Here is a 230,686-nt window from a genome sequence, read left to right on the forward strand (position 1 = left end):
CGCTCCGGAGCCGGACCAGGAAAAATACGGTCGTACGGAGGCGGATCCCCGTGCTCCGCCGGGACGGAACGGACGTTCGTAGCGGGACGGATCGGACGTCGTATCAGGACAGAGCGGACGGCGGAGCGGACACCGTGCCGGGGTCCCCGGGCGCGCCATACTCCCTGCAGGGGAGAAGACGGAGCCGCCGATCGTCCTGCAGGAGGAGCGCATCCGGGGCTGAACAGTGCGGTAATGGAGCCAAGGCCCGTACTGTGGGGTCTGTAGGTATGTGCTGGAGCCTAAGCCCGATGTAACTCGGTCAGAAGGGGGCGCGCGAGGCCCATGAGCGGCGATGGTGTCATGAAGCGGATGGGGATGATCTTCCGCGCGAAGGCCAACAAGGCCCTGGACCGGGCCGAGGATCCGCGCGAGACCCTCGATTACTCGTACCAGAAGCAGCTGGAACTGCTGCAGAAGGTGCGCCGGGGCGTCGCTGACGTGGCGACCTCCCGCAAGCGCCTGGAGCTGCAGCTGAACCAGCTCCAAGGCCAGTCCTCCAAGCTGGAGGACCAGGGCCGCAAGGCGCTCGCGCTCGGCCGCGAGGACCTCGCCCGCGAGGCGCTCTCCCGCCGCGCCGCGCTGCAGCAGCAGGTCACCGACCTGGAGACGCAGCATCAGACGCTGCAGGGCGAGGAGGAGAAGCTCACCCTCGCCGCCCAGCGCCTCCAGGCCAAGGTCGACGCGTTCCGCACCAAGAAGGAGACGATCAAGGCCACGTACACCGCGGCCCAGGCCCAGACCCGTATCGGCGAGGCGTTCTCCGGCATCTCCGAGGAGATGGGCGATGTCGGCACGGCCATCCAGCGGGCGGAGGACCGGACCGCGCAGCTGCAGGCCAGGGCGGGTGCCATCGACGAGCTGATGGCGTCCGGCGCGCTGGACGACCCGTCCGGCATGGCCAAGGACGACATCGCCGCCGAGCTGGACCGGCTGTCCGGCGGCACCGATGTCGAGCTGGAGCTGCAGCGGATGAAGGCCGAGCTGGCGGGCGGCCCGTCCGCCGGGCAGCAGGCCATCGAAGGCGGCCAGGCCGACCAGGCCCAGCCGTCCCAGCAGCAGGACCAGCCGCGTTTCGACAAGCAGTGAGGGTCGTGGGCGGCTAGCCTCGCAGTGATCGTCGGACCGGACCAAGGGAGATCGTCGTGATCGTACGGATCATGGGCGAGGGCCAGGTGAAGCTGGACGACAGCCATTTCATAGAGCTCAACAAGCTGGACGACGAGCTGCTCGAAGAGATGGACAGCGGTGACACGGGCGGCTTCCGGCGCACCCTCGGTGCGCTGCTGGAAGCGGTGCGCCGACTGGGTACCCCGCTGCCCGACGAATCCCTGGAACCGTCCGAACTGATCCTCCCGCCTCCGGACGCGACCCTCGAAGAGGTCCGGGAGATGCTCAGCGACGACGGCCTCATCCCGGGCTGACACCTGCTCCGAAGCGGTCCGGGCAGGCGCGCACCGCGCACGGTACGCACCGTCCCGGCATCGCTCCTCCAGCGCACAACGGTCGGCGCCCCGGTCCCCTGTCGGGCCGGGGCGCTACCGTTTGCTCTTGTGACCTCTCTCGATCCCGGAACGGACGCGCCCGGAGCGGCTGTGCCCACACAGGCGGTGCCCCGCGCCGACCGCTTCCGGTGGCACCGGAAGCATCCGCTCGCGTTCGACGCCGCCCTGGCCGCGGCCGTCTTTGTGGCGATCCTGTGCGGCTCCGTGGCCGAACCGCATGGTCCGCACGGCCCGCGCTTCGGCGACCGCCCGCTGCTGGCCACGACCGTGGTGCTGGCCGCCCTCGCCTGCACCGCCCTGATTCTGCGCAGACGGCTGCCCCGTACGGTCCTCGCGGCCACGGGCTCGCTGACCATCGTCGAACTCGTCGTGGAGTCCAGCGACCCCCGCGCCCCCGTCGCCGCGGCCTCCGTGATCGCGCTGTTCACCGTGGCCTCCCGCACCGACCGGCCCACCACCTGGCGGGTCGGCGCGCTCACCGTCGTCGTGCTGACCGCCGCCGCGATGCTCTTCGGGGAACACCCCTGGTACGCCCAGGAGAATTTGGCGATCTTCGCCTGGACGGGCATGGCCGCGGCGGCGGGCGACGCGGTCCGCAGCCGCCGCGCCTATGTGGACGCCATACGGGAGCGCGCCGAACGCGCCGAGCGCACCCGCGAGGAGGAAGCCCGGCGCCGGGTCGCCGAGGAGCGCCTGCGGATCGCCCGCGAGCTGCACGATGTCGTCGCCCACCACATCGCCCTGGTCAACGTCCAGGCCGGGGTCGCCTCACACGTCCTGGACAACCGCCCCGACCAGGCCAAAGAGGCGCTGGCGCACGTCCGCGAGGCATCCCGCTCCGCGCTGGAGGAGCTCCGCGCCACGGTCGGCCTGCTGCGCCAGTCCGACGACCCCAAGGCGCCCACCGAACCAGCGCCCGGCCTCGGCGTCCTGGACCAGCTCGTCGACGGATTCATCCGCGCCGGGCTCCCCGTCGACCTGGAGATCCAGGGCCCGCCCGGCACGGATATCCCCCACCCGCCCGGACCCCTGCCCGCCTCCGTCGACCTCACCGCCTATCGGGTGGTCCAGGAGGCGCTCACCAACGTCCGTAAACACGCCGGGGAAGGCGCCCGCGCGACGGTGCGGATCCTCCGCTCCGAGGAGGCGCTGACGGTGACCGTCCTGGACGACGGCGCCGGCCGGGCCGGAGTGCCCCGCCAGCGCGGCGACCGGCCCGCCCGGGAGGCCCCCGAGCCGAGGGAGAGCGGCGGCGGTCACGGCCTGATCGGGATGCGCGAGCGGGTCTTCGCGCTGCGCGGCACGGTCGTGACGGGCCCACGCGCCGCCGGCGGCTTCCAGGTGCGGGTCACCCTGCCGCTGCAGGCCGCCCGTACGCCCGAGACGATGACGCCCGGGACGACATGACAACCGGGACGACATCGGCTGAGACGAGATGACGGTCGAGACGACATGACGGCGGAGACATCATGACGGGGGAGACGACATGACGACGATCAAGGTGCTGCTCGCCGACGACCAGACGCTGCTGCGCAGCGCCTTCCGGATCCTCGTCGACTCCGAGCCCGATATGCAGGTCGTCGGGGAAGCCTCGGACGGCGCCCAGGCGTACGAGCTGACCCGGTCGACGGGCGCCGATGTCGTCCTCATGGACATCCGGATGCCCGGTGTGGACGGTCTCGCCGCCACCCGCATGATCAGCGAGGACCCCGAGCTCACCGGCGTCCGGGTGGTCATCCTGACCACGTTCGAGGTCGACGACTACGTCGTCCAGTCGCTGCGGGCCGGCGCCAGCGGCTTCCTCGGCAAGGGGGCCGAGCCCGACGAACTCCTCAACGCGATCCGTATCGCGGCGGCCGGCGAGGCGCTGCTCTCACCGGCCGCGACCAAGGGCCTGATCGCCAAGTTCCTCGCACAGGGCGACGGTCCGTCCGACGGCGGGCCCGGCGGCCGGGGTGACGAACGGCTCGCCACGCTCACCGGCCGCGAGCGCGAGGTGCTGGTCCTGGTCGCCGGCGGCTTGTCCAACGACGAGATCGCCGAGCAGCTGGCGGTCAGCCCGCTGACGGTCAAGACGCATGTCAACCGGGCGATGGCCAAGCTCGGCGCCCGCGACCGGGCCCAGCTGGTGGTGATCGCGTACGAGTCGGGGCTCGTACGCCCACGGGTGCAGTAACGGGGGGAGCCCCGTACTCCGGGTGCGGTACGGGCCGTGGCCCGAAACCGACCTGCGAGCGAGGAAATCCGGCCAGGGCATGGCCGAGGGTGTAGGTGGGCCCGCAAAGGCCCCGCCGACGTATTCGGAACAGAAGAAGAGAGACCCCACCCATGTCCTGGCTGTCCCGGCTCAGCCTCGTACAACGGGGCCTGATAGCGCTGATATCGGTCGTCGCGATCGCCTTCGGCGCCATCGCGATCCCCCAGCTCAAGCAGCAGCTCCTGCCGTCCATCGAATACCCCGCGGTGTCCGTGCTGGCCCCGTATCAGGGCGCGTCGCCCGATGCCGTCGAGAAGCAGGTGATCGAGCCGCTGGAGGACGGAATCCAGGCGGTCGACGGCATCAAGAGCGTCACCTCGACGTCCAGCGAGGGCTCGGGCGTCCTCATGGCGCAGTTCGACTACGGCAATGACTCCAAGCGCCTGGTCGCCGACGTCCAGCAGGCCGTGAACCGCGCCCGCGCGAAGCTGCCGAAGGACGTCGATCCGCAGGTGGTGGCCGGCTCGACGGACGACATGCCCACCGTCGTCCTCGCCGTCTCGTCCGCGACCAAGGACCAGCAGACCCTTGCCGACCAGCTGCGCCGCAGCGTCGTCCCGGACCTGAAGAACATCGACGGCGTCGGCCGGGTCACCGTGGACGGCGTCCAGGACCGGATCGTCGCGGTCACCCCCGACGACAAGAAGCTGGCCGCGGCCGGGCTGACCACCCAGGCGCTCGGGCAGGCGCTGGAGGCCGGTGGGACGTCCGTGCCCGCGGGGTCCTTCGCGGAGCGCGGGAAGAGCAGGACCGTGCAGGTCGGCGCGGGGTTCACGTCCGTCAAGCAGATCCAGGACCTGATGGTCACCCCGGCGGCGGGCGCGGGCGGTTCCGGCCCCGGCGGTCCGGCGGCCGGTAACGGCGGCGCGGCCGACGGCCCGTCCGCCGAGCCCGTCCGCCTCGGCGACATCGCCACCGTCAAGGAGGAGCCGGCCACCCCGACCTCCCTGACCCGCACCAACGGCAAGCCGAGCCTCGCCGTCATGATGACGATGGACCAGGACGGCAGCGCCGTCGCCATCTCCGACGCGGTCAAGGACAAGCTCCCCGAGATCCGTCAGGACCTCGGCAAGGGCACCGACGTCACGGTCGCCTCCGACCAGGGCCCGGCCGTCTCCAAGTCCATCGACTCGCTGACCACCGAGGGCCTGCTCGGCCTGATCATGGCCGTCATCGTGATCCTGCTCTTCCTGCTCAGCCTCCGCTCGACCCTGGTGACCGCGGTCTCCATCCCGCTCTCCGTGGTCATCACCCTCATCGTCCTGTGGACCCAGGACCTCTCCCTCAACATGCTCACCCTCGGCGCGCTGACCATCGCGATCGGCCGCGTCGTCGACGACTCCATCGTCGTCCTGGAGAACATCAAACGGCACCTGGGCTACGGCGAGGAGCGCCGCGACGCCATCCTCACCGCCGTCCGCGAGGTCTCCGGAGCGATCACCTCCTCCACCCTCACCACGGTCGCGGTCTTCCTCCCGATAGGCGTGGTCGGCGGTATGGTCGGCGCCCTCTTCGGCTCCTTCTCCCTCACCGTCACCGTCGCCCTGCTCGCGTCCCTGATCGTGTCGCTCACGGTCGTCCCGGTCCTGTCGTACTGGTTCCTCCGCGCCCCGAAGATCCCTGAGGGCACCACCGCGGACGAACTCCGCCGCAAGGCCGAGGAGAAGGAGACCCGGAGCCCCCTCCAGCGCCTCTACGTCCCGGTCCTCCGCTTCGCCACCCGCCGCCGGGTGACGAGTCTGGTCATCGCCGTCGCGATCCTCATCGGCACCTTCGCCATGGGCCCGCTGCTGAAGACCAACTTCTTCGACCCGGGCGACCAGGACACCCTCACCCTCAAGCAGGAGCTCACGCCCGGCACGAGCCTGGGCGCGGCCGACGAGCAGGCCAAGAAGGTCGAGAGACTGCTCGCCGACACCCCCGCCGTCAAGGACTACCAGGTCACCGTCGGCTCCTCCGGCTTCATGGCGGCCTTCGGCGGCGGCACCGGCGCCAACCAGGCCACGTACCAGGTGAAGCTGACGGACTCCGCCGACTCCGGCAAGGTCACCGACGACCTGCGGGCCGGTCTCGACAAGCTCGGCAAGAGCATCGGCGACACCACCGTCACCGCGGGCGGCGGCTTCGGCAACCAGGACCTGAGCGTGGTCGTCAAGGCCGGCGACGCCGACGTCCTCAGGAAGGCCAGTGAGCAGGTCCGCAAGGCCGTGGCGGGCCTCGACGACGTCACCGACGTCCAGAGCGACCTCGCGCAGAGCGTGCCCAGGATCTCCGTCACGCCCAACTCCAAGGCGGCCGCGGCCGGTTACAACCAGGCCACGCTCGGCGCCACGGTCGCCCAGGCGGTACGCGGCACCCCCAGCGGCAAGGCCGTCCTGGACGACACCGAGCGCGACATCGTCATCAAGGCGGCCCGACCGGCCACCACCGAGGCCGAGTTGAAGGATCTGGCCGTGCCGACCCCGGCGGGCCCGGTCAAGCTCGGCGACATCGCCACCGTCAAGACCGTTCCCGGTCCCGTCCAGATGACGCGTATCGACGGCGCGCGCTCGGCGACCATCAGCGCCGAGCCGACCGGCGACAACACCGGCGCGGTCAGCGCCAAGCTGCAGAGCGAGCTCAAGGCCCTGAAGCTGCCGGACGGCGCCACGGCGGAGATCGGCGGCGTCTCGCAGGACCAGGACGAGGCGTTCTCCTCGCTCGGCCTGGCCATGCTGGCCGCCATCGCCATCGTCTTCATGCTCCTGGTGGCCACCTTCAAGTCCCTGATCCAGCCGCTGATCCTGCTCGTCTCGATCCCCTTCGCGGCGACCGGCGCGATCGGCCTGCTGGTCGCCACCGGCACCCCGCTGGGCGTCCCGGCGATGATCGGCATGCTGATGCTGATCGGCATCGTGGTCACCAACGCCATCGTCCTGATCGACCTGATCAACCAGTACCGGTCGCAGGGCCACGGCGTCGTCGACGCGGTCATCGAGGGCGGCCGCCACCGCCTCCGCCCGATCCTGATGACCGCCCTGGCCACGATCATGGCGCTGCTCCCGATGGCCCTGTCCATCACCGGGGACGGCGGCTTCATCTCCCAGCCGCTCGCCGTGGTCGTGATCGGCGGCCTGATCACCTCCACCCTGCTGACCCTCCTCCTCGTCCCGACGCTCTACGCGATGATCGAACTCCGCAAGGAGCGCCGGGCGAAGAAGAAGGCCGCGAAGCGGGCGAAGAAGGCGGGCGCGCGGTCGGACGAGGCCGACCGCACGCCGGATCCGGCCGGGGTGTGACCAAGCCCCGCCGGTAGCACCGGTAGATGCCGAATCAGCCCGTCCCAGCCGACCGCTGGGACGGGCTGATCTGCGGAAACGGGCGACCGGGAAGCTGCGCCGCCGCACGAACGGATGGTTGCGGCGAGCTCTGCCGGGCACGCATGGCGCCATGCCCTCGCCGAGCCGACTGGTGGAAGTCCTGCGCAACAAGGGCGCGCTCACGCCGGATTGGGCACCGGCCGTAGCGGCGGTTGACCGCGCCTGCTTCCTTCCCGACACGTTCGAGGTGGGCGACCGCACCGTCTCTACGGCCGCATCCGCGACTGGTACCACGCGACGTATTGGCTGTTCGACGACGCGCGTACGTCATGGGCCACGGTCGAGTACGTTCCCGGTCACGATACGTACGAGACGGAGCAGTACGGTCCGCGTCGGCTGTGGGACGAGGCGGAGGCCGCGTACGTCGACTGGACGGACGCGGGGAGCCCGTCGCGCGACCGGTACGGGATCACGGTGACGGGGGAGGGGCAGCGGGTGTGGCTGGATGCGGCGTCTGCCGCCCCGTCCCAGCGGGCGGCTGGGACGGGCTGACCTGGTCTTTTATCCCTCGCTCTGGAGGGCGGCCAGGAAGGCCGTCCAGGAGGCGGCCGGTATGGCTAGTACTGGACCGTGGGGGTTCTTGCTGTCGCGTACGGGGACGACGCCGGGGAAACCGTCGGCGACCTCGACGCAGTCCGCATTCTGCGTGTTGCTGTAGCTGCTCTTACGCCAAGTGGCATTGCCCAGTTCGGGGCTTACTCGCATGGCACGTGCCTCTCCATCGCCTTCCGGATCCTCTCCGCAGAATCCCGTGGAGATAGAGCGTATGCGCGAAGCTTGTCGTAGAGCGCCACACGGCGGTTCACAGCTGCTGGGTCCTCGAAGAGGCGGCCGTCGATGTGCCCCTCTTCCCAGGCCACCGTTTGCCCGACCGAGGTCTTCACGAGCGCCAGCGGGCCAGCCATCAGCGCGTGTTCACCGTGCTCGAAAGGGAGCACTTGAATCGTGCGGGTCGGCGTATCGACGTGCGAAAGCAACGCGTTCAGCTGTGCGTGCATGACCTGGGAGCCGCCGACAGGGCGGCAGAGGATCGCCTCGTCCAGGATCGCCCAATGCCGCCTGGACGCAGCGGAATGCAGCTGCTCTTGACGGTCGAGCCGAGCCTGCACACGCTCCTCGATCATTTCCCGGGTGACGTCGGGAGGCGCGCTCAGCAGGGCGCGGGCGTACGCCTCGGTCTGTAGCAGCCCAGGCACGAACTGCGTCTCGAAGACCTCGATGGCCTCTGCCCGCGCGTGGAATTCCATATACCGCCGGAACCGGTCCGGATGCGTCTCCTTCCTGGCCAGCTGATACAGGCCGTAAAAGTGCTTGTCCGTGCCGAAGGCCGCATCCAGGGCGGCCGGCAGATCCGGCGGTGGCATCAAGTCCGCCCTCTCGATGCGCGCGAGCGTGCTCTTGCTGGAGTTCAGGATGTCCGCCAGCTGGGCCAGCGACAGCTTCGCGCTCTCGCGGTGGCGGCGCAGCTCCGATCCGAAGTAGTGGCGGGCGGAGACGTACGGGGTCAGTTCCTGCGGCGTGAACTTCATGCGACTCGGCTCTCTGTCGTCCCACACTCAACTCTGGGACGGAACGCCCCTGTTGAGGCCATATCCCCTCGGGCAACGATGGCGATACACACGGTAATCACCGCTGCGTACGACATGCCAGACCCCCGCGACCTGGCCGGGTCCGGGGGCATGGCCAACCTGAGAGAGCAGGTCGACATGGCCCAAGTTACAGCGAAACTCGTCTTGTTACTGCTGCGCCGCGTCATGCCCGCCACCGGGCGCCACCGCGCCCACGTCCCCCCGAGCCCGCCACGCCACCGGCACGTACCCCCGCCGCCCCGATACCGCCGCCGCCCCGAGGTCCCGCTCTGCGGTGACGCGTCCGAGCTGATCCGGCCGTACGCCCTCACCCCGGAAGAGTTCCGCGAGCGGCGGACGCAGTACGTGAAGGCGGGTGCCCGATGATGCGCGACGACGGCACCCCGCTGCGACTCCTGCCCTGGACCACGCTGGACGGCGCGCCCTGCTACCTGAGCACGGACGACCCCGACAGCCGGCTGTCCCTGCTGGCCGACGATATCGAGGACGAACTGCTGGTCGGCGCCGAGCGCGTGCTGGCCAACGTCAGCCCACAACTCGCCGCCCCGGGCGCCGATCCGCAGGAACTGCGCCGTACGGCCGTCTGCCTCATCATCGCCCTGAGCGACGCACTACGAATCCGCAACAGCCGGGGCGACGGGCTGCCGGAGTCCTGAGATCGGGATCGCATGGTGGACCACGACGAGCCGGCCGCCGGACCTGGGCGGCGGCAGCTCGCCGGAATCGCCGTACCGCAGCATCCGTACGGCCGCCCAGGCCAGATTCACCTCGGTCAGGGCCGTCTGGTAGAGGCCGGCGGAGGCCCTGGCGTTCGCTTCGAGCAGCACCGGGCGCCCGTTCCAGTGGCGGAACTGGACGTTGGAGAGGTAAGCGAGCCCGAAGTGGGCGACGACTCGCCGTGCGAGCGCCGTCAGCTCCGGGGCGTCCAGCATCGTCCGGACCTTGCCCTCCTTGGCCCGGGGGATCGCGGTCACCAGCCTGCCCACCGCATCCGACAGACAGTCGACACTGATCTCCGGCGGATCCAGATACGGCATCACGATGAACGGGCGGGCGGGCTCGCCCCGTTTCTCGGCGCGCCGCAGCGCGTCCGCGGCGTCGGCCACCGACACCCGGGGCTGCGGGGGCAGTTCCAGATCCGAGACCTCCAGCGGCGCGTCGTCCAGGACGCGGAAGCCGTTGGCGGAGTACTCGCCGGCCGGTTTCAGGCACAGGCGGACGCCCGTCCGTGCCATTTCCGCGACCGCGTTCCGCAGCCCGTCGGCGTCGGCTATCACCCGCCAGGGGGCGAGCGGAACGCGTGCGTCCTCGGCGGCCGCGTAGGTGCGGCTCTTGCTGGTCACGAGCCGGGCGGTCGCGGCGGGCGAGCACATGACCTTGGTGCCGATCCTCGCGAACGCCGCCGCGTGGTCCGCGAACGCCGCGAGACGCGCGGACGGCATCACCACATCGATGCCGTGCCGCCGGCAGAAGTCGAGCGCGAAGCCGAAGAACTCGTCGTCGCCGTCGCCGTCGCGGCCGCTGGCCGCTGGCTCGATTCCGGCCACATCGCAGGCCCGCAGCGCCGGTGCCGCCGGGTTCGTATGGGTGCCGAAGATGCGGACATCGGCGTGGTCCGGGTTCTCGCGAAGCATCGGGATCAGGTGCATCCTGTCGGGCCAGATCCCGTTGAACCAGATGCGTACGTCCACCGTCGCACCTCACTTCCGATGCACCGATGCACCGGGACCGCGGTGCACCGGGACCGCCCGAAACGCCTCACCGGTGTCGTGATCAGCGTGACACACAGGGCCGGGGCCTGCACGAATCACCATTCGTGCAGGCCCCGGCCCAGCTTTCCCCGCCGCGCGCCTACGGCAGCGCCAGCATCCGCTCCAGCGCCAGCTTCGCGAAGCTCTCGGTCTCCTTGTCGACCTCGATGCGGTTGACGACCTTGCCGGCCGCCAGCGACTCCAGCGCCCACACCAGGTGGGGCAGGTCGATACGGTTCATCGTCGAGCAGAAGCAGACCGTCCTGTCGAGGAAGACGATCTCCTTGTCCTGGTCGGCGAAACGGTTCGCCAGGCGGCGGACCAGGTTCAGCTCGGTGCCGATCGCCCACTTCGAACCGGCGGGCGCGTCCTCCAGGGTCCTGATGATGTGCTCCGTCGAGCCGACGTGATCCGCCGCCGCCACGACCTCGTGCTTGCACTCGGGGTGGACGAGGACATTGACGCCGGGGATGCGGGCGCGGACGTCGTCGACCGAGTCCAGCGAGAAGCGGCCGTGCACCGAGCAGTGGCCGCGCCAGAGGATCATCTTCGCGTCCCGCAGCTGCTCGGCGGTCAGGCCGCCGTTCGGCTTGTGCGGGTTGTAGACCACGCAGTCGTCCAAGGACATCCCCATGTCGCGGACGGCGGTGTTGCGGCCCAGGTGCTGATCGGGCAGGAACAGCACCTTCGCTCCCTGCTCGAAGGCCCAGTCCAGCGCCCGCTTGGCGTTCGAGGAGGTGCAGATCGTGCCGCCGTGCTTACCCGTGAACGCCTTGATGTCGGCCGAGGAGTTCATGTACGAGACGGGCACCACCTGCTCGGCTATGCCCGCCTCCGTCAGCACGTCCCAGCACTCGGCGACCTGCTCGGCGGTCGCCATGTCGGCCATCGAGCAGCCGGCGGCCAGGTCGGGAAGGATCACCTGCTGGTCGTCGCCGGTGAGGATGTCGGCCGATTCGGCCATGAAGTGCACACCGCAGAAGACGATGTACTCGGCGTCCGGCCGGGCGGCCGCGTCCCGCGCGAGCTTGAAGGAGTCGCCGGTCACATCGGCGAACTCGATCACCTCGTCGCGCTGGTAGTGGTGTCCCAGGACGAAGACCTTGTCCCCGAGCTTCGCCTTGGCGGCGCGGGCCCGCTCGACGAGGTCGGGGTCCGAGGGGGCCGGCAGGTCACCGGGGCACTCCACACCGCGCTCGCTCTTCGGGTCGGCCTCGCGGCCGAGGAGGAGCAGGGCCAGCGGCGTCGGCTGGACGTCCAGGGGCTGGGCGGTGGTCACGACACGCACCCTCTCTTCTCTGCAGACAGCTCTGAGGCATGCGACCCCGCTCGGGCGCATGCCTTTTCGTCTATTTGACATTATCTATCATAACCGGTTCACGTCACTTTGACGATGGCCATAGTGTCGATGTGACGCATCACCGCCGTCCCGCCCCGCCTCGCGTGCCCGGCCCCGGGCACGCCTCCCGCATATATCCGGCGTGTCCGGACGCACATCTGCGCCCGTGCGACGGTGTGCGAGCATGAAGAAGAGAAGTTGCGCCCAGCCGGAATTAATCCGGGACGTCTGCGGTTGCAGTCTGTTGCATCCGATGACAAGCGGTCCGTACAACCCGGGAGAGATGTAGATGAGCGTTCAGGACGAGACCACCGTCAGCGACGGCATCATCCTGTCCGACGCGGCCGCGTCGAAGGTCAAGAGCCTGCTGGAGCAGGAGGGCCGGGACGACCTCGCGCTGCGGGTGGCCGTTCAGCCCGGTGGCTGCTCCGGCCTGCGCTACCAGCTCTTCTTCGACGAGCGTTCGCTCGACGGCGATGTGGTCAAGGATTTCGACGGCGTCAAGGTCGTCACCGACCGGATGAGCGCCCCCTACCTGGGCGGTGCCTCCATCGACTTCGTCGACACCATCGAGAAGCAGGGCTTCACGATCGACAACCCGAACGCCACCGGCTCCTGCGCCTGCGGCGACTCCTTCAGCTAAGGGTCATCGGGTACGACAGAGGCGGCGCCCCCGGCGGGGCGCCGCCTCTGTCGTGTACGGCTTCCTGTCGCGGCCGCCTACCGCGCGTCCTACCGCTTCGGCACGGCCTCGCCGGTCGACGCGTCGATCACCTTCCGCCCGTCCAGCGGCTTCTCCAGCGTCACCGTCTTGGTGAACTCCTTGGCGATCTTCACACAGACCTGGCCCGGGTGCTTCTCCTTGCCGGTCACCTGCGTGCGCACCGCGGTGTCCGACTCCTCCGCGCTCACCGTGTACGTGCTGCACACCCCGCCCCAGAAGTGCAGCGTCAGCTTCCGGCCGTCGTCGCCGACCGCGTACTCCTCCAGCGCCATCGCCCCGGGCTTCCCGGACGGCTTCGGCGGCGACTGCCCCGGGCTCTGTGAGGTGCCGTCGCCGTCCCGGTGTGCCAGATACTTCGGATGCACCGCCGGGTGCGTGACCGTCGACGTGGCATGCGGTCCGTCACCGGCGCCCGGCTGCCGCACCGTGTAGAGCCAGGACGGCACCAGCGCCTGCCCGCCCTTCACATACTGCACCGCGAGCCCGAAGACCGCGCCGGTCACCTCGGCCGGCTTCTGCGCCTTGGTCGGCGCCGGCTCGCACGGCGCGATACCGGCCCCGCCGTCCCGTGCGGTGTGCGGCGCCTCGCAGTCGCCCGGACGGTTCTGGCCCCCGCCCCGCGAGTTCAGCTGCTCCAGCGTCTTGTCCGCGCTCAGCACCGGATAGACCGCACCCTTGGCCGGGACCGCCAACTGTCCGCTGCCGCCGACCACTTGGCCGTCCGAGCCGACCTGCAGATCGCTCTGCCAGCCATACGTCGGCAGCCCGCCCAGCACCGGATCCGCCGTGACGATCCGCACCGCGCCCGACAGTCCGCTCGCGTCGAGCTTCGCGCTCTGCTGGCCCAGCGCCGCCAGCACCGGCTGGACGGCCTGCTTCGCCTTCTCCGGCGACACCGCGCCCTTGCCGCTGCCGTCGTCCCGGGTCGAGGCGTCCCCGCCGCTCCGGTAGGACGGACAGCCGGGCCGGCTCGACGGCGCACCGGAGTCGTCGCCCGTCCCCGGCCCGGGGGAGGCGGGCAGCGCGCAGTTCGTCCCGCCCGGGGTGCCGTACTGCGAGTACGTCCAGGAGCCGGAGCCGGTCTTGGTCACCTGGAGCACGGGATGGCGGGCGTCCTGTGTCACCCCGCCGACCTTCCAGGTATTGCCCTCCGAACGCACCTTTCCGGCCATATCCAGCGCCTTCGCCAGCCGTTCCACCGCCGCGCGGCCGATCTCCCCCTGCGGGCGGTACACGGGCGCGGACTCCGGGCCGCCGGGCAGTTTCTTCACGGCCCGGTACTTCGCGCCCTGCGGGTTGGGCTCGCCCACGGCGATGCCACCGCCGGTGTAGCCGTCCAGCGCGAGCGGCGGCGGATCGCCCTGCGCCGCGGCGTTCGTCCCGGAGTCCCCGCCCCTGGACGCGGACGAGGCCCAGTACGCCGCGCCGCCCCCGGCGAGCAGCACCGCAGCGGCCATCGAGGCGACGACCAGACGGGTGCGTCGCCTGCGCTCCGTGGGGTTCGCACCGGCAGGGGTGTCGGGGGTGTCCGGTGTGTCCTCGGTGTTCACCGCATCGCTCCTTCGGCTCCGGTGGACATCTGACGTGCCATCCTCCGTGGGGGACGTCGGTGTGACGGAGCCGGGGCGCACATGGTTCCCGGTACGAGCCGGCCGGCCCGAGGGCAGCGCCTGCCGGCGTACGGCACCGGTCAATCGGTGTACGGCAGCCGGTCACCTGGCGTTCGGTCGCCCAAGTGGCCGTTCAGTCGCCGTAATTCAGTCCCCGTAGTCCGACATCCCGTCGACCAGCGCGGCCGACTCGTCGGGAACCTTGACGCCGTGCAGATCGGACGCCCGGCCCGGTGGCGGTGTCTCATGCTCCCCGGCCTTCCACCGCGGCGCCATCCGGGCGCAGTCCCCGCGCAGCTGGTCGAGCGACTCCGGATCCGTGGCGCCTTCGCCCCGGGAGTGCCCGGCGGCGGCCGGGTCGGTGGCGGAATCCGTGGACGCCTTCGGAGTGACGGCTTTCACATGCTTGGTCATACGAGGAACCGTACGCACCTCGCGGCCTGCGAAGAAAGACCTACTATTGGGTAGATTCGCCAGGTAGGAGGGTTCAGGACGACCGGGTAGCGTAGCTCCACGTCCGACAGCCCTACGCCTCCCGCAGGAGCAGACCCGTCGTGCGTATCGCAGTCACCGGCTCCATCGCCACCGACCATCTGATGACCTTCCCCGGCCGCTTTGCCGACCAGCTGGTCGCCGACCAGCTGCATACGGTCTCGCTCTCCTTCCTGGTCGACGACCTGGACATCCGGCGGGGCGGCGTCGCCCCCAACATCTGTTTCGGCATGGGCCTGCTCGGCCTGCGCCCGATCCTGGTCGGTGCCGCCGGCGCCGATTTCGCCGAATACCGCGCCTGGCTCGACCGGCACGGCGTCGACACCGCCTCGGTCCGTATCTCCGAGGTTCTGCACACCGCCCGCTTCGTGTGCACCACCGACAGCGACCACAACCAGATCGCCTCCTTCTACACCGGCGCGATGACCGAGGCCCGCCAGATCGAGCTCCAGCCGGTCGCCGACCGCGTCAACGGCCTGGACCTGGTGCTGATCGGCGCCGATGATCCCGAGGCGATGATCCGGCATACCGAGGAGTGCCGCTCGCGCGGCATCCCGTTCGCCGCCGACCCCTCCCAGCAGCTCGCGCGTATGGAGGGCGACGACATCCGCGTCCTCGTCGAGGGCGCCGAGTACCTCTTCACCAACGAATACGAAAAGGCCCTGATCGAGTCCAAGACCGGCTGGACCGGCGACGAGATCCTGGACAAGGTCGGCACCCGCGTCACCACCCTCGGCGCCCAGGGCGTCCGTATCGAGCGGAACGGCGAGGAGCCGGTCGAGGTCGGCGTCCCGCAGGAGGACGGCAAGGTCGACCCCACCGGCGTCGGCGACGCCTTCCGCGCCGGCTTCCTGTCCGGCCGCGCCTGGGGCCTGTCGCTGGAGCGCTCCGCCCAGCTCGGCTGCATGCTCGCCACTTTGGTGATCGAGACCCTCGGTACCCAGGAGTACGAGCTGCGCCGCGGCCACTTCATGGAACGCTTCACCAAGGCGTACGGCGACACGGCAGCCGAGGAGATCCGCGCCCACCTGGCCTGATCGCCTTCTGTCACACGGTGAGGGGCGGGGACGTGCAAGGCGTCCCCGCCCCTCACCGTCTCAGGCCCGGCGTCGCACCACGTACGCCGTTCCGCCCGGCGCGCTTCGCTCGCCGACGAACTCCTGGTCGCGCATGGTGCACCACGCGGGGATGTCCTGACGTGCCGCCTCGTCGTCGGAGAGCACCGTCACCGTGTCGCCGACCGGCACTTCGTCGATGACCTTCGCCAGTTCGATGACCGGAATCGGGCAGCGCTTGCCCAGTGTGTCGAGAACAAGGCCGGATTCCTCCGCCCCGGATTCCTCCGCTCCGGTCTCGTCCCCTCCGGTCTCCTCCACCCCGGCCCCGGCCGGGTCCGGGGCTGCCGCCGTCGGTACGCCCAGCCGGTCCCGTACCGACCGCACCGCCTCCGGCAGCACCTCCAGGAAGCGGTCCACGTCCGTCTCGGGCGTGCCGTACGGGAGCGAGATCCGGACATTCCCCTCGGACAGCACGCCCATCGCGCGCAGCACATGGCTCGGTGTCAGGGTGCTGGACGTGCAGGACGACCCCGACGACACCGAGAAGCCCAGCCGGTCGAGTTCGTGCAGCAGGGCTTCCCCGTCGACATAGAGACACGAGAAGGTGACGAGGTGGGGGAGACGGTGGACGGGCGCGCCGACCACCTCGACGTCCGGGACCAGCTCCGGCACCCGGATCCGGATCAGGTCCACCAGCCGCCGCAACCGGGCCGCTTCGTCCGGCCCGGTCCCCGCCGCCGCGCGCAGCGCCCGCAGGGACGCCGCGGCGGCCACGATCGCCGGGAGGTCCTGGAACCCCGGGCTGCGGCCCGACTCCCGCTCGTCCCGCGGCCCCTGGGGCGAGAACCGGGTCCCCTTGCGGACGGCCAGCAGCCCCACCCCGGGCGGGCCGCCCCATTTGTGAGAGCTCGCCGTCATGACGGACCAGGCGCCGGGTGCCGGGCCCCAGGGAAGGGACTGGGCGGCGTCCACCAGCAACGGCACACCCGCCTCCTGGCAGAGCTCGGCCACTTCCTCGACCGGCTGCTCGGTCCCCACCTCGTGATTGGCGGACTGCAGGCAGACGAGCGCGGTGTCCGGCCGCAGCGCGGCGGCGACGTCCCCGGCCGTCACCCGGCCCGTACGGTCCACCGCGATCTCGGTCACCGTGCCGCCGGCCGCCTCATGGGCCTCGGCGGCGTGCAGCACCGAGGAGTGCTCGACGGCGGAGTGCAGCAGCTGCCGGCCGACACGCCGTCGGGCGGCGAGTGTGCCGAAAATGCCGGAATGTACCGCCTGCGTACCCGAAGGGGTGAAAACCAGCTCGTCGGGGCGGCAGCCCACGGCCTCCGCCGCCGCCTCCCGGGCGGCGTCCAGCAGCAGGCGGGCCCGCCGCCCCTCGCGGTAGAGACGGGCCGGGTCGGCCCAGCCCTCGTCGAGCGAGGCGAGCAGGGCCTCCCGGGCGACGGGATGCAGCGGGGCGGAGGATGCGGCGTCGAAATAGGGCACGTATCAGACGTTAGTCCTCCGTTGGCCCTCCGGGTGGAGCCGGTCGCCATGGCCGGTACCGGGCCTGCCGTCGGCGCCGGTCCCGGGCCGATGTCGGCCCCGGCCGGCCGGGGAGGCCCTCGTCCTGCGGGTGACGCCGGGAGGGGTGGTCAGGGGCGGCCCGGGACCCGGGTGGGGCGAGGCTCCGGAACGGAACGGGGGGCCGGCTGCCGGTCACGCCGTCAGATGCCTGGTGGGAGCGGAAAATCGGAGGTCCGGGCGACGGCTTCCGGAAGCCCCGGGCACCCCATCGGAGGGCGACGCGGCGCGTTGGGCACCCTCCCCGCGCGACCCCAAATAGCGTCCAGTAGGGTTTGGTCCGCATAAACATCCAAACCCCTGCCCGACGCAGGGCGGCGACCGACCAGCGAGGTAAGGCCGCAGCCGACCGCGCGGGCGAGACTCTCGGGAAGGCGCTACGTGAGTCCCAACGGCTCCGACCGCTCGTCGCGGCGCCCGATGCGGCGGAAGCTGCCGCAGGTGCTTGCTGCGGGCCTGGTCCTGGCGACCGCGACTGGTTGCACATATAAGGACTTCCCCCGCCTCGGCATGCCGACGCCCGTCACCGACGAGGCGCCGCGGATCCTCTCTCTTTGGCAGGGCTCCTGGGCCGCCGCCCTCGCAACGGGTGTGCTGGTCTGGGGTCTGATCATTTGGAGCGTGATCTTCCACCGCCGCAGCAGGACCAAGGTGGAGGTCCCCGCACAGACGCGGTACAACATGCCGATCGAGGCGTTGTACACGATTGTGCCGTTCATCATCATCGCGGTGCTCTTCTACTTCACCGCGCGCGATGAGAACGCTCTCCTCAAGACTTCCAAGAAGCCGGACCACGTCATCAACGTGGTGGGCTTCCAGTGGAGCTGGGCGTTCAACTACATGGAGAACGTGGACGGCGACAAGTCGACCACGAACATCAACTCCAAGGCGCTCTCCGCTCTCCCGGACAAGTGGAAGAAGAGCGCTCCGGCCGGTGCCGAAGGCGTCTACGACGAGGGCACCCCGGGCGAGCGCAACCCGCAGAACGGCAACCCGGGGCCGACCCTGTGGCTGCCCAAGGGCGAGACGGTCCAGTTCGTCCTGACGTCGCGTGACGTCATCCACTCCTTCTGGGTGGTGCCGTTCCTGATGAAGCAGGACGTCATTCCGGGCCACACCAACGTCTTCGAGGTGACTCCCAACAAGGAGGGCACCTTCATGGGCAAGTGCGCCGAGCTCTGCGGCGTCGACCACTCCCGGATGCTCTTCAACGTCAAGGTCGTCTCCCCTGAGCGGTACCAGGAGCACCTCAAGGAACTGGCGAAGAAGGGCCGGACCGGTTACCTGCCGGCGGGCATCGCGCAGACGGACCACGCCAGGAACGCGGAGACCAAGAACCGATGAGCATCCTCAACGAACCCCAGGGTGCCGCCGCAGCAGAGGACTCGTACGAGAACGAGCTGCCGGTGCGCCCGAAGCAGCCGGGTAACACGGTGATCAAGTGGCTGACGACCACTGACCACAAGACCATCGGCACGCTGTATCTGGTCACCTCGTTCGTCTTCTTCTGCGTCGGCGGCCTGATGGCGCTCCTCATGCGCGCCGAGCTGGCCCGTCCGGGCACGCAGATCATGTCGAACGAGCAGTTCAACCAGGCGTTCACGATGCATGGCACGATCATGCTGCTGATGTTCGCGACGCCGCTGTTCGCCGGATTCGCGAACTGGATCATGCCGCTGCAGATCGGCGCGCCCGACGTGGCGTTCCCGCGGCTGAACATGTTCGCCTACTGGCTCTACCTCTTCGGCTCGCTGATCGCGGTGGCCGGCTTCCTCACCCCGCAGGGCGCGGCGGACTTCGGCTGGTTCGCGTACTCGCCGCTCTCGGACGCGGTGCGCTCGCCGGGCGTCGGCGCCGACATGTGGATCATGGGTCTGGCCTTCTCCGGCTTCGGCACGATCCTCGGTTCGGTCAACTTCATCACGACGATCATCTGCATGCGCGCGCCCGGCATGACGATGTTCCGGATGCCGATCTTCACCTGGAACGTGCTGCTGACCGGTGTGCTGGTCCTGCTCGCCTTCCCGGTTCTGGCCGCCGCGCTGTTCGCCCTGGAGGCGGACCGCAAATTCGGGTCGCACATCTTCGACGCCGCGAATGGCGGGGCACTGCTCTGGCAGCACCTCTTCTGGTTCTTCGGCCATCCAGAGGTCTACATCATCGCGCTGCCGTTCTTCGGCATCGTTTCCGAGGTCATTCCGGTGTTCTCCCGGAAGCCGATGTTCGGTTACATCGGTCTGATCGCGGCGACGATCTCCATCGCCGGCCTTTCGGTCACGGTCTGGGCGCACCACATGTATGTGACGGGCGGTGTGCTCTTGCCGTTCTTCTCCTTCATGACCTTCCTGATCGCGGTCCCGACCGGTGTGAAGTTCTTCAACTGGATCGGCACGATGTGGAAGGGCTCGCTGTCCTTCGAAACACCGATGCTGTGGGTGGTCGGCTTCCTGATCACCTTCACCTTCGGTGGTCTGACCGGCGTCATCCTGGCGTCGCCGCCGATGGACTTCCACGTCTCGGACTCGTACTTCGTCGTGGCGCACTTCCACTACGTCGTCTTCGGCACCGTCGTCTTCGCGATGTTCGCCGGCTTCCACTTCTGGTGGCCGAAGTTCACCGGCAAGATGCTGGACGAGCGGCTCGGCAAGATCACGTTCTGGACGCTGTTCGTGGGCTTCCACGGGACCTTCCTCGTCCAGCACTGGCTGGGCGCCGAGGGCATGCCGCGGCGTTACGCGGACTACCTCGCGGCCGACGGCTTCACGGCGCTGAACACCATCTCGACGATCAGCTCCTTCGTGCTGGGCCTGTCGATGCTGCCGTTCCTCTACAACGTCTGGAAGACGGCGAAGTACGGCAAGAAGATCGAGGTCGACGACCCGTGGGGCTACGGCCGCTCGCTGGAGTGGGCGACGTCCTGCCCGCCGCCGCGGCACAACTTCCTCACGCTGCCGCGTATTCGCTCCGAATCCCCGGCGTTCGATCTGCACCACCCGGAGATCGCCGCTCTGGACGCGCTCCAGAGCCACGGCCCTTCGGCTGACAACGCCGTCACCGGCGGCAAGGAGGCGGGCAAGTGAAGATCCAGGGCAAGATGTTCATCTGGCTCGGCGTCTTTATCCTCGCCATTGCGATCGTCTATGGCGTGTGGTCGAAGGAGCCGGCCGGCACCACCGCGCTCTTCCTGGCGTTCGGTCTGGCCGTCATGATCGGCTACTACCTGGCCTTCACGGCCCGGCGGGTGGACGCGGGCGCGCAGGACAACGAGAACGCCGAGGTGTCGGACGACGCGGGCGAGCTGGGCTTCTTCAGCCCGCACAGCTGGCAGCCGCTGGCCCTGGGCGTCGGTGGCGCGCTCGCCTTCATGGGCGTCATCTTCGGCTGGTGGTTGCTCTACTTCTCGATGCCGGTGATCCTCGTGGGCCTGTTCGGCTGGGTCTTCGAGTACTACCACGGTGAGAGCCGCACGCAGTAAGGCGGCACACACACCGCACGGGCGGGCCCGGACACCTCAACAGGTGCCCGGGCCCGCTCCGTTTCGCCCGCTCCGTTTCGGCGTAGGGGAGACCCGTTTGCAGTCTTCCAGCGCGCTGAATCAGGTGATTCTTCATAGTTTTGGGGCATGAGCCACAGACCTCGAACCCGGAAAGTGCTGAGCTGCGGCCTTCTGATAGTGCCCCTGGCGGTGAGCGCCGCTGCTTGCGGGAACTCGTCGGAGTCGCTCTCCGCCCAGCCCTACGACGCGGCCGACCAGATCTCCGCCAACATCCCGGACGGCAAGCGCAAAGCGGATCCGAACAAGCCGCTTGAGGTCTCCGTCAAGGATGGCGAGGCGCGGATCACGGACGTGACCGCCACCGACGCCTCCGGCCGCTACATACGCGGCGAACTGAGCGCCGACGGCAGGCGCTGGCACACCACCGTGCCACTGGCCGCCGGCACCCGCTACACGGTGCGGGTCAGCACCGAGGACGAGGACGGCTCCCCGGGCCGCAAGACGTTCGTCGTCGACACCACCGACGCCGACAACCGGCTCCGTGTCGCCTTCGGCCCGGACAGCGGCACCTACGGCGTCGGCCAGCCGGTCACCGCCGAGCTCAGCCGCCCGGTGACCGACCCCAAGGCACGGGCCGTCGTCGAAAGCGCCCTGAAGGTCGACTCCACGCCCCGCGTCGAGGGCTCCTGGCACTGGGTGGACGACAAGTCGCTGCACTTCCGCCCGAAGGATTACTGGCCCGCCCACGCCACCATCGCGGTGCACAGCAACCTGGAAGGCCTGAAGATCTCCGGTGGGCTCTACGGGGGATCCGCCAAGCCCGTACGGCTCACCACGGGCGACCGGGTGGAGGCCATCACCGACGCCTCGTCGCACCAGATGACGGTGCTGCGCAACGGCAAGGCGGTGCACACCATCCCCGTCACCACCGGCAAGCCCGGCTACTCGACCCGCAACGGCGTCAAGGTCATCCTCGGCAAGGAGAGCTTCGTACGGATGACCAGCGCCAGCATCGGCGCCTCGGACTTCTACGATCTGCCGGTCTACTGGGCCACCCGGGTCACCTGGAGCGGCGAGTACGTACACGCCGCCCCCTGGTCCGTCGGCGCGCAGGGCGCGGCCAACGTCAGCCACGGCTGCACCGGGATGTCCACCGCCAACGCCCAGTGGTTCTTCAACAACGTGCAGGTCGGCGACATCATCAAGGTCGTCAACAGCGAGGGCGAGGCGATGGCGCCGTTCGGGAACGGCTTCGGCGACTGGAACATGCCCTGGAAGGAATGGCGCGACGGCAGCGCGCTGCGGAACAAGGGCGCCACCAGGACAGGAGCGGCCGAGCGGGAGCCGCGGACCGACGACTCCGCCCGGCTGCGTCCCGAGCTCTGAGGGCGGCTCGGAGGAGGCTCACAGCGCCGCTCAGACGGCCGCCGACACCTGGGTGAGGAGCCTGCGGCGCAGCAGAGAGGCCAGCGCGTCCGCGAACGCCACCGGGTCCAGGGGATGTGTCACCGCGGCGTCCGCCCGGCTCCAGGTGGCCAGCCAGGCGTCCTGCGGGCGGCCGATCAGCAGCAGCACCGGGGGGCACTGGAAGATCTCGTCCTTGATCTGCCGGCAGACGCCCATACCGCCCGCCGGCGCGGTCTCGCCATCCAGTACACAGACATCGATACCGCCCTGCTCCAGGGCCTCCAGGACGGCGGGCTGGGTGGCGCACTCCACGAGCTCGACCGGCGGGACATCGGCGGCGGGCCGCCGGCCGACCGCCAGCCGGACCTGCTCGCGGGTGTTGGCGTTGTCGCTGTAGACCAGCACCGTGGCAGTCGCCTGCATCGTTCCTCCACGCTTTCGTAGCGGCCAGCATCGGGTCGGACCTTGGGCGGATGCTACTCCCGCAGGGGCCTTCGCAGCAGGGTTCGTCGCTGTCCAAGATCTGACCGACGGGCCGTCAGGACCGGCCGCGGCGGGCGGCGGGGGCCCCGGCCGGAGCGGGACTTCCCCCCTTCGGGCGACTGGCGGAATGGTCCGGACGAGCAGGGCATACGTCCTTGACACACCGAACGGGACCCCCCGGAGTGAGGGCGGGATAAGCGACCGACATAATGTCGGTCGTGGCGACAGCAACGACAGTAGAAACCGGGCACGCGCACCCGTCGGTCAATCGGCCGAACCTCACCAGCGTCGGAACCATCATCTGGCTGAGTTCCGAGCTGATGTTCTTCGCGGCCCTCTTCGCGATGTACTTCACCCTTCGATCGGTGACCGGGACCGAGTATTGGAAGGAATCGGCCGAAGCGCTGAATCTTCCCTTCTCGGCGACGAACACCACGATCCTGGTACTCAGCTCCCTGACCTGCCAACTCGGTGTTTTCGCAGCCGAGCGCGGCGATGTCAAGAAGCTCCGGACCTGGTTCGTGGTCACCTTCATCATGGGTGCCATCTTCATCGGCGGTCAGGTCTTCGAGTACACGGAGCTGGTCACCGGCGAGGGCATTACGCTCGCGTCCGGCCCGTACGGCTCGGTGTTCTACCTGACCACCGGTTTCCACGGACTGCATGTGACGGGCGGTCTGATCGCCTTCCTGCTGGTCCTGGGCAGGACATACGCGGCCAAGAGGTTCACCCACACGCAGGCCACCGCGGCCATCGTCGTGTCCTACTACTGGCACTTCGTCGATGTCGTCTGGATCGGCCTCTTCGCCACGATCTACCTGATCCGGTAACCGGTGCGCGGCCTGGTTGCCGCGCCCGCGGTTCCGACAGACATAGCCAAAGCATCGACGCAGAAGATCCTGACACCGGGGTAATCCGTGAAAAAGCTCTCCGCACGACGGCGCCATCCGCTGGCGGCGCTCGTCGTCCTACTCTTCGCGCTGGCGGTCACGGGGGGGCTGTACGCCGCGTTCGCGCCGGCGGACAAGGCTCAGGCCGAAGACTCCGCCCAGTCCCTCGCCATCGAGGAGGGCAAAAAGCTCTACGCCGTCGGCTGTGCAAGCTGCCACGGCACCGGCGGTCAGGGCACCTCCGACGGCCCGAGCCTGGTCGGCGTCGGCGCCGCAGCCGTTGACTTCCAGGTCGGCACCGGCCGGATGCCGGCGCAGCAGCCCGGCGCCCAGGTGCCGCGGAAGAAGAACATCTACACCAACGCCCAGATCGACCAGCTCGCGGCGTATGTCGCGTCGCTGGGCGCCGGCCCGTCCGTGCCGGACAAGGAGCAGTACAGCCCGGAGGGCGCCGACATCGGCAAGGGCGGCGAGCTGTTCCGTACGAACTGCGCGCAGTGCCACAACTTCACCGGTAAGGGCGGCGCCCTGACCAACGGGAAGTACGCACCGACGCTTGAGGGCGTGTCCCCGAAGCACATCTACGAGGCCATGGAGACCGGCCCGCAGAACATGCCTTCCTTCGGCGACGGCAGCCTCTCCAAGGAAAACAAGAAGGACATCATCGCGTACCTGGAAGCCGTCAACTCCGATAAGACCGAGAGCCCCGGCGGCCTGCCCCTCGGTGGCCTCGGCCCGGTGGTCGAGGGTCTCTTCGGTTACATCTTCGGGCTCGGTGCGCTGATCGTTGTCGCCATCTGGGTCGCTGCCCGGACTACGAAGGCCAAGAAGTCATGAGTGAGACTGGACGACACGCAGACGTGCCAGAAGAAACCCTTCCCAGTGAGCGGGAGACGGCTCACGTCGCGGTGGAGAAGGCGGAGAACCCGTTCGCCGATCCGGGGCTGCCGCCCCACGAGCACCGCATCCAGGACATCGACGAGCGGGCCGCCAAGCGCTCCGAGCGCACCGTCGCGTTGCTCTTCGTGGTGTCCATGCTCGCCACGGTCGGCTTCATCGCCGCGTACGTGGCCATTCCGGTCGACAAGGTCGTCTACATCTGGCCGATCGGTCTCACCAGCGCGCTGAACTTCTCGCTCGGTCTGACCCTCGGTGTGGCGCTCTTCTGCATCGGTGCCGGCGCGGTCCACTGGGCCCGCACGCTGATGTCGGACGAGGAGGTCGCCGACGAGCGGCACCCGATCGAGGCGGAGCCCGAGGTCAAGACCAAGGTCCTGGCGGACTTCGCGGACGGCGCGAAGGAGTCCGGCTTCGGACGGCGCAAGCTGATCCGCAACACGATGTTCGGCGCGCTGGCCCTGGTGCCGCTCTCCGGCGTCGTCCTGCTGCGCGACCTCGGGCCGCTGCCCGAGAACAAGCTGCGCACCACGGGCTGGAAGCGGGGCATCCGCCTGGTCAACCAGTCCACCAACCTCCCGCTGCGTCCCGAGGACATCGCGGTCGGCTCCTTGACCTTCGCCAAGCCCGAGGGCCTGGAGGAGGACGACCACGACTTCAACAACAAGATCGCCAAGGACGCCCTGATGCTCGTGCGGCTCCAGCCGCAGGACATCAAGGACAAGCGGGAACTCGAATGGTCGCACGAGGGCATCGTCGCGTTCTCGAAGATCTGCACGCATGTGGGCTGCCCGGTCAGCCTGTACGAGCAGCAGACGCACCACGTGCTCTGCCCGTGTCACCAGTCGACCTTCGACCTCGCTGACGGCGCCCGCGTGATCTTCGGCCCGGCCGGACACGCGCTGCCGCAGCTGAACATCACGGTGAAGGACGGCTTCCTCGAAGCCGCGAGCGGCTTCGAAGAGCCCGTCGGCCCGAGCTTCTGGGAGCGCGGATGAGTAACGAAACGGCCGCGACCACCACGCGTCGCGGCAAGGCGCCGCGGGGCGAGCGGGTCGCCGACTGGGCGGACGGCCGGCTGGGCATCTACAGCCTCGCCAAGGCCAATATGCGCAAGATCTTCCCGGACCACTGGTCCTTCATGCTGGGTGAGGTCGCGCTCTACAGCTTCATCATCATCATCCTGACCGGTGTCTATCTGACGCTGTTCTTCCACCCGAGCATGGCCGAGGTCGTCTACCACGGCTCGTACGTGCCCCTGCACGGGGTCCGGATGACGCAGGCCTTCGAGTCGACGCTGAACATCAGCTTCGACGTCCGGGGCGGGCTGCTTATAAGGCAGATCCACCACTGGGCGGCCCTGGTCTTCCTGGCCGCGATGATGGTCCACATGATGCGGGTGTTCTTCACCGGCGCGTTCCGCAAGCCGCGTGAGATCAACTGGCTGTTCGGCTTCCTGCTGTTCGTGCTGGGCATGTTCACCGGCTTCACCGGCTACTCGCTCCCCGACGACCTGCTGTCCGGCACCGGTGTGCGGTTCATCGAGGGCGTCATCCTGTCGATGCCGCTGATCGGTTCGTACCTGCAGATGTTCATCTTCGGCGGGGAGTTCCCGGGCCACGACATCATTCCGCGGTTCTTCACGATCCACGTACTGCTGTTGCCGGGCATCATGCTGGGTCTGCTGGTGGCACACCTGATCCTGGTCTTCTACCACAAGCACACGCAGTTCCCGGGTGCCGGAAAGACCAACAACAACGTCGTCGGTATGCCGCTGCTGCCGGTCTACATGGCCAAGGCCGGAGGCTTCTTCTTCCTGGTCTTCGGTGTGATCACGGTGATCGCGGGGATCGCCAGCATCAACCCGGTGTGGGCGATCGGCCCCTACCGAGCCGACCAGGTGTCCACCGGCGCCCAGCCCGACTGGTATATGGGCTTCGCCGAGGGCCTGGTGCGTGTCATGCCGGGCTGGGAGTGGGACTTCTGGGGTCACACCCTCAACTTCGGTGTGCTGATCCCGATCCTGGTCTTCCCGCTGGTCCTGATCGCCATCGCGGTCTACCCGTTCGTCGAGTCCTGGGTGCGGGGCGACAAGCGCGAGCACCACATCCTGGACCGTCCGCGCAACGCCCCGACCCGTACCGCCTTCGGTGTGGCCTGGCTGGTCGCGTACTTCGTGATGCTGGTCGGTGGCGGTAACGACCTGTGGGCGACGCACTTCCACCTGTCGATCAATTCCATCACCTGGTTCGTCCGGATCGCGTTCTTCGCCGGGCCGGTGCTGGCCTTCATCGCCACCAAGCGGATCTGCATGGGTCTGCAGCGGCGCGACCGGGACAAGGTGCTGCACGGACGCGAGTCCGGGGTCATCAAGCGGCTGCCGCACGGTGAGTTCATCGAGGTCCACGAGCCGCTCGACCAGGAGCAGCTGCATGTGCTCACCCAGCACGAGCAGCCCGAGCCGATCGAGCTCGGCCCGGAGGTCGACGAGAACGGCGTCAAGCGGAAGATCACCCGGAGGCAGAAGCTGCGCGCCAAGCTCTCCCAGGGCTACTACGGGAAGGACAATGTCATCCCGAAGGCCGCGGTGGAGGAGTACCAGGAGATCACCAGCGGCCACGGCCACCACTGATCACCGCGGCGCCTCGGCACCGTAGGCAACGCCACCCAGAGGGCCCCGTCCGTCGTTCGGACGGGGCCCTCCGGCGTGTCCGGGGGTCGGTAGGGTGACGGTGAGAGCAGGAGACGAACCAGGAGTGTGGACCATGAACGCGGTGACCCCGGTAGGCGGCGACGGCGTGGCGGCCCACACCTGGCCGGGCCTCCTGAACGCCCTGCTCGACGGCCGGGACCTCACCGCGGACGACACCGCCTGGGCGATGGACAGGATCATGCGGGGCGAGGCCGGCGACGCCCAGATCGCCGGCTTCGCGGTGGCCCTGCGGGCCAAGGGCGAAACCGTCGCCGAGATCTCCGGCCTCGTCCGGGCCATGTACGAACACGCCCGGCTGATCGAGGTGCCGGGGCCGAGCGTGGACATCGTCGGCACCGGCGGCGACGGCGCCAAGACCGTCAACATCTCCACCATGTCGTCGATCGTGGTGGCCGGTACCGGCGCGAAGGTCGTCAAGCACGGCAACCGCGCCGCGTCGTCCGCCAGCGGCGCCTCCGACGTCCTGGAGAAGCTCGGCGTCAACCTCGATCTCACCCCGGAGCGGGTCACCGAGGTCGCCGAGGAAGCCGGCATCACCTTCTGCTTCGCGGTGAGGTTCCATCCCGCGCTGCGGCATGTCGCCCCCGCCCGGGGCCAGCTCGGCATCCGTACGACCTTCAATGTGCTGGGCCCGCTGACCAACCCGGCGAAGGTCCGGGCCCAGGCCACCGGTGTCGCGGACACCCGGATGGCGCCGATCCTGGCCGGGGTGCTCGCCGAGCGCGGCTCGTCGGCCCTGGTGTTCCGCGGGGACGACGGCCTGGACGAGCTGACGACGACGGCGACCTCCCGGGTGTGGATCGTTCGGGACGGCACGGTGCGCGAGGAGTCCTTCGACCCCCGGGACGCCGGGATCCCCCTGGTGCCGGTGGAGGCGCTGCGCGGCGCGGACGCGTCGTACAACGCGGATGTGGCGCGCCGGGTGCTGGACGGCGAGACCGGGCCGGTGCGGGACGCGGTGCTGCTGAACTCCGCGGCGGCGCTGGTGGCCTTGGAGCCCACGGACGCCCCGCTCGCGGAGCAGATCCGGGCGGGTGTCGAGAAGGCCGCCGAGTCGGTCGACTCCGGGGCGGCGAAGCGGGCGCTGGAGCGCTGGGTGGCCGCCAGCAACCGGTGAGCGGAGCGGCGCCGCGCCGCATGTGACGCAGGGCCCAGTCCGCCATACGGACTGGGCCCTTGCGCGTAAACGCTCTTGTGGCATGATTCTGCGCAGGTCACGAGTGACAGTGCGACAGGCCCCGGCCCGCTGTCCGGCAACCCTCCTTCCGTGGCGGGGTGCCCCGGGTGATGACCGGGCCGCAGGCAGCGAGGTCTGCGGCAAGCGCGGATCCCTCGCCAGGGATCCTGGTCTTCGAGGGAGCTCCTTCCGTGATTCAGCGAATGCGATAGGGCCGACGGCCCCTTTTCCGCACCCTTTTTCTCTCCACGCTGCGGCGCCACGCCCTGCCCTTGTCACACCCCTGCACGCGTGCGTCCGCAGCGAATTCGCTTACCTCTTACGGGAGATCGCCATGCCTGTTTCCGCTGTTGCCGCCGACCGTTCCGTTTGTGCCCCGCTGCCGGTTCTGGGAAGGGATGTCCGCGTCCCGCTCGTGACCGGCGGCGAAGTCGACTACGCCGCGCTGGACTACGCCGCCAGCGCGCCGGCGCTGCAACGGGTCTGGGACGACGTCGCCGCCTACGCGCCCTACTACGGCAGCGTGCACCGCGGCGCCGGATACCTCTCGCAGCTCTCCACCGACCTCTTCGAGAACAGCCGCGCCACCATCGCCGCCTTCCTCGGCTGCCGCATCGAAGGGGGCCGGGGCGAAGCCCCGTCGGGCAAGGGTGGTGGGGGGCGACGGGAGGGCGACCAGGTCGTCTTCACCCGCTCCACCACCGACTCCCTCAACCTCCTCGCGTCCGCACTCCCGGACCGCACCCGGGTGTTCGTCTTCGAGACCGAGCACCACGCCTCGCTGCTGCCGTGGGAGCGGCGCCCGGACACCGCCGTGACCTACCTGAACGCACCGCGCACCCCGCAGCAGGCGGTGGACACCCTGGAGCAGGCGCTGGCCGCACGCGACCCCTACGGCCCCGCGCTGGTGTGCGTCACCGGCGCTTCGAACGTCACCGGTGAGCTCTGGCCCGTCAAGGAGCTGGCCGCCGCCGCCCACGCGCACGGCGCCCGCATCGTGCTCGACGCCGCGCAGCTGGCGCCCCACCACCCCGTCGACATCACCGAACTGGACGTCGACTGGGTCGCCTTCTCCGGTCACAAGCTGTACGCGCCGTTCGGGGCCGGTGTGCTGGCCGGCCGGGCGGACTGGCTGCAGGCGGCCGAGCCGTATCTCGCGGGCGGCGGCGCGAGCCGCACGGTGGCCCGCCGTACGGACGGCGGCGTGGACGTCGAGTGGCACACCACCGCGGCCCGGCACGAGGCCGGCTCGCCCAACGTCATCGGCGCGTACGCCATCGCCGCCGCCTGCCAGGCGCTGACCGAGGCCGGGTTCGACGGCCTGGTCGCGCGCGAGCAGCAGCTGATCACCCGGCTCCGGGAGGGCCTGGCCGAGGTGCCCGAGGTGCGCGTCCTCTCGCTCTTCGGCGAGGACGCGGCGCGGGTGGGTGTCCTCTCCTTCGTCGTCGAGGGGTGGAACAGCTCGCACTTTGCGGCTGCGCTGTCCGCGGAGTACGGCATCGGCGTGCGCGACGGCCTGTTCTGCGCGCATCCGCTCGTGCGGACCCTGCTGGGCAGCGCGCCGGAGGAACCGGGGGAGTGCGGCGCCCCGGAGGCCGCCCCCGGCGAGAAGTCGCTGAACGCGATCCGGGTGAGCTTCGGCGCCGGGACGCCGGACGAACATGTGGAGCGGTTCGTCCGGGCGGTCGGGGAGTTGGTCGCCGACGGTGCGCGCTGGAAGTACGGCACGCAGGACGGCCGTTGCGTTCCGCTGCGCTTTGCCTGAGCCGACGTCTTTGGCTGTCCCGCCGTTGCTCCTCCACGCCGTTCGGGCAGTGGGGGAGCAACGGCGAAACACCCCGCGGCGGGGAAGCCGGAAACGTCGGCGAACCCCCGCCGCAGGCGCACCTCTCACGGCGGGGAGGCCGAAGACGGCGCAGGCTCGCCGCCGGCGCAACCAGCACGGCGGGACAGCCGGAACGTCGGCTCGGGCAAAGCGCAGCGGACAGCCGAAAACGTGGGGCTCGGACGCTACGCGTCCAAGCCGATGGCGAACGCCGCCTCCAAGTCATGCTGCGAATACGTCCGAAACGCGATATGCGTCTCGGTCGAGACGACGCCCGGGATCCTGCTGATCCGGCCGGGGATGACATCCGCGAGCTCGTCGTGCTCGGCGACCCTCACCATGGCGATCAAGTCGTGCGCCCCGGTAACCGAATACACCTCGCTGACCCCCTCCAGCGCGGCGATCTTCTCGGCGATCTCCGGGATCTGGTCCACGCTGGTCTTGATGAGCACGATCGACGTGATCACGGCTGGCTCTCTCCCTCGGTGGCCGGGTCGTTTCCCCTGGTGGGCACCACACTATCCCTCCCGTAGCGGACCCATGCGTACAGGAAGCCGAGCGCGAAGCCGACCACATGCGCCAGGTAGGCGACTCCGGGGCCGTTGGGGTCGTCCTGCGCGGCCTGCCACTGCAGGACGAACCAGAAGAGCAGCACGATCCAGGCGGGGAAGCGCAGCGGCAGGAAGAACAGGAACGGGAAGACGCTGGTCACCCGGGCCCTGGGGAAGAGGTAGAGGAAGGCGCCCAGGATGCCGGAGATCGAGCCGGAGGCGCCGACCAGGGTCTGGCCGGAGGTGGCGTGCGCGGCGGCGTAGCCGAGCAGTGCCAGATAGCCGGTGCCGAGGTAGAAGGCGAGGAACGGCAGCCGGCCCATCCGCTGCTCGGTCATGGCTCCGAAGACGTACAGGAACAGCATGTTGCCGAGCAGGTGCAGCCAGCTGCCGTGCACGAACAGCGCGGTCAGCGGGGTGACCAGGGCCCGTACCGAGCCGCTCCACAGGTCGGCCGGGATCACACCCCAGCGCTCGAAATAGGCGGTCTGGGCGTGCAGCAGGGCATCGCCGGTGCCGTATATCCGGGTGAGGCCCGAGGCGGGGCCGATGACGAAGAGTGCGCAGCACAGGGCGGTCAGCAGATGCGTCATCCGGGAGAACACCGAGGTCAGGGATCTGGCCGGACGGGGCGGCCGGGGGAAGCCGGGGGAACGGAAGAAGGGGGACGGCGCCGTCATGAGGTGATCATGACTCAATGCCGGGCAATCGGGACAGAGCGCCTCGCCGCGTCCCGCGTCCTGGGCAGCGCCCGCACCCGCCCGCCGTCAGGCCGTAGGGTTACAGGCAGTACTTTGCGTACTTCCGCAGTCCGACGGCGTACCGCGTGAACCGCGCAGCAGCACGAGATCGACGAGCACGAAAGAGGACGAGACGATGGCTGTTCCCCTGCCGACGGCCGAAACCCGGTGGCGTTGCACGCTGTGCGGCAACCTCACGCGTTTCGATGTGACCCGCCGTTCCAAGGTCGTGGAGTACGTCCACCTGGACCTGGCGGGGGAGCCGAAGGTGGAGGAGCGCGACGTGCTCACCGAGAGCATCGAGTCCGTGCGCTGCCGCTGGTGCAACGCGGTCGACCAGGTCGAGCTGGTGGACCGGCCGGGCGCGAGCGCCTGAGATCGGAGCGATGCAGCCGTGGTGGAACGTCCGGAAAGGGAGCGGGGAGCGGAGCCTGTCGACGCATCCGAGGGTGCGGCCGACGAGGTGCTCGACCGTCCGCTGCCGGAGGGCGTACGGCGCCGGGTCGTGGCGCTCACCGCGGAGTCGTTCGGCGGCCTGACCGTCGCCGAACTGCCGCCCCCCTTGCGGCAGTACGCCCGTTTCACCCCGACCCGCCGGGCCAAGTTCGCGGGGAACGCGATGGCCGCCGCGCTGGAGAGCGACCCGGTCTTCCGGCAGCGGATCGCCGGCAAGCTCCGCGAGGCCCAGCCGGAGCTCGCCGAGGCGCTGGACGGGGGCACCGCGCCCGCGGCCGCCGACCCGTTGGATGTCGCCGCGGCCGCCTATGTGCTGCGTCCCGAAGGCTGGGTCAAGCTGGTCGCGGCGGCCGGTGAGGAGGCCCAGCGGGCCCGCGCCGAGCGGGCCGGCCAGGAGGCCGAGCGGGAGCTGAACCGGCTGCGCGAGGAGCTGGCGCGGGCGCGTACGGAGGCCCGTGCGGATGCCGAGCGGATCCGGGGCGACCTGGACGCCGTCCGCAAGGAGAACGAGTCGCTGCAGCGCAAGCTGCGCAGGGCGCAGAGCGACGTCAAGCGCGGTGAGGCCGCGGTGCGCAAGGCCGAGGCCGCGCTGGAGGCCCAGCGGTCCCAGGCCGCGACGGAGAAGACCGCGACGGACAGCGAGGTGCGCCGGCTCAAGGCCCGGGTCGCCGAGGTCGAGGCGGCGTTGGAGACCAGCCGGCGGGCCGCTCGCGAGGGCCGCAGCGTCGAGGACATGCGGCTGCGGCTGCTGCTGGACACGGTGCTGGACGCGGCCCAGGGGCTGCGCCGCGAGCTGGCGCTGCCGCCCGCGAGCGTGCATCCGGCGGACACCGTCGACGCGGTGGCGCCGGGCAAGATGACGCCGAAGGACATCGCGACACGCGCGCTGTCGGAGACGGACCCGGCGCTGCTCGACCAGCTTCTGGCCCTGCCGCAGGCGCATTTGGTGGTGGACGGCTACAACGTCACCAAAACCGGCTATCCCACCATGCCCTTGGACAAACAGCGGCTGCGGCTGCTGGGCGGGCTCGCGGTGCTGGCGGCGCAGACCGGCGCGGAGATGACCTGTGTTTTCGACGGTGCGGAGCTGGCGGCGCCGGTGCTGCTCGCGCCGCCGCGCGGGGTGCGGGTGCTGTTCAGCAAACCGGGCGTAACGGCCGATGAGTTGATTCGTCAGCTGGTAAGGGCCGAACCGCCCGGCCGTCCGGTCGTCGTGGTCTCCACGGACCGGGAAGTGGCCGACGGTGTGGCGAAGGCCGGCGCGCGGCCGGTCGCATCGGCCCTGCTCCTCAAGCGACTTGCCCGCACCTGACCTGGGCGATATGTCCCCTACGGGCCGTCTCTGAGCGTCAACTTGCACTCACTGCCAGTGTGATGTTGGTAAAGGATGAGCCGCGTGAGGCATTTTTTTCCTGTGAGGATTTGAAGCGATCATAACTCGGTTACTAAGGTCGGGCCTCGATCCTTCATGCAGATGATTATCCAACCGGGATGGTCAGTGAAGGAACCGCCGAGTCCGCGGCGTTCGCGCGGAGCCGGGGCCTTACCCCCACTTCCCGGTAGGCGGCTGGAGGAAGAAGGAGCTCGCCCCCGTGGCGTCCCACCGTCGACCCAAGCAGCCGAGCCGCACTCGCGTCACCGTGCTCACCGCGACCGCAGCCGCGGCCGTCGCCCTCTCGTCCCAGGCCGCCCAGGCCGACCCGGCACAGTCCAAGAAGGACGTCAAGGCCAAGGTCGACAAGCTCTACGAGGAGGCGGAGGCGGCGACCGAGAAGTACAACGGCGTCAAGGAGGAGCAGGACCAGCTCCAGAAGGAGGTCGAGGACCTCCAGGACAAGGTCGCCCGTGGCCAGCAGGAGCTGAACGAGCTCCGCAAGGGCCTCGGCGCCGTCGCCTCCGGCCAGTACCGCAGCGGCAGCATCGACCCCTCTGTCCAGCTGTTCCTCTCCGGCGACCCGGACACCTACCTGGAGAAGGCGTCCACGCTCGACCAGTTGAGCGGCAAGCAGGCCGAGCAGCTGAAGATCATCGCGGACAAGCAGCGCCGGCTGGCCCAGGAGCGCGCCGAGGCCGCCGGCAAGATTCAGGACCTCTCCGAGACGCGCAAGGCGCTCGGTGCCAGGAAGGACGAGATCCAGGGCAAGCTCGCCAAGGCGCAGGAGCTGCTCAACACCCTCACGGCCAAGGAGCGCGCCGCGCTGGCGGCCGCGGAGGAGCGCGCCAACCGCAGCAACGAGCGGGTGAACCTCGGCGACGACGTACCGGCCTCGCAACGCGGAGCGGCCGCCCTGTCCGCCGCGCAGACGAAGATGGGTTCGCCCTACGTCTGGGGCGCCACCGGCCCGTCCTCCTTCGACTGCTCGGGCCTGACCTCCTGGGCCTATCAGCAGGCCGGCCAGTCGCTGCCGCGCACCTCGCAGCAGCAGGCCAACGCCGGTACCCGCATCGGCTCGCAAGGCGCCCTCAAGCCCGGCGACCTGGTGCTCTTCTACGGCGACCTGCACCACATCGGCCTGTACGCGGGCAACGGCCAGGTGCTGCACGCGCCGAAGCCGGGCGCGAATGTGCGCTACGAGTCCATCAACAACATGCCGTTCATGTTCGGCGTGCGCGTCTGAAGCGTCCGGACCGTCTGAAGGCGGTGGGCTGAAAAGCCTCAGAATGCTCTCAACGCTCCGCCCGAACGGGCGATTTGCGGCCCCTGCCACTGACTTCCGCCCCGCCGGTGACCTGCGACGTCACCGGTGGGGCGGCGTTTTGGGCACGGGCAGCGGTCTTTGGCCGGTGCGGTGCCATCCGGTTACTGTCTGGCCTCGCACCAGCTGCCGGTCACCGACCGCCCTCCCGGCGGCAGGGACCGCACAGGGAAAAGGAGTGCGGCTCTCGTGGCGTCCCATCGCCGTACCTCGCAGCCCGGCCAGACCACGTTCACCGGTGTCACCGTCCTGTCGGCCGCGCTGGCGACCGCGACCGCGGCGCTCTCCGCGCCTCCGGCGTCCGCCGAGCCCCCCGGGCAGCCCGCGGCCTCCGACGCGCCGACCGCGCGTCTCGACACGCTCTACGAGCAGGCGGAGCGGGCCACCGAGAAGTTCAACGGCGCCGACGAGCGGGCCAGGGCACTGCGGCATGAGGTGGCACACCTCCGGGACCGCACCGCCCGCGCCCAGGAACGGGTCAACCGGATGCGCGGCCGGCTCGGCGCGCTGGCCGCCGCCCAGTACCGCAGCGGCGGCATCTCCCCCACCGTCCGGCTGCTGCTCTCCGAGCGGCCGGAGAGCTACCTGGAGAAGGCCGCCGCCCTCGACCGGCTCGACCGCACCTACGGCGGGGAGCTGCGGGACCTCCGGGCGGCGCAGTGGGAGCTGGACGAGTGGCGCCGGGAGACCGCCGAGAAGCTGGGGGACCTGGCGGTCAGCCGCAAGGCCGTGGCACGCCACAAGAAGAACGTCCAGCGCAAGCTCGCCACCGCGCAGCGGCTGCTCAACGCGCTCCCCAGGGACGCCAGGACGGCCTACGACCGGGCCTCCAGGGGCCTCGACCGGGACGAGGCCCTCCCGGACCTCTCCGACGTCGTACCCCCCTCCGGGCGGGCCGCCGCGGCCGTCGCCGCGGCCCGTGCCGCCGTCGGCGCCCCGTACGCCTGGGGCAGCAGCGGGCCCGCGGCCTTCGACTGCTCCGGACTCACCCAATGGGCCTACGGCCAGGCCGGCATCTCCCTCCCGCGCAGCTCACAAGCCCAGCGCGCGGCCGGCCGGCCGGTGCCGCTCGACCAGGCGCAACCCGGTGACCTGGTCATCTACCGGTCGGACGGCAGCCACGTCGGGATGTATGTCGGCAACGGGCAGATCGTGCACGCGCCCTACCCGGGGGCGCGGGTGCGCTACGACCCGATCGGCATGATGCCGATCGCGGGCGTGACCCGGCCCTAGAGGCCCAACGGAGTCCTGGCCAGAGGAGTGATACCGAAGCTCCGCCATGGCCGAATCCGTCTCCATGACCGAATCCGTCCGCCTCGCAGCCGCGCGCACCTGACGGCTCCCCGACCGGCCCGCGCCCGTACGACGGGACCCCGGACCCGCTCATCCAGCCGCATCCCAGCGTTTTTGCCCCGCCCGCACCGCACATACGATCGGCCGCATGTCGGATCAGCGGGCGGGACGGCGATCTCCGTCGCGAACCGGGGCGGCCGTCGCCGTCCCGCTCTTCGCGCTGCTCGCCCCGCTCGCCGCCTGTGCGCCCGAGCCGTCGGCCTCCCGCTACCCGGACGTGCAGCGGATGCTCGACGCCCGTGCGCGGGCCGTCCAGGAACGGGACGCCGCCGGCTTCCTCGACTCCGTCGACCCGCGGGCCGCCGGTTACCGCGACCGGCAGCGGCAGGTCTTCGGCCGGCTCGCCGCCCTGCCGCTCACCGACTGGCACTACGACCTCGTCTCGGCCGGCGCCTTCCCGCTCCCGGACGGCGGTCGCGGTGGCCGGCGGCTGGCCGCGGAGGTGCGGCTGAGCTACCGCCTGAAGGGCTATGACACCGCGCCGGTCACCGCCGTCCAGTACCTCACGCTGACGGAGCGGGACGGCCGCTGGCGGATCTCGTCGGACACCGACGGCGCGGCGGCGGGCAAGGCCGGCACCCGCCAACTGTGGGACCAGGGCCCGGTGCGGCTGGTGCGCGGCCGGTACAGCCTGGTCCTCGGCGGCACGGCGGACCCGGCGCGGCTGCGGGAGCTCGCGCGCCGGGTGGACGCCGCGGTGCCCGCGGTCTCCGCCGCCTGGAAGGGGAAGTGGTCGCGGAAGGTGGTCGTGGAGGTGCCGGACTCCGTGGCGCGGATGGCGCAGCTGCTGGGCGGCGACGATCCTTCCGGCTATGCGGGGATCGCGGCGGTGACGGCCGGCGAGGCGGGTGGCTCCCCAGGGGGTCCGGCCGCCGCGCCGGCGGACCGGGTGATCATCAACCCGGACGCGTACGAGGAGCTCAACGAACTCGGCCGCACGGTCGTGCTCACCCATGAGACCACCCATGTCGCCACCCGTACGGTCACCACCCCGGCCACCCCGCTGTGGCTCTCCGAGGGCTTCGCGGACTGGGCGGCCTACCGGGGCACGCACCATGAGCCCGCCACCGCCGCCCCCGAACTCACCCGCGCGGTCGCGACCGGCCGCTCGCCCGCCCGGCTGCCGAGCGACGCGGACTTCGGCTTCACGACCGGCGCGGACCGGCTGGCGCGGGCGTACGAGGGCGGCTGGCTGGCCTGCCGGATGATCGCCGACAAGTGGGGCGAGGCTCGGCTGCGCGCCTTCTACCGGGCCGCGGGGAAGGGCGGGGGCGGGACGTCGGCCGGGATGGTGGTGGCGCCGATGGAGGCGGTGCGGCCGACCGCGACGGGACTGCCCAAGGCGGCGGCCACGACGGGTTCCGGAGCGGGTGACGACCACGGCCGGCCGGTCCGGGCCAACCCGGTCGACCGGGCGATGCGGACCCAACTCGGCGTCGGACTGGCGGAGTTCACGCGTCAGTGGCGGGTTTATGTGCAGGAGCAGCTGAAGGGCGGGAGGGAGGCGCTGAAGTGAGCGCCGCCTCCGCCGGGCCGCGCTGAGCGATGACCGCGTCCCGCTCGGTGCCGCCACCGCGCCCGCTCGTGTTCCCCGGCCTCCCCGCGCCCGTCGCCGCCCACAGCCGCCGGCAGGCGATCAGTGACGCGGCGACCAGCAGGCCGTTGCGGAGCGCGAGCAGCGCGACGCCCCGCAGATCGCTCGCCACGACATGCGTGAACGAGACCGGGAATTCCAGCAGCGTCACCCCCGTCGCGAGCAGCACGAGTACCGTCGGCAGCGCTTGCCGGCTGGCGCGTACGGTCATGCAGACCCCCGCGAGACCCACCAGCCAGAGCATGTACTGCGGGCTGATGACCCGGCTGGTGGTGGTGAACAGCAGGGTGGCGGTGAAGGCGGCATCGCAGAGCGTCGCGGCGCCGAACTCCCGGGCGCGCAGCCGCCACAGCAGCAGCCAGCCCAGGGCCGTGAGGGACAGCGCGAGCGCGAGGGCGCTGACCAATGGGACCCCCGGACCGAGGAATTCCACCGAGCCGTAGTTCAGCAGTACTTCGCCGCTCCACCCGAAGTGCCGGGCGATATGGAAGACCAGCGCGCCGAGCGACTCGATCTCCGTGCCGCGGTCGCGCTGGAAGGTGACGAAGGCGAGCGCGCCGGGCGCGACGGCCACGAAGAACACGGTCAGCCCGGCGGCGGTGCCCGTCGCGCTCAGCCACAGGGCGCGCGCCCGTCGACGGCGTGGCGAGGGACACGCCGCCCCGCACAGCAGCAGCACGGGCCACACCTTCAGCAGCGCACCGAACGCCACCAGCGCGCCCGCCACGCGGGGCCTGCGGGCGGCTGCGAAGAGCGCCGCGACGGCGACGGCGGTGACCATCAGGTCGTAACGGGCATACGCGGTCGGGCCGAGCAGCGCGACGCCCACGATCCACACCCAGGCCCCGAGCGGCCGGTTGCCGGGCCTTCGGCCGGCGCGCAGGAAGAGCGCCAGGCCCGCCGCGTCCACGACGAGGACCAGGGTGAAGAACGCCGGCGTGTAGTCGAGGAACGGCAACAGCCCGGGGCCGAGGACGGGGAGCGCGGCGGCCGGCGGATACTGCCAGGTCACATCGTCCAGCGGGAAGGTGCCGGTCTTCAGGATCTCGTACCAGCCCTGATAGATCACCGAGATATCGCTGGTGACGTCGGGTCCCGGAAGGACCAGCACCTTGGTGACGCACAGCAGCAGGACGGCGCGGGTCGCCGCCCAGACCACCACCGGGAGGTGCACCCGGCGCGGGCCGTCACCGGCGCCGGCGCTGCTGCTGACCGTCTGATGGCTCACTGGACCTGCCTGACTCCGTCGCTGGTGGCTGCTCACGACCGTAGGGGAGGCGCGACCGGGAAAAGGCCCGGCCGCTCCGCCCCCGGGCCCGGAGCCCGTCCTCCCGGCCCGGGGCCGGTACCCTCGGCCGGGACCCTGCGCACACCGCCCGCCGCCCGACCGTCGAGAGACCAGCGTGCACAAAACTCTGATCGTCACCAACGACTTTCCGCCACGGCCCGGCGGCATCCAGGCATTTCTGCACAGCATGGCGCTCCGCCTGGACCCCACCCAGGTCGTCGTCTACGCCTCGACCTGGAAGCGGAGCGCGGAAGGCATCGACGCCACCGCCGCGTTCGACGCCGAGCAGCCGTTCCCCGTGATCCGGGACCGTACGACGATGCTGCTGCCCACCCCCCGGGTGACCCGGCGCGCCACCGCGCTGCTGCGCGAACACGGCTGCTCCTCCGTCTGGTTCGGCGCCGCCGCCCCGCTCGGCCTGATGGCGCCCGCGCTCCGCTCGGCCGGGGCGCGCCGCATCGTGGCGACCACGCACGGCCACGAAGCGGGCTGGGCGCAGCTGCCGGCCGCCCGCCGGCTGCTGCGCCGGATCGGCGAGGGCACCGACACCCTCACCTACCTCGGCGAGTACACCCGCGCACGGATCGCCGGGGTGCTCACCCCGCAGGCCGCCGCGCGGATGGTGCAACTCCCGCCCGGCGTCGACGAGAAGACCTTCCACCCCGGTTCCGGCGGCGACGCCGTACGGGCCGCACTCGGCCTCGCCGACCGCCCGGTGGTGGTGTGCGTCTCCCGCCTCGTGCCGCGCAAGGGCCAGGACACCCTCATCGAGGCGATGCCCGCCGTCGTGTCCGCGGTGCCCGACGCCGTGCTGCTGATCGTCGGCGGCGGCCCGTACGAGAAGGAGCTGCGCGCCCTGGCCGAGGCGAAGGGCGTCGGGGAGTCGGTGCGCTTCACCGGCGCCGTGCCCTGGGACGAGCTGCCCGCCCACTTCGGCGCGGGCGATGTCTTCGCGATGCCCTGCCGCACCCGCCGCGGCGGGCTGGACGTCGAGGGCCTGGGCATCGTCTACCTGGAGGCGTCGGCCACGGGACTCCCGGTGGTCGCGGGGGACTCCGGGGGCGCGCCGGACGCGGTCCTGGACGGCGAGACGGGGTGGGTGGTGCCGGGCGGTTCCCCCACGGCCGCCGCCGAGCGCGTCATCACTCTGCTCAAGGACCCGGCCCTGCGCCGCCGGATGGGCGAGCGCGGCCGGATATGGGTGGAGGAGAAGTGGCGCTGGGACCTGCTGGCGGAGCGGCTCAAGGAGCTGCTGTAGGGGTTCCCTGAGGGAAGGCGCCGGGGAAGGACGCCGAGGGGAAGGCGTCGCCGCGGCAAAAAAAGCTCCGCCATCGCGGTGCGCGGCCACGACGGCGGACCCCGGGTGAGCCGGACCGGCCGGCTCACCCGCGGCTAGGCGCGATAGATGGCCTCGATCTCCTCCGCGAAGTCCTTCGCCACCACATTGCGCTTGAGCTTCAGCGACGGCGTGACATGCCCGGACTCCTCGGTGAACTGGGTCGGCAGGATACGGAACTTGCGCACCGACTCGGCCTTCGAGACCGCGGCGTTGCCGTCGTCGATCGCGCGCTGGACGGCGGCCAGCAGCTCCGGGTCGTCGGCGAGTTCGGCGGGGGTCACCGTCGCCGGGTGGTCGTGCTCCTCGGCCCAGCGCGGCAGGAACTCCTCGTCCAGGGTGACCAGCGCGCCGATGAACGGCCGGGCATCGCCGACGACCATGCACTCGGCGATCAGCGCATGCGCCCGGATGCGGTCCTCGATCACCGCCGGGGCGACGTTCTTGCCGCCCGCCGTGACCAGGATTTCCTTCTTGCGGCCGGTGATGGCGAGGTAGCCGTCCTCGTCCAGGGTGCCGAGGTCTCCGGTGTGGAACCAGCCGTCGGAGAGCGCTTCCTTGGTCGCCTGCTCGTTGTTCCAGTACTCCGTGAACAGATGCTCGCCGTGCAGCAGCACCTCGCCGTCGTCGGCGATCCGGACGACCGAGCCGGGCAGCGGCTGGCCCACGGTGCCGATCTTCTGCCGGTCCCAGGGGTTGAAGGCGGTGGCCGCGCAGGACTCCGTCAGGCCGTAGCCCTCCAGGACGGTGAAGCCGATGCCGCGGTAGAAGTGGCCCAGCCGCTCACCGAGCGGGGCGCCGCCGGAGATGGCGTGCGCGGCACGGCCGCCGAGGACCGACCGCAGCTTGCCGTAGACCAGCCGGTCGAAGACCTTGTACTTCAACTTCAGGCCGAGGGACGGACCTTCGGGGGTGTCCAGCGCGCGGCTGTACGCGATGGCGGTGTCCGCCGCCTTGTCGAAGATCTTGCCCTTGCCCTCGGCCTGCGCCTTGGCGCGCGCCGAGTTGTAGACCTTCTCGAAGACCCGGGGCACGCCCAGGATCATCGTCGGCCGGAAGGAGGCGAGGTCGTCGGTGAGGTGCTTGATGTCCGGTGCGTGGCCCAGCTTGATGGGCGCCAGCACCGAAGCGACCTGCACCAGCCGGCCGAAGACATGCGCGACGGGGAGGAAGAGCAGCACAGAGGCCTCACCGGTACGGAACAGCGGCCGCAGGCGCTCGACGGTGTTGCCGCACTCGGCGAAGAAGCTGCGGTGGCTGAGCACACAACCCTTGGGACGGCCGGTGGTGCCGGAGGTGTAGACGATGGTGGCGGGCGCGTCCGCGTCGGCGAGGGCGCTGCGCTCGTCCACCTCGTCGTCGGTGATGCCGTCGCCCGCGGCCCGCAGCCGGGCGAGGGCGTCCCGCTCGATCTGCCAGACGTTCACCAGCGTGGGCAGCCGGTCGCGGACCGACTCGACGGCCGCCTCGTGCGCGGGGGTCTCCACCAGGCACGCCACCGCGCCGGAGTCGCCGAGGATCCACTGGATCTGCTCGGCGGAGCTGGTCTCGTAGACCGGGACGGTGATCCCGCCGGCGCTCCAGATGGCGAAGTCCAGCAGCGTCCACTCGTAGCGGGTGCGCGACATCAGGCCGACCCGGTCACCGGGCTGGACGCCCGCGGCCATCAGCCCCTTGGCCGCGGCGCGGACCTCGGCGAGGAACTCGGTGGCGGTGACGTCCTGCCACACGCCGTCCACCTTGCGGCCCATGACCGCGACATCAGGGTGCTGCGCGGCATTTCGGCGGATCAGATCCGTCAGGTTGCCGTCCGCGGGGACCTCGTACAGGGCCGGAAGGCTGAACTCGCGCAAGACTGCTGCTCCTCATAGGCGCCGGCGCCACGACGCTGTGTGCACACCGGTTGCGGTCCATGATCATGCGGGGGGATCGGACTGCCCGGACGTTACCCACCGGTATTGCTGTGGGGATAGGGGGTCACGCCCAGATGTTTGATGCGTCACACACTTGGAGACACGCCAGGCGACTGCTCCGCGCACACTAGTCCAGACCGCCGGTGACCGGGAAGTAACCGCAGGTCCAGGGCCCTCCCGACCGCGGCCCGCGGGATCTAGGGTGGTGCCATGCGTGTGCATGTGGTCAGTGACGTCCATGGGAACAGCCGGGACCTGGCGCGCGCCGGAACCGGCGCCGACGCCCTGGTCTGCCTCGGTGACCTGGTGCTCTTCCTCGATTACCACGATCACTCGCGCGGTATCTTCCCCGACCTCTTCGGCGTCGCGCACACCGACACCCTGGTCGAACTGCGCACCGCCGGCCGCTACGAGGAGGCCCGCGCACTGGGCAGCCGGCTGTGGGGCGAGCTGACCTGGGACGGCGTCAGCCGGGAGTCACTCATCGAAGGCGCGGTCCGCAGGCAGTACGCGGAACTGTTCGCCGCCTTCCCCACGCCCACGTACGCCACCTACGGCAATGTCGACATACCGCACCTGTGGCCGGAGTACGCCGGACCCGGCACCACGGTCCTGGACGGGCAGCGGTTGGAGATCGGCGGCCGGGTCTTCGGGTTCGTCGGCGGCGGACTGGCCACGCCGATGAGGACCCCCTACGAGATCGGCGACGAGGAGTACGCCGCCAAGATCGAGGCGGTCGGCGAGGTCGACGTGCTGTGCACCCACATCCCGCCGGACGTCCCCGAACTCTGCTACGACACCGTCGCCCGCCGCTTCGAGCGCGGCAGCGCGGCGCTGCTGCACGCCATCCGCCGCACCCGGCCCCGCTACGCGCTCTTCGGACACGTCCACCAGCCGCTCGCCCGCCGGATCCGGATGGGGAGCACGGAATGCGTCAATGTCGGGCACTTCAGCGCGACCGGGACGCCGTACGTCCTGCAGTGGTAGGGCCTGTCCGGCGGGTCAGGGCCGGAAAGGCCGCGGCGTCCGGCACGGCGCGTCGCAAGGCGCCGGAGGGTCCTGACAGCGGAGCTATCAGGACGTTTCGGCAACGCCGCGAGGTGCCGTGCCGGACGCCCCGGGCCCGGCCCTGACCCACCGGACAGGCCCTACGGCCGGCGCGGCACGGGACGGCGGCCTTCGCCGTCGGCGACGGGCCGGTGGCCGAGAGCCGACGGGCCCGTCGGCCAGGGCCTGCTGGTGTCCGTCGGCCGTTGCCCGCGCGGTAGCCTTCAGCAGCAGAGACAGCAGAATGACGCGAGTCGGCGGACCGGCATGAATCGGCATGGAGGAGTCACGGCGATGGCCGAACACACCAGCTCTAGCATCACGATCGAGGCGGCGCCCGCCGCGGTGATGGGAGTGATCGCCGACTTCGACCGCTACCCGGAGTGGACCGGCGAGGTCAAAGAGGCCGAGGTGCTCGCCAAGGACGACCGCGGCCGCGCGGAACAGGTCCGGCTGCTGCTGGACGCCGGCGCGATCAAGGACGACCACACGCTCGCCTACACCTGGACCGGCGAGAACGAGGTCAGCTGGTCGCTGGTCAGGTCGCAGATGCTGCGCGCCCTCGACGGCTCCTACCGCCTCGCCGCGGTCAAGGGCGGGACGAGTACCGAGGTGACCTACCAGCTCACCGTCGACGTCAAGATCCCGATGCTCGGGATGATCAAGCGCAAGGCGGAGAAGGTCATCATCGACCGGGCGCTGGCCGGGCTGAAGAAGCGCGTCGAGGGCGGCGGCACCACGGGCGGGACCGTTCCCGCGCCGGCGGACGGGACCGAGCCAGCGGACACCGCCGACCCCGCCAAGAAGCTCTGAGCGTGCGCACCCTCCTCGTCACGGGCCCCGGCGGCGCGGGCCGCACCACGCTCGCCGCCGCGACCGCTCTGGCCGGTGCCCGGCGGGGAGCGCGGGTACTGCTGCTCACCACCGAGAGCGACGCTCCGGAAACGGTGCTGTGCTCCGGGCGCCTCGCCACCGACGCGCCCACCCCGGTCGTCCCCGGCCTGCACGCCCGCCGGATCGACCCCGCCGACCGCTTCCGCCAGGAATTCCTCGCCTTCCAGGAGCGCGCCGGCGCCGCCTTCGACCTGCTCGGCGCGGCCCCCCTCGAAGGGGACGAACTCACCGAACTCCCCGGCTCCGAAGCCTTCGCGCTGCTGCACGCGCTGCGCACCGAACACGCCTCGGACGCCTGGGACTTGGTCGTCGTCGACACCCCGCCGGCCGCCGAAACGATCCGGTTGCTCGCGCTGCCCGCCCAGGTCCGCCGCTATCTGCGCCGCCTGCTGCCGCCCGAACGCCAGGCCGCCCGCGCGCTGCGCCCGGTCCTCGCCCAGCTCGCCGGCGTCCCCATGCCGGCCCAGAAGCTCTACGAGGCCGCAGAGCGCTGGGAGAGCGAACTCGCCGCCGTCCAGCGGGTGATCGACGACCCCGGCACATCCGTACGCCTCGTCACGGAGGCGGGCCCGGTCGCCGCCGCCAACCTGCGCACCCTCCGCGCCGGACTCGCGCTGCACGGCCGCCGTACCGACGCCGTCCTCGTCAACCGGCTGCTGCCCACCGGCTCGGCCGACCCCTTCCTCGCCGCACTCTCCGGCAGCCAGCAGACCGCCCTCAAAGCGCTCCGCGGGGAATTCCCCGACCTCCCCGTCCACGAAGTACCGCACCTGGGCCGCGACCCCCAGGGCGTCGAGGAGCTCGACGAGCTGATCGACGGGCCCACCAGCGGCATCGGCGACACCGAACCCGCCGACGCCGCGCACCCCGACCCCTGGACCGTCGAGGACCGCCTCGCCACCGACGGCATCCTCGTCTGGCGCGTGCCGCTGCCCGGCGCCGACCGCGACGCCCTCGGCCTGGTACGTCGCGGCGACGAGATCGTCGTCACCGCCGGCCGCTTCCGGCGGATCCGTACGCTCCCGTCCGCGCTGCGCCGCTGCGCCGTCTCCGGAGCAGGGCTGCGGGACGGCGTCCTGGACATCCGTTTCACCCCCGATCCCGCGCTGTGGCCCGGGACTCCGCCGGGGGACCGGTCCGGAGATCCGCCGGGGAACCGCCCCGGGAGTGCGTGAACGCCATACCGCCGTTCGGGTAACGTCAGAAGTGAGTTCCGCCGCGGAGCGCCGGTCCCGCGTACCCTCCCGGCCCACGCCGCCCCGCACCAGCCAGTCACCGCACCGCCCCGCCGTACCCGCGCCGCAGGAGTCCACGGAGATCATCATGAGCGATGCCACCGAGCGTCCCGCCGACCACACGGCCGATGTCGATGCCGACGCCTGGGAGACGGCGTGCGCCGAGGACCTCGCCGCGCTCAAGGCCCGCCGCCGTACCGAGAACGGACCGCAGCCCGGCAGCGCCGCCGAGGAGCTGCGCAAGCTCGCCGAGGCCGTGACCGACAAGCTCGGCGGGATCCAGCTGCCCGGCGCGCTCGGCGGCCCCGCCGCCCAGGGCGCCGTCAACCAGCTGTTCCGGCAGGCCAAGGCCGCCGTCGAGCCGGTCATCGAGCGCAACCCCGATGTCTTCGACCACCTCGCCGCGGCCGGCTCCGAACTCCTCGCCGCCTACCGCTCGGCCGTCGAGAGCAGCGAGCGCCGCTGGACCCGCGAGTCCACCGGCGACCGGCCCGGCGACGCCCCCGGCACGGCTCGCGGCGACGATCCGCGCGACGACGACGGCCCGACCGGCACCGAGCGCATCGATCTCGACTGAACCCGCCTCCGGTACGGTGGGTCCCGGCGGGGTTCGAGCGAAAACTGAGGGACACATGGGACTCACCATCGGCGTCGACATCGGCGGCACGAAGATCGCGGCCGGCGTGGTCGACGAAGAGGGCTCGATCCTTGAGACGTGCAAGGTGCCGACCCCGCAGACCACCGATGCGCTGACCGAGGCCATCGCGGACGCCGTCCGCACGGTAGGGGCCGACCACCAGATCGAGGCGGTGGGCATCGGAGCCGCCGGCTATGTCGACGAGAAGAGGGCCACGGTCCTCTTCGCACCCAACATCGACTGGCGCCACGAACCGCTCAAGGACAAGGTCGAGCAGCGCGTCGGCCTCCCCGTCGTCGTCGAGAACGACGCCAACGCCGCCGCCTGGGGCGAGTACAAGTTCGGCGCCGGCCAGGGCCACAGCGACGTCATCTGCATCACCCTCGGCACGGGCCTGGGCGGCGGCATCGTCATCGGCAACAAGCTGCGCCGCGGCCGGTTCGGCGTCGCCGCCGAGTTCGGCCACATCCGGGTCGTCCCCGACGGCCTGCTCTGCGGCTGCGGCAGCCAGGGCTGCTGGGAGCAGTACGCCTCCGGCCGCGCTCTGCTGCGCTACGCCCGCCAGCGCGCCTCCGCCACACCCGAAGCCGCCACGGTGCTGCTCGCCCTCGGCGACGGCACCCCCGACGGCGTCCAGGGCAAGCACATCAGCGAGGCCGCCCGCCAGGGCGACCCGGTCGCCATCGACTCCTTCCGCGAACTGGCCCGCTGGGCCGGCGCCGGCCTGGCCGACCTGGCCTCGCTCTTCGACCCCTCCGCCTTCATCGTCGGCGGCGGCGTCTCGGACGAGGGCGAACTGGTCCTCGACCCGATCCGCAAGTCCTTCCGCCGCTGGCTCGTCGGCAGCCAGTGGCGCCCGCACGCCCAGGTACTGGCCGCCCAACTGGGCGGCGAGGCGGGGCTGGTGGGGGCGGCCGACCTGGCCCGCCAGGGTTGACGAACGCCCCTTTGCGCCCAAACCGGCGCCGCTCCCGCGGACGTGGTTGAGCGCTGTTGGGATTGCTCAATTGACGGTTGCGGGTAGTCGCTGCATAGATCTTTCAGCGCCCGTCGCGTCCCCCGAGGATGCGACGGGCGCTGTTGCTGTTGTCCTAACCTGGCCCTCCGACCATCCCGGCGAGAGGATCCGTCCTTTGACCTCGCTCCCCAACTCCCGCACCGAAGACGACGGTTCGGCCGTCATCCGGGTGCTCAGCTACAACATCCGCTCGCTGCGGGACGACCGGGCGGCGCTCGTCCGGGTCATCCGGGCCTGCGCCCCCGATCTCGTGCTGATCCAGGAGGCGCCGCGGTTCTTCCGCTGGCGCAAGGCCGCCGAGCGGCTGGCCCGCCGGAGCGGGCTGGTGTATGTCACCGGCGGCGGCACCACCGCCGGCCCGATGATCCTCTCCACCCTGCGGGTCCATGTGGAGCGTACGGAGGACGTGCTGCTGCCCCGCACCCCCGGCCTCCACCAGCGCGGTTTCGCGACCGCCGTGGTCCGGATCGGCCGGGCCCGGCTCGGTGTGCTCAGCTGCCACCTCAGCCTCGCCGACGAGGAGCGCTATACGCAGGCCGGGCTGCTCCTGGACCGGCTGGTGCGGCTGGACGTCCCGTATGCCGTCGCGGCGGGCGACCTCAACGACCCGCCGGACGGCCGCAGCTTCCAGCGGCTGGCGGGCGCGCTGACCGACGGCTGGGTGGCGAAGCCATGGGGCGGCGAGTTCACCTCCACGCCCCACGAGCCACATCAGCGGATCGACGCGGTGTTCACGACGCCGGGTGTGGAGGTGCTCGGCTGCGGTGTGCCCCAGGGGCTGCTCGGCGTGCGCGAGGCGGATCTCAAGGCCGCCACGGACCATCTGCCGGTGCTGGCGGCACTGCGGGTGCCGGCCGGCTGACGTTCACACCACCGCGCCGCTGCCCGGTGTCCCGTCGTCGTCCTCGTCGTCGTTCTTCATCCGGGCCACCAGCGTGGCGAAGCCGCCGAGGAAACCGCCGATGCCCAGCAGCGTGATCCACCACGTCACCGGCTGCTGCAGCAGCGCCATCACCACCAGCAGCAGCGGACCGCCCAGTACCGCGATCCAGGCGAACTTGGCGGTGACGTCGGCCTGCGGCAGCGGAGGCGGCTCGGGCGGGGTGAAGTGGCCCTCGTCCGCCTCGTCGAAGTCGTCGTCGGACGGCTCGGCGGCGCTCCAGTCGCGGGGGCCTACGCCGGGGGCGTAGACGATGAAGCTGCCCGGCCGGGAAGCGTCGCCCGTTCCGCTGTCCGAGGCGGCGTCGGGCTTTGTGTCACCGTCCGCCTTCGGGCCGGCGCCGCCCTCGGCTTGCTCGCTGTCCTTACCGCTCTGGTCGCCCTTGTGGCCTTCGCCGTCCCCGCCGCCGGCCCTCTTCTCGTCCGCCTCCCCGTTCGCCTTCTCGTCCGCGTCGTCGCCCCCCGTAGGGAACTCCGGCTGCTCGCCGTAGCCCGCGACGATCTCGGCCCACGCGGCCTCTTCGTCCAGCGGGTCCCGGGGGTCGCGGGGGCTACGCTCCGCCACTGGCCGCCGCCCCCTCCTCGGCCGTGGCCGCGCGCGCTTCCGGCGCGAGCCGGGTGATGAAGGCGAAGGTGTCCCGGAAGATCTGCTCCGCGTCGTAGTCCAGCGTCGCGACGTGGTAGCTGCGCTCCAGGAGCGTCTGCCGGACGTCCGTCGACGACACCCGGCTCAGGATGCGCTCGGAGTCCACGGGCGGTACGACATGGTCCTGCGGGCTGGTCATCACCAGCAACGGCTGGGTGACGCCCGGGAGTTCGGCGTCCACCTGCTGGAAGAAGCGGCGCAGCGAGTACGCGGCGTGCAGCGGTACCCGGTCGTAGCCGACCTCCTCGGCGCCCGGCTCGGCGATATCGCTGGCGATCCCCTTGGTGGACCGTACGAGGTGGCGCAACACCGGCAGCAGCGGCGCCGCCGCGTCATGCACCTTGTTGCCCGGATTGACCACGGCCACCCCGCTGATCGCGTCGCCGTGCCGGGCCGCCAGCCGCAGCGCCAGGGCGCCGCCCATGGACAGCCCGCAGACGAAGACCTTGGTGCAGCGTTCGCTCAGCGCGCGCAGTTCGCGGTCCACCTCGGCGTACCAGTCCTGCCAGGTGGTGAGCTGCATGTCCTGCCAGCGGGTGCCATGTCCGGGCAGCAGCGGCAGCGAGACGGTCAGCCCGCGGTCGGCGAGATATTCCGCCCAGGGGCGTACCGACTGGGGGGAGCCGGTGAAGCCGTGGCACACGAGAACGCCGACCTCTCCGCCGTCACGGCGGAACGGCTCGGCTCCGGGAAGGAGCGGCACCGGGAGACTCCGATCGATGAAGGGGCTGCGAGTTACCTCAGGGTACGCGGAGCGACCGTGACCGGATAGGTCCGACGGGGGCTGCCGAAGGGGGAACTCCGGGGACGGCCGCGGGCGTCCTGCCGGGCGGCCGGCGGGACGTCGCAGCCCTGTCGCCGCCCCGTCGCGGCGAGCGGGGCGGCGGGGCAGGTTAAGGTCTTTGCGTCACACACAGGAGGCAGTCGGTTGATCTACGGCGCAATGAAGTTTTCCATCGGCGGGTCGCTGAAGCTTGCCTTCAGGCCCTGGGTGGAAGGCATCGAGAACATTCCCGCCGAGGGTCCGGCGATCCTCGCGAGCAACCATCTGTCCTTCTCGGACTCCTTCTTCCTGCCCGCGGTGCTCGACCGCAAGGTCACCTTCATCGCGAAGGCCGAATACTTCACTTCCCCGGGTGTGAAGGGGAAGCTGACGGCGGCGTTCTTCAAGGGCGTGGGCCAGCTCCCGGTGGACCGCTCGGGCGCCCGTGGCGCGGGCGAGGCGGCGATCAAGAGCGGTATCGAGGTGCTGGAGCACGGTGAGCTGTTCGGCATCTACCCGGAGGGCACCCGCTCCCCGGACGGCCGGCTCTACCGCGGCAAGCCGGGCGGTCTGGCGCGGGTCGCGCTGGCCACCGGGGCGCCGGTGATCCCTGTGGCGATGATCGACACCGAGAAGGTGCAGCCTCCGGGCAAGATCATGCCGAAGATGATCCGGCCGGGCATCCGTATCGGCAAGCCGCTGGACTTCAGCCGCTATCAGGGCATGGAGGGCGACCGCTTCATCCTGCGGTCGGTCACCGATGAAGTCATGTACGAGATCATGAAGCTGTCCGGCCAGGAGTATGTCGACATCTACGCGACGGCGGCGAAGCGCCAGATCGCGGATGCCGCAAAGAAGAAGGCGGAAGCGGAGAAGGCGGAGAAGGCGGGGCACGCCGTCGCGGAGAAGAAGAGCAAGCGCAGGGGCAAGGGCAAGGCCGAGGCCGGGGCGTAGCGATGCCCGGCAGGGGGTGGGGGCCGGCATGACGGATGCCGAGATACGGACCGTGAGCAGACGCAAGGGCAAGCGTCCCAAGGTGCTGCGGATGTCCGTCGAGCTTCCTCTGTGGCGCGCGCTCACAGGCTACCGGATCCTCACCCTGGTCTACACGCTCGTCCTCGTCGCGCTCTCCTACGACAAGTACGCCCATCCGCTGGGGGCGGCCGCCTACATGGGCGCGCTCACCGTCTGGATGGCGCTGACCTGGCGGCGTACCACGTCCGCCGAACGCTGCACCCGGCACTTCCTGATCGCCGACCTCTCCTTCGCGGTCGGCGGCATCCTCCTCACACCGCTGGTCGACACCCACGCCCGCATCATGGACGGCGCGCCCACGCTGCCGTCCATCTGGACGGCGGGCGCGGTCCTGGGCTTCGCGATCAAGGGCGGCTGGCGCTGGGCCGCGGCGGCCTCCGCCGCCGTCGCCGTCGCCAATCTCCTCGAACGCCAGGAGCTGGCCCGCGACACCGTCCACAACGTGGTCCTGGTGTGGGTGGCCAGTGTCGCCATCGGCTATGTCGTCGAGGTGGCCCGCGCCAGTGAGCGCACCCTCGCCCGCGCGCTGCAGATCGAGGCCGCCACCCGCGAACGGGAGCGGCTGGCCCGCGATATCCACGACAGCGTGCTCCAGGTGCTGGCCATGGTGCAGCGGCGGGGCGCCGCGATCGGCGGCGAGGCCGCGGAACTGGGCCGGATGGCGGGCGAACAGGAGGTCGCGCTGCGGACGTTGGTCTCCAGCGGGCTGGTGCCGCCGCGACAACGGACGAACGGGGCGGGCCCCGCGGCGCCCTCCGGCGCACCGGCGCCGAGGCCCGCCGCCCCGCTGCCGGACCGGCCCGGTGCGCCGTGCGACATCCGGGCGCTGCTCGGGCCGTACGCGGGCGCCGGTATCACCTTCTCCGAGCCCGGCGCCCCGGTCGAGCTGCCGGCCGTCGCGGCGGCGGAGCTGACGGCCGCTGTCGGTGCCGCGTTGGACAATGTGCGAAGGCACGCGGGGCCCGACGCCGAGGCGTGGATCCTGGTGGAGGACGAACCGGACGAGGTGATCGTGACGGTGCGCGACGACGGCCCCGGCATTCCCGAGGGGCGGCTCGCCGACGCCGAGCGCGAGGGCCGGCTCGGGGTGGCCCTGTCGATCCGCGGACGGTTGCGGGAGCTGGGCGGCAGTGCGGACTGGATCTCGGTCCCCGGCCAGGGCACGGAAGTGGAGTTGAAGGTCCCCAAGGGCGGTGCGCCCGAGGGCGGGAGACGGGGGAAGGGTACGGCGTGAGCGAGCGTAGCGAGCGAGCCATGAAGAGGTGCGTGCCGAGCGAATGCGAGGCCGAGCGGAGCGAGGTCTCGGCATGAGTGAGCAGACGGGCCTGAAGGTCATGGTGGTCGACGACCACCCGATGTGGCGGGACGCGGTCGCGCGGGATCTGGCCGAGGCCGGGTTCGACGTGGTGGCGACGGCCGGGGACGGCCCGCAGGCGGTGCGCCGGGCGCAGGCCGCGTCGCCCGACGTACTGATCCTGGACCTCAATCTGCCGGGGCTGCCCGGCGTCCAGGTGTGCAGGGAACTGATGGGCACCGATCCCGCGCTGCGGGTGCTGGTGCTCTCCGCGAGCGGAGAGCACGCCGATGTGCTGGAGGCGGTCAAGTCCGGGGCGACCGGCTATCTGCTGAAGTCGGCGAGCACCGGGGAACTGCTGGACGCGGTGCGGCGTACGGCCGCCGGCGACCCCGTGTTCACCCCGGGGCTGGCCGGTCTGGTACTGGGCGAGTACCGCAGGCTGGCGACGGAGCCCGCCCCGGCGACGCCGGACGAGCCCGGCGCGCCGCGGCTGACGGACCGGGAGACCGAGGTGCTGCGCCTGGTCGCCAAGGGGCTCTCGTACAAGCAGATCGCCGAGCGGCTGGTCATCTCGCACCGCACGGTGCAGAACCACGTCCAGAACACCCTCGGCAAGCTGCAGTTGCACAACCGCGTGGAGCTGGTGCGGTACGCGATCGAGCGGGGGCTGGACGGCGCGTAGGCGCGTAGGCGCTAGGGGGCCGCGTAGACCCTTCGCGTAGACCCTTAAGGGTTGGTCGAACGGAACCCTTGAGGGTTGGGTGCGCCCCTTGCAGGCCACAACGCGGAGGGGCGGGGCGGTATTCCCGGTACGGGGGCGGTATTCCGGTACGGAAGGCCGAGGGACCGGGGCGGTATTACCGGTACCGCAGACCCATCCGGTCCCGCTCGTACGGGTGAACGCCGTGCGTCAACTCCCCGGCGAATCAACCGAATCGCCCCTCACCTCGTCCCAGGGTGACCCAGATCACCATTAGCGTGACCAGGGTCGGCTCATTCATGGCCGTGTGCGCGGCCCTGACGGGATGTAGGTGAGGCAACGATGCGGATCGGAGTACTGACGGGCGGCGGCGACTGCCCCGGTCTGAACGCGGTGATCCGGGGCGCCGTCCGCAAGGGCACCCAGGAGCACGGATACGAGTTCGTCGGCTTCCGCGACGGCTGGCGCGGGCCGCTGGAGGGCGACACGGTCCCGCTGGACATCCCGGCGGTCCGCGGCATTCTGCCCCGAGGCGGCACGATTCTGGGCTCGTCGCGGACCAACCCCCTCAAGGCGGACGACGGCGTCCACCGGATCAAGGAGACGCTGCGCAAGCAGGAGGTCGACGCGCTGATCACGATCGGCGGCGAGGACACCCTCGGCGTCGCCGCCCGCCTCCACGGTGAATACGGCGTGCCCTGCGTCGGCGTCCCCAAGACCATCGACAACGACCTCTCGGCCACGGACTACACCTTCGGCTTCAACACCGCCGTCGGCGTGGCCACCGAGGCCATCGACCGGCTGCACACCACCGCCGAATCCCATATGCGGGTGCTGGTCGTCGAGGTGATGGGCCGGCACGCCGGCTGGATCGCGCTGCACTCGGGCCTGGCCGGCGGGGCGAATGTCATCCTCATCCCCGAGCAGCGCTTCGACATCGAGCAGGTCTGCCGCTGGATCGACTCCCGCTTCAAGGTCCGCTACGCCCCGATCGTGGTCGTCGCCGAGGGCGCGATGCCCAAGGACGGCCAGATGGTGCTCAAGGACGGCTCCACCGACTCCTTCGGGCATGTCCGTCTGTCGGGCGTGGGGGAGTGGCTGGCCAAGGAGATCGAGGCGCGTACGGGCAAGGAGGCCCGGACCACGGTGCTCGGGCACACCCAGCGCGGTGGCACCCCCAGCGCCTTCGACCGCTGGCTGGCCACTCGCTTCGGGCTGCACGCCATCGACGCGGTGCGGGACGGCGACTTCGGGAAGATGGTCGCCCTGCGCGGTACGGACATCGTCCGGGTGCCGATCGCCGAGGCGACCGCGAAGCTCAAGACCGTCGATCCGTCGCTCTACTCCGAGTGCGGCGTCTTCTTCGGCTGAGCGCTGCCCGTTCCCGACGCCGCCCGCCCGCTCCGGACGGCACCACCGAGCGATGGGCCGTATATTCGGCATATTCGGCCTATCGCTCGTAGCGGGAGAAACGGATGGCGTAGCGGGAGTGTCGGCAACGCCGTCGTCGAGGACGCAGAAGGTGTGGGAGACGTAGAGGGCATCGGCAGCGCGGGAAACGGGACCGGCGGGAGAAGTCGTGGAGATCGTCGCATTCGGCGTGCAGGCGGACGAGCAGCCGCTGCTGGCGAGGGCCTTCGAAGGCCGTCACCAGGTCCGCAGCCTGGATGTCGTCCTCAACCGCGACACCGTCCCCATCGCGCACGGCTACGAGATCGTCAGCAGCAACGTCAATGCCGATCTGAGCGCCGATGTCCTGCAGACCCTCTCGGCCGGCGGCACCAAGATGATCGCTCAGCGCGCCACCGGCTTCAACAACATCGATCTGGAGGCCGCGGCCGACCTCCTCATGACCATCGGCCGGGTCGCCGCCTACTCGCCGTACGCGGTCGCGGAATTCGCCTGGGGCCTCGCGCTGGCCGTGAACCGGCATCTCGTACCCGCCGCCGGCCGCACCCGGCACTTCGATTTCCGGCTGGACGGCCTGATGGGCCGCGATCTGCGCGGCCGTACGGCGGGTGTGATGGGCACCGGCCGGATCGGCGAGGCGTTCACCCGGATCGCCCATGGCTTCGGTATGCGTCTGCTCGGCTGGGACATCGCCGAGAACCCCCGCTGTGCCGCGCTCGGCATGAAGTACGTCGGCAAGGACCAGCTCTTCGCCGAGGCGGACCTGGTCTCCCTGCACGTCCCGCTGCTGGAGACCACCTGGCATCTCGTCGACGCGAGTGCGCTGGCCGCGATGAAGGACGACGCGATCCTGATCAACTCCAGCCGCGGCGGGCTGATCGACACCGCCGCCCTCGTCGAGACGCTCAAGGCGGGCCGGCTGACCGGCGTCGGCCTGGACGTCTACGAGGAGGAGGCCGGGCTGTTCAACTGCGACCGGTCCCTGGACGTGATCAGGGACGACATCCTCGCCCGCCTGATGACGTTCCCGAATGTGCTGGTCACCTCGCACCAGGCGTATTTCACCGAAGAAGCGGTCGGCCAGATCATCGAGACCACCGTGACCAACGTCCAGGACTATCTGGCCGGCCGCACCAACGAGAACATGCTGGTCACACGAGGACAGCTGCCAACAGCCCCGCGATGACCCCGGCGCCGTCCAGCGTCAGCACCGACTCGGGGTGGAACTGCACCCCCGCGAAGCCCGGACCGCGCAGCGCGTGCACCTCGCCGGTCGCCGCGTCCCGACTCAACTCGATGCGGTGCATGGCCAGTTCGGCGGCTGTGGTGTCATCGCAGCGGGCCGTGAAGGTGTTGTAGAAGCCGACCGTCTCCGGGCGCCCGAAGAAGTCGATCCGCTCCTGTGCGCCCTGGAACGGCACGTCCTTGCGTACGATCTCCAGTCCCAGCTCGGCGGCGAGCAGTTCGTGCCCGAGGCAGACCCCCAGAATTGGGCGGTCCGAAGAACCTCGATGAGGGGATGGGGAACTCCCCTGCTCGAACGGAGTCGAGAGCTCGGGGAAGGCCGGGCGACGGGCGGGCCCGTGCTGGTGCTCCGCTATGAGTTCCGCCGTCAGCGAACGCAGAAAACGCATCTTGGGGTCGGTGGTGTCGGACGGGTCGCCCGGCCCCGGGCCCAGCACGACCGGCCCCCGGTGCGCGTGGGCGGCCTCGCGCAGTCCCGGTGCGTCGTAGCGGCGGACGGTGACGGTCAGTCCGGAGGTGCGCAGCAGATGCGCCAGCATCGCGGTGAAGGTGTCCTCGCCGTCGATGACCAGTGCGTGGCCGCTCAGCGCCGCGGTCGGCGCGGTGCTCCGCATCCGCAGCCAGAAGGGCGCGAGGTCGGCGCGGCGGGCGTCCAGCGCGGCCCGCACCCGCGGATCGTCGGCCAGCCGCGGCGGCTCCCCGGCGGCGCCGCCCGCACCGTGGCCGGGCGCGGGCCGCACCCCGAGGGCGGTGAGCACCCCGGCGGCCTTGGCGTGGGTCTCGGCGACCTCGCCGTGCGGGTCGGAGGCGCGGACCAGGGTGGCGCCGACGGGCACCCGCAGCCCGCCTCCCCCGCTCTCGGCTTCTCCCCCACTCTCGACTGCGCTTGAGCGGGGGGACCCCCATGAGCGGGAGGTGCCCCCACCGGCGATATCGGCGGTACGGATCAGGATCGCCGAGTCCAGGGTCTGCGCACCCCCGGCGTCCCGGCCGATGAGTGCCAGGGCGCCCGCGTAGTAGCCCCGCCCGCGCCCGTCAGGGCCCACCGGCTCATACCGCTCGATGACCCGGCAGGCGTTCTGCACCGGCGACCCGGTGACCGTCGCCGCGAACATCGTCTCCCTGAGGACCTCCCGCACATCGAGGGTGGACCGGCCGCGCAACTCGTATTCGGTATGGGCCAGATGGGCCATTTCCTTGAGCCGGGGCCCGATCACCACACCGCCCTGGTCGCCGACGGTGCACATCATCTTCAGCTCCTCGTCCACCACCATGGACAGCTCCTCGACCTCCTTGCGGTCGCCGAGAAACGCCAGCAGGCTCTCGGGGGTGGGACCGCCGGCCGGATACCGGTACGTACCGCTGATCGGGTTCATCACGACCGTTCCCGCCCGTCGCCCGCCACCCACAGCCGAGAGCGCTTCGCGCTCGCCCCTCCCGCCTGTCATCCGGACGTGCGCCTCGGGGCTGGCGCCCACCAGCGTGCGCACCCCGGGCCGGTGGACGACATACGTCCAGTACGCGCCGCGCTCCCCGGCCAGCAGCCGGCGGAACAGCGCCAGAGCGTCGGCGGCCGAGAAGCCGTCGATCACTCCTTCGAACGTCCGGCGGATGACGAAGTTCGCGCCCTCACCGGTGCCGATCTCGTCCCGGACCACCCGCTCGACGATCTCCGCGTACGCCGTGTCGTCCACATCGAACGCCCCGTCCGTCACCCGCACGTCATGCGCCGGAAGGGCCGCCAGCAGTTCGTCCAGGGGGAGTTCGGCGGTCTCCCGGGGGCGCAGCACGGCCAGCGGAGTGCCGTCGTCGTGCGCGCGGAAGCCGCGCTCGCGGATCTGCCGGAACGGGATCAGTGCCAGCGCGTCGGTCACGGGCGCGTCCGGCACACCGTCGCCCAGCGGGATGTCGGCCAGCAGCTCGACCTCGTCCACCTCGCCGATGAGCACTTCGACGGTGGCGGGGGAGCCGGCCGTGTCCCGCCCGGGGGTGCGGCGGCGGAGCAGGGCGAACGGCGGGCAGGCGGGGTCGAGCAGCCGCCGGATGAGCGCGGTGGCGGCCGGGGTGGCGTCGGTCGGTGCGAGGGGCTCGCGGGGCATGGCGGTTCCTTCCGGGGGAGCGAGGAGAGGAACGGCCGGTGAGAACACTGAAGGCCGCCCCTCGGGCGGCCTTCGCGGAGTGTGTGGAGTGCGCGCGAATCAGTGGGCCGCCGGATGAGCGGTCCACCACCAGTTCATGTTCATGGCCGGTTGCGCGTGCATGGGGCGCACCCTACCGGATGGTGGCCAGGAACTTGCCGAGTGCTTCGTCGAACAGATCGGGCCGCTCCAGGTTCGGGAGATGGGCGGCCCCCTCGATGACGGCGAGCGTCGCGTCCCGGATGTGCCGGTGCAGGAACTCCGCGTCGGAGACCGGGGTGTAGCTGTCGTCCGCGCCGACCACGACCAGTGCGGGCACTGCGATCCGCCGCAGCAGTCCGGTGTAGTCGGGACGTTCGGCCCGGCCGCGGAGCGCCGCGGCGGCTCCCTCGGGCGGTGCGCCGAGCATCATCCGGCGGACGTGCGCGGCGACCTCCGGCTGCCGCGCGATGGTGTACGGCGCGATCATCTTGTCCAGCACCTCGTCCGTGTAGCCGCGCATGCCCTCCCTCAGCAGCCGGTCGGCGGTGGCGTTCCTGATCGCCTTGCCCTCGGCGGTCTCGCCCTTCGCGAAGGTGTCGGCGAGTACCAGGCCGCGCAGCCGCTCCGGGAACAGCCGGGCGAACTCCATGACGATCTGGCCGCCCATGGACAGCCCGCCGAGCACGATCCGCTCGGCCGACAGGCCCAGCGCGTCGAGGAGCGCGGCGAGGTCACGGGCGGCCTGACCGTCGGCGAGGTCGGCCGCGGCACCTACGTCCGCGCCGCACAGCACGCCCCGGGGCCCGCGCTCGCCGAACCGGCCGCCCCCGCCGCCGGCACCCGCGTCAACCTCGAACTCAACTACCCCGTCGTCCCCGAACAGGCCGCACTGCTCGCCGACGGCATGACCCCGCTGCTGCGCCCCGACGCCCTCGAAGCGGTGATGGGCCCGGTCGGTCCGGCCGGCACCCTGGCGGCCCGCAGCGCCGCGGCCGGGCTCCTCACCCGCGCGGGACTGGCCGGCGCCGATCCGGAACGGATCCTGTTCGCGGGCAACGGGCGGCAGGCGGTGGCCGGCGCGGTGGCCGCGCTGGTTCCGCCGGGCGGCCGGCTGGGCGTCGAGGAGTTCACCTATCCGCTGGTCAAGGGCATCGCGGCGCGGATCGGCGTGACCCTTGTACCGCTCGCGACGGACGCGTCCGGGCTGTGCCCCGACGCGGTACGTGCCGCCCACCGCTCCGCCCCGCTGCGGGCGGTCTATCTCCAGCCCACCCTGCACAACCCGCTCGGTGTGACCATGCCGCCCCAGCGGCGCGCCGAACTGGCCGAGACTCTGCGGGAGCTGGATCTGTGGGCGGTGGAGGACGCGATCTGGTCGTTTCTGCAGGAGGGCGCGGACGGGGGCGCGGCCGGGGAAGGGGGAGTGGGCGAGAAGCGGCCGGAGGTGTTCCGCGCCGTCTACGGTGCGGAGCCGGCCGGGCCCGCTCCGCCGCTCGCCCCGGAGCCGGCCGGCCTGCCGGGTGCGGCGGCCGCGGGCCTTCCCGGCGCCCCCGGGATGCAGTCGGCCCCCTTGGTGGGGCCCGCCCCCGTATCACCGTTCGCCCCCTTCACCCCCGGGGTGCCGCGCGGCGCGGGGCTGCCGCTGCCGCCCCGCGTACCCTTCCCGCCCGGCCCGCCGCTGCCGCCGCTCGCCGCGCTGGCGCCCGAGCGCACCGTCCTCGTCGACAGCCTCTCCAAGCGGTTGGCCCCCGGCCTCACCGTCGGTCTGCTCCTCACCCCCGCGCCGCTGACCGACAAGGCCGCCGCAGCCCTGCGTTCCGGCGGCTGGACCGCCCCCGGCTTCGCCCTGGAAGCCGTCACCCGCTGGCTGGCCGACGGCACCGTGGACCGCGTCGTCCGCGCCAAACGTCGGGACGCCGCCGCCCGGCAGGCGCTGGTCCGTGAGCACCTCGAAGGGTTCGACGTACGGACCGGCCCCCGCTCCTACTTCGCCTGGTGGCAGTTGCCGGACGGCTGGCGCGCGGAGTGCTTCCTGGCCGCCGCCGCCCGGCGCGGCATCGCCGTCACCCCGGCCACGGCGTTCGCGGTCGCCCCCGAGGGCACGCAGGGCGCCGCGCCCGCCCCGAACGCCGTACGCCTCGGCCTGGCCGGTGCTCCCATGACGCTGCTGCCGTACGCGCTGAGCACGCTCGCGGCCATCGCCCGCGGCGCTCCGGAGGACGCGCTCCCGGAGTGAGCGGGGCTTCCGAGGGGCCGGGCATCGCGTGCCGTGCCCGGCACAGCGCGCGATGTGGAGCGTGTCTCATAGTGCGGTCGTCGTGCTGGACGCCCGCCAGGAACCCGTAATGTTGGGCATGTGACCGTGAACGCTGAAACCCACGCCGGTGGCAACACCTGGCGAGATCTGCCCGCGGCGCAGCAGCCTGACTGGCCGGACCAAGAGGCTCTGCGCGATGTGATCGCGGAGCTTGAGTCCTATCCACCGCTCGTCTTCGCGGGCGAGTGCGACCAGCTGCGTGAGCGCCTGGGAGCCGTCGCCCGTGGTGAGGCGTTCCTGCTGCAGGGCGGCGACTGCGCGGAGGCATTCGACGCCGTCTCCGCCGAGCACATCCGCAACAAGCTCAAGACGCTCCTCCAGATGGGCGCCGTACTGACCTACGCCGGGTCCGTCCCGGTGGTCAAGGTCGGCCGGATCGCCGGCCAGTACAGCAAGCCGCGCTCCAAACCCACCGAGACCCGCGACGGGGTGACGCTGCCGACCTACCGCGGCGACTCCGTCAACGGCTTCGAGTTCACCTCCGAGGCCCGGATCCCGGACCCGCAGCGGCTGAAGCGGATGTACCACGCCTCCGCGGCGACGCTGAACCTCGTCCGCGCCTTCACCACCGGCGGCTACGCCGACCTGCGCCAGGTGCACGCCTGGAACCAGGACTTCGTGAAGTCCTCGCCCTCCGGGCAGCGTTACGAGGCGCTGGCCCGCGAGATCGACCGCGCGCTGAACTTCATGAACGCCTGCGGGGTGGACCCGGAGGAGTTCAAGACGGTGGAGTTCTTCTCCTCGCACGAGGCGCTGATCCTGGACTACGAGTCGGCGCTGACCCGCGTCGACTCGCGTACCGGCAACCTCTACGACGTCTCCGGCCACATGGTCTGGATCGGCGAGCGCACCCGCCAGCTGGACGGCGCGCACATCGAGTTCGCCTCCCGGATCCGCAATCCGATCGGCGTCAAGCTCGGCCCGACCAGCACGCCCGAGGACGCGCTCACCCTGATCGAGCGCCTCGACCCGGATCGTGAGCCGGGCCGGCTGACCTTCATCACCCGCATGGGCGCGGACCAGATCCGCGACAGGCTCCCCGAGCTGGTCGACAAGGTCACCGCCTCCGGCGCCCAGGTCGCGTGGATCTGCGACCCGATGCACGGCAACACCTTCGAGGCGGCCTCGGGGCACAAGACCCGTCGCTTCGACGATGTGCTGGACGAGGTCAAGGGCTTCTTCGAGGTCCACAAGAGCCTCGGCACCCACCCGGGCGGCATCCACGTCGAGCTGACCGGCGACGATGTCACGGAGTGCGTGGGCGGCGGCGACGAGATCTTCGTCGACGATCTGCACCAGCGCTACGAGACCGCCTGCGACCCGCGGCTCAACCGCAGCCAGTCGCTGGACCTGGCGTTCCTGGTGGCGGAGATGTACCGCCACCAGTAAGCGGGACTGCGCGCAAGCCGGACGAACGCAGTGGGGCACGGATCATACGATCCGTGCCCCACTGCGTTGTGCAGCACCCGCCGCGGCAGGTAAGGTAAGGGTAACCTCACTCAAGATCAGCCGGATCGACGAGCCAATCCTCTCGGGGGTGAAACCGCGTGTACGTCTGCTCATGCTTCGGGATCACCGAGCAGCAGGTCCGCGAGCACGCGGATACGGGCGCCTGCACACCCCGCCAGATCGCCTCCGCCTGCAAGGCCGGCACCGACTGCGGCAACTGCGTACGCCGCATCCAGGCGCTGCTCGGCCGTGGCGCCTGCCCCCGGCGTGAGCTCATCGACGAGGGTGCGCCCGAGCCGCTGGTCGCGGAGGCGGCCGAAGGGGTGCTCGCGGGGTTCCCGGGGGCCGCGTAACCCCCAGGGGCCGTTCGGGTGGGCGGTGGACGGCGGGCCGGGTGAGCATGACTGGTTCTCCGGTTCTTCCCGGTCGTCCCGACTCAGCTCGGCTGCTCGATCTGCTGGGCGATGTAGAGCGCCTCGCCGAGCTTCTCGATCAGCTCCAGCTGAGTGTCGAGATAGTCGATGTGATGCTCCTCGTCCGCGAGGATGTCCTCGAAGATATTCGCCGAGGTGATGTCGCCCTTGCTGCGCATCAACTCGATACCGCGCCGCAGCCGGTCGATGGCCTCGACCTCGATCTGCCGGTCCGCCTGGAACATCTCGGTGACGGTCTGGCCGACTCGTACGTGGAAAAGTCGCTGGTAATTCGGCAGCGCTTCGAGGAAGAGAAGACGATCGGTCAGCACCTCGGCGTGCTTCATCTCGTCGAACGACTCGCTGCGGGTGTACTTCGCGAGCTTCGTCCAGCCGAAGTTCTCCTGCATCTTGGCATGCAGGAAGTACTGGTTGATCGCGGTCAGCTCGGCAGTCAGCTGCTCGTTGAGGAATTCGATGACCTCGGGGTCGCCCTGCATGGCAGCGGGCTCCTTCCGCGCGTGAACTGGGCAGATGCCGCGCATCCTCGCACCGCCCGGAGCGAGCCGTCCAGTAAGTTCACGCTTAGTACGAGTTGCCCGAATCCTTCCCTCCCTGGTCCTCGGCACCCCTCCCGGTCTGACAACATGGAGGACATGGGTCAGCCGGAACGCCGCGAACAGGAGCATCCTGAGCTCCCTCCGGGGCAGCGACTTCAGCGGGGCTGGCCGGTGACGCACTACGGGCCGGTGCCGAAGTTCCGCCCCGGGCGCTGGGAGTTCCGGGCCTTCGGCGCCACCGCGGGCGGCGCCAAACACTGCTGGTCGCACGAGGAATTCACGGCACTGCCGTATGCGACGGTCGTCTCCGATATGCATTGCGTGACCAAATTCAGCATGCTGGGCGCCGAATGGGGCGGGGTGCTCACACGGACAATCCTGGAGCTTGCGCCGCCCGCGCCGGATGTCACCCATGTGATGGTGTGGGCCGAGTACGGATTCAGCTCGAATTTGCGGCTGGCGGATTTCGCCGCGGAGAACTGCATCTTCGCCACCCACCGCTCCGGAGAACTGCTCACCGCCGAGCACGGCTTCCCGGTCCGGCTGGTCGTCCCGCATCTGTACGCCTGGAAGGGCCCCAAGTGGGTCCGCGGCATCGAGTACATGACGGCGGACCGCCGCGGCTTCTGGGAGGAGCGCGGCTATCACAACCTCGGCGACCCGTGGCGCGAGCAGCGGTACTCCTACCAGGAGGAGCCGGGCGAGGGCCCCGAACTCTGAGACCCGGCCCTCATGCGCAGAGGGAACGGCCGTCAGCCGCCGCGCAACTCCTTCAGGCGGGCCACGTCCGCGGCATGCCCCTCCTTGCCGCCCGGCGTCTCGATCATCAGGGGCACGCCCTCCGTCGCCGGATGACGGAACAGCTCCCCGAAGGGTTCCGCACCGATGTGCCCGGCGCCGATGTTCGCGTGCCGGTCCTTGTGGGCGCCGACCACGTCCTTGGAGTCATTGGCGTGGATCAGCTTCAGCCGGCCCTCGCCGGTGACCTCCACCAGCTCGTCCAGCAGCGCCTTCATCCCGCCCGGCGCCGCCATGTCGTGACCGGCCGCGAAGGCATGGCACGTATCGAGGCAGACGCCCAGCCTGGGGTGCCGGTCCAGCACGTCGAAGTACGGCCCGAGATCCTCCGCCAGTGCGCACAGCGAGGCGCCCTGGCCCGCCGTCGGCTCCAGCAGCAGCCATGGGGCGTCGTCGTGCGTCAACTCGTCCAGCAGCGGCCGCATCCGCTCCCTGACCTGCGCCAGCGCCTGCGCACGCGGCCGCCCGCCGGTCGCCGAGCCGGTGTGCACGACCACCCCGAGGGCGCCGATCTCCCGGCCGCGGCGCAGCGAGTGCCGCAGGGAGGCCACGGACTTGTCGACGGTCGCCTCGGTGTGCGAACCGAAGTTGATCAGGTAGGGGGCGTGGATGTACGCCGGGATGCCGTCCCGTGCGCAGGCCGCCCGGAACGCCTCGTCCTGCCCGGGGTTCCCGGGCGGCGTCGCCCAGCCGCGCGGATTGGCCACGAAGACCTGCACGGTCTCGCCGCCCAGCTCGCGGGCGTAGGGAAGGCCGACCTTGGCCAGGCCGCCGGCCACCGGCACATGGCCGCCGACCGGATTGCGTGCACGGGCGCGCTGCTCGGCGCGCTCTGGGGACGGGGAAGCGGACGGGGAAGTACTCACGCTCCCAGGGTGCCAGGTGGCCCTTGGGCGGCGTCCGGCGGATGACGGACGGCGGTTATGGAGCCGCCGGAGCGGGCTGGTCGCATCGCTGCGGCGGTTGCGGCGCTGCCGGAGCGACACCCCCTGGAACCGGCTAGAGCGCTCCCTTCAGCCAGATGGTGATCGTGCTGCTCTTCGGCGCCTGCTCGCCGCCCTCGACGGACTGAGAGTCGACCGTGTCCTGCGGGAACAGGAACGGCTTCTTCACCTCGACCTGGAAACCGAGGGCCGACAGCTTCCGCTTGGCCTCGTCGACATGGGCGCCGGTGACATCCGGGACGGTGACCATCTCCGGCCCCTTGGAGAGGGTGAGGGTGACGGTGTCGCCCTTGCCCAGCTCCTTGCCCTCGCCGGGCGACTGCTGGGCGACGGTGCCCCGGTCCTCCTGGGAGAACACCGGCTCGGCCGCGAACTTCACCTTGAAGCCCTCGTCGCGCAGCGTCTCCGCGGCGTCCGCCTTGTCGTCGCCGATCACATCGGGCACCTTGATCGCGGACCCGCGGCTGATCGTGAGCGCCACCGCGGTATCGGGCCGCCGCTGGCTGCCCGCCGCCGGGTCGGTACGGATCACCGAGCCCTTGGCGACCTCGTCGCTGAACTCCCGGCGCTCGGTGCCCGGGATGAGCCCGCGGTCCCGCAGCTTGCGCTTGGCGTCCGCGACCGGGGTGCCGTTCAGCTCCGGAATCGTGACGATCTCCGGGCCGCGGGAGACGGTGATGGTGACCGTGCCCGTACCGCGGATCCGCTGGCCGTTCGCGGGGGCCGTGGCCATCACATGGCCGCGCTTCACATTCGCGCTGAAGCTCCGCTTCACCGTCACGCCCAGTCCCTCGTCGCGGAGCGTCCGCTCCGCCTTGGCCTGCGGCATGTCCAGCACCGCGGGGACGGTCGTGAACTGGCCGGAATTGATGTACCAGACGCCGGTGCCCACCCCGAGGACGAGCAGCACGGCCGCGATGACGGTCAGCAGCCGGTGCCGTTGGAGCAGGCCAGGACGCGGCGCCGCGGCGGGCACCGGACGCAGCCGCGTCGTACGGTCCGTGGGCGACACCGCGTCCGCCGGGGGCACCTCCAGCCGGCTGGTGCGGTTGAGCCCGTTGAGATCAGCCTCCTCGGCGGGCAGCGGCATCTGGACGCCGCCCCGGGGGAGCACATCCGTACGCGCGGCCTCGCCGCCGCCCGCCGCAGGGCCAGCGGCGGGCTCCTCCTTGGCCTGCGGCGGCACGATGTCCAGCTGCTCGTCGGTCAGCTCCGCACGGGCCGCCCGCGAGCGGGACAGCAGCGCCACCGCGTCCTGCGCGCGCTGCTGCGGGTCACGGGCGGTGGCCAGCGCCACCAGCTCGTCCAGCTGCGGCGCCAGCCCCGGGACGAACTCGGACGGTGGCCGCACATCCTCGTGCAGGTGCTGGTAGAGGATCTGCGCCGCGGTGCTGCCGGTATGCGGCTTGCCGCCGGTCAGCATTTCGTAGAGCACCACGCCGCAGGCGTAGACATCCACCCGGGCGTCCGCGGTGCCGTGCTCCATCTGCTCGGGCGCCAGATACGAGACGGTTCCCAGGACCGAGCCCGTGGAGGCGGTGGTGTGGGTGTCGACGGTGCGCACCAGGCCGAAGTCGGCGACCTTGACCCGGCCGTCGTCGCCGATCAGGACGTTCTCCGGCTTCATGTCCCGGTGCACCAGGCCGGCGCGGTGCGCGGCGCCCAGGGCGGCGAGGACCGGCTCCAGGATGTCCAGCGCGGCCCGCGGCTGCAGGGCGCCCCGCTCGCGCAGCACATCGCGCAGTGTGCACCCGGCCACGTACTCCATCGCCAGATAGACGTACGTACCGTCCGTGCCCTGGTCGAAGACACCCACCACATTCGGGTGCGACAGGCGCGCGACCGACTTGGCCTCACGGATGAACCGGTCGACGAACGCGTCGTCCAGGGCCAGGGTCGGGTGCATCACCTTCAGCGCGAGCACACGGTCGAGCCGGGTGTCCATGGCCCGGTACACCGTGGCCATGCCGCCGGCGGCGATGCGCGCCTGAACGCGGTAGCGGCCGTCGAGCAGCCGGCCCACGAGTGGGTCCTGAAGGGTCGTATCCACGGCAGACGAGTCTACGAGCAAGCACTGACACGTCGAGCGCCACGGCGGCGACCCGGGCCGTACTGCAGCCGAATAGTGACAGGAACACGGCAGGCGGGGGCGGGGGGCGGGGGCGCTGACGCGCCATCCGCGCCCGCCCCGAAACTGCACCACTACACCCGCCCACCCCCCGAAGGGGGTGGGCGGCGGGGAAAAACAAGGGGTTGGGGAAAACGAAAGCGGGAAAACGAAAGCGGCGGGAAAACGAAAGCCGCGGTTGCCCCGGAGACCCCACCCCTCAGAACGCCGGCCGCTCCGGATCAAGCTCCGCCACGCCCTCCGTCGGCGAGGACGCCTGGGCGAAGTGGCGGCGCGGGATCCGGCCCGCGCGGTGCGCCAGCCGGCCCGCCTCGACCGCGTGGCGCATCGCCTCCGCCATCAGTTCCGGCTCCTGCGCCCGGGTCACCGCGGACGCCAGCATCACCGCCGCACAGCCCAGCTCCATCGCCAGCGCCGCGTCCGAGGCGGTGCCCGCGCCCGCGTCCAGCACCACGGGGACGCCCGCCCGCTCGGTGATCAGCTGGAAGTTGTGCGGGTTACGGATGCCGAGGCCGGAGCCGATCGGCGAGCCCAGCGGCATGATCGCGGCGCAGCCCACGTCCTCCAGTCTGCGGGCCAGCACCGGGTCGTCGTTCGTATAGGGCAGCACCGTGAAACCGTCGTCCACCAGGGTCTCGGCGGCGTCCAGCAGCTCGATCGGGTCGGGCAGCAGGGTCCGCTCGTCGGCGACGACCTCCAGTTTGACCCAGTCGGTGCCGAGCGCCTCCCGGGCGAGCCGGGCGGTGAGCACCGCCTCGCCCGCGGTGAAGCAGCCCGCGGTGTTCGGCAGCACCCGGATCCCGTGCCGCGTGAGGACGGACAGCACCGAGCCCTGCACGGTCGGGTCCAGTCGCCGCATGGCGACCGTCGTCAGCTCCGTCCCGGAGGCGAGCAGCGCGCGTTCCAGGACGTCGAGGCTGGGCGCACCGCCGGTCCCCATGATCAGACGGGACCGGAAGGTGGTGCCGGCGATGGTGAGCGGGTCGGGGCCCGGGGCGGGGGCCGTTGCCCGGATCGCGGTATCGGTGTGGGTATGGGTGTCGGCCATTCCGCGATCAGCCTCCCTGGACGGCGGTCAGCACTTCGACGCGGTCGCCGTCACCGAGCGTCGTGGCGGGCCACTGGGTGCGCGGCACCACGGTTTCGTTGACCGCGGCGGCCACCCCGGCGGGCGCCGTGGACAACGTGGCCACCAGCCGGTCGAGCGTCAGGCCGCCGGGGATCTCGCGGGGCTCCCCGTTGACGGACACGGACACCGTGGGGACACCGGGGGTGCCGCGGTTGCCGGGGTCGCTCATGCCGACACTCCCTCAGCCTTCGGCCGGGGGGACCCCCACGCTGTGCTCGGCCTCGCATTCGCGAGGCGCGCACCCTGCCATGACTCTCCTCCCGCCTCCGGCCGGGGGACGCCCATGCTGCGCTCGCTCATACGGGCTGCTCCTCCCGGACGCGGGCGCTCTCCGGCCTCGGGCCGCCAGCGGCGGCGAACCGCGCCGGGGAGAAGGCACGGGCCTCTTCCGGGAGGCTCCCGGTGGCCAGCAGCTCGGCCATCGCGTCGCCGGTGACCGGGGTCAGCAGCACCCCGTTGCGGAAGTGGCCGGTGGCCAGGTGGAGGCCGGGCAGCCGGGACGGGCCGAGCAGCGGGGCGTTGTCGGGCGAGGTGGGGCGCAGCCCGGCGATGGTCTCGACGAGCGGCAGCTCGGTGATGCCGGGGACCAGCTCGTGCGCGTCCCGCAGCAGCTCGTAGACGCCGCCCGCGGTGACGGTGGTGTCCCAGCCCAGCTCCTCGCTGGTGGCGCCGACGACCAGTTCGCCGTTCTCCCGGGGCACCAGATAGAGCGGCCCGCCGCGTACGACGGCCCGCACGGTGCGCGACAGGAAGGTGGAGCCGCCGGCCGGCGCGTCCGGCATGCGCAGCCGCAGCACCTGCCCCTTGACCGGCCGCACCGGAGGCAGCACGTCCTCGGGGACACCGGCCAGCCGCCCGCTGTCGCTGCCCGCGGCCAGCACCGTCTGACCGGCCGACAGCCGTGTGCCGTCGGCGAGTTCGACGCCCGAGGCGCGGCCCCCGGAGACCGTCAGCCGCGCCGCCCGGCCGTGGCGGAAGGTCACACCGGCCCGTTCGCAGGCGATCAGCAGGGCGCTCGCCAGCCGGCGCGGGTCGACCTGATGGTCGCCGTCCACCCGCAGGCCGCCGCGGACCCCGGGGGCCAGCATCGGCTCCAGGCGGCGGCACTCGCGCCCCGACAGCCACTGTGAATCCAGCCCGGACCGGGTCTGCAGGGCGTGCAGCTCCCGCAGATGGGCGCGGTCGTCGGCGTCCAGGGCGACGGCGAGGGTGCCGCACCTCCGGTAGCCGATCCGCTGTCCGCTGGCCTCCTCCAGCTCCGCCGTGAACCGCGGATAGCGGCCCGCGGAGGCGAGGTTGAGGCCGAGCAGGGTCTGCTCGCCGTAGTGGAGCTCGGTGACCGCGGCCAGCATGCCGGCCGCGACCCGGGCGGCCCCGCCTCCCGGCGCGGGGTCGGCCACCGTGACGGCCAGCCCGCGGCCGGCCGCCCGCCAGGCCGTGACCAGGCCGATGACGCCGCCCCCGATGACGAGGACGTCGGGGTGCCCCGGTGGAGCGCTCGACGGTGTCGGTGCTGTGGCAGATGGATGCATGGGCGTCCAGCCCCTCCCTTCGCCGGCATGACCCGGATCAGGTTCGTACGGTCGGAGGCCGGACAGCCTCCCTCTCAGCCCGGTGCGTCCGGGCTCCCGCGAGTGCGTGCATCCGTCACCCTAATACGGGCCCACGACGCGTCGTAAGGGAGCGCCCGGAGCCCCGTACGGGCGGCACCCCGGGGTGGCCGATCGTGACGCTGTGTCAGAGATCTCCTCGCGCGGTGCTGCGAGTGGCGCGACACCCCGTCCTACAGTGATCGGGTGAGCGAGCAGAGCACGTCTTCCCAGGCACCGGACCGCACGCCGCGCGTCGTGATCGTCGGCGCGGGAATAGCGGGTGTGCAGACCGCCGTCGCCCTGCGCGAACAGGGCTGGCGCGGCGCCATCATCCTGCTCGGCGACGAGCCCCACCGGCCCTACGACCGCCCTCCGCTGTCCAAGGCGGTGCTGCTCGGCAAGGCCGAAGGCTCCGCGTTCGACGTCGACTTCGACGGGCTCGGCATCGACCTGCACCTCGGCCGCCGGGTCACCGCCCTGCGCCCGGAGGCCCATGTCGTCGAGACGGCCGAGGGCCCCGTCCCGTACGACTACGCGGTCCTCGCGACCGGCGCGGACCCGATCGTGCTGCCCGGCAGCGAAGGGCTGCCCGGCGTCCACCTGTTGCGCACCCTCGATGACGCCGAACGGCTGCGGCCGGTACTCGCCGCCCAGCGCAAGATCGTCGTCGTCGGGGCCGGCTGGATCGGCGCGGAGTTCGCGACCGCGGCGCGCGAGTCCGGCTGCGCGGTCACCGTCGTCGAGGCCGCCGCCCGCCCGCTGGCCGGCGCGCTGCCCGTCGAGGCCGCCGCCCCTATGGCCGACTGGTACACGGAGGCCGGCGTCGATCTGCGCACCGGCGCCTCGGTCGCGTCCGTCGCACCGGGCGCGGTCACCCTCGTGGACGGTACGACGCTGTCCGCGGACGCCGTGGTCGTCGGGATCGGCGCCCGGCCCGCGACCGGCTGGCTGGTCGGCTCGGGCGTCGCCCTGTCGCTGCAGGACGGCTCCGTCCTGGCCGACGAGCATCTGTGCACCTCCGTCCCCGACGTCTACGCGGTCGGCGACTGCGCCTCCTTCCCGTCCACCCGTTACGGCCGCCGGCTGCTGATCCACCACTGGGACAACGCCCTCCAGGGCCCCCGCACGGTCGCCGAGAACATCGCCCGGGAACCGGCGGAGGGCGTGGTCTACGACCCGGTCCCGTACTTCTGGTCCGAGCAGTTCGGCCGGTTCGTGCAGTACGCGGGCCACCATGCGGGCGCCGACGAGCTGATCTGGCGGGGCGACCCGGCCGGCGCGGCCTGGTCGGTGATCTGGCTGCGGGAGGGCCGGCTGGTCGCGCTGCTGGCCGTCGGGCGGCCGCGGGACCTCGCCCAGGGGCGCAAGCTCATCGAGCGGGGCGCCACCCTCGACCGCGGGCGGGCAGCGGACGCGTCCGTCCCGCTGAAATCGGCGGTGAGCTAGGACTTCTCGTCCAGGGGTGCCGGAGGTGTGCCAGGGGCGGCGCGGGCGCGGGCCGGCCCCTGATGGCGACGCCCGGCTACCGACTGTCAGTGCGAGGTGGCAGGCTTGTCCCGTGACCGAGATTGACGCAAAGATCGATGGACTCGTCCCCGCCTGGCTCACCCTCCCCGACATCGCCGAGGAGATCGGCGTCGAGGTGACGCGTGTGCGGCAGCTGGTCAAGGAGGGGCAGCTGATCGCGGTGCGCCGCGGCGAGAACAGGGCACTGCAGGTGCCGGCCGATTTCATCAAGGACGGCAAGGTCGTCAAGGGGCTCGTCGGGACCCTGACACTGCTGCGCGACGACGGCTTCGCCGACGAGGAGATGCTGGAGTGGCTCTTCACCGCCGATGACTCCCTGCCCGGCACCCCGGCGCAGGCGCTGCGCGAGAACCGCGGCACGGAAGTGAAGCGCCGGGCGCAGGCACTCGCCGTCTGACGCGGCGGGCGCGAGCGCGCTGCCATCAGCAACCGCACCATCATCCGTAACCGCACCGGAGGGGCGTACGGACCGGAAGGCCCGGCCCGTACGCCCCTGACCTGGGGGGAAACCGCCCGATGAGCACCGCACGACAGGCCCTGTCCGAGGCCCGGCTGTATCTGTGCACCGGCGCCCGTACGCGACAGGGCGATCTTCCGCAGTTCCTGGACGCGGTGCTCTCCTCGGGCGTGGACATCGTCCAGCTGCGCGACAAGGGCATGGAGGCCCGCGAGGAGATCGGGCATCTGGAGGTCTTCGCGGACGCCTGCCGACGGCACGGCAAGCTGCTGGCGGTCAACGACCGCGCGGATGTCGCCCATGCCGCCGGCGCGGATGTGCTGCATCTGGGGCAGGGCGATCTGCCGGTCCCGGCGGCCCGTGCCATCCTCGGTGCGGACGTCCTGATAGGCCGGTCCACCCACGCCGAGGCCGAGGTGGACGCCGCGGCCGCCGAGGCGGGGGTGGACTACTTCTGCACGGGACCGTGTTGGCCGACGCCCACCAAGCCGGGCCGTCACGCCCCCGGCCTGGACCTGGTCCGTTACACCGCCTCGCGCGCCCCCGAGCGCCCCTGGTTCGCGATCGGCGGGATCGACGCCGGCAATCTGGACGAGGTGCTGGAGGCGGGCGCCCGCCGCGTCGTGGTGGTCCGCGCGATCACCGAGGCGGACGATCCGGGGGCCGCGGCGGCGGACCTGGCGAAGCGGGTACGGGCCTGGGGCGCCTGAAGCGGGGCCGCAGGTCGGCGCGGCTTGAAGGGCGACGCCTGCGTGGTTCGTCGGTCCGTAGCCGGTTTCTGGCCGATCGATGGCCGGAACATGTCCAACCAGTGGACATGAAACCGGCTAACCAGGCATATCGCTGCCATCGGTTGGTGTGCGCCTGCCAGGTGACTAACCTGCCCGTATGGCCCTAGGAACAGCTTCCACCAGGACTGATCGCGCCCGCACGGTGCGCGAGCTGCTGGCTTCCGGCAAGCAGTCATATTCGTTCGAGTTCGCGGCCCCGAAGACCGAGAAGGGCGAGCGGACCCTGTGGAACGCCATTCGCCGGATCGAGGCCGTCTCGCCGACCTTTGTCTCCGTGACGTATGGAGCCGGCGGCACCTCTCGTGAGGGCACGGTGCGCGCCACCGAACGCATCGCCACCGACACCACCCTCACCCCGGTCGCCCATCTCACCGCCGTCAACCACTCCCTGGCCGATCTGCGCAACATCATCGGGCAGTACGCCGACGCCGGCATCCGCAATATGCTCGCGCTGCGCGGCGACCCGCCCGGCGACCCGATGGGCGAGTGGGTGCGGCACCCCGAAGGCGTGTCCTACGCCGCCGACCTGGTCCGGCTGATCAAGGAGTCCGGCGACTTCTGCGTCGGAGTCGCGGCCTTCCCCGAGATGCACCCGCGCTCGACGGACTGGGACTCGGACGTCGCCCACTTCGTCGACAAGTGCCGGGCGGGCGCGGACTTCGCGATCACCCAGATGTTCTTCTACGCCGAGGACTACCTCCGGCTGCGCGACCGGGTCAGCGCCGCCGGCTGCTCCACGCCGATCATCCCGGAGATCATGCCGGTCACGAACGTGCGCCAGATCGAGCGTTTCGCGCAGCTCAGCAACGCCGCCTTCCCGCCCGAGCTGGCCGACCGCATCCTCGCCGTCAAGGACGACCCGGCGGCTGTACGCTCCATTGGCATCGAGTACGCGACGGACCTGTGCGCGCGCTTGATGGCCGAGGACACTCCCGGGTTGCACTTCATTACCCTGAACCACTCCACGGCGACCCTGGAAATCTACGAGAATCTGGGGCTGCACCAGCAGTCCTGATCACGGTGGCCGGAAACCGGCGGAAGAGGGGCGTATATGGGCTGGACGGTCCTCTACATCGCGTTCGGCCTGGTGGCGTTGTGGCTCCTCGGTGAGGTCCTGCTCCAGTACAAGGCCCGGCTGCGCTGGCGGCTGCTCGCCTTCACCGGCTTCATCGGTGTGGTGGTCGGCGTCATCATCCCCTCGGTCATCGTGATCGGGGCCGGCGCCATCGCCTTCGCGGTCGGGCAGACGAATGTGACGCTCTCCTTCAAACGCGGCTTCTCCACCGGCTGGGCGCTGGGCGGCAAGCCGGGGGAGAGCCGGCGCCGCCGGGTCCGCTCCGACGGCGCGCCCGCCCAGCCGACGCTTCAGGTCTCCGGCCTGGAAGCCGTACCGCTCACCGGCGCCACCGGACAGGGCACCGACGACCAGAGGACGCCCGCCGGCCGGGACGCCTACCAGGGCGTCCAGGACGGCTACGGGCAGGGGGCGGCCTACGACGCCGCCGACGGCGCCTTCGGCCAGGACCCGTACCAGGCCCAGCACCAGGCTTACGGGAGCCAGGACGACGGCTACGACGGTGGCTACGCCCCGCAGCCGGCCTACGCGGGCCAGGACGGCTACGGCCAGGCGGACGCCACCGCCGTCTACGCCCCGCAGCCGATGCCCGACGAGACCGGGCAGTACGGCGTCTACAGCCCCGACGCCCGCGCTCAGCACGGCGATTACCCGGCCTACGGCGCGTACGGCGCAGCCTTCGGCAACGGGGACAGCGACGGCAACGGCTATGCGTACGGCGGCGGTTACGATCCGGCCGCCGCGGGCCAGGGCGCCTACGCCGACCCCTACGCGGCGTACGGAGACGGCCAGGGCCAGCAGGCGCCCTACTCCGATCCGTACATCGGCGCCCAGCAGTACGCGGCACAGTACGACCCCTATGAGCAGCAAGACCCTTATGGGCAACCTGTGTACGCCCAGCAGCAGGCGTATGGCGGCATAGCGTCCGACGGCCAAGGCCAGCCGCTGGGGCACGGGTACGGCGAGACACCGCCCGGCGGGGCCTGGGTCCCGCAGCAGCGCGACGGTGCGCTCCCGCCCGAGCAGCCGCCGTACCCGCCCTATCAGCAGCAGAGTTACGACGACCAGCAGTACCGCTACTGAGCCCAGGCCGCGCTACGCCGTGACACCGACGGCACCCTTACCCCCCGCCTCCGTCCTCCCACGGACCGCCTCTCTCACCGACCGCCCGTCACGTCGACCCGCGCCAGTCGTCGCCGTTCACGATCAGTCCCGCGACGATCGCGCCGGACATCCCGGCATGCGCCGGCCCGCCGCCCGGGTGCGACCAGCCGCCGACCGCGTAAAGCCCCGGTATCCGGGTGTGGTTGGCGGGGAGCAGGAAGCGGCCCCCCTGCCCCGCCAGCGCCGGGCCGGGCACCAGCTCGCCCTCCTTGGGCGGCAGGACCTCCCGCCACAGCACCCGCTCGCGCAGCCCGGGGACCGCGGCCTCGGCGATCTCGGTCAGTCGGTCGGCGGCCGCCTCAAGGGCCGCGCCGCCCGGCAGGGCGCCCGGGGCCACCGGCGCGCTCAGCGTCACGGCCTCGTGGTCGTCGTCGGGCCGGGAGGCGGGATCGTCCGGCCGCAGCACCGTCACCGTGGGGCTGGCACATATGGTCCGCGGAACCGCGCCGGTCCCGAACACGGCCGCCAGCTCGGCCGCGCGGTCCGTGGTGTGCACGACCGTCCGGTGCGCGGTGTCCCCCGGCCGGGCGCCTCGCAGCGCGAGCGCGACGGTGAGCCGCCCCGGTGCCTCCTCGGGACGGGCGCTCGGCCGGACGTCGTCCGCGCCCCACGGCAGCCCTCCCGGAAGTATCGACGCCAGCCGGGCCGGAGCGATGCCGGCGACCACGAACTCCGCGTCGGACACCCGGCCGTCGGCCAGTTCCACGCCCGCCGCCCGGCCGTCCTTCTCGACGATCCCGGTCACCTCGGCGCCGAAGCCGAACTCCACCTTGCGGGCCAGACAGCGCTCGTACAGCGCCTCGGCCAGAGCCCGCATGCCACCGCGCGCATACCAACTCCCGAAGGTCTGCTCCATGTACGGCAGCACGGCGGCGCTCGCCGGGGCGCTGCGCGGGTCGAAGCCGTACGCCGGCGCATGGCTCTCCAGCAGGGCGATCAGCCGCGGGTCGGCCAGCTCGCGGTGGGCCACCTCGGCGAGGGTGGCGGTTGTCGGGCCCTTGCCGCGGCCGAACAGCCCGCGCCTGCGCACCGCCGGATACGGATCACGGCCCAGCACCTGCCAGTCCGGCCGCAGGGGCTCCTCCAGCAGCGGCCGCCGGGTGGCGTCCCAGGCGTCCCGGGCCCGGTTGATCAGGGCGCTCCAGCGCTCGCCCGAACCGGCGCCCAGCGCGCCGTCCAGCGCCTCCACCACCCCGGCCCGCGAGGCGTTCGGCAGCGAGACGGCGGTGCCGTCGGCGAAGAGATGGCGGCTCGCGGGGGCGACCTGCGACAGTTCGACGCACTGTTCCAGCGGCTCACGGCCGGTCTTGAGGAACAGGTCGCGGTAGACGGCCGGCAGATGCAGCAGACCGGGACCCGTGTCGAAGGCGAAGCCGTCCCGGGCGAACCGTTGTACCGCTCCGCCGTACGTCGCGCCGCGCTCGAACACCGCCACCCGGTGGCCCGCGACGGCCAGCCGGGCAGCGGCAGCCATCGCGCCCATCCCGGCGCCGATCATCGCAATCCGTGCCATGCCTGCGACTTTAGCCGGGGCCACTGACAACGCCCGCACGGCGGTGGCTCAGCCCGGCGGCGCCACCACGCCCTCCGCCGCGGCCCGCCGCTTCTCCTCGCGCCGCAGCCGCCTGCGCTGCAGGAACCGGCGGATCCGGGACCACAGGAAGATCACCAGCGCGATGCCCGCGATCAGCAGCGTCCCGGCGATGACCGCCGCGGCCACCGGATGGAACACGGCGAACGCGATCAGCGCGGCGACCCCCAGATCCTCGGCGATGCTCAGCACGATGTTGCTGGCCGGCTCCGGCGAGGTGTTGACCGCGATCCGCGTGCCCGCCTTGACCAGATGGCTCAGCAGTGCCGTCGAGCCGCCCACGGCGCCCGCCGCCAGCTCGGGCAGCGAGCCGTTGTGACCGGCCAGCAGAGCGGCCACCACGCCGCCCGCGACGGGGCGGATCACCGTGTGCACGGAGTCCCACACCGAGTCCACGTACGGGACCTTGTCGGCGACGGCCTCCACGAGGAACAGCACCCCCGCGACGATCAGCACATCGGTGCGCTGGAGCGCGGCGGGCACCTCCTCGCTGACGCCGGTCGCGCCGAGTATGCCGAAGAGCAGGACGACGGCATAGGCGTTGATCCCGCTTGCCCAGCCACTGGTGAAAACCAAGGGAAGTACAGACACGGGCAAGATCGTAAGCGAGCGCTGGTTTCCGGTGCTCAGGTTTGAGTATCCGTACTCAGACGCCCGGATGAGTAGGTACGCGGATGGGCCCGGCCCCCTCCGGACGGAAGAGTGGTGACCACGGAAGGGACGCGGCGCCGCACCGCCGACACGGGGCGGCGGAACGGCGCGGCTCCCGGACGTGACGGGGGGACACGGGGGAAGTACGGGGGCTCCACGGGGGACACGGGGGAGCACGGGGGAAGCGCTGTCCTGGTCGGATCGATGGGGGAACGATCCGTGCCAGGGCAGCGCGCTTCGTCGTGTGGGGCCACGGGCCGTGCTGGTGCGCGCCGTACCGACCATACGGCGCGCATTCACGTCCCCGGGGCAGGGCGGTCCGACGGCGGCCCCTACGCCGGGCGGCCGGTGACCCGCCCCTGGAGGAGCCGCGACAGCGACGCGTGGACATCGTCGATCGACCGGTCCGGCTGGTAGGACTGCCAGTCCAGCGCGGCCACCAGGACCATCCCGAACAGCGCCGAGGCGGTCAGCGGAATGTCGATCTCCTCGCTCAGCTCCCCACGGGCCACCGCCTCCCGCAGCACGTCCTCCACCACGGTGATGGCCCGCTCACGCACCACCATCAGGGTCGACTGCCAGGCGCGGTTGGTGCGCCACAGCTCGGCGACGTAGAGCTGGGTGAGCGCCGGGTAGCGGGAGATGAACTCCAGCCCGGCCCGGATCATCGCGTCCAGCGCGTCGATCCGGCTGCCGCCCCGTCCGGCCACCTCCTCCGAGGCCGCCTGCAGGGAGGTCGCCAGCAGCTCGATGCCGTGCCGCAGCAGCTCCTCGAAGAGGACGTTCTTGCTCGCGAAGTTGTAGTAGACGGTGCCCTTCGCGACGCCCGCCCGCTCGGCGATCTCGTCCACCGTGGTGGAGGAGAAGCCCTGTTCGGCGATGAGCGTGACCGCGGCCTCGAAGAGTTTGCGACGGGTGGCATCGCGGCGTGTAGTGGAGCTGTCCATGGGGGCGATTGTGCCGGTCCCCGCGGTGTCCCCGCTCACAGGCTCAGCTCCGGATGCAGGTCCTTCATCCGCACCACCTGGCGGCCACGGGCCGCCAGGGAGGTCAGCGCGAGCGCCCCGACGGTGAACGCGAGCAGCACCAGTCCGCCCTCCCATACGGGTTCCAGACCGCCGCCCGTGATGAGCCGGCGCAGCCCCTCCACGATGTAACTCATGGGCAGGAAGGGGTGGATGGCGCCGAAGAAGCCGGGACTGGTCTGCACCGGATACGTACCGCCCGCCGAGGTCAGCTGGAGCATCAGCAGCGCCAGCACCAGGATCCGGCCGGCCGGCCCGAACTGCGCGTTCAGCCACTGCACGATCGCCGAGAAACAGGCCGTGACCAGCACCAGGAAGCCGATCGTGCCGGCCGCGTACGCCATCTCCAGGCCGAGCGCGAAGTGCAGTACGGACATCAGGGCCGCGGTCTGCAGCACCCCGATGGCGAACACCGGAAGCCACCCGGACACCGCCACCCGCCAGGAGGACGCGCCCATCGTCAGCGCCCTCCGGTTGAGCGGTTTGATCAGCATGTACGCCACCATGGCGCCGACCCACAGGGACAGCGGGATGAAGTACGGGGCGAAACCGGTCCCGTAGTTGGGCGCCTTGTGGGCGGCACCCGAGGAGAGCCGCACCGGATCGGCCATCACCAGGGTGCGCGCGTCCCGGTCCTTCCTGCCGTAGTCGGGAATCCGCCGCGCCCCGTCGTGCAGCCCGTCGGCCAGCTTCGCGGAGCCGTCGGAGAGCTTGAACATGCCGCCGTTCAGCGTGTTCGCGCCGTCCTTGAGACGGCCCACACCGGAGTCGAGGTCGCCCATGCCGGACGCGGCACGGCCGGTGCCCTGGTGCAGTTCGCGCGCGCCGTCCGCCACCCGGCCCGCCCCGTCGGCGAGTCGGTCCGTACCGGCCGCCAGCTTGCGGGCGCCCGCGGAGACCTTGTGCGCACCGTCGTTGAGCGCGTTGATCTTCTTGACGGCGGCGTCCATGTCGGCGCCGAGAGTCGGCCCGTGCTCCGCCAGTTCGCGGGCGAGGTACTGCAGCGTCCCCAGGTCCTTGTCGAGCTGGTCGAGGTTTTTCTGGCCGTGGACGTGGGCGCTGACCTCCTCGGCCTTGGCCGCCGCGGCCGCCGCCTGCTGTGTGATCCTCTTCAGCTCGGCGCAGGACGTGTCGAGGGGCAGCCCGCTCTCGCAGCGCAACCGGTAGAAGCGGTCGAGGTGGTCGGAGATCCCCCGGGAGAGCTTCGCCCCGGTGGCGGCCGCGGCGGGCAGCTCGTCCAGATGGTCGCGGACCGCCTGCGAGCCGTCCGCGACCAGCCGCGCGGCCTCGCCGATCTCCTTGCCGTGCGCCCGGATGAAGGGACCCACCGTGTCGGCCATCCCGTTGACGGCGTCGGCGAGTTGCTGGGTGCCCTGGGCCACCCGCCCGGATCCGTCGGCGACCTGCCGCGAGCCGCTCGCCGCGGTGTCCGCCCCGCGGGCGAGATCGGCGCTGCCCCGGCTCAGCCGCCCGGCGCCGGCGTCCAGGTCCCCGAGGCCCCGCACCAGCCGGCCGCTGCCGTTCTTCGCGGTGCCCAGACCGTCGGCCAGTTCACCGGTGCCGTCCTCGGCCTTGCCGATGCCGTCCGTCAGCTCGTCGGCGCCGTCGGCGGCCTCCTCCGTCCTGCCGTGCAGTGTCGAGAAGGAGACGAAGATCTTGTCGAGGAAGGTCCGTGACGCCTTCGTGGAGGCCGCGGAGCGCACCTCGGAGAACACCGTCCGGGAGATCTGCCCCACGATGTAGTTGTTCGCGTCGTTCGTCCGCACCTTGAGGGCGCTGGTCTCCGGGTGGTCCCCGGAACTGGAGGCGATCCGCCGGCTGAAGTCCTCCGGGATGGACAGCGAGAGGTAGTACGTGCCGTCCTCGACCCCCTGCTTCGCGTCCTCGGCGTCCACGTCACGCCAGTCGAAGACCTTGCTGTCGCGCAGCCCGGTGACGATGCTGTCGCCGGCCGCTATGCGCGTGCCGTCGACGTCCGCGCCCTCGTCCTCGTTGACGAGCGCCACCGGGATCTTGTCCAGCCGCCCGTACGGGTCCCAGAAGGACCACAGGTAGAGCGCACCGTACAGGAGCGGCAGGAGCAGCAGTGCGACCAGTGCCGCGCGCGGCAGCTTCCCCCTCCCGAACCGCTTCAGCTCAAGCGCGGCCAGCTTCGGCGAGCGCATCGGCGGCCTCCTCCTCAGTGGTTGCGGGGGCCTCGATGGCGTTGCCGGTGCCCTGCTTCGGGCTGCCGGTGCGTACCAGCACCACGCCCGCGGCCTCCTCGCCGCCCTCCGGCGGCTCACTGCACACCGCGACCACCGTCGTGCCCGCCGCCGCGAGACCGCGCAACGTCGCCCAGGCCGCAGCCCGTTCACCGTCCGACAGCTTCAGGTCGGTGTCGTCCACGGCCAGCAGTCGGGGGCCGCCGATCAAGGCGAGCGCCACGGACAGCCGCAGCGCCTCCAGTCGCTCCAGATCGCGCACCGACGTACGGATTCCCTTGGGCAGCGACTCGACGTCCAGGCCGGCCGCTTCGAGCGCGGCGTCCACCAGAGCGCGCGCCTCGGCCCTGCGCTCCCGGGGCGGTCGCAGCAGCGCGCGCACCGAGCCCCCGAACCGGCCCTGCAGCAGGGCGCGTTCCCGGAGATGCTCGCCCACGGTCAGTGCGGGATCGAGCTCGGCGACGCCGGGTACATGGGCGAGCGCGGTGACCGCCCGGACCGCGGCCCTCTTCCTGGGCAGCGGCAGACCGCCGACCTCGGCGGTTCCGGCAGCGGTCTTCATCCGCCCGGTGAGCGCGAGCAGCAGACATGTCCGACCGGAACCGGAAGGTCCCTGTACGGCGATCAGCGAGCCGGGTTCAGCTGTGATGTCGATGCCCTGGAACGCCCATCCGCGGGGGCCCTTGACCCCGAATCCCGCGGCCGTGACCGCCGCCCCGTGCGGGGTGCTGTCCACGATCCCTCCTTGAACTGACTGGTCAGTTCAAAAGTATCGGCAGCCCACCCCCCTTTCTGCAAGGGGGTGTTGGGAATCCGCGGGGGATTGCGCTGGATGAGTCGGTACAGCCGGATCAGTTGGTTTGGTCGGTTCAGCCGATTCGTTCGGTTTGGACGGTTGGGCTGGGCTGGTTGGTTCGGTTGTCTGGTCTGGTCTGGGCCGGCCGATTCGGCCGATTCGGTGAGACCGGCTGAGGATCCGGCGGGGCTGTCGGCGGCCGTTGGGGCCCTGTCGGAGTCTGTTGGGGCTGCGGGGTGTCCGCTGGGGGCTGCTGGGGGTCTGTCGACGTCTGTCGACGTCTGCCGAAGCCTGTCGGAGGCTGTCGGAGGCTGGCCGGAGAGCTGCCGAACGGTCCGCAGGGGCCTCGCCCTTGTCCGGTTTCCGGCGAAATCCCAGGTCAGCGTCGATTGTCAGTGGTGTACCTCACGATGGGGCCATACGGTCCCGAATCGGCATTCGGGCCCGAACCGGCATGCGACGACAGGAGGTTCGTCATGGCAGCTCGTCCCACAGCGGGCGGCTCCGCTGCGTACGGTCCCCCGAGCGATGTCCACCCCGTCCTGCGGCGGACGGCAGCGCCACCCGCCGCGCTCGATCTCCTCGCCAAGGCCCACCACGGCCTGGCCGAGGCACGGACCCTGGAAACCCCCAACGAGCGGTTCGCCACGGCTCATCTGGCCGCGCTGCGCACCGCCGCCGCCGTCCTCGCCGTGCGCGGCAGGCCGGAGCACGGTACGCCGCAGGCAGCGGATTCGTAGCGCCTGGGAGGTTCTCCCGGAGGTCGCTCCCGAACTCGCCGAATGGAGCGCTCTGTTCGCCGCCGGAGCCGCCCGCCGGGCCAAGGCGGAGGCGGGTATAGCCGGCGCGGCGAGCCGCCGCGACGCCGACGATCTGCTGCGGGACGTGGGCATGTTCCTGCGCCTCGTGGAGCGGATGCTGCTGCTCCGGCCGTCCCTGCCGCCCCAGCGGGCGGGCTGAGGGGAGGCTAGGGCGGGGCGCGGTCTTGGTGGGGGGAGCCTGGGCCTGGGGTGGTGCTGGGGTCCTGTGCTCGCGTCTGGGCCGGGTCTCGTCCGGGGGAGGAGGCGGGTGCGTCCGGGCGGAGGAGGGGTGTGGGGGTGGGTGGGGGCGGGGCCCCCGGGGGGAGAGAGGGAGAGGAAAAGAAGCGCCCCGCCCCCTGCCCCACACCCCATACAGCACCTGTGGAGACGCCAGCGCCGCAGGCTGCGGGCGTCTCGGAACGCGTTCCGGGCCCGGAACGCAATAGGGTGGTGAACACTAGATGTTCATGCCCCCGCCGAGGAGCCACCCGCCGTGTCTGACCCGCTGCGCCCGCGCGCATCCCTTCGTACCGCCGTGGTCTGGGAGGTCCTCAAGGACGCCCTGGAGCGCCGGGTCAAGGCGTCCGGGCGTGCGGCCCTGGACGTCCTCGACACCGGAGGCGGCACCGGGAACTTCGCCGTGCCGGTGGCCCGCCTCGGCCACCGCGTCACGGTCGTCGACCCCAGCCCCAACGCCCTCTTCGCCCTGGAACGCCGGGCCGCGGAGGCGGGCGTCGCCGACCAGGTGCGCGCCGTCCAGGGCGACGCGCACGGCCTCTTCGACGTCGTCGAGCGCGGCGGCTATGACACCGTGCTCTGCCACGGCGTGCTGGAGTACGTCGACGACCCGGCCGAGGGCGTCCGCCACGCCGTCGACGCGCTGCGCCCGGCCGGCACCCTCAGCCTGCTCGCCGCGGGCCTGGGCGGCGCCGTGCTCGCCCGCGCCCTCGCCGGGCATTTCACCGAGGCCCGCCACGCCCTCACCGACCCGGCCGGCCGCTGGGGCGAGGGCGACCCGGTGCCCCGCCGGTTCACCGCCGAGCAGCTCACCGACCTGGTCTCCGGCACCGGCCTGACCGTCGGCGCGGTGCACGGCGTACGGGTCTTCGCCGACCTCGTCCCCGGCGTGCTGGTCGACACCGAGCCGGGCGCCATGGAGGCACTCCTCGAACTGGAGGCGGCGGCCGCCGAGCAGCCCGCTCTCCACTCCGTCGCCACCCAGCTGCACGTCCTCGCCGAGCGCGAGTGACCGCACCACGTCCCGGACCACCGGCCCGACTGCCGGGTGCAGTCGGCCACAGGCCACCCGATCAGCCTCTTCTCCCCGTATGATCGGGGTACGACGTTCCGGCATGACGGACAGGCGGGTGGGGAATGCAGGCAGCACCACCACCGGCGGCCGCAGCGGCCCGGACAGTGAACTGGCGCAGAGGGGCGGGTTTCACGGGGGCGATTCCCTGCCTATCCTGAAGGGGTCGCACCCGGTCGCCCCCCGCGACCGACGAGTAGGAGGTCTCCGTGCCGCTCTCGGAGCACGAGCAGCGCATGCTCGAGCAGATGGAGCGAGCGCTGTACGCCGAAGATCCCAAGTTCGCGACAGCGCTTGAGGGAAGCGGGCTGCGCACGTACACCCGGCGACGGGTCTACCAAGCGGTCGCGGGCTTCCTGGTGGGTATCGGGCTGCTCATGGCCGGAATGGTCTGGCAGCAGATCTGGATCAGCGTGGTGGGCTTCCTCGTCATGCTCGGCTGCGCCGTACTCGCGGTCACCGGATGGCGTAAGGCCCCCAAAGCCGGTGAGCAACAGTCCGGCGCGGGCTCCGGGGGCACTGAGGCCCCCCGCCAGGCCAAGCAGCGGCGTTCGATCATGAACCGCATCGAGGACCGCTGGCAGCGACGCCGCGACGAACAAGGCCACTGACTCCGCCGAGCGTCAGGGAATCGTGCCTTCGGGCCTGACCCGCGAATTGCCGCACAGCGGCCGCGGATCAGGCCCGAATCGCTGTCCGGTCCGCGTCGCCAACGACAATCCCCCCAGCCGCCGCGGGCAGCCGTTAGTCGACGGTGACGCGATCCTTCGCGCCAAGTTTTCGCAGGTCTGTGCCCGGATTCTTGGTTTTCCGGGATTTCCCCCGCCCAGATTCTTGGCCCTCCGGGATTCTCCCTCGGCCCGAGTCCTTCGCTCCGCCCGGAAAACGTGAATATTTCCTCCGGAATGCGTCGTGAGAAGGCGTCCGTAAGAACTCTCGGGAAGAGCCCCGAGAGCCTGCCGCGAAGAGTTCTCCGCACGGAGGGGCGGGTGCCGGGAAATACGGCGACGCCGAGCAATGGCGAACGCCGAGAATGGCGAATGGCGATCGTGTAATGGCGGGCTTCGTGCGATGAGCGAACGCCCTGGGGTGACGTCAACACCGTGGAGTGGCGCCAATACCGTGCGAATGCGGGCCGAGCCATTTCCGTATGGCAGGGCCCCTGCCGTACGGGGCCGGTGCCCTACGCGAAACCGATTCCGTACGGCGGGTCGACGCGCCATCACGGCCGACGGCTGCCCCCGGTCGCAGCGCCGAGATCTCCCGCCCAACGCCCGCTAAGCCCGCTGCCGTCCCGGGCGGAGGGCCGCCGCCGCGCGCCGGATCGCGATGACCGGGCGGCGGGTGGCGCAGCGGGCGACGAGGCCCGTCCAGCGGGCGGAGACGGCCCACAAGAGGCGGACGGCGGAGCGTGGGGCGAGGCGGGCGCGTAGCCGGAGGCCGCGGGTCGCCTTGGCGTGCAGTCCGGCGCGTATCCGTGTCACATCCGCGGCCAGACCGGAGGCCGGGCGCGGCTGCGGGGCGTACAGGGCCTGTTCCACCGCTGCCGCCACCCGGCGGGTGGCGTCGGCGTCCTCCGGTGGCAGCTGCCCGACGCGTACGATCCGGGCGGCCGCCTTGCGCGGGGTCAGCGAATCGTCCGGCAGGATGCCGTAGTCCCAGCCGGTGTCCAGCAGCTCCCGCCAGGCGGCGAGGGTGGCCGCCGCCTCGTCCCCGCCCGGTCCGCCGCCCGCCAGTCTGCGGGACCGGGTGCGGATCCGCCACAGCAGGGGGAGCACGGGCAGCAGCAGGACGAGCAGCGCGGCGAGCGCGATCCCGGCGACGGTCCAGGCGGACGGCGGGCCGCCGTCCGACGGGCCGGCACCCGACTCGGCCGGCACCGGGACGCACGCCGCGCTTCCGGGCCGCGCACCGGGGCCGCAGGTCGGGTCGGGGGAGGGCTCGGCCGACGGGGCGGAGGGCCGGCTCGGTTCCGGGGCGGGGCGGGCGGTGTCGCCGCTGTCCGCGGTGTCGGGATAGCTGTAGTCGGGGACGCTGCCGCGGCTCGGGGTCGGCTCGAAGCGGGTCCAGCCGACGCCCTCGAAGTACAGCTCGGGCCAGGCGTGCGCGTCCTTGAGACCGACCGATGTCGTGCCGTCCGGCTGCTTGGTGCCGGGGGTGAAGCCGACCGCGACCCGGGCCGGGATGCCCAGCGTCCGCGCCATCGCCGCCATCGAGAAGGAGAAGTGGACGCAGAAGCCCTCCTTCTGCTCCAGGAACCGGGCTATCGCCTCGGTGCCACTGCCCGCCCGGACCTCGGTGTTGTAGCTGAAGCCGCCGTAGAGCGCGAACCACTCCTGCAGCTTGACGGCCTTCTCGTAGGCGTTCCGTGTGCCGTGGGTGACCTTCCGTGCGGTCGCCCGCACCACGGGCGGCAGCGAGTCCGGCACCTCGGTGTACTCGCGCAGCAGCCGCTGGGGCGGTGCCGGGGCGTCGGCCAGCTGGCGGGGTGTGGGCCGTACCTGGAGGCTCTCGACCTGGTACTGCACTCCGCGGGTGTTCTGCCCGCGGTCGCCGACGAGGGTGCGGCCCTGGGGCTCGAAGCGCCAGCGGCCGGCGATGTCCACCCGGGACGCCGGGTAGGGCAGCGGCAGCCAGTTCTGGGCGTACCAGCCGGCGGTCGAGAGGGAGGTGTTGATCCTTTCGACGTCCACCCCGGGGCCGAGGCCGGGCGGTTGCGGCAGCCGGTCGGGGACGTCCGTGACCGTGCGCTCGGACGGTTTCCAGGCGGTGCCGTCGAACTGGTCCAGGGCGACGATCCGCAGATACAGGTCGCGGGTGTCGGTCGTGGTCGTGCGGTAGTTGAGGACTTCCTTGTCCTCCGGCTGGTTCAGGCTGTTCTGCAGCGACACCAGCGGGTTCACGGCGGAGATCGTGCCGCCGCCCCCAGGACCCTTGCCATCGCTCGTCCGGCCGAGCAGCCCGCCGCCCAGAGAGGGCAGCGCGGCGGGTACGACCAGCGCGATCCCGAGCACCAGGGCGCCGATCCTGCTGCCGGTGCGGAGCGGGGCCGGTGCCGGCCCGCCGGGATCCGCGACGCTCCGCCCACCGCCCGGGGCCGTGCCGCCCGCGGCGCCGAACACCCGGCCCCACTGGGACAGCCGGTCGCGGCCCTCGGCCAGCAGAAGCAGCAGATAGCCGGCCGCCGCGATCAGGAACCACAGCCAGCCCGAGCCGCCCTGGGACAGCCCGGCGGCCACCGAATAAAGGGCGAGCAGCGGCAGCCCGGCGGGAGCGGCGTTGCGGTAGGTGACCGCCAGCGCGTCCACGGCCAGGCCGATCACCAGCACACCGCCGACCAGCAGCAGCCGGATGCCGGGTGTGACCGGGGCGGGGATGGCGTACCGGCCGACGTCCTGGACGCCGGCCTGCATCAGCCGGCCGAAGGCCGCGAGGGCGTCCGGCCCCGGCAGCAGCCCGCCGATCGCCTGGGCACGGGTGAAGAACAGGGTCATCAGCAGTACGCCGGTCAGTGCCTGGGCACCGATGGTCAGCGGCCTGGCCAGCGGGACCCGGCGGGCGAGCGCGCCCACGCCGGTCACGATCCCCAGCAGGATCACCGCCTCGAAGATCCAGCTGACCGGATCCACCAGCGGCAGCAGTGCGCAGGCCGCGCACAGCGTCGCCACCGCCGCGCACAGCGCCAGCCGCCTCCGCCCACTCATGCTGAATCCTCGCTCCGCTCGGCCCCGCATTCGCGAGGCACGCTCCGCTTGCTCATGCCCCGCCCTCCGCCGTGGTCGACGTCTCGGTCCCCGCCGTCGGCTCCAGGCGCACCCCGGCCCGGTCCGCCGTCCGCCACACGTCGGCGAGCGAGGCCCCGGGGGCCACCGGCAGTGCCGTCCAGCCCGCCTCGCGCAGCATCCGCAGCCGTTCGTCGAGCGGAACCTGGCCGCCGGAGAATCTGATCCCGCCGGGGCCCCGCGTCCAGTCGTCGTCGTCCAGGACGAAGGCGACGGCCGCGCTGCTGCGCTGCCGCATCCGCCCGGCGACCGCCGCCTGCTCCTCGTCCAGATCGCCGAAGAACGCGATCAGCAGCCCTTCGTCGCCGCCGCGCAGCACGTCGTACGCCGCCGAGAGTCCCTCCTCCTCGGAGTGCTCGACGACGGCGAGGGTGTCCAGCAGCAGGCCCGCGGCGTCCGCGGACTCGGTACCGCCGGCGCCGTCCGGGCCGGGCACCGAGGCGCCGGTGTCGGTCAGCAGCCGTACCGAGAAACCCCGTTCCAGCAGGTGCAGGGCGACGGACGCGGCGCCCGTGACCGCCCACTCGAAGGCCGAGTCCGGTCCGGCGCCCCGGTGGGCCGTGTACCGGGTGTCGAGGAGCACCGAGCAGCGCGCCTTCTGCGGCTGCTCCTCCCTGCGGACCATCAGCTCGCCGTGCCGCGCGGTGGACCGCCAGTGGACCCGGCGCAGATCGTCCCCATGGCGGTAGCCGCGCGGGATGACATCGTCCTCGCCGGCCAGCGCCAGGGAACGCTGCCGCCCGTCGCCGTACCCGGACACCTCGCCCGCCGGCCGGACCGCTGGCAGCGGCTCCACCCGGGGCACCACCGTCAGGATGTCGGAGGCGCTGAAGGAGCGGGTCATCTCGCACATGCCGAAGGGGTCGGAGAGGCGCAGCTGCAGCGGGCCCAGGGGGTAGCGTCCGCGCAGGTCGGAGCGGACGCGGTAGGTCACCTCGCGGCGGCCGCCGGGCTCCACCCGGTCCAGGACGAAGCGGGGCTGCGGCCCGAGGACGTACGGCACACGGTCCTGGAGCATCAGGACGCCGGTCGGCAGCCGGGAGACGTTCTCGACCAGCAGCCGGACCCGGGATTCGGCGGTCGCGGGCACCCGGGCGGGCGAGAGCGTACGGCTGCCCGCGATGCGGTAACGGGTGCGGTGCAGCACGAGGACGCACACCAGCGGCAGCGCCGCCAGCAGCAGTCCGACCCGCAGCAGGTCCGCCTCTCCGAGGAAGTACGAGCACAGCGCGGCGGCCAGCCCGGCCGCCAGGAACGACCGGCCGCGTGTCGTCAGCCCCCCGAGGGCCGCCCGCAGACCGCCCTGCTCCGGTGCCCCCGTGTCGTCCCCGCTCCCCCCGTCGGACATCACAGCCCCCGTGCCCCGGGCGGCTGCTGGAGACGGCGATTGTGGGAGTGCTGCCGCCAGGGCTGTGCGGACGGGTCCGGCACCGGGGTGCGCCGCAGGATCTCCAGGACGATCTGCTCGGCCGTGCGGCGGTTCAACTGGGCCTGGGCGGTGGGCAGCAGCCGGTGCGCGAGCACCGCCACCGCCAGCGACTGCACATCGTCGGGCAGCACGTACTCCCGCCCGGCGAGCGCCGCCGCGGCCTTCGCGGCCCGCACCAGATGCAGCGTCGCCCGCGGCGAGGCGCCCAGCCGCAGATCGGGGTGGCTGCGGGTGGCCGCCACCAGATCCACCGCGTATCTGCGCACCGCTTCGGCGACATGGACGGTCCGCACCGCGTCGATCAGCTTCACGATCTCGTCGGCGTGTGCGACCGGCTGGAGTTCGTCCAGCGGGGAGGGGCCGCCGTGCACGTCCAGCATCTGCAGTTCGGCGGCCGGGCTCGGATAGCCGATCGACACTCGCGCCATGAAGCGGTCCCGCTGCGCCTCCGGGAGCGGGTAGGTGCCTTCCATCTCCACCGGATTCTGCGTGGCGACGACCATGAACGGGCTGGGCAGCTCGTAGGTCTGCCCGTCCATCGTGACCTGGCGCTCCTCCATGGACTCCAGGAGCGCCGACTGGGTCTTGGGCGAGGCTCGGTTGATCTCGTCGCCGATCACGATCTGGGCGAAGATCGCGCCGGGCTTGAACTCGAACTCCTGCCGCTGCTGGTCGTAGACGCTGACGCCGGTGATGTCGGAGGGCAGCAGATCCGGCGTGAACTGGATGCGCCGTACCGAGCAGTCGATGGAGCGGGCCAGCGCTTTGGCGAGCATCGTCTTGCCGACGCCCGGCACATCCTCGATGAGCAGATGCCCCTCGGCCAGCAGCACGGTCAGCGAGAGCCGTACGACCTCCGGCTTGCCCTCGATCACACCTTCCACGGACCGGTGCACACGCTCGCCCGTGGTGGTCAGCTCTCCCCCTGCTCCCGGCTCCTCCGCCACGCTCGGCCTTTCCCCCACGCTCGGCCTTTCCTCCAGGTTCGGCTTCGCCCGCGCGGGGGGACCCCCACGCATGGGGGGAACCCCATGCGTGGGAGGACCCCCATGGCTCGCCCGTTGGTCATACGTCGTCACTCGGCCCTCCTCGGCCCCGCCCCGCACTCTTCAGGAGAGCAGGGGCTCCCCATTCAGGGCCGGTGCCCCCCTTGTGCGGACCCGGCCACCCCGCTTCACGACGTCGCTCGCGGCAACCGCCGGAGCAACGTCATGTACGCATTCTCGCCGTCCGCAAGCCCTCGCGTCATGGCCTGTGGATAACTCCGGTTGTTATGTCCGGACCATCCCCGGCACTCCCGCCACCTGCGCTTCGCTCCGGACACCCCCGGTCCGCCGGGGCGTCAGGGCCGCGGCTCGATCTCCCGCAGCAGGCCGGTTGTCACATCGAACACAAAGCCTCGGACGTCGTCCGTGTGCAGCAGGAAGGGCGAGGTGCGCACCCGCTGCATGGACTGGCGTACGTCCTCGTCGAGATCCCGGAACGCCTCGACCGCCCAGGTGGGCCGCTGGCCGACCTCGTCCGCCAGGTCGTGCCGGAAGTCCTCGGTCAGGTTCAGCAGACCGCAGCCGGTGTGGTGGATGAGGACGACCGAGCGGGTGCCCAGGGCGCGCTGGCTGATCGTCAGGGAGCGGATGATGTCGTCGGTGACCACACCGCCGGCGTTACGGATGGTGTGGCAGTCGCCGAGCTCCAGGCCGAGCGCGGCGTGCGGGTCGAGCCGGGCGTCCATACAGGCCACCACGGCGACCTCGAGGACCGGACGGGCATCCATGCCGGGGTCGGTGAAAGCGGCGGCGTAGCGCCGGTTCGCCTCGACGAGGCGGTCGGTGACCGTCCCCGAGCTCTCAGCTTCGTTCGAGCAGGGGAGCCCCCTGTCACCGGCGGGGACGGCGGCGCGGTCGGCGGACGGGGGCATCGGCTGCGACGCAGATATGGACATGCCTTTACCGTAAGCGTCGGGGCTGAATCCGGCCGCCTGGGAGAACGGGGCATAGGGGGCAAGGGCCACTCCTTGTGAGGTAACCCACATGTGTCTCCTCATCGCCCCCGTCCGGGTGAGAGGGCCGTGCGAAGGGCGGACACACGCTGTCGCGGGACGCGCGGAAACCGGTTGATTGACCGGGGCACCCGGTGGACTAAAGTGGCGCGAAGTGGGAGGCGTGACGCTCTCCTTGGATCCCGAGTCCTGACGTACGCGCCTCGTACGTACGGCTCGGCCTCCTCCCGCTCCACCGGTCCTCCGACGTCACTTCCCCGTCGCCGGAGCACCACTTCCCCTTCAGAGCGGGCGGGGACCAAGCGGTACGTGCGGCACTACCCCAGCCAACGGCCGGGGGGACCCACCTGCCGCCACCCATCGGAAGGCGCATGAGTAGCAACACACGCCACGTCCCGGTCATGCTCCAGCGGTGTCTGGACATGCTCGCCCCTGCGCTCACCGAGCCCGGTGCGGTCGTCGTCGACTGCACGCTCGGTCTGGGAGGGCACAGCGAGGCGCTGCTCTCGGCCTTCCCGGCGGCCCGTCTCGTGGCCCTCGACCGCGACCCGGCCGCCCTGAAGCTCGCGGGAGAGCGGCTGGCCCCGTACGGCGAGCGCGCCACCCTGGTGCACGCCGTCTACGACGAGCTCCCCGAGGTCCTCGACCGGCTCGGGCTGCCACGGGTCCAGGGCGTCCTGTTCGACCTCGGCGTCTCCTCCATGCAGCTCGACGAGGCCGACCGCGGCTTCGCATACGCCCAGGACGCCCCGCTGGACATGCGCATGGACCAGTCGACGGGCATGAGCGCCGCCGACGTCCTCAACACCTACGCGCCCGGGGAGCTCGTCCGGATCCTGCGTGCCTACGGGGAGGAGAAGCAGGCCAAGCGGATCGTCTCGGCGATCGTCCGCGAGCGCGCCAAGGAGCCGTTCACCAACAGCGCACGGCTGGTCGAGCTGATCCGTGACGCGCTGCCGCAGGCCGCCAAGCGCACCGGCGGCAACCCCGCGAAGCGCACGTTCCAGGCGCTGCGCATCGAGGTCAACGGGGAGCTGGCGAGTGTGGAGCGGGCCATTCCGGCCGCCGTGAACGCGCTGGCGGTCGGTGGCCGGATCGCCGTGCTCTCCTACCACTCCCTGGAGGACCGCCTGGTCAAGCAGGTTCTCGCGGCAGGAGCCGCCAATACCGCGCCCCCGGGGCTCCCTGTCGTCCCGGAGCGCTACCAGCCCCGCCTGAAGCTGCTGACCCGGGGCGCGGAACTCCCCACGGAGGAGGAGATCGCCGAGAACCGCCGCGCGGCCCCCGCCCGGCTGCGCGGCGCCGAGCGCATCCGCGAGAACGCGGAGGGCACGGCGTGACCGGCCAGGGGCTCCCGCGCGGAAGGCAGGGACGCCTCTCCGTGCTCTTCCCCTCCGGCGCCGGCAACGCCGCGCGCACCCCTTTTGTGCTGCTGGTCGTCGTGCTGCTGGGCTCCGGCCTGATCGCGCTGCTGCTGCTCAACTCCGCCCTCAACCAAGGGTCGTTCGAGCTCAGCAAGCTGGAGAAGGAGACCGAGGACCTGACGGACGAGCAGCAGGCGCTGCAGCAGGAAGTGGACGCGTACTCCGCCCCGGACGCCCTCGCCAGGCGCGCCCGGAAGCTGGGAATGGTGCCGGGCGGCAACCCGGCGTTCCTGCTGCCGGACGGCACGGTCCGGGGCAAGCCCAGCCGGGTGAACGCCGACGGGTCGCTGGTGATGAAGGCCCCTGCCGCGCCATCGCACCTGAGGCCGCTCAGGGCACCGGGGACGGCGGGCTCGCCGGCCATGCCGGTCGCCCCGGTGATGCCGGGGGCCCCGGGGGCGCCCACCGCCGCACCGTCGGTGCCGTCAGGTTCCGCCGGCTCCACCGCCCCCTCCCCGACGCCCTCCGGCAGGTGACCCCGTGACGCGCAATGCCGCCGCCCCGTACCGCGCACCCGCTGCCCCGGACGGGAGAACCCCCGCGCCCCCGGAGCACGCGGTATGACCGAGCCCAGGGACCCCCGCCGCCGTGTACCGCGCCCCGCCGGGCGCGGCCGGGCCGGCAGCCGTGGCGGTTCGGCCGGACGCGGCGGCCAGGCCGGCCGACGCGGCGCCCTGCATCGCCCCGCCGCCAAGCGGACCACCCCGAAGCCCGCCGTCCCCGGACCCTCGGCGGCCAGGTCCTCAACGGCGCCCAAGCAGTCCGCCAAGCAGGCCGCCCGCCCCGTACGTCCCCGCTCCGGCCCCGCCCTGCTCCGCCTCGGCAGCCCGCGCCCCCGGCTGCGGCTGGTCTCCCTCGGGCTGACGGTGGTGATGCTGGTCTTCGTCGTACGGCTCTTCCAGGTGCAGGCCGTGGACGCCGGGGCGTTCGCCGCCAAGGCCAACGTGAACCGCTATGTCCCGGTCAAGCTGGCCGCCGAGCGCGGTGCGATCACCGACCGGGACGGCGTGAACCTGGCCACCACCGTGGACGCGTACGACATCACCGCTGACCCGAGCCTGCTGGCACCCGACAAGTCCAAGATCGACGACGCCCCGCAGCGGGCCGCCGCGCTGCTCGCCCCGATCCTCCACCAGGACAAGGCCGCCCTCGCCAAGAAGCTCGCCCGGCCCAAGGCGCGCTACGTCCTGCTCGCCCGGCAGCAGACCCCGCAGGTCTGGAAGAAGATCAAGGCCCTGCGCAGGACCCTCGACGCCAGGGCGGCCGCCGACCGCAAGCACGGGCCGAACGTCCTGGTCGGGATCTTCGCCGACAAGCACAGCAAGCGCGTCTACCCCAACAAGGACCTCGCCTCCGGCGTCCTCGGTTTCGTCAACCGCGCGGGCAAGGGCGGCGGCGGCCTGGAGGCGCTCCTGGACAAGCGGCTGGCGGGCAAGGACGGCAAGCTCGTCTACGCCCAGTCCGGCGGGCGCCGGGTCCCCACCGCCGACGCCCAGGAACATCCCGCGGTCCCGGGCAGCGACGTCGAGCTCACCCTCGACCGCGACATCCAGTGGGCGGCGCAGCGGGCGATCACCAAACAGGTCGCGAAGTCCGGGGCGGACCGCGGCTACGTCGTCGTCCAGGACACCCGTACCGGCGAGATCCTGGCGCTGGCCAACGCGCCCGGCTTTGACCCGAACGAGGTGGCGAAGGCCGACCCGGCGGCGCTGGGCAACGCCGCGCTGTCCGACGCGTTCGAGCCGGGCTCCACCAGCAAGCTGATGTCGATGGCGGCCGTCCTGGAGGAGGGCGCCGCCACCCCCGCCACCCGGGTCACCGTGCCGAACCGGCTGCACCGGGGCGACCGGCTGTTCGCGGACGACATCGACCACCCCACCTGGTACCTCACGCTCAACGGCGTCCTCGCCAAGTCCAGCAACATCGGCACGATCCTGGCGACCGGCCAGCTGGGCAGGACCCAGCGCGAGGCCAACCAGGTGCTCTACTCCTACCTGCGGAAGTTCGGGATCGGGAGGCCGACCGGGCTCAGCTTCCCGGGGGAGACGCCCGGCATCCTGGCCAAGCCGCAGGACTGGAACACCTCGCAGCAGTACACGATCCCGTTCGGCCAGGGCCTGTCCCTCAACGCCGTCCAGGCCGCGTCCGTCTACTCCACGATCGCCAACGGCGGCGAGCGCATCGCCCCCACGCTCGTCCGCGGCACCACCGGGCCCGACGGCCGCTACGTCCCGGCGCCCAAGCCCGCGAAGAACCGGGTGGTCAGCGAGAAGACCGCGCGCGAGCTCGCCACCATGCTGGAATCCGTGGTGGACGACGAGGAAGGCACCGGCGCGAAGGCGAAGATCCCCGGCTACCGGGTGGGCGGCAAGACCGGCACCTCCAACCGGGTGGACCCCCGCACCGGCCGCTACCACGGCTACACCGCCTCCTTCGCCGGCTTCGCGCCCGCCGACAAACCCCGTATCACCGTCTACTGCGCCGTCCAGAACCCCACGCGAGGCAGCTACTTCGGCGGCCAGGTGTGCGGTCCGATCTACCAGCAGGTCATGGCGTTCGCGCTGAAAACCCTCCAGGTCCCGCCGACCGGCGCGCAGCCCCCGCGACTGCCGGTCACGTTCAAGCCAGGCCAATGAAATCGAGGCAAAACCGCCGTGACGACCATCACTCCCGACGGAACTCCCGCATCCGGTAACTGCTCCTCGGCGCGGCCCTCGCTTCGCCCCGGGCCCGACCGGCCCGGTACGCTCACCGCCGTGTCACGCTCTGATCAGTCCCCCAACGCCCAGACCGGTGAGAAGGGCGAACCCGGCAAATATCCGGGAGCTCCTCGCCCTGAACGGGTCCGCCCCACCCCACTGGCGGACCTCGCCGAGCAGCTGGGCATCCAGGCTCCGGCCACCGGTACCGACGCGCCCGCGACGGTCACCGGTATCACGCACGACTCCCGCGCGGTCCGCCCCGGCGACCTCTACGCGGCCCTGCCCGGCGCCCGTCTGCACGGCGCCGACTTCGTCGCGCAGGCCGCCGACCTCGGCGCCGCCGCGATCCTGACCGACCCGTCGGGCGAGGAACGCGCCGCCGCGACCGGTCTGCCGGTGCTCGTCGTCCACGACCCGCGCTCCCGTATGGGTGCAGTGGCCGTCTCCATCTACGGGACGCCGGGCGACGACCTCCTCCAGATCGGGATCACCGGAACCTCCGGCAAGACCACCACCGCGTATCTGATCGAAGGGGGCCTGCGGGCCGCCGCGGCGAAGGCGGATGGCGGGCTGACCGGCCTGATCGGCACCGTCGAGACCCGTATCGGCGACGAGCGCATCAAGTCCGAGCGCACCACCCCGGAGGCCACCGACCTGCAGGCGCTGTTCGCCGTCATGCGCGAGCGCGGTGTCCGGGCGGTCGCCATGGAGGTCTCCAGCCACGCGCTGGTCCTCGGCCGGGTCGACGGCTGTGTCTTCGACGTAGCGATCTTCAACAACCTCAGCCCGGAGCACATGGAGTTCCACTCCGGCATGGAGGACTACTTCCAGGCCAAGTCCCAGCTGTTCACCAAGGCCCGCAGCCGCGCCGGCGTCGTCAACCTCGACGACGAGTACGGCAGGCGGCTGGCCGAGGGAGAGTCCGAGGTCCCGGTCACCACCTTCTCCGCGGAGGGCCACCCGGACGCGGACTGGCGCGCCTCGGACGTCGAGGTGGGGGCGCTCGGCTCGACGTTCACCGTGCACGGCCCGGAGGGGGTGACGCTGCGCGCGGCGTCCCCGATCGCCGGCCCGTTCAACGTCGCCAACGCGCTGGCCGCGATCGTCTCGCTGGTCGTCGCCGGCGTCGACCCGCAGACCGCCGCCGACGGTGTCGCCGCGGTCCCCGGCGTCCCCGGCCGTCTGGAGCGCGTCGACGCGGGCCAGCCCTATCTGGCCGTCGTCGACTACGCGCACAAGACCGACGCGGTCGAATCGGTGCTGCGCGCCCTGCGCAAGGTCACCACCGGCAAGATGCACGTCGTCCTGGGCTGCGGCGGCGACCGCGACCCGCACAAGCGCGTCCCGATGGGCGCCGCGGTCGCCCGGCTCGCCGACACGGCCGTCCTGACCTCCGACAACCCCCGTACCGAGGATCCGCTCGCGATCCTCGCCACCATGCTCGCGGGCGCCGCCGAGGTGCCCGTCCACGAACGCGGCACGGTGCTGGTCGAAGAAGAGCGGGCCGCCGCCATCGCCGCCGCCGTCGCCCGTGCCGAGCCCGGCGACACCGTGATCGTCGCCGGCAAGGGCCATGAACAGGGCCAGGACATCGCCGGAGTGGTCCGCCCCTTCGACGACCGCCAGGTGCTGCGCGATGCCATCGAGGACTCGCTGCGGTCGCAGCGGTCGCCGCAGCCGAACCACCAGGGATGACACACCGCCATGCGCGCACAATCCTTCCCGCTACGCCCGCCCTCCCCCAGCTACCGCTGGGAGGTGCCCCCGGCCCGCCGCCACCCTCCGGTGGAAGCCCTTCGGGCCCTTCAGCCCCGCGCCGGGGGTGACCTGTGATCTCCCTGTCCCTCGCCGAGATCACCCGCATCGTCGGCGGACGGCAGCACGACATACCGGACGACGGTGTCCAGGTGACCGGGCCGGTCGTGTCGGACTCCCGTCAGGTATGCCCCGGCGCCCTGTTCGTGGCCTTCGCCGGTGAACGCGTCGACGGCCACGACTTCGCCGCGGGCGCCGTCGAGGCGGGCGCGGTCGCCGTCCTGGCCGCCCGCCCCGTGGGCGTCCCCGCCCTCGTGGTCGACGACGTCGTCGCCGCGCTCGGCGCCCTCGCCCGCGCCGTCGTCGAGCGGCTGGGCACCACCGTCGTCGGCCTCACCGGCTCGGCCGGCAAGACCAGCACCAAGGACCTGATCGCCCAGCTCCTGCAGCGGCACGGCCCGACCGTCTGGCCGGAGGGCAACCTCAACAACGAGATCGGGCTGCCGCTGACCGCGCTGCGCGCCGAGTCCAACACCCGGCATCTGGTCCTGGAGATGGGCGCCCGCGGTGTCGGCCACATCCGCTATCTCGCCGGGCTGACGCCCCCGGCGATCGGTGTGGTGCTGAACGTCGGCACCGCGCACATCGGCGAGTTCGGCGGCCGTGAGCGGATCGCGGAGGCAAAGGGCGAACTCGTCGAGGCGCTGCCGTCGGCGGAGCACGGCGGGCGCGCGGTGCTCAACGCGGACGATCCGTACGTACGTGCCATGGCGTCCCGTACGAAGGCCCGGACGGTGTTCTTCGGCGAGGCCCCGGACGCCGATGTCCGCGCCGAGAATGTCCGGCTCACCGGTCAAGGGTGCCCCGCCTTCACCCTTCACACACCCTCCGGGTGCAGTGATGTGACCATGCGGCTGTACGGTGAGCATCACGTGTCGAACGCGCTCGCCGCGGCCGCCGTCGCCCACGAGTTGGGCATGCCCGCAGACGAGATCGCCACCGCGCTCTCCGAAGCCGGCACGCTCTCCCGCTGGCGGATGGAGGTCACCGAGCGCGCGGACGGCGTGACGGTCGTCAACGACGCCTACAACGCGAACCCCGAGTCCATGCGAGCGGCGCTGCGAGCGCTGGTCGCGATGGGCGCAGCCGCCGAGGCGAAGGGCGGTCGTACGTGGGCGGTGCTCGGTGAGATGGCCGAGCTCGGCGAGGACTCACTCGCCGAACACGACGCGGTCGGACGGCTGGTCGTCCGGCTCAACGTCAGCAAGCTCGTGGCGGTCGGCGGCAGGGAAGCGGCCTGGCTCGACATGGGCGCCAAGAACGAGGGTTCGTGGGGTGAGGAGTCGGTGCACGTGTCCGACACGCGGGCGGCGATCGACCTGTTGCGCAGCGAGCTGCGACCGGGAGACGTCGTGCTGGTGAAGGCGTCCAGGTCGGTGGGGCTGGAGCGGGTCGCCGCAACTTTGCTGGACGAGGGCACTGAGGGTGCTGTGGCCACTGAGGGCGGAGCCGCGTCCCGATGAACACGATGAAGCAGATCCTCTTCTCCGGAATGATCGGGCTCTTCCTGACCCTGATCGGCACTCCGCTGCTGATCAAGCTGCTGGCCAAAAAGGGGTACGGGCAGTACATCCGTGACGACGGCCCGCGCGACCACCACAGCAAGCGCGGTACCCCCACGATGGGCGGTATCGCCTTCATCCTGGCCACCCTCATCGCGTATGCGCTGACCAAGGTGATCACGAGCAGCGACCCCAGCTTCTCCGGTGTGCTGGTGCTGTTCCTGATGGCCGGCATGGGCCTGGTCGGCTTCCTGGACGACTACATCAAGATCGTCAAGCAGCGTTCGCTGGGCCTGCGGGCCAAGGCGAAGATGGCCGGCCAGCTGATCGTCGGCATCGCCTTCGCGGTGCTGTCGCTGCAGTTCGCCGATCTGCGCGGGCAAACCCCGGCCTCGGACCGGCTGTCCTTCACCCAGGACTTCGGCTGGCAGATCGGCCCGGTGCTCTTCGTCATCTGGGCGCTGTTCATGATCCTGGCGATGTCCAACGGGGTGAACCTCACCGACGGCCTCGACGGTCTGGCGACCGGCGCCTCGGTGATGGTCTTCGGCGCGTACACGTTCATCGGCATCTGGCAGTATCAGGAGTCCTGCGCCAACGTGCCCACCGCGGCCTGTTACGAGGTCCGCGATCCGCTCGACCTCGCGGTCGTCGCCTCGGCGCTGATGGGTGCCTGCTTCGGCTTCCTGTGGTGGAACACCTCACCCGCCAAGATCTTCATGGGGGACACCGGCTCGCTCGCCCTGGGCGGCGCCCTCGCCGGCCTGGCGATCTGCTCCCGTACGGAGCTGCTGCTGGCCATCCTCGGCGGACTGTTCGTCCTGATCACGATGTCCGTGGTCATCCAGGTCGGATCCTTCCGGCTCACCGGCAAGCGGGTCTTCCGGATGGCGCCACTCCAGCACCACTTCGAACTCAAGGGGTGGTCGGAAGTCCTGGTGGTCGTCAGATTCTGGATCATCCAGGGCATGTGCGTGATCGTCGGACTCGGCATCTTCTACGCCGGCTGGCAGGCGGCCAAGTGACCGCCCAGCAGCGGCAGCGGTTCGCCGGCCGGCACATCACCGTCGCCGGCCTGGGCGTGAGCGGTGTGCCCGCCGCCCGCGCGCTGGCCGGCCTCGGCGCCCACGTCACCGTCGTCAACAGCAGCGACGGCGAACGCGAGCGCGCGCAGGCCGCCGAACTGGAGCCACTGGGAGTCACGGTCCGGCTCGGCGACGGGGACACGCTCCCCGAGGGCACCGAGCTGATCGTCACCAGTCCGGGCTGGAAGCCCACCAGCCCGCTCTTCCTCGCGGCCGAGAAGGCCGGCATCGAGGTGTGGGGCGATGTCGAGCTGGCCTGGCGGCTGCGCGGGCCCGATTCCGCGCCCTGGCTGGCGGTCACCGGCACCAACGGCAAGACCACCACCGTCCGGATGCTGGCAGCGATTCTCGAGGCGGCCGGTCTGCGCACCGCCGCCGTCGGCAACATCGGCATCCCGCTCGTCGACGTGGTGCTCGGCGAAGGCCAGGAGGGCGGCGCGTCCTACGACGTCCTCGCGGTGGAGCTCTCCAGCTACCAGCTGCACTGGGCGCCCTCGGTACGGGCGCACTCCGCGGCCGTCCTCAACCTGGCCCCCGACCACCTGGACTGGCACGGCTCCATGGAGGCGTACGCCGCCGACAAGGGCCGTGTCTACGAGGGCAACACCGTCGCCTGTGTCTACAACGTCGCCGACCCGGCGACCGAGGACCTGGTCCGGGCGGCCGATGTCGAGGAGGGCTGCCGCGCCATCGGCTTCACCCTCGACACCCCGGGGCCCTCCCAACTCGGCGTCGTCGAGGGCATCCTCGTCGACCGCGCCTTCGTCGAGAACCGGCGGCAGCAGGCCCAGGAGCTCGCCGAGGTCGCGGACCTGGCGCCCGCTTCGGGACCGGCGGCCCCGCACAACATCGCCAACGCCCTCGCGGCGGCAGCGCTGGCCCGTGCCTTCGGCGTGCCGGCCGCCGCCGTACGCGACGGACTGCGGGCCTTCCACCCGGACGCCCACCGCATCCAGCACATCGCGGACGTCGGCGGCGTCCGCTACATCGACGACTCCAAGGCCACCAACACGCACGCCGCCGAGGCGTCCCTGGCGGCCTACGAGTCCATCGTGTGGATCGCCGGCGGCCTGGCCAAGGGCGCGACCTTCGACGAGCTGGTGCGCGGGTCGGCGGCGCGGCTGCGCGGCGCCGTGCTGATCGGCGCCGACCGGGCGCTGATTCGCGAAGCGCTGGCGCGACACGCGCCCGAGGTCCCGGTCGTCGACCTCGACCGGACCGACACTGGGGCGATGTCCGAGGCGGTCCGGCAGGCGACCCGTCTGGCCGAGCCCGGTGACACCGTCCTGCTGGCCCCGGCCTGTGCCTCGATGGACATGTTCGTCAACTACAACACGCGGGGCGACGCCTTCGCCGACGCGGTCGGTGAGCTGACCGCGGCGGATCACTAGCCCGTCCCCGCATCCGTCGGGCAGCCGCGGCGAGCGCACCTGTGGAGGGGACGAGAATGGCCGTCAGACCGGCGAGGACGGGGCGGGCGGGCGGGGGCTCGCCCGCTCCGCGCCCGGCCCGCCGGACCTCCGCGGTGCGCCCGTCGCGCGGTGGACGCGGCGGGGGCCCGCGCGCCCCCCGTACCGCACGGCGGCTCTACGTCCGGGCGAAGCGGGCCTGGGACCGGCCGCTGACCGCCTACTATCTGATCCTCGGCGGCAGCCTGCTGATCACCGTCCTGGGCCTGGTGATGGTGTACTCGGCGTCCCAGATCAAGGCCCTGCAGTCCGGACTCGCCCCGACGTACTTCTTCCGCAAGCAGCTGCTCGCGGCCGTCCTCGGCGGCGGGCTGTTGCTGCTCGCCTCCCGGATGCCCGTCAAGCTGCACCGCGCGCTGGCCTATCCGCTGCTCGCCGGTTCGGTGTTCCTGCTGTGCCTGGTGCAGATTCCGGGCATAGGGGTCGCGGTCAACGGCAACCAGAACTGGATCAGCCTCGGCGGCCCTTTCCAGATGCAACCGAGCGAGTTCGGCAAGCTCGCGCTCGTCCTGTGGGGCGCCGATCTGCTGGCCCGCAAGCAGGACAAGAAGCTGCTGGCGCAGTGGAAGCATCTGCTGGTGCCGCTGATCCCGGCGGCCTTTCTGCTGCTCGCGCTGATCATGCTCGGCGGCGACATGGGCACCGCGATCATCCTCACCGCGATCGCCTTCGGGCTGCTGTGGCTGGCCGGCGCCCCCACCCGGCTGTTCGTGGGCGTCCTCGGCGGCGCCGCGGTGATAGGGGCGCTGCTGATCGGGACCAGTGCCAACCGGATGGCCCGGCTCGCCTGCATCGGCGCGACCGATCCGGGCCCCGGAGACCAGTGCTGGCAGGCCGTCCACGGGATCTATGCCCTCGCGTCCGGCGGATTCTTCGGTTCCGGGCTCGGCGCGAGTATGGAAAAATGGGGAGAACTCCCCGAACCGCACACCGACTTCATCTTCGCCATCACCGGGGAGGAACTGGGTCTGGCGGGGACGCTGTCGGTGCTCGCCCTCTTCGCGGCTCTAGGCTATGCGGGTATCCGCGTGGCCGGACGCACGGAGGACCCCTTCGTACGGTACGCCGCGGGAGGCGTGACCACCTGGATCACGGCCCAAGCCGTGATCAACATCGGTGCGGTGCTCGGCCTGCTGCCGATCGCCGGTGTCCCGCTCCCGCTGTTCTCCTACGGAGGCTCCGCCCTGCTGCCGACGATGTTCGCCATCGGGCTGCTGATCGCCTTCGCGCGTGACGAGCCCGCGGCACGGGCGGCGTTGACGGCCCGGTCGAAGCGGAAGCCGGCATTCGGTAGAAGGCCGGCTGGGGTGAGATGGAAGACGATGAGACGGCGCGTCAAGAAGCGGCCGTCCGGAGAGCGGTGAATTTCGGTGCATGTCGTACTCGCCGGTGGGGGGACCGCCGGCCACATCGAGCCCGCGCTCGCCCTCGCGGACGCCCTGCGCAGGCAGGACCCCACCGTGGGGATCACGGCACTCGGCACGGAGCGCGGCCTGGAAACCCGGCTCGTCCCGGAGCGGGGCTACGAGCTCGGTCTGATCCCGGCCGTCCCGCTGCCGCGCAAGCCCACGCCCGAACTGATCACCGTCCCCGGGCGGCTGCGCGGCACGATCAAGGCCGCCGAGCAGATCCTGGAGCGCACGAAGGCCGACTGTGTGGTCGGCTTCGGCGGCTATGTGGCGCTGCCCGGCTATCTGGCCGCCAAGCGGCTCGGTGTGCCGATCGTCGTTCATGAGGCCAACGCCCGCCCCGGCCTCGCCAACAAGATCGGCTCCCGGTACGCCAGGTTCGTCGCCGTCAGCACCCCGGACAGCAAGCTGCGCGGCGCCCGCTACGTCGGGATCCCGCTGCGCCGCACCATCGCCACCCTGGACCGCGCGGCGGTCCGCCCCGAGGCGCGCGCCGCCTTCGGTCTCGACCCCAACCTGCCGACGCTGCTGGTGTCCGGCGGTTCGCAGGGGGCCCGCCGGCTGAACGAGGTCATCCAGGCCGCGGTGCCGTCGCTGCAGCGCTCCGGCATCCAGGTCCTGCACGCGGTCGGCCCGAAGAACGAACTGCCGCACGTGGACAACATGCCCGGGATGCCGCCGTATGTCCCGGTACCGTACGTGGACCGGATGGATCTCGCGTACGCCGCGGCGGACATGATGCTCTGTCGCGCGGGCGCCATGACCGTCGCCGAACTGTCCGCCGTCGGGCTCCCGGCCGCCTTCGTCCCGCTGCCCATCGGCAACGGCGAACAGCGGCTCAACGCCCAGCCGCTGGTCAACGCCGGCGGCGGCCTGCTGGTCGATGACGCCCAGCTGACCGCGGAGTGGGTGCAGAGCACCGTGCTCCCGGTGCTGGCCGATCCGCACCGGTTGTACGAGATGTCCCGTGCGGCCTCCGAGTTCGGCCGCAGGGACGCCGATGAGCTGCTGGTCGGCATGGTCTACGAGGCGATCGCCCAGAACCGGTAGCGGACGAGAGAGAGCAGGGGAGCGTGGCCGAGACCGCCCGGCGTGGCGCGGGGAACCAGAAGCAACCGCCGGCCGGCCCGCCCGCTTCCCCGGCCGCGCGCGCGCCTGGGTTCCTCCGGTCCCGTGTTCCCCCGCGCCCGCCGGGCCGGCGCGGACTGATGATCACACTTGCTCTTGTGGCACTCTCCGGGGCCTTCGGCGTCTGGGCGCTGTACGGCTCGGACTGGCTGCGCGTGGCACACGTCAGCACCGCCGGTACCAAGGTCCTGACACCGGATGAGGTCATCGCCGTGGCCGACGTCCCGATGAACACCCCGCTGGTTTCGGTCGATACGGACATGGTGGCGCAACGGCTCCGCGCGCGCCTGCCACGTATCAAAACCGTTGCCGTAGTGCGCTCCTGGCCGCACACCATCGATCTCGAAGTGACCGAAAGAACGCCGGAACTCCTGATGCGATCGGGCGGAAAGTTTGTCGAAGTGGACGCCGAGGGAGTCCGATTCGCCACCGTCGCCACCGCCCCCAAGGGCGTTCCGCTTCTGGAAATGACCGCGGCGGACTCCCCGAGTCTGCACCGGTTCGGAACCGACCGGCTGCGCCGCGCCGCGGCCGTCGCCGTCGCGCATCTCCCCGAGACCGTGCTCAAGGAGGTACGCACGGTCCGTGTACGGTCCTACGACTCCCTCACCCTCGAACTGACGAGGGGCCGCACGGTCCTGTGGGGAAGCGAGGAACGGGGTAGGCAGAAGGCAAAGGTCCTCGTCGCGCTGCTGAAAGCGGCGGGTGACGCGCGCCACTTCGACATCTCGGTGCCCAGTGCCCCGGCGGTGTCGGGGAGTTGACGTACGGAGTCGCAGGCCAGCACCCTGGATGGCTACGACTATGGGTGATCACATAGGGTGAAAAGAAAAACGGGAGGTTCGGCGTGTTCGTTGAACGTGCGCGCCTTGTCGACTTAGTGTCTCGTTCCAAAGGGACTATGGAACCAAGGAACACAGGTACAGGTAACCCTAAACTTCAACGTTAGGGTTCGGGTCGGCAATACGGACCGTCCCAATCGGCATCAGTCGGCGTCCACACGGAATGTGAGGCGGCGACACGTAAATCGAGGCGAGAGGCCTTCGACGTGGCAGCACCGCAGAACTACCTCGCAGTCATCAAGGTCGTCGGCATCGGCGGCGGTGGCGTGAACGCCATCAACCGGATGATCGAGGTCGGGCTCAAGGGCGTCGAGTTCATCGCGATCAATACCGATGCGCAGGCGCTGCTGATGAGCGACGCCGACGTCAAGCTCGACGTCGGCCGCGAAATGACGCGCGGACTCGGCGCGGGCGCCAACCCGGATGTGGGTCGTAAGGCGGCCGAGGACCATCGCGAGGAGATCGAGGAGGTCCTCAAGGGGGCCGACATGGTCTTCGTGACCGCGGGTGAGGGCGGCGGCACCGGCACCGGCGGGGCGCCCGTCGTCGCCAACATCGCCCGCTCCCTGGGCGCCCTGACGATCGGTGTGGTCACCCGGCCGTTCACCTTCGAGGGCCGCCGTCGCGCCAACCAGGCCGAGGACGGCATCGCCCAGCTGCGCGAAGAGGTCGACACCCTCATCGTGATTCCCAATGACCGGCTGCTGTCCATCTCGGACCGCCAGGTGAGCGTGCTCGACGCGTTCAAGTCCGCGGACCAGGTGCTGCTGTCGGGTGTCCAGGGCATCACCGACCTGATCACCACCCCTGGCCTGATCAACCTCGACTTCGCCGACGTCAAGTCCGTGATGTCGGAGGCCGGCTCCGCCCTGATGGGCATCGGCTCGGCGCGCGGCGACGACCGCGCGGTGGCCGCCGCGGAGATGGCGATCTCCTCGCCGCTCCTGGAGGCGTCCATCGACGGCGCCCGCGGTGTGCTGCTCTCCATCTCCGGCGGCTCCGACCTCGGTCTCTTCGAGATCAACGAGGCCGCGCAACTGGTCAGCGAGGCCGCGCACCCCGAGGCCAACATCATCTTCGGCGCGGTGATCGACGACGCGCTGGGCGACGAGGTCCGGGTCACGGTCATCGCCGCGGGCTTCGACGGCGGCCAGCCGCCGGCCCGCCGCGAGGCGGCGGCGACCGGACTGACCTCCGCCAAACGCGAGGAGCCGGCCCCGGCCCCGGCCCCGGCCCGTCCGGCCGCCGCGCCGGCCGAGCCGCGGCCGTCGTCCTTCGGCGGCCTGGGCGCGGTGCCCGTACGGGACGAAGAGCCGGCCCCGGCCGAGACCCCCTCGCTGGGTGAGGTGCCGGCGCCCCCGGCGAGCGCCCCGCAGGTTCCCCCGGCCCGTCCGTCCTACGCGGACAGCGCGGCCGAGGAACTGGACGTTCCCGATTTCCTGAAGTGACCGAAGCACCCACGTGATAGGGCAACAGCACCACGAGAGCGGCGCGCACTTCGCCTTCACCGACAGGTGGGGCGGGGTGAGCGCCGCTCCGTATGACCAGCTCAATCTGGGCGGTGCGGTGGGCGACGCCCCGCAGGCGGTCCGGGCCAACCGCGAGCTCGCGGCCAAGGAACTCGGCCTCGACCCGGCCGGGGTGGTCTGGATGAACCAGGTCCACGGCCGGGACGTGGCGGTGGTCGACGGACCGTGGCAGTCGCACGCCGGGGACATCCCTTGTGTGGACGCGGTGGTGACCGCCCGCCGGGGCCTCGCGCTCGCCGTGCTGACCGCCGACTGCGCCCCGGTGCTGCTCGCGGACCCGGTCGCCGGGATCGCGGGGGCCGCGCACGCCGGCCGGCCGGGCCTGGTCGCCGGGGTCGTCCCGGCCGCCGTCGAGGCGATGGCCGCACTGGGGGCCGAACCGGGACGTATCCTCGCGTACACCGGGCCAGCCGTCTGCGGGCGCTGCTACGAAGTGCCCGAGGCGATGCGTTCCGAGGTCGCCGCCGCGGTCCCGGAGGCCTGGTCGACAACCACCTGGGGCACCCCGGCGGTGGACGTCATCGCCGGAGTACGTGCCCAACTTTCCGCGGGCGGGGTGCAGTTGAGTGATGATTCCCACATCTGCACGCTGGAATCGGCGGACCACTTCTCCTATCGGCGCGACCGCACGACCGGGCGGCTCGCGAGTTACGTATGGCTGGACGGCGAGCAGTGACGGACGACCGCAGGACACAACTGGCCGACAGTCTGGCGCAGGTGGAGGAACGTATCTCCGCGGCCTGCGCCAAGGCCGGCCGGCCGCGTGACGAAGTGACCCTGATCGTGGTCACCAAGACCTACCCCGCGAGCGATGTCCGGCTGCTCGCGGAGCTGGGGGTGCGGCATGTCGCGGAGAACCGCGATCAGGATGCGGCACCCAAGGCCGCCGAATGTGCTGATCTGCCCCTTACTTGGCACTTCGTCGGCCAGTTGCAGACCAACAAGGTGCGGTCTGTGGCCGGTTACGCCGGAATTGTTCAGTCGGTCGACCGCCCCAAGCTGGTCACCGCGCTCTCCCGGGAGGCGGTGCGCGCGGGGCGTGAGCTGGGCTGCCTGATCCAGGTGGCACTTGACGCCTCGTCGCAGGACGCGCGGATCGCCGCGCGGGCCGACCGCGGAGGCGTGGCGCCGGAGGGTGTGCCGGAGCTCGCCGAGGCGATCGCCGGTGCCCAAGGTCTGCGGCTGGACGGTGTGATGACCGTCGCGCCGCTGTCCGGTCCGTATGCCGGACGCCAACTCGCCGCTTTTGAGCGACTCATGGAAATCTCATCCGACCTGCGCGCGACCCATCCTGCTGCCAACATGGTGTCAGCAGGGATGAGCGCGGACCTCGAAGACGCCGTTGCGGCCGGGGCGACACATGTGCGCGTCGGCACTGCGGTACTCGGAGTCCGACCACGGCTCGGGTAACGTCGCCAAGCAAGTCGGACCACAGCACAAAATATGGTCATTCCCGCAAAAAGCGGGCATGCCGAGTGGATCCAAGGCACCTGGTGACGGAGCCGATCCACCACAGAGCGGAGGACGCAGAGAATGGCCGGCGCGATGCGCAAGATGGCGGTCTACCTCGGCCTCGTGGAGGACGATGGGTACGACGGCCGGGGGTTCGACCCCGACGACGAGTTCGAGCCCGAGCTTGATCCGGAGCCCGATCGGGGACGGCGGCAGCAGCACCACGTGCAGGCCGAAACGCGCCCGGAACGGGAGGAACCCGTCCGAGTGGTGACGCCTCCGGCGCAACGCGAACCTGCTCCTCTCGCCCCGGAAAGCGGACGACCCGCGCGAATCGCCCCAGTGGCATCCATCACACCCGACCGCCCAAATCTGGAGAAGAACGCACCGGTGATCATGCCCAAGGTTGTGTCCGAGCGGGAGCCCTACCGCATCACCACGCTGCACCCCCGGACCTACAACGAAGCCCGTACCATCGGGGAACACTTCCGTGAGGGCACTCCGGTGATCATGAATCTCACGGAGATGGACGACATCGATGCGAAGCGACTTGTCGACTTTGCGGCCGGTTTGGTGTTTGGTCTTCATGGAAGCATCGAGCGGGTGACGCAGAAGGTGTTCCTGTTGTCGCCTGCTAACGTCGATGTCACGGCGGAGGACAAAGCCCGTATCGCAGAGGGCGGGTTCTTCAACCAGAGCTGAGACGCAACACCGGGCACACCGAGGCCGCGAGGCCGCCGAGGATCAAGGGGAGAGGGACGCGCGAGATGGGTGTTTTTGGGCAGGTGATCTACATCGCGCTGTACTGCTTCTTGATCGTGCTGATCTTCCGGCTGGTGATGGACTATGTCTTCCAGTTCGCCCGTTCATGGCAACCCGGCAAGGCGATGGTGGTCGTTCTGGAGGCCACCTACACTGTGACCGATCCGCCACTCAAGCTTCTGCGGCGGGTCATTCCGCCGCTGCGTCTCGGGGGCGTGGCGCTCGACCTGTCCTTCTTCGTATTGATGATCATCGTGTACATCCTGATCACCGTCGTGAGGTCGGTGTTGTTGGTGTGAACGATACGGTCTTGCCGATTGCCGACGACTACGTTGAGGTGAAGTAGAGATGCCGTTGACCCCCGAGGACGTGCGGAACAAGCAGTTCACGACCGTCCGCCTCCGAGAAGGCTATGACGAGGACGAGGTCGATGCCTTCCTCGATGAGGTCGAAGCCGAACTGACCCGCCTGCTGCGTGAGAACGAGGACCTCCGCGCCAAGCTGGCCGCCGCCACCCGCGCCGCCGCCCAGAATCAGCAGCAGCAGGGCCTGCGCAAGGGACCCGACCAGCAGCAGGAGCAGCAGCAGCGTGGCGGGGCCCCCGTGCCCGCCGCCATATCCGGTCCGCAGCCGGTCCCGCCGCAACAGCAGCAGGGGATGGGTGGCCCGCCCCAACTGCCTGGTGGTGCACCGCAGCTGCCTCCCGGTCCTGGTGGCCACGGCCCGCAGGGTCCGCACGGTCCGGGTCCGATGGGCCCCGGGGGTCCGATGGGCGGCCCGATGGGCGGCCCCGGCGGCCCGCAGCAGCAGGGCGGTCCCGGCGGTGACAGCGCCGCGCGTGTGCTGTCGCTGGCACAGCAGACCGCCGACCAGGCGATCGCGGAGGCCCGCTCCGAGGCCAACAAGATCGTCGGCGAGGCGCGCAGCCGTGCCGAGGGCCTGGAGCGGGACGCCCGCGCCAAGGCCGACGCGCTGGAGCGGGACGCGCAGGAGAAGCACCGCGTGGCGATGGGCTCGCTGGAGTCGGCCCGCGCGACGCTGGAGCGCAAGGTCGAGGACCTGCGTGGCTTCGAGCGCGAGTACCGCACCCGCCTGAAGTCGTACCTGGAGAGCCAGCTGCGCCAGCTGGAGAACCAGGCCGATGACTCGCTGGCCCCACCGCGGACCCCGGCGACCGCTTCGCTGCCGCCGTCCCCGTCCATGGCGTCGGCCGGTGCGGGCACGATGGGCGGCAACCACACCATGGGTGGCAACCAGTCCATGGGCGGCAACCACTCGATGGCCGGCCCGTCCAGCGGTGGTCCGTCCTACGGCGGTCAGCAGCAGATGTCGCCGGCGATGACCCAGCCGATGGCTCCGGTGCGGCCGCAGAGCCCGCAGCCGATGGGCCAGGCGCCGTCACCGATGCGTGGCTTCCTCATCGACGAGGACGACAACTGATGCCCGCGTAGGGCACGTAGTCGGCAATCAGAGCCGGGCCCCGAGGGATCTTCCCTCGGGGCCCGTGCTCTTTCGCGTGCGTGACACCTCGGATTTGTGTGCGTGACACCTGGGGTTCGTGTGCGTGTCACCTCAAGCGGTGCCGCAGATACGGCTGGGACCTGCCCGGTGGGTCAGGGTCGGAAAGGCCGCGGCGTCTGGTGGCGGGGCACCTCCCCGTGCCCGTCCAGGGCTACGGGGGAGCATCGCAAGGCGCCGGAGCGTCCTGGATGGGGGGCACCTCCCGTGCCCTTACGGCATGGGGGAGGAGCTATGAGGGCGTTTCGGCAACGCCGCGAGGTGCCGTGCCCGGGGGCACCTCCTGGAGGTCCCCAGCGTTGGCTGAGGGGGTTGGTTGGGGGCGCGTCGCGGGGCCGGCCCCGACCCACCGGACAGGGCCGGGCCCCCGGCGTGCGGCGCCGGGGGTCCAGCCGCGTCGGTTATGCCTTGCGCAGGCGGAACGTCAGGCCCAGGGCCTCGTCCGAGAAGACCTCGCCGTAGCCGTCCCCGGTCGGCTCGCCGGCGGCGAAGTCCGTCGCCAGGACCTCGTCGGAGATCAGACCCGCGTGGTCGGTCAGTGCCGTACGCAGCTCCTCGTCGGCGGACTGCCAGCGCAGCGCGATCCGGTCGGCGACGTCCAGACCGCTGTTCTTGCGCGCCTCCTGGATCAGACGGATGGCGTCGCGGGCCAGGCCCGCCCGGCGCAGCTCCGGGGTGATCTCCAGGTCGAGGGCGACCGTCGCGCCGGAGTCGGAGGCCACCGACCAGCCCTCGCGCGGGGTTTCGGTGATGATGACCTCGTCGGGCGTGAGGGTGATCGTCTCGCCGTCGACCTCGACCGTGGCTTCGCCGTCGCGCAGGGCGAGCGAGAGGGCGGCGGCGTCGGCGGCGGCGACGGCCTTGGCGACCGCCTGGACGCCCTTGCCGAACCGCTTGCCCAGGGCACGGAAATTCGCCTTGGCGGTGGTGTCGACCAGCGAGCCGCCCACGTCGGAGAGCGACGCCAGCGAGCTGACGTTGAGCTCCTCGGCGATCTGCGTCCGGAGGTCCTCGGACAGGTCCGCGAAGCCGGCCGCCGCGACCAGAGCGCGGGACAGCGGCTGGCGGGTCTTCACACCGGACTCGGCACGAGTGGCCCGGCCCAGCTCGACCAGGCGGCGGACCAGCAGCATCTGCTCGGAGAGCGTCGGGTCGATCAGCGAGGCGTCCGCGACCGGCCAGCTGGAGAGGTGCACCGAATCCGGGGCGTCCGGGGTGACCGGGACGACCAGGTCCTGCCAGACCCGCTCGGTGATGAACGGGGTGAGCGGCGCCATGAGGCGGGTGACGGTCTCGATGGCCTCGTGGAGGGTGCGCAGCGCGGCCGCGTCACCCTGCCAGAAGCGGCGTCGGGAGCGGCGGACGTACCAGTTGGAGAGGTCGTCGACGAAGGTGGACAGGAGCTTTCCGGCGCGCTGGGTGTCGAAGGACTCCAGGGCTTCGGTGACGCCGTCCACCAGCGTGTTCAGCTCACCGAGCAGCCAGCGGTCCAGCAGCGGGCGGTCGGCCGGGGCCGGGTCGGCCGTGGAGGGCGCCCACCCGGACGTACGGGCGTAGAGCGCCTGGAAGGCGACGGTGTTCCAGTACGTGAGGAGGGTCTTGCGGACGACTTCCTGGATGGTGTTGTGGCCGACGCGGCGGGCCGCCCAGGGGGAGCCGCCGGCGGCCATGAACCAGCGGACCGCGTCGGCGCCGTGCTGGTCCATGAGCGGGATCGGCTGCAGGATGTTGCCCAGGTGCTTGGACATCTTCCGGCCGTCCTCGGCGAGGATGTGGCCCAGGCAGACCACGTTCTCGTACGCGGACTTGTCGAAGACGAGGGTGCCGACCGCCATCAGCGTGTAGAACCAGCCGCGCGTCTGGTCGATGGCCTCCGAGATGAACTGCGCCGGGTAGCGCTTTTCGAAGAGCTCCTTGTTGCGGTACGGGTAGCCCCACTGCGCGAACGGCATCGAGCCCGAGTCGTACCAGGCGTCGATCACCTCCGGGACGCGGGTCGCGGTTTCCCGGCACGTCGGGCAGGCGAAGGTGATCTCGTCGATGAACGGGCGGTGCGGGTCCAGCGTCGACTGATCGGTGCCGGTCAGCTCGGTCAGCTCGGCGAGCGAGCCGACGCAGGTGAGGTGGTTCTCCTCGCAGCGCCAGATGGGCAGCGGGGTGCCCCAGTAGCGGTTGCGGGAGAGCGCCCAGTCGATGTTGTTGTTGAGCCAGTCGCCGAACCGGCCGTGCTTGACCGACTCCGGGTACCAGTTGGTGTTGTCGTTCTCCCGCAGGAGGGCGTCCTTGACCGCGGTGGTGCGGATGTACCAGGACGGCTGGGCGTAGTAGAGCAGCGCGGTGTGGCAGCGCCAGCAGTGAGGGTAGCTGTGCTCGTAGGCGATGTGCTGGAACAGCAGCCCCCGGGAGGAGAGGTCCTGAACCAGGGCCTCGTCGGCCTTCTTGAAGAACTGGCCGCCGACCAGGGCCAGTTGTTCCTCGAAGGTGCCGTCCGCGCGGACCGGGTTGACCACCGGCAGGTCGTACGCCTTGCAGGTCCTGAGGTCGTCCTCACCGAAGGCGGGGGCCTGGTGGACGAGGCCGGTGCCGTCGTCGGTGGTGACGTACTCGGCGTTGACGACGATGTTGGCGCCCGCCAGCTCGACGAGGGAGAACGGGCGCTCGTAGGACCAGCGCTCCATCTCGCGGCCGGTGAAGGACCGGCCGGTGGCCGTCCAGCCCTCGCCCAGGGCCTTGTCCAGCAGCGGCTCGGCGACGACCAGCCGCTCCGTGCCGTCGGTGGCCACGACGTACGTGACGTCCGGGTGCGCGGCGACGGCGGTGTTGGAGACCAGGGTCCAGGGGGTGGTCGTCCAGATCAGGAGCGCCGCCTGGCCGGCCAGCGGGCCGGAGGTGAGGGGGAGGCGGACGTACACCGACGGGTCGACGACCGTCTCGTAGCCCTGCGCCAGCTCGTGGTCCGACAGGCCGGTGCCGCAGCGGGGGCACCAGGGGGCGACGCGGTGGTCCTGGACCAGCAGGCCCTTGTCGAAGATCTCCTTCAGCGACCACCAGACCGACTCGATGTACTGCGGGTCCATGGTGCGGTACGGGTCGTCGAGGTCGGTCCAGTAGCCCATGCGGGTGGTGAGCTCGGCGAAGGCGTCGGTGTGCCGGGTCACCGACTCGCGGCACTTGGCGTTGAACTCGGCGATGCCGTACGCCTCGATGTCCTTCTTGCCGTTGAAGCCCAGCTCCTTCTCCACGGCCAGCTCGACAGGGAGGCCGTGGCAGTCCCAGCCGGCCTTGCGGCCGACGTGGTAGCCCTGCATCGTCCGGAACCGGGGGAAGACGTCCTTGAAGACGCGCGCCTCGATGTGGTGGGCGCCGGGCATGCCGTTGGCGGTCGGGGGGCCCTCGTAGAAGACCCATTCGGGCCGTCCCTCGGACTGCTGGAGGGTACGGGCGAAGACCTTCTGCTCCTGCCAGAAGTCGAGCACGGCGTGCTCAAGGGCGGGAAGGTCGACCTGGGCGGGTACCGGGCGGTACTGGGGTTGCGGACTCATCGGGGGCTTCCTCCGGCGGACACCTGCTGCGTTCTCCGTCCGGAGGGACGAGAGCTCGCGCTCCCGCGGTACCACCCTCCTTGGCGGCGCAGCTGCACCGCCCCCTCATTGGGGTCGCGCTGCCGGTTCTACTCGCCCCGCGGATCTGCGGGGCTTTCTTCCGGCGACTCCGGGGTGATCTTCACATCGCGCACGCCCCCGGGCTCGCACCGTCCCCGGGTCGCTGCTGGCTGCGTACGACGCTACTCGTCCCATCAATGCCTTTCGCTGGGCCCAGTGTACGGGGCCGCGCCGACAGGGGCCGACCGGTTTTCCGGAAGGCGGCCCGGAGACGAGGGCGCGGGGCGCCGTCCGGCAGGCACTTGTATCCGCGCCCACCAAGCCGCACCGCCAGCGGCTCCTGCCCGGCCGGCCCGCCGCGGGGCGCGGTCCGGCGCATGTGCGTGACCCGAATGGCGACCCGTCGCGGGCCGGCGTGCGCGCCCGTCCCTGCCGGGGGCGCCCCGGCGGGTTACGGGGCGGGGGACGGGGCACAACCGAGACAGACCTGGCCTTCGGACGGGGTGGCCGGACGCGTCGGGCGGTGCGTCCCGTTGCCGCGTGCCGTGCGGCGATTTATCGTTCTCGTCACGATTCGCGAACAAGATCACATATGTGAAGGGGTCGCGGCCATGGTGGCGAAAGAGACCGCCGCGGAGCGGAGCACGACGCCTGCCGACGAGGCCGACGCGAAGCAGCCCGCACAGACGACAGCGCAGAAGAAGCCGGCCGCGAAGAAGACGGCCACGAAGAAAGCGGCCACCAAGAAGACCGCCACGAAGAAAGCGGCCACCAAGAAGACGGCCACGAAGAAAGCGGCCGCGAAGAAGCCGGCCGTGAAGAAGGCGGCGGCGAAGAAGACCGCCACGAAGACGACGGCCGCGAAGAAAGCGGCGAAGAAGGCTCCGGCCAAGAAAGCCACCGGCACGGTGGCCGCCTCGTCCGACGCCACGAAGACGGGAGCCAAGACGGTGGTGGCGAAGAAGACCACGGGTGCGGCCGGCACGCACGCCAAGGAGTCCGCGGTGCCCAAGGCCCGGGTGTCCGCGGCGCCGGACGAACTCGCCGTACGGCCGGGCGAGGAACCCTGGACACCGGGCGAGGTCGCCGCGGCGCGGGCCGAGCTGATGGCCGACGTGGAACGGCTGCGCGCCGAGATCGCCACGTCCGAGGACGCCATCGCCGGACTGATGCGGGACGGCGACGGCGCGGGCGACGACGAGGCCGACACCGGCTCCAAGAACATCACCCGCGAACACGAACTGGCGCTGGCCTCCAACGCCCGCGAGATGCTCCATCAGACCGAGCGGGCACTGGGCCGGCTGGACGCGGGCACGTACGGGCTGTGCGAGAACTGCGGTCGGCCGATCGGCAAGGCGCGGATGCAGGCGTTCCCGCGCGCGACGCTGTGCGTGGAGTGCAAGCAGCAGCAGGAGCGGCACTGACCCGGGAGAATCGTTAAGGCGGGCTACCCGGGTCCCGCCCCGGCCGCACGCATGTGCCGTACTCTCGTCCTCGGAGCCTGCCGTGGACCCCGGCCGGGTTCATGGGCAGGCCCCGGGCCAGGTACGGCTTGGCGGCGGACTCAACGGGCTGAGGGACTCACACGTGGCAGAGGCGGAACGCACTACCGGTACACCGGAATCCGAGCCGGGTTCCGGAGCGGATCCTGTGGCGGACACCGAGCCGGGCAAGGGGGCGGACCCCGTGCCGGACAGCGCGGAGGGACCGGTGGCCGATCCGGAGCGGAGCGCGGGCCGGGGCCCGCGGCGGATCGGGGCGCTGCTGCTCGTCGCCGCCTTCGTCTATCTGCTGGACCTGGGCAGCAAGCTCGTCGTGGTCGAGAAGCTGGAGCACCACGCGCCCATCGAGGTCATCGGGACGCTGCTGCAGCTCCATGTGATCCGCAACCGCGGCGCCGCGTTCGGCATGGGCGAGGCCCTGACGATCTTCCTCACGATCATCGCGGTGGCCGTGATCGTGGTGATCGCCCGTATCGCGCGCAAGCTCTACAGCGTGCCCTGGGCGATCGCGCTCGGACTGCTGCTCGGCGGCGCCTTCGGCAATCTCACCGACCGGATCTTCCGTACGCCGGGTGTCTTCAAGGGCGCGGTGGTCGACTTCATCGCCCCGGCGCACTTCGCGGTCTTCAACCTCGCGGACTCCGCGATCGTCTGCGGTGGCTTCCTGATCGTGATTCTGTCCTTCCGGGGGCTTGATCCGGACGGCACGCTGCACAAGGACTGAGCGGCACCCCGCAGCGGGGCCGGGCGGGGCAGGAGCCGTTGGTGGTGCCGTTCGGTGGGTGGGGTGAGGGGCTGGGCGGTGGCTCCCCGCGGCGGGGCCGGCCGGGGCAGGAGCTGTTGGTGGTGCCGTTCGGTGGGTGGGGTGCAGGTGCCTGCGGCCACCGGCCGTCCCGGTCCTTCGGGCCCGGTCCCGGGGCCCGGGAGCGGCCGCGGACAGGGCACCGTAACGGGACTGCCATACTCGTGGGGTGAGCACGCTTCCCGAGATCCGCACCCTGCCCGTACCGGACGGCCTGGAGGGCGAGCGCGTCGACGCCGCGCTGGCCCGCATGTTCGGCTTCTCCCGGACGAAGGCCGCCGACCTCGCGGCCACCGGGAGGGTCCGGGTCGACGGTGCCGAGGTGATGAAGTCCGAGCGGGTGCGCGGCGGCGCCTGGCTGGAAGTCGAGATGCCGCAGGCCGCGCCGCCCGTGCAGATCGTCGCGGAGCCCGTCGAGGGCATGGAGATCGTGCACGACGACGCCGACATCGTGGTGATCGCCAAGCCGGTCGGCGTCGCCGCGCACCCCAGCCCCGGCTGGACCGGCACCACCGTCATCGGCGGATTGGCCGCGGCCGGCTACCGCATCTCCACCTCCGGCGCCGCCGAGCGGCAGGGCATCGTGCACCGCCTCGACGTCGGCACCTCGGGCCTGATGGTGGTCGCCAAGTCGGAGCGCGCCTACACCCTGCTCAAGCAGCAGTTCCGGGACCGTACCGTCGACAAGCGCTACCACGCCCTCGTCCAGGGCCACCCGGATCCGCTGAGCGGCACCATCGACGCCCCCATCGGCCGGCATCCCCAGCACGACTACAAGTGGGCGGTCACCGCCGAGGGCAAGCCGTCGGTCACGCACTACGACCTGATCGAGGCGTTCCGGGCGGCCAGCCTGCTCGACATCAAGCTGGAGACCGGGCGAACCCACCAGATCCGGGTGCACATGGCCGCCCACCGCCACCCCTGTGTCGGCGATCTGACCTACGGTGCGGACCCCACCCTCGCCAAGCGGCTGGGCGTCGACCGGCAGTGGCTGCACGCGGTACGGCTGGGCTTCGAGCACCCGTCGGACGGCGGCTGGGTCGAGTTCGAGAGCGCCTATCCGGACGATCTGCAGCACGCGCTGGACACCGTGCGGGACGAGAGCGCGTGAGCGGTCGGGCGGGGATGAGGAGCGCGTGAGCGGTCGGGGCAAGGGGAGCCCGTAGGCCGACGGGGCTGCTGAGGCGGTCGAAGCCACCGGGGCGCCCGGTCACCGAGGGCCGGGGGGGACCGGGCACCGCGGTCTCTGAAGTCGTCGGAGCCGTCGGAATCGTCGAGTCCGCCGAGGTCGTCGCGTTGCCGAGCCCGCGGAGGGCATCGCGTCATCGCATCGTCGCGGACGGTGAACCGGCGGCCTGTCATGTCATCCGGCGTGCTTCGGCTGCTCGGTTTCGATCGTGGTCGTGGCACTCTTGGGCGGAAAGTGATCGAAAGCGACTCCGGAGCGTAGCCTCGTGGGCCAGCTGGCTCTGATGTTCGTCCTTCTCCTCGGAGCCGTCGTCATGGTCCCGGTCGGCGACCGGCTGGGGCTGCCGTCGCCGGTGCTGATGACCCTCGCCGGGGCCGTGCTGGCGCTGCTGCCGTTTGTGCCCGATGTCGAGATCCCGCCCGAGTTCATCCTCCCGGTGGTGCTGCCGCCGCTGCTCTACGCCGCCGTGCAGCGCACCTCCTGGCGGCAGTTCACCGCCAACCTCCGGCCGATCCTGCTGTTGGCCGTCGCGCTGGTCTTCGCCACCACGGCGGCCGTCGCCGCGGTCGCCCAGGCCGTGGTGCCCGGTCTGCCGCTGGCCGCCGCGGTGGTGCTCGGCGCGCTGGTCGCCCCGCCCGACCCGGTCGCCGCGACCGCCGTCGCCGGCAAGCTCGGGCTGCCCCGCCGGATGGTCTCGATCCTGGAGGGCGAGGGGCTGTTCAACGACGTCACCGCCATCGTGCTCTACCACGTCGCGCTCGCCGCGGCCGTCAGCGGCACCTTCTCGGTGCCCGCCGCGCTCGGCTCGCTGGTGCTCTCCGCGGTCGTCGCCCTGGCCGTCGGGCTGGTGCTCGGCTGGCTCACCAACAAGCTGATGGGGCTGCTCGGTGACCCGACGCTGCAGATCGGGCTGACGCTGCTGGTGCCGTTCGTCGCCTATGTGCTGGCCGAGGAGCTCCGGGGGTCCGGCGTGCTCGCGGTGCTGACCTGCGCGCTCTTCCTGGCCGAGTACGCGGTCGACGCCGACGACGTGATGGGCCGGCTCGCCGGATACACCTTCTGGGAAGTCGTCGACACCCTGGTCACCGGCGTCGCCTTCGGGCTGATCGGTCTGGAGCTGCACAACATCTTCGGGACCGCGTCCGGCCGTTGGGGCCAGCTGCTCGGCGCGGGCGCCGTCGTCGTCGGGGTGGTCGTCGGGGTCCGTCTGCTGTGGCTGCTGCCCGCATCCTGGCTGGCGAGGCGGATGCACAGACGCCGCGACTACGACGAGGACATCCCGATGAGCTGGCGCGAGACGCTCGTCATGTGGTGGTCGGGAATGCGCGGGGTGGCCTCGGTGGCGCTGGCGCTGGCCATTCCGTACACCGTCGACGGCGGGGCCGGCTTCCCCGCCCGCGACGAGATCCTCTTCATCGCTTTCGCGGTGGTGCTCACCACCCTCGTCGTCCAGGGCCTCACCCTGCCCTGGCTGGTGCGCCGGCTGAACGTACGGGCCGACACCGATGCCGAGGACGCGCTGGAGCGGGAGCTGGCCCTGCGGGTGATCAAGGCGTCCAAGCGGCGGCTGAGGGAGATCCTGGCGGTCGAGGAGCTGCCGGAGGAGGTCAGCGACCAGCTGGCGCGCCGTGCATACGACATCGGGGCCCGTATCGCGCCGGACATCGTCGACGACGAGCGGCGCGAGCTCGTCGAGAAGCGGTTCACGCGGCTGAAGAAGGTGCAGCGCATCCAGGGCGAGATGCTCTCCGCGGCCCGGCACGAGGTGCTCGCGGCCCGCAGCGAACCGGGCGCCGATCCGGAGGTGGTGGACCGGGTGCTGCGGCATCTGGACATACGGAGCCTGCGGGGGGCTCCTTAGGGAGCGGACCCCGCCTGGCTAGGGCTTGTCCAGCTCCGCCTCGGGCCGGTCCGTGTGGCCCGCGCTGTCCGGCCGGCCCGCCCGGAGTCCGTCCCGCTCCACGGGTGCCGTCGTCGTGCTGATCCGCGGCAGCGCGTACGGGTGCTCGGTACGGAGCCACTCGATCATCCGCTCGCGGACCTCGCATCGCACCGTCCAGATGGTGTCCGCGTCCCGGGCGGTGGCCAGCGCGCGCACGACGATCGTGGACGGTGTGGTGTCCGTGACCACCAGGCTCCAGGACCGGCCGTCCCAGTCCGGGGAGTCCTGCAGGATCTGGTGCAGCCGCTGCCGCATCTCCGCCACCGGCGCGGAGTGATCGAGGTGGAAGAACACCGTGCCGGTCATCTGCCCCCCGCCGCGTGACCAGTTCTCGAACGGCTTGCCGGTGAAGTACGACACCGGCATCATGATCCGGCGCTCGTCCCAGGTCCGTACGGTCAGGAAACTCAGCGTGATCTCCTCGACGGTGCCCCACTCGCCGTCCACCACCACCGTGTCGCCGAGCCGCACCATGTCGCCGAAGGCGATCTGCAGCCCCGCGAAGAGATTGCCGAGGGTGGACTGGGCGGCGATACCGGCGACGATGCCGAGCACACCGGCCGAGGCCAGCATGGACGTGCCGACCGCCCGCATCTCGGGGAACGTGAGCAGCATCGAGGCCGCCGCGACGACGATCACCACGGCCGTCACCACGCGCTGGATCAACGTCACCTGCGTCCGCACCCGCCGCACCCGCGCCGCGTCCCGCGCGCTCGCCGCATAGCGCGAGTACCACGACTCGACGAACGCCGCCGAGGCCCGAACGAGCAGCCAGGCGGTGGCCGCGATCAGGACCAGGGTCAGCGCCTGGCCGACGGCCGCGGAGTACTGCCGGACGAGCTCCAGCCCGCTCTCCTTGTACGCGGTGCGCAACAGGGCCGTACACAGCACCACTTGCAGCGGGAGCCGGCAGCGGCGCAGCAGATCCCACAGCGGCGTCTCCGGGTGCGCGGTGTCGATCCGGTGCAGCGTCCGGTCGGCGAGCCAGCCCAGGATGAGCGTGACCACGAGCGCGCCGCCGACCACGACGATCGGACGCAGCACGTCCTCCAGGGTCACAAGTGCCTCCTCGGTGCGGTGTGCTCGGGACGGATCGACGGTCCCACCGACCGTAACTGGCACGATGGGGGGAGTGCGATCCAACCCCAGGGAAGTGATGTCAGTGCCGGCCTCCGCCGAGTCCCCGACCAGCGGGTCCTTGACGATTGTCCTGTTTCATTCGGTGTGCGGGGTGCGCCCCGCGGTGCATGCCGCGGCGGACCGGCTGCGGGCCGCCGGACACGAGGTGGTCGTCCCCGATCTGTTCGACGGCCGCACTGCCGACTCGGTGCAGGACGGCCTGGCCGTCAAGGACGATATCGGCAAGGACGAGCTGCTCAAGCGGGCCGTCACGGCCGTCGCCCCGTACTCCGACCGCGGCCTGGTCTATGCCGGCTTCTCCTTCGGCGGGGCGGTCGCGCAGAATCTCGCGCTGGCCGACGACAAGGCCCGCGGACTGCTCCTGCTGCACGGTACCTCCGACATCGCGGAGGGCGCGGAGGCCGACGACCTGCCCGTACAGCTCCATGTCGCCGACCCGGACCCGTACGAGCCGCACGACTGGCTGAACGCCTGGTACCTGCGGATGCGCCGGGCGGGCGCGGATGTCGAGGTGTTCCGTTACGCCGGCGCCGGCCATCTCTTCACCGACCCCGATCTGCCGGATTACGACGCGGAGGCGGCGGAGAGCACCTGGAAGGTGGCGCTGGGTTTCCTGGCCGGGCTGTGAGCCGCGGGGAGACGGACGGGGGCCGCTGGGCTGTGAGCCGGGTGGAACCGGCTGGTGTGACGGGCTGTGAGCCGGGAGACAGCCGGGCTGTCGGTCGCGGGCCGGGGCATCCGGACACGGGGCCGAGCTCCGGTACCGGGCCCCGCGCCCGGCCCCCGCGCTTCGGCCCTCCCGTACCCCGGTCCCCGCGCCCCCGGCTCACCCCACCGGCCGGTCGGCCCGCTCCACCCGCTGCGTGCCCGACCGCGTGCGGTACGAGCGCAGCAGCTCGCTGGTGGCGTTCGGGTCGGTCCTGTCGGAGATCCCGAAAAAGTCCATCTGTGTGCGCTCGGCGGTGACGTCGAGGACGCCGTAGCCGTGCGAGTCCATGTCCAGCCACTTCACATGGCGGTTGGCGGCCCGGATGGCGGCGACGCCGGCCAGCGAGACGGTGTGCGGGGCGACATGCAGGAAGTCGTCGACGTTGTCGGAGGTGACGGAGGTGACCACGAACTCCGTCGCCACCGGCGCGGTGACCGGGTAGGTCGCGGCCTTCAGCGGTACGTCGTTGGCCCAGGCCATATGGATGTCGCCGGTCAGGAAGACGGTGTTGTCGATGCCGCGGTCGCTGAGGTGGCCGAGCAGCTCACGGCGGTCGTCGGTGTAGCCGTCCCATTGGTCGGTGTTGACGGCCAGGCCCTCCTTGGGGACTCCCAGCAGCTCGGCGAGCGGGGCGAGCAGATATGCGGGTATGGAGCCGAACGCGACCTGCGAGACCATCACCGAGGTGCCGACCAGTCGCCAGGCGGCGTCCGAGCGTTCCAGTCCGGCTTTGAGCCAGTCCAGCTGGGCCCGGCCGGTGAGCGTCCGCCCCGGGTCGTCGACCGCGCCGCTGCCCGGCTCGGCCTGCGCGTCGCGGAACGACCGCAGGTCCAGCAGATGCAGATCGGCGAGGGTACCGAAGCGCAGCCTGCGGTAGGTCGTACCGGCGGTGGAGGGGCGGACCGGCATCCACTCGAAGTACGCCTGTTTGGCCGCGGCCATCCGCTTCGCCCAGGATCCCTCGGTGTCCGGGCTGTGGTTCACCGCACCGCCCGACCAGGCGTTGTCGGCGAACTCGTGGTCGTCCCATATGGCGATGACCGGGTGCGCGGCGTGCATGGCCAGTGCGTCGGGGTCGGTTTTGTGGACGCCGTGCCGGGTGCGGTAGTCGGCGAGCGTGAGCAGCTCGTGGGCGGGGGAGTGCGGGCGTACGGCGGACGCGAAGTCCGGGAATTCGCCCGACTTGTACTCGTAGAGGTAGTCGCCGAGATGCAGCACCGCGTCCAGGTCGGTACGGGCCGCGAGGTGGCGGTAGGCGGAGAAGTAGCCGGATTCCCAGTTGGCGCAGGAGACCACGCCGAAGCGGACGTTGCCGGCTGAGGTGGTGGGGGTACCTCCCATGCCCTGAGGGCTATGGGGGATGGCGGGGGCGGTGCGGGTGCGGCCGACGGGGGAGTGTTCGCCGTCCACGGTGAAGCGGTAGTAGTAGCGGGTGGCCGGGCGCAGACCGCGGACGTCCGCCTTGACGGTGTGGTCGGCGGCGGCCGAGGCGGTCACGCTGCCGTGGGCGACGACGGAGGCGAAGTCCTGGTCCGTCGCGACCTGCCAGCCGACCTCGGTGTCCGGGCCGCGACCGGAGCCGGGGGTGGCCTCGGCGGTCGGCGTGACACGGGTCCACAGCAGGACGCCGTCGGGAAGCGGATCACCGGAGGCGATGCCGTGCCGGAAGAACCGGCCGCGCTCCCCGGCCTGTTGGGCGTGCGCCGTGGCGGCGCCGGCGAAGGGCAGCAGTGCGGCGGTGGCGGCTACGGCCGTGACGGCGGTACGACGGGAGATCTGGTCATGGTCGGTCACGGGCGATAACCCTACTGGCCGGTAGGGAGGAGTGGGAGGGCGAATTCCCGGGAATTCCGGGAATTCGCCCACCTGTTGCCTGTGCGGCACTCAAGTCCCGTGGCGTGAGGGCCTCATAGGCCGCTCAGTTCTCGCGCGTCGGGTCCTTCTCGCCCTCGCGGATGCCCTTTCCCTCACCCTTGTCCTTGTCTCCACCCTTGCCATCGTTCTTGCCCGCTTCCGCACCCTTCGCCGGACCGAACTCCTTGTCGATCATCTTCTTGAAGTTGGCGTTCGCGAGGGCGCTGTACTGCGCCTGCGTCATCTGCTGCTGCGGGATCTGGTCCATCACCAGCTTCTTGTCGCCGTGCATGAAGGTCGGCGTGCCCCGCACCCCCTTGCGTCCGAACAGGTCCGCCATCCTCATCGCCCAGGGGTCGTACGTGCCTTTCTCGACCGCCGTCGCGAACGCATTGTTGTTCTTCAGCTCGGGCACCTCGGCGGCGACCTTGAGCAGCTCGGAGTCCTTGCCGTAGACGTCCTCGCGCTCATCGGGGTGGAACTTGGCCGAGTACAGGGCCGACTTGTATTTCAGGAACGCGTCCGGGCTGACGTTCAGTGCCGCGCCGAGCGCGCTGAGCGCGTTCTTGGAGCCCTCGCCTCCCGCATTGCCGTCGATGAACGCGTACATGGTGAAGCGAACCTTGTAACGGCCGTCCTTGATGTCCTTGTTCAGGGTCTCGCCGCTGCTCTGCTCGAAGGCGGCGCACGCCGGGCAGCGGACGTCCTCGAAGACCTCCAGGGTCTCCTTGGCGTTCTTGTCGCCTATCAGGATCTCGGTGCCGTCCTTGCCCTGGGTGTGCGCCGGTTTGATCACCTTGGCCTCCTTGGCGGCCTCCCACGCCGTGGGCTCGTTCGCCTTCAGCACGGCGAAGCCGATGCCGCCCGCGACGGCCAGGACGCCGACGACGGATATCGCCACGACGAGTTGGCGGCGGATCCGGTCCTTCTTCTTCTGCCGTTCGCGCTCGGCGCGGATCCGTTCGCGGGCGGCGGACTTGTTGCTCTGGCTGTTGCGAGTGCTCATGGTGTGTCCCGATTCCTCGGTGCTGTGGGGGCTGATGGTGTGTACGGGCTGCTCGGTGGCTGCTTCCCTTACGGGTGCGCGGGCGGGCCGCGCCGCAGCACCCAGTGCGCCAGGAGGGGGAGCGGGCGAGCCGGTGGCACGGGGTGCGGCGGCCGGATCCCGCGGCGGAGCCAGGGCGGCGCGGCCGCGGCCACCGCGACCGCCAGCAGCAGCGGCCGGAACGCGCGGGCCGCCGCGGCGCGCAGCAGCGCGTCCAGTGCGGCGTCCCCCCGGTGCAGCCAGGCGGCGGCGAGCAGGCCGACGGCCAGATGGGCGGCGAGCAGCAGCCAGGGAGCGGTCGCGGGCATCACGGGCGGAACCGGGCCGCCGGGGTGCGCTTCCCCCATGGTCTGAAGGGCATGGGCGGTACCCCGGGCCAGCGGGGTGCCCAACTCTCCGCCGCGGCACAGCAGATCGACGCCCAGGGAGCGCAGCGGGCCGGTGACCGGGCCGCCGGCCGCTCCGTAACAGGTGTGCTGCCAGGCGGTGAAGACGGTGTCGGCGGCCAGTTCCAGAGGGAGCAGCAGTGCGGCGATCCGCCAGTAGCCGCGCTCGCGGCCCGCCAGCGTGTACGCCGCGGTGAAGACGGTGGCGCAGACCGCGGCGACCGTCACCGGCGGCAACGGGGTGCCGGAGAGCAGCACATGGGAGGCGCCGGACAGGGTGGCGCACAGCGCGGTGAACAACGCGGCCCGCGCCGCCCTGAGTTGAACTGCCGACGAGGCCCCTGGCCGGGCCCCGGGCCGCACTCCCGTCCCCTGCATGCCGGGAGTCTGCCATGGGCACGGCGCCCGTCCGGGTCAAGATTTGGCATCGGGACGGACATCGGCCGGCGCACGGGGACGCGCGCCGGCCGATGTCATGATCTCGCCGGGGTCAGAGCCGCACGGTCTTATCGCACGGGGCCACTGCGTGGCCCTGCCTCACCGGCTCGCTTGATCAGGCTTACTTCAGGGCCTTGTCGACCATGGAGGTGAAGGTCGCCGGGTCGGACGGGGCCGCCTTGCCCTGCGGGGTGTCCGTGCCCAGCACCGTGCCGTTGAGCTTGACGGTCGGGGTGCTTTTGACGTCCTTGACCTTGTTGAACGCGTCGGACACCGCCAGCGCCCACCGGTCGTAGGTGCCGGCCTTGACGGCCTTCTGGAACTCGGCGTTGCCCTTGAGCGCCGGGACGGTGTCCGCGATCTTGATCAGGTAGCCGTCTTCGGCGAACTTGTCCGGGCCGGTCTCGTCCGGATGGAACTCCTTCGAGAACAGCGCCTCCTTGTACTTCAGGAAGGCGTCCGGGCCGACGTTGAGGGCGGCGCCCATCGCGCTCACCGCGTTCTTGGAGCCGGTGCCCCGGAGGTTGCCGTCGAGGAAGGTGCCCAGGTGGAAGGACGCCTTGTACTTGCCGTCCTTGATGTCCTTCTGGACCGTCTCGCCGACCTTCTGCTCGAAGTTGGCGCAGCCGGGGCAGCGCGGGTCCTCGAAGAGGTCCAGGGTGTTCTTGGCGTCCGGCTTGCCGATGACGATGGTGGTGCCGTCGGCGCCGCTGGTGTTGGCCGGCTTGATGAGTTTCGCCTTCGCGGCCTTCGCCCAGGTGTCGCCGCCGCTGCCGCTGCCGCCGCCCGAGTTGGCGACCGCGAGGCCGATGCCGCCGGCGACCGCCAGCACGCCGACGACCGAGCCGCCGACGAGCAGCTGCCGACGGATCTTCTCCTTCTTCGCCTGCCGCGCACGCTCGGCGCGCAGCCGCTCGCGGGCTGCCTGCTTGTTGGCCTGGCTGTTGCGATTGCTCATGACTGTTTCTGCTCCGTGGGAATCCGTGGGAAGGGTACGTGCTGTCGGAGGCGTACGCGCGCGCTATAGGGCGGGGTACGCGTGCTGCGGGGCCGTAGGGCCTCAGGCAGCGAGCACGCAGGGCGGTCCACGGCGCACGACACAGTGCACCAGCAGCGGGACGGCACGGGCGGCCGGACCGGGCCGTACGGGGGCGGGCACCGCGCGGCGCGGTGCGTCCGCCGCGCCGACGACCGCGAAGGCGACCAGCAGCGGGCGGAACGCGAAGCCGGCCACCGCGACCAGCAGCCGGGCCAGCGCGGCCTCGCCGCGGCGCAGCCAGGCCGCGGCCAGCAGCCCGATCAGCAGATGCGCCGCGAGGAGCAGCAGCCAGGGGGAGGGGGGTGTGGCGGTGTCCCCGGACAGCCGCGCCAGCGGAGCGCCGACCTTGCCGCCGCCACACACCAGATCCACGCCCAGGGAGCGCAGCGGGCCGCCCAACGGGCCGCCGGCCGGGCCGTAACAGGTGTGCTGCGCGACGCTGAAGACCGTGTCGGCGGCCAGTTCCAGGGGGAGCAGCAGTGCGGCGATCCGCCAGTAGCCGCGCTCGCGGCCCGCCAGCGCGTAGGAGATGGCGAAGACGGCGGCCGAGAGCGCGGCGACGGTGGTCAGCGGCAGCGGCATACGGGACAGCAGCACATGGGACGCCGAGGACAGCGTGACGCACAGCGCTGTGAAGAGCGCCGCGCGTAGTGCCCGCAGGTGTGCCGCCGAGATGTCCATCCCCGCGAGTGTGCCATGGACGGGGATAAACGGCGCTTAAGGGGGTGTGAAGCGGTGTGTACCGGACGGTCGTATGGTGGGCCGCCTCCGGACGAGCCGCCCCGGACGAGCCGCCCTACAGCCCGGGTATCCGGCCGTTGCGGAAAAGATCCACGAAGATCTGGTGGTCGGCACGGGCCCGGGCGCCGTAGGAGTGCGCGAAGTCCACCAGCAGCTCCACGAAGCCGTCCTCGTCGGCCGTGATGGCGGCGTCGATGGCGCGCTCGGTCGAGAACGGCACCAGGGAGTGGCCGCTCTCGTCGTCCGCGGCGGCGTGCATGGTGGCCGTGGCCCGGCCCAGGTCGGCCACCACCGCCGCGATCTCCTCCAGGTCGTCGATGTCCGACCAGTCCAGGTCGACCGCGTACGGCGAGACCTCGGCGACCAGCTGGCCCGCGCCGTCCAGCTCGGTCCAGCCCAGCCACGGATCGGCGTGGTCCTGCAGGGCGCGCTGCGAGATCACCGTGCGGTGGCCCTCGTGCCGGAAGTACGCGCGGACCTCGGGATCGGTGATGTGCCGCGAGACGGCCGGGGTCTGTGCCTGCTTCAGATAGATCACCACATCGTTCTCCAGGGCGTCGCTGTTGCCCTCCAGAAGGATGTTGTACGAGGGCAGACCGGCCGACCCGATGCCGATGCCCCGCCGGCCCACCACGTCCTTGACGCGGTAGGAGTCCGGGCGGTCCAGGCTCGACTCCGGCAGCGTCTCCAGATAGCCGTCGAACGCGGCCAGCACCTTGTAGCGGGTCGCCGCGTCCAGCTCGACGGAGCCGCCGCCCGCGGAGAAGCGGCGTTCAAAGTCACGGATCTCCGTCATCGACTCCAGGAGCCCGAACCGGGTCTGCGAGCGGGCGTCGCGCAGCGCGGCCAGCAGTGGGCCGGTGGCGGTGTCGAGGGAGAACGGCGTCACCTCGTCCCCGGCGGAGCCCCGCGACCGGGAGGCCAGTATGCGGATGCGCTCCCGGTAGGCGGCGGCGTAGGTCAGCACCAGGTCGGTGATCTGCTCGTCGCTGAGTGCCTTGGCGTAGCCGATCAGCGCGACCGAGGCGGCGAACCGCTTGAGGTCCCAGGTGAAGGGGCCGACATACGCCTCGTCGAAGTCGTTGACGTTGAAGATCAGCCGGCCCGTGGAGTCCATGTAGGTGCCGAAATTCTCGGCGTGCAGATCGCCGTGGATCCACACCCGGCTGGTCCGCTCGTCGAGATACGGCCCGGTCTCCTTCCCGTCGTCCAGGTCCCGGTAGAACAGGCACGCCGTGCCCCGGTAGAAGGCGAAGGCGGAGGCCGCCATCTTCCGGAACTTCACGCGGAAGGCCGCGGGGTCGGCGGCGAGCAGCTCCCCGAAGGCGGTGCCGAAGACGGCGAGAATCTCCTCGCCGCGCTGCGCGGCGTCCTGCGCCGGGGCGTGCTGGGACGACATCGCTGAGTGCCTCCTGAAGTGCGGAAACGTGTCGGTGATCAGGGTCGGACGGTCACCCGGACCCGACTGTGACAACGGGCGAGGCCACCCGCGAGTGCCCGGCGTCTGTCAGTGCGGAGTCGTAGACTTCGTGACCGTCTCACCTATGCGTCGAGACCGTCCACCAACCCGTCGCGCGCCCACCCGTCGCCCAACCACCACCCCTCATAGAGGCGCTTCGCGCCACACCTGTTCACTCGGAGGTCTCCCGCCGTGGCAAAGCCGCCCTTCACCCACCTGCACGTCCACACCCAGTACTCGCTGCTGGACGGTGCGGCGCGGCTGAAGGACATGTTCAACGCGTGCAACGAGATGGGCATGACGCATATCGCCATGTCCGATCACGGCAACCTCCATGGTGCGTACGACTTCTTCTTCTCCGCGAAGAAGGCGGGGGTGACGCCGATCATCGGGATCGAGGCGTATGTCGCCCCGGAGTCGCGGCGCAACAAGCGCAAGATCCAGTGGGGTCAGCCGCATCAGAAGCGCGACGATGTGTCCGGTTCGGGTGGTTACACGCATAAAACGATCTGGGCGGCGAACCAGACCGGTCTGCACAACCTCTTCCGGTTGTCCTCGGACGCGTACGCCGAGGGCTGGCTGCAGAAGTGGCCCCGGATGGACAAGGAGACCCTCGCCCAGTGGTCCGAGGGTCTGATCGCGTCCACCGGCTGTCCTTCGGGGGAGCTCCAGACCCGGTTGCGCCTCGGCCAGTTCGACGAGGCCCTGAAGTCGGCCTCCGAGTACCAGGACATCTTCGGCAAGGACCGCTACTTCCTGGAGCTGATGGACCACGGCATCGAGATCGAGCGCCGGGTCCGCGACGGCCTGCTGGAGATCGGCAAGAAGCTCGGCATCCCGCCGCTGGTGACCAACGACTCGCACTACACCTACGCGCACGAGGCGACCGCCCACGACGCGCTGCTGTGCATCCAGACCGGCAAGAACCTCTCCGACCCGGACCGCTTCCGCTTCGACGGCACCGGCTACTACCTGAAGTCCACGGAGGAGATGTACGCCATCGACTCCTCGGACGCCTGGCAGGAGGGCTGCGCCAACACCCGCCTGGTCGCCGAGCAGATCGACGTCACGGGGATGTTCGAGAAGCGCGACCTGATGCCGAAGTTCGACATCCCCGAGGGCTACACCGAAGTCACCTGGTTCCAGGAGGAGGTCCGGGTCGGCATGAAGCGCCGCTACCCGGGCGGCGTCCCCGAAGACCGGCAGAAGCAGGCCGAGTACGAGATGGACGTCATCATCCAGATGGGGTTCCCGGGCTACTTCCTGGTGGTCGCCGACTTCATCATGTGGGCCAAGAACAACGGCATCGCGGTGGGGCCGGGGCGTGGCTCCGCGGCCGGTTCGATCGTCGCCTACGCGATGGGCATCACCGACCTCGACCCGATCGAACACGGGCTGATCTTCGAGCGGTTCCTCAATCCCGAGCGCCTCTCGATGCCCGATGTCGACATCGACTTCGACGAGCGCAGGCGCGTCGAGGTCATCCGGTATGTCACGGAGAAGTACGGCGCCGACAAGGTCGCCATGATCGGCACCTACGGCAAGATCAAGGCGAAGAACGCCATCAAGGACTCCGCGCGCGTGCTGGGCTACCCGTACGCGATGGGCGACCGCCTCACCAAGGCCATGCCCGCCGACGTCCTCGGCAAGGGCATCGACCTCGACGGCATCACCAACCCCGAGCACCCGCGCTACTCCGAGGCGGGCGAGATCCGGGGGATGTACGAGAACGAACCGGACGTGAAGAAGGTCATCGACACCGCCAAGGGCGTCGAGGGCCTGGTCCGGCAGATGGGTGTGCACGCGGCCGGCGTGATCATGTCCAGCGAGACCATCACCGATCACGCCCCGGTCTGGGTCCGGCACACCGACGGCGTGACGATCACGCAGTGGGACTACCCCAGCTGTGAGTCGCTCGGCCTGCTGAAGATGGACTTCCTGGGCCTGCGGAACCTCACCATCATGGACGACGCCGTCAAGATGGTGGAGGCCAACAAGGGCACCAAGCTGGAGCTCCTTGACGTCCCGCTCGACGACCCCAAGACGTACGAGATGCTCTGCCGCGGTGACACGCTCGGCGTCTTCCAGTTCGACGGCGGTCCGATGCGGTCGCTGCTGCGCCAGATGCAACCCGACAACTTCGAGGACATTTCCGCCGTTTCGGCCCTCTACCGGCCGGGCCCGATGGGCATGAACTCGCACACGAACTACGCGGAGCGCAAGAACGGCCGCCAGGAGATCACCCCGATCCACCCGGAGCTGGAGGAGCCGCTCAGGGAGACCCTCGGCCTCACCTACGGCCTGATCGTCTACCAGGAGCAGGTGCAGAAGGCCGCCCAGATCATCGCCGGTTACTCGCTCGGCGAGGCCGACATCCTGCGCCGCGTGATGGGCAAGAAGAAGCCCGAGGAGCTGGAGAAGAACTTCGGCATCTTCCAGGCGGGCGCCCGGAAGAACGGCTATTCCGACGAGGCGATCCAGGCCCTGTGGGACGTCCTGGTCCCGTTCGCCGGCTACGCCTTCAACAAGGCGCACTCCTCGGCGTACGGCCTGGTCACGTACTGGACCGCGTACCTCAAGGCGAACTACCCGGCCGAGTACATGTCGGCGCTGCTGACCTCGGTGCGGGACGACAAGGACAAGTCGGCGGTCTACCTGAACGAATGCCGCCGCATGGGCATCAGGGTGCTGCCGCCGAACGTCAATGAGTCCGAGGCGAACTTCGCCGCCCAGGGTGACGACGTGATCCTCTTCGGCCTCACGGCGGTCCGCAACGTCGGCCAGAACGTGGTCGATTCGATCATCCGCTGCCGCAAGGCGAAGGGGAAGTACGCCTCGTTCCCCGACTATCTCGACAAGGTCGACGCGGTCGTCTGCAACAAGCGGACCACGGAGTCGCTGATCAAGGCCGGCGCGTTCGACGAGATGGGCCACACCCGCAAGGGGCTGACGGCGCACTACGAATCGATGATCGACAATGTCGTCCAGGTCAAGCGCAAGGAGGCCGAGGGGCAGTTCGACCTCTTCGGCGGGATGGGCGACGACAGCGCGGACGAGGGACCCGGCTTCGGGCTGGACATCGAGTTCTCCGACGTCGAGTGGGACAAGACGTATCTGCTGGCCCAGGAGCGCGAGATGCTCGGGCTGTACGTCTCCGACCACCCGCTCTTCGGCCTGGAGCATGTGCTGTCCGACAAGGCGGACGCCGCCATCGCCCAACTGACCGGCGGTGATTACGCGGACGGCTCGATCGTCACCATCGGCGGCATCATCTCCGGCCTCCAGCGCAAGATGACCAAACAGGGCAACGCCTGGGCCATCGCCACCGTCGAGGACCTCGCCGGCTCCATCGACTGCATGTTCTTCCCCGCGACCTACCAGCTGGTGTCCACCCAACTCGTCGAGGACACCGTCGTCTTCGTCAAGGGACGGCTCGACAAGCGTGAGGACGTCCCGCGGCTGGTCGCCATGGAGATGATGGTCCCCGATCTGTCGGAGGCGGGGACGAACGCCCCCGTGACGATCACCATTCCGACGGTCAAGGTCACCCCGCCGATGGTCGAGAAGCTGGGCGAGGTGCTCAGCAGCCACCGCGGCTCCACGGAGGTGCGGATCAAGCTCCAGGGCGCGCGGAAGACCACGGTGCTGCGGCTGGACCGGCACCGCGTCACGCCCGATCCATCGCTGTTCGGTGATCTGAAGGTGCTGCTCGGCCCGTCCTGCCTGGCGGGCTGAGCCTCCCCCGGACTTCGTCCGGGGCCCCCACGTGCCGACCGGCCTTGAGGGGCGTGCCCGCAATGGGTGCGCCCCTCAACTCATCTGTGGCATAAATCAGTTGTGATCGTGCAAGGTGACTGTTCGGTTGTGATCGTTCAGTAGTGATCGTTCAGTTGTGACCGAAGCGCCGCTCGCGGTTCTTGCGTGCGAGGTCCCCAGGGGTCACGTCGGTGGACTTCGTCTGTGCCTCCATGGCCGTCCTCCGGGCTTCCTGCCGGCCGCGCTCGGCGGCGGATGCCCTCTGTTGCTGACTGCGGTCACGGTTCTTGCTCTTGGCCATGATCGTGCCTCCTGGAGGGGATCCTGGGATCTGGGCCGGGACCAGACTTACACGTCGGACGGAACCGCGCATTTCGGGCAATTACCGTGCGTATTGTGGCCGGTTACACCCTGTACCCAGGATCCCCGCCGAATCCGCCACGCCGATGATCCAGTTGGGGCAGATAACCCTCGTACGGTCGGGCAGACTCGAAGGAAGCCGAAGAGAACTCGCGCCGCAGGCCGAGCCGGGGGGCGACCGGACAGCACCTCAGGGAAGAGGGTGGAACGTGGATCGCTGCGTCGTCCTGGTGGACGCCGGATACTTGCTCGGCGCCGCCGCGAGTCTGCTCGCCGGAGAGCCTGCCCGGTCCCGGATCACCGTCGATCACACCGCGCTCATCCAGGGCCTGCGGCAACGCGCCGAAGCCGATACCGAACGGCCGCTGCTGCGGATCTACTGGTTCGACGGCGCCCCCGACCGCGTCCCGCAGCCCGAGCACCGCCGCTTGCGTGTGATGCCCCGGGTCACCGTCCGGCTCGGCGCCCTGACCCGCAGCGACGGCCGCTGGGCACAGAAGGGCGTGGACGCCGCCATGCACGCCGAGCTGACCGAGCTGGCCCGCAACCGCGCCTGCTCCGACATCGTGCTGGTCACCGGGGACGGCGATCTGCTGCCCGGTCTGATGTCCGCCAAGGAACACGGTGTCGCCGTCCACCTCTGGGCCGTGCAGGCCGCGGACGGCGACTACAACCAGTCCGAGGACCTGGTCGCGGAGGCCGATGAACGGCGGGTGCTGGACCGCGCCTGGATCACCGGCGCGGTTCGTGCCAAGGAGCTCGGCGGCCCCTGCGCCCCGCCGCCCGCGCCGCGGCCCGAGATCGCCGCGATCCTCTCCGCACCGCTGCCCGAGTCCGCCGTCGCGGCGGCAGCGGCGGCCGCCGCCCCGTCGTCCGGACCGGACACCGCCGAACGCGGCCACGAACGCAACGGCACCAACGGCACCGAGCGCCCCGCCAACCAGAGCGGGGACGCCACCTCCGGCGGCGGCAAGGTCGTCCCCACCCCCAAGGACCTGGCCGGACTGGGCCGCGCCCACGCGGCCGGTCAGGGACCCGGCGGCCCAGGCGGCGGCCAGCCCTCGCCGGCGCCCAGCGCGACGCTCCGCTGGTCGTCGGACAAGGGATGGGTCGAGCGCGGCGGCCCGGTGGGCGAACCGTCCGAGACCGTCTCCCTGCCGACCCTGGCCCAGCTCACCAGCGCCGAACAGCGCTGGGCCGACCGCGAGGAGGACATCACCGCCGTGAGCGGCGACCCCTTCGAGGTCGGCCAGGTCTTCGCCCGCCGCTGGACCGAGCGCCTCTCCGACACCGCTCATCTCCAGCAGCTCTCGACGGAGTACCCGCGTATCCCGCACCGGATCGACGGCGAACTGCTGCGGTACGCGGCCCGCTTCGGCCTGCTCGCCCACAAGGACGACCAGATCGACGAGCACGACCGCTACGCCATCCGGGCCGGTTTCTGGCGCGAGGTGGATCTGCGGACGGCGGCCGAGCACGCACCGACGGGGGACTGAGGCCCGAAGGTGTGTGCCACAACGCGGCGGTTGCGGGCCGGTGATCCCGCAGCAGGGAGCCGAGGCGGGTATGTCCGTTGCGTCCCCCGCGCCGGCGCGTCCCCCGCACCGAACGGACACCGGCTTCCGCGCCCCGGGCGCGGACCGGGCCGGTGACCCGCGGCCGGGCGGTGCCCCGGGGACGCGTACCCTCGTAGCTCGTGAGGACGGGCGCAAAGCAGGTGGAGCGTGGCGGGCCGGTGTGCGCCGTGCGGGACCTGGTCAAGACGTACCCCGCGACGCGCGGGCGACGCGGGGCGGAGCGGACCCCCGCCGTACGCGCCAACGACGGCATCAGCCTGGAGGTACGGCGCGGAGAGATCTTCGGTCTGCTCGGCCCCAACGGTGCCGGCAAGTCCACCCTGGTCCGCCAGTTGACCGGGCTGCTCCGCCCGGATTCCGGCAGCATCCGCGTCCTCGGCCACGACCTGGTGCGCCACCCCGAGCGGGCCGCCCGGCTGCTCGGCTACCTGGGCCAGGAGTCCACCGCGCTGGACGAGATGACCGTCGCGCTGGCCGTGGAGACCACCGGCCGGCTGCGCGGACTCGGCGCCCGCGAGGCGCGCGCCGAGCGCGACGCGGTGGTCCGCGAGCTGGGCCTCACCGCTATCGCCGGACGTGCCCTGAAGAAGCTCTCCGGCGGGCAGCGGCGGCTGGCCTGCTTCGCGACCGTGCTCATCGGCGAACGGTCGCTGCTGGTGCTGGACGAGCCGACCACCGGTATGGACCCCGTCGCACGGCGTGCCGTGTGGGACGCGGTCGACCGGCGCCGGGCCGATCGGGGCGCCACCGTCGTGCTGGTGACGCACAACGTGCTGGAGGCGGAGAGCGTGCTGGACCGGGTCGCGGTGATCGACCGGGGCCGCGTCATCGCCTGCGACACGCCGGGCGGGCTGAAGCAGCGGGTGGGCGAGGAGGTCCGGCTGGACCTGGTGTGGCGGGACCGCCCGCCCCTGGACGTACCCGAGGTCGCCGCGCTCGCCCCCGCCGCCCACGTCTCCGGCCGCCGCTGGACCCTCCGCCTCCCCGCCGACCAGGCCCGCTCCGCGGTGGCCTCCGTCACCGCCGGCCCCGCCTTCGCCGCCCTCGACGACTTCACCCTTGCGACACCCAGCCTTGAGGATGTGTATCTGGCGCTGGGTGGGCGTGCGGAGGGGTTGGTGAGGGCGTGAGGCGGGGGCGAGTGTCGGCCAGGGCGCCGGGTGCTGAAGGGGGGACGCGCGATGGTCGGGGGCCCGAGGGCTGCCGGGGCCGCGTCCCCGGGGAGTGAAGTGCGGCGAGGAAGGCTTGGTGACGGCGTGAGTGTGGTTCCCGCGCAGGCGGTGGCCGGGACCGGGGCACGGGAGGCCCGGGACGTCCCGGCGCGGGCGGAGGACGGCCAGGCCGCCCCGCTGGCGCCGGCCGCCCGTCTGCTGCCCGCGCTCTGTGCCGTCTACCGCGCCCAGCTGTCCCGGGCCCGGGTCGCCCGGATCCCGCTGCTGTTCGTCGCCACCTTCCAGTCCATCGGGATCATGGTCCTGATGCGCGGGGTGGTCGACGGCGGCGACGAGGCACGGGCCGTCGTCTCCGGTGCCGCGGTGCTGGTGGTGGCGTTCGTGGCGCTCAATCTGCTGGCGCAGTACTTCGGCCAGCTGCGGGCCGGCGGCGGACTCGACCACTACGCGACGCTGCCGGTGCCCCCGGCCGCCGTGGTGCTCGGCGCGGCCGCCGCCTACGCCTCGTTCACCGTGCCGGGGACGGTGGTCACCGCGGTCACCGGTTGTCTGCTCTTCCAGTTGCCGATGACCCACCTCTGGGTGCTGGCCGCCGTGCTCCCCCTGTCCGGAGCCGCGCTGGCCGGCCTCGGCGCGGCCCTGGGCCTGCTCGCCCCCCGTCCGGAACTCGCCACGCTGTGCGGTCAGTTGGGTATGTCCGCCGCGCTGCTGCTGGGTGTACTGCCGGCCGACCGGCTGCCCGCGGCGATCGCCTACGCCCGGGATCTGCTGCCCTCGACCTACGGGGTGGAGGCGCTGGCCCGCAGCTTCGACACCCGTCCGGACTGGCTCACGGTCACCGCGGACCTGGGCGTCTGCGCCGCCGTCGGCGCGCTGTCGCTGGCCATCGCGACCTGGGCGTACCGCCGCGCCGCGACCCGATGACCGGCAACACGGACCCGAACGGGCGTCCTGCTTCCGGCCACACCACGCCGACCTGGCACGATGACGGGGTGACCGCACCGCTGACGCCACGCAACAACCAGCCGCCCGAAGAACCGCAGCGCCCCTTCGCCCCACCTGCCCACCCGTCGCCCGCCCACGCCTCGCACCGCCCGGCCGCGGACGGAGGCGGCACCGGCGGCTCCGCCCACGCCCCCGGCGAGGGGCACCCCCACGGCCACGGGTCCGGCGACGGCCCGGAGAACGCCCGCGAACTGCGGGAGAGCGTCGTGATCGCGCTCTTGGTGACGGTGAGCGGTGCGCTGCTCGGTGTGCTGTGGGCGTGGCTGGCGCCGCATGTGCCGCTGATCTCGGACAGCAAGAGCGTCTATCTCCAGAACACCGAGGGCGAAGAGGCGATCGGCGCGGACGCCGTGTTCCTGCTGCTGGCCATCGGCTTCGGTCTGCTCAGCACCGGCGTGGTGTTCCTCTTCCGCCGGCGTGGCGGGATTCCGCTGGTCGTGGCCCTGACGATCGGCGGTGTGCTCGGCGCGGTGCTGGCCTGGCAGCTGGGCATGACGCTGGGCCCCACGCAGGACGTGGTCGCACGCGCCAAGGAGGTCGGCCCCGGGGTGCCCTTCGACAGCCCGCTGCGGCTGCAGGCCATGGGCGTACTGCTGGCCTGGCCTATCACCTCGATGGCGACGCAGCTGCTGCTGACCCTGCTGTTCGCGCCGCACGACCCGGAGCCGGCGGGACCGGTGGTGCCGGACTGGTCCGGCTACCACCAGCAGAATCCGCCGAAGCCGGAGTGAGCCGGACGGGTCTCAGGCCGGCCGCCTTCCGTGGTTGGCCCGGCCCTTCCTGACGCGCCACTTCCGCTTGCGGGTCCGCTTCGACATCGCGTGCCTCCTCCCGGCGTGGCCCCTCCGCGGGGCGCCTCCTCGGGTCGTAGCCGAGGAGGCGTGCGCCGTAAAGGTCCCGCGCCGGGACGCGGCGGCCGTCCGGTGCCCGCGGCGGCCGTTCTCGGCCACCGCGCACCGGCCGCCGCCTCGTACGCGCACCGCCTCGTCCGTGCGCCCCGTCAGCCGCGGGCGATCGGCGCGAACCGGGCGCCGGTGAGCGCGGCCAGATCGGCGGGGGACAGCTCGACCTCCAGGCCGCGCCGGCCCGCCGAGACACAGACCGTCGGCCGGCCCTCGGCCGACGCGTCCAGCACCGTGCGCAGCCGCTTGCGCTGCCCCAGCGGCGAGATCCCGCCCACGACATAGCCGGTGCTGCGCTCGGCCGCCGTCGCATCGGCCATGGTGGCGCGCTTGCCGCCCACCGCGGCCGCCAGCGCCTTGAGATCGAGGGAGCCGGACACCGGCACCACCGCGACCGTCAGGGTGCCGTCCACCTCCGCGAGCAGCGTCTTGAACACCTGTTCGGGCGACACCCCGAGGGCCTCGGCGGCCTCCTCCCCGTACGAGGCGGCGGCCGGGTCATGGGCGTAGGAGTGCGTCGTGAAGGGGACGCCTGCCTCGGTGAGGGCGACCGTCGCGGGCGTACCGCCGGCGTTCCCGGACTTCTTCGACGACTTCTTCGCCACCGTCTTCTTGGCCACCGTCTTCCTCGCCAACGTCTTCGTGCCTCGCGTCAGTTGGGGCTGGTCGGCTGCCGGGTGAGGTCCACCGCCGGCAGCGACGGGAGCTTATCGAGCAGCGCCGACTCATGGCGAAGGAGTTTCAGCTCCTGGCGGAGCCGGGTCGCGGTGTCCGGCGCCTCCAGCAGCCGCTGCTTGGCGGGCACGTCCAGCACCGCGGCGGCGGCGACGAGATACGACAGCACCGACGGATCGGCCGGCAGGTCCTGGCCGCTGGACAGGGTCCGCTCATGCGCCCAGGCCAGCCGCTTCTGATAGGTGCGGAAGGTCCGTACGACGCCCGAGGCCAGCGCGCCGGCGCCCTCGCCCCGGCTCTCCTCCAGTTCCTCCAGCTCACCGGTCAGATACGGTCCCGAGGCGTCCACCGACAGCAGCCGGAAGCGGGTGGTGCCGGTGGCCAGCACCTCGTAGCCGGTGTCGTCGGCGGCCGACTTCGGCCGGATGGTCGCCGCGTCCGCGATACAGCCCACCCCGTGGAACGCCTGGACCGGATCGTCCCCGAAGCCCGCCGCGGGACCCTCGGCCGTCGGCAGCGTGGCGTCCGGCATGCCCAGGGCGGTGGGGGCGACCTCCCGGCCGTCCCGGATCGCGACCACGGCGAAGCGGCGGTCGTCCTCGGGCCGGGAGAGCAGATCGCGCATCATCGCCCGGTACCGCGCCTCGAAGACGTTCAGCGGGAGCACGAGCCCCGGGAACAGTACCGAGTTCAACGGGAAGAGCGGGAGGCGCACGGAAGTCACAACCGGTAAGCCTATTGCCTGCGGCCCCGTGGTCCGTCACCCAGACCCGTCCCTCCTGCCGGGGCCCTTCCCGCTACTGCCGCCGCAGCAGCCGTGACGCCCCCGTCGCGACCGTCGTGGCGAGCACCCAGCCCGCCAGGATCAGCACCGCCGCCACCCACTGCGCGCCGCCGGACGGTTTCCAGGCGCCGCCCTGGTAGAGATCGATCACCGGCAGCAGCAGGTCCAGGGCGTACAGATACGGGTTCCAGGGCGGCGACTCGCCCGGCTTCAGCGGAGGCGGCGGATGCTCGGCGAAGTAGACCGTGCCTATCGCCCACAGGATCGCCATCCACACCGCGGCCCGCCCCGGCCGGTAGCCGTACGCCACCGTCCAGTCCTGCAGGAACCCCCAGGACTTCGCCGCCAGCGGCAGCGTCTCCCGGCGGCGCCGCTGCTTGGCCAGCAGCACCTCCCGCGCGTCGGCGTCCTCACCGCTGGTGCGCAGCGCGGTGGCCAGCATCTCGTACGGCTCCGGCGCGTACTCCGGGGTCGCCGCGGCCACCCACTGCAGTCGCAGCGCGAGCGGGAAGTGGCCGCGCGGTATCAGCGTCTCGTAGGCGAAGCCGGCCATCCACAGCCCGCCGAGCCCCGGCCAGCTCGCCGACTTGTCGACCAGATTGACGACCCGGGCGCCGGAGAGGATCACCCGGCCGCGCTGCGGACGCTCGCCGAGAAACCGCAGCTCGGGCGTGTGGATACGGCGCAGCGACAGCTCCTGGTCGGACTCCATGATGAACCGGGCGTGCTCGAAGTCGACCGCGTCACCGAACCGCCCGTCGTCGAGCCGCATCCCGCCCTCGCACTCGAAGCGCTGCATACGGGTGCCGCGGGAGGGGGTGTGCGCGATGCCGTACGGGGGAGTCGCGGCGCTGGAGAACGGGGAGTTCGCCAGGCCCGCGGCGGTCAGATACAGCGTGCGCTCGACGGTCAGCTGCGGGGCGTTCAGCGCCCGGCGGCCGAACGGGTTGCTCAGCCGGCTGCCGCGCAGGCTCAGCGACACACCGATGGTGGCGCCGCGCAGCGACAGCTCGCCGTAGGACTCCATCATCTCGGCCTGCAGGTCCTGTGCGACGGTCAGCCCGTCCGCCATGATCGACCGGCCCTGCCGGTCCTTGTGCACCACGGCCTGGCTGAGCAGCAGATCCGTGCCGATCTGCGCGTCCGTGAGCCGGACGCCGGAGCTCACCGCACAGCGCGGCAGATGCAGATCGCCCTCGGTGTGCAGCCGGGCCGCCTCCAGCCGGGGGATCGCGCAGTTGATCATCCGCAGCGTGGTGAACCGGCTCTCCGGCAGCAGCACCTCGGCCTCGAAACGGCAGTCCCGCAGTTCCACGAATGGCTCGATTGTGCCGCCCGCGACATCCAGCTTGTCCGTGATGTACGCGCCGGTGAGCTTGAGCGCGGAGACCCGGCCCGGCTGGGCGGGCGGCCCGTCCAGCAGCAGCAGCGACACCACCCGCCCGCGCACCCGGCGCTCCGGTCCCCACAGATGCTGTCCGTGCGGATCGTCCCTGGCCGGATCGCCGATGTGCAGATCGCAGGTGCTGCCGTTCCGGAACGCCTGCCACATGCTCCATTCCGCCGATGTCAGCTGCAGGCCGGTGGGCGCGTCGCCGTCCCCGGGCTCGGTCACTGTGGGATCCCCCTCCCCTTGGTCATGTTGGTCATGCGGTGCGGCGCGGTCCGTCGTGCGGTGCGGCGCGGTCCGTCGTGCGGTGCGGCGCGGTCCGTCGTGCGGTGCGGCGCGGTCCGTCGTGCGGTGCGGCGCGGTCCGTCGTGCGGTGCGGCGCGGTCCGTCGTGCGGTGCGGCGCGGTCCGTCGTGCGGTGCGGTGCGGCGCGGTCCGTCGTGCCGTGCCCACACCCGCCCCGTAGCCGTCCCCGTACGCCTTGTGGAACCCCCTGCCCGCCGGGTGACTGCTTGAACACGAGTGGTCAGGGCCAACTCCGGTCAACTTCGGGCGGCCGGTCCGGCATGCGTCCAGGTGGCGCATCGCTGTGTATCACTGAGTGATACGCGCGGACGGGCGTGAGATCGGGTCTGAGACACTGGGGGCGTGATCTCCCGAATCGACCTGCGCGGTGACGTCCTCCCCGAGGGCGGCGCCCTGCGCGATCTGCTGCCCCGTGCCGAGTTCGACGTGGAAGCCGCCCTGGAGACGGTGCGGCCGATCTGCGAGGACGTACGCCATCGCGGCACCGCGGCGCTGATCGATTACGCGCGGCGGTTCGACGGCGTCGGGATCGAGCGGGTACGGGTCCCCGCCGACGCGCTGGCCGGAGCCCTCGACGGGCTGGACCCGGCCGTACGGGCCGCCTTGGAGGAGTCCATCCGGCGCGCCCGGATCGTGCACCGCGAGCAGCGCCGTACGGACACCACCACCAAGGTCGTCCCCGGCGGCACGGTCACCGAGCGCTGGGTCCCCGTCGAGCGTGTCGGTCTCTACGTCCCGGGCGGCCGCTCGGTCTACCCGTCGTCCGTCGTGATGAACGTCGTCCCGGCACAGGAGGCGGGCGTGGCCTCCCTGGCCGTGACCTCGCCGCCGCAAGCCGACTTCGGCGGTCTGCCGCACCCGACCATCCTCGCCACCTGCGCCCTGCTCGGCGTGGACGAGGTCCACGCCGCCGGCGGCGCCCAGGCCATCGCGATGTTCGCGTACGGCACCGACGAGTGCCGGCCCGCCAACCTCGTCACCGGCCCCGGCAACATCTATGTCGCCGCCGCCAAGCGGCTGCTCAAGGGCCGGATCGGCATCGACTCCGAGGCCGGGCCCACCGAGATCGCGATCCTCGCGGACGACACCGCCGACCCGGCGCACCTCGCCGCCGACCTGATCAGCCAGGCCGAGCACGACCCGATGGCCGCCGCCGTCCTGGTCACCGACTCCGTCGAACTGGCCGAGAAGACCGAGAAGGAGCTGGAGCCGCAGATCGCGGCCACCAAGCACATCGAGGACCGGATCGTCCCGGCCCTGTCCGGCGAGCAGTCCGCGATCGTCCTCGTCGACGGGATCGACGAGGGCCTCACCGTCGTGGACGCCTACGGCGCCGAGCACCTGGAGATCCAGACAGCCGACGCCTCCGCCGTCGCCGCCAGGGTCCGCAACGCCGGCGCGGTCTTCGTCGGCCCGTACGCGCCGGTCTCGCTCGGCGACTACTGCGCGGGTTCCAACCACGTCCTGCCCACCGGCGGCTGCGCCTGCCACTCCTCCGGCCTGTCCGTCCAGTCCTTCCTGCGCGGCATCCACGTCGTGGACTACACCCGCGACGCACTGGCCGAGGTCGCCCACCATGTGGTGACCCTCGCCGAGGCCGAGGACCTCCCGGCGCACGGCGCGGCGATCAAGGCAAGGTTCGACTGGAAGGTTCCGGGCGGCAAGTGACCCGTATCGACGATCTCCCCATCCGGGACGAGCTGCGCGGCAAGTCCCCGTACGGTGCCCCTCAGCTCGACGTACCCGTACGTCTGAACACCAACGAGAACCCCTACCCGCTGCCCGAGCCGCTGGTCCGGCGGATCGCCGAGCGGGTGACCGACGCCGCCCGGCAGCTCAACCGCTACCCCGACCGGGACGCCGTCGAGCTGCGCACAGGGCTGGCCCGCTACCTCACCCGCACCGGCGGCCACGAGGTCACCAAGGACCAGGTCTGGGCCGCCAACGGCTCCAACGAGGTCATCCAGCAGCTGCTGCAGACCTTCGGCGGCCCCGGCCGCACCGCGATCGGCTTCGAGCCGTCGTACTCCATGCACGGCCTGATCTCGCGCGGCACCGGCACCGGCTGGATCTCCGGACCGCGCGACGACGACTTCACCATCGACGTCGAGGCGGCGGTGGCGGCCATCGCCGAGCACCGGCCCGACGTGGTCTTCATCTGCTCGCCGAACAACCCCACCGGCACCGCCGTCGAGGCCGCGACGGTCCTGGCCCTGTACGAGGCGGCGCAGGCGGCCAAGGCCGACAGCGCCGGAGCCCTGGTGGTGATCGACGAGGCGTACGGCGAGTTCAGCCACCGTCCCTCGCTGCTCCCGCTGATCGAGGGCCGGCCGAATCTGGTCGTCTCCCGGACCATGTCCAAGGCGTTCGGCGCGGCCGGGCTCCGCCTCGGCTATCTCGCCGCCGACCCCGCCGTGGTGGACGCCGTCCAGCTCGTCCGGCTCCCGTACCACCTCTCGTCCGTCACCCAGGCCACCGCGCTCGCCGCCCTGGAGCACACCGACACGCTGCTGAAGTACGTCGAGCAGCTCAAGACCGAGCGCGACCGGCTGGTGGACGAACTGCGGGCGATCGGCTGCGAGGTCACCGCGTCCGACGCCAACTTCGTGCAGTTCGGCCGGTTCGACGATGCGCACACCACCTGGCAGGCGATCCTCGACCACGGCGTGCTGGTCCGTGACAACGGCGTACCGGGCTGGCTGCGGGTCACCGCGGGCACGCCGGAGGAGAACGATGCGTTCCTCGACGCGATGCGCGCGGTGCTGAAAGAACGCAGTCCTAAGGAGAACAAGCGATGACCCGGGCACTGCCCCGTGTGGGACGCGTGGAGCGCACCACCAAGGAAACGACGGTGCTGGTCGAGATCGACCTCGACGGCACCGGCCAGGTCGATGTATCGACCGGCGTCGGCTTCTACGACCACATGCTCGACCAGCTCGGCCGGCACGGCCTCTTCGACCTCAAGGTCAAGACGGACGGCGATCTGCACATCGACACCCACCACACCATCGAGGACACCGCGCTCGCGCTGGGTGCCGCCTTCAAGCAGGCCCTCGGCGACAAGGTCGGCATCTACCGCTTCGGCAACTGCACCGTCCCGCTGGACGAGTCGCTCGCCCAGGTCACCGTCGACCTCTCCGGCCGCCCGTACCTGGTGCACACCGAGCCGGAGAACATGGCGCCGATGATCGGCACGTACGACACCACCATGACCCGGCACATCCTGGAGTCGTTCGTCGCCCAGGCCCGGATCGCGCTGCACGTCCACGTCCCGTACGGCCGCAATGCCCACCACATCGTGGAGTGCCAGTTCAAGGCGCTGGCCAGGGCGCTGCGTTACGCCAGCGAGCGGGACCCGCGGGCGGCAGGAATTCTCCCGTCCACCAAGGGAGCGCTGTGAACGGCCTCTCCACCGTCTTCATCGTCCTCGGCCTCTTCCTCCTCGGCGGCGTCTACTCGTTGTGGAAGCAGCAGCTGCCCAAGAGCGTCATCACGCTGGTCGCCATCGGCTCCGCGATGTGCCTGGCCGCCGGCGTACTGCGGCTGGAGGTGTGGAGTTGACCGCCGCCAGGAAGAAAGTCGTCGTCTTCGACTACGGCTTCGGCAACATCCGCTCCGCCGAGCGGGCCCTCGCCCATGTCGGCGCGGAGGTGGAGATCACCCGGGACTACGACCGGGCGATGAACGCCGACGGTCTGCTGGTCCCCGGTGTCGGCGCCTTCGCCGCCTGTATGCGTGGCCTCAAGAACGCGCGCGGCGACTGGGTCGTCGGCCGTCGGCTGGCCGGCGGCCGCCCCGTCATGGGCATCTGCGTCGGTATGCAGATCCTCTTCGCCCGGGGTATCGAGCACGGCGTGGAGACCGAGGGCCTGGACGAGTGGCCCGGCACGGTCGGCCCGCTGAAGGCCGACGTCGTCCCGCACATGGGCTGGAACACCGTCGAGGCCCCCGAGGGCTCCCGGCTCTTCGCGGGCCAGGACGCCGACGCCCGCTACTACTTCGTGCACTCCTACGCCGTGCACGCGTGGGAGCTGGAGACCACCAACCCGCATATCGCCGCACCCCGGGTCACCTGGGCGCGGCACGGCGAGCCGTTCGTGGCCGCGGTGGAGAACGGGCCGCTGTGGGCCACCCAGTTCCACCCCGAGAAGTCCGGCGACGCCGGCGCCCAGCTCCTGACCAACTGGATCAAGACCCTGTGAGTCCCGAAGTGAGTCGCGACATGCCGAAGCTTGAACTCCTCCCCGCCGTGGACGTCCGGGACGGCCAGGCCGTCCGTCTGGTGCACGGCGAGTCCGGCTCCGAGACCTCCTACGGCGACCCGCTGCAGGCGGCGCTCGCCTGGCAGCATGCCGGCGCCGAGTGGCTGCATCTCGTCGACCTCGACGCGGCCTTCGGCACCGGAGACAACCGGGCGCGGATCGCCGAGGTCGCCCGCTCCATGGACATCAAGGTCGAGCTGTCCGGCGGTATCCGCGACGACGACTCGCTGGCCGCGGCGCTCGCCACCGGCTGCCGCCGCGTCAACCTCGGTACCGCCGCCCTGGAGACCCCCGAATGGGTCGCCAGGGTCATCGCCGAGCACGGCGACAAGATCGCGGTCGGTCTGGACGTCCGCGGCACCACGCTGCGCGGCCGCGGCTGGACCCGCGACGGCGGTGACCTCTACGCGACCCTGGAGCGCCTCAACTCCGAGGGCTGTGCCCGCTATGTCGTCACCGACATCAACAAGGACGGCACCCTCCAGGGCCCCAACCTGGAGCTGCTCAAGAACGTCTGCGCGGCCACCGACCGTCCGGTCGTCGCCTCCGGTGGTGTTTCGTCCCTTGACGACCTCCGGGCGATCGCCACCCTGGTACCCGAGGGTGTCGAGGGCGCGATCGTGGGCAAGGCGCTCTACGCGAAGGCGTTCACCCTGGAAGAGGCGCTGGCGGCAGTGTCGTAACGGTGTACCGAAAGGCGGCGTGATGACCATCGAGCGCGTACGGACCGACAGTCACTGGGAAGCGGCCATCGGGCACGCACGCGCCGTGGCGGCCGGCGACCGGGTCCTGGTCGCCGGCACGATGCCACTGGTCGACGGCGTCCTGCAGGGTGAGGGCGACCCGTACGAGCAGACCATGGCCGCCTTCGGCAACGCGCTCGCGGCGCTCGAACCGTTCGGCCTCGGGGCCGACGCGGTCGTCCGTACGCGGGTGTACCTCACCCACCTGCGCGATGTGGACGCGGCCGCCCGCGCCCACAAGGAACTTTTCGACGCCGATCCGCCGGCCTCGACCCTGGTCGTGGTCTCCGGATTCGTCGATTCCCGCGTCCTGGTCGAAGTAGAACTGGAAGCCTTCAGGCAATCGGAAGGTTTCGGAGAACTGTCAGAGAGGCCCGAACAGACATGACCCTGGCGGTCCGAGTCATCCCTTGCCTGGACGTCGACAACGGCCGGGTCGTCAAGGGCGTGAACTTCCAGAACCTGCGCGACGCGGGCGACCCCGTCGAGATGGCCAAGATCTACGGTGAGGAGGGCGCCGACGAGCTGACCTTCCTCGACATCACCGCCTCCTCAGGCAACCGCGAGACGACGTACGACGTGGTCCGCCGCACCGCCGAGCAGGTCTTCATCCCCCTCACGGTCGGTGGCGGCGTCCGTACCACGGAGGACGTCGACAAACTGCTGCGGGCCGGCGCGGACAAGGTCGGCGTCAACACCGCCGCCATCGCCCGCCCCGACCTGATCCGTGAGATCGCCGAACGCTTCGGCAGCCAGGTCCTGGTGCTGTCGGTCGACGCCCGGCGCACCGACGCGGGCACCCCGTCCGGCTTCGAGGTCACCACGCACGGCGGCCGCCGCGGCACCGGCATCGACGCCGTCGAATGGGCGCACCGCGCCGCCGAGCTGGGCGCCGGCGAGATCCTGCTCAACTCCATGGACGCCGACGGCACCAAGGACGGCTACGACATCGAGATGATCGAGGCCGTCCGCCGGAACGTCACCATCCCCGTCATCGCCTCCGGCGGGGCCGGCCGCCTGGCCGACTTCGCGCCCGCCGTGTCCGCCGGCGCCGACGCGGTCCTGGCCGCCTCCGTCTTCCACTTCGGTGACCTGCGCATCGGGCAGGTCAAGGGGGCGTTGCGGGAGGCGGGGCACCCGGTGCGCTGACAAGGCGGATGCCGGACGGGTGGACACCGGACGGACGCCGGACGGGTGGATGCCGGACGGGCGGGGACCGGCTCAGCGGCCCTTGCGTGCCGCCCGGAGGAACTCGCGGTTCATCGTGGTGATGCTGAAGAGCGGGATGCCCTTGGGGCAGGCCGTCGCGCAGGCCCCGGTGTTGGTGCAGCCGCCGAAGCCCTCGGTGTCCATCCGCTCCACCATGTCCAGGACCCGGCTCTCGCGCTCCGGGGCGCCCTGGGGCAGGGAGTTGAGGTGGACGACCTTGGCGGAGGTGAAGAGCATCGCCGAGCCGTTGGGGCAGGCCGCCACACAGGCGCCGCAGCCGATGCACTCGGCGTGCTCGAAGGCGGTGTCGGCGGACGGTTTGGGGACGGCGGTGGCATGGGCCTCGGGGGCGGCGCCGGTCGGTGCGGTGATATAGCCGCCGGACTGGATGATCCGGTCGAAGGCGGACCGGTCGACGACCAGGTCCTTGACCACCGGGAAGGCCGCGGCGCGCCAGGGCTCGATGTCGATGGTGGCGCCGTCCTGGAAGGACCGCATGTGCAGCTGGCAGGTGGTGGTCCGCTCCGGGCCGTGGGCGTCGCCGTTGATGACCAGACTGCAGGCGCCGCAGACGCCCTCACGGCAGTCGTGGTCGAAGGCCACCGGATCGTCACCGGCGAGGATCAGCTCCTCGTTGAGGGTGTCGAGCATCTCCAGGAACGACATGTCGGAGGAGATGTTGTCGACCTCGTAGGTGGTCATGGCGCCGGGGGCGCCGGGGTTCCGCTGGCGCCAGACGCGCAGGGTCAGCCTCATGCGTAGCTCCGCTGAGTGGGGTGGACGTACTCGAAGAGAAGGTCTTCTTTGTGGAGGGCGGGGGCCTCGCCGGTTCCCTTGAACTCCCATGCCGCGGCGTAGGAGAACTCCTCGTCGCGGCGGGCGGCCTCGCCGTCCGGGGTCTGGGACTCCTCGCGGAAATGGCCGCCGCAGGATTCGGTGCGGTGCAGGGCGTCGAGGCACATCAGCTCGGCGAGCTCCAGGTAGTCGACGAGGCGATTGGCCTTCTCCAGCGACTGGTTGAATTCTTCGCCGGTACCCGGGACTTTGATACGCCGCCAGAATTCCTCGCGGATCTGCGGAATCCGGTCGAGAGCCTTGCGCAGCCCCTCCTCGGTGCGGGCCATTCCGCAGTATTCCCACATGAGTTCACCGATCTCCCGGTGAAAGGAGTCGGGCGTACGGTCACCGTCGACGGCCAGCAGCCGGGCCAGCCGTTCCTCGGTCTCCCGCATCGCCGCGACAGCCGCCGGATGTCCGGCGTCGACGTCCTCGTGCTGCGGATGGCGGGCGAGATAGTCATTGATGGTCGAGGGAAGGACGAAGTAGCCGTCGGCCAGGCCCTGCATCAGCGCCGACGCCCCGAGCCGGTTGGCGCCGTGGTCGGAGAAATTGGCCTCGCCGATCGCGAACAGCCCCGGGACCGTGGTCTGCAGGTCGTAGTCGACCCAGAGCCCGCCCATGGTGTAGTGCACGGCGGGATAGATCCGCATCGGCACCTCGTACGGATTCTCCGCGGTGATCCGCTCGTACATGTCGAAGAGGTTGCCGTATTTCTCCTCGACCTTGTCCTTGCCCATGCGGGCGATGGCGTCCGCGAAGTCCAGGTAGACGCCCTGGCCGCCGGGCCCGACACCGCGTCCCTCGTCGCAGACGTTCTTCGCCGCCCGGGAGGCGATATCGCGCGGTACGAGATTCCCGAACGCCGGGTAGATCCGCTCCAGGTAGTAGTCGCGCTCGTCCTCGGGGATATCCGTAGGCGAACGGGTGTCGCCTTGCGCCTTCGGTACCCAGATACGCCCGTCGTTGCGCAGCGATTCACTCATCAGCGTCAGCTTGGACTGGTGGTCACCGGTCCGCGGAATACACGTGGGATGGATCTGGGTGAAGCAGGGATTGGCGAAATAGGCGCCCCGCCGGTGCGCCCGCCAGACCGCGGTCGCGTTCGAGTTCATGGCGTTGGTCGACAGATGGAAGACATTGCCGTAGCCGCCGCTCGCCAGGACGACGGCGTCCGCGAAATAGTTGTCGATCCGCCCGGTTACCAGGTCACGGGCGACGATGCCGCGCGCCCGCCCGTCCACCACGATCACATCCAGCATCTCGGTCCGGGCATGCAGGTTCACCGCCCCGCCCGCGATCTGCCGGGAAAGCGCCTGATATGCCCCGAGCAACAGCTGCTGCCCGGTCTGCCCGCGTGCGTAGAACGTCCGGGACACCTGGACACCACCGAACGACCGGGTGTCGAGCAGCCCGCCGTACTCCCGCGCGAACGGCACTCCCTGCGCCACGCACTGGTCGATGATCTCCACCGATATCTGCGCCAGCCGGTGCACATTCGACTCCCGCGCACGGAAGTCACCGCCCTTGACGGTGTCGTAGAACAACCGGTGGATGGAATCCCCGTCATTCCGGTAGTTCTTCGCCGCGTTGATACCGCCCTGGGCCGCGATGGAATGCGCCCGCCGCGGCGAGTCCTGATAGCAGAACTGCTCGACGTGATAACCCTGTTCGGCGAGTGTGGCCCCCGCCGCACCGCCCGCGAGGCCGGTGCCGACGACGATGACGGTGTGCTTGCGCCGGTTGGCCGGATTGACCAGCTTCGCTTCGAAGCGGCGGGTGTCCCAGCGCTCGGCGATCGGGCCCTGGGGCGCTTTCGTATCGGCGACCGGAGTGCCGGTCGTGTAGTCGGTGTAGGTCACGTCAGCTCACCAATCCGGTCATGACGGCGACGGGTACGGAGACGAAGCCCACCGTCAGCAGCAGTGCGAGGGCAGTGGCGGTGGTCTTGAGAACGCGGTCGCGGCCGGGCCGGTTGGTGCCCAGGGTCTGCGCCGCACTCCAGAATCCATGCCGGATATGCAGCCCGAGAGCGAGCATCGCGACGATGTAGATGACATCGCCGTACCAGGTGGAGAAGGTCGCGACGACATTCGCGTACGGGTGGCCGGACGCGGCGCGCGGATTCACCGTCAGCGTCGTGAGATCCAGAATGTGCCAGACGATGAACAGGCCGAGGATGACACCGCCCCAGCGCATCGTACGAGTGGCGTACGACGCCCCTGCCTTCTTGCGGGAATACTGCGTGGGCCGGGCGGCGATATCCCGGCGGCTCAGCTGATACGCGGCCACCGCATGCGTCACGACAGCGGCGACGAGCACCACCCGGGCGATCCACAGAAACCACTCATGGTGCAGAAAAGGCTCGCCGATCGTCCGCAGCCACTCCGCATAGCCGTCGAATTCCCCGGCCCCGAAGAAGATCTTGAGATTGCCCAGCATATGGACGACCAGATACAGCAGCATCACCACGCCGCTGACGGCCATCGCCGTCTTCTTGCCGACGGTCGAGCCCCACAGCAGGCCCGCGAAGGACGGCCGTCGATCCGTCCGAGTGTCCAGTGCCATGAGTCCTGACGTTAGGGGCCGGCGGCCCGATCAGTCCAAGACATGCTCCGGCTCATCTCCATAGGCGCTGGCTATCGTCGCCTAAGATGCGGTCCATGCAGCTGCAGCAGCTCCGCTACTTCACCGCGGTGGCGGACACCCGTCACTTCACCCGCGCCGCCGAACGCGAGCATGTCGCCCAGCCCTCGCTCTCCCAGCAAATCCGCTCCCTGGAAGGGGAGTTGGGGGCCGAACTGTTCCACCGCGCCCGCGGCCACATCACCCTCACCGACGCCGGCGAGACCCTCCTCCCGCTGGCCCGCCGCATCCTCGCCGACACCGAGACCGCGCGCCGCGAGGTCCAGGAGGTCGCCCAGCTGCGCCGCGGCCGGCTCCGTCTCGGCGCCCCGCCCAGCCTCTGCGCCAGCCTCGTCCCCGACGTCCTGAGCACCTTCCACACCGCCTACCCGGGCGTCGACCTGATCGTCACCGAGGACGGCTCACAGGACCTGGTCCGCGCCCTGGCCGACGGCGCACTCGACCTGGCCCTGATCATCACCCCGCTCCCCGGCCAGGCCCCCGCTCTGGCCACCTCCGCTCTGCTGCGCGAGGAACTCGTGGTGGTCTCCGCTCCCGACCGCCCCGCCCCGGCGGGCCGCCGGACCCGCATCCGTGTCGAGGATCTGCGAGGCCGCCCGCTGGCCATGTTCCGGCGCGGCTACGACCTGCGGGAATTCACCACCGCGGTATGCCGCGCGGCGGGCTTCGACCCCACCTTCACCGTGGAGGGCGGCGAAATGGACGCCGTCCTCGGCTTCGTCCGCGCGGGCCTGGGCATCGCCGTGGTCCCCAGCATGGTCGCCGAACGCTCCGGACTGCGTGTCACCCGCTTCTCGACCCCCGGCATGCACCGGGTCATCTCGGTGGCCCACCGTGGCGATGTCTCCCCGCCCCGGGCGGCCAGGGAACTGGAGCGCATCCTGATGGAACATCCGGGGGTGGGGTGTCCTGACGGGGGAGCGGCCGGGCTGAGCTGGGGTGGGGCTTAGGGGTGGCGACCCTTAAGGGGTATGCGAACAGAACCCTTAAGGGGCGAATGGGCCCCCTGCGGGGCCGCAACGCGGGGGCGCGATGCGGTATTCCCGCGGCGGAGGTCAGGGGCGAAGTTTCCGCGACGGAGGCCGGCAGCGGTCTGGGCGGAGTTTCTGACTCGCCCGCCCGGGGCGCGGCGTTGTGGCGGGTGCCGTACCCCGGTCGTAGGCTGGCCGTATGTCGACCCATGCGAAGCGTGAACGGCTGCTACTCGCCGATCTGTTGGAGAGCGCCGGACCGGACGCGCCGACGCTGTGCGAGAACTGGACGACGCGGCAGCTGGCCGCGCATGTGGTGGTGCGCGAACGGCGGGCGGACGCGTCCGGCGGGCTCCTCGTCAAGGCGCTGGCGCCCCGGCTGGAGCGGGTGCAGGCGGAGTTCGAGACCAAGCCGTACGAGGAACTGATCCAGCTGATCAGGACCGGCCCGCCCCGGATGTCGCCGTTCGCCTTGAAACAGATCGACGAGGCGTCCAACACCGTGGAGTTCTATGTCCACGCCGAGGATGTGCGGCGGGCGCGGCCCGGCTGGACGCCCCGCGAACTCGATCCCGTCTTCTCCAACGCGCTGTGGACGAGGACCGAGCGGATGGCCCGGGTGCTGGGACGCGGTTCGCCGGTGGGCCTGGTGCTGCGGCGGCCGGACGGCCAGACGGCGGTGGCCCATCGCGGCACTCCGGTGGTCACGGTGACCGGGGAACCGGGGGAGCTGACCATGTTCGCGTTCGGCCGGCAGGCCGTGGCCGATGTGGAGCTGGACGGCGACAAGGAGGCGATCGCCAAGCTGAGCGAGGCGAAGCTGGGGCTGTGACGCGCCCGGCCCCACCCGGCTCCGGCCGTACCGCTCAGGTCCCACCGGGCTCCGCCCCCACCGGGCCCGGCCGTACCGCGCAGCCGCCCACCACCGCACAGCACCCCACCTCACCCCCGCGGCAGCAACACCACGCCCACCCCGACCGCCGCCAGAAACACCACCACCAGCACAACCACCGCGACCCTCCCGGCCCGGTCCGGATCCGGCGGCGGAACGGGCGGCGGCTGCTGGTACATGCCAGCAGGATGCCGCACGGCACAATGGACACCATGAGCAGCCGCGCCACCACCATGCTGGACCCCACCATCGCCGCCCGCCTCAAGCGCGGTCCCGACGGCCTGGTCCCGGCCATCGCCCAGCAGTACGACACCGGCGAGGTCCTGATGCTCGGCTGGATGGACGACGAGGCGCTGCACCGCACGCTCACCACCGGCCGCTGCACCTACTGGTCCCGCAGCCGCCAGGAGTACTGGGTCAAGGGCGACACCTCGGGCCACGTCCAGCACGTCAAGTCCGTGGCCCTGGACTGCGACGCCGACACCCTCCTCGTCAAGGTCGACCAGGTCGGCGCCGCCTGCCACACCGGCGCCCGCACCTGCTTCGACGCGGACGTGCTGACCACCGCCCCGGCCCCCGGCCCCACACCCCCCACCACCTCGGGCCCGACTCCCCCCACCGCCTCAGGCACCTCTTCGCCCGCCACCTCACCCCAGTAGGCTCCGCTGCCATGACCACGGGAACCACCGGCACCGCCACTCCGGACCTCGACACCTTCCGTACGCTCGCCAAGGACCGGCGGGTCATCCCCGTCACCCGCCGCCTCCTCGCGGACGGCGACACCCCGGTCGGGCTGTACCGAAAACTCGCGGCCGAACGCCCCGGCACCTTCCTCCTGGAATCCGCCGAGAACGGCCGTACGTGGTCGCGCTACTCCTTCATCGGCGTCCGCTGCGCCGCGACGCTGACCACCCGCGACGGCCAGGCGCACTGGCTCGGCACCCCGCCCGTCGGCGTGCCCACCAGCGGCGACCCGCTCGCCGCCCTGCGCGCCACCGTCGAGGCGCTGCACACGCCCCGGGACCTCATCGAGGACGCCGGGCTGCCGCCGTTCACCGGCGGCCTGGTCGGCTACCTCGGCTATGACATCGTGCGCCGGCTGGAGAAGATCGGCGAGCTGACCACCGACGACCTCCGGCTGCCCGAGCTGACCATGCTGCTCACCTCCGACCTGGCGGTCCTCGACCACTGGAGCGGCACCGTCCTGCTGATCGCCAACGCGATCAACCACAACGACCTCGACACCGGCATCGACGAGGCGTACGCGGACGCGGTGGCCCGGCTGGACACCATGGCCGACGACCTGGCCCGGCCCTCGGCGGCCAGCGCCGCGGCCCTGCCGCCGTCCGCCGTGCCCCCGTACACCGCGAAGTGGGGCGGCGAGGACTTCCAGGCGGTCGTCGAGGACGTCAAGGAGCGCATCCGGGCCGGGGAGGCGTTCCAGGTGGTGCCCTCCCAGCGCTTCGAAACCCCGTGCACGGCAAGCGCGTTGGACGTCTACCGGGTGCTGCGGGCCACCAACCCCAGCCCGTACATGTACCTCTTCCGGTTCGACGGCGGCGAGGACACCACCTTCGACGTCGTCGGCTCCAGCCCCGAGGCGCTGGTCAAGGTCGAGAACGGCCGGGCGATGGTGCACCCCATCGCCGGCACCCGCCCGCGCGGCGCCACCGTCCAGGAGGACCAGGCGCTGGCGGACGAGCTGATGGCCGATCCCAAGGAGCGCGCCGAGCATCTGATGCTGGTCGACCTGGGCCGCAACGACCTGGGCCGGGTCTGCGAGCCGGGCAGCGTCGAGGTCGTCGACTTCATGTCGGTGGAGCGCTACAGCCATGTCATGCACATCGTGTCGACGGTCACCGGGCAGGTCGCCGAGGGCCGTACCGCCTTCGACGTGCTGACCGCCTGCTTCCCCGCGGGCACCCTCTCCGGCGCGCCCAAACCGCGCGCCCTGCAGATCATCGAGGAGCTGGAGCCGACCCGGCGCGGCCTGTACGGCGGCTGCGTCGGCTATCTCGACTTCGCCGGCGACTCCGACACCGCCATCGCCATCCGCACCGCCCTGCTGCGGGACGGTACCGCCTACGTCCAGGCGGGCGCCGGCATCGTCGCCGACTCCGACCCGGTCGCCGAGGACACCGAGTGCCGCAACAAGGCGGCCGCCGTGCTGCGCGCCGTGCACACGGCCAACCACCTGGGGAAGTAGCCCACCGCCGGTGGTCCACCGGGCGGGACCACCAACGGCTCCTGCCCCGGTCCACCCCGTCGCGGGGTACCCCGCGCGCCGTGGCCCGTCGACCGGTACGCGATAGTGGTACGCGTGAGTGCCGCACCCCAGCCCCGTACCGACGCCGAGCGCCCCGACCAGGCCGCCGCACCCCGCGGCGCCAGGCGCAGCCTCGCCTTCGCGCTGCTGGCCGGTGCGGCCGGCGCCGGCCTCGCGCTGCTCGCCGCCGGCCGCACCTGGGCCGAGGGCACCGCGGTCCTCGCCCAGGGCGCGCTGCCGCGCAGCGTGACCGGCGGCGATGTGACGGGTGTGCCCGGCGCGCTCGCCGTCGTCGGCCTGGCCGCGCTGGTCGCCGTCTTCGCGGTACGCCGGGCCGGCCGGATCGCGGTCGCCGCGCTGCTCGCGCTCAGCGGCCTGGGCATCATCGTCGCCGCGGTGCTCGGCAACGCCGACACCTCGGCGCTGCGCGAGAAGGCACAGGCCGCGGTCGGTCTGTCCGGCACCGATGTGCATCACGTCACGCACACCGTCTGGCCCTGGGTGGCCGTGGCCGGTGGCGTGCTGCTGCTGATCGCCGGACTGCTCGCACTGCTCCATGGCCGTCACTGGCCTGCTATGTCGGGCAAATACGAGCGCACGCCGGGCGGCGCCCGTGGCCCGCGGCGTGCCGCGGCCCCGCCGGACCTGGACCGCCCGGAGGAGATCTGGAAGTCCCTGGACCGCGGTGAGGACCCGACCCGGTAATCGGGCCGCCCCCGGCATCGGTGACAATGGTCGACGAGGATCAAGCGCGCGGACCCCGGCGCGAGAGAGCAACGAGGAGCACTCATGTCGAGCAGTGGCCACGGACACACCCCCGCCGCCTGGACCGGCGTCATCATCTCGTTCATCGGTTTCTGTGTCGCCGGTGTCTTCACCGTGATGGCGAATGTGCCCGGTTTCTGGGCCGGCGTCGTCCTGATCGGACTCGGTGCCGTGGTCGGTGGCCTGATGCGCGCGGCCGGCATGGGCCAGTCCCCGAAGCGCTCCGTGCAGCCCCGCCCCCAGGCGAAGGCCCAACTGCAGGAGGGCTGACCCCCGCCCCGGCGGCGCCACGCCCCGCACCACCCGGCACCCCTGACGAAGGCGCCGCTTCCCGGCCGTACGCACCCGTGGTGCGTGCCTGTCCGCCATCCGTGACCACCCCGCACGGCGGCCGGGAAGCGGCGCCGATTGTGTGTACGTAGCCTGTAGGGCGGCCAGCCCAGGCGCCTGACGCGCGTCCCTGGCCGATACGGCGGACCAGCCCAGGCGCCGTTGCGCGTGGCTGGCCCGTACGGCCCCCACCAGAGGTGCCCCAGCGCGTACCGCAGCACAATCGGCAACGTGACCGACCCCGCGGCCCAGTCCCGGCCGACAGCCCGGCCCGATGCCCCGCAGGTGGCCCCCCTTCGTCGGCTGGCGGCGCCCCTTGGCACGCTCGCCGCCGTCACCGCCGCCTTCGCCTACGTGGGCGCCGTCGACCCCAACGAGCCCGGTCATTACCCCGTCTGCCCGCTGCTGCACCTCACCGGCATCTACTGCCCGGCCTGCGGCGGCCTGCGCAGCGCACACGCCATCGCGCACGGCGACCTCGGTGCGGCACTGGGCGCCAATGCCCTGGCGGTGGCCGGCTACGCCGCCTTCGCGTTGTTCTGGCTCGTCTGGCTGGGCCGGGCAGCGCGCGGACTCCGTACGGCGGGCCCGCAGCCACGCACCGTCCACTGGTGGACGGTGGCCGGCCTGCTGCTGGCCTTCACGGTCGTCCGCAACCTCCCCTTCGGCACCGTCCTGAGCCCATGACCGGCAGAGGACGGCGACTCATCGGGCGTCCCCCACCTCTCCGCCCGCCACCGTACAAACCCCCACCAACTGTGGAGAAGTCCAGGTGGTGGGACCGCGGTCAACCGGATGCGAGACCTGTGCCCCATGACGGATACCATCGGAGTGCCTGCTGGGACGGCCTTTCGCCCCATGGGCCACTGTCCACCTCCACCGTTCTAGAAGGAGGCCGCTCGCGTGAGTGTGCTCGACGAGATCATCGACGGAGTCCGCGCCGACCTCGCCGAGCGGCAGGCACGCGTCAGCCTCGACGAGCTCAAGGAGCGTGCCCAGAAGGCACGCCCGGCCAGGGACGGCGTGGCGGCCCTCAAGGGCGAGAACGTCACGGTGATCTGCGAGGTGAAGCGCTCCAGCCCGTCCAAGGGCGCGCTGGCCGCGATCGCCGACCCCGCCGGGCTCGCCGCCGACTACGAGGCGGGCGGCGCGGCGTGCATCTCCGTGCTCACCGAGCAGCGCCGGTTCGGCGGCTCGCTGGCCGACCTGGAGGCGGTGCGCGCCCGGGTCGACATCCCCGTCCTGCGCAAGGACTTCATCGTCACCGCCTACCAGCTGTGGGAGGCCCGTGCCTACGGCGCCGATCTGGTGCTGCTGATCGTCGCCGCGCTGGAGCAGGAGGCGCTGGTCTCGCTGATCGAGCGGGCCGAGTCGATCGGGCTGACGCCGCTGGTCGAGGTGCATGACGAGGAGGAGGTCGCGCGGGCCGTGGACGCCGGCGCGCGGATCATCGGCGTCAACGCCCGCAATCTGAAGACCCTGGAGGTCGACCGGGGCAACTTCGCCCGGGTCGCCCCCGAGATCCCGGACCATATCGTCAAGATCGCCGAGTCCGGGGTGCGCGGTCCGCACGATCTGATCGCCTACGCCAACGACGGCGCGGACACCGTCCTCGTCGGCGAATCCCTGGTCACCGGCAAGGACCCCAAGACCGCGGTCGCCGACCTGGTCGCCGCGGGGTCCCACCCGGCGATCCGCCACGGCCGGTCCTGAGCGCCGGAACGGAACCCACCGACATGACCGCCACCGACGCCAGGCTCCGCCGCCCGGCCGCCCGGGGACCACACCCGGGCCCGGCCGGTGCGCGCGCCGCGTCGGGGGCCGTCCGCGTCCCGTGTCCGGCACTGGTCCGCGGTTTCCCGCCCGTCTCCCACCACCGCCCCGAGCCGAGGCGCTGCGCGCTGCCCCCATGGCATCGTGGCTGCCGGGCCCCCGCGCGTCGGGTGCACGGACGCCGGGTCAGGTACCACATCGGCTCCGAGCCGGGACAGATCAACGGCATGCGATGGCGACCGGAGCACGCGCGCTGACGCCTCGCCGACGCACCACTGACGTTCCGTCCCCACGCCGGACCGGCCACCGCCCGTCTCCACGCCGGCGGCGCCGTCCCCGGGCCGTGGCAGCGACTCCGCGCGGCGCGCGACGCATACCGTGATCCTCCATCCCGACATAACCGGACTTCCGGGGCGACTTCCGTCCCGGCCTAGGAGTGCGTCAGATGTCCTCCGAATTCTTCGTTCCCGACCCCGAGGGACGCGTGCCGAGCCCCACGGGCTATTTCGGCGCCTTCGGCGGCAAGTTCATCCCCGAGGCGCTGGTCGCCGCGGTCGACGAGGTAGCCGCCGAGTACGAGAAGGCCAAGGCGGACCCCGCGTTCGCGGCCGAGCTCGACGAACTGCTGGTCAACTACACCGGGCGCCCCAGCGCGCTCACCGAGGTGCCCCGGTTCGCCGAACAGGCGGGCGGTGCCCGGGTGTTCCTCAAGCGCGAGGACCTCAACCACACCGGTTCCCACAAGATCAACAACGTGCTGGGTCAGGCGCTGCTCACCAAGCGGATGGGCAAGACCCGGGTCATCGCGGAGACCGGCGCCGGCCAGCACGGCGTCGCCACCGCCACCGCCTGCGCCCTGTTCGGCCTCGAATGCACCATCTACATGGGCGAGATCGACACCCGGCGCCAGGCGCTCAACGTCGCCCGGATGCGGATGCTCGGCGCCGAGGTCATCGCCGTGAAGTCCGGCAGCCGGACCCTCAAGGACGCCATCAACGAGGCGTTCCGGGACTGGGTCGCCAACGTCGACCGCACCCACTACCTCTTCGGCACCGTCGCCGGGCCGCACCCCTTCCCGGCGCTGGTCCGTGACTTCCACCGGGTGATCGGCGTCGAGGCCCGGCGGCAGATCCTGGAGCGCGCGGGGCGTCTGCCGGACGCCGCCCTCGCCTGCGTCGGCGGCGGCTCCAACGCCATCGGCCTGTTCCACGCCTTCCTCGGGGACGACTCCGTCCGCCTGATCGGCTGCGAGCCGGGCGGGCACGGCGTCGAGACCGGCGAGCACGCCGCCACCCTCACCGAGGGCAGCCCCGGCATCCTGCACGGCTCGCGCAGCTACGTCCTCCAGGACGAGGACGGCCAGATCACCGAGCCGTACTCGATCTCGGCCGGCCTGGACTACCCCGGCATCGGCCCGGAACACGCCTACCTCAAGGACACCGGCCGCGCCGAGTACCGCGCGGTCACCGATGACGCCGCGATGCAGGCGCTGCGGCTGCTGTCGCGGACCGAGGGCGTCATCCCGGCGATCGAGAGCGCGCACGCGCTGGCCGGCGCGCTGGAGCTGGGCCGCGAGCTGGGCCCGGAGGGCCTGCTGCTGGTGAACCTCTCCGGCCGCGGCGACAAGGACATGGACACCGCCGCCCGCTACTTCGGGCTGTACGACGACAGGGACGGCGCGGATGTCAACGGCGCGGTCCAGCCCACGGGCGAGGGGGAGAAGTGATGGCGGGCAATCTGGAACTGCTGAATTCCGTGCTGGCCCAGGCCCGTGCGGAGAACCGTGCCGCGCTCGTCGGCTACCTCCCGGCCGGTTTCCCGACCGTGGACGGCGGCGTCGAGGCGATGGTGTCGATGCTGGACGGCGGCTGCGACATCGTCGAGGTGGGGCTGCCGCACAGCGACCCGGTCCTGGACGGCCCGGTGATCCAGACCGCCGACGACATCGCGTTGCGCGGCGGGGTGAAGATCGTCGATGTGATCCGTACGGTCCGCGAGGTGCACACCGCCACCGGGGCGCCGGTGCTGTGCATGACGTACTGGAACCCCGTCGACCGCTACGGCGTCGAGCGGTTCGCGGCCGATCTGGCCGAGGCGGGCGGCGCCGGCTGCATCCTGCCCGACCTGCCGGTCGAGGAGTCGGAGGTGTGGCGCAAGGCCGCCGAACAGCACGGACTGGCCACCGTCTTCGTGGTCGCGCCGAGCAGCCGGGACGAGCGGCTCGCCAAGATCACCGCGGCCGGCAGCGGCTTTGTCTACGCCGCGTCGCTGATGGGGGTCACCGGCACCCGTGAGTCGGTCGGCCGGGAGGCGCAGGACCTGGTGACCCGTACCCGCGCCATCACCGACTTGCCGGTGTGCGTGGGGCTCGGTGTCTCCAACGCCGAACAGGCCGCCGAGGTGGCCCGGTTCGCGGACGGCGTGATCGTCGGCTCGGCGTTCGTCAAACGGCTGCTGGCGGAGGACGACGCGGAGGCCGGGATCGCCGGGGTCCGCGCCCTGGCGGGCCGGCTGGCCGAGGGCGTACGCAGGCGCGCGTAGGCGGGATCCGGCGGCGGCCCGCGCCACGGGCACCGTCCCCGAGAGGGCGATACGGACACCGTCCCTCGAAAGGGCGAACATCGGTGCGGAGGGGTGTGAGGGCACCCCTCCGCTTCGTTGTCCAGGGGCATGAGCCAGAAGAACCATGACGGAAAGAGCAGCGCCCGCGCGCGGCTGCAGGCACAGCGTGAGAAGGAGAAGGCGCGAGCCCGGCGCCGCCGTCAGGCGATCGTCGCCGGGGCGGTGGTCGCGGCGCTGGCGGCCTCCGGCGGCATCGCCGTCCTGGTGGCGTCCGGCGGGGGCGGCGACACCGACAGCAGCGCGAAGGTGGTGGTACCGAAGGAGGCCAGCGGCGGCGACAAACCCGCCGTCCCGGTGGGCGCGGGCGACGCCCCGTCCACCCTCACGGTGTGGGAGGACTTCCGCTGCCCCGCCTGCCAGCAGTTCGAGACCGGCTTCCGGTCGGCGATCAAGGAGCTGGTGGATTCCGGCCAGCTCAAGACCGAGTACCACCTTGTGACGATCATCGACGGCAACATGGGCGGCCAGGGCTCCCGTAACGCCGCCAACGCCGCGCTCTGCGCCCAGGACGCCCGCAAGTTCCGCGAATACCACGACGTACTCTTCGCGCACCAGCCGCCCGAGCAGCAGGACAAGTTCGGCGACAAGCAGTACCTCCTCCAACTCGCGGGCAAGGTCAAGGGATTGGTGACCGACACGTTCACCAAGTGCGTCAACGACGGCACGTACGACGGCTTCGTGGCGAAGTCCAACACCGCCTTCAGCAAGTCCGGATTCAGTGGCACGCCGACCGTGCTGCTCAACGGCAAGGACCTGTCGACGGTGAAGGGCGGGCAGATCACCCCGTCGGAGTTCAAGAAGATGGTGCGGGACGCCAACAAGGGGAAGCAGCCGGGGAAGCCGGCGAGCCCCGCTCCGGGCAAGCCGGGGAGTCCGGAGAAGCCGGAGAAGTCGGGGAACGCCGCTTCGGCGGAGCCGGTGAATCCGGAGCGCCCGGGCAGTCCGGGGGACTCCGCCGCGGTGCCGCCGGGGAATCCGGCCGGGTCGGCCGCGCCCTCCTCGTAGTGCCCTCCTCGTCGACGGACGAGCCGCCCGATGACCCGGATGCGCGGTCTCATGGCATACGGGAGCGGGGTCGTTACTGAGCCGTTGCCGGGCGGGTTGTCGCCGACCGCGCCCGGCACGGTAGCGTCGGTCCTGCCATGGACCTCGCATTCATTCCCAGCCCGTCGACCGGTGTCGTCCATCTCGGCCCGATCCCGCTGCGCGGCTACGCATTCTGCATCATCATCGGCGTCTTCGTCGCCGTCTGGCTCGGCAACAAGCGCTGGATCCAGCGCGGCGGCCGCTCCGGAACCGTCGCGGACATCGCCGTATGGGCCGTGCCCTTCGGGCTCGTCGGCGGACGCCTCTACCACGTCGTCACGACGTACCAGCCGTACTTCGGCAAGGACGGCCACCCGCTCGACGCCCTCAAGGTCTGGGAGGGCGGCCTCGGCATCTGGGGCGCGGTCGCGCTCGGCGCGGTGGGCGCCTGGATCGGCTGCCGCCGGCGCGGTATCCCGCTCCCCGCGTACGCGGACGCGCTGGCGCCCGGCCTGGCCCTGGGGCAGGCGATCGGCCGCTGGGGCAACTGGTTCAACCAGGAGCTCTACGGCCGTGCGACCGATGTGCCGTGGGCGCTGGAGATCAGCTCCGACCCGGCCATCGGACGGGTCGCCGGCACCTACCACCCGACGTTCCTCTACGAGTCCCTGTGGGTCATCGGCGTCGCGGTGGTGGTGATCTGGGCCGACAAGCGCTTCACGATGGGCCACGGCCGGGCCTTCGCGCTCTACGTCGCCGCGTACTGCGCGGGCCGCGCGTGGATCGAGTACATGCGGATCGACACGGCGAACCACATCCTGGGCCTGCGGCTGAACGTCTGGACCTCGATGATCGTCTTCGTGCTGGCCGTCGCCTACCTGGTGATCTCCGCGAAGAAGCGGCCGGGCCGGGAAGCGGTCGTGGAGCCGGCGCAGGTCGCGGTGGCCGAGGGCGCGGCGGCGGCCGGTGACGGCGGTGACGCGGCGGGCAGCGGTGCGTCCACTGCCGACACGTCCTCCGGCGAGAAGGTCTCGGTCGAGAAGGCGGCGGACGCGGAGTCCGGGCCCGACGGCGAGGGCGAGGCCGACGCGAAGCCCGATGCGGAGGCCGAGGCGAAGGCGGCTACCGAGGCTGAGAACAAGTCCGAGGCCAAGACAGAGGCCGAGGAGTCCCCGGGTGCCGGGGACGGCGACGCCGCCGAGGCCGCCGGGAGCGGCAGCACCAAGAAGTCCTGACGACGTACGCCACCGGCTGACGAGCGCCGGGCGGACTCGCCGTGTCGAGCCCGCCCGGCGCTTCGCCGTTCCCGGCCGCGGAGCCCGTTCTCAGCGGCGCCGGTGCGCCAGGGCCAGGACACGCTGCGCCCCGGCGACCACCGCCGCGTCCACGAACCGGCCGTCCGGAAGGGCCTGCGCCCCGGCGTCCGTCGCGGTGGCCTTCATGATCTCCTCCGCCGCCTCGATCTCCTCGGCGACGGGCAGATAGGCCGCCTCGATGACCGGCAGCTGGCGCGGATGGATCGCCGCCCGCCCCAGGAACCCCAGATCCCGGCCGTGGGCGCAGGACCGGGCCAGCCCGTCCAGATCGCGTACGTCCGGGTGGACCGACTGCGGCGGCGGGGCCAGTCCGGCCGCGCGCGCGGCGTTCACGGTCCGGCCGCGCGGCCAGGCCAGCCCCGCCTCGTCCCGCAGCCCCAGCTCCGCCCGGAGATCGGCCTCGCCGAGCGCGATCCCGCGCACCGCCGGGTGGGCGGTGGCGATGGCGAAGGCGTGCTCGACGCCGAGGGCGGATTCGATCAGGGCGTGGAGGGAGGGGAGGGCCGGGAGTCCGGGTGCCGCGGTGGCCCAGTCCGCGGCCCGGTGGATGTCCTGCGGGCCGTGCACCTTGGGCAGCCGCAGCCCGGCGAGGCCCGGCAGCGGGGCGAGGGTGCGGATCTCGGTGCCGGCGAGCGGGCCGTTCAGGGCGTTGACCCGGACGTGTACCGGTACGGGGCCGGGCGCCGGGTCGCTCAGCAGCTCGGCGGTGGCGCGCAGCGCGTGCTCCTTGCGGTCCGGGGCGACCGCGTCCTCCAGGTCGATCACGACGGCATCGGCGCCGCAGCCGAGCGCCCGGGCGACTCTGTCCGGGCGGTCGCCGGGCACATAGAGCCAGGTCAGCGGGGTCGGATCAGGGTCGGCGGGCACGGTCACAGCGCACCCGCCGCACGCAGTTCCGCGATCTCGGGGCCGGTCAGGCCGAGGCCGGCCAGCACCTCGTCGGTGTCCGCACCGTGCGGGCGGCCGGCCCAGCGGATGGCGCCCGGCGTCTCGGAGAGCCGGAAGAGGACGTTCTGCATCCGTACCGTGCCGAGCTCGTCGTCCGGGACATCGGTGAGCGAGCCGAGCGCCCGGTACTGCTCGTCCGCCATCACCTCGCGGATGTCGTAGACCGGTGCGATGGCCGCCTCGGCCTTCTCGAAGGCGGCGAGCACATCGGCCCGGTCGTGGCGGGCGATCCAGCCGCCGACCGCCGCGTCGAGTTCATCGGCGTGCCGGGCCCGCCCGGCGCCGGTCGCGAACCATGGCTCGTCGATCACCTCGGGCCGGCCGACCAGCCGCAGCACCCGTTCGGCGACGGACTGGGCCGAGGCGGAGACGGCGACCCAGGAGCCGTCGGCGGTGCGATAGGTGTTGCGCGGCGCGTTGTTGGCGGAGCGGTTGCCGGTCCGCGGCTGGATATGGCCGAGCTGGTCGTACCAGAGGGGGTGCGGGCCGAGGACGGTCAGCATCGGTTCGATGATCGCCATGTCGACGACCTGGCCCCGTCCGGTGGTGTCCCGGCCGCGCAGGGCGGCCAGTACGGCGTACGACGTGGCGAGCGCGGCGATGGCGTCGGCGAGGCCGAACGGCGGCAGGGTCGGCGGGCCGTCCGGCTCGCCGGTGAGCGCGGCGAACCCGCTCATCGCCTCGGCGAGGGTGCCGAAGCCGGGGCGGCGGGCGTACGGGCCGAACTGCCCGAAGCCGGTGACCCGGGTGAGCACCAGCCGCGGGTTGCCGGCGGAGAGCTCCGGCCAGCCCAGGCCCCATCTCTCCAGGGTCCCGGGCCGGAAGTTCTCGATGACCACATCCGCTTCGGCGGCGAGCCGGAGCAGCACGTCGCGGCCGCCGGGCGTGGACAGATCGAGGGTGATCGTCTTCTTGTTGCGGCCCAGCAGCTTCCACCACAGGCCGATGCCGTCCTTGGCGGGCCCGTGGCCGCGTGACGGGTCGGGCCGGCGCGGATGCTCCACCTTGATCACCTCGGCGCCGAAGTCCCCGAGCAGGGTGGCGGCGAGCGGACCGGCGAACAGGGTGGCGAGGTCGAGCACCCGCAGCCTGGTGAGCGGGCCGGCGGCGGGGGTGTCGGAACGGGGGAGTGCGGATGGGGGTCCCCCCGTGCCCTTGGGGCATGGGGGAGGCTCCGCGGCGGACGGGTCTGCGGACGGGGCGGCGGGGTGTGGGCCGGTCATGGTGCGGATGCCTCCAGGGGGTCGGGGCGGCGGTCGGCGGGAACCAGGGCGGCGGTGCGGGCCGCGAGGGTGTCGAAGCCGATGCCGTCCAGTCCGCCGACCGTGGTGGCGAGCCGGTTGCGCAGCGGCTCCGTCCAGCGGGCGGGGAGCGCGGCGGGGGTGCCGGCGAGCAGTCCGGCGATCGAACCGGCCGTCGCGCCGTTGGAGTCGGTGTCCCAACCGCCGGACACCGCACGGCAGATGGAGCCGCTGAAGTCACCGTCGGCGTGGGTGAGCGCGGCGGCCACCAGCGCGGCGTTCGGCACGGCGTGCACCCAGTGGTGGTGCCCGTAGGCGGTGTGCAGTCGGTCGACGACGGCCGCGAATCCCGCCGCCGTGCCCGTCGGCTCGTCGCGTGCCGCCCTGATGCCGAAGCGGACGGCCCGCGCCAGCCGGGACCGCCCGGGGATCACCGCGAGCCCGGCTCGCAGCGCGCTGCGCACCCCCGCGCTGCGGGCTGCCGCCCTGCCGCCCGCCGCCGTGCCGCCCGCCGCCGTGCCGCCCGCCGCCGTGGCGACGGCGGCCGCCGCGAACATCGCCCCGTACACCCCGTTCGCGGTGTGGCTGAGAGTGGCGTCCCGCCAGGCCGCGGCGGCCGCGGCCACCGGGTCGCCGGGATGGGTCCAGCCGAAGATGTCCGCGCGGATCTGCGCGCCGATCCACTCCCGGAACGGGTTGCGGTGGCGGGCGGTGTGCGGCGGCTCGATGCCGTCGAGGAGATTGCGGTACGCGAGGCGCTCCGCGGTGAACGTCCGGCCGGCCGGCAGCTCGTCCAGCCACAGCCGCGCCACGTCGGCGGTGCGGAAGTCGTGCCCGTGGCGTTCGAGGAGCAGCAGGCCGAGGAGGGGGTAGTTGAGGTCGTCGTCCTCGGGCATCCCGTCGATGTTCTCGGCGAGCGAGGTGGCCCGGCTGCGGCGGTTCCAGGGGTGCCGCGCGGCCACCGCCCGGTCCAGGCCGAGTTCGGTGAACCAGGAGATCAGCGGCCAGTTACCGGTCGAGCGGGCGAGCGCCCGGATGCCGCTGAGCGGCAGCTTCTCGACGGGCTTGCCGAGCAGACAGCCGGCCGCCCGCCCGACCCAGCCGGCCTCCAGCCGGGCGGTCAGCGCGGCCGCGCCGGGGCAGGGGGTGCTACGGAGCGCCGGGCTCGCGGCGTCCTCGCGTGCCGCCTCGATCGCCGCCAGGTCGGTGGGCTCGTCGGCTTCCAACGGGCAGGGCAGCAGGGCGAGTTCGTCGAGCAGCTGCCCGGCGAGTGCGCGCAGCGACGGGTCCGCGGGCGCCGGGGAGGCGCCCGCCCGCCCGGGTGCCGGGGCCCCGCCCGCCGCTCGCCACCGGTGCGCGATCCCGGCGGCGTCCCGGCCGTCCTCGGCCGCCTGCCGCAGCTCGTGCCCGATGAGGTCCTCGGGCTGCACCCAGGTCAGGCGCAGGGGGCGGGGCCGCGCCGACGCGGCGGCGTGTACTGCGGTGGCGGTCACCGCACGCTCCCCGCGATGGCCGCGAAGGCCCGTTCATGCGCGCTGCGGCGGGCCCGGTCGCGGCTGAAGATCTCCCGGGTGACCTTGGCCAGCGCCGCCGCGGGGGCGTGCAGGTCGAGGCGGCTGGCCCGGGCGACCTCCGTGCTCCACTCGTCCGGCACGGCCGACGCCCCGCGCAGCGCGCCGACCAGCGCCCCGCTCATCGTGGCGATCGAATCGCAGTCCCGCCCGTAGTTGACCGACCCGAGGACGGTGGTACGGAAGTCGCCGCCGCCGACGAGCAACATGCCCAGGGCGACCGGGAGTTCCTCGATGGCGTGCAGCCGGGACGGGCGGCGCGCGCCCAGCGACGGGTTGCGGTAGTCCGGGCCCACCGTGTCGAAGGGGATCACGGCCTCCCGCAGCGGCGTCAGCGCGGACTCGAAGTCGCGGTGTGGCGTGGCGGCTTCGCAGACCGCCTCGATCGCGGCGCGGGTGCCGTCCTTGGCGAGCCGGAGCGCGCTGTCGACGACGGAGGCGGGGGTGGCGTCCGGTGCGCACGCGGCGGCCACCGCGGCCGCGAAGACGCCCGCCGCCTCCCGGCCGTACGAGGACTGATGGGCCCCCGCGATGTCCAGCGCCTCCCGGTAGGCCCGGTCCGGATGGGCGGCGTTGACGATGCCGACCGGCGCCATGTACATCGCCGCCCCGCAGTTGACGATGTTGCCGACGCCCGCCTCCCGTGGGTCGGCGTGCCCGTAGTGCAGCCGCGCCACGATCCACTTCTCGGCCAGGAAGATCCGCTGCAGCGGCAGCGCCTCGGTCTCCAGCTCGGGGATCCAGCGGGGGGTGCCGATCAGGTCGGGTACGAGATGGTCGGCGACGTCGTAGGCGTCGAGGTGGTCGCGGACCTTCTCGTAGACCCGGACCAGCGCGTGCGTCATGAGGGTGTCGTCGGTGACATGGCCGTCGCCCTTGTGGTACGGCGCGATCGGGCGTGCGGTGCGCCAGTCGTCGTGGAACGGGCCGACGATGCCGGTGACCCGGCCGCCGTGCCGCGCCACGATCTGCTGCGGGGTCCAGCCCTCGACGGGCCCGCCGAGCGCGTCGCCGACGGCGGCGCCGGCCAGGCACCCGGCGGCCCGGTCCTCCAGGGTCGGTGAGGGGGTGTCCGGCGCGGCCGGGGTGCGGGAGGGGAGCGTCGAGGTCATGTGCGCAGGAGTCCTTCCGATGGGTTGGGGGGCGGGGGAGGAGATGCGTTGGGGGATGGAGGAGGCGTGCCGGCCGGTGGGGGAGAAGAGGCGCCGGCCGGTGGGGGAGCGGTGGCCGGGGCGCCGCCCTCGGCGGCGGGGAGCGGGCGGGGCTCCGGGGCGGTCGGTTCCGTACCGGCGAGCCGGCCCGCCAGTTCGACGAGATCGGTGCCGGCGAGCCGGGGCAGCGCGCAGCCGGAGAGCACCCGGCAGGCGTCGCGCCAGGTCCGGGGCAGGGCGCGGGTGCCGCCGAGCGCGCCGGTCAGCGCCCCGGCCAGGGCGGGCGCGGAGTCGGCGACCCGGGACAGGCAGGCGGCGGCCGGCACCGCCTCGGCGACCAGTCCGTCCGACGCGACGGCGAGGGCCAGCGCGACGGGGACGGTCTCGGCCGCGGCGATGCCGTAGCTGTAGACGTGGTCGACGATCTCGTGCTCCAGCACCGGCACCAGCGCGAAGGCATGGCCCGGACGGCCGGCCCGGCCGGCGGCGGTGCGGGCGAGCCGGACCGCGTGCAGTGCGTTGCGGCGGATCTCGGTGCCCTCGGGGAGCTGCTCCAGCGCGGTGTCCACACAGTCGCCGGCCGTCGCGCCGCCGAACGCGGCCGCCACCGCCGCGGCCATCGCGCGGGCGCCGTACACCCCGTCGCCGTCCTGTGTGTAGCGCGCGTCGTACTCGGCCAGCGAGGCCGCCGCCGACGGGTCGCCCGGGTGCACGACGGCGAGGACGGCGGCCCGTACGCAGGCCGCGTCGTCGAAGAAGTGCGGGTTGTCGTGGCCGGTGGCGGGCGGCCGCAGCCCGGTTGCGAGATTGCCCAGCCCGGCCCGTACGGAGATCCGGGCGCGCAGCGGCAGCACCGCGGACTCCACTTCCGGCGCCCGGTCGGCGGCCGCGGCGACCTCGCTCGCCAGCGCGTTCCAGGCGAGGTCGAGGGCGGCGCGGATCCGGCGGCCCCGGCCGAGGTCCTGCCTCTCCGACCGTTGTGGATCCGCCTGCGGCGTCTGGGGGTACCTCCCGGCGTGAGCCGGGGGAGCGCCGCAACCCGCGGGGGCCGGGGAGGCAGGGCCTCGGTCGCCGAGCTGTGCCCCGGCCGCGGTGAGCACCGATTCGGCGGTGAAGGCGGCCCATTCGGCGTCGTCGGAGGGGCCCAGCCGCAGCGGCTCGGGCGGCTGGTTGAGGGCGATCGGGACGGGCAGCGTCGTGGTGGCGTTCTGCTCGGCGAAGGTGTCCAGCTCGCGGGTCAGCCGCCGGGTCCACTCGGGCATCCGTGCCGCCCGGTGCCGCGCCGCGGGCCATCCGGCGGCGTCACCGGAGGCCAGCCCGAGCAGCAGCCCTTCGATACGGTCACGGGCACGGGCGGCTGCGGCCGGGTCCGCCGCGGCCGCGGGGCAGGGACGTTCGCGGCTCATGCCGAACCCTCGCTCCGCTCGGCCTCGCATTCGCGAGGCGCGCACCTTTCCATGATTCTCCCCCTGGGGGCACCTCCCCGCGGTAGCCGGGGGACTCCGGCCGGGGGGACCCCCATGCCGTGCTCGCTCATCCGCCGACCGCCTCCACCGGCCCCGGCGGGCCCGCCGCACCCGCTTCCCCCGGTGCCAGCAGTTCCGCGATGTCCAGTACGTGGTAGCCCGCCATAGACGGCAGACAGCTGCCGCGGGCCGGGCCGATGGCGGCGCCCCAGGGCTCCGGGATCGCGGCGGCGCCGGCCAGCGCCCCGGCCAGCGCCCCGGCGACCGCCGCCGTGGTGTCGGCGTCCCGGCCCATGTTGACCGCGGTCAGCACCGACCCGGTGAAGTCGCCACGGGCCGCGGCGAACGCCCCGAAGGCGAGGCCGACGGCTTCGGGCGCCAGGTCCGTCCAGGGATAGCCGCCGACGACGACGGCGGAGCGTACCGCGCGTTCGGTGCCGAGCTGGGTGATGCCCGGATCGTGCCGGGAGCGCTGGGCGGCGCCGACCGCACGCCGCAGCGAGCGGGCGGTCCAGGAGTCCTCCGGGACGACGGAGAGCGCGGCGGCGATCACGGTGTTCACCGCGTCGACGATGGGGGTCCTCCCCGGACCGATGGGGGTCCCCCCGGTCGAACCGAGTGGTGACCGGGGGAGGAGTGGAGACCGGGGGACTGTCGGAGGTCCTTGGGGGAGGGCGACCATCGCGGTGGCGACCCCGGCGGCGACCGCCCGGCCGCCGTAGATGCCCTCGCCGTCGTGGCTGACCGTGCCGTCGATGGCGACCAGCCGGGCGGCCTCGGCGGGCCGTCCGGCGGCGAACACCCCGAACGGCGCGGCGCGCATCGCCAGGCCGTCGCTCCAGGCGTGCCGGTGCTGCGCCGAGATGGGGGCGGCGAGGCCGCGGCGCAGATTCTCCAGGGTGCCGCGCTCGCTGAACCCGGCGCCGCGGAACGGCCCCTCGTCGCGGTCCGCGATCCACTGGTGCCAGGCGGTCTCGACATGGGCGACGGTCAGCGCCGAGCCGTGCCTGGCGAGCAGCAGCCCGGAGAAGATCGCGTACTCGGTGTCGTCGGTGCCGGCCGGATCGTCCTCGACATACCCCTCGATCCGGCCCCAGCGGTGCCGGATCTGGGAGGGCTTCATATTCTCCGCGGGTGCCCCGAGCGCGTCACCGACCGCGAGCCCGAGCATCGCGCCCCGGGCCCGGTCGCGGAGCGCGCCGGCGACGGTACCGGGGGCACCGTCGCCACCGCCGTCGGCGGCGGGCCGCGCCGCGCGCTCCGGTGCGCTCATGGTGGGCGCCCTTCTGTCCGTCGGTGTCGGCCGTGTGGTTCGCACCCCCCGCGCCGGTATCCGTCCCACGCCGGGCCCCGCTCTCCCTCCCGGATTCGGCAGGGTCACCCGGTCGACTCCTCCGGGAGGCGTCCGACGTCGCCCCAGGACCCCGCCGAGACGGCGTGTGTCTCAGATCACAGATCATCGTGCTCCGTAAAGCCGCAGGTCAGAGCGGTAAGTACGGCCTTCCTTGCTAGCGCGGAGGGTGAATTCGCGCATAGCTTCGAGGTGTTCCAGGGGGAAGTGCCGTCATCGGCCCACACCTCGCTGAAGGGAGTAGGTCCAGAAATGTCGGTCATGGAGATCATGGACGCCACGGCGCCGACGCATGTCGCCCACCGTGACAACCACACCCACCGCGATGTGAACGGCGGCTGGCTGCGCCCCGCCGTCTTCGGCGCGATGGACGGCCTGGTCTCGAATCTCGCCCTGATGACGGGTGTGGCCGGCGGCTCGCTGCCGCCGCAGGCGATCGTGCTCACCGGTCTCGCGGGGCTGGCCGCCGGCGCCTTCTCCATGGCCGCGGGGGAGTACACCTCGGTCGCCTCGCAACGTGAACTGGTCCTCGCCGAGCTGGCCGTCGAACGGGCCGAGCTGCGCAAGCACCCCAAGGACGAACTGGACGAGCTGGCGGCCCTCTACACGTCCCGTGGCGTGGACCCGAAGCTCGCCCGGCAGGTCGCGGAACAGCTCTCCGAGGACCCCGAGCAGGCGCTGGAAATACACGCCCGCGAGGAATTGGGAATTGACCCGTCCGACCTTCCATCCCCCACTGTCGCCGCCATTTCCTCCTTCGGTTCATTCGCTCTGGGCGCGCTTCTGCCTGTTCTTCCTTACCTGTTGGGCGCGACGGCCATCTGGCCGGCGGTGCTGCTCGCACTGCTCGGACTCTTTGCGTGCGGGGCGGTTGTGGCCCGTGTGACGGCCCGCTCCTGGTGGTTCAGCGGACTGCGCCAACTGGCCCTGGGCGGTGCCGCCGCCGGTGTGACGTATGCCCTGGGAGCGCTCTTCGGAGTCGTCGTAGGGTGATGCGCCATGCGAGTGACCACATAATTAACGTGTTACTCGACGGTTTCGGTTTGTTGACGGCTGGGCATAAGGCCGAAGCGTCGCGGGCAACGTCGCCTGGCGATCGCCGCTTGTGGGATGGCATTGTCCGTCCGCGTCCTTGAATCACCGCCCCGAGCGGTGTCCGCATGATGGAAGGCTCTATCCACTTTTTGGGAGTCGGGCCATCCTGTAACCTGCACGAAAATTTCGCGGAGGGCCAACGTCGTCCCTCGGCCATGCCTATGCCACGACGACGTTGGGAGAGCCGATGCGTTCCGCGTCCACGCACTCCGCGACCACCAGCAGCGACGCCGCCGCCTGGTCGCCCATGGACGGGCGCCCCGCCCAGCAGGGGATGTACGACCCTCGCAATGAGCACGACGCCTGTGGCGTCGGCTTTGTGGCCACCCTCACCGGCGAGGCCAGCCACGCGTTGGTCGAGCAGGCGCTCACCGTCCTGACGAATCTGGAGCACCGCGGTGCCACCGGCTCGGAGCCCGACTCCGGTGACGGCGCCGGCATCCTGCTCCAGGTGCCGGACGCGTTCCTCCGCGAGAACGTCACCTTCGCGCTCCCCGAGGCCGGCGCCTACGCCGTCGGCATCGCCTTCCTGCCGTCCGACGCCCAGGAAGCGGCCGCCGCCGTCTCACGCATCGAGACAATGGCCGCGGAAGAGGGCCTGGACGTCCTCGGCTGGCGCATCGTCCCGGTCGCGCCCCAGCTGCTCGGCAACGGCGCCCGCGCCACCATGCCGGCCTTCTCCCAGCTGTTCGTCGGGGACGGCGAGAACACCGGTCTCGCGCTGGACCGCAAGGCGTTCGCGCTGCGCAAGCGCGCCGAGCGCGAGGCCGGCGTCTACTTCCCGTCGCTGTCCTCGCGGACGATCGTCTACAAGGGCATGCTGACCACCGGCCAGCTGGAGCCCTTCTTCCCGGACCTGTCCGACCGCCGCTTCGCCACCGCCATCGCGCTGGTCCACTCGCGGTTCTCCACCAACACCTTCCCGAGCTGGCCGCTCGCCCACCCGTACCGCTTCGTCGCGCACAACGGCGAGATCAACACGGTCAAGGGCAACCGCAACTGGATGCGCGCCCGCGAGTCCCAGCTCGCCTCGAAGCTGTTCGGCTCCGCCGACAATGGGCACAGCGGTGACGGGGACGCCGAAAAGCTCGCGCGGATCTTCCCGGTCTGTACCCCGGACGCCTCGGACTCCGCCTCCTTCGACGAGGTGCTGGAGCTGCTGCACCTCGGCGGCCGCTCGCTGCCGCACTCGGTGCTGATGATGGTCCCCGAGGCGTGGGAGAACTCCACCGCCATGGACCCGGCCCGGCGCGCCTTCTACCAGTACCACTCCACGATGATGGAGCCCTGGGACGGCCCGGCCTGTGTCACCTTCACCGACGGCACCCAGGTCGGCGCGGTCCTCGACCGCAACGGTCTGCGCCCCGGCCGCTACTGGGTCACCGACGACGGCCTGGTCGTGCTCTCCTCCGAGGTCGGCGTCCTGGACATCGACCCCGCCAAGGTCGTCCGCAAGGGCCGCCTCCAGCCCGGCAGGATGTTCCTGGTCGACACCGCCGAGCACCGCATCATCGAGGACGACGAGATCAAGGCGCAGCTTGCCGCCGAGCAGCCCTACCAGGAGTGGCTGGACGCGGGACTGATCGACCTGGCCGATCTCCCCGAGCGTGAGCACATCGTGCACACCCACGCCTCGGTCACCCGCCGCCAGCAGACCTTCGGCTACACCGAGGAAGAGCTCCGCGTCATCCTCGCGCCGATGGCCAAGGCCGGCGCCGAGCCCATCGGCTCGATGGGCACCGATTCGCCGATCGCCGCGCTCTCCGATCGCCCCCGGCTGCTCTTCGACTACTTCACCCAGCTATTCGCGCAGGTCACCAACCCGCCGCTGGACGCCATCCGCGAGGAACTGGTCACCTCGCTGATCTCCTCCCTCGGCCCCCAGGGCAACCTCCTGGAGCCGACCGCGGCCTCCTGCCGCAGCGTGACCCTGCCGTTCCCGGTCATCGACAACGACGAACTGGCCAAGCTGGTCCACATCAACGCCGACGGCGATATGTCCGGCATGAAGGCCGTGACCCTCTCCGGCCTCTTCCGGGTCTCCGGCGGCGGCGAGTCCCTCGCGGCCCGCATCCAGGAGATCTGCGACGAGGCCGAGGCCGCCATCGAGGACGGCGCCCGCCTGATCGTGCTGTCCGACCGGCACTCCGACGCCGAGCACGCGCCGATCCCCTCGCTGCTGCTCACCTCCGCCGTCCACCACCACCTCATCCGCACCAAGCAGCGCACCCAGGTGGGCCTGCTCGTCGAGGCCGGTGACGTCCGCGAGGTGCACCATGTCGCGCTGCTCATCGGCTACGGCGCGGCCGCGGTCAACCCGTACCTGGCGATGGAGTCCGTCGAGGACCTGGTCCGCGCCGGCACCTTCCTGCCCGGCGTCGACGCCGAGACCGCCATCAGGAACCTGATCAAGGCGCTCGGCAAGGGCGTCCTGAAGGTGATGTCCAAGATGGGCATCTCCACCGTCGCCTCCTACCGCGGTGCGCAGGTCTTCGAGGCCGTCGGCCTGGACGAGGACTTCGTCGCCAGGTACTTCCACGGCACCGCCACCAAGATCGGCGGCGCGGGCCTGGACGTCATCGCGCAGGAGGTGGCCGCCCGGCACACCAAGGCGTACCCGGTCTCCGGCATCGCCGCCACCCACCGCGCGCTGGAGATCGGCGGCGAGTACCAGTGGCGCCGCGAGGGCGAGCCGCACCTCTTCGACCCGGACACCGTCTTCCGGCTCCAGCACTCCACCCGCCAGCGCCGCTACGACATCTTCAAGCAGTACACCGAGCGGGTGAACGAGCAGTCCGAGCGGCTGATGACGCTGCGCGGTCTGTTCTCCTTCGAGTCCGGCCGGGCCGCGGTCCCGCTGGACGAGGTCGAGCCGGCGTCCGAGATCGTCAAGCGCTTCTCCACCGGCGCGATGTCCTACGGGTCGATCTCCCGCGAGGCCCACGAGACCCTCGCCATCGCCATGAACCGGCTGGGCGCCAAGTCCAACACCGGTGAGGGCGGCGAGGACCCGGAGCGGCTGTACGACCCGGCGCGCCGCTCGTCCATCAAGCAGGTCGCCTCCGGCCGCTTCGGTGTGACGTCCGAGTACCTGGTCAACTCCGACGACATCCAGATCAAGATGGCCCAGGGCGCCAAGCCCGGTGAGGGCGGCCAGCTGCCCGGACACAAGGTCTATCCGTGGGTGGCCCGGACCCGGCACTCCACGCCGGGCGTCGGCCTGATCTCCCCGCCGCCGCACCACGACATCTACTCCATCGAGGATCTGGCCCAGCTGATCCACGACCTGAAGAACGCCAACCCGCAGGCGCGGATCCACGTCAAGCTGGTCTCGGAGGTCGGCGTCGGCACCGTCGCCGCGGGCGTCTCCAAGGCACACGCCGACGTGGTCCTGATCTCCGGTCATGACGGCGGTACCGGCGCCTCGCCGCTCACCTCGCTCAAGCATGCCGGCGGACCGTGGGAGCTGGGCCTGGCGGAGACCCAGCAGACCCTCCTCCTCAACGGCCTGCGCGACCGCATCGTCGTGCAGACCGACGGCCAGCTGAAGACCGGCCGCGATGTCGTCATCGCCGCCCTGCTGGGCGCCGAGGAGTTCGGCTTCGCGACCGCCCCGCTGGTCGTCTCCGGCTGCGTCATGATGCGCGTCTGCCACCTGGACACCTGTCCGGTCGGCATCGCCACCCAGAACCCGACGCTGCGCGAGCGGTTCAGCGGCAAGGCCGACTACGTCGTCAACTTCTTCGAGTTCATCGCCGAAGAGGTCCGCGAGCTCCTCGCCGAGCTGGGCTTCCGCACCCTCGACGAGGCCATCGGCCACGCCGAGCTGCTCAACACCTCGAAGGCCGTGGACCACTGGAAGGCGCAGGGCCTGGACCTGGCCCCGCTGCTGCACGTCCCCGAGCTCTCCGAGGGCGCGGTCCGCCACCAGATCACCGTCCAGGACCACGGCCTGGAGAAGGCGCTGGACAACGAGCTGATCAAGCTCGCCGCCGACGCGCTGGCCGCGGACACCGCCGAGGCAGCCCAGCCCGTACGGGCCCAGGTCGCGATCCGGAACATCAACCGGACCGTCGGCACCATGCTCGGCCACGAGGTCACCAAGAAGTTCGGCGGTGCCGGTCTGCCCGACGACACCATCGACATCACCTTCACCGGCTCGGCCGGCCAGTCCTTCGGCGCGTTCCTGCCCCGCGGCGTCACGCTGCGCCTGGAGGGCGACGCCAACGACTACGTCGGCAAGGGCCTCTCCGGCGGCCGCGTCGTGGTCCGCCCGGACCGCGGCGCCGACCACCTGGCGGAGTACTCCACCATCGCGGGCAACACCCTCGCCTACGGCGCGACCGGCGGCGAACTGTTCCTGCGCGGCCGGGTCGGCGAGCGGTTCTGCGTCCGTAACTCCGGTGCCCTGGTGGTGTCCGAGGGCGTCGGCGACCACGGCTGCGAGTACATGACCGGCGGCCACGCCGTCGTCCTGGGCGAGACCGGCCGCAACTTCGCGGCCGGTATGTCCGGCGGCACCGCCTACGTCATCGACCTCGACAAGGACAACGTCAACAAGGAGCTCGTCGACGCCGTCCACACGCTGGACGCCACCGACGAGCAGTGGCTGCACGACGCGGTGCGCCGCCACCACGAGGAGACCGGCTCCACCGTCGCCGAGAAGCTCCTCGCCGACTGGGACACGGCCGCCGCCCGCTTCAGCAAGGTCGTCCCGGCCACCTACAAGGCAGTGCTCGCCGCCAAGGACGCCGCCGAGCGAGCGGGACTCTCCGAGTCCGAGACCCACGAGAAGATGATGGAGGCGGCGACCAATGGCTGACCCCAAGGGCTTCCTGACCACCGACCGCGAGGTCGCCAAGACCCGCCCCGTCGGCGAACGCGTCAAGGACTGGAACGAGGTCTACGTTCCCGGTTCGCTGCTGCCGATCATCAGCAAGCAGGCGAGCCGCTGCATGGACTGCGGCATCCCCTTCTGCCACAACGGCTGTCCGCTGGGGAACCTCATCCCCGAGTGGAACGACTACGCCTACCGCGAGGACTGGAGCGCCGCCAGCGAGCGGCTGCACGCCACCAACAACTTCCCGGAGTTCACCGGCCGCCTGTGCCCGGCCCCGTGCGAGGCGGCGTGTGTCCTGGGCATCAACCAGCCCGCCGTGACCATCAAGAACGTCGAGGTCTCGATCATCGACCAGGCGTGGGACAACGGCGATGTCACCCCGCAGCCGCCGGAGCGCCTGTCCGGCAAGACCGTCGCCGTCATCGGCTCCGGCCCGGCCGGTCTCGCCGCCGCCCAGCAGCTGACCCGCGCCGGCCACACCGTCGCCGTCTACGAGCGCGCGGACCGTATCGGTGGTCTCCTCCGCTACGGCATCCCCGAGTTCAAGATGGAGAAGCGCCACATCAACCGCCGCATCGAGCAGATGCGCACGGAGGGCACCAAGTTCCGTACGGAGGTGGAGATCGGCCGCGACATCGACGCCGCCAAGCTGCGCAAGCGCTACGACGCCGTCGTCATCGCCGCCGGCGCCACCACCTCCCGCGATCTGCCGGTGCCCGGCCGTGACCTCAAGGGCATCCACTTCGCGATGGAGTACCTGCCGCTCGCCAACAAGGTGCAGGAGGGCGACCTGACGGTCTCCCCGATCACCGCCGAGGGCAAGCACGTCGTCGTCATCGGCGGCGGCGACACCGGCGCGGACTGCGTCGGCACCGCCCACCGCCAGGGCGCGGCCTCCGTCACCCAGCTGGAGATCATGCCGAGGGCGGGCGAGGAGCGCAGCGCCAACCAGCCCTGGCCGACCTTCCCCATGCTCTACAAGGTCACCTCCGCGCACGAGGAGGGCGGCGAGCGGGTCTACTCCGTCTCCACCACCCACTTCGAGGGCGACGAGGACGGCAACGTCCAGGCCCTGCACCTGGTCGAGGTGGAGTTCAAGGACGGCAAGCCGGAGCAGAAGCCCGGCACCGAGCGCCGCATCCCGGCCCAGCTGGTCACCCTCGCCATGGGCTTCACCGGCACCGATCAGCACAACGGCCTGGTCGAGCAGTTCGGCCTGGAGCTCGACGCACGCGGCAACATCGCCCGCGACGGCGACTACGCCACCAACGTCCCCGGCGTGTACGTCGCCGGTGACGCGGGCCGCGGCCAGTCGTTGATCGTGTGGGCCATCGCCGAGGGCCGCTCCGCCGCCCGCGGTGTGGACCGCTTCCTGACCGGAGCCAGCGCCCTGCCGGCTCCCATCAAGCCGACGGATCGCGCGCTGACCGTGTGACAGCGTGATGGCCCGACGGCCCTGTATGTCCCGTACAACGTCGTACGGAACAACCCGGCGCCTGCCCTCTCCCCGACCGGAGGGCAGGCGCCGCGTGTCCTTTCCGAGTACGTGCTAGGGCGTGCGGGTCGTCGACGAGCCGTCCCGCTGCGCCGGGAACCGCCGCCCCAACCGCTCCGCCAGCTCCCGCGCGGGCACCGGTACGGGCTCCCGCGGCGGCGTCCCCGAAGACCGGAAGTCATGCACCGGCGGGGCCCACGCCGACAGTTCGACACCCCGGTCGCCCCTCGGCAGCACCCACCGCGGGTCCGCGTGCACCCGCAGCACCTGCGCCTCGAAACGCGTCCACGCGCCGTCGGTCACCGTCAACTCGCTGACGCAGCGCGCCTCCAGCTGCAGCGGGTAGTGCGCCAGCCGGGGCGGCCGCACCATCTCGGACGGTTCCGTCAACGCCGCGTCCGCCGTCGACGGGCAGCCGTCCGCCGAGGTCACGGCTCCCTCCTCGGTGGCCGTACCGGCCGGTGCGAGGTTGAAGACCACTTCCGGGCGTACCACGAGATTGCGCGCGGCACGGCCGCGCGCGGGCAGCCGGCCACTCACGACCGGGCCGAATTCCCAGGTGATCTCCAGCTCGACCAGCCCGTATGTCCCGTCGTCGTTCTCCGTGGACAGCAGTGCCTGCGCGACCGAACTGCTCTTCTCCAGCACGCATTTCATGATTCTTAGGATAGAAGCCGAACCGTTCGGTGTTCACCGAAGTGTGATGTCCCCTTACTCTCTGCATACTCTCTGCACATGAACCGACGGGATGCCGATCACGAAAGTACCGCCGAAACCCCGGACCTGGCCGCCCTCGCGGCGCTGCTCGCGGACCGCACACGCGCCGCCATCTGCATCGCCCTGCTGGACGGCGGCTCCTGGACCGCGGGCGAACTGGCCGAATACGCCGGGGTGGCACCCTCCACCACCACCGAACACCTCAACCTCCTGGTCGCCGGCGGGCTGCTCGCGGAGGAACGACAGGGCCGGCGGCGCTACGTACGCCTCGCCGGACCCGACACCGCGGAAGCCCTGGAGAACCTCGCCGGGCTGGCCCCCTACCGTCAGGTCCCGGTGCGCTCCCTCGCCGAGGCCAACCACCGCAGGGCGCTGCACCACGCCAGAACCTGCTACGACCACATCGCGGGCGCGCTCGGCGTCGCCATCGCCGAGACCATGACCGAACGCGGCCTGCTGGTCCGGGACTACGGACTGACGCTGACCCGGGCCGGCGCCTCCTGGCTCGCCGCCCTCGGCATCCCCGACCCCGGCCCGTCCGCCGCGCACCGGGCCCATGTCCGCACCTGCCTCGACTGGACCGTACGCCGCCAGCACCTCTCCGGCGCGGTCGGCGCCGCCGTGTACCGGCACGCCCTGGGCCAGCGGTGGATCGTCAAGGCGCCGTCCACCCGCATCCTCACCCTCACCGAGGGCGGCCGCGCGGCCTTCCGCCGCCATCTGGGGCTGCCCGAGAGCGCATTGTCGCCGTCCCTGGCACTGGTGCCGCCAGGCGCATGAGGCGGGGCCGGTCACTCGCGGGACGGCGGCCGCCGCTCATCCCTTCAGGAGCTGCTTACCGGTGGCCGCGTCCACGAGCTCGCGGTCGTCCAGGGGGCTCTTCAGCGTGATCTCCACCTTGTCGGTGACGAGCTGTGAGGTGCACATCCCGTTCTGGTTCTTCTTCTTGCTCCAGCCGGCGACCACCACGAGATCCTTGGACTCATGGGTGTGCACGCCGTACTTGGCATCGCACGCACCGTGCCCGACGGTCACCGTGAGCTCCCGAACCGCGGTGTTCCTCGGGCGGTCCGCGCCGGTCAGCGGCAGCATCGTGTCCTTCCGGCCGGAGACGGGGGAGACCTTCGGCCAGTCCCGCACGATCTGCTCCGCCCGCTGCTCGAACGGATCCTTCTGCTTCGGGGGTGCGGTGCCCACGGTCTGTGTCCCACTGCCGCAGCCGGACAGCGCGACGGCGCCGGCGGCCGCCATGGCGAGCACGGCGGTGCGCGAACGGGAGCGGGTACGGGAGCCGGTGCGGGGGCGAGTACCGCTCATGTGCTACCTCCTCGGGTCGTCGATGGGACGCGGCGGTCAGGAGACGGGTTCCGTTCGCCGTGCCCGCCCGCCGGGGCCCGTTCGCCGTGCGCTCAATCCGCCCAGGGCGCAACGCCGGGGCGGGTGGTCGCGCGCCCGTTAGCGTCCCGGTCATGGACTCGCTCGTCGGGATCACCCCGATCACCCAGGACGTCTGGCACCTCCCGTTCCCTGTCGGGTATGTGTATGCCGTCGCACTGCCCGACGGCGGCTACGCGGTCGTCGACACCGGCGTCCCCGGCTCCGCGCCCGCCGTCCTCGACGCGCTCGCCCGGCTCGGCGCGCGGCCGGGCGATCTGCGGCAGATCGTGCTCACCCACTCCCACCTCGACCACATGGGCTCCGCCGCCGACCTGGCCGACGCCACCGGCGCCCGGGTCCTGGCCGGCGCGTACGACGCACCGGTCATCCGCGGCGCCGCCCCCGAACCCCCGCCCGTGCACACCCCGGCGGAACGGGAGCTGCACGAAGGGATCATGGCCGAGCTCGCCGACGCCGGGCTCCCGCCGCTGCGTCATGTCGAGGTCGATGTGGAGCTGCACGACGGGGACACCCTGGACGACTGGGCGGAGCCCGTCCGTGTGCTGCACGTGCCCGGCCACACACCGGGCGGGATCGCGCTGTACCTGCCCGAGAGCGGACTGCTGTTCCCCGGCGACATCATCGGCTCCGGGGGAGGCCGCGCGGTCCTCGGCCCCTTCAACGTCGACCGCGAGGTGGCCCTCGCCTCCTTCCGCCGGCTCGCCGCCCTCGACGGCCTGGAAACCGTGTGCGTACCGCACGGCGAGCCCATCCGTACGGGCGCGCGCGACGTCCTTGCGGCGGCCACCCCGGAGCGGGACTGGCTGTGAGCCGGTGCGGCCAGGGCCGACGGTCGGCCCACGCGCCGCGCTCCGGGCGCACCCGCGCAACGCGCTCTAGGTATCGCAGTCCAGCAGCGTCTTGCACAGCCCGCAGCGCGCTTGCAGCCGGCCGCGCACCGGGACGCGGATCCGCTGGTGGCAGGTGGGGCAGGGGAACGACACCCGCAGCGGCGCCGGGCCCTCGAAGACGTAGCCGTCGCCGGGCCCGCGGACCGGACCGCCGCGCTTCGGATCCTGCGCCGTACGCCGGTCCTTGGCGTAGCGGAGCCGGGCGGTCCAGCTCGCGGCGGCCAGCGGGGGCCGGCGGGTGTCCGCGCGGGCCCGCGCCTGCCCCGCCTTGTAGGCGTCGTACGCCTGCGGGCTGGTGAACCACGGCGCGGGATCCTCGCCGAAGAACTCCGCGCGCTTGGCGAGCACATAGCCGAACTCCTCCGGCGTCAGATAGCCGAGCTTCTGCGAGAACGGGCCGTGTTCGCGATACGCGTCCAGCAGCAGCCAGCCCGCGCCGAGGTAGGTGGTGGCGGTGTCGGTGAGGATCTCGTTGTCGGGCGTGCCGGGGAACGACAGGTCCAGTCGGTGCAGATAGACATGCATCACCTCGTGGGCGAGCGCGGCACCGATGTCCTTGCGATGTGCCTTGAAACGTTCGTTCAGCTCGATGAAGTATTCGGGACCCGCGGTGAGTTCGACATACGCGGCATGGTCGATCTCCCGGAACGAGACGACCATCCGGGCATCGGGCAGCCGCAGATGACGGACCATCGCACGGGCCACCCGCTGCACGCCCGGATACAGGTCCTCGCTGTCGTCGAAGGCGACATCGACGGGCGGCACGGATACCGCGAAAGTGCTCACCGTGTCGTACGACAGGCGTTTGAAGAGCGCCGTGATGGCCGAACGCACCTTGTCGATATGGGGAAATCCGTGCTTGATGTCACCGCTGCCCGTTGTCACCCGGCCACTGTACGGGGGTCGGGACTGCCCGGAATGCGGCTTACAGGGCATGGGTAGTACGGAAGTTGGCCGGATGCACACCCTTGTCACCCTGATCCCTCTCTCCACATAATCACAGGGCGCTTTACGGACTCATCCCCCACTGGGTCCGGACGCTGCGCGGCGTGCTGCCTCTTTCCACGCGTTCTCCTCGGCGGCCACGTCCGGCTCCGGTGGGTTGGCATGGGCGCGTCAGCAACGTGCAACCCCCCACGAAAGGAAGCCAGTTGCGCAGCTATCTGAAGTACCTCAAGAGAAGCGCCGCGGTCGGCGCGGTCGCCCTGGCTGCCTTCAGCCTCCAGCCCGGGGCCGCCTCCGCCGCCCCCGAACCGACCCCCAGCGGCGGCAGTCAGACCAGGGTCGTCGGCGGCACCCAGGCCGAACAGGGGGAATTCCCCTTCATGGTCCGGCTGTCGATGGGCTGTGGCGGCGCCCTCTACGAGAAGGACATCGTGCTCACCGCGGCGCACTGCGTCGACGGCAGCGGCCCGAACACCTCCATCACCGCCACCGCCGGTGTGGTCGACCTGGAGGACTCGAATGCGATCACCGCAAAGTCCACCGAGGTTCTGCAGGCCCCCGATTACCAGGGCAAAGGCAAGGACTGGGCGCTGATCAAGCTCAACAAGGCGATAGACCTGCCGACCCTGAAGATCGCCGAGGACGACTCGTTCAACAACGGTGACTTCGAGATCGCCGGCTGGGGCGCCGACAAGGAAGGCGGCGACCAGCAGCGCTACCTCCTCAAGGCGACCGTCCCCTACGTCGACGACGCGGCCTGCCAGCAGGCGTACGGCGACCAGCTGACGCCGGGCGAGGAACTCTGCGCCGGCAAGCTGGACACCGGCGGCGTCGACACCTGCCAGGGCGACTCCGGTGGCCCGATGTTCCGCAAGGACGACTCCGGGGCCTGGATCCAGGTCGGCATCGTCTCCTGGGGCGAGGGCTGCGCACGGCCCGGCAAGCCCGGTGTCTACACCGAGGTGAGCGCCTTCGCCAAGGACATCCAGAAGGCCGCCGGGGAACTGGGCGGCGGAAACGGCTGAGAAGCCGAGTGAGGCGCGGGCCCGGGGAGCACCTCCCCGGGCCCGTCCGCGTCGCGGCCCGCGGATGGTGGCCACCGCGGTGCGGCTCTGGTCCTTCCGTCCGGGGCGGCGGCCGACAGGGATGACCGTACGGCCGATGGGCACCCGTCCGGCCGCCGTATAGCCTGAGCGGGTGTCATCGACGGCGAGGCGCCCTCGAAGCCGTCGAGCGACTGCGCCCCGACGTGCTGCTGCCGGACATCCGGATGCCCAAGATCGACGGCCTGGAGGTCACCCGTCGGCTGTCCGAGCGCGCGGCCGCCCACCCGGAGTACGGGAAACCGCGGGTCGTCATCGTCACCACCCTCGACCTGGACGCATATGTGCACGCGGCACTCCAGGCCGCGCTTCCGGCTTCCTCCTCAAGGACGCCGGCCCCGCCATGCTCGTCGAGGCCGTACGGGCCGCCGCGGTCGGCGACTCGCTGGTCTCGCCCGCGCACCCGTTGGTCCAAGACCACCCGTAAGTCCAACACGTGTTCCCCCTTTGTCCATGGGCGCGAGCCTGGCGCACCCAGCACGCTGGCCAGCGATAGGCCATGCAGACGAGCCGTGCAGGTGCGAAAGAGGACAGCGCGCTTGAATGCTCCCCCCGGAGGGAGAGGATTCCCGGCTCAGGCAGCTCGCTGACGCAGCGCCTCAGCGGGTCTTACGTCCTCAACACCAGCCGGGTTCAGACCAGCCCGGATCAGCATCACACGGGCGGAGTTCTCGTACGGCCCCGCACGCGGTGCAGGCAGAGGTTCTCTCGGAAAGAGGTAGTGCGTGCTTGGTTCTCGCTCCGCACTGCGCACAGTCCATCGTGGTGTGCGCGGGGTGTACCAGGTGCACGGCACGGCCGTGCTTGCGGCCCCTCTCGATCAGGGCCGCCTTCGCCGCGCCGATGGCGGCATCGGCCGCCTTCTTGGCCATGGTGGTCTTGGCGAGGAACTTCGGCCGGAAGTCCTCCACCGCCAGGGAATCATGGTCGCGAACCACGGCTTTGGCCCATTTGCGGGCCGAGTCCTGCCGCTGCCTCGCCACCTTCTTGTGCAGCTTGGCCGTCTGCTCTTTCGCGGCTTTGTAGCCGTTCGAAGCGGCCTGCCCCCTGGCCGGCTTGCGGCGTGCCATCATCCGCTGGTAGCGGGCCGGCTTCGCGGCGGCCTTCTTTCCATGCTCGGCGTGGGGAAGGGCGTGGGCGTCGGATGTGGTGGTGGCCGTCTGCTGCACGCCCCAGTCGACACCGATCACGCCCGCCCGGCGATGCTGCCAAAGCCGGTCCTTGATGTCCTTGAGGGCTTTGGCACGGGACTTTCCGAAGTCCCGTATGAGCCGCTGCTGAGGGACGCTGGAACCTTCTCGCAGCCACGGCGTTTTCCGCCTGGCCTCGGTCAGCATCTCGTCGAGGGCGGCCGGTCCGCACTTCTCGCCCTCGCGGTGTGCCTTCTTCGACCGGGCCACGCACTCGTTTCAGATCCACCGGCACCGGTCCCACTCCGTCAGGAGCGTGCCCAGCGCCATGCGCGACACACGCACACGGTAGGTGTACCGGGCTTGCCCGGCGTCCTCACTCGTCCGCGCCGCTGTCGTCATGACCAACAAACCACCTGGGAGGTACGACGGTTGAACGATCCCGACCCCCGCGCGCTGCCGCACCTCCGTGCGGGGTGGGCGCCGAATCGCCCGGGAGGCGATTCGGCCTTCCCTTCCCTGCTCCGCAGGAGTCCGATTCCGTCCCGCAAGCGGGAGGTACCTCCACCCCGGCCCGGGGGCCGGGGCGTCCTCGGAGGAATCGCGTGAACGTACAGACAGGCGCCCGCCGCGGGCCCAGCCGCAGAGAGGTCGTCGCGGCCACCGCGCTCGCCGGGGCCGCCGCCGCCCTCCCGCTCGGCACGCGCCCCGCCGCGGCCGCGGAGCGTGCCGGCGAGACGGTGCTGCGCTCCGACGCGCTGGAGGTCCGCGTCGACACCGCGTTCCCCCGCGTCATCTCCTACACCGACCGCGGCACCGGCGCCGTTCTGCACGGCCAGGAGACCCCGGTCGCCCAGATCCTCATCGACGGCACCGCCCGCACCCCGAAGGTCGGCCACCGGGCCGGCGCCGACCGCGCCACATACACCCTCGCGTTCGACGGCGGCACCACCGTCGACGTGGCCATCACCGTCCGGGGCCGGCAGGTCACCTGGCAGGTCACCGGCATCACCGACACCCCGGCGCTGCGCATCGGCACCCTGGAGATACCGGAACTCGCGCTGCTGAGCGTCCGCAGCGACCAGCCGGGCGCCACCCTGCTCGCCGCCCGGATCGACCTCGACAAGGCCAAGAGCGGCGACACCCTGGTACGGGTCACCGCCGGCACCCCCGCCGAGGCGTCGCCCACCGGATGCGCCTACGCGGTGGTCGCCACCGACCGGCTGGCCGCCGCCATCGAGACCAACACCGTGTACGACATCCCCACGGAGGGGACCACCTGGGAGAACGGCCGGCTGTGGCGGCAGACCGTCCAGGGCGACGGCTTCGTCAAGGCACAGCTGGCGTGCGGTCAGTGGACGTACCGGGCGGCCGGGCGGCCGGTGGACGCCACCGATCCGCTGCCGTACGCGACGGTGATCGTCACCGGCGACCGCAACGGCGACGGCAGGATCGACTGGCAGGACGCCGCGATCGCGCTGCGCGACATCATGGTGACGCCGCTGGGCGCCGACGATCAGCATCTGCGGGTCGTCCCGCACATCCCGTTCAACTTCGCCAGCCAGGCCACCCACCCGTTCCTGGCCACCCTCGACCACGTCAAACGGATCTCCCTGGCCACCGACGGACTGCGCCAGTTCACGCTCCTGAAGGGCTATCAGTCGGAGGGTCACGACTCCGCGCACCCGGACTACGGTGGCAACTACAACCAACGGGCGGGCGGCCTCGCCGACCTCAACACCCTGCTCCGCGCCGGCAGGAAGTGGCACAGCGACTTCGCGGTGCATGTGAACGCCACCGAGTCGTACCCGGTCGCGCACGCCTTCTCCGAGACGCTCGTCGACAAGGACGACGAGCAATGGGACTGGCTCGACCAGTCCTACCGCATCGACGCCCGCCGCGATCTGGTCTCCGGCGACATCGCGCAGCGCTTCGCCCAGCTGCGCCAGGAGACCGACCCGGCCCTGAACACCCTCTACATCGACGTGTTCCGCGAATCGGGCTGGAACTCCGACCGCCTCCAGCGGCAGCTGCGCGACCAGGGCTGGCGGATCACCACCGAATGGGGCCACGGCCTGGAACGGTCCGCCCTGTGGGCGCACTGGGCGAACGAGACCGACTACGGACCCGACACCTCGCGCGGCATCAACTCCCAGCTGATCCGCTTCGTCCGCAACCACCAGAAGGACGTCTTCGCCGACAAGTGGCCGACGCTGCTGGGCGCCCCGCGGATGGGGAACTTCGAGGGCTGGACCGGCAAGACCGACTGGCACGCCTTCTACAAGCTGATCTGGACCGACGCGCTGCCCGCCAAGTACCTCCAGGCGTACCCCGTCAAGACCTGGGACGCGCACGAGATCACCTTCGAGGGACCCACGAAGACCTCCGTCAGCGACGCGGACGGCACCCGCAACATCACCACGGACGGGCGGCTGGTCTACGACGGCGGCACCTATCTGCTGCCCTGGGAGCCGCGCCGGGCCACCGACCCGGCCCGGCTCTACCACTACAACCCCCGTGGCGGCACGACCGGGTGGCAGCTGCCGCGCGGCTGGGCGGACGCCCCCGAGGTGTATGCGTACCGGCTCACCGACCAGGGCCGTACCGACGAGACCCGGCTCCCGGTCAGCGGCGGCCGGATCACCCTCACCGCGACGGCCGGCGTGGCGTACACCGTCCACCGGACGAAGGCCCCGGCGCAGGGCGACCCCGGCTGGGGCGAGGGCACCGCCCTGACCGACCCCGGCTTCCACTCCGGGACGCTGGAGGGCTGGCAGGTGACTGGCCCGGCCTCGGTCGAACACAGCGAGTTGGGCGACTACGAGCTGGTCATCGGCGCGGGCGGCGCCGCCACCGTCGGCCGGCGGACGGCCCGGCTGGCCCCCGGAGACTATGCGGCGTCGGTGCAGATCGAGGTCGGCGCGACGGCGGGGGAGCGGCGCCGGGCCGGGCTTACGGTCCATACCGCCGACGGGGTCACCGCCGCCAACTGGACCGACACCTCGACAGCCGGCAACTACGTGGCCGCCGACCGCAAGTCCGGCACCCGCTTCCAGCGACTGTTCACCCACTTCACCGTCCCGGAGGGCGGCGGCCCGGTCACCCTCACGCTGACCGCGGCGGCCGGCCGGGCGCGGATCCGCTACGACAACCTCCGGGTCGTGCCCGCCCGGCGGACCACCGGGAACGGCACCCTCGTCCACGAGGACTTCGAGAACGTCCCCCAGGGCTGGGGCGTCTTCGTCAAGGGCGACGCCGGCGGCATCACCGACCCGCGCACCCATATCGCCCAGCGGCACGCCCCGTTCACCCAGCGCGGATGGAACGGCAAGGCCGTCGACGACGTCATCGACGGCGGCCAGTCCCTGAAGTCACGCGGCGAGAACAGCGGACTGGTCTACCGGACGGTGCCGCACACCGTGCGCTTCACCCCGGGACGCCGCTACCGGGTCACCTTCCGCTACGAGAACGAGAAGGCCGGGCAGTACGCGTGGGTCACCGCGGTCGACGAGCCCAAGCCTCGCGAGCTGACCCGGCAACCACTGCCGGTCGCCGCCCAACCGGCCACCTGGGCCTACGAGTTCACCGCACCGGCCGACGGCGCGGCGTGGGTGGGGCTGCGGAAGGTGGGGGAGGACGGGAAGGCGGAGTTCGTGCTGGACGCTTTCGAGGTGCGGGAGGTGTAGTGCGTGCCGATGACGTGGGCTCCCCCCTCCGCGCGGCAATACCGCCCCGGCCCGCCACGTTGTGGCCTGCAAGGGGCCCGCCCACCCCTTAGGGGAATTCCCCTAAGGCCCCCCTAGGGGACCCCCCTAAGGGCCCTCACCCCGGCCCGCGGGGATACAGACCGGGTGCCCCGCCCCTGCCCCCACGAGGGGCGGGGCGCCCTCCAGCTCCCACACCAGCAGCTCGTTCTCCCCCTCACGCAGCACCGGGCCCGGCACGAACAGGGTGCGCTGCGGCCCGACGTCCCAATAGCGGCCCAGGCAGAAGCCGTTGATCCAGACGAAACCGCGGGTCCAGCCGGGCAGCGCGAGATCGGCGTCCCCGGGACGGCAGCGCAGGGTCAGCGTCCCCCGGTAGAGACCCTCCGGCCCGCTGCGCACGGGCAGCGTCTCCCGGGAGAAACCCTCACCTCCCGCACCCCCGTCCACCTCCACCGCCCGGAACGGCACCTTCCCCAACGCCCCGGCCTCCTCCAGCGCGTCCAGCCGCAACCCCCGCGCCCGTACGCCGTGCAGAAACTGCCGCTCGTGCAGCAGACCACCGGTGATCCCCTTCGGCTCCGCCAGCCGCGGCCCGTAGTTGACCCGGCCCAGGGACTCCACCCACAGCTCCACCGACGCCGGCCCCGGCACCTCCCCGACCAGCGCGTCCTCGGCCTCCAGCACCGCCCGGCGCACCCCGTCCACAGACACCACCGCCCGGTCCCGCAGCCCCGTCACCCGCAGCGGATACGGGCCGCGCGGCCCCGGTACCGCCACCCGGTAGCGGACCACGCCCCGGTCCACCCCCAGCTCCTCGAACGTCACCGGACCGCCCGCCGACACCTCCGCACCACCCAGCGCCTCCATCACCTCCCCGGCCGGCGCCCACTCCTCGACCACCGCCCGCACCGGAGCGGGGAGCATCCGCGGCGGCTCCGGAAGCTCCGGCAGCGGCCCGTCCGCCCACGCGGCGAGCACCTCGCGCAGCCGCCAGAACTTCTCCGTCGGACGGCCGCGTTCATCGACCGGCGCCTCGTAGTCGTACGAGGTGAGCGTCGGCCGCAGCGCCCCGTCATGCAGCTCACCGGCACGGTTGGCGCCCGCCCAGCCACCGAAGTTGCTGCCCCCGTGCGCCATGTAGAGATTGACCGAACCGCCACACTCCAGAATCTCGCGCAGCGCCGCCGCGGCGTCCTCCGGAGCGCGCGGCACCGGGGCATGCCCCCAGTGCGCGAACCAGCCGCACCAGAACTCCATACACATCAGCGGCCCCTCCGGCCGGTGCCGGCGCAGCGCGGCGAACGCCTCCCGGGCCCCGGAACCGAAGTTCACGGTGGCCAGGACCCCCGGAACCGAGCCCCCGCTCAGCATGTGGTCCTCCGGTCCGTCCGACGTGAACAGCGGTACCCGCACGCCCCGTTGACGCAGCAGCTCCACCAGACGCGCCAGATACACCGGGTCGCTGCCGTACGAGCCGTACTCGTTCTCCGCCTGCACCATGATCACCGGCCCGCCGCCCGGCCCGTCCGGCCCCGATGCCACGCCGCACTGCCGCGCCACCACCTGCGGCAGCAACCGCGCGAACCAGGCATCCACCGCCCGCAGAAACGCCGCATCCCGCGTCCGCACCCGCCGTCCCAGCGGCCCCGTCAGCCACTCCGGCAGCCCGCCGTTCTCCCACTCCGCGCAGATGTACGGGCCGGGCCGGACGATCACCCACAGCCCCGCCGCCCCCGCCGCGTCCAGGAACCGTCCCAGCGCCTCCGGATCCCGGAACTCACCGGGTCGCGGCTCGTGCAGATTCCACGGCACATACGTCTCCACGCAGTTCAGCCCCATCGCACGGAGCATCGCCAGCCGGTGCCCCCACTGCGCCTCGTGCACCCGGAAGTAGTGCAGCGCCCCGGACAGCAGCCGCACCGGCCGCCCGTCCAGCACGAAGTCCCGCTCACCCACCATGAACCGTGCCACAAGCCCCACCCCTTGATCAATCCGCGCAGGTCACGCGTATCGATCACCCTCACCCTCTGGCGGCGCGGCGGTCCATGGACAAAGATCGGCTGTGATTGGACGGTTCGACGTTTCGACGGAGCTGAACGGATACCCACGCACCGACGGGAGCCCGGACATGTACCACACCTGGATGCGGTACTTCACCCCGAGCCCGGTCCACCACCGGCTCGGCCTGGTGTGCCTGGGCGTCGGACTCCAGCACGGCACACTGCCCACGGTGGGCCCGCGCACCCTCGACCACCACGTCGCCATCATCATCAGCGACGGCCGCGGCTGGCTCACCGCACCCGACGGAAGGCGCCACTCCGTCACCGCCCCGGCCCTGCTGTGGCTCCTGCCCGGCGTACCGCACCACTACGGCGCCGACCCGGAAACCGGCTGGGACGAAAGCTTCGTCGACTTCACCGGTCCCGCGGCCGACACCTACACCGAACTCGGCTACATCGAGCCCGAGCGGCCCGTCGTACCGCTCGCCGACACCGCCCCGGCCCGCGCCACCGTCGGCAAGATCGCGCGCGCCGCACGCCGCGGCAACCCCCTGCTGGAGGTGGAGACCTCCGCCGCCGTCCACGAACTACTCGTCGTGCTGCGCCGCGCACGGGCCGACACCGACGCCGACGGCGAACCCGTCCTCCAGGCCCTCGCCCGGGACGCGTTCCTGCCGCTGTCCGTCGCCGAGCACGCCGCCCGGCACGGCATGACCCCAGCGGAACTGCGCACCGCCGTACGCCGCGGCGCCGGCTGCAGCCCCAAGGACTATCTGCTCGGCATCCGCCTCGGCCGGGCCAAGGAACTGCTGGTGGGCACCGAACTCCCGGTCGCCGCGGTCGCCCGCCGGGTCGGCTACGACGATCCCGCCTACTTCAGCCGGCTGTTCACCCGCCGGGTCGGCATCGCCCCGGTACGCTTCCGCGACCGACAGGCCCGCAGCGTCCCCGGCGGCTGGTCCACGCAGATCCCGGACCCGGACAACCCACCGCTGGTCAGCAGCTGACCGGGCCGCACGGCAACGGCGACGCCCGCACACCCGGACGCCACCTTCGAAGCCGCTCAACGGCGTCCCCCCGGTCGGTCCGGCCCGCCCACACCAGGACCCCACATCTCCCCGCCACCCGCCCCAGCCCGTACGGCAGCATGACCCCATGCCCGCACTGCAGCGCGACGAGGCGCAGACCCGAGCCCGACTCATCGACGTCCACCGCTACGCCATCGCACTCGACCTCACCCAAGGCGACGACCACTTCGGCTCCCGCACCGTCATCCACTTCACCGCACACGACACCACGGCCCCGCGCGACACCTTCGCCGAGCTCAAGCCCGCCGAGCTGCACACCGTCACCCTCGACGGCCGCCCCCTCGACCCGGAAACCCTCACCGGCAACCGCCTCCCCCTCACCGGCCTCACCCCCGGCGACCACGAACTGCGCATCGACGCCACCATGCGCTACTCCCACACCGGCGAAGGCATGCACCGCTTCGCCGACCCCGCCGACGGCGAAACCTACGTCTACACCCAGCTGTTCCTGGACGACGTCCAGCGGGTCTTCGCCGCGTTCGACCAGCCCGACCTCAAAGCCGTCTTCGAGGTCTCCGTCAAGGCCCCCGAAGACTGGACCGTCCTCGCCAACGGCATCACCCAACACCTCGGCGACGGCCTCTGGAAGGCAGCCCCCACCCCCCGCATCTCCACCTACCTCGTCGCCGTCGCCGCCGGCCCCTGGCACTCCGTCCGCACCGAACACGCCGGACTGCCCTTCGGCATCCACTGCCGCCGCTCCCTCGCCCCCCACCTCGACGCCGACGCCGACGAAATCCTCGACATCACCCGCCGCTGCTACGACCACTACCACCAGGTCTTCGACGAGCCCTACCCCTTCGACTCCTACGACCAGGCGTTCGTCCCCGAATTCAACGCCGGCGCCATGGAGAACCCCGGACTCGTCACCTTCCGCGACGCATACGTCTACCGCTCCGCCGTCACCGACACCGAACGCCAGACCCGCGCCGTGACCATCGCCCACGAAATGGCCCACATGTGGTTCGGCGACCTCGTCACCCTCCAATGGTGGGACGACATCTGGCTCAACGAATCCTTCGCCGAATACATGGGCTACCAAGCCCTCACCCAAGCCGCCCTCGGGGGGTCCGGGGACACTCCCCCCGGAAAGTGGGGCAAGGAAACCTGGACCGCCTTCGCCCTCACCCGCAAAGGCTGGGGCTACGACGCCGACCAACGCCCCTCCACCCACCCCGTCGCCCCCGAACACGTCCCCGACACCGCCTCCGCCCTCACCCACTTCGACGGCATCTCCTACGCCAAGGGCGCCTCCGCCCTCCGCCAACTCGTCGCCTGGATGGGCGAGAAGGACTTCCGCACCGGCATCAACGGCCACTTCGCCCGGCACCGCTTCGGCAACGCCACCCTCGCCGACTTCATCGACTCCCTCGCCCGCGCCACCGACCGCGACGTACCCGCCTGGGCGGACTCATGGCTGCGGACGACCGGCATCGACACCCTCACCCCCGCCCTCGACCTCCGCCACGACACCTGGCGCCTCGACGTCACCCACACCGGCAGTCGCCCGCACCACATCGCCGTCGGCGTCTACGACCAGGACCCCGCCGGCACCGGCCGCCTCACCCTCCGCGACCGCTTCCCCCTCGACATCCCCCAAGAAGAAGGCCGCACCTCCCGCACCTTCCCCACCCCCGCACCCGCCCTCGTCGTCCTCAACGACAGCGACCTCACCTACACCAAGATCCGCTTCGACCCGACGTCCTGGCAGACCCTCGCCGGCTCCCTCTCAGGTCTGCCCGACCCGCTCACCCGCGCCGTCGTCTGGAACGCCGCCCGCGACATGGTCCGCGACGGCGAACTCCCGCCCACCGCCTACCTGGACGCCGCCCGCGCCCACCTCCCGCACGAAACCGACCTCGCCATCATCCAAGGCGTCCTCACCTTCGCCCGCACCCAGATCGCCGACCGCTACCTCACCCCCACCGACCGCCCCACCGCCCTCGCCACCCTCACCGCCCTCAGCCGCGACATCCTGCGCCGCACAGAAGGCAGCGAAAACGGCGACAGCCACCACAGAAACGGGCTCCGCCTCACCGCCGTACGCGCCCGCATCGACAGCGCCACCACCCACGAAGCCCTCCAGGACTGGCTCGACGGCGACAGCGTCCCCGGCGGCCCCGCACTCGACCCCGAACTGCGCTGGCGCATCCACCACCGCCTCGCCGTCCTCGGCGCCACCACCCCCGACATTATCGACGCCGAACTCACCCGAGACCCCAGCGCCACCGGCCACGAAGGCGCCGCCCGCTGCCACGCCGCTCTTCCCGACCCCGCCGCCAAACATGCCGCCTGGCAGGCCCTCTTCACCACCGACGACACCAAAGCCCTCTCCAACCACCTTTTCACCGCCACCGCATCCGGCTTCTGGAACCCCGAACAACACGACCTGCTCCGCCCCTACGCCGCCCGCTACTTCACCGACGCCCCCGCCCTCGCCGCCCACCGCGGTCCCGCCCTCGCCGAAGCCACCGGCCGCCACGCCTTCCCCACCCTCATCGACGACACCACCCTCCGCCTCGGCGAAACCTGCCTCACCGACGCCGACCCGACCCCCGCCCTGCGCCGCAAACTCATCGACCAACTCGACGATCTGCGACGGGCGTTGAAGGTCCGCGCCGCCAACACCCCGGCGGCCGGAGGCTGATGGCGCCGCCCCCTCGCGCAGCCTGACGACACGGGTGCCGCCGGAGCAGAAACCAGCGGCACCCGAACACAAGCGGCCAGCCCCGTACCACGAACGGGTGTAACCCTTCCAAACCGTGGATACGCAGCGTGCCGGGAAAGTAACTTAGGGCGCCCTTAGGTCCCGAGAGACCGCACCCCACTTCCCGCGAAGAAGAGCACACTCATGCCTGTGCCCCCTGCCGGCACCGCCCTCGCAGGCGGCACCAACGGCCCCCGCGCCCTGCGCCCCCTCCTCGACACCGTCCTCGACGCCCTCACCACCGGCGCCGAACACCGCGCAGGCCCCCTCCCACCCGGCGGCCCCGACACCGTCGCCCGCACCGTACGCGCCGCCTGCACCCCCGTCCTCCCCGAACACGGCACCGGACCCCACGACGCACTACGTACCCTCATCCACACCCTCACCGCCGGCGCCGCCGACCCCGCCGACCCGCACTGCACCGCCCACCTGCACTGCCCGCCCCTCGCCCTCGCCACCGCCGCCGACCTCGCCGCGAGCGCCCTCAACCCCTCCATGGACTCCTGGGACCAGGGCCCCGCCGCCTCAGAACTGGAAGCCCTCACCAGCCGCACCCTCGCCGCCCTCGTCTACCCCCAGGCCACCGACCCCGACGCACTGGTCACCACCGGCGGCACCGAATCCAACCAACTCGCCCTCCTCCTGGCCCGCGAACCCCCCCACCACCCGCCCGGCCCCACCAGCAACGCCCCCCTCCGCATCATCTGCGGCGCCAACGCCCACCACAGCATCCACCGGGCCGCCTGGCTTCTCGGCCTCCCCGAACCCCTCACCCTCCCCACCCCCAACGGCACCCTCAACCCCGACACCGTCCACACCACCCTCGCAACACACTCCGGCCCCACCGGCCCCACCTTGCTTACTGCCACCGCAGGCACCACCGACACCGGCGCCATCGACCCCCTACCCGCCCTCGCCGACATCGCCGACCACCACGGCGCCCGCCTCCACATCGACGCTTCCTACGGCGGCCCCCTCCTCTTCAGCACCACCCACCACACCGCCCTCCGAGGACTCGCCCGAGCCCACACCGTCGCCCTCGACCTGCACAAACTCGGCTGGCAACCCGTAGCCGCCGGCCTCCTCGCCGTCCCCGACCCCACCACCCTCGCCCCCCTCGCCCACCGCGCCGACTACCTCAACGCCGACGACGACACCGAAGCCGGCCTCCCCGATCTCCTCGGCCGCTCCCTCCGCACCACCCGCCGCCCCGACATCCTCAAAATCGCCGTCACCCTCAAAGCTCTCGGCCGCACCGGCCTCGGCGAACTCGTCGACCGCACCCTCACCGCCGCCCACACCCTCGCCGACCTCATCGAGGCCCACCCCCGCTACGAACTCCACTCCCGCCCCACCCTCAGCACCGTTCTCTTCCGCCCCACCGGCGCCGACCCCACCACCCTCGCCACCATCCGCCGCACCCTCCTCGCCGACGGCCACGCCGTCCTCGGCCGCGCCACCACCCCCACCGGTCTCTGGCTCAAAGCCACCCTCCTCAACCCCCACACCCAACCCGGAGACCTCACCACCCTCCTCAAACTCGTGGAAGGCCACACCCCCCGATGACCACCCCAACCCCCGACACCAACCCCGCCACCACCACCCCCGACGAACCCCTCGACCTCGTCGGCATCGGCATCGGCCCCTTCAACCTCTCCCTCGCCGCCCTCGCCCAGCCCCTCACCCACCTCCACACCGCCTTCTACGACCAGAACCCCACCTTCCACTGGCACCCCGGCCTCCTCATCGACGGCACCACCCTCCAAGTCCCCTTCCTCGCCGACCTCGTCACCCTCGCCGACCCCACCAGCCCCTGGACCTTCCTCAACTACCTCAAAACCCGCGGACGCCTCTTCCCCTTCTACTTCGCCGAACGCTTCCACCCCCACCGCGCCGAATACGACGCCTACTGCCGCTGGGTCAGCCAACACCTCACCGGACTCCACTTCGGCCACCACATCGACGCCATCCGCTGGAACCCCGAACGCGACCTCTTCGAAGTCGACTTCACCCAACTCGACACCGACGGCGAAGCCGAAGCACTCGGCCGCACCCACACCCGCCACCTCGCCATCGGCATCGGCACCGCCCCCCACATCCCCGACCCACTACGCCCCCTCGCCGACGCCCCCACCGTCCCCGTCATCCACTCCGCCGACTACCTCGACCACCGCGACACCCTCCTCGCCGCCGACCACATCACCGTCATCGGCGCCGGCCAGTCAGGCGCCGAAATCTTCCTCGACCAGCTCCGCGCCCGCCCCACCGGCCACGAAGGCATCCACTGGCTCGCCCGCACCCCCGCCTTCGCCCCCATGGAATACAGCAAACTCGGCCTCGAACACTTCACCCCCGACTACACCCGCTACTTCCACGCCCTCCCCCAATCCGCCCGCGACGACCTCCTCCCCGCCCAGTGGCAGCTCTACAAGGGCATCGACCACGACACCCTCACCGCCATCCACGACGAGCTCTACCGCCGCACCCTCCACGGCGGCTGGCCCGACACCACCCTGACCCCAGGCGTCGCCGTACGCACCGCCGGCCGCGTCGGCACCACCAAAGTCGAACTCCACCTCGACCACACCCAACAAGGCACCCGCTCCCGCCTCACCACCGACGCCGTCGTCCTCGCCACCGGCTACCGCGAACGCCGCCTCGACACCCTCCTCGCCGCCCTCGACCCCTACATCCGCCGCGACGCCGCCGAACGCCCCCGCATCGACGCACACCACCGCCTCGTCCTCGACCCCTCCATCACCGGCTCCGTCTACGTCCAGAACGCCGAACGCCACACCCACGGCGTCGGCACCCCCGACCTCGGCCTCGCCGCCTGGCGCAGCGCCACCATCCTCAACTCCCTCACCGACACCACCCCCTACCCCCTCCCCACCCGCACCGCCTTCACCACCTTCGGCCTCCAACAACCCACCACCAACCCCGGCGCCGTCCCCCGCCAGGGCTCCACCCTCGTCCCCCGCCACTGACCCAGGGCGGCGCTGCCCCCAGCGCCGTCCCACCCCCCCACACTCCCTATGCGACCCTTCAAACACACCCCCCGGCCCCCACCCACACAACCCAGGAGCCCCCACCATGACCGACCCCACCCAAACCCCCGCAGAAACCCACCCCCACACCCCCCTGCCCTACGGCACCCCCGACACCCCCCGCCTCGCCGTACGCGGCGAAGCCCGCCTCGAAGTCGACCCCGAAATAGCCCGCATCGCCATCACCGTCACCGCCCGCGGCACCGACCGCACCACCGCCCTCGCCGACCTCACCCGCCGCAACGAACAAGCCCTCACCCTCATCAAGAGCTACGGCGACACCCTCGAAAAACTCGAAACCGGCACCTTCAGCCTCACCCCCCAACTCACCGAAAAAGGCCGTACCGAACGCATCCGCGCCTACCACGGCCGCGTCACCCACACCGCCACCCTCAACGACTTCACCACCCTCGGCGAACTCACCACCCGCCTCGCCGACCTCGAACTCACCCGCGTCGACGGCCCCTGGTGGGCTCTCCGCCCCCACTCGCCCGCCCACCGCGACGCCCGCACCCAAGCCGTCCACGAAGCCGTCCAACGCGCCCGCGAATACGCCGAAGCCCTCGGCGCCCGCCTCGACGCCCTCGTGGAAATCGCCGACCTCGGCGCCGAAAACACCCCCATGCCCGCCCCACCCGGCGCCACGCGCTCCTTCGCCGGCTACGGCGGCGCCCCCGCCCCCGCAGGAGCCACCCCCGCCCTCGACCTCGAACCCCAACGCCAGACCGTCCACGCCCACGTCAACGCACGCTTCACCATGACCCGTCCCACACTCTGAGACGACACGCGACGCACAAGACCCGGCCGGACCCACCCCACCGAGGCGAATTTCCGCTCATCAGAGCACCCCCGCGCCCATTCCAAGACTTGTCAACAGCCTTTCATCAAACGGACGTTGAGCAGTCGCCTCTCCACAGTTCCCTACCAACCGGTAGGTCATAGGGTCGAAACATGCGCCGAGCAAAAATCGTCTGCACACTGGGACCTGCAACCGACACGTACGAGCAGATCAAAGCACTCGTCGACGCCGGAATGGACATCGCACGCTTCAACCTCAGCCACGGCACCTACGCCGACCACGAAGCGCGCTACCACCACGTCCGCAAAGCCTCCGAAGAAAGCCACCGCAGCGTCGGCATCCTCGCCGACCTTCAAGGCCCGAAGATCCGCCTCGGCCGATTCCGCGAAGGCCCCGTACTTCTCGAACGCGACGACGAGTTCACCATCACCGTCGAACCCGACATCCACGGCGACCGCCAACTCTGCGGCACCACCTACGACGGCCTCGCCACCGACGTCACCCCCGGCGAACGCATCCTCGTCGACGACGGCAAAGTCACCCTCGAAGTCACCGACGTCACCGGCCCCGAGGTCCGCACCAAGGTCATCGAAGGCGGAATGATCTCCGACCACAAGGGCCTCAACCTCCCCGGCGTCGCCGTCTCCGTCCCCGCACTCTCCGAAAAGGACCAGGACGACCTCCGCTGGGCCCTGCGCACCGGCGCCGACATCATCGCCCTCTCCTTCGTCCGCACCGGCCGCGACATCGGAGACGTCCACCGCATCATGCGCGAGGAAAACCGCTTCCTCCCCGTCGTCGCCAAAGTCGAGAAACCCCAGGCCGTCGACAACATCGACGACATCGTCGCCGCCTTCGACGGCATCATGGTCGCCCGCGGCGACCTCGGCGTCGAAATGCCCCTCGAAACCGTCCCGATCGTCCAGAAGCGCGCCATCAAACTCGCCAAACGCAACGCCAAACCGGTCATCGTCGCCACCCAGATGCTCGACTCGATGATCGACAACTCCCGACCCACCCGCGCCGAAGCCTCCGACGTCGCCAACGCCGTCATCGACGGCACCGACGCGGTGATGCTCTCCGGCGAAACCAGCATCGGCAAATACCCCACCGAAACGGTCAAGACGATGAGCCGCATCGTCGAAGCCGCCGAAGAGGACATCCTCGCCAAGGGCCTCCCGCCGCTCACCGTCACCAGCAAACCCCGCACCCAGGGCGGCGCCGTCGCCCGCGCCGCCGCCGAAATGGGCGACTTCCTCGGCGCGAAATTCCTCGTCGCCTTCACCCAGTCCGGCGACACCGTCCGCCGCCTCTCCCGCTACCGCTCACCGATCCCGCTCCTGGCCTTCACCCCCGACCCCGCCACCCGCTCCCAGCTCAACGTCAGCTGGGGCGTCGAGACCTTCCTCGGCCCCACCGTCAACTCCACCGACGAAATGGTCGCCCAGGTCGACGAACAGCTGTTGAAGATCGGCCGCTGCGAACGCGGCGACATCGTCATCATCACCGCCGGCTCCCCACCCGGAGTCCCCGGCTCCACCAACCTCGTCCGCGTCCACCACATCGGCGAGTCGGACACCACGAAGTAGCCACGCCCGTAAGCCTGTTGAAGCTGGGCCGAGGTCCTGACTGCCGTCCCTGTCAGTACTTCGGCCCGATGTGTCGGTCCATGAGGGCCACGGAGGCTTTGCGGGCGACGGAGATGTTGTAGGGCTCCTTGCCGCGCCGGGTGACTTTCCACTCGACGCCGACGTTGCTCAGCGTCTCCGAGAAGAGGTCGCGGATGTCGTCGGACTTGTTGGTGAAGAAGTACCGCGGGTACTCGTAGCGCTTACGCTCCCCGCCGACCTTCCGCGTCGTCCAGTTGGTGATCCGACAGCCGTCCGAGTGGATCAGGCCCCGGACGAACTCCCAGGGGTACTCGTCCACGATCTGCTGCTGCCACGGTTCGAGCACGATCGACCGCTCGTGCTTCCTTCCTTCGCCGTGCTGCGGGAACATGCACCATAAGTGCTTGGAGTAGACCTTCACGTTGTGGCAGCCGGTCCTGCGGACCCGGCACACGGAGTTGTCGGGGAACACCGCACGCATTGCTGCTTCGCAGTCGTCCATCAAGCCGGGCCAGGTGTCGCCGCACGCGATCATCAGGCTCGGTGCGCGGTGGCCGGAGTACTGGATGATGTGGCCGTCGCCGAGGTAGAGCGCCAAGAGGTAGGATTACGCGGCTGCGTCGAGCTCGCGCCCGTCGCAGCGCGGGCATTTCGGGCTGTGGGGGCCCGGTCACTCTCCGCGCTTGGCGCGGTCCATGTGTCGCCAATAGCCGATGGTGCCGAGCGGGACACCCATTTCTCGGGCGACATCCGCGTTCTTGGCCCCGGCTCGGAGCCGAGCGATCGCCTTCTGTCGCACGCCTGTGCCATGAAAGATCATGGCATCACTGTGCGTGACGACTCGATTCCGCGGAGCGAAACGCCTGTAATTCACGAGAACGTGAAATTCCGCTTGTTCAGAAGTGCCGGGTGCGGGATTCGAACCCGCACGCCCTTTCGGACAGATGCTTTTGAGGCATCAGCGTCTGCCTGTTCCGCCAACCCGGCTCGCTGCTCAAGACACCCTACCGTGTGCGTAACGGTGGTCGCCTCTAGGTAGGCTGCAATGGCACCACCTGCCTGGAACGAGGAGTCCCGTGAGCGCCGCCGAGCCCGAGCAGCCCGCCACCGAAGACGATCAGTCGCACGTCCCGCCGTTGACCACGCGCGTCGTGATCGCCGAGGACGAGGCTCTCATCCGTCTCGATCTCAAGGAGATGCTGGAGGAGGAGGGCTACACCGTCGTCGGTGAGGCCGGGGACGGTCAGACAGCCCTCGAGCTGGCCCGGGAGCACCGCCCCGATCTGGTGATCCTGGATGTGAAGATGCCGGTGCTGGACGGTATCTCGGCGGCGGAGAAGATCGCCGAGGAGAGCATCGCGCCGGTGTTGATGCTGACCGCGTTCTCGCAGCGTGAGCTGGTGGAGCGGGCCCGGGACGCCGGTGCGATGGCGTATCTCGTGAAGCCGTTCTCGAAGAGTGATGTGGTGCCGGCGATCGAGATGGCGGTGAGCCGGTTCACGGAGCTGAAGACGCTGGAGAAGGAGGTCGCGGACCTCACGCAGCGGTTGGAGACGCGGAAGCTGGTGGATCGGGCGAAGAGCATTCTGCAGACGCAGTACGGGTTGACGGAGCCGGCGGCGTTCCGGTGGATCCAGAAGACGTCGATGGATCGTCGGCTGTCGATGCAGCAGGTTGCCGAGGCGGTTATTGGGGACGCCGAGGAGAAGAAGCAGCAGAAGAAGGACCAGTAAGGATCAGTAGGGGCCAGTTGGGCCCGTGCGCTCGCGAGCGACCCCGTACCGGTGATCGGTGCGGGGTCGTTTGTGTGGTGCAGGTATTGCGTGGTGCGGGTTGTGGTCGGGGGCTAGTCCTCGCCGAGGTATGCCCTGCGGACGGATTCGTCGTGGAGGAGTGTTTCGCCGCTGCCGGAGAGGGCGATTGTGCCGATTTCCCTGACGTGGGCTTGGTCGGCGAGGGAGAGGGCGGCTTGGGCGTTTTGTTCGACGAGGAGGATGGTGGTGCCTTGGGCGCGGAGTTCCTGAATGGTTTCCATGATTTTCTGCATCATGATCGAGGAGAGGCCCATGGAGGGTTCGTCGAGCATGACGAGTTTGGGTCGGGACATGAGTGCGCGGCCCATGGCGAGCATTTGTTGTTCGCCGCCGGAAAGGGTTCCAGAGGCTTGTTTGCTGCGTTCGCCGAGGATGGGGAAGTGTTCGTAGATTTATTGGATGTCGGCGTCGGTTCCGGTGGTGTCTTTGCGGAGGAAGGCTCCTAGCTGGAGGTTTTCGGCGATGGTGAGGCGGGGGAAGAGGCGGCGGCCTTCGGGGGAGTGGGCGAGGCCGCGTTCGACGATTTTGTGGGCGGGGCTGCCGGTGAGTGGTTTGCCGTCGAAGGTGATGGTGCCGGCGAGGGGTTTGAGGAGGCCGGAGAGGGTGCGCGGGGTGGTGGTTTTTCCTGCGCCGTTGGTGCCGATGAGGGTGACGACTTGGCCGGTTTGAACGGTGAAGGATATGCCTTTGACGGCTTCGATTTTGCCGTAGGCGACGCGGAGGTCCTTGACTTCGAGTAGTGCGGTCATGGGGTGTCTCCGGTCTCTTGCTCGGTTTCCTCGGTCGCCTCAGCTGTTTCGGCTGTGCCGTTCCCGTTACCGTTTCCGCTCCCGCTTCTGCTCCCGTTGCCGACGGGTGTGCCGAGGTAGGCGGCGATGACGCGTTCGTCGGCCTGGACGGCGTCGGGTGTGCCTTCGGTGAGTTTTTGGCCTCGGACGAGGACGGCGACGCGGTCGCAGAGGTTGAAGATGAAGCGCATGTCGTGCTCGATGACGAGGACGGCGGTGCCTTTTCCGCGTATGGCGAGGACGAGGTCTTGGGTGGTGCGGGTTTCTTGGGGGTTCATGCCGGCGGTGGGTTCGTCGAGCAGGAGGAGTCCGGGTTCGCTGGCGAGTGCGCGGGCGATGTCGAGCTTGCGTTGTTCGCCGTAGGGGAGGTTGCGGGCGAGGTGGTCGCGTTTGTGGTCAGGCCGGTGAATTCGAGGAGTTCCATGGCGCGTTGTTCTGAGGTGCGTTCGGCTCTTTTGAAGCCGGGGCCTCGGAGGAGGGCTGAACAGAGTCCTTCTTTTGTGCGGGTGTGGCGGCCGACGAGGGTGTTTTCGAGGACGGTCATGTTGGCGAGGAGGCGGATGTTCTGGAAGGTGCGGGCGATGCCGGCTTGGGTGACGAGGTGGGGTTTGTGGGAGAGGTGGGTGCGTTGGTAAGTGAGGGTGCCTTCGGTGGGGGTGTAGAGCCCGGTGTGTCGGCTTGGTCTTGTCGGTGGGTCAGCTCTTGCCGAACTTCTTGAATTCGGCGCTGAATCGGGAGGCCCACTTGCCCTTGTCGACCTGGTAGGCGGTGATCACGGTGTTGGTGGTGTCGCCGTACTGGTCGAAGGCGACGGGGTCGGTGACGCCGTCGAAGGTGACCGTGTTCATGGTTCGGTGACCTTTTGCGGGCGTCGTCGGGGCTGATGTGTTCGGTGCCGGCGATCTTGCCGCCGAGTTTGGTGAACTGGTCCTTGAAGGAGGTGGCCAGGCCGACGCCGTAGGTGTTCTGGTCGTCGATGATGTAGGCGGTTTTGAGCTTCAGCTTCTCCCAGGCGTACTGGCCGTCGAAGGCGCCTTGTACTTCGTCGGTGGTGGCGGTGCGGAAGTATGTGGGGAAGAGGCGGACGCGTTTGTTCTCTTTCCAGTCCGGGCCCTGGGTGAGGTCGGGTGTGGTGTTCGCCGGGGATATCAGGGTGAGGTCGTTCTGTTTGGAGATCTGCTGCATGGACTGGGCGACGCCGGAGTTGAGAGGGCCGACGATGCCGAGGACGTCCTTGTCGCCGGCGAGTTTGGTGGCGTTCTGCTGGCCGACGTTGGGCAGGGCCCTGTCGTCGAGGGCGTCGAGTGTGCAGGTGATGCCTTTGACTTCGCCGGTTTTGTTGGCGTTGTCGACGGCGAGTTGGGCGGAACTGCGGATGCCCAGGCCGAGGGCGGAGAGTTCGCCGGTGGTGGGGCGTCGAGGCCGATGACGACGGTGGTGCCGGAGCCGTCGCCGCTCTTGTCGTCGGCGCGGGAGCCGCACGCGGAGCGCGTGAGTGCGCCTGAGGTGACCGGTCCGGCTATCGGATGCGTGGGGGGTGGGGGACCGCGCTTCTTGTGGGGGCTGGGGGCGATGCTGCCTTGCGTGTGTGTTACGCAGCGTTACGGAAATGGGTGCGGCCCCGCTCCCGGTGTCCGGGGGCGGGGCCGTGGTGGTGGGGGCCCTTGGCGGGCGAGTCGCGCGGGGGTCAGACGCGGTAGGTGTCGGCGTCCACGTCGCGAAGCATGCAGGTCAGGCGGGCGGTGCAGAGCCGCTTGTGGTGTTCGTCGGTGACCGCGATTTCGTAGGTGGCGGTGGAGCGGCCCCGGTGGACGGGGGTGGCGACGCCGGTGATGAGGCCGGAGCGGGTGCCGCGGTGGTGGGTGCAGTTGAGGTCGACGCCGACGGCGAGTTTGGTGGGGCCGCCGTGCAGCATCGCGCCGATGGAACCGAGAGTTTCGGCCAGGACGGCGGAGGCGCCGCCGTGCAGGAGGCCGTAGGGCTGGGTGTTGCCTTCGACGGGCATGGTGCCGACGACGCGTTCGGGTGCGGCTTCGAGGACCCGCAGGCTCAGCCGCTCGCCGAGGAGTCCGGCGGAGAACAGCGCGGTCAGGTCGAGGCCGAGGCCGGCCCACTGGTCGAGGACCTCCTGCGGAAACTTGGTCGTGCTCTGCTCACCCATGGACTGCGTCTCCGTTCGCTCGCGCCTGATCGTCGTCGATCTGTGCTGTTCCTATCAGGCCACTGAGCACGCGCTCGGCGTGGGGTCGCCGTCGCCGCCCGGTGGCCTGCGGCCGGTCAGCTCCCGCGTGGGCTCTCCAGGCGGATGACCAGGCACTTCGCGACCGGGGTGTTGCTGGTGTCGGCGGTGTGGTCGAGCGGGATGAGGACATTGGTCTCGGGGTAGTAGGCGGCCGCGCAGCCGGGGGCCGTGGGGTAGTGGACGACGCGGAAGCCGGGGGCGCGCCGTTCGCTGCCGTCGGTCCATTCGCTGACCAGGTCGGCGTAGGCGCCGTCGGCGAAGCCCAGCGCGCGGGCGTCGTCGGGATGGACGAGGACCACGCGGCGGCCGTTCTTGATGCCGCGGTAGCGGTCGTCCAGGCCGTAGATGGTGGTGTTGTACTGGTCGTGGGAGCGCAGGGTCTGCAGCAGCAGGCGGCCTTCGGGGGTTTCGGGGTGGTGCACCGGGGCGGCGGTGAAGTTGGCTTTTCCGGTGGCGGTGGGGAAGTGGCGGCTGTCCCTGGGGGCATGGGGAAGGGTGAAGCCTCCGGGGCGGGCGACTTTGGCGTTGAAGTCCTCGAAGCCGGGGACGACGCGCGCGATGCGGTCGCGGAGTGTCGCGTAGTCCTTCTCGAACGCGTTCCAGGGTGTGCGGCTGCGGTCGCCGAGGACGCGGCGGGCCAGGCGGGCGACGATCGCGGTCTCGGACAGCAGGTCGGGGCCGGCCGGCGCGAGGCGGCCGCGGGAGGCGTGCACCATGCCCATGGAGTCCTCGACGGTGACGAACTGTTCGCCGCTGTCCTGGAGGTCGCGCTCCGTACGGCCGAGGGTCGGCAGGATCAGGGCGCGGGCGCCGGTGACCACGTGTGAGCGGTTGAGTTTGGTGGAGACGTGGACGGTGAGGCGGGCGCGGCGTACGGCGGCCTCGGTGACGGCGGTGTCGGGGGTGGCGGAGACGAAGTTCCCGCCCATCGCGAGGAAGACCTTGGCCTGTCCGTCGCGGAGCGCGCGGATGGCGCGGACGACATCGAGGCCGTGTTCGCGGGGCGGGGCGAAGCCGAATTCCTTTTCCAGGGCGTCGAGGAAGTCGGGGGTGGGCCGTTCGAAGATGCCCATGGTGCGGTCGCCCTGGACGTTGCTGTGGCCGCGTACGGGGCAGACGCCGGCTCCGGGGCGGCCGATGTTGCCGCGCAGCAGCAGGAAGTTGACGATTTCCTTGATGGTGGGGACGGCGTGTTTGTGCTGGGTCAGGCCCATCGCCCAGCACACGATCGTGCGGCGGGAGGCGAGGATCATGCGCAGCGCGCTGTCGATCTCCGCGCGGGTCAGTCCGGTGGCGCGCAGCGTGGTGTCCCAGTCGTCGTCGGCGCGCGCGGCCCGTGCGAACTCCTCGTAGCCGTGGGTGTGTTCACGGATGAATTCTTCATCGATGACGGCGTCCGGGCCCGTGCCGGAGGCGCTCGACGACGCTTCGAGGAGGAGGTGGTTGAAAGCGCGGAAGAGGGCCTGGTCGCCGCCGAGGCGTACCTGGAGGAAGAGGTCGGTCAGGCGGGTGCCGCCGCCGGCGAGTCCGCGCGGGGTCTGTGGGTTCTTGAAGCGTTCCAGGCCGGCTTCGGGCAGCGGATTGATCGAGATGATCTTTGTGCCGCCGGCCTTCGCTTTCTCCAGGGCGGTGAGCATCCGGGGGTGATTGGTGCCCGGGTTCTGGCCGGCGATGATGATGAGGTCGGCCTTGTAGAGGTCCTCCAGGAGGACGCTGCCCTTGCCGACGCCGATGGTCTCGGTGAGCGCGGAGCCCGACGACTCATGGCACATGTTGGAGCAGTCGGGAAGGTTGTTCGTGCCGAATTCCCGGGCGAAGAGCTGGTACAGGAAGGCGGCTTCGTTGCTGGTGCGGCCGGAGGTGTAGAAGACGGCTTCGTCGGGGGAGCTGAGCGCGGTGAGCTCCTCGCCGATGATGTCGAAGGCCCGCTCCCAGGAGACGGGGACGTAGTGGTCGGCGCCCTCGGCCAGGTACATGGGGTGGGTGAGGCGGCCCTGCTGGCCGAGCCAGTAGCCGCTGCGTCCGGCCAGGTCGGCGACGGAGTGGGCGGCGAAGAACTCCGGGGTGACGCGGCGCAGGGTGGCCTCTTCGGCGACGGCCTTGGCGCCGTTCTCGCAGAATTCGGCGGTGTGCCGCTTGTCGGCCTCGGGCCAGGCGCATCCTGGGCAGTCGAAACCGTCCTTCTGGTTGACCCGGAGGAGGGTGAGGGCGCTGCGGCGCACACCCATCTGCTGCTGGGAGACGCGCAGGGCGTGGGTGATGGCCGGCAGGCCGACGGCGGAGTGCTGAGGTGCGCTGACCTCGGGTGCGTCCTGGACGGGGTCCGACGCGGGCGGCTTGCCTGCCATAGCGCGCTCTCCTTCGAGCCGTGTCCTGTGCCGTCCCCGCCGGGCCCGGCCGTGCCGTCCTCGCGGGCGTCACTGTGCTGCGCTCCACGGGGGCGGAGCGTTTGCCGTACGGATCGTTGCCGTACACATCCGATCCTGTCACGTGCGGCACGCGCACGCGGCGGGGACGGCGTCGGACGGCCGCCCGTGACGGCCGCCGGGGGTGCGCGGACGGTGACGGCGGGGGTACGGGCGGCGACCGCGGCGGGGATTGTCAGTGGGGCGTGGCAGGATCGAGGACGTGGCAGCAAAGGCAGCGAAGAAGAGCGAAACGACCGGCAGCGCGGCAGCGGCGGGCGGCCGCCCCCACCTGCTCCTGATGGACGGGCATTCCATGGCGTACCGGGCGTTCTTCGCCCTGCCCGTGGAGAATTTCACCACCGCCACGGGACAACCGACCAACGCGATCTACGGCTTCGCGTCGATGCTCGCGAACACCCTGCGCGACGAGGCGCCCACGCATTTCGCGGTGGCGTTCGACGTCTCGCGCAAGACCTGGCGGTCCGCGGAGTTCGCGGACTACAAGGCGAACCGCTCCAAGACCCCCGACGAGTTCAAGGGCCAGGTCGAGCTGATCGGTGAGCTGCTCGACGCGATGCGGGTCAAGCGGTTCGCGGTGGACGGCTACGAGGCCGACGACGTCATCGCGACGCTCACGGAGCAGGCCACCGCCCAGGGCTTCGAGGTCTCGATCGTCACCGGCGACCGCGACGCCTTCCAGCTGGTCTCCGGGGACGTCACCGTCCTCTACCCCACCAAGGGAGTCTCGGAGCTGACCCGCTTCACCCCCGAGAAGGTCACCGAGAAGTACGGCCTGACCCCTGACCAGTACCCGGACTTCGCGGCGCTGCGCGGCGACCCGTCCGACAACCTCCCCGGCATCCCCGGCGTCGGCGAGAAGACCGCCACGAAGTGGATCAACCAGTTCGGTTCGTTCGCGCAGCTGGTGGAGCGCGCCGACGAGGTCAAGGGCAAGGCGGGCCAGAACCTCCGGGAGCACTTGGAGGCGGTGAAGCTCAACCGCCGGCTGACGGAGATGGTGCGCGATGTCGAGCTGCCCTGCGGCCCGGAGGCGCTCACCCGCCAGGCGTACGACCGTGAGGCGCTGAAGGTGTTCCTCAACGCCCTGGAGATCCGCAACCAGGGCCTGCGGGACCGGCTGCACGCCGTCGACCCCGGTGCGGAGGAGGCCGCCGAGGAGGCGGCGCCGGCCGCCGGCGTCGAGGTCGACGGCACGGTTCTCGGCACCGGCGAGCTCGCCCCCTGGCTGGCCGAGCACGGATCGGGCCCCCTCGGCGTCGCCACCGTCGACGTCTGGACGCTGGGCAGCGGCAGCGTCGCCGAGGTGGCGCTGGCCGCCCCGGACGGCCCGGCCGCCTGGTTCGACCCGTCCCAGCTGGACGAGGCCGACGAACGGGCCTTCGCGGCCTGGAGCGCGGACGCCACCCGGACCAAGGTGATGCACAACGCCAAGGGCCTGATGCGGGTCTTCGGCGAACACGGCTGGCGGATCGACGGCGTCTCCATGGACACCGCGCTCGCCGCCTATCTGGTCAAGCCCGGCCGCCGCTCCTTCGCGCTGGACGCCCTCTCCATCGAATACCTGGGCCGCGATCTGGCCCCGGCGGCGGCCGGCGACGGGCAGCTGGCCTTCGGCGCCGACGAGGAGGCCGAGGCGGACGCCCTGATGGGGCAGGCGCGTACGGTCCTGGACCTGGGCGTCGCGTTCGAGACCAAGCTCGCCGAGGTCGGCGCCGCCGAGCTGCTGCGCGAGGTGGAGCTGCCGACCAGCGCGCTGCTGGCCCGGATGGAGCGGGCGGGCATCGCCGCCGACCGCGGCTGGCTGGAGCGGATGGAGCAGCAGTTCGCGGGCGCGGTGCAGCAGGCCGTCAAGGAAGCGCATGCCGCCGCGGGCCATGAATTCAACCTCGGCTCGCCCAAGCAGCTGCAGGAAGTCCTCTTCGGCGAACTGGGCCTGCCCAAGACCAAGAAGACCAAGACCGGTTACACCACCGACGCCGACGCCCTGGCCTGGCTCGCCGCGCAGACCGACAACGAACTGCCGGTGATCATGCTCCGCCACCGTGAGCAGGCCAAACTGCGCACCACGGTGGAGGGGCTGATCAAGACCATCGGCGCGGACGGCCGCATCCACACCACCTTCAACCAGACGGTGGCCGCCACCGGCCGGCTGTCCTCCACGGATCCCAACCTGCAGAACATCCCGGTGCGCACGGACGAGGGCCGGGCGATCCGCCGCGGTTTCGTCGTCGGCGAGGGCTACGAATCGCTGCTGACGGCCGACTACAGCCAGATCGAGCTGCGGGTGATGGCGCACCTCTCGGAGGACGAGGGCCTGATCGAGGCATTCACCTCCGGCGAGGATCTGCACACCACGGTCGCTTCCCAGGTCTTCTCCGTCCCCAAGCAACAGGTGGACGCGGAGATGCGCCGCAAGATCAAGGCGATGTCCTACGGCCTGGCGTACGGTCTGTCGGCGTTCGGCCTGTCCCAGCAGCTGGGCATCCAGCCCGATGAGGCCCGCAAGCTGATGGACAACTACTTCGAGCGGTTCGGCGGGGTGCGCGACTACCTCCGGCGCGTCGTCGATGAGGCCCGCGCCACCGGCTATACGCAGACGGTCCTCGGCCGCCGCCGCTATCTGCCCGATCTCAACAGCGACAACCGTCAGCGCCGCGAGATGGCCGAGCGGATGGCGCTCAACGCCCCGATCCAGGGAACCGCCGCCGACATCGTCAAGATCGCGATGCTGAAGGTCGACGTGGCACTGCGCAAGGCGAAGCTGGACTCCCGGCTGCTGCTCCAGGTCCATGACGAAATCGTGGTCGAGGTGGCCCCCGGCGAACGCGAGAAGGTCGAGGAGCTGGTCCGCCGCGAGATGGCGGGGGCGGTCGAGCTGAGCGCCCCACTGGATGTCTCGGTCGGCTCCGGCAAGGACTGGGAGTCGGCGGCGCACTGACGCACCGGGGGCGGGGCCGGGGCGGGCCGCACACCGGCCGACGTGTGGCGGCGCCTGGGAGACGGTCACTCAGCGGTGGCCGTCCCGGGGCCCGCCCCCTCCCCTGCCGCGGTACCGGACGGGGACTTGGCGCCCGACCGGGACACGGCGCGGGGCCGCTCCGGCGCAAGTATCGCCGGCTGCCCCGGTTCGCCACTGCCGGCCGCCCGGGGCCGACGCGCCCTGCGGTGCAGCAGCCGTACGGCCACCGCGTAGCAGGGCAGTGCGATGGTGAGGCCCGCGCCCGCACCGAAGAGCACCGTCGGCACATAGTCGAACCACGACGCCATGCCGCCGTAGACGGCGTATGCCCGTAGTGTCCGGTGCACGGCGCCGAGGAGAACGCACAACGCAACCGGCGCGGTCAGCAGCAGCCGCATCCGGACGGTCAGCGCGGGGATGGCCTCGGTATCCACGGCACCCCGCGCGGTCTCCACGGCGCCAGGTGCCGGGCCCATGGCATCTCGTGCCGAGCCCACGGCACCCCGCGCGCCCGCGTCTCGCAGCCCCGTCCACAGGAACCAGCCGATCCCCGCCAGCGCAACCGCCGAGGTGCCGTACTGCACGTACGTGTAAACCGGCAGACCGCCCACCACATCGTCCAGGCCGGGAACCAGCCGGGTCCCCCAGCGGCCCGGGTGGGTGAACGCGTCCCACACCACATGCGTCGCGGAACCGAGCGCCGCCGAGACGTAGAACCACCCTGCCAGTGTGGCGAGTTGACGGGGGCCGCGCGGATTCCAGGGGCGGCCCAGGACAAACCCGTACGCCCGCCCCTGCCATGCCCTGGGCGGCAGGGCCAGCAGCGGTTCGCGCAGCAGCAGCCAGCCGCCGACGAGTACCACCGTGACCAGCACATCCATGGTCAGCACGCCGGGCAGACCATGCGTCACGTCGCCGAACCGCATGGCGCCCGGCACCAGCGTGGCCGCGAAATACGTCATGTCCGGCGCGAACGACCCGGCGACAAGCGCCGAGGCGACCAGCGGACCGCGCGCCACGCCCGTCCGGCGGATGGCCGGAAGCACGGCAGCGGCATGGCTGAGCGTGAACGGCATACGCCTCTCCTTGATTGATCCGGATCATTATGTCGGCCCATGAGAGCGGTAGCTGCTCGGCCCGAGTTGTCGTAGTGTCACCTGAGTTGGAGTGCGGGCGAGCGCCGGGGGCGCGCGCCACCGCATCGGTATGCGGTGGGGGCACCGCGGGAGGGGACGGCACCTATGGCAGCCACATTCCGACGACGGTTCCTGAGGGGAGCGGCCTCAACGGTCGTGGTGGCGCTGGCGTGGGCCGCACTGACCGCCTCCCAGGCGCCGGGCGCCACCGGACGGGAGCGGGACCCGGCCCCGCCGCCCGCCGACACGTCCATCGACGGCGGATCGACCTACTACACCGACCTGCCGCCCCTCAACAGCCCCGTTCCGCCCCGCAGTCCGGACCACCCGGACGGCGACGGCAGTGACAACAGGGACGACAGCGACAGCAGCGGCACCGGCCCCGCCGAGGCGGGCATCCCCGCCACGGTCCTGGCCGCGTACAAGAAGGCCGCGTCCCGCCTTGCCGGGGCCGCTCCGGGCTGCCGCCTGTCCTGGCAGCTGCTCGCCTCGATCGGCAAGGTGGAGTCCGGGCAGGCACACGGCGGAGCGGTCGATTCCGGGGGTACCACTTTCCGGCCGATCCTCGGCCCGCAGCTCAACGGCCACGGCTTCGCGCGTATCGCCGACACCGACGGCGGCCGCTATGACGGCGACCGCACCCATGACCGCGCCGTGGGCCCGATGCAGTTCATCCCGTCCACTTGGTCCAACGGCGGCCCCGACGGGGGTGGTTGGGGCGCCGACGGCAACGGCGACGGCGAGAAGGACCCCAACAACATCTTCGACGCGGCACTCGGCGCCGGCCGCTATCTCTGCAGCGGCGGCCGCGATCTGACGGCGCAGCGCGACCTGAACCGGGCGATCCTCGGCTACAACAACTCCACGGACTATCTGCGGACGGTGCTGTCCTGGTACGCGTTCTACCGCGAGGGCACGTACGAGGTACCGGACGGCAAGGGCGTGCTCCCGGTACGCCGGGCCGGCTCGGGGAGCGAGGGCGGTCGCAGCGGCCACGGTGACGGGAAGGGTGACGGCCCGGGGGCACACCACGCTCAGGCTGCCGACAAGCCGCGCAAGCCGGGGGAGGGTGGCAAGCCAGGGAAGGGCGGCACACCGGGGAAGGGCAACGTGCCCGGGAACGCCGGCAAGTCTGCCGCACCCGGCAGGCCGTCCAAGCCCGGTGCGCCCGGGACGGCGGCCAAGCCCGGCGAGCCCGACGCCGGTACCACGCCACAGCCGACGCCCACACTGCCCACACCGCCCACAACACCCACCCCGGCTCCCACCCCCACCCCGAAGCCACCCACCAGCCCCACCACGCCCACCAACCCCGCACCCCTCACCGTCCTCGAACGGGTCGGCGACAAGGACCTGACCGCCACCGCAGGAGCCGAGTTCGCGACATCGCCGCAGGTCCGCGCCGTGGACGCGGCGGGCAAGCCGGTAGCGGGCATCCCCGTCCGCTTCCTCCTCACCGGCACCACGGACGCCCGCTTCCCCGGCGACGCGACCGCCGTCACCGTCACCAGCGGCGAGGACGGCCTGGCCACCGCGCCCACGATGCGCGCGGGCGACCGGCCCGGGTCCTTCACCGTCCGGGCGCAGGCCGAAGGCCGCCCCCTGCCCGCCGTCGCCTTCGGCATGACCGTCCAGGCCGGGCCCGCACCGAAGGCCGACACGCTCACCCGTACCTCCGACGAGGAGCTGACGGCGACCGCCGGCGGGGCCTTCCCGGACGACGCGGTGGACATCAAGGCGACGTATCGGGGCAAGGCCGCCGCGGGCGTGGCCGTCACCGCGACCATGGTCGCCGACGACCAGGAGCAGCCCGTGGAGAACGACAAGGGCCCCTACGTCAAGGACCCCGAGGCCACTGGCGCCGACCGGCACGAGCCGCTCCGCGCCCTCACCACCCTCACGACCGACGACAACGGTCTGCTCACGCTCCCGAAGATCCACACCGATACGCACACCGGGACGTTCCTGCTGCGCCTGACCACCGCCGACGGCGCCGTACTCACCGTCGAACTGAACGTCGCGCCGCCGGCCGACGGGTAACTCCCCACCGCCGTAGTTCTCGTCGCACCGCCGTCCGGCCTCCCAGGGCAGGACGGCGGTGCGACGTGTTCTCATCTGAGCCGCCCCTTGCTACGGTGCCCCAGCCCAGCCCCCTGACGCCCTATCAGTTCAGCGCCCAGCGACCACGGTTCGCCGAAACCGGCGATCACCAGTCACCGCTCGCCGCTCACCGATCTCCGACGACCGCTCGCCGCTCGCCGACCACCGGGAGGCCGACCATGCGCGCCCTGACCGCAGCCGCCGTCGGACTCGCCGCGGCGCTCGCCCTCATCTTCACCATCACGGCGACCGGCGCGCCCAGCGGCCGGACCTCCCCCAAGCCGCTGCTGACCACCGTCCCCAAACACCCCTGAGGGAGGACGTCACCGCCATGCGCCGTAAAGCCAGCCTCGTCCTCCTCGCCTTCGCCGTCTTCTTCACCGCTCTGTCGCCGTTGCTGCGCTGGTACGCCTTCCCGCGGCTCGCCAAGATCCCGCCGAGCCAGTACCAGGAGATGGTCCTGGAGGCCAAGCCCGCCACCCTCATCGACTACGGGACGATGAAGGCCGAACGAGTACCCAAGATCACCATCGTGCAGACCCTCAAGGGCAATGTCGCCGAGTCCGACCGCATCGAGCGCACCGCGGGCCGCGACGTCGTCGTCTGGGACACGCTGACCTACGTGGCCGGACCCGACGGCAAGATGGTCTCCGAGATCCCCGAGCGCTATATCTTCGACGCGCACTCCCAGGAGCCGGTGCACGCCACCGGCGAGATGGTCGACGGCGACCCGGTCCGCCGCGAGGGCATCGAGTACAAGTGGCCGTTCCTCACCGAGCGGCGCGACTACACCTACTTCGACGCCCAGACCCGCACCTCCGCCCCCATCCACTACAAGGGGACCCGCGTCTTCCGCGGCCTGGAGGTCTACTACTTCGAGCAGACCATCCCCTGGACCAAGGTCCCCCTCCCGAAGAAGATGCCGGTCAAGGGCATCACCCCGGAGGCCGTCGAGAAGATGGGGACCACCCGCTGGTACACCACCAAGCGGATGTTCTGGGTGGACCCGGTCACCGGAGCGCCGGTCAACGGCCAGGAGATCCACAAGGAAGAGCTGCGCGGCGGCGATCTGCTGCCGGGCGGCGGGAAGGCCACCGCCTTCGCCGGCCATGTGAGGATGCGCGACGACTACGTGGACTCCACCGTGGCCCTGGTGAAATCCCAGCGGACCCTCGTACTGCTGCTCACCACCTACCTCCCCTGGGGCTTCCTGGTCCTCGGCGCCGCGCTGCTCGCGTTGAGCCTCCACCTGGAAGCCCGCAGCCGCCGTCCCGGCCCCGGCCGCGACGCCCGGCCCCGCGAACCGGCGCCCGAGCCGACGCCCGCTTAGGCACCCCAGCCGCTCGCCCGGACGTCAGCCCCGTTTGAGCCGGGCCGTTGTGTGACGTGTCGGCTCGGCCATCGAAGGGTTCTCCGGCCAGGGGTGCTTGGGGTAGCGGCCGCGCAACTCCGCACGCACGGACCGGTATCCGTCCCGCCAGAACGACGCGAGATCGGCCGTGACGGCCGCCGGGTGCCCGGCGGGGGACAGCAGGTGCACGAGGACGGGCACCCGCCCGTCCGCCACCCGCGGCGACTCCTGCCGGCCGAACATCTCCTGCAGCTTGACGGCCAGCACCGGCTGCTCACCGCTGTAGTCCACGCGCACCCGCGAACCACTGGGCACCTCGATACGCTCCGGCGCCAGCTCGTCAAGACGCGCCGCGTCACCGGTCGCCCACGGCAGCAGACGGGTCAGCGCCTGCCCCGCGTCGATCCGCGCCAGATCGCCGCGCCGTCGCACCTGCCCGAGCTCCACCCCCAGCCACTCCTCGACGCGCTCCACAAGCGCCGCATCCGACACATCGGGCCATGGCGCACCCAACTCCCGGTGCAGAAAGGCCATCCGCTGCCGCAACGCCGGCGCGCCCGCCGACCACCGCAGCAGCCCCAGGCCCTCCTGCCGCAGCCCGGACACCACCGCCTCCCGCAACAGACCGGGATCCGGCGCCGTGAGCGGACGGGCCGCCAGCTCGATCGCCCCCAGCCGGGTCACGCTCCTGGCCACCACCTCCCCGTCGGACCAGCCGACCTCCTCGCCCGAGGAACACAGCGCCCGTGCCGCGGCACACGCCGTCTCCTCGTCGATCACCGCCGCGAGCCGCACCCGTGCGGACGCCGCCGCCACCGGCCGGTCGGCCACCGCGACGGCCAGCCATACCGCATCCCGCAGGCGCGAACCGTCCCCAGTGCCTGGAGGGCTTGGCCGGCGCCCCCATCCGGTGCCCACCCCCGGACCGTGCCCAGTCCCGGCCAACTCGGCTCTCGTCCCGGAGGCCATGAGGTAACTCCCGGCCCCGCGCGCCCGCGCCACCCGCTCCGGAAACGCAAGCGCGGCGATGAGCCCGGCGACAACGTCGTCGCTCGGGCCCCGACTGCCCCAGGCACCCCCCGACCCGGGCTCCTCGCCTGCCCCCGGAGCCTGAACGTCTGCGCTCTGGCCCGCCCTGGAAGCATCGCCGTCCGCGCCCTCGCCCGATCCCGAAACCTCGACGCCCGAGCCCCGACCGGCCTCCGAAACCTCGACATCCAGGCCTCCACCGGCCCCCGACGCACCGACCGCCGACGACAACCGCCGCGCCTCCTGCCGCCACCTGACGGCGTACGCGTCACCACCACGCCGCGCCGTACGCCACGCATCCGCCAGATCATCCCCGTACGCGCGCGGCGGCTCCTCGCTCAGCAGGGCCACCACCTCCGCCGCCCGCCGCACACCGACCTCGCGCGCGCCGTCCAGCAGCGCGCGGGCCAGCCGCGGATGCAGGCCGAGCCGCGCCATCCGTACGCCGCGCTCCGTCGCCCGGCCTTCCGCGTCCACCGCGCCGACCGCCTTCAGCACATCCCGCGCCGCCGCAAGCGCTCCCGCCGGTGGTGTGTCCAGCAGGGCCAGCCCGGTCGCCGCCGGATCCCCCCAGCACGCCGCCTGAAGCGCGAACGCCGTCAGGTCCGCGACCTTGATCTCCGGGTCGGGGAAGCGCGGCAGCCGCCCGTCCTCCCCTTCTGACCAGCAGCGATAGACCACACCCGGTGCCTCGCGCCCGGCCCGCCCGGCCCGCTGACGCGCCGCCGCCCGCGAAGCCCGTACCGTCGTGAGCGCGCTCAGCCCACGCGCATGGTCCATCCGCGGCACCCGCGCCAGCCCGCTGTCCACCACCACACGCACACCCGGCACGGTCAGGCTCGACTCCGCGATCGACGTGGCGAGCACCACCCGCCGCCCGCCATTGCCGCCGCCCAACACGGCGTCCTGCACCTCGGCCGGCGCGCGACCGTGCACCTGCAGCACCTCGGCATCCACCCCGGCCAGCTCCCCGGCCACGCGCCCGATCTCCCCGACCCCGGGCAGGAAACACAGCACATCCCCCGACCGCTCCCGCAGCGCGCGCCGCACCACGCCCGCGACATGCGCCAGCAGCGCCGGATCGACCCGCATCCCGTGCGCCGGTCGCACCGGCCGCTCCGGAGGCGCCCACACCACGCCCACGGAATGCGACACGCCCGCCGCCTCGACCACCGGCGCGGGCCCCTCCGCACCGCCCAGCAGCCGGGCCCACCCCTCGGCGTCAGTCGTCGCCGACGCCGCCACCAGCCGCAGCTCCGGCCGCAGCGTCTCCCGTACGTCCAGCAGGAAGGCCGCGCAGGTATCGGCGTCCAGATGCCGCTCGTGGCATTCGTCGAGCACCACCACATCGACACCGGCCAGCTCCGGATCCCGCTGCAGCCGCTGCAGCAGCACCCCGGTGGTCACCACTTCCACGGCCGTACGGGGTCCGGCCCGCCGCTCCCCGCGCACCGTGAACCCCACCTGCCCACCCGTCGCCCGACCACCACCCCGGCCGGAAACTCCCCCAGACTCCGTCCCGGGGGACCCCCCTCGCGTCGCTCCTTTTCCGACCTTCTCGCCCAGCAGCCAGGCCATCCGCCGTGCCGCGGCCCGCGCCGCGATCCGGCGCGGCTCGGCGACGAGCACCCGCCGCACCGGCCCCGCGCCCGTCAGGCCCGCGAGCTCCAGGGGCACCAGGGTCGTCTTGCCGGTGCCCGGCGGCGCGCAGAGCACGGCGGTGCCGGGGCCGTCGGGCCCGTCAAGGGCGGCACGCAGCGCGGGCAGCGCGGTACGAACGGTCAGCTGATCGAGGACGTCGCGACGGATGGCGTGGCGGATGTCGTGGCGGGTCACGTCATCAGTCTGACGGCCGGGTCTGACAGTGCCGTCGGCCGCCCGTGCCCGCCGTCAGTCGGCCACGCACACAAAGATCGCTGTCCCCGGGATCAGATGACCGCGCAGCGGCGACCAGCTGCCCCACTCCTGCGTGTTCCAGTCCGGCCACTCCGGTTCGACGAGGTCCGCCAGCCGGAACCCGGCGGCCACCACGTCCCGCACCCGGTCGCCCATCGTCCGGTGGTGCTCCACGTACACCGCCCGCCCGGTCTCGTCCTGCTCGACATACGGTGTGCGGTCGAAGTAGGAGGCGGCCACCGACAGGCCCTCGGGACCGGGCTCATCGGGGAAGGCCCAGCGGACGGGGTGGGTGACGGAGAAGACGAACCGGCCGCCCGGCCGCAGCACCCTGCGTACCTCGCGCAGCACCCGCACCGGATCCGCGACGAACGGAATCGCGCCGTACGCGGAGCAGGCGAGGTCGAAGCAGCCGTCCCGGAACGGCAGTGCCCCCGCGTCCGCCTCCACCAGCTCGGCGTCCCCGTCCGTCCCGTCGGCGATGCGCAGCGCGTGCTGCAGCTGCCGGTGGGAGATATCGAGCGCCACCGGGAGGGCACCCTGGGCCGCCAGCCAGCGGGAACACTGCGCCGCGCCGGCGCCGATCTCCAGGACGCGCCGCCCCTTCAGCTCCGCCACGGGCCCCAGCAGCCCGGCCTCCGCCTCGTCCAGTCCCTCGGGGCCCCAGATGAAACGGTCGTCCCCCAGGAAGGCGCCGTGCTCGCTCTGGTACTCGTCCGCGTTGCGGTCCCACCAGCCGCGACTGGCCCGGCTGCTCTCGGCGTCCGAGGCACCACGACGGGTCGCCTCCGGTTCGTAGTCTTGGTTCATCGCGCCCGTCGTCGTAGCCTTCGCTGTGCTTGTCGCTGCGGGGACTGTGAGGCGGTTTGGCCTCGTGGAACATCGCGTGTGCCGGTTATGGGGCGTTCTGTCCCGGGTGTGCGCGTTCGCGCATTGACCGTGTCCGGCTGCCCCCGTATGCTACAAGTTGCGCTGCGGGCTTGCGCGCCTCGGACGGAGCAGGCCGCGCTCGCATCTGTTGTATGTCCCCTCGGTTCTCGGGTGCCTTTCCTCTCGGGTTGGCGCTTCCTTGGCTGTCCGGCTTCATCAGCTGCGATACGGGCTCTCGGCGTAGCAGTACCTACGACTTCAATGTCCGTACCGGAGCCCTTTCCCACATGACGAGCAGCACCGAGACCACCGCCACCACCCCGCAGGTTGCGGTCAACGACATCGGTAACGAGGAAGCCTTCCTCGCCGCGATCGACGAGACGATCAAGTACTTCAACGACGGCGACATCGTCGACGGCGTCATCGTGAAGGTCGACCGGGACGAGGTCCTGCTCGACATCGGTTACAAGACCGAAGGTGTGATCCCGAGCCGCGAGCTCTCGATCAAGCACGACGTCGACCCCAACGAGGTCGTTGCCGTCGGCGACGAGATCGAGGCCCTGGTCCTCCAGAAGGAGGACAAGGAAGGCCGCCTCATCCTGTCCAAGAAGCGCGCTCAGTACGAGCGTGCCTGGGGCACGATCGAGAAGATCAAGGAAGAGGACGGGATCGTCACCGGTACCGTCATCGAGGTCGTCAAGGGTGGTCTCATCCTCGACATCGGCCTCCGCGGCTTCCTCCCGGCCTCCCTGGTCGAGATGCGCCGCGTCCGCGACCTCCAGCCCTACGTGGGCAAGGAGCTTGAGGCCAAGATCATCGAGCTGGACAAGAACCGCAACAACGTGGTCCTGTCCCGCCGTGCCTGGCTGGAGCAGACCCAGAGCGAGGTCCGCCAGACCTTCCTCACCACCCTCCAGAAGGGCCAGGTGCGCTCCGGCGTCGTCTCCTCCATCGTCAACTTCGGTGCCTTCGTGGACCTGGGCGGCGTCGACGGTCTCGTCCACGTCTCCGAGCTGTCCTGGAAGCACATCGACCACCCCTCCGAGGTCGTCGAGGTCGGCCAGGAGGTCACGGTCGAGGTCCTGGACGTCGACATGGACCGCGAGCGCGTGTCCCTGTCGCTCAAGGCGACCCAGGAAGACCCGTGGCAGCAGTTCGCCCGGACCCACCAGATCGGTCAGGTCGTCCCGGGTAAGGTCACCAAGCTCGTTCCGTTCGGTGCGTTCGTCCGCGTCGACGAGGGCATCGAGGGCCTGGTCCACATCTCCGAGCTGGCCGAGCGCCACGTCGAGATCCCGGAGCAGGTCGTCCAGGTCAACGACGAGATCTTCGTCAAGGTCATCGACATCGACCTGGAGCGTCGCCGGATCTCGCTGTCCCTGAAGCAGGCCAACGAGTCCTTCGGTGCCCACCCGGAGGAGGTCGAGTTCGACCCGACCCTGTACGGCATGGCCGCGTCCTACGACGACCAGGGCAACTACATCTACCCCGAGGGCTTCGACCCGGAGACCAACGACTGGCTGCCGGGCTACGAGGCCCAGCGCGAGGCGTGGGAGCAGCAGTACGCCGAGGCGCAGCAGCGCTTCGAGCAGCACCAGGCCCAGGTCATCAAGTCCCGCGAGGCCGACGAGCAGGCCGCGGCCGAGGGCGCCGCGGCTCCCGCGCCGGCCAGTGGCGGCAACACCGGTGGCGGCAACGCCTCCGGCGGCTCGTACTCCTCGGAGACGGCGGACAACTCCGGCGCCCTGGCGTCGGACGAGGCCCTGGCCGCGCTCCGCGAGAAGCTGGCCGGCGGCCAGAGCTGAAACGCTCACACCGCTAGGCACTAGCCGATAGGCGAAGGCCCGTCCCCCCTCTTGGGGGACGGGTCTTCGCTGTGTGTGGGTGGCCGGGCGTCGGTGGTGTCGCCGCTCGACTCCCGGGCGGCGGCCGGTGTACCGGGGGTCAGCCCACCGGGACGCCCGGGTTGGCGGTGCCGCGGCCGCCGGTGACGGTGTTGTCGCCGCCGATGGTGACCGGGCAGTCCGACGCGTCGTAATGGGTGATGTTGAAGCCGTAGCGGTCGGAGCCCGTCGCGTCGCTCAGGTCGGACTTGTTGCCACGGAAGACCGCTCCGCAGCCCCAACCCGCTGCTGGCTGTGGGTCTCGTAGCCGTTGTTGGTGGTGTGGCTGCCGGTGTTGTTCTCGACGACGACGTCGTTGCCTTTGACATCGCCCCAGGAGTCGTCGAAGTCGGCTCCGGTCAGCCCGCTGCCGTCAAAGGTGTTGCGCTGATCCTCGCGCGGGTCGTGCTTTCCTGGATGTCGATGTTCTCGCCGCCGACACCGGGGCCGATGGTGTTGTCGAGGATCTGGACGTTGTCGCTCTTGTCGTCGGTGCCGCCCGCGCTGCCGACGTACACCCCCTCGCCCATGCCGCTTCCGTCCTTGCCGGTATCACGGATGGTGGAGTTCTCGATGACGCCGTCCTTGCCGGACTTACGGAAGTGCACGCCCTCCATATCCAGGTCATGGACGGTGACGGAGTCGATGACGACACCGTTGGAGGCATCCATCATGATGCCCTTCTGGCCGCCGGTGACGGTGATCCCTTTGACGGTCCAGTACGAGTGACGGGCCAGTACGAGGCGCCGTTGAGGTGCAGTCCATAGCCGCCGCTCGCGATGGGTTCGGCCTTCGACCAGCCGGTGCGGGTTGCCAGTGACGCGGCGGCCGACACGGTCAGGAGGGGGCCGGTGCGCAGCCGGCGTGGGGTGTGCGGCCTGGGGACGGGGGGCGTCCGGGCGTCTCGTAAGGCGAATGGGCGGCCGCTGCGAAACGTGGCGTGATCTCGACTCCGCGGCAGGCGCCGGAAGGCGGCACTGCAGGACCGTAAGGACTGCTCGGGAATGCGGGGGCGGCGCTGGGCGTTCTTGCACACGGACATGAGGAGGAGCGGTCACTGTGTTGGATCCCCACGGGTTGTACGAATGGGAGCCGAGCGGGCTCGCGGCGGTGGAGGCCATCGCGGCCAGGGACTCCGCCGGGCTGGTGTTGCTGTACCACTTCGACGGCTATATCGACGCCGGAGAGACCGGCGACCAGATCGTGGAACGGCTGCTGGGCGGCCTGACGCACCGTGTCATCGCCCGCTTCGACCACGACCGGCTGATCGACTACCGGGCCCGCCGCCCGCTGCTCACCTTCGAGAACCACCGCTGGACCACATATGAGACGCCCGGTATCACGCTGCGACTCGTCGAGGACGCGACGGGGGCGCCGTTCCTGCTGCTGTCCGGCCCCGAGCCGGATGTGGAATGGGAGCGTTTCGCGGCCGCGGTGCGGCAGATGGTGGAGCGGCTCGGCGTGCGGCTCTCGGTCAGCTTCCACGGCATTCCGATGGGCGTCCCGCACACCCGCCCCGTGGGCATCACCCCGCACGGCAACCGCACCGATCTGATGCCCGGCCACACCAGCTTCTTCGACGAGGCGCAGGTCCCCGGCAGCGCGGAGGCGCTGATCGAGTTCCGGCTGGCCGAGGCGGGACATGACGTCCTGGGCGTGGCGGCGCATGTGCCGCACTACATCGCCCGGTCCGCGTACCCGGATGCCGCGCTCACGGTCCTGGAAGCCGTGACGGCCGCGACCGGCCTGGTGCTGCCCGGCGCGGCACATGCGCTGCGTACGGAGGCGCTGCGGACGCAGGAGGAGATCGAACGGCAGATCTCGGAGGGTGACGAGGAGTTGGTCGCCCTGGTCAGCGGGCTGGAACACCAGTACGACGCGGTGGCGGGGGCCGAGACCAGGGGGAACCTCGTGGCCGAGCCGATGGAACTTCCCACGGCCGACGAGATCGGCAGGGAATTCGAACGCTTCCTGGCGGAGCGGGAGGGGGACGGGGGAGGGGCGTGATCTGAGTCCGGTGTTGCCGGGACGATGAGGTGGCTGAGGCCGTGTTCGGTGATGCGGCTGAGGCCGGCGTTCTGCGGACCGTATAGCGTGGGCCCATGGTGAAGGTGGGGCTGACCGGCGGAATCGGCGCGGGCAAGAGTGAGGTCTCGCGGTTGCTGGCGTCGTACGGCGCGGTGATCGTGGACGCGGACCGCCTCGCGCGCGAGGTCGTCGCGCCGGGCACGCCCGGACTGGCGGCTGTGGTGGAGGAGTTCGGGGACGGCGTCCTCACCCCGGACGGCAGCCTGGACCGGCCGAAACTCGGCGGGATCGTCTTCGCCGACCCGGAGAAGCTCAAGGCGCTCAACGCGATCGTGCATCCGCTGGTCGGCGCACGCTCGGCCGAACTGGAGGCATCGGCAGGGCCCGACGCGGTGGTGGTACACGATGTGCCACTGCTGGCGGAGAACGGCCTGGCACCGCTCTACGACCTGGTCATCGTCGTCGACGTCGCACCGGAGACCCAGCTGGACCGGCTGGTACGGCTGCGCGGAATGACGCAGGACGAGGCGAAGGCACGGATGGCGGCGCAGGCGACCCGCGAACAGCGGCTGGCGGTCGCGGACATCGTCATCGACAACGACGGGCCGCTGGCGGCGCTGGAACCTCAGGTCCGCGCGGTGTGGGAGCGTCTGCGGGGCGCGTGAGGGCGGACGGTAGCCTCGCCGTCATGAGCGCTACCGATCTCGACTCCGAGGCCCCCGCGTCCTTCGTCGTCAACGTCCCCGGCATCGCCGACGCGGAGCTGGAGCCGGAGCCCCTGGACCCCGAACAGATCGTCTCCGGGGAGCCGGTGGTGACGGGCAAGGTGCTGTCGGAATCTCCGGACGGCCGCCAGATCCGCGGCATCTGGCAGATCACGCCCGGCGTGGTGACGGACACCGAGGCCGACGAGCTGTTCGTGGTCGTCAGCGGCCGCGCCACGATCGAGGTCGAGGGCGGCCCGGTGCTGGAGGTGGGGCCCGGCGACGCCTGCGTCCTGCGCGAGGGCGACCGCACGCGGTGGACCGTGCACGAGACGTTGCGCAAGGCGTACCACATCAGCGTGTAGGGGCAGGCGGCAGGCGGTGAACGGGCGTTGTCGGCGTCGTGTTCGGCTGCTGCCCACAGCGCGTCGGGGTTGACCCTGTCGCCGGGGGGGAATGCGGTGTCTGGCGGGATTGTTGTGCCGCACGTGACGCCGTATGGCGGGCGGCCGATGCTGCCCCGACGGAGAGGGAGAGGAGACGGCCGTGCCCGAGCGCACCCCCGAGACCCATGTCATCGACTTCCGAGCCGCGGAGCATCTGCTGGCAGGCCGCGACCCACGGGGCGCGATCAGGCTTCTCGACCCGGTCATCACGGCATATCCCGAGAACACCGCGGCCCGGCTGCTGCGCGCCCGTGCCTTCTTCCATGCCGCTCAACTCCGCTCTGCGGAGCTTGAGTTCCAGCTCGTGCTGGAACGCGAGCCGGACAACGCCTTCGCGCATTTCGCGCTCGGCCGCACTCTGGAGCGCGCCAACCGCCCCGAGGAGGCACGGCGTCACTTCCGTCTCGCCGCCGCCCTGGAGCCACGCCCGGATTTCCTCGAAGCCGCCCGCTTCGTCCGCGACACGGGAACCGGGGAGAGCTGATGGCTGACCGATCGGATCCTGCCGGCCTCCCGCATCCAGCCAGTCTTCCCATCCAGCCGGTCGTGCGATGCCCGCGATGCCGGCGCCGTCTTCCCCATGCGGCCGATCTCCCCCGACTCAGATGTCCCCGTCCCTAGGCCCCTAGGGCGCTCTTCTCCTTTGCCCGTAGCCTGTGGCGCGTCTGCGGAAGGCGTCGTTCCGGCCCAGGTCGGGCTCGTAGGGGGGTATCTCCCTGCCCGGCTGGTAGTGCGCTCCTTGGTGCATGTGCCGAATCACCATGGCCAGGTCGGCGACTGCCACCGCCGCCAGGGCGGCGCACGCCGCTGCCCATTCCGGCCGGCCTGCCATCACAAAGGCGGCTGTTCCGAGGATGGCCCAAAACAGCCCGAACAGCGCCAGCCCACAGCGCATCCTCAGCGGGCTGCGTGCGTGAAGGGGTTCATCTCCCGTACGCATCGGCAACCATCTCCACCCCCAGCATCCTCCCGTTCGGTGGGGCCGTCACCTGTCCCTCCGCGTCGATCGAGCACTCGCCGTAACGGGCGGTGCGCTGCTCCGGCGGTCGGTCCTGGTCCCCGCGCTGCCGTCTCCGCGATCGCGATCGCATGCGTTGGTCTGCTGCTTGGCTTCCTTGGCCTGCTCGGGCTGCTCGTCGGCGGGGCGGGGGTCGCCCGCCGGGTGTGTGTTGATCCACGACAGTCCTCCGATGTCGAGTCGTTTCCGGCGCGTGTCACCGCTACATACGCCAAGCGCGCCTCGTCGATATCGATGGGCCCGGGGAGCGGCGCGCCGTCCTCGCCGTGTTCGTCGAGATCTTCGGGGCCGGTGAAATCGTCCGCGACGCGCACGCTCGCCCACTCCCTTCCCTTGGCCCGATGGGCTGTGGAGACCGTCACCTCGGCCGCTTCCTCGGACGTCAGCCGGGACAGGGCGCGGAGCAGCGCTTCCGTGCCGTGCTCGTCGACGAGTTCCACCAGTGGCAGCAGGTCGCGGCCGGCCGGGTCACATTCCGCGTACTCGCGCAGTTCCGCCCAGGTCTCGAAGAGCATCAGCTCGGGGTGGGAGGTGCGGCGTCCGGTCTCAAGGTCATGAGCGGCCCGCGCCAGCGCGCTCAGTGCCTCGCCACCGCCCGCGAGCGCGACGCGGCGGCCCGCCTCCAGCTGCCGTATCACCTCCACCATCGCCCCGACGTTCGATCGGCAGAGGATCGCCTGTGGCTCGCGGAGCGTGGTCAACTCCGTGGCCAGCAACGGCGATCCGGTGAGCCGGATCGGTGCGCCGACGATCGTCAGCCAGCGGTTGGCCTCGGCCGCGAGCGTGGGTCCGAAGCGGAAGGAGCGGGAGAGGCTGAGCTGTCGGCCGTCGAATCCGGTCATGACGTCGCGCGCGCCGCGCCAGCCGTAGATCGCCTGGGCCGAGTCCCCGACGAGCACCAGCTGGGCGTGGTCGCGCTGCGCCGTGAAGACCTGCTCGATCACGGGGTTGGTGTCCTGGGCTTCGTCCAGGAGCAGGAAGTCCCCGGGGATGACTGGATCTCGCAGGGCCCACATCTCGAGGTAGTGGTCGTGTTCAAAGCGCACGACGCCATGGTCCGGGTGTTGCAGATCGGCCCAGGCTTTGCGTGCGTAGGGGAGGACGAGGCCGGCGAGTTGATCGTGCTGGGACTCTGATTCGGCTCCCCGTAAAGGCGGGACGTGGTGGCGCGCGATCTCTTTGTCGGCCGACTGACAGAATCGCGTGACTGTGCGCAGGGCCGTGTAGGAGAGTGCCTTGTTGTTGACCTTGCGTGTGCCGATGTGTACGGACATCCCGTCGTCGATGCCCAGGGCGGCGCCTGTTCTCCAGCCCGCTTGGCGAGGGGCGTTCATCCGCGCCGCGTACCTTCTGCCGACCGCGGTGTAGGCGAGGGAGTGGGCGGTTCCGCAGGTCACTTCGGAGGGGAGGACGCGGGCGGCGTCGCGCGCGATGGCTCTGTTGAAGGCGATGTAGCGGCCGAGTCGGCCCTGCCGCCGCGCTTCGTGCGCGAGCATCGCGAGGCTTGTCGTCTTGCCTGTGCCGGCACCGGCCTGGATCACGAGATGCGAGCGGGCCCGAAAGGCGTCGGCCGCGGCGGCCTGCTCGGCTGTGGGGGTGTGCATGGGAACTCCTCAACGACACTGGGCAGTTACTGAGCGTGATGTTATTACTCACTGTAACGGATCTCGGAGTGATGTCGAGTGGTGATTCGCGGCCTGTGGATAACTCCGGTCCAACCCTTTTGAGGTGGCCGAACGTGCCGTCGTCGACCGATGCCGGCCTGCGCGGGGGAGGAATTGTCAGTGCCGTCTGCTTCCATCGGACTCACGCAGGGTCGCTGCGGCGGGACCGCCGCAGACGGCCGCATCGACAGGGGGAACGGACGGCATGGGCATCGCGTGGGGATGGGGAACCAGATCGCAGTGCGACCGTAGACTCGCAGGTCGGCGCCGCGAGACGGAGCCGGGCCCGGCAGACCGGGCAGACCCGGCAGGCGCCGGCATCGGCGCGGGGGGATCGGCCTCCGAGGGATCGAAGACCGAAGGATCAATCGCGAGGGGACGGCATGGATAGCTGGTGGGAGGCGGCCCGATGTGCCGTGGTCTTCCTGCCCGCCCAGCTGCCGCGTGCCGGGAAGCTCGCGTTCTGGCGGCCCGATGGTGGCCCGCTTCCGGGTGTTCGGCACGGAGGGGGAACGGGAGATCAGGAGCCGGCCGCCGAGCCGGCACAGCTGACCGTCGCCCGTCGCCATGGAAACGGCGCACGCCACCGCACGGTCCCCGCCGCGCTGCTCCCGCCGGCAGAGGCCGTACCGCTGCTGGTCCGCGCCCGGCACGATCCGCACGCTCACCCAGCCGCGGCCTGCTGGGGTGCGGCCGCCTTGCACGCCTTGCACCTCGCCGCGCGCGGAAGGCTGCTGCCGGGGCTGACCGCCGACGACACCGACGCCTGGCGCGCCGGTCCCCTGGACCCGGAGGACGTCGCGCACCTCCGGGCCATCGCCGCCGCCATGCCCGCAGAGGCATACGCGGTGCCGCTCCCCGGGAGCCGCCCGCTCCGGCTGCCTGACCCGGCGTCCCTGGTGCGGCTCTTCGTGGACGCGGTCGTCGACGCACTGCCGCGAACCCCCGCCGCCGAGCTCGTGGTCGGTGCCCCGTTTGCCGCGACAGCACCGCAACATCTGCCCCGCGCCCGGCAATGGGCCGCCGAGGTCGCGGCCGGCGTCGACGCGGGGGTCCGGCTGTCGTTGCGCCTCGACCTCTCACCGCACCGGCTCTTCGACGCCACACGCGACATCGCCGCGGACGGCGGCGGGCAGGAGCGCAGTGCGGCGGCCGCCGTCCTGCAGGTGCACAGCCTCACCGACCCCACCCTGGTCACCGACGCCCGCCAACTGTGGGAGGGCGTAGCCCCCGATGGCTTCGGCCCGCGGTCCCGCGTCGACACCCTTCTCGCGCTGCGCCGCGCCGCCCGCGTCTGGGCCCCGCTCGGCCGCGTCCTGGAGCGGCCCGTCCCCGACGTACTGCCGCTCAGCGAGGACGAGTTGTACGAGCTGCTGGGCGCGGCCGCGCCACGACTGGGCGCCGCCGGCGTGGCCGTGCACTGGCCCAAGGAGCTCGCCCGCGGTCTGACGGCCGCGGCGGTGCTGCGCCCCGCACCGGGGTCGGCAGCGGACGGCTTCGGCTTCTTCGACACCAGGGAACTCCTGCAATTCCGCTGGCAGGTGGCGATGGACGGCACACCGCTGACCGAAGCGGAAATGGACGCCCTCGCCGAGTCGCACCGCCCCGTGGTCCGGCTGCGCGACCAGTGGGTACTGGTCGATCCCGCGCTCGTACGCAAGGCCCGTAAACGCGAACTGGGCTATCTGGACCCGGTCGACGCACTCGCCGCGACCCTCACCGGCACCACGGACGTGGACGGCGAAGAGGTCGAGGTGGTGCCCCTGGGCGCCCTCGCCGCGCTGCGCGGACGCCTGACCACCGAAGCCGGCCCGCTGCCCCAGCCGCCCGGACTGCGGGCGACCCTCCGCGACTACCAACTACGGGGCATGACCTGGCTCGACACCATGACCTCGATCGGCCTCGGCGGCTGCCTCGCCGACGACATGGGCCTCGGCAAGACCGTCACCGTCATCGCGCTCTACCTCCATCGGCGGCCCACCGCCCCCGTCCTCGTCGTCTGCCCCGCCTCCCTCCTCGGCAACTGGCAGCGCGAGATCGAACGCTTCGCTCCCGGGACGCCCGTACGGCGCTTCCACGGCGCCGGCCGCAGCCTCGACGGCCTGGACGGCGGCTTCGTCCTGACCACCTACGGGACGATGCGCAGCAGCGCCGCCCAACTGGCCGGCCGGCCTTGGGCATGGGTCGTCGCCGATGAGGCACAGCATGTGAAGAACCCGCGGTCCTCCACGGCCAAGGCGCTGCGCGGTATCACGGCGCCGGCGCGGATCGCCCTCACCGGTACCCCCGTGGAGAACAACCTCTCCGAGCTGTGGGCCCTCCTCGACTGGACGACTCCCGGGCTCCTCGGTTCCCTCAAGACCTTCCGCGCATTGCACGCCCGCGAGGTCGAGGGCGGCGCGGATCCGGAGGCGGCGCAGCGGCTGGCCAGACTGGTGCGTCCGTTCATCCTCCGCCGCAGGAAATCGGATCCCGGTATCGCGCCCGAACTCCCGCCCAAGACGGAGACCGACCACCCGGTGGCACTGGGCCGCGAACAGGCCGCGCTGTATCAGGCCGTCGTCCGCGAGACGCTCTCCCGGATCGAGGGCGCCGAGGGCATCGCGCGCCGGGGCCTGGTGATGAAGCTGCTCACCGCCCTCAAGCAGATCTGCAACCACCCCGCGCAGTATCTGAAGGAGGCCGCGCCCGGCCTGGCCGCCCGCTCGGGGAAGCTCGAACTCCTCGACGAACTCCTGGACACCATCCTCGCCGAGGGCGGCGCCACCTTGGTCTTCACGCAGTACGTGGGGATGGCGCGGCTGCTCGAACGGCACCTCACCACCCGCGGCATTTCGAACCAGCTCCTGCACGGCGGGACCCCCGTAGCCGAACGGGAGAGGATGGTCGACCGCTTCCAGTCGGGGCACGCCCCGGTGTTCCTGCTGTCCCTCAAGGCGGCGGGCACCGGTCTCAACCTCACCCGCGCCGGCCACGTGATCCACTACGACCGCTGGTGGAATCCCGCGGTGGAGGAGCAGGCCACCGACCGTGCGTACCGCATCGGCCAGACCCAGCCCGTCCAGGTCCACCGCCTGGTCGCCGAGGGCACGGTCGAGGACAACATCGCCCAACTCCTCACCGCCAAGAGGGCCCTGGCCGACGCGGTGCTCTCCGGCGGTGAGGCCGCGCTCACCGAACTGTCCGACGCCGAGCTGGCAGACCTCGTCTCCCTGAGGAGGCCCGCATGAGCCCCCGCCGCACGCCCGGCCGTCACGCCGCCGGCGGCCGCACCGCCGCGGCGGAGCGGTCGGTCCGCGCGGACCGTTCCCGTACGTTCCCGCCGCTGCCGCCCCGCACCGGTGCCCGAGGTCTGTTCGCCGCATCCTGGTGGGGGAGTGCCTGGCTGGACGCCCTGGAGACCACGGCCCTGGACAGCGCCCGGCTCGCCCGCGGCCGGGCCTACGCCCGGGACGGCCATGTGGACACCATCAACATCACACCGGGCCGCATCATCGCCACCGTACGCGGCAGCAGGCCGCGTCCCTACAGCGCGGAAGTCCGCCTCGCACCCCTCACCGACGCGGAATGGGACCGTCTCCTCGACGCCATCGCCGCAGAGCCCGCCCAGCTCACCGCCCTCCTGGCCAAGAAGCTGCCCAACGCCTTGGCCGAAGGAGAGGTGCGCCTCCTCCCGGGGCCGGGCGACCTCGTGCCCCGCTGCTCCTGCCCCGACAGCGGATGGCCCTGCAAGCACGCCGCCGCGCTCTGTTTCCAGGTGGCCCGTCTGCTGGACGCGGACCCGTTCGTCCTGCTGCTGATGCGCGGCCGTGGCGAACGCGAACTTCTCGACGAACTCTCCCGCCGCAACGCCACCCACACCGCCCGCGAGAGCCGTGGCCATGCGCTGGTGTCCCCGTCGCCCGGTGCCGCAGGCTCCGCACCCGGGGCCGCCCGAGCGGCCACCGGACACCCGGGTGGACAAGCCCCTGACGCTCTTTCCGGAGCATCCCCGGGAGAGCACGCCACGCCGACAACGCCCACGTCCCACGGCGTCCTCGCTCGTGAGGCCCTGGCAGACCGTCCCCGTCCGCCGCTCCCGCCGCCCCTGCCCGCACCCCGCCAGGCCGGGCGACCGCCGGCCCTCCCGGACGCCGGCGGCCTCCCTCTCGATCCGGCCGCCCTCGAATTCCTGGCCGCCGACGCCGCGGCCCGCGCTCACGCCTGCGTGGCCGCTGCCGGAAGCCCCGCCTCCGGCGGTGAACGGCCGTCCGTCCCCAGCCCGTTCCCGGCGCTGCCCCCATGGGGGGATGCCATCCGCCTGGCCGCCACGGCTCACCCCACCGCCGGTCTCACCTCCACCACCCGAGCGCTCTTCCGCGACCTCGCGGCGGCCACGGGCCGCACCCCCACGGATGTGGCCCGCGCCGTCGCCGCCTGGCGTCAGGGCGGACCCGAAGGGCTCGCGCTCCTCGAATCCACCTGGAACCCCCCGGCCGGCGACTTCGACCGGGCCCGCGGCGCCCTCCTCGCCGCGGACCTCCCGGCCCTGCGCCCGCGCCACAATCACCTCACCGCCCCCGACCGGGGCATCCAGCTCCGCTACGGCCACGACAACCGCTGGTATCCCTACGAATCCGAGCCCGGTGCCGAGGACTGGTGGCCCACCGGGCCGGCGGACCCCGACCCCGTAGGCGCCCTCACCACCCTGCTCGCGCGATGACTAACCTCAAGGCCGTGGAAGGTCTCGACACACTCACCCGATCCCTCGCACAGCGCACCCCCGAGCAGCTCGCCGCACTCCTCACCCGGCATGCCGAGCCGCTCGCCCGCCGGCCCGCGCCCACCCGACTCCGTGGCCTGGCCAGTGCCTTGTGGTCGTACGAAACCCTCCACCACCTGGTGCTGCACCTCGACCACCCCCGGCTCCAGGTGCTCGCCGCCACCGCGCGCATCAGTCAGGACCGCGCCGGGCGCGAGGCCCCCGCTCCCGCCGCGGGCGCCGACTACCAGTCCCTGATGGCACACCGGCTGTCCTTCCCGCAGCTGGCCACCGAACCCGTCCCGCCCGAGGATGTCCATGCCGCGCTCGGCGCCACCGCACCGGGCCCCGCGCGTACCGCCGCCGAGAGCGCCCTGGACTCCCTCTACGAGGACGGACTCGCCGCCCCGGCCGAGGACGGCGGCATCGTCGTCCCGCCGCGCACCCCGCAGCTCCTGGCCGCGCACGACCTCGGTCCCTTCGTCCCGCACGCCCCGCAGCCCACCCCCGACGCCACGGCATCCCCCGCCCGCCCCGGACTCCCCGCGACCACGCTCGCCCCGACCTCGCCGTACGACGAATCCCGGGCCGCCGTGGCGCCCCTCGCCGCCACCGTGGAACGCCTCCTCGCCTCCCTGGCCACGCGACCCGCGGCGCTGCGCAAGTCGGGCGGCCTGGCCATCCGCGAGATCAAACGACTGGCCAAAGCGGCCGGCACCACCGAACCGCACACCCGGCTCCTTCTCGACCTCACCCTCGCCGCCGACCTGATCGCGCTGACCCGCACCCCGGCCGGCGTCACCGCGCTCCCCACCGACGCCTACGACGACTGGCTCACCCGCCCACCAGGCGAACGCCTTGCCCCCGTCCTCGCCGCCTGGTCCGCCCTCTGGGCCGTCCCCACCCACACTCCCTTCGGGGAGACCCCGACCGCATTGGTCCGCGGACACGACCGGCACGCCCCGGCCCTCCGGTACGCGCTCCTGGCCGCCCTGGCCGCCGTCCCCCTCGGCGCCGGAACGCCCCTCCCGCCTACGGCAGCCGCCGACGAGCAGGGCGCCTTGCCGGAGCTGCTGCGGACAGCCGCCTGGCACCGGCCCCTCGCCCTCGGCGGGCAGCCGATGGCCGAGGACCGCGCCGCGCACACCCTGCACGAAGCCGCCTACCTCGGCCTGACCGCCCACGGCACCCTCACCCCCCTGGGCCACGCGCTTCTCGCCGACCCGCACTCCCTCGGCGAACCGCTCCGCGCTCTGCTCCCGCCGCCCCTCGAACGGGCCCACTTCCAGGCCGATTTGACCGCCGTCGTCGCCGGGCGCCCCGCCGCCGCCCTCGCCGAGCTGCTCGCCTCCTCGGCCGACCGCGAGTCCGAAGGCCACGCCGTCACCTGGCGCTTCACCCCCGCCTCCGTACGGCGCGCCCTGGACACCGGCCGGACCGCCGACACCCTCCTCGACGACCTCACCGCGGCCTCGGCGACCGGCACCCTGCCGCAGCCACTCGACTACCTCGTCCGGGACACCGCCCGCACCCACGGCCGGATGCGCGTCCTGCCCGCCGCCTGCTGCATCCGCTCCGAGGACGAAGCCCTGATCGGCGAACTCGCCGCGCACCGAGCCCTGCGCGACCTCGGGCTCCGGGCCATCGCCCCGACCGTCCTGGTCAGCGGCCGCCCTCCGGCCACCACCCTGGAGGCCCTCCGCGCGGCGGGCTACGCCCCCACCCTGGAGTCCGACACCGGCACCACGACCGTCGAACGCCTCCCCGCACATCGCACCAAGGCCGCCACCCCCAGCCGGGACCCGGGCGCCCCGCTCACCCTGGCGAAGCGCCTCCTGGGGCACGCACCGGAGGACCAGGAGGACCTGCAGAGCAGCCGAGCATGACCCGTAGGCCTCCAAGGGGCGTTGTGCGCCCGACTACTCGTACTCCGTGCCGCCCTTACGCGTCAGGTACGTGCCGCCGACGACCTTGGCGATGGCCCGCCCACGACGGAGCTGTAGCGATCACTCAGCGGACGGACGACCACACCCTCCCGGAGGCGCACCGCACGCCCGGACAGTGTCTCGCGGCCCTCGGCCGGCACCATCACCCGCCGCGCGTCAAACAGGCCGCTGAACAGCATCGGCACCAGAAGGAAGCCGCCCGTCCAGCACGCCGTCGCGTCGTCAGTGGCGTCACGTAGCGTTTTCCGCGAGGGAAGGTGATGCCCGCAGGCAGCTCCTGGGGCGCGTCCGCGTCAGTCTGCCGGTTTCCTTCTGGTGCCCCCGCCGATGCGCCTCAGCGCTGTCGGCCCCAGGCCGAGTCGGAGGGAGAGGCGCCGGGAGGCGGGTTCGCCGGCGGGGGGAGTCGAGGCCGTGGAGGGTCCCTGTGGATGCTGAGGGGCGGGTACCAGGGGCGTGGACGCCGAGGCGGTGGGTGACGAGGGCGGGGCTGAGGCGCCGGACACCTTGGAGGGGGATGAGGCCGATGTGCCCGAAGCCGGCGAGCCGTTGGACGCGTGGCGGAGGAAGCGGGCCGCCGGCCTGGCGGGTGTGGCGATGTCGACGTACCCGCGGCAGACGGCGGGACGGAGGGTAGCGGTGTGCAGAACGCGGTGCGCGGTGTCGCGCACCAGCCGGGAGGCCGAGGGGAGCCGTGGCCTGATGGTGCCGGGGGAGGGCGAGGGAAGGCCCGTGCCGGTGGCGAGCGTCCAGGGCGCCTGGACGAGGCGGCCGATGCTCCGTTGCAGGCCGTGGGCGAGCGTCGGGTCGTCCATACCGTGCCGGTGCAGCGCGTCGCGCAGTGCCGCGGCGCCATGGGCCGCGAGGGACAGGCCCTGGCCGTGGTCGGGATTGAACGCCGCCACCGCCCCGCCCAGGGCCACGAATCCGGTGGGCCAGGACCGCAACAGCTCATAGTGACGCCGGCGGTTGGCGGTGTCGCGGGAGAGCCGTACCTCGCTCAGCGGCTCGGCGTCGGCGATGAGCTCACCGACGACGGAGTGCGGTAAACGCCGGGCGAACGGCACGAACCGGTCTGCACGTTCGGACGGGCGGTCGCTCCCGGCACCGGTGAGCGTGACCAGCCAGCGCCCGCCCTCGATGGGCACCAGCGTCGCCGTCCGCCCGGGAACCGAGCGCCCGGGAGCGGTGTTTCCGGTATCCGAACGGACGGTGATCGGCGGGCAGTTCTCGGCGCCGACAGGCGCACGGAAGATACGGGTGGCGCAGACGACCCCGGCGTCCGCGACCTCTTCGTGGACGGCGGGCAGACCCAGTCCCGTCAGCCGGGCAGGGGTGGTGGAGTGCCGGCCGGTGGCATCGACGATGAGGTCGGCATCCAGCCGATACGTTTCGCCGGTGACGGTGTCCCGGGCCCGCACCCCGGTGACATGCTCCGCGGTGCCCGTCAGCTGCTCCGCGTCGGTGCCGTCGAGGACGGACACTCCGGGGAGGACCGGCACCTGCCGGCGGATGACCCGGTCGAGCAGATCGCGGGAGCAGGCGATCAGGTGCTGCGCCCGGCCGCGGCGCAGCCGGCGCTGTCGGGGCGTACCGACCAGACCCGACGGCAGCGGGATGCGGCGGGCCCCCTCGGCCGCCCAGCGTTCGAGCGTGCCGGGCAGCAGGGCCTCGACGAGCCGGGCGCCGTCCGTGGCCAGCAGATGGGCGTGCCGGGCCTGCGGCAGGTCCGTGGGCAGAGCGGGCGTCCGCGGCAGCCGGTCCCGCTCGACGACGATGACATCGGCCTGCTCGGCCAGCGCCGCGGCCGCGAGCATCCCTGTGAAGCCGCCGCCCAGCACCACGGCGAGGTGCGGGTGTGTGAACTGGAGGCCGCTGTTGCTCGTACTGCTCGATGCGTTCATGGGCAGTCCCGTTCTCGGCGGTGGAGCGCGATTCCCGGGCGAGGGTGCGGCGCGTCCAGATGAAGGGGTACGGCATACGGGCGGGACCGTCTGCGGACGGTGGCGATGATGGTGCCGGTCGCTGCCGTGAGCGAGGCCCGGAATGCGACGGGCACGGATGCCGCGGTCCGCAGGATGCGCAGCGGCGCTGACGGAACTGGTAATGCCCGTTGCGGGTCCCGGCAGGCCGGCGCGCTTGCCGGCCTGCCGCCCCCCGTTTTCTCCCTCATGATTCCCCCTCAGGCCGTCCCGCCCCGCCATACGTACGGCGGCGCTCTCCGCCACCCGCCCTGTGTCACCGGGTGGCAGGGGGC

185 protein-coding genes, 1 tRNA gene, 10 pseudogenes and 2 riboswitches are annotated in these 230,686 nt (G+C 71.3%); of the genes and pseudogenes, 122 read left to right on the forward strand and 74 right to left on the reverse strand.

All coding sequences use genetic code 11. From position 1 onward, the window contains the following. Positions 1-342: 342 nt before the first annotated feature. From K9S39_RS32080 to K9S39_RS32100, 5 genes are all read left to right on the forward strand, one after another. A complete protein-coding gene (locus tag K9S39_RS32080; RefSeq protein WP_283113580.1) occupies positions 343-1,128 on the forward strand; it encodes a PspA/IM30 family protein in 786 nt (261 codons plus the stop codon). Positions 1,129-1,184: 56 nt separating this feature from the next. Continuing rightward, entirely contained in the window at positions 1,185-1,463 is a 279-nt protein-coding gene (gene pspAA / locus K9S39_RS32085; RefSeq protein ID WP_248866829.1) for a PspA-associated protein PspAA, read from the forward strand. Between the two features lie 171 nt (positions 1,464-1,634). Next, complete coding sequence (locus K9S39_RS32090) at positions 1,635-2,951, forward strand: sensor histidine kinase (RefSeq protein ID WP_248866830.1); 1,317 nt, start codon at positions 1,635-1,637, stop codon at positions 2,949-2,951. A gap of 79 nt (positions 2,952-3,030) precedes the next feature. After that, entirely contained in the window at positions 3,031-3,720 is a 690-nt protein-coding gene (locus K9S39_RS32095) for a response regulator (protein ID WP_248866831.1), read from the forward strand. Positions 3,721-3,872: 152 nt separating this feature from the next. Beyond that, positions 3,873-7,079 (forward strand): efflux RND transporter permease subunit, encoded by a 3,207-nt coding sequence (locus tag K9S39_RS32100; RefSeq protein WP_248866832.1) that lies wholly within the window; start codon positions 3,873-3,875, stop codon positions 7,077-7,079. Positions 7,080-7,661: 582 nt separating this feature from the next. Here the strand turns inward: K9S39_RS32100 and K9S39_RS32105 are convergent. Then, positions 7,662-7,865 carry a DUF397 domain-containing protein gene (locus tag K9S39_RS32105; protein WP_248866833.1) on the reverse strand — a complete coding sequence of 68 codons (204 nt, stop codon included), beginning with the start codon at positions 7,863-7,865 and terminating at the stop codon, positions 7,662-7,664. Continuing rightward, positions 7,856-8,689 (reverse strand): helix-turn-helix domain-containing protein, encoded by an 834-nt coding sequence (locus K9S39_RS32110; protein ID WP_248866834.1) that lies wholly within the window; start codon positions 8,687-8,689, stop codon positions 7,856-7,858. The genes K9S39_RS32105 and K9S39_RS32110 overlap by 10 nt, the downstream gene beginning before the upstream one ends. A 114-nt stretch (positions 8,690-8,803) precedes the next feature. Between K9S39_RS32110 and K9S39_RS32115 the strand changes: the two genes are divergently transcribed. Beyond that, complete coding sequence (locus K9S39_RS32115; RefSeq protein WP_248866835.1) at positions 8,804-9,115, forward strand: hypothetical protein; 312 nt, start codon at positions 8,804-8,806, stop codon at positions 9,113-9,115. Then, positions 9,112-9,405: a hypothetical protein gene (locus tag K9S39_RS32120; protein WP_248866836.1), complete on the forward strand. Its 294-nt coding sequence runs from the start codon at positions 9,112-9,114 to the stop codon at positions 9,403-9,405. Before K9S39_RS32115 ends, K9S39_RS32120 begins: the two co-directional genes overlap by 4 nt. Here the strand turns inward: K9S39_RS32120 and K9S39_RS32125 are convergent. Both K9S39_RS32125 and nadA read right to left on the reverse strand, forming a co-directional pair. Continuing rightward, entirely contained in the window at positions 9,361-10,440 is a 1,080-nt protein-coding gene (locus tag K9S39_RS32125; RefSeq protein WP_248866837.1) for an ATP-grasp domain-containing protein, read from the reverse strand. The genes K9S39_RS32120 and K9S39_RS32125 overlap by 45 nt on opposite strands. Before the next feature lie 160 nt (positions 10,441-10,600). Continuing rightward, entirely contained in the window at positions 10,601-11,788 is a 1,188-nt protein-coding gene (gene nadA / locus K9S39_RS32130; RefSeq protein ID WP_248866838.1) for a quinolinate synthase NadA, read from the reverse strand. 340 nt (positions 11,789-12,128) lie between these two features. On the opposite strand from nadA, the gene erpA reads away from it, so the two are divergent. Next, the gene (gene erpA / locus K9S39_RS32135; protein WP_006606077.1) at positions 12,129-12,482 is read left to right on the forward strand and encodes an iron-sulfur cluster insertion protein ErpA; all 354 of its coding nucleotides are present in this window, start codon (positions 12,129-12,131) and stop codon (positions 12,480-12,482) included. 89 nt (positions 12,483-12,571) lie between these two features. Here erpA and K9S39_RS32140 read toward each other — a convergent pair whose 3' ends face one another. Beyond that, positions 12,572-14,113, reverse strand: coding sequence for a flagellar basal body-associated FliL family protein (locus K9S39_RS32140; RefSeq protein ID WP_248866839.1), 1,542 nt, complete (start codon positions 14,111-14,113; stop codon positions 12,572-12,574). Positions 14,114-14,320: 207 nt separating this feature from the next. Then, a complete protein-coding gene (locus tag K9S39_RS32145; RefSeq protein ID WP_248866840.1) occupies positions 14,321-14,587 on the reverse strand; it encodes a hypothetical protein in 267 nt (88 codons plus the stop codon). Between the two features lie 140 nt (positions 14,588-14,727). Between K9S39_RS32145 and K9S39_RS32150 the strand changes: the two genes are divergently transcribed. Beyond that, positions 14,728-15,702, forward strand: coding sequence for a carbohydrate kinase family protein (locus K9S39_RS32150; RefSeq protein WP_248866841.1), 975 nt, complete (start codon positions 14,728-14,730; stop codon positions 15,700-15,702). Positions 15,703-15,762: 60 nt separating this feature from the next. Here K9S39_RS32150 and K9S39_RS32155 read toward each other — a convergent pair whose 3' ends face one another. Next, positions 15,763-17,211, reverse strand: a complete 1,449-nt coding sequence (locus tag K9S39_RS32155) for a cysteine desulfurase/sulfurtransferase TusA family protein (RefSeq protein ID WP_248866842.1) — start codon at positions 17,209-17,211, stop codon at positions 15,763-15,765. 459 nt (positions 17,212-17,670) lie between these two features. Between K9S39_RS32155 and ctaC the strand changes: the two genes are divergently transcribed. The 4 genes from ctaC to K9S39_RS32175 all read left to right on the forward strand — a co-directional run bounded on the left by ctaC (position 17,671) and on the right by K9S39_RS32175 (position 22,171). Continuing rightward, positions 17,671-18,633: an aa3-type cytochrome oxidase subunit II gene (gene ctaC / locus K9S39_RS32160; protein WP_248866843.1), complete on the forward strand. Its 963-nt coding sequence runs from the start codon at positions 17,671-17,673 to the stop codon at positions 18,631-18,633. Then, positions 18,630-20,369, forward strand: coding sequence for an aa3-type cytochrome oxidase subunit I (gene ctaD, locus K9S39_RS32165; RefSeq protein ID WP_248866844.1), 1,740 nt, complete (start codon positions 18,630-18,632; stop codon positions 20,367-20,369). The genes ctaC and ctaD overlap by 4 nt, the downstream gene beginning before the upstream one ends. After that, the gene (locus tag K9S39_RS32170) at positions 20,366-20,764 is read left to right on the forward strand and encodes a cytochrome c oxidase subunit 4 (protein WP_248866845.1); all 399 of its coding nucleotides are present in this window, start codon (positions 20,366-20,368) and stop codon (positions 20,762-20,764) included. The genes ctaD and K9S39_RS32170 overlap by 4 nt, the downstream gene beginning before the upstream one ends. A 147-nt stretch (positions 20,765-20,911) precedes the next feature. Next, on the forward strand, positions 20,912-22,171 hold the full coding sequence (locus K9S39_RS32175) for a L,D-transpeptidase (RefSeq protein ID WP_248866846.1): 1,260 nt from the start codon (positions 20,912-20,914) through the stop codon (positions 22,169-22,171). 30 nt (positions 22,172-22,201) lie between these two features. Here K9S39_RS32175 and K9S39_RS32180 read toward each other — a convergent pair whose 3' ends face one another. Continuing rightward, positions 22,202-22,615: a hypothetical protein gene (locus tag K9S39_RS32180; RefSeq protein ID WP_248866847.1), complete on the reverse strand. Its 414-nt coding sequence runs from the start codon at positions 22,613-22,615 to the stop codon at positions 22,202-22,204. A 269-nt stretch (positions 22,616-22,884) separates the two neighbouring features. Between K9S39_RS32180 and ctaE the strand changes: the two genes are divergently transcribed. The 6 genes from ctaE (at position 22,885) to K9S39_RS32210 (ending at position 30,117) form a co-directional block, all read left to right on the forward strand. Next, entirely contained in the window at positions 22,885-23,505 is a 621-nt protein-coding gene (gene ctaE, locus K9S39_RS32185) for an aa3-type cytochrome oxidase subunit III (protein ID WP_248866848.1), read from the forward strand. 87 nt (positions 23,506-23,592) lie between these two features. Continuing rightward, a complete protein-coding gene (gene qcrC / locus K9S39_RS32190) occupies positions 23,593-24,402 on the forward strand; it encodes a cytochrome bc1 complex diheme cytochrome c subunit (RefSeq protein WP_248866849.1) in 810 nt (269 codons plus the stop codon). Continuing rightward, positions 24,399-25,460 (forward strand): cytochrome bc1 complex Rieske iron-sulfur subunit, encoded by a 1,062-nt coding sequence (gene qcrA / locus K9S39_RS32195; protein ID WP_406708048.1) that lies wholly within the window; start codon positions 24,399-24,401, stop codon positions 25,458-25,460. Before qcrC ends, qcrA begins: the two co-directional genes overlap by 4 nt. Next, entirely contained in the window at positions 25,457-27,094 is a 1,638-nt protein-coding gene (qcrB, locus tag K9S39_RS32200; RefSeq protein WP_248866850.1) for a cytochrome bc1 complex cytochrome b subunit, read from the forward strand. Before qcrA ends, qcrB begins: the two co-directional genes overlap by 4 nt. Positions 27,095-27,227: 133 nt before the next feature. Continuing rightward, positions 27,228-28,292 (forward strand): anthranilate phosphoribosyltransferase, encoded by a 1,065-nt coding sequence (gene trpD, locus K9S39_RS32205; RefSeq protein ID WP_248866851.1) that lies wholly within the window; start codon positions 27,228-27,230, stop codon positions 28,290-28,292. 95 nt (positions 28,293-28,387) lie between these two features. After that, positions 28,388-28,505: riboswitch (SAM riboswitch) on the forward strand. A 181-nt stretch (positions 28,506-28,686) separates the two neighbouring features. Continuing rightward, positions 28,687-30,117 carry an aminotransferase class V-fold PLP-dependent enzyme gene (locus K9S39_RS32210; RefSeq protein WP_248866852.1) on the forward strand — a complete coding sequence of 477 codons (1,431 nt, stop codon included), beginning with the start codon at positions 28,687-28,689 and terminating at the stop codon, positions 30,115-30,117. Positions 30,118-30,362: 245 nt separating this feature from the next. Here the strand turns inward: K9S39_RS32210 and K9S39_RS32215 are convergent, their stop codons facing one another. Then, positions 30,363-30,644, reverse strand: coding sequence for an Lrp/AsnC family transcriptional regulator (locus K9S39_RS32215; RefSeq protein ID WP_248866853.1), 282 nt, complete (start codon positions 30,642-30,644; stop codon positions 30,363-30,365). Then, the gene (locus K9S39_RS32220; protein ID WP_248869053.1) at positions 30,641-31,321 is read right to left on the reverse strand and encodes a rhomboid family intramembrane serine protease; all 681 of its coding nucleotides are present in this window, start codon (positions 31,319-31,321) and stop codon (positions 30,641-30,643) included. Before K9S39_RS32220 ends, K9S39_RS32215 begins: the two co-directional genes overlap by 4 nt. A gap of 283 nt (positions 31,322-31,604) precedes the next feature. On the opposite strand from K9S39_RS32220, the gene K9S39_RS32225 reads away from it, so the two are divergent. The 5 genes from K9S39_RS32225 to K9S39_RS32245 all read left to right on the forward strand — a co-directional run bounded on the left by K9S39_RS32225 (position 31,605) and on the right by K9S39_RS32245 (position 37,489). Beyond that, the gene (locus K9S39_RS32225; protein ID WP_248866854.1) at positions 31,605-31,844 is read left to right on the forward strand and encodes a hypothetical protein; all 240 of its coding nucleotides are present in this window, start codon (positions 31,605-31,607) and stop codon (positions 31,842-31,844) included. 18 nt (positions 31,845-31,862) lie between these two features. After that, on the forward strand, positions 31,863-33,236 hold the full coding sequence (locus K9S39_RS32230; RefSeq protein ID WP_248866855.1) for an NYN domain-containing protein: 1,374 nt from the start codon (positions 31,863-31,865) through the stop codon (positions 33,234-33,236). Positions 33,237-33,516: 280 nt separating this feature from the next. Then, the gene (locus tag K9S39_RS32235; RefSeq protein WP_248866856.1) at positions 33,517-34,542 is read left to right on the forward strand and encodes a C40 family peptidase; all 1,026 of its coding nucleotides are present in this window, start codon (positions 33,517-33,519) and stop codon (positions 34,540-34,542) included. Positions 34,543-34,809: 267 nt separating this feature from the next. Further along, positions 34,810-35,853 (forward strand): C40 family peptidase, encoded by a 1,044-nt coding sequence (locus K9S39_RS32240; protein ID WP_248866857.1) that lies wholly within the window; start codon positions 34,810-34,812, stop codon positions 35,851-35,853. Between the two features lie 208 nt (positions 35,854-36,061). Continuing rightward, positions 36,062-37,489: a hypothetical protein gene (locus K9S39_RS32245; protein WP_248866858.1), complete on the forward strand. Its 1,428-nt coding sequence runs from the start codon at positions 36,062-36,064 to the stop codon at positions 37,487-37,489. Here the strand turns inward: K9S39_RS32245 and K9S39_RS32250 are convergent. Beyond that, on the reverse strand, positions 37,425-38,795 hold the full coding sequence (locus K9S39_RS32250; RefSeq protein WP_406708049.1) for a glycosyltransferase 87 family protein: 1,371 nt from the start codon (positions 38,793-38,795) through the stop codon (positions 37,425-37,427). The two genes, K9S39_RS32245 and K9S39_RS32250, sit on opposite strands and share 65 nt — an antisense overlap. A 175-nt stretch (positions 38,796-38,970) precedes the next feature. On the opposite strand from K9S39_RS32250, the gene K9S39_RS32255 reads away from it, so the two are divergent. Continuing rightward, on the forward strand, positions 38,971-40,113 hold the full coding sequence (locus K9S39_RS32255) for a glycosyltransferase family 4 protein (protein ID WP_248866859.1): 1,143 nt from the start codon (positions 38,971-38,973) through the stop codon (positions 40,111-40,113). 134 nt (positions 40,114-40,247) lie between these two features. Here K9S39_RS32255 and K9S39_RS32260 read toward each other — a convergent pair whose 3' ends face one another. Then, the gene (locus tag K9S39_RS32260; RefSeq protein WP_248866860.1) at positions 40,248-42,044 is read right to left on the reverse strand and encodes an AMP-dependent synthetase/ligase; all 1,797 of its coding nucleotides are present in this window, start codon (positions 42,042-42,044) and stop codon (positions 40,248-40,250) included. Between the two features lie 270 nt (positions 42,045-42,314). Between K9S39_RS32260 and K9S39_RS32265 the strand changes: the two genes are divergently transcribed. The 6 genes from K9S39_RS32265 (at position 42,315) to K9S39_RS32290 (ending at position 47,797) form a co-directional block, all read left to right on the forward strand. Further along, a complete protein-coding gene (locus K9S39_RS32265; protein WP_248866861.1) occupies positions 42,315-43,091 on the forward strand; it encodes a metallophosphoesterase family protein in 777 nt (258 codons plus the stop codon). A gap of 354 nt (positions 43,092-43,445) precedes the next feature. Then, the gene (locus tag K9S39_RS32270; RefSeq protein ID WP_248866862.1) at positions 43,446-43,964 is read left to right on the forward strand and encodes an SRPBCC family protein; all 519 of its coding nucleotides are present in this window, start codon (positions 43,446-43,448) and stop codon (positions 43,962-43,964) included. A gap of 2 nt (positions 43,965-43,966) precedes the next feature. Beyond that, positions 43,967-45,220: an ArsA family ATPase gene (locus K9S39_RS32275; protein WP_248866863.1), complete on the forward strand. Its 1,254-nt coding sequence runs from the start codon at positions 43,967-43,969 to the stop codon at positions 45,218-45,220. A gap of 148 nt (positions 45,221-45,368) precedes the next feature. Continuing rightward, the gene (locus K9S39_RS32280; protein ID WP_248866864.1) at positions 45,369-45,857 is read left to right on the forward strand and encodes a DUF5304 domain-containing protein; all 489 of its coding nucleotides are present in this window, start codon (positions 45,369-45,371) and stop codon (positions 45,855-45,857) included. Positions 45,858-45,912: 55 nt separating this feature from the next. Further along, positions 45,913-46,854, forward strand: a complete 942-nt coding sequence (locus K9S39_RS32285; RefSeq protein WP_248866865.1) for an ROK family glucokinase — start codon at positions 45,913-45,915, stop codon at positions 46,852-46,854. 196 nt (positions 46,855-47,050) lie between these two features. Continuing rightward, on the forward strand, positions 47,051-47,797 hold the full coding sequence (locus K9S39_RS32290; RefSeq protein WP_248866866.1) for an endonuclease/exonuclease/phosphatase family protein: 747 nt from the start codon (positions 47,051-47,053) through the stop codon (positions 47,795-47,797). A 3-nt stretch (positions 47,798-47,800) separates the two neighbouring features. Here K9S39_RS32290 and K9S39_RS32295 read toward each other — a convergent pair whose 3' ends face one another. After that, complete coding sequence (locus K9S39_RS32295) at positions 47,801-48,439, reverse strand: hypothetical protein (RefSeq protein ID WP_248866867.1); 639 nt, start codon at positions 48,437-48,439, stop codon at positions 47,801-47,803. Next, positions 48,426-49,223 (reverse strand): alpha/beta hydrolase, encoded by a 798-nt coding sequence (locus K9S39_RS32300; protein WP_248866868.1) that lies wholly within the window; start codon positions 49,221-49,223, stop codon positions 48,426-48,428. The genes K9S39_RS32295 and K9S39_RS32300 overlap by 14 nt, the downstream gene beginning before the upstream one ends. 225 nt (positions 49,224-49,448) lie before the next feature. Between K9S39_RS32300 and K9S39_RS32305 the strand changes: the two genes are divergently transcribed. The 5 genes from K9S39_RS32305 (at position 49,449) to K9S39_RS32325 (ending at position 54,911) form a co-directional block, all read left to right on the forward strand. Then, the gene (locus K9S39_RS32305; RefSeq protein WP_248866869.1) at positions 49,449-50,237 is read left to right on the forward strand and encodes a lysophospholipid acyltransferase family protein; all 789 of its coding nucleotides are present in this window, start codon (positions 49,449-49,451) and stop codon (positions 50,235-50,237) included. 28 nt (positions 50,238-50,265) lie between these two features. Next, complete coding sequence (macS, locus tag K9S39_RS32310; protein WP_406708051.1) at positions 50,266-51,552, forward strand: MacS family sensor histidine kinase; 1,287 nt, start codon at positions 50,266-50,268, stop codon at positions 51,550-51,552. A gap of 73 nt (positions 51,553-51,625) precedes the next feature. Then, a complete protein-coding gene (locus K9S39_RS32315; protein WP_248866870.1) occupies positions 51,626-52,297 on the forward strand; it encodes a response regulator in 672 nt (223 codons plus the stop codon). A 360-nt stretch (positions 52,298-52,657) separates the two neighbouring features. Further along, on the forward strand, positions 52,658-53,686 hold the full coding sequence (locus tag K9S39_RS32320) for a 6-phosphofructokinase (protein WP_248866871.1): 1,029 nt from the start codon (positions 52,658-52,660) through the stop codon (positions 53,684-53,686). A gap of 208 nt (positions 53,687-53,894) precedes the next feature. Beyond that, positions 53,895-54,911 carry a 2-hydroxyacid dehydrogenase gene (locus K9S39_RS32325; RefSeq protein ID WP_248866872.1) on the forward strand — a complete coding sequence of 339 codons (1,017 nt, stop codon included), beginning with the start codon at positions 53,895-53,897 and terminating at the stop codon, positions 54,909-54,911. Here the strand turns inward: K9S39_RS32325 and K9S39_RS32330 are convergent. Both K9S39_RS32330 and K9S39_RS32335 read right to left on the reverse strand, forming a co-directional pair. Then, positions 54,877-57,069, reverse strand: coding sequence for an anthranilate synthase family protein (locus K9S39_RS32330; protein WP_248866873.1), 2,193 nt, complete (start codon positions 57,067-57,069; stop codon positions 54,877-54,879). The two genes, K9S39_RS32325 and K9S39_RS32330, sit on opposite strands and share 35 nt — an antisense overlap. 172 nt (positions 57,070-57,241) lie before the next feature. Beyond that, entirely contained in the window at positions 57,242-57,883 is a 642-nt protein-coding gene (locus K9S39_RS32335) for an alpha/beta fold hydrolase (protein WP_248869056.1), read from the reverse strand. Between the two features lie 111 nt (positions 57,884-57,994). Between K9S39_RS32335 and K9S39_RS32340 the strand changes: the two genes are divergently transcribed. The 3 genes from K9S39_RS32340 to K9S39_RS32350 all read left to right on the forward strand — a co-directional run bounded on the left by K9S39_RS32340 (position 57,995) and on the right by K9S39_RS32350 (position 61,209). Continuing rightward, positions 57,995-59,326, forward strand: coding sequence for an aminotransferase class I/II-fold pyridoxal phosphate-dependent enzyme (locus tag K9S39_RS32340; RefSeq protein ID WP_406708052.1), 1,332 nt, complete (start codon positions 57,995-57,997; stop codon positions 59,324-59,326). Positions 59,327-59,446: 120 nt separating this feature from the next. Next, entirely contained in the window at positions 59,447-60,796 is a 1,350-nt protein-coding gene (locus tag K9S39_RS32345; protein WP_248866874.1) for a class II 3-deoxy-7-phosphoheptulonate synthase, read from the forward strand. A gap of 158 nt (positions 60,797-60,954) precedes the next feature. Beyond that, the gene (locus K9S39_RS32350) at positions 60,955-61,209 is read left to right on the forward strand and encodes a (2Fe-2S)-binding protein (protein WP_248866875.1); all 255 of its coding nucleotides are present in this window, start codon (positions 60,955-60,957) and stop codon (positions 61,207-61,209) included. Between the two features lie 83 nt (positions 61,210-61,292). Here the strand turns inward: K9S39_RS32350 and bfr are convergent, their stop codons facing one another. Beyond that, a complete protein-coding gene (bfr, locus tag K9S39_RS32355; RefSeq protein ID WP_248866876.1) occupies positions 61,293-61,769 on the reverse strand; it encodes a bacterioferritin in 477 nt (158 codons plus the stop codon). A gap of 147 nt (positions 61,770-61,916) precedes the next feature. On the opposite strand from bfr, the gene K9S39_RS32360 reads away from it, so the two are divergent. Further along, the gene (locus K9S39_RS32360; protein WP_248866877.1) at positions 61,917-62,549 is read left to right on the forward strand and encodes a sulfite oxidase-like oxidoreductase; all 633 of its coding nucleotides are present in this window, start codon (positions 61,917-61,919) and stop codon (positions 62,547-62,549) included. Positions 62,550-62,581: 32 nt separating this feature from the next. Here the strand turns inward: K9S39_RS32360 and K9S39_RS32365 are convergent, their stop codons facing one another. The 5 genes from K9S39_RS32365 to thiO all read right to left on the reverse strand — a co-directional run bounded on the left by K9S39_RS32365 (position 62,582) and on the right by thiO (position 68,360). Beyond that, a complete protein-coding gene (locus tag K9S39_RS32365; RefSeq protein ID WP_248866878.1) occupies positions 62,582-63,493 on the reverse strand; it encodes a deoxyribonuclease IV in 912 nt (303 codons plus the stop codon). A 133-nt stretch (positions 63,494-63,626) separates the two neighbouring features. Next, the gene (gene pknB / locus K9S39_RS32370) at positions 63,627-65,621 is read right to left on the reverse strand and encodes a Stk1 family PASTA domain-containing Ser/Thr kinase (RefSeq protein ID WP_248866879.1); all 1,995 of its coding nucleotides are present in this window, start codon (positions 65,619-65,621) and stop codon (positions 63,627-63,629) included. A 277-nt stretch (positions 65,622-65,898) separates the two neighbouring features. Continuing rightward, positions 65,899-66,747, reverse strand: a complete 849-nt coding sequence (locus K9S39_RS32375) for a thiazole synthase (RefSeq protein ID WP_283113138.1) — start codon at positions 66,745-66,747, stop codon at positions 65,899-65,901. Positions 66,748-66,754: 7 nt separating this feature from the next. Continuing rightward, complete coding sequence (gene thiS, locus K9S39_RS32380) at positions 66,755-66,997, reverse strand: sulfur carrier protein ThiS (protein ID WP_248866880.1); 243 nt, start codon at positions 66,995-66,997, stop codon at positions 66,755-66,757. Between the two features lie 127 nt (positions 66,998-67,124). Beyond that, positions 67,125-68,360: a glycine oxidase ThiO gene (gene thiO / locus K9S39_RS32385; RefSeq protein WP_248866881.1), complete on the reverse strand. Its 1,236-nt coding sequence runs from the start codon at positions 68,358-68,360 to the stop codon at positions 67,125-67,127. Continuing rightward, a riboswitch (TPP riboswitch) is annotated at positions 68,358-68,470 on the reverse strand. It overlaps the preceding gene by 3 nt. A 154-nt stretch (positions 68,471-68,624) precedes the next feature. On the opposite strand from thiO, the gene K9S39_RS32390 reads away from it, so the two are divergent. From K9S39_RS32390 to K9S39_RS32410, 5 genes are all read left to right on the forward strand, one after another. Beyond that, the gene (locus K9S39_RS32390; RefSeq protein WP_248866882.1) at positions 68,625-69,866 is read left to right on the forward strand and encodes an NAD(P)/FAD-dependent oxidoreductase; all 1,242 of its coding nucleotides are present in this window, start codon (positions 68,625-68,627) and stop codon (positions 69,864-69,866) included. A 112-nt stretch (positions 69,867-69,978) separates the two neighbouring features. Beyond that, complete coding sequence (locus tag K9S39_RS32395; protein ID WP_248866883.1) at positions 69,979-70,344, forward strand: Rv2175c family DNA-binding protein; 366 nt, start codon at positions 69,979-69,981, stop codon at positions 70,342-70,344. A 119-nt stretch (positions 70,345-70,463) separates the two neighbouring features. After that, positions 70,464-71,114, forward strand: a complete 651-nt coding sequence (gene thiE / locus K9S39_RS32400; protein ID WP_248866884.1) for a thiamine phosphate synthase — start codon at positions 70,464-70,466, stop codon at positions 71,112-71,114. A gap of 178 nt (positions 71,115-71,292) precedes the next feature. Beyond that, positions 71,293-72,210, forward strand: coding sequence for a methylenetetrahydrofolate reductase [NAD(P)H] (metF, locus tag K9S39_RS32405; RefSeq protein ID WP_248866885.1), 918 nt, complete (start codon positions 71,293-71,295; stop codon positions 72,208-72,210). A gap of 36 nt (positions 72,211-72,246) precedes the next feature. Next, positions 72,247-73,353, forward strand: coding sequence for a mediator complex subunit 15 domain-containing protein (locus K9S39_RS32410; protein ID WP_248866886.1), 1,107 nt, complete (start codon positions 72,247-72,249; stop codon positions 73,351-73,353). A gap of 88 nt (positions 73,354-73,441) precedes the next feature. On the opposite strand, the gene K9S39_RS32415 is transcribed toward K9S39_RS32410, so the two are convergent. The 5 genes from K9S39_RS32415 to K9S39_RS32435 form a co-directional block, all read right to left on the reverse strand. Beyond that, entirely contained in the window at positions 73,442-74,947 is a 1,506-nt protein-coding gene (locus K9S39_RS32415) for a phytoene desaturase family protein (protein ID WP_248866887.1), read from the reverse strand. 48 nt (positions 74,948-74,995) lie between these two features. Further along, positions 74,996-75,616, reverse strand: coding sequence for a DUF4126 domain-containing protein (locus K9S39_RS32420; protein WP_248866888.1), 621 nt, complete (start codon positions 75,614-75,616; stop codon positions 74,996-74,998). A gap of 392 nt (positions 75,617-76,008) precedes the next feature. Further along, positions 76,009-76,623, reverse strand: a complete 615-nt coding sequence (locus K9S39_RS32425; protein ID WP_248866889.1) for a TetR/AcrR family transcriptional regulator — start codon at positions 76,621-76,623, stop codon at positions 76,009-76,011. A 35-nt stretch (positions 76,624-76,658) separates the two neighbouring features. Then, positions 76,659-78,866 carry a YhgE/Pip domain-containing protein gene (locus K9S39_RS32430; RefSeq protein ID WP_248866890.1) on the reverse strand — a complete coding sequence of 736 codons (2,208 nt, stop codon included), beginning with the start codon at positions 78,864-78,866 and terminating at the stop codon, positions 76,659-76,661. Then, a complete protein-coding gene (locus tag K9S39_RS32435; protein WP_248866891.1) occupies positions 78,838-79,641 on the reverse strand; it encodes an ATP-binding cassette domain-containing protein in 804 nt (267 codons plus the stop codon). Before K9S39_RS32435 ends, K9S39_RS32430 begins: the two co-directional genes overlap by 29 nt. 536 nt (positions 79,642-80,177) lie before the next feature. Between K9S39_RS32435 and K9S39_RS32440 the strand changes: the two are divergent. The 3 genes and pseudogenes from K9S39_RS32440 to K9S39_RS32450 all read left to right on the forward strand — a co-directional run bounded on the left by K9S39_RS32440 (position 80,178) and on the right by K9S39_RS32450 (position 82,421). Further along, positions 80,178-80,661, forward strand: a pseudogene (locus K9S39_RS32440) (SAV_6107 family HEPN domain-containing protein). Positions 80,662-80,994: 333 nt separating this feature from the next. Continuing rightward, positions 80,995-81,750, forward strand: a complete 756-nt coding sequence (locus K9S39_RS32445) for a methyltransferase (protein WP_248866892.1) — start codon at positions 80,995-80,997, stop codon at positions 81,748-81,750. Positions 81,751-82,019: 269 nt separating this feature from the next. After that, the gene (locus K9S39_RS32450; protein WP_248866893.1) at positions 82,020-82,421 is read left to right on the forward strand and encodes a DUF3040 domain-containing protein; all 402 of its coding nucleotides are present in this window, start codon (positions 82,020-82,022) and stop codon (positions 82,419-82,421) included. Between the two features lie 666 nt (positions 82,422-83,087). Here K9S39_RS32450 and K9S39_RS32455 read toward each other — a convergent pair. From K9S39_RS32455 to K9S39_RS32470, 4 genes are all read right to left on the reverse strand, one after another. Further along, positions 83,088-85,514: a transglutaminaseTgpA domain-containing protein gene (locus tag K9S39_RS32455; protein ID WP_248866894.1), complete on the reverse strand. Its 2,427-nt coding sequence runs from the start codon at positions 85,512-85,514 to the stop codon at positions 83,088-83,090. Between the two features lie 52 nt (positions 85,515-85,566). Continuing rightward, the gene (locus K9S39_RS32460) at positions 85,567-86,940 is read right to left on the reverse strand and encodes a DUF58 domain-containing protein (protein WP_248866895.1); all 1,374 of its coding nucleotides are present in this window, start codon (positions 86,938-86,940) and stop codon (positions 85,567-85,569) included. Next, positions 86,940-88,100 carry an AAA family ATPase gene (locus K9S39_RS32465; RefSeq protein ID WP_406708053.1) on the reverse strand — a complete coding sequence of 387 codons (1,161 nt, stop codon included), beginning with the start codon at positions 88,098-88,100 and terminating at the stop codon, positions 86,940-86,942. The genes K9S39_RS32460 and K9S39_RS32465 overlap by 1 nt, the downstream gene beginning before the upstream one ends. A 263-nt stretch (positions 88,101-88,363) precedes the next feature. Beyond that, positions 88,364-88,963, reverse strand: a complete 600-nt coding sequence (locus K9S39_RS32470) for a beta-class carbonic anhydrase (RefSeq protein ID WP_248866896.1) — start codon at positions 88,961-88,963, stop codon at positions 88,364-88,366. Positions 88,964-89,391: 428 nt separating this feature from the next. Here K9S39_RS32470 and rsmH point away from each other — a divergent pair, with 428 nt between their 5' ends. The 16 genes from rsmH (at position 89,392) to K9S39_RS32550 (ending at position 107,579) form a co-directional block, all read left to right on the forward strand. Beyond that, a complete protein-coding gene (gene rsmH, locus K9S39_RS32475) occupies positions 89,392-90,360 on the forward strand; it encodes a 16S rRNA (cytosine(1402)-N(4))-methyltransferase RsmH (protein ID WP_248866897.1) in 969 nt (322 codons plus the stop codon). Next, positions 90,357-90,920, forward strand: coding sequence for a septum formation initiator family protein (locus K9S39_RS32480; RefSeq protein WP_248866898.1), 564 nt, complete (start codon positions 90,357-90,359; stop codon positions 90,918-90,920). Before rsmH ends, K9S39_RS32480 begins: the two co-directional genes overlap by 4 nt. A gap of 84 nt (positions 90,921-91,004) precedes the next feature. Further along, positions 91,005-93,080, forward strand: coding sequence for a peptidoglycan D,D-transpeptidase FtsI family protein (locus K9S39_RS32485; RefSeq protein ID WP_248866899.1), 2,076 nt, complete (start codon positions 91,005-91,007; stop codon positions 93,078-93,080). A gap of 18 nt (positions 93,081-93,098) precedes the next feature. After that, entirely contained in the window at positions 93,099-94,841 is a 1,743-nt protein-coding gene (locus K9S39_RS32490) for a UDP-N-acetylmuramoyl-L-alanyl-D-glutamate--2,6-diaminopimelate ligase (RefSeq protein ID WP_248866900.1), read from the forward strand. A gap of 134 nt (positions 94,842-94,975) precedes the next feature. Further along, positions 94,976-96,424, forward strand: a complete 1,449-nt coding sequence (locus K9S39_RS32495; RefSeq protein WP_248866901.1) for a UDP-N-acetylmuramoyl-tripeptide--D-alanyl-D-alanine ligase — start codon at positions 94,976-94,978, stop codon at positions 96,422-96,424. A gap of 5 nt (positions 96,425-96,429) precedes the next feature. Next, positions 96,430-97,488 carry a phospho-N-acetylmuramoyl-pentapeptide-transferase gene (mraY, locus tag K9S39_RS32500; protein ID WP_248869060.1) on the forward strand — a complete coding sequence of 353 codons (1,059 nt, stop codon included), beginning with the start codon at positions 96,430-96,432 and terminating at the stop codon, positions 97,486-97,488. Continuing rightward, positions 97,485-98,939, forward strand: coding sequence for a UDP-N-acetylmuramoyl-L-alanine--D-glutamate ligase (murD, locus tag K9S39_RS32505; protein ID WP_248866902.1), 1,455 nt, complete (start codon positions 97,485-97,487; stop codon positions 98,937-98,939). The genes mraY and murD overlap by 4 nt, the downstream gene beginning before the upstream one ends. A 56-nt stretch (positions 98,940-98,995) precedes the next feature. Continuing rightward, positions 98,996-100,381, forward strand: coding sequence for a putative lipid II flippase FtsW (ftsW, locus tag K9S39_RS32510; protein WP_248866903.1), 1,386 nt, complete (start codon positions 98,996-98,998; stop codon positions 100,379-100,381). Between the two features lie 6 nt (positions 100,382-100,387). Continuing rightward, positions 100,388-101,476 (forward strand): undecaprenyldiphospho-muramoylpentapeptide beta-N-acetylglucosaminyltransferase, encoded by a 1,089-nt coding sequence (gene murG / locus K9S39_RS32515; protein WP_248866904.1) that lies wholly within the window; start codon positions 100,388-100,390, stop codon positions 101,474-101,476. 176 nt (positions 101,477-101,652) lie between these two features. Next, a complete protein-coding gene (locus K9S39_RS32520) occupies positions 101,653-102,318 on the forward strand; it encodes a cell division protein FtsQ/DivIB (RefSeq protein WP_406708054.1) in 666 nt (221 codons plus the stop codon). Positions 102,319-102,602: 284 nt separating this feature from the next. Further along, on the forward strand, positions 102,603-103,844 hold the full coding sequence (gene ftsZ / locus K9S39_RS32525) for a cell division protein FtsZ (RefSeq protein WP_248866906.1): 1,242 nt from the start codon (positions 102,603-102,605) through the stop codon (positions 103,842-103,844). A gap of 13 nt (positions 103,845-103,857) precedes the next feature. After that, on the forward strand, positions 103,858-104,601 hold the full coding sequence (gene pgeF / locus K9S39_RS32530) for a peptidoglycan editing factor PgeF (protein WP_248866907.1): 744 nt from the start codon (positions 103,858-103,860) through the stop codon (positions 104,599-104,601). Then, the gene (locus tag K9S39_RS32535) at positions 104,580-105,335 is read left to right on the forward strand and encodes a YggS family pyridoxal phosphate-dependent enzyme (protein ID WP_248866908.1); all 756 of its coding nucleotides are present in this window, start codon (positions 104,580-104,582) and stop codon (positions 105,333-105,335) included. The genes pgeF and K9S39_RS32535 overlap by 22 nt, the downstream gene beginning before the upstream one ends. 123 nt (positions 105,336-105,458) lie before the next feature. Then, positions 105,459-106,079 carry a cell division protein SepF gene (locus K9S39_RS32540; RefSeq protein ID WP_248866909.1) on the forward strand — a complete coding sequence of 207 codons (621 nt, stop codon included), beginning with the start codon at positions 105,459-105,461 and terminating at the stop codon, positions 106,077-106,079. A 65-nt stretch (positions 106,080-106,144) separates the two neighbouring features. Next, positions 106,145-106,438, forward strand: a complete 294-nt coding sequence (locus K9S39_RS32545) for a YggT family protein (RefSeq protein ID WP_248866910.1) — start codon at positions 106,145-106,147, stop codon at positions 106,436-106,438. Between the two features lie 49 nt (positions 106,439-106,487). Then, on the forward strand, positions 106,488-107,579 hold the full coding sequence (locus K9S39_RS32550; RefSeq protein WP_248866911.1) for a DivIVA domain-containing protein: 1,092 nt from the start codon (positions 106,488-106,490) through the stop codon (positions 107,577-107,579). A gap of 479 nt (positions 107,580-108,058) precedes the next feature. Here the strand turns inward: K9S39_RS32550 and ileS are convergent, their stop codons facing one another. Beyond that, on the reverse strand, positions 108,059-111,199 hold the full coding sequence (ileS, locus tag K9S39_RS32555; RefSeq protein WP_248866912.1) for an isoleucine--tRNA ligase: 3,141 nt from the start codon (positions 111,197-111,199) through the stop codon (positions 108,059-108,061). A 671-nt stretch (positions 111,200-111,870) separates the two neighbouring features. On the opposite strand from ileS, the gene K9S39_RS32560 reads away from it, so the two are divergent. The 4 genes from K9S39_RS32560 (at position 111,871) to K9S39_RS32575 (ending at position 116,613) form a co-directional block, all read left to right on the forward strand. After that, positions 111,871-112,683, forward strand: coding sequence for a TraR/DksA family transcriptional regulator (locus tag K9S39_RS32560; protein ID WP_248866913.1), 813 nt, complete (start codon positions 111,871-111,873; stop codon positions 112,681-112,683). Positions 112,684-112,846: 163 nt separating this feature from the next. Then, the gene (gene lspA / locus K9S39_RS32565) at positions 112,847-113,485 is read left to right on the forward strand and encodes a signal peptidase II (protein WP_248866914.1); all 639 of its coding nucleotides are present in this window, start codon (positions 112,847-112,849) and stop codon (positions 113,483-113,485) included. A gap of 247 nt (positions 113,486-113,732) precedes the next feature. Then, complete coding sequence (locus K9S39_RS32570; RefSeq protein ID WP_248866915.1) at positions 113,733-114,674, forward strand: RluA family pseudouridine synthase; 942 nt, start codon at positions 113,733-113,735, stop codon at positions 114,672-114,674. 343 nt (positions 114,675-115,017) lie between these two features. Continuing rightward, a complete protein-coding gene (locus tag K9S39_RS32575) occupies positions 115,018-116,613 on the forward strand; it encodes a Na+/H+ antiporter (protein WP_248866916.1) in 1,596 nt (531 codons plus the stop codon). 18 nt (positions 116,614-116,631) lie between these two features. On the opposite strand, the gene K9S39_RS32580 is transcribed toward K9S39_RS32575, so the two are convergent. Continuing rightward, positions 116,632-117,747, reverse strand: coding sequence for a mechanosensitive ion channel family protein (locus tag K9S39_RS32580; protein WP_248869061.1), 1,116 nt, complete (start codon positions 117,745-117,747; stop codon positions 116,632-116,634). Between the two features lie 103 nt (positions 117,748-117,850). Between K9S39_RS32580 and K9S39_RS32585 the strand changes: the two genes are divergently transcribed. After that, complete coding sequence (locus K9S39_RS32585; protein WP_248869062.1) at positions 117,851-118,462, forward strand: dienelactone hydrolase family protein; 612 nt, start codon at positions 117,851-117,853, stop codon at positions 118,460-118,462. A gap of 198 nt (positions 118,463-118,660) precedes the next feature. On the opposite strand, the gene K9S39_RS32590 is transcribed toward K9S39_RS32585, so the two are convergent. From K9S39_RS32590 to K9S39_RS32615, 6 genes are all read right to left on the reverse strand, one after another. Further along, on the reverse strand, positions 118,661-120,337 hold the full coding sequence (locus K9S39_RS32590) for an alkaline phosphatase D family protein (protein ID WP_248866917.1): 1,677 nt from the start codon (positions 120,335-120,337) through the stop codon (positions 118,661-118,663). A gap of 124 nt (positions 120,338-120,461) precedes the next feature. Continuing rightward, entirely contained in the window at positions 120,462-121,403 is a 942-nt protein-coding gene (locus K9S39_RS32595; RefSeq protein WP_248866918.1) for a thioredoxin domain-containing protein, read from the reverse strand. Between the two features lie 68 nt (positions 121,404-121,471). Further along, entirely contained in the window at positions 121,472-122,206 is a 735-nt protein-coding gene (locus tag K9S39_RS32600; protein WP_248866919.1) for a hypothetical protein, read from the reverse strand. Between the two features lie 181 nt (positions 122,207-122,387). Next, a complete protein-coding gene (locus K9S39_RS32605; RefSeq protein WP_248866920.1) occupies positions 122,388-123,224 on the reverse strand; it encodes a thioredoxin domain-containing protein in 837 nt (278 codons plus the stop codon). 102 nt (positions 123,225-123,326) lie between these two features. After that, positions 123,327-123,986, reverse strand: a complete 660-nt coding sequence (locus tag K9S39_RS32610; RefSeq protein WP_248866921.1) for a hypothetical protein — start codon at positions 123,984-123,986, stop codon at positions 123,327-123,329. Between the two features lie 115 nt (positions 123,987-124,101). Next, on the reverse strand, positions 124,102-125,445 hold the full coding sequence (locus K9S39_RS32615; protein ID WP_248866922.1) for a DUF2252 domain-containing protein: 1,344 nt from the start codon (positions 125,443-125,445) through the stop codon (positions 124,102-124,104). A gap of 252 nt (positions 125,446-125,697) precedes the next feature. Here K9S39_RS32615 and dnaE point away from each other — a divergent pair, with 252 nt between their 5' ends. After that, complete coding sequence (dnaE, locus tag K9S39_RS32620) at positions 125,698-129,240, forward strand: DNA polymerase III subunit alpha (RefSeq protein ID WP_248866923.1); 3,543 nt, start codon at positions 125,698-125,700, stop codon at positions 129,238-129,240. A 151-nt stretch (positions 129,241-129,391) separates the two neighbouring features. Here the strand turns inward: dnaE and K9S39_RS32625 are convergent, their stop codons facing one another. Beyond that, positions 129,392-129,562, reverse strand: a complete 171-nt coding sequence (locus K9S39_RS32625; RefSeq protein WP_248866924.1) for a hypothetical protein — start codon at positions 129,560-129,562, stop codon at positions 129,392-129,394. A 268-nt stretch (positions 129,563-129,830) separates the two neighbouring features. Between K9S39_RS32625 and K9S39_RS32630 the strand changes: the two genes are divergently transcribed. The 4 genes from K9S39_RS32630 to K9S39_RS32645 all read left to right on the forward strand — a co-directional run bounded on the left by K9S39_RS32630 (position 129,831) and on the right by K9S39_RS32645 (position 134,106). Further along, positions 129,831-131,117, forward strand: a complete 1,287-nt coding sequence (locus tag K9S39_RS32630; protein WP_248866925.1) for an NYN domain-containing protein — start codon at positions 129,831-129,833, stop codon at positions 131,115-131,117. A gap of 239 nt (positions 131,118-131,356) precedes the next feature. Then, positions 131,357-132,328 carry an ABC transporter ATP-binding protein gene (locus K9S39_RS32635; protein WP_248869063.1) on the forward strand — a complete coding sequence of 324 codons (972 nt, stop codon included), beginning with the start codon at positions 131,357-131,359 and terminating at the stop codon, positions 132,326-132,328. A gap of 126 nt (positions 132,329-132,454) precedes the next feature. Then, complete coding sequence (locus tag K9S39_RS32640; RefSeq protein ID WP_406708055.1) at positions 132,455-133,294, forward strand: ABC transporter permease; 840 nt, start codon at positions 132,455-132,457, stop codon at positions 133,292-133,294. 68 nt (positions 133,295-133,362) lie between these two features. Beyond that, positions 133,363-134,106 (forward strand): DUF2567 domain-containing protein, encoded by a 744-nt coding sequence (locus K9S39_RS32645; RefSeq protein WP_248866927.1) that lies wholly within the window; start codon positions 133,363-133,365, stop codon positions 134,104-134,106. 269 nt (positions 134,107-134,375) lie between these two features. Here K9S39_RS32645 and ybaK read toward each other — a convergent pair whose 3' ends face one another. The 3 genes from ybaK to K9S39_RS32660 form a co-directional block, all read right to left on the reverse strand. After that, positions 134,376-134,882, reverse strand: coding sequence for a Cys-tRNA(Pro) deacylase (gene ybaK / locus K9S39_RS32650; RefSeq protein ID WP_248869064.1), 507 nt, complete (start codon positions 134,880-134,882; stop codon positions 134,376-134,378). A gap of 47 nt (positions 134,883-134,929) precedes the next feature. Next, positions 134,930-135,676, reverse strand: a complete 747-nt coding sequence (locus tag K9S39_RS32655; protein WP_248866928.1) for an LON peptidase substrate-binding domain-containing protein — start codon at positions 135,674-135,676, stop codon at positions 134,930-134,932. Positions 135,677-135,749: 73 nt separating this feature from the next. Then, a complete protein-coding gene (locus tag K9S39_RS32660) occupies positions 135,750-137,351 on the reverse strand; it encodes an oxidoreductase (RefSeq protein WP_248866929.1) in 1,602 nt (533 codons plus the stop codon). A gap of 422 nt (positions 137,352-137,773) precedes the next feature. Here K9S39_RS32660 and hisD point away from each other — a divergent pair, with 422 nt between their 5' ends. From hisD to hisF, 8 genes are read left to right on the forward strand one after another with little or no spacing between them, the layout of a single operon-like run. Beyond that, positions 137,774-139,099, forward strand: coding sequence for a histidinol dehydrogenase (gene hisD / locus K9S39_RS32665; RefSeq protein ID WP_248866930.1), 1,326 nt, complete (start codon positions 137,774-137,776; stop codon positions 139,097-139,099). Then, on the forward strand, positions 139,096-140,229 hold the full coding sequence (locus K9S39_RS32670; RefSeq protein WP_248866931.1) for a histidinol-phosphate transaminase: 1,134 nt from the start codon (positions 139,096-139,098) through the stop codon (positions 140,227-140,229). Before hisD ends, K9S39_RS32670 begins: the two co-directional genes overlap by 4 nt. A gap of 8 nt (positions 140,230-140,237) precedes the next feature. Further along, positions 140,238-140,831: an imidazoleglycerol-phosphate dehydratase HisB gene (gene hisB, locus K9S39_RS32675; RefSeq protein WP_248869065.1), complete on the forward strand. Its 594-nt coding sequence runs from the start codon at positions 140,238-140,240 to the stop codon at positions 140,829-140,831. Then, positions 140,828-140,992: a hypothetical protein gene (locus K9S39_RS32680; RefSeq protein WP_248866932.1), complete on the forward strand. Its 165-nt coding sequence runs from the start codon at positions 140,828-140,830 to the stop codon at positions 140,990-140,992. Before hisB ends, K9S39_RS32680 begins: the two co-directional genes overlap by 4 nt. Continuing rightward, the gene (gene hisH / locus K9S39_RS32685) at positions 140,983-141,633 is read left to right on the forward strand and encodes an imidazole glycerol phosphate synthase subunit HisH (protein WP_406708056.1); all 651 of its coding nucleotides are present in this window, start codon (positions 140,983-140,985) and stop codon (positions 141,631-141,633) included. Before K9S39_RS32680 ends, hisH begins: the two co-directional genes overlap by 10 nt. 20 nt (positions 141,634-141,653) lie before the next feature. Continuing rightward, a complete protein-coding gene (gene priA, locus K9S39_RS32690; RefSeq protein ID WP_248866934.1) occupies positions 141,654-142,376 on the forward strand; it encodes a bifunctional 1-(5-phosphoribosyl)-5-((5-phosphoribosylamino)methylideneamino)imidazole-4-carboxamide isomerase/phosphoribosylanthranilate isomerase PriA in 723 nt (240 codons plus the stop codon). 22 nt (positions 142,377-142,398) lie between these two features. Further along, the gene (locus K9S39_RS32695; RefSeq protein ID WP_248866935.1) at positions 142,399-142,824 is read left to right on the forward strand and encodes a Rid family hydrolase; all 426 of its coding nucleotides are present in this window, start codon (positions 142,399-142,401) and stop codon (positions 142,822-142,824) included. Further along, positions 142,821-143,585: an imidazole glycerol phosphate synthase subunit HisF gene (gene hisF, locus K9S39_RS32700; protein ID WP_248866936.1), complete on the forward strand. Its 765-nt coding sequence runs from the start codon at positions 142,821-142,823 to the stop codon at positions 143,583-143,585. The genes K9S39_RS32695 and hisF overlap by 4 nt, the downstream gene beginning before the upstream one ends. A 72-nt stretch (positions 143,586-143,657) precedes the next feature. On the opposite strand, the gene K9S39_RS32705 is transcribed toward hisF, so the two are convergent. Genes K9S39_RS32705 through K9S39_RS32715 form a run of 3 tightly spaced genes read right to left on the reverse strand, consistent with a single transcriptional unit; the run spans position 143,658 to position 147,050 of the window. Beyond that, a complete protein-coding gene (locus K9S39_RS32705; RefSeq protein ID WP_248866937.1) occupies positions 143,658-144,401 on the reverse strand; it encodes a succinate dehydrogenase/fumarate reductase iron-sulfur subunit in 744 nt (247 codons plus the stop codon). Continuing rightward, on the reverse strand, positions 144,398-146,344 hold the full coding sequence (locus K9S39_RS32710; RefSeq protein WP_248866938.1) for a fumarate reductase/succinate dehydrogenase flavoprotein subunit: 1,947 nt from the start codon (positions 146,342-146,344) through the stop codon (positions 144,398-144,400). Before K9S39_RS32710 ends, K9S39_RS32705 begins: the two co-directional genes overlap by 4 nt. Position 146,345: 1 nt before the next feature. Next, the gene (locus tag K9S39_RS32715; RefSeq protein WP_248866939.1) at positions 146,346-147,050 is read right to left on the reverse strand and encodes a succinate dehydrogenase cytochrome b subunit; all 705 of its coding nucleotides are present in this window, start codon (positions 147,048-147,050) and stop codon (positions 146,346-146,348) included. Between the two features lie 95 nt (positions 147,051-147,145). On the opposite strand from K9S39_RS32715, the gene K9S39_RS32720 reads away from it, so the two are divergent. Both K9S39_RS32720 and K9S39_RS32725 read left to right on the forward strand, forming a co-directional pair. Continuing rightward, positions 147,146-148,078, forward strand: coding sequence for a LysR family transcriptional regulator (locus K9S39_RS32720; RefSeq protein WP_248866940.1), 933 nt, complete (start codon positions 147,146-147,148; stop codon positions 148,076-148,078). Positions 148,079-148,298: 220 nt separating this feature from the next. After that, complete coding sequence (locus K9S39_RS32725) at positions 148,299-148,931, forward strand: TIGR03085 family metal-binding protein (protein ID WP_248866941.1); 633 nt, start codon at positions 148,299-148,301, stop codon at positions 148,929-148,931. Between the two features lie 110 nt (positions 148,932-149,041). Here the strand turns inward: K9S39_RS32725 and K9S39_RS42200 are convergent, their stop codons facing one another. Beyond that, a complete protein-coding gene (locus K9S39_RS42200; protein WP_283113630.1) occupies positions 149,042-149,170 on the reverse strand; it encodes a hypothetical protein in 129 nt (42 codons plus the stop codon). 24 nt (positions 149,171-149,194) lie between these two features. Here K9S39_RS42200 and hisI point away from each other — a divergent pair, with 24 nt between their 5' ends. From hisI to lgt, 11 genes are all read left to right on the forward strand, one after another. Next, positions 149,195-149,650, forward strand: coding sequence for a phosphoribosyl-AMP cyclohydrolase (gene hisI, locus K9S39_RS32730; protein ID WP_248869066.1), 456 nt, complete (start codon positions 149,195-149,197; stop codon positions 149,648-149,650). An 11-nt stretch (positions 149,651-149,661) separates the two neighbouring features. Beyond that, positions 149,662-151,197, forward strand: a complete 1,536-nt coding sequence (locus K9S39_RS32735; RefSeq protein WP_248866942.1) for an anthranilate synthase component I — start codon at positions 149,662-149,664, stop codon at positions 151,195-151,197. Positions 151,198-151,311: 114 nt separating this feature from the next. Beyond that, complete coding sequence (locus tag K9S39_RS32740; RefSeq protein WP_248866943.1) at positions 151,312-151,962, forward strand: TIGR02234 family membrane protein; 651 nt, start codon at positions 151,312-151,314, stop codon at positions 151,960-151,962. An 84-nt stretch (positions 151,963-152,046) separates the two neighbouring features. Next, the gene (locus tag K9S39_RS32745) at positions 152,047-152,292 is read left to right on the forward strand and encodes an HGxxPAAW family protein (protein ID WP_248866944.1); all 246 of its coding nucleotides are present in this window, start codon (positions 152,047-152,049) and stop codon (positions 152,290-152,292) included. 291 nt (positions 152,293-152,583) lie between these two features. Beyond that, positions 152,584-153,039, forward strand: coding sequence for a DUF2752 domain-containing protein (locus K9S39_RS32750; protein ID WP_406708058.1), 456 nt, complete (start codon positions 152,584-152,586; stop codon positions 153,037-153,039). A 216-nt stretch (positions 153,040-153,255) separates the two neighbouring features. After that, on the forward strand, positions 153,256-154,065 hold the full coding sequence (gene trpC / locus K9S39_RS32755; protein WP_248866945.1) for an indole-3-glycerol phosphate synthase TrpC: 810 nt from the start codon (positions 153,256-153,258) through the stop codon (positions 154,063-154,065). A 23-nt stretch (positions 154,066-154,088) separates the two neighbouring features. Beyond that, entirely contained in the window at positions 154,089-154,382 is a 294-nt protein-coding gene (gene trpM, locus K9S39_RS43145; RefSeq protein ID WP_406708059.1) for a tryptophan biosynthesis modulator TrpM, read from the forward strand. A gap of 188 nt (positions 154,383-154,570) precedes the next feature. Continuing rightward, positions 154,571-155,851, forward strand: coding sequence for a tryptophan synthase subunit beta (gene trpB, locus K9S39_RS32760; protein WP_248866946.1), 1,281 nt, complete (start codon positions 154,571-154,573; stop codon positions 155,849-155,851). Continuing rightward, on the forward strand, positions 155,851-156,666 hold the full coding sequence (gene trpA / locus K9S39_RS32765; RefSeq protein WP_248866947.1) for a tryptophan synthase subunit alpha: 816 nt from the start codon (positions 155,851-155,853) through the stop codon (positions 156,664-156,666). The genes trpB and trpA overlap by 1 nt, the downstream gene beginning before the upstream one ends. A 129-nt stretch (positions 156,667-156,795) precedes the next feature. After that, positions 156,796-157,752 carry a DsbA family protein gene (locus K9S39_RS32770; RefSeq protein ID WP_248866948.1) on the forward strand — a complete coding sequence of 319 codons (957 nt, stop codon included), beginning with the start codon at positions 156,796-156,798 and terminating at the stop codon, positions 157,750-157,752. A 137-nt stretch (positions 157,753-157,889) separates the two neighbouring features. Then, the gene (gene lgt / locus K9S39_RS32775; protein ID WP_248866949.1) at positions 157,890-159,008 is read left to right on the forward strand and encodes a prolipoprotein diacylglyceryl transferase; all 1,119 of its coding nucleotides are present in this window, start codon (positions 157,890-157,892) and stop codon (positions 159,006-159,008) included. 90 nt (positions 159,009-159,098) lie between these two features. Here lgt and K9S39_RS32780 read toward each other — a convergent pair whose 3' ends face one another. From K9S39_RS32780 to K9S39_RS32805, 6 genes are all read right to left on the reverse strand, one after another. After that, on the reverse strand, positions 159,099-159,956 hold the full coding sequence (locus K9S39_RS32780) for an HpcH/HpaI aldolase/citrate lyase family protein (RefSeq protein WP_248866950.1): 858 nt from the start codon (positions 159,954-159,956) through the stop codon (positions 159,099-159,101). A 2-nt stretch (positions 159,957-159,958) separates the two neighbouring features. Then, positions 159,959-161,260, reverse strand: a complete 1,302-nt coding sequence (locus K9S39_RS32785) for a CaiB/BaiF CoA transferase family protein (protein ID WP_248866951.1) — start codon at positions 161,258-161,260, stop codon at positions 159,959-159,961. After that, positions 161,257-162,771, reverse strand: a complete 1,515-nt coding sequence (locus K9S39_RS32790) for an ADP-ribosylglycohydrolase family protein (protein ID WP_248866952.1) — start codon at positions 162,769-162,771, stop codon at positions 161,257-161,259. The genes K9S39_RS32785 and K9S39_RS32790 overlap by 4 nt, the downstream gene beginning before the upstream one ends. Next, a complete protein-coding gene (locus K9S39_RS32795) occupies positions 162,768-163,961 on the reverse strand; it encodes an ADP-ribosylglycohydrolase family protein (RefSeq protein WP_248866953.1) in 1,194 nt (397 codons plus the stop codon). Before K9S39_RS32795 ends, K9S39_RS32790 begins: the two co-directional genes overlap by 4 nt. Beyond that, positions 163,958-165,406 carry an ADP-ribosylglycohydrolase family protein gene (locus tag K9S39_RS32800; protein ID WP_248866954.1) on the reverse strand — a complete coding sequence of 483 codons (1,449 nt, stop codon included), beginning with the start codon at positions 165,404-165,406 and terminating at the stop codon, positions 163,958-163,960. The genes K9S39_RS32795 and K9S39_RS32800 overlap by 4 nt, the downstream gene beginning before the upstream one ends. A 127-nt stretch (positions 165,407-165,533) precedes the next feature. After that, positions 165,534-166,739, reverse strand: coding sequence for an ADP-ribosylglycohydrolase family protein (locus K9S39_RS32805; protein ID WP_406708060.1), 1,206 nt, complete (start codon positions 166,737-166,739; stop codon positions 165,534-165,536). 339 nt (positions 166,740-167,078) lie between these two features. Between K9S39_RS32805 and K9S39_RS32810 the strand changes: the two genes are divergently transcribed. From K9S39_RS32810 to K9S39_RS32820, 3 genes are all read left to right on the forward strand, one after another. After that, a complete protein-coding gene (locus tag K9S39_RS32810) occupies positions 167,079-167,810 on the forward strand; it encodes a VIT1/CCC1 transporter family protein (protein WP_248869069.1) in 732 nt (243 codons plus the stop codon). A gap of 289 nt (positions 167,811-168,099) precedes the next feature. Further along, complete coding sequence (gene gltB / locus K9S39_RS32815; protein ID WP_248866955.1) at positions 168,100-172,734, forward strand: glutamate synthase large subunit; 4,635 nt, start codon at positions 168,100-168,102, stop codon at positions 172,732-172,734. Beyond that, entirely contained in the window at positions 172,727-174,187 is a 1,461-nt protein-coding gene (locus tag K9S39_RS32820) for a glutamate synthase subunit beta (RefSeq protein WP_248866956.1), read from the forward strand. Before gltB ends, K9S39_RS32820 begins: the two co-directional genes overlap by 8 nt. A gap of 114 nt (positions 174,188-174,301) precedes the next feature. Here K9S39_RS32820 and K9S39_RS32825 read toward each other — a convergent pair whose 3' ends face one another. After that, positions 174,302-174,904 carry a hypothetical protein gene (locus K9S39_RS32825; RefSeq protein ID WP_248866957.1) on the reverse strand — a complete coding sequence of 201 codons (603 nt, stop codon included), beginning with the start codon at positions 174,902-174,904 and terminating at the stop codon, positions 174,302-174,304. Positions 174,905-174,982: 78 nt separating this feature from the next. Between K9S39_RS32825 and K9S39_RS32830 the strand changes: the two genes are divergently transcribed. Beyond that, on the forward strand, positions 174,983-175,744 hold the full coding sequence (locus K9S39_RS32830) for an ArsR/SmtB family transcription factor (protein ID WP_248866958.1): 762 nt from the start codon (positions 174,983-174,985) through the stop codon (positions 175,742-175,744). A gap of 36 nt (positions 175,745-175,780) precedes the next feature. Here the strand turns inward: K9S39_RS32830 and K9S39_RS32835 are convergent, their stop codons facing one another. Then, complete coding sequence (locus tag K9S39_RS32835) at positions 175,781-176,281, reverse strand: hypothetical protein (protein WP_283113139.1); 501 nt, start codon at positions 176,279-176,281, stop codon at positions 175,781-175,783. 152 nt (positions 176,282-176,433) lie between these two features. On the opposite strand from K9S39_RS32835, the gene K9S39_RS32845 reads away from it, so the two are divergent. Continuing rightward, entirely contained in the window at positions 176,434-177,171 is a 738-nt protein-coding gene (locus K9S39_RS32845) for an MBL fold metallo-hydrolase (RefSeq protein ID WP_248866959.1), read from the forward strand. Between the two features lie 66 nt (positions 177,172-177,237). Here K9S39_RS32845 and K9S39_RS32850 read toward each other — a convergent pair whose 3' ends face one another. Further along, entirely contained in the window at positions 177,238-178,137 is a 900-nt protein-coding gene (locus tag K9S39_RS32850) for a hypothetical protein (RefSeq protein WP_248866960.1), read from the reverse strand. A gap of 266 nt (positions 178,138-178,403) precedes the next feature. Here K9S39_RS32850 and K9S39_RS32855 point away from each other — a divergent pair, with 266 nt between their 5' ends. Both K9S39_RS32855 and K9S39_RS32860 read left to right on the forward strand, forming a co-directional pair. After that, complete coding sequence (locus K9S39_RS32855) at positions 178,404-179,222, forward strand: S1 family peptidase (RefSeq protein ID WP_248866961.1); 819 nt, start codon at positions 178,404-178,406, stop codon at positions 179,220-179,222. Between the two features lie 191 nt (positions 179,223-179,413). Continuing rightward, positions 179,414-179,700 (forward strand): annotated as a pseudogene (locus K9S39_RS32860) (response regulator); the annotation flags it as partial. Between the two features lie 174 nt (positions 179,701-179,874). On the opposite strand, the pseudogene K9S39_RS32865 reads toward K9S39_RS32860, so the two are convergent. After that, positions 179,875-180,700 (reverse strand): annotated as a pseudogene (locus K9S39_RS32865) (RNA-guided endonuclease TnpB family protein). Between the two features lie 335 nt (positions 180,701-181,035). Between K9S39_RS32865 and K9S39_RS32870 the strand changes: the two are divergent. Then, complete coding sequence (locus K9S39_RS32870; RefSeq protein WP_248866962.1) at positions 181,036-184,116, forward strand: endo-alpha-N-acetylgalactosaminidase family protein; 3,081 nt, start codon at positions 181,036-181,038, stop codon at positions 184,114-184,116. Between the two features lie 126 nt (positions 184,117-184,242). Here K9S39_RS32870 and K9S39_RS32875 read toward each other — a convergent pair whose 3' ends face one another. After that, entirely contained in the window at positions 184,243-186,108 is a 1,866-nt protein-coding gene (locus K9S39_RS32875; RefSeq protein WP_248866963.1) for a glycoside hydrolase family 35 protein, read from the reverse strand. Positions 186,109-186,265: 157 nt separating this feature from the next. Between K9S39_RS32875 and K9S39_RS32880 the strand changes: the two genes are divergently transcribed. The 6 genes from K9S39_RS32880 to pyk all read left to right on the forward strand — a co-directional run bounded on the left by K9S39_RS32880 (position 186,266) and on the right by pyk (position 195,367). Beyond that, positions 186,266-187,144, forward strand: coding sequence for a helix-turn-helix domain-containing protein (locus K9S39_RS32880; protein ID WP_248866964.1), 879 nt, complete (start codon positions 186,266-186,268; stop codon positions 187,142-187,144). Positions 187,145-187,292: 148 nt separating this feature from the next. Beyond that, on the forward strand, positions 187,293-189,872 hold the full coding sequence (gene pepN, locus K9S39_RS32885) for an aminopeptidase N (protein ID WP_248866965.1): 2,580 nt from the start codon (positions 187,293-187,295) through the stop codon (positions 189,870-189,872). Positions 189,873-190,076: 204 nt separating this feature from the next. Beyond that, positions 190,077-191,498: a pyridoxal phosphate-dependent decarboxylase family protein gene (locus tag K9S39_RS32890; protein ID WP_248866966.1), complete on the forward strand. Its 1,422-nt coding sequence runs from the start codon at positions 190,077-190,079 to the stop codon at positions 191,496-191,498. Further along, positions 191,495-192,919, forward strand: coding sequence for a lysine N(6)-hydroxylase/L-ornithine N(5)-oxygenase family protein (locus K9S39_RS32895; protein WP_248866967.1), 1,425 nt, complete (start codon positions 191,495-191,497; stop codon positions 192,917-192,919). Before K9S39_RS32890 ends, K9S39_RS32895 begins: the two co-directional genes overlap by 4 nt. Positions 192,920-193,025: 106 nt before the next feature. Then, the gene (locus tag K9S39_RS32900; protein WP_248866968.1) at positions 193,026-193,757 is read left to right on the forward strand and encodes an SIMPL domain-containing protein; all 732 of its coding nucleotides are present in this window, start codon (positions 193,026-193,028) and stop codon (positions 193,755-193,757) included. 173 nt (positions 193,758-193,930) lie between these two features. After that, a complete protein-coding gene (gene pyk, locus K9S39_RS32905) occupies positions 193,931-195,367 on the forward strand; it encodes a pyruvate kinase (RefSeq protein WP_248866969.1) in 1,437 nt (478 codons plus the stop codon). 52 nt (positions 195,368-195,419) lie between these two features. Here pyk and K9S39_RS32910 read toward each other — a convergent pair. Together K9S39_RS32910 and K9S39_RS32915 are read right to left on the reverse strand one after the other, a co-directional pair. After that, positions 195,420-196,208: pseudogene (locus tag K9S39_RS32910) on the reverse strand (helix-turn-helix domain-containing protein). A gap of 83 nt (positions 196,209-196,291) precedes the next feature. After that, positions 196,292-196,375 (reverse strand) — tRNA-Leu (locus tag K9S39_RS32915). 89 nt (positions 196,376-196,464) lie between these two features. Here K9S39_RS32915 and K9S39_RS32920 point away from each other — a divergent pair. Beyond that, entirely contained in the window at positions 196,465-197,121 is a 657-nt protein-coding gene (locus K9S39_RS32920; RefSeq protein WP_248866970.1) for an ANTAR domain-containing response regulator, read from the forward strand. 113 nt (positions 197,122-197,234) lie between these two features. On the opposite strand, the pseudogene K9S39_RS32925 reads toward K9S39_RS32920, so the two are convergent. The 6 genes and pseudogenes from K9S39_RS32925 to K9S39_RS32945 form a co-directional block, all read right to left on the reverse strand. Then, positions 197,235-197,951: pseudogene (locus tag K9S39_RS32925) on the reverse strand (ABC transporter ATP-binding protein). Then, positions 197,948-198,660, reverse strand: a pseudogene (locus K9S39_RS32930) (ABC transporter ATP-binding protein); the annotation flags it as partial. The pseudogenes K9S39_RS32930 and K9S39_RS32925, both read right to left, overlap by 4 nt. Before the next feature lie 25 nt (positions 198,661-198,685). Next, the gene (locus tag K9S39_RS43395) at positions 198,686-198,838 is read right to left on the reverse strand and encodes a hypothetical protein (protein WP_454895998.1); all 153 of its coding nucleotides are present in this window, start codon (positions 198,836-198,838) and stop codon (positions 198,686-198,688) included. Between the two features lie 22 nt (positions 198,839-198,860). Continuing rightward, positions 198,861-199,513 (reverse strand): annotated as a pseudogene (locus tag K9S39_RS32935) (branched-chain amino acid ABC transporter substrate-binding protein); the annotation flags it as partial. 164 nt (positions 199,514-199,677) lie between these two features. Beyond that, on the reverse strand, positions 199,678-200,151 hold the full coding sequence (locus K9S39_RS32940; RefSeq protein WP_248866971.1) for a PaaI family thioesterase: 474 nt from the start codon (positions 200,149-200,151) through the stop codon (positions 199,678-199,680). A gap of 116 nt (positions 200,152-200,267) precedes the next feature. After that, complete coding sequence (locus tag K9S39_RS32945; protein ID WP_248866972.1) at positions 200,268-202,580, reverse strand: FdhF/YdeP family oxidoreductase; 2,313 nt, start codon at positions 202,578-202,580, stop codon at positions 200,268-200,270. A 280-nt stretch (positions 202,581-202,860) separates the two neighbouring features. On the opposite strand from K9S39_RS32945, the gene polA reads away from it, so the two are divergent. Continuing rightward, on the forward strand, positions 202,861-205,599 hold the full coding sequence (gene polA / locus K9S39_RS32950) for a DNA polymerase I (protein WP_248866973.1): 2,739 nt from the start codon (positions 202,861-202,863) through the stop codon (positions 205,597-205,599). Positions 205,600-205,664: 65 nt separating this feature from the next. Here the strand turns inward: polA and K9S39_RS32955 are convergent, their stop codons facing one another. Next, positions 205,665-206,696 (reverse strand): DUF4184 family protein, encoded by a 1,032-nt coding sequence (locus K9S39_RS32955; RefSeq protein ID WP_248866974.1) that lies wholly within the window; start codon positions 206,694-206,696, stop codon positions 205,665-205,667. Positions 206,697-206,861: 165 nt separating this feature from the next. Here K9S39_RS32955 and K9S39_RS32960 point away from each other — a divergent pair, with 165 nt between their 5' ends. The 3 genes from K9S39_RS32960 to K9S39_RS32970 all read left to right on the forward strand — a co-directional run bounded on the left by K9S39_RS32960 (position 206,862) and on the right by K9S39_RS32970 (position 210,186). Next, a complete protein-coding gene (locus K9S39_RS32960; RefSeq protein ID WP_248866975.1) occupies positions 206,862-208,796 on the forward strand; it encodes a lytic transglycosylase in 1,935 nt (644 codons plus the stop codon). A gap of 239 nt (positions 208,797-209,035) precedes the next feature. Further along, entirely contained in the window at positions 209,036-209,170 is a 135-nt protein-coding gene (locus tag K9S39_RS32965) for an SPW_0924 family protein (protein WP_248866976.1), read from the forward strand. 17 nt (positions 209,171-209,187) lie between these two features. Further along, entirely contained in the window at positions 209,188-210,186 is a 999-nt protein-coding gene (locus K9S39_RS32970; protein ID WP_248866977.1) for a DUF3068 domain-containing protein, read from the forward strand. 24 nt (positions 210,187-210,210) lie between these two features. Here K9S39_RS32970 and K9S39_RS32975 read toward each other — a convergent pair whose 3' ends face one another. Next, complete coding sequence (locus K9S39_RS32975) at positions 210,211-213,072, reverse strand: ATP-dependent RNA helicase (RefSeq protein ID WP_248866978.1); 2,862 nt, start codon at positions 213,070-213,072, stop codon at positions 210,211-210,213. A 54-nt stretch (positions 213,073-213,126) separates the two neighbouring features. After that, positions 213,127-213,942, reverse strand: coding sequence for a class I SAM-dependent methyltransferase (locus K9S39_RS32980; protein ID WP_248866979.1), 816 nt, complete (start codon positions 213,940-213,942; stop codon positions 213,127-213,129). A gap of 347 nt (positions 213,943-214,289) precedes the next feature. Between K9S39_RS32980 and rpsA the strand changes: the two genes are divergently transcribed. Next, positions 214,290-215,807: a 30S ribosomal protein S1 gene (gene rpsA / locus K9S39_RS32985; protein WP_248866980.1), complete on the forward strand. Its 1,518-nt coding sequence runs from the start codon at positions 214,290-214,292 to the stop codon at positions 215,805-215,807. 139 nt (positions 215,808-215,946) lie between these two features. Here the strand turns inward: rpsA and K9S39_RS32990 are convergent. Then, positions 215,947-216,696 (reverse strand): annotated as a pseudogene (locus K9S39_RS32990) (right-handed parallel beta-helix repeat-containing protein); the annotation flags it as partial. A 248-nt stretch (positions 216,697-216,944) separates the two neighbouring features. On the opposite strand from K9S39_RS32990, the gene K9S39_RS32995 reads away from it, so the two are divergent. The 4 genes from K9S39_RS32995 (at position 216,945) to K9S39_RS33010 (ending at position 219,547) form a co-directional block, all read left to right on the forward strand. Beyond that, entirely contained in the window at positions 216,945-217,892 is a 948-nt protein-coding gene (locus tag K9S39_RS32995; protein ID WP_248866981.1) for a PAC2 family protein, read from the forward strand. A 95-nt stretch (positions 217,893-217,987) separates the two neighbouring features. Continuing rightward, positions 217,988-218,578, forward strand: coding sequence for a dephospho-CoA kinase (gene coaE, locus K9S39_RS33000; protein WP_248866982.1), 591 nt, complete (start codon positions 217,988-217,990; stop codon positions 218,576-218,578). Positions 218,579-218,601: 23 nt separating this feature from the next. Next, positions 218,602-218,982, forward strand: a complete 381-nt coding sequence (locus tag K9S39_RS33005) for a cupin domain-containing protein (protein WP_248866983.1) — start codon at positions 218,602-218,604, stop codon at positions 218,980-218,982. Positions 218,983-219,163: 181 nt separating this feature from the next. Next, positions 219,164-219,547: a tetratricopeptide repeat protein gene (locus K9S39_RS33010; RefSeq protein ID WP_248866984.1), complete on the forward strand. Its 384-nt coding sequence runs from the start codon at positions 219,164-219,166 to the stop codon at positions 219,545-219,547. 141 nt (positions 219,548-219,688) lie between these two features. On the opposite strand, the gene K9S39_RS33015 is transcribed toward K9S39_RS33010, so the two are convergent. Together K9S39_RS33015 and K9S39_RS33020 are read right to left on the reverse strand one after the other, a co-directional pair. Next, the gene (locus K9S39_RS33015) at positions 219,689-220,003 is read right to left on the reverse strand and encodes a DUF6343 family protein (protein WP_248866985.1); all 315 of its coding nucleotides are present in this window, start codon (positions 220,001-220,003) and stop codon (positions 219,689-219,691) included. A 45-nt stretch (positions 220,004-220,048) separates the two neighbouring features. Further along, positions 220,049-221,685: pseudogene (locus K9S39_RS33020) on the reverse strand (UvrD-helicase domain-containing protein). Positions 221,686-222,128: 443 nt separating this feature from the next. Here K9S39_RS33020 and K9S39_RS33025 point away from each other — a divergent pair. From K9S39_RS33025 to K9S39_RS33035, 3 genes are read left to right on the forward strand one after another with little or no spacing between them, the layout of a single operon-like run. Beyond that, positions 222,129-224,975, forward strand: a complete 2,847-nt coding sequence (locus K9S39_RS33025; protein ID WP_248866986.1) for a DEAD/DEAH box helicase — start codon at positions 222,129-222,131, stop codon at positions 224,973-224,975. Then, complete coding sequence (locus tag K9S39_RS33030) at positions 224,972-226,447, forward strand: SWIM zinc finger family protein (RefSeq protein WP_248866987.1); 1,476 nt, start codon at positions 224,972-224,974, stop codon at positions 226,445-226,447. Before K9S39_RS33025 ends, K9S39_RS33030 begins: the two co-directional genes overlap by 4 nt. After that, positions 226,444-228,372: a helicase-associated domain-containing protein gene (locus K9S39_RS33035; protein WP_248866988.1), complete on the forward strand. Its 1,929-nt coding sequence runs from the start codon at positions 226,444-226,446 to the stop codon at positions 228,370-228,372. The genes K9S39_RS33030 and K9S39_RS33035 overlap by 4 nt, the downstream gene beginning before the upstream one ends. Before the next feature lie 33 nt (positions 228,373-228,405). On the opposite strand, the pseudogene K9S39_RS33040 reads toward K9S39_RS33035, so the two are convergent. Beyond that, positions 228,406-228,642, reverse strand: a pseudogene (locus tag K9S39_RS33040) (RNA ligase family protein); the annotation flags it as partial. 83 nt (positions 228,643-228,725) lie between these two features. Beyond that, positions 228,726-230,333 (reverse strand): NAD(P)/FAD-dependent oxidoreductase, encoded by a 1,608-nt coding sequence (locus tag K9S39_RS33045; protein ID WP_248866989.1) that lies wholly within the window; start codon positions 230,331-230,333, stop codon positions 228,726-228,728. Positions 230,334-230,686 lie beyond the last annotated feature (353 nt).

This window comes from Streptomyces halobius, from assembly GCF_023277745.1.
Classification (GTDB): Bacteria; Actinomycetota; Actinomycetes; order Streptomycetales; family Streptomycetaceae; genus Streptomyces; species Streptomyces halobius.

What these genes read in the sequence shown, in the direction of transcription:
- K9S39_RS32430 (WP_248866890.1), bottom strand. Translation starts at nt 78,866, where the DNA reads ATGCGCTCGCCGAAGCTGGCCGCGCTTGAGCTGAAGCGGTTCGGGAGG.
- K9S39_RS32540 (WP_248866909.1), top strand. Translation starts at nt 105,459, where the DNA reads ATGGCCGGCGCGATGCGCAAGATGGCGGTCTACCTCGGCCTCGTGGAG.
- K9S39_RS43395 (WP_454895998.1), bottom strand. Translation starts at nt 198,838, where the DNA reads ATGAACACGGTCACCTTCGACGGCGTCACCGACCCCGTCGCCTTCGAC.
- thiO (WP_248866881.1), bottom strand. Translation starts at nt 68,360, where the DNA reads ATGCATCCATCTGCCACAGCACCGACACCGTCGAGCGCTCCACCGGGG.
- K9S39_RS33025 (WP_248866986.1), top strand. Translation starts at nt 222,129, where the DNA reads ATGGATAGCTGGTGGGAGGCGGCCCGATGTGCCGTGGTCTTCCTGCCC.
- K9S39_RS32265 (WP_248866861.1), top strand. Translation starts at nt 42,315, where the DNA reads ATGCGTGTGCATGTGGTCAGTGACGTCCATGGGAACAGCCGGGACCTG.
- K9S39_RS32695 (WP_248866935.1), top strand. Translation starts at nt 142,399, where the DNA reads ATGACCATCGAGCGCGTACGGACCGACAGTCACTGGGAAGCGGCCATC.
- qcrB (WP_248866850.1), top strand. Translation starts at nt 25,457, where the DNA reads ATGAGTAACGAAACGGCCGCGACCACCACGCGTCGCGGCAAGGCGCCG.
- K9S39_RS32545 (WP_248866910.1), top strand. Translation starts at nt 106,145, where the DNA reads ATGGGTGTTTTTGGGCAGGTGATCTACATCGCGCTGTACTGCTTCTTG.
- K9S39_RS32720 (WP_248866940.1), top strand. Translation starts at nt 147,146, where the DNA reads ATGCAGCTGCAGCAGCTCCGCTACTTCACCGCGGTGGCGGACACCCGT.
- K9S39_RS32715 (WP_248866939.1), bottom strand. Translation starts at nt 147,050, where the DNA reads ATGGCACTGGACACTCGGACGGATCGACGGCCGTCCTTCGCGGGCCTG.
- K9S39_RS32560 (WP_248866913.1), top strand. Translation starts at nt 111,871, where the DNA reads ATGGTGGCGAAAGAGACCGCCGCGGAGCGGAGCACGACGCCTGCCGAC.
- K9S39_RS32960 (WP_248866975.1), top strand. Translation starts at nt 206,862, where the DNA reads ATGGCAGCCACATTCCGACGACGGTTCCTGAGGGGAGCGGCCTCAACG.
- K9S39_RS32785 (WP_248866951.1), bottom strand. Translation starts at nt 161,260, where the DNA reads ATGACCGGCCCACACCCCGCCGCCCCGTCCGCAGACCCGTCCGCCGCG.
- K9S39_RS32105 (WP_248866833.1), bottom strand. Translation starts at nt 7,865, where the DNA reads ATGCGAGTAAGCCCCGAACTGGGCAATGCCACTTGGCGTAAGAGCAGC.
- K9S39_RS32115 (WP_248866835.1), top strand. Translation starts at nt 8,804, where the DNA reads ATGCCAGACCCCCGCGACCTGGCCGGGTCCGGGGGCATGGCCAACCTG.
- K9S39_RS32320 (WP_248866871.1), top strand. Translation starts at nt 52,658, where the DNA reads ATGCGGATCGGAGTACTGACGGGCGGCGGCGACTGCCCCGGTCTGAAC.
- K9S39_RS32830 (WP_248866958.1), top strand. Translation starts at nt 174,983, where the DNA reads ATGAACCGACGGGATGCCGATCACGAAAGTACCGCCGAAACCCCGGAC.
- K9S39_RS32535 (WP_248866908.1), top strand. Translation starts at nt 104,580, where the DNA reads ATGGCTGGACGGCGAGCAGTGACGGACGACCGCAGGACACAACTGGCC.
- K9S39_RS33005 (WP_248866983.1), top strand. Translation starts at nt 218,602, where the DNA reads ATGAGCGCTACCGATCTCGACTCCGAGGCCCCCGCGTCCTTCGTCGTC.
- K9S39_RS32550 (WP_248866911.1), top strand. Translation starts at nt 106,488, where the DNA reads ATGCCGTTGACCCCCGAGGACGTGCGGAACAAGCAGTTCACGACCGTC.
- K9S39_RS32835 (WP_283113139.1), bottom strand. Translation starts at nt 176,281, where the DNA reads ATGAGCGGTACTCGCCCCCGCACCGGCTCCCGTACCCGCTCCCGTTCG.
- ftsW (WP_248866903.1), top strand. Translation starts at nt 98,996, where the DNA reads ATGGCCGTCAGACCGGCGAGGACGGGGCGGGCGGGCGGGGGCTCGCCC.
- K9S39_RS32605 (WP_248866920.1), bottom strand. Translation starts at nt 123,224, where the DNA reads ATGAGCAATCGCAACAGCCAGGCCAACAAGCAGGCAGCCCGCGAGCGG.
- ctaE (WP_248866848.1), top strand. Translation starts at nt 22,885, where the DNA reads ATGTCGGTCGTGGCGACAGCAACGACAGTAGAAACCGGGCACGCGCAC.
- K9S39_RS32225 (WP_248866854.1), top strand. Translation starts at nt 31,605, where the DNA reads ATGGCTGTTCCCCTGCCGACGGCCGAAACCCGGTGGCGTTGCACGCTG.
- K9S39_RS32595 (WP_248866918.1), bottom strand. Translation starts at nt 121,403, where the DNA reads ATGAGCACTCGCAACAGCCAGAGCAACAAGTCCGCCGCCCGCGAACGG.
- thiS (WP_248866880.1), bottom strand. Translation starts at nt 66,997, where the DNA reads ATGAGCGACCCCGGCAACCGCGGCACCCCCGGTGTCCCCACGGTGTCC.
- K9S39_RS32825 (WP_248866957.1), bottom strand. Translation starts at nt 174,904, where the DNA reads ATGAAATGCGTGCTGGAGAAGAGCAGTTCGGTCGCGCAGGCACTGCTG.
- K9S39_RS32725 (WP_248866941.1), top strand. Translation starts at nt 148,299, where the DNA reads ATGTCGACCCATGCGAAGCGTGAACGGCTGCTACTCGCCGATCTGTTG.
- K9S39_RS32280 (WP_248866864.1), top strand. Translation starts at nt 45,369, where the DNA reads ATGAGCGATGCCACCGAGCGTCCCGCCGACCACACGGCCGATGTCGAT.
- K9S39_RS32455 (WP_248866894.1), bottom strand. Translation starts at nt 85,514, where the DNA reads ATGAGTGGGCGGAGGCGGCTGGCGCTGTGCGCGGCGGTGGCGACGCTG.
- K9S39_RS32425 (WP_248866889.1), bottom strand. Translation starts at nt 76,623, where the DNA reads ATGGACAGCTCCACTACACGCCGCGATGCCACCCGTCGCAAACTCTTC.
- K9S39_RS32110 (WP_248866834.1), bottom strand. Translation starts at nt 8,689, where the DNA reads ATGAAGTTCACGCCGCAGGAACTGACCCCGTACGTCTCCGCCCGCCAC.
- K9S39_RS32845 (WP_248866959.1), top strand. Translation starts at nt 176,434, where the DNA reads ATGGACTCGCTCGTCGGGATCACCCCGATCACCCAGGACGTCTGGCAC.
- K9S39_RS32095 (WP_248866831.1), top strand. Translation starts at nt 3,031, where the DNA reads ATGACGACGATCAAGGTGCTGCTCGCCGACGACCAGACGCTGCTGCGC.
- K9S39_RS32805 (WP_406708060.1), bottom strand. Translation starts at nt 166,739, where the DNA reads ATGAGCGCACCGGAGCGCGCGGCGCGGCCCGCCGCCGACGGCGGTGGC.
- K9S39_RS32315 (WP_248866870.1), top strand. Translation starts at nt 51,626, where the DNA reads ATGAGTGAGCAGACGGGCCTGAAGGTCATGGTGGTCGACGACCACCCG.
- K9S39_RS32340 (WP_406708052.1), top strand. Translation starts at nt 57,995, where the DNA reads ATGACCCCGCTGCTGCGCCCCGACGCCCTCGAAGCGGTGATGGGCCCG.
- trpB (WP_248866946.1), top strand. Translation starts at nt 154,571, where the DNA reads ATGTCCTCCGAATTCTTCGTTCCCGACCCCGAGGGACGCGTGCCGAGC.
- K9S39_RS32810 (WP_248869069.1), top strand. Translation starts at nt 167,079, where the DNA reads ATGGAGATCATGGACGCCACGGCGCCGACGCATGTCGCCCACCGTGAC.
- K9S39_RS32800 (WP_248866954.1), bottom strand. Translation starts at nt 165,406, where the DNA reads ATGAGCCGCGAACGTCCCTGCCCCGCGGCCGCGGCGGACCCGGCCGCA.
- K9S39_RS32145 (WP_248866840.1), bottom strand. Translation starts at nt 14,587, where the DNA reads ATGACCAAGCATGTGAAAGCCGTCACTCCGAAGGCGTCCACGGATTCC.
- erpA (WP_006606077.1), top strand. Translation starts at nt 12,129, where the DNA reads ATGAGCGTTCAGGACGAGACCACCGTCAGCGACGGCATCATCCTGTCC.
- K9S39_RS32820 (WP_248866956.1), top strand. Translation starts at nt 172,727, where the DNA reads ATGGCTGACCCCAAGGGCTTCCTGACCACCGACCGCGAGGTCGCCAAG.
- K9S39_RS32895 (WP_248866967.1), top strand. Translation starts at nt 191,495, where the DNA reads ATGACCACCCCAACCCCCGACACCAACCCCGCCACCACCACCCCCGAC.
- trpD (WP_248866851.1), top strand. Translation starts at nt 27,228, where the DNA reads ATGAACGCGGTGACCCCGGTAGGCGGCGACGGCGTGGCGGCCCACACC.
- rpsA (WP_248866980.1), top strand. Translation starts at nt 214,290, where the DNA reads ATGACGAGCAGCACCGAGACCACCGCCACCACCCCGCAGGTTGCGGTC.
- K9S39_RS32900 (WP_248866968.1), top strand. Translation starts at nt 193,026, where the DNA reads ATGACCGACCCCACCCAAACCCCCGCAGAAACCCACCCCCACACCCCC.
- K9S39_RS33015 (WP_248866985.1), bottom strand. Translation starts at nt 220,003, where the DNA reads ATGCGTACGGGAGATGAACCCCTTCACGCACGCAGCCCGCTGAGGATG.
- trpA (WP_248866947.1), top strand. Translation starts at nt 155,851, where the DNA reads ATGGCGGGCAATCTGGAACTGCTGAATTCCGTGCTGGCCCAGGCCCGT.
- K9S39_RS33030 (WP_248866987.1), top strand. Translation starts at nt 224,972, where the DNA reads ATGAGCCCCCGCCGCACGCCCGGCCGTCACGCCGCCGGCGGCCGCACC.
- K9S39_RS32625 (WP_248866924.1), bottom strand. Translation starts at nt 129,562, where the DNA reads ATGGCCAAGAGCAAGAACCGTGACCGCAGTCAGCAACAGAGGGCATCC.
- K9S39_RS32955 (WP_248866974.1), bottom strand. Translation starts at nt 206,696, where the DNA reads ATGCCGTTCACGCTCAGCCATGCCGCTGCCGTGCTTCCGGCCATCCGC.
- qcrA (WP_406708048.1), top strand. Translation starts at nt 24,399, where the DNA reads ATGAGTGAGACTGGACGACACGCAGACGTGCCAGAAGAAACCCTTCCC.
- macS (WP_406708051.1), top strand. Translation starts at nt 50,266, where the DNA reads ATGACGGATGCCGAGATACGGACCGTGAGCAGACGCAAGGGCAAGCGT.
- K9S39_RS32795 (WP_248866953.1), bottom strand. Translation starts at nt 163,961, where the DNA reads ATGACCTCGACGCTCCCCTCCCGCACCCCGGCCGCGCCGGACACCCCC.
- K9S39_RS32610 (WP_248866921.1), bottom strand. Translation starts at nt 123,986, where the DNA reads ATGGACATCTCGGCGGCACACCTGCGGGCACTACGCGCGGCGCTCTTC.
- metF (WP_248866885.1), top strand. Translation starts at nt 71,293, where the DNA reads ATGGCCCTAGGAACAGCTTCCACCAGGACTGATCGCGCCCGCACGGTG.
- lgt (WP_248866949.1), top strand. Translation starts at nt 157,890, where the DNA reads ATGGACCTCGCATTCATTCCCAGCCCGTCGACCGGTGTCGTCCATCTC.
- K9S39_RS32735 (WP_248866942.1), top strand. Translation starts at nt 149,662, where the DNA reads ATGACCACGGGAACCACCGGCACCGCCACTCCGGACCTCGACACCTTC.
- priA (WP_248866934.1), top strand. Translation starts at nt 141,654, where the DNA reads ATGCCGAAGCTTGAACTCCTCCCCGCCGTGGACGTCCGGGACGGCCAG.
- K9S39_RS32285 (WP_248866865.1), top strand. Translation starts at nt 45,913, where the DNA reads ATGGGACTCACCATCGGCGTCGACATCGGCGGCACGAAGATCGCGGCC.
- K9S39_RS32360 (WP_248866877.1), top strand. Translation starts at nt 61,917, where the DNA reads ATGGAGGACATGGGTCAGCCGGAACGCCGCGAACAGGAGCATCCTGAG.
- K9S39_RS33045 (WP_248866989.1), bottom strand. Translation starts at nt 230,333, where the DNA reads ATGAACGCATCGAGCAGTACGAGCAACAGCGGCCTCCAGTTCACACAC.
- K9S39_RS32940 (WP_248866971.1), bottom strand. Translation starts at nt 200,151, where the DNA reads ATGGGTGAGCAGAGCACGACCAAGTTTCCGCAGGAGGTCCTCGACCAG.
- K9S39_RS32705 (WP_248866937.1), bottom strand. Translation starts at nt 144,401, where the DNA reads ATGAGGCTGACCCTGCGCGTCTGGCGCCAGCGGAACCCCGGCGCCCCC.
- K9S39_RS32120 (WP_248866836.1), top strand. Translation starts at nt 9,112, where the DNA reads ATGATGCGCGACGACGGCACCCCGCTGCGACTCCTGCCCTGGACCACG.
- K9S39_RS32615 (WP_248866922.1), bottom strand. Translation starts at nt 125,445, where the DNA reads ATGTCGTCCCAGCACGCCCCGGCGCAGGACGCCGCGCAGCGCGGCGAG.
- hisF (WP_248866936.1), top strand. Translation starts at nt 142,821, where the DNA reads ATGACCCTGGCGGTCCGAGTCATCCCTTGCCTGGACGTCGACAACGGC.
- thiE (WP_248866884.1), top strand. Translation starts at nt 70,464, where the DNA reads ATGAGCACCGCACGACAGGCCCTGTCCGAGGCCCGGCTGTATCTGTGC.
- K9S39_RS42200 (WP_283113630.1), bottom strand. Translation starts at nt 149,170, where the DNA reads ATGTACCAGCAGCCGCCGCCCGTTCCGCCGCCGGATCCGGACCGGGCC.
- K9S39_RS32770 (WP_248866948.1), top strand. Translation starts at nt 156,796, where the DNA reads ATGAGCCAGAAGAACCATGACGGAAAGAGCAGCGCCCGCGCGCGGCTG.
- pepN (WP_248866965.1), top strand. Translation starts at nt 187,293, where the DNA reads ATGCCCGCACTGCAGCGCGACGAGGCGCAGACCCGAGCCCGACTCATC.
- hisI (WP_248869066.1), top strand. Translation starts at nt 149,195, where the DNA reads ATGGACACCATGAGCAGCCGCGCCACCACCATGCTGGACCCCACCATC.
- K9S39_RS32980 (WP_248866979.1), bottom strand. Translation starts at nt 213,942, where the DNA reads ATGAACCAAGACTACGAACCGGAGGCGACCCGTCGTGGTGCCTCGGAC.
- K9S39_RS32600 (WP_248866919.1), bottom strand. Translation starts at nt 122,206, where the DNA reads ATGCAGGGGACGGGAGTGCGGCCCGGGGCCCGGCCAGGGGCCTCGTCG.
- K9S39_RS32100 (WP_248866832.1), top strand. Translation starts at nt 3,873, where the DNA reads ATGTCCTGGCTGTCCCGGCTCAGCCTCGTACAACGGGGCCTGATAGCG.
- K9S39_RS32485 (WP_248866899.1), top strand. Translation starts at nt 91,005, where the DNA reads ATGACCGAGCCCAGGGACCCCCGCCGCCGTGTACCGCGCCCCGCCGGG.
- pyk (WP_248866969.1), top strand. Translation starts at nt 193,931, where the DNA reads ATGCGCCGAGCAAAAATCGTCTGCACACTGGGACCTGCAACCGACACG.
- rsmH (WP_248866897.1), top strand. Translation starts at nt 89,392, where the DNA reads ATGAGTAGCAACACACGCCACGTCCCGGTCATGCTCCAGCGGTGTCTG.
- mraY (WP_248869060.1), top strand. Translation starts at nt 96,430, where the DNA reads ATGAAGCAGATCCTCTTCTCCGGAATGATCGGGCTCTTCCTGACCCTG.
- gltB (WP_248866955.1), top strand. Translation starts at nt 168,100, where the DNA reads ATGCGTTCCGCGTCCACGCACTCCGCGACCACCAGCAGCGACGCCGCC.
- K9S39_RS32965 (WP_248866976.1), top strand. Translation starts at nt 209,036, where the DNA reads ATGCGCGCCCTGACCGCAGCCGCCGTCGGACTCGCCGCGGCGCTCGCC.
- K9S39_RS32220 (WP_248869053.1), bottom strand. Translation starts at nt 31,321, where the DNA reads ATGACGCATCTGCTGACCGCCCTGTGCTGCGCACTCTTCGTCATCGGC.
- K9S39_RS32415 (WP_248866887.1), bottom strand. Translation starts at nt 74,947, where the DNA reads ATGGCACGGATTGCGATGATCGGCGCCGGGATGGGCGCGATGGCTGCC.
- K9S39_RS32180 (WP_248866847.1), bottom strand. Translation starts at nt 22,615, where the DNA reads ATGCAGGCGACTGCCACGGTGCTGGTCTACAGCGACAACGCCAACACC.
- K9S39_RS32330 (WP_248866873.1), bottom strand. Translation starts at nt 57,069, where the DNA reads ATGCCCCGCGAGCCCCTCGCACCGACCGACGCCACCCCGGCCGCCACC.
- K9S39_RS32245 (WP_248866858.1), top strand. Translation starts at nt 36,062, where the DNA reads ATGTCGGATCAGCGGGCGGGACGGCGATCTCCGTCGCGAACCGGGGCG.
- K9S39_RS32880 (WP_248866964.1), top strand. Translation starts at nt 186,266, where the DNA reads ATGTACCACACCTGGATGCGGTACTTCACCCCGAGCCCGGTCCACCAC.
- K9S39_RS32210 (WP_248866852.1), top strand. Translation starts at nt 28,687, where the DNA reads ATGCCTGTTTCCGCTGTTGCCGCCGACCGTTCCGTTTGTGCCCCGCTG.
- K9S39_RS32080 (WP_283113580.1), top strand. Translation starts at nt 343, where the DNA reads ATGAAGCGGATGGGGATGATCTTCCGCGCGAAGGCCAACAAGGCCCTG.
- K9S39_RS32410 (WP_248866886.1), top strand. Translation starts at nt 72,247, where the DNA reads ATGGGCTGGACGGTCCTCTACATCGCGTTCGGCCTGGTGGCGTTGTGG.
- K9S39_RS32375 (WP_283113138.1), bottom strand. Translation starts at nt 66,747, where the DNA reads ATGGCCGACACCCATACCCACACCGATACCGCGATCCGGGCAACGGCC.
- trpM (WP_406708059.1), top strand. Translation starts at nt 154,089, where the DNA reads ATGACCGCCACCGACGCCAGGCTCCGCCGCCCGGCCGCCCGGGGACCA.
- bfr (WP_248866876.1), bottom strand. Translation starts at nt 61,769, where the DNA reads ATGCAGGGCGACCCCGAGGTCATCGAATTCCTCAACGAGCAGCTGACT.
- coaE (WP_248866982.1), top strand. Translation starts at nt 217,988, where the DNA reads ATGGTGAAGGTGGGGCTGACCGGCGGAATCGGCGCGGGCAAGAGTGAG.
- K9S39_RS32270 (WP_248866862.1), top strand. Translation starts at nt 43,446, where the DNA reads ATGGCCGAACACACCAGCTCTAGCATCACGATCGAGGCGGCGCCCGCC.
- K9S39_RS32460 (WP_248866895.1), bottom strand. Translation starts at nt 86,940, where the DNA reads ATGTCCGACGGGGGGAGCGGGGACGACACGGGGGCACCGGAGCAGGGC.
- K9S39_RS32970 (WP_248866977.1), top strand. Translation starts at nt 209,188, where the DNA reads ATGCGCCGTAAAGCCAGCCTCGTCCTCCTCGCCTTCGCCGTCTTCTTC.
- K9S39_RS32945 (WP_248866972.1), bottom strand. Translation starts at nt 202,580, where the DNA reads ATGGCAGGCAAGCCGCCCGCGTCGGACCCCGTCCAGGACGCACCCGAG.
- K9S39_RS32745 (WP_248866944.1), top strand. Translation starts at nt 152,047, where the DNA reads ATGTCGAGCAGTGGCCACGGACACACCCCCGCCGCCTGGACCGGCGTC.
- K9S39_RS32585 (WP_248869062.1), top strand. Translation starts at nt 117,851, where the DNA reads ATGTCAGTGCCGGCCTCCGCCGAGTCCCCGACCAGCGGGTCCTTGACG.
- ileS (WP_248866912.1), bottom strand. Translation starts at nt 111,199, where the DNA reads ATGAGTCCGCAACCCCAGTACCGCCCGGTACCCGCCCAGGTCGACCTT.
- K9S39_RS32470 (WP_248866896.1), bottom strand. Translation starts at nt 88,963, where the DNA reads ATGTCCATATCTGCGTCGCAGCCGATGCCCCCGTCCGCCGACCGCGCC.
- ctaD (WP_248866844.1), top strand. Translation starts at nt 18,630, where the DNA reads ATGAGCATCCTCAACGAACCCCAGGGTGCCGCCGCAGCAGAGGACTCG.
- K9S39_RS32890 (WP_248866966.1), top strand. Translation starts at nt 190,077, where the DNA reads ATGCCTGTGCCCCCTGCCGGCACCGCCCTCGCAGGCGGCACCAACGGC.
- K9S39_RS33035 (WP_248866988.1), top strand. Translation starts at nt 226,444, where the DNA reads ATGACTAACCTCAAGGCCGTGGAAGGTCTCGACACACTCACCCGATCC.
- K9S39_RS32175 (WP_248866846.1), top strand. Translation starts at nt 20,912, where the DNA reads ATGAGCCACAGACCTCGAACCCGGAAAGTGCTGAGCTGCGGCCTTCTG.